The following is a 230,686-nucleotide window of genomic DNA, read 5'->3' on the forward strand; positions in this document are numbered from 1 at the left end:
CGTTGGTTCTTCTAAAATAGAAGTAATTAATTACTTGAATCTTATGGTCACCAGCATTTCAAGAGCAAATTTGACCCTACCTGCAGGACAAGCCTGTGGTTGAGATCTGCTACCGAAGTAGCTTTTTTAAGTTGCTCAATCAATGTAAGTGCCCACACAGATTGCTTGGCTTTGATAGATTGTTAAAGAACGTTTGCTTGTGGGCGTTAGCCGCTTCAAGCGAGGTGCGTATTCTACACGCCTCATTTTCGGTGTCAACGACTTTATTCAAGTTTCTGCGTTCAATTTGACTTGTTAGCAGAGAGTTAACACGTACTTTTAATGCTTTCCTGCTCATCTCGAGCCGGGAGCGCCATTTTAAGGATTTAAAACATCCCGTCAAGGCTTTTTTCAAACTTGCTTTGCTAGCAACTCGTTGCTGGCTAACCGTTTGAAGTGGGGCGCATTATAGAGCGCGGAGCTTTAAACACAAGCGATTTTCTGAAAAAAGCCTTAGAAAAAGGCCGTTTGAAGCAATTCTGTCCAGTTTGCTGTATATTTATACGTATTAAGTAAAGAAAGCGACTTCAGAGGTAACTATGTCTTCAAAATCTGTCCGTTCTTATAAAGGTAAATGCCCACAATATCCTTCGTCGGTCTATATTGATGAGTCTGCGGTGTTGGTTGGCGACATCACACTAGGGGAAGACAGTAGTGTATGGCCGCTGGTCGCCGCTCGTGGCGATGTCAATTTCATCCGCGTTGGGGCGCGCAGCAATATTCAGGACGCATGTGTTCTCCATGTCACCCGTACTAGCGCTTCGAACGCGGATGGCTATCCATTGATTATTGGGGATGATGTCACCCTTGGTCATAAGGTGATGCTCCACGGCTGCCAGCTTGGTAACCGGATCCTGGTAGGGATGGGCGCTATTGTTATGGACGGTGCAGTGGTGGAAGACGATGTCATGATTGCAGCAGGTGCACTGGTAGCGCCGAATAAAACGCTCGAGAGCGGTTATTTGTATGTCGGCAGCCCAGCGCAGAAGAAACGTCCGCTGAATGAAAGCGAGCGCGACTTCCTGCAAAAGTCGTCACGTAACTATGTGGAGCTGAAAAACGATTACCTGGCAGAAATGCAAAACACTAACCGGATTTAATGAAAGTCTCGTGAACGGATTGCCTGCGTCGGCAGGCGATCCGAGATATCACGGAGGCGGCCCGCCACGACATGCACCACACTCTCTTCAATTTCTACCGTTCCGGTTACCTGCAATAGCTTTGCATGTAACCAGTGCTGACGTTGTTGACGCCCTAATTTTTGCCATAACACCACATTGACGTTACCGGTTTCATCTTCAAGAGTAATAAAAGTAACCCCGGTGCTGGTCGATGGCCGTTGCCGACCTACGACCAGGCCTATTACGGTGACAACCTGACCACTACGAAGGTGAATCAATTCTTGGGCGCGCTTATGCGTCGGCAGTACTCCCTGCTGATTCAATAGCGCTAGTGGGTGAGTGCCTAAGGTAAGACCCGTCGCAGCATAGTCCTGCACCATGGTGTCGACAGCCGAAGGCTCCGTCAGCTGATATTCCGCCTGGCCAGCTTCCGCCTCTGTTAATAAGGGTAGCTGCTCACCCAGGTGGGTCATATCCCAGCGAGCCTGATAACGGTGACCCGCAATACCACGAAATGCATCAGCACTGGCCAACGCCTGCAGGTCAGAACTGGGGATAGCCAGTGATTCGATCTCGGTTAACTTAGCAAAACCAACACCCGGGCGTGCTACAGTTATCTGATCGCTGGCGTCCTTGCTTAGGCCTTTTACTACACAGAACCCCAGACGAAGAGCCCAGCTGTCATCCTCTTTAGTTAGCTGGTGCTCCCACAGACTGTTATTTATACATACAGGCAGCACAGTTACCTGATGCTGCCGGGCATCCTGAATAAGCTGTGCTGCAGAATAAAACCCCATCGGCAGACTATTAAGCAGGCCGACATAAAAAGCCGCAGGGTAGTAGTACTTTAACCACGCTGACGCATACGCCAGGTTAGCAAAGCTGGCAGAGTGAGACTCGGGGAATCCATATTCACCAAAGCCACAGATTTGCTCAAATAAACGCAACGCAAATGACTCGTCATACCCCCGCGCCAGCATCCCCGACACTATTTTACGCTTAAACTCGAGCATCTGCCCCGTACTTTTCCAGGTCCCCATAGCCCGCCGCAGCTGATCGGCTTCGCCGCCGGAAAATCCGGCAGCCACCATGGCCAGCTTAATAACCTGCTCCTGAAAAATAGGAACGCCTAAGGTGCGTTTAAGTACCGCTTCAACCGCTGGGTTGGGATAGTCTTCAGGCTCAAGGCCGTCGCGGCGACGTAAATAAGGATGAACCATGTCACCCTGAATCGGGCCTGGTCTGACAATGGCTATTTGCACCACTAAGTCATAGAAGGTCTTCGGCTTCAGTCGCGGGAGCATATTCATTTGTGCCCGCGACTCAACCTGGAAGATTCCCACCGCATCGGCGCGTTGGAGCATCGCATACACGCTCTGGTCTTCCTGCGGGATTGAGCCAATAGTAAGGGTTCGCCCATAGCAATGCTCGACCCACTGAAAACCCCGCCGCAACGCCGAGAGCATACCCAGCCCCAGCACATCCACTTTTAACAGCTTCAATGCTTCGATGTCATTCTTATCCCACTGAATAACGGTACGCTCAGGCATTGCCGCATTTTCCACCGGGACCAGGTCAGATAAACGTTCAGCAGCAATAACAAAGCCACCCACATGCTGCGACAGGTGACGCGGAAATCCACGGATCTGCTCCACCAACTGGAGTAAATGGCCGCCCATGGGGTGCTGTAAAACGCCCAGAGCATCCAGTTGCTTTTGCCAGTCATCTTCACTGTCACGCCGATCCAGACGAGTCAGTAACTGGCTCAACTGAGCAAGCGGAAACCCCAGCGCTTTACCCACGTCTTTAATTGCACTGCGCAAGCGATAGGTAATTACTGTCGCTGTCAGCGCTGCCCGATGACGCCCGTACTTGCGATAAATATACTGAATGACTTCTTCCCGCCGCTGATGCTCAAAGTCGACATCGATATCCGGCGGTTCATCCCGTTCCTTCGAGATAAAGCGCTCAAAGAGTAATTCTGACTGGTCGGGATCAACGGCAGTAATGCCCAGACAATAACAAAGTACTGAATTTGCTGCCGAACCACGACCCTGAAAGAGAATATGCTGGCTTTCGGCAAACTGAACTAAGTCATAAATAGTAAGAAAGAAATGTTCATAATTAAGCTGTTCAACCAAAGCCAGCTCTGCATCAAGCTGACTCTGAACCTTCTGCGGGACCCCTGCTGGGTAACGACGTTGAGCACCCGCCTGGGCTTGCTCAGCCAGATAGTTCGCTGGCGTATACCCGGCCGGAACCACTTCCCCCGGATACTGATACCGTAAACACCCAAGGTCGAAGCTGCATTGACGGGCGATAAGCGCACTTTGTTGCAGCCACTTCAGTGGAAATAACTGAGTCAGCTGATCACAGGGACGTAAATGGCGCTCAGCATTCACCCAATGCTCCGACTCCATCGCTGCCACCGTGGTGTTTGCCGCGATTGCATTGATGGTATGCAACAACGGCAGACGCTCCGGACTGTGCAATAACGCCGCATTGCTGGCCGCAATGGGGGCGTCAAGCTGCGCCGCCAGAGAACTCACCGCCCGTGCACAGACCTGGTCGCTGGCGAGGCGATCACGCACGGCTAAAATCGCAAATCGATTGGCATAAAGCCGCCGTATATCAGCGATCTGCACGGATACGGCCTGTGTATTTGCTGCCGGCAACCAAAGCAACTCGCAGTCTGGCAGAGGTTTGCTCAGCAGCCACTCGGGTTTAAATAGATAGCTGCCTTTCTCTGCCTGTTGTCGGCAGTGGCTAATTAGGGCGCTCAGTTGCTGATAGCCCGCCAGGTTTTTCACCAGACATACGTAACGGCCAGTAGGGTCATTAAAGAAACAACCCACTAGCAGTTGAATATTATGCGCTTTCGCGGCCTGCCATGCTTTCACCACCCCCGCAAAAGAACATTCGTCGGTAATCGAAATGGCCTGGTAGCCAAGTTCAGCTGCCCGCTGCACCATCTCTGCCGGGGACGATGCCGCCTGCAGAAAACTATAATGGGTCAGACAGTGCAATTCAGCATAAGCCGTCATTAGCTTGCCCACCCATGTAAGTACCAGCGTTGCTCCGCAGCAAGGAAGTAAAGCCACCCCCAACGCCCGTGATGGTCCCGCGCCAGCATATAGTCACGCTGTTCAGAGCGAGGTTGCCACCAGGGGGATTGCAATCGTTGCGGCTGCCCGTGCAATTGCCACTCGTTGATGTCTACCACCTCGGGTATGACAAGCCAGGGCGGCCGCCAGTCACCTGCAGCCTGAAGATTGCCTGTCGTCCCCGGTGCACTAGCGGCAGGTGCCGGTTCCTGCTGACTTTCCGGCATCCACCCCGGTTTACGCCGATAGCCATAGACGCGCGCCTCGCCTAACTTCATTTGCAAACGGTTTAATAGCGCAGGCAGCGCGGTTTGCTCGCCAGTAACTGGTTCGAAACCATAACTGGTCGCCTGCAATTGCTCAAAATGTTGCGCCTCAAGCTGCACATACATCACCGGAGCACGCAGCTTAGTCGCCTCCATTGCTACCTGCAGCAGAGCGAAAAAGTCATCGGCCTGGGTTTGTGGGTAAGCCAGCTGAATCGGGATCTGCTGATGCTGTCCCTGCCGACAGGTGAGCACAATGAGAAAACGGGTCAGTGCCAGCTGCCGCGTTTGCAGGTAGCGCTGCAGCATCTGTAACAGTCGTTTGCAGCTAAAGCGCAGAGCGGCCCAACTGCGTGCTTCTGCCGCCAGTTCAACCCGGTGATTAAAATTGTCCGCTGGCTGCAGCCATTGTAATGGCACTGTTTGCTGCCCACGTAATTCAGCGACCAGGCGCACCACAGGGGCACCGAACTTCTTACCTAATGCCGTGGTCGGGACCTTTAACAGTTTATCCAGCGTATCTACACCCATATGGAGTAAACGAACTTTGACTGTTTCTTCCAGTGGGGTATTGATCACCAGACAATGCTGGCTGACATCCGCCATCGGCTGCTGCAAATCGTCCAGGCCTAATTGAGCACACCGCGGATTGGATGCAAAGGTCAGTTGATAACTGGCCCCGATCAGGTGAGTCTGGATACAATGCTTAACCTGCCCGGGATCCTGATATAACCGCTGCAGCCCTTGTAGCCTTAGCCACAACCCACAGTGCTCTGGATCTTGCGCTATTTCAGCAAAGTCGGCATACAGCGCCAGCGCTATGTCAGCCAATAATTGACGCTCAGTGGCTTCATCGTACTGCTCTGTTTGCAGGTTATCGCACAATAACCAGGCGTCGGATAATGGCATTGCGACTTCGACTCCGCAGTCGATCGCGGCCTGGTTTGCCTGCACAACGCGTAAACCAGTCACCTCATAGACCACCACCGGCTGCTCATCACTATAACGACGCTGGATATACTCAAGGTAGAGCTGAAAGCAACGAATGTACGCCCAGGGCGGTATTGAAGCTGGAACTACCATGCCTGCAACCGTTCACCCAAGCCATATACCGGCCATCCTCCAGGTCGCTTTAGTACATCCCAACTCAGTTGCCCCTGTTCAAGCTGCAGACGCAGCCGGCTATGGTAAGCACGCGCTTCGTTATTCATATGACAGGTGAAAACCAGCAGCAGAAGTTCGCCATGTAAGCGCCGCTGCCACTGGCGAACTGCCTGTGCGGGCAGGTTAGGATGCCAAATGCAGACCACCCCAGTGGATAATTCACTGACAACCTGGCTCACAGCCCAGGTTAACTCATCATCCTCCAGCCCTTGCAGCAAAGTATGCCGGGCATGGCTCAGCCCCATACCCGACACATGAGGCTGTGCAGGCGGGTTGAACCAGAAGACCGGATGGTTTGCACGCTCCGCAGACTGCAAGGGAGCACGGAGCAGGGCTGTTTCCCCACAGAATAACCCCGGTAGCTGTACTTCATGCAATTGGCCATAGGGCAATCCCCCGGCAAGCACCTGATCAAGCTGCGGATATCCCGTGCTGGCACGCTGTTGATTAGTCTCAACAATGTGTTGCTGGCCACGGAAAAGCTGACCACGTTGCAACATAGTTTGTAGAGCCGGGTGCTGCAGAGAATTCATGACAACCTCTAAACACTGTATATAAACACAGTATACAAGGCTGTTTTTCTCCAACGCAAGATGAGGCTGCGAAATTTTCTCTGCTTCAGGTATGATAACGGCAAAAACCTATGAACTTGCTGAGATTTTATTGCCAATGCTTCGATTTCTTCCTGCACCACTTAAGATACTGATCAATTTTCTCTGGGGCTGTCTGGCCACTACAGTAATTGCAGTGGCGATTATCCTGTTGGGGATTCTACGGATAGTTCCCATTCGTCCCTGGCAGCGCCTGGTAGCGTCGCTCGCCAATGGCTTATTCAGACTCTGGGGTTATGCAGTTACGGCAATGTTCAACCTGACCCAAAAAACCATCTGGCAGATAGAGGGAGGCGTGGAGCTACGCCGGGATGGCTGGTACATGATCATGGCCAACCACTTAAGCTGGGTCGACATTCTGGTGTTAATGCGGCTGGCCCATAAAGATATGCCAATGCCGCGCTTTTTCCTCAAGCAGGAGCTTTTCTGGGTTCCTTTTATCGGCTTTGGCTGCTGGGTTCTCGACATGCCTTTTATGAAACGCTACTCGCGCCAGCTGCTGGAAAAGAAGCCGCATTTAAAAGGCAAAGATATCGAGACCACGCGCCGGTCATGTGAGAAATTTAAGACCCTGCCGACCACGGTGATTAACTTCTGTGAAGGAACCCGTTTCACTGAAAAAAAGCGCGCGCAAAAACACAGCCCGTATCAGCATTTACTTCCCCCTAAGGCTGGTGGCACTGCGTTTACACTACAGGCAATGGAAGGTAACTTTGATGCGATCCTCGACATTACTATTGTCTACCCTGAGCGTAACCCTGATAAACCCCTGGTAATCGACTTCCTTGCCGGGCGCCTGCGCCATATTCATCTGCACATTGATGCATTGCCAGCCACTGATGATCTGGTCGGCGACTACTTTAACGACGTGGCGTTTAAAGAACACTTTCAGAGCTGGCTGAATACGCGCTGGGAGTTAAAAGACCAGCGCATCGAAAACATTATGCAGAGTCACCGCTCTCAGGCGCAGCGTTAGTTCGCTGCGCAGCTTTCTTCTGAGAGGACTCTTCGTTATCCGCATTGTCGTTATCTGAGTCCTCGTTCTCTGACTCCTCTTTATCTAACTCTTCAAGGTCCTTCTTCTGTTCTTTCTCAACCTGCTGCGAGGCAGCCAGTGCCGCGCCAACCTCGCGCATATCGACGCCACTTGGGTGCTGATACACACGCAAGCCAAATTCCGGAATGATAGCAAACAGGTGGTCAAATATATCCGACTGAATCCCTTCGTAGACCGCCCAGGCGGTGTCATTGGTAAACCCATAGACCTGCAACGGAAGTCCATCGGCCGTTGGCGCCAACTGCCGAACCAGCATAAACAATTCCTGGTGGATCCCAGGGTGGTGCTTTAAATACTGGCTGATATAAGCGCGGAACGTACCTATATTGGTCATGCGTCGCGAATTAATGGTGTCCGCGCCGCTCCCTTCCAGTTCATGGTTCCACTCACTCAGTTCATCATGTTTTTTCTTAATGTAATCGTTCAATAATGAGAAGCGCTGCAAATGCTCCAGCTCATCGTTACTCAAAAAACGAATGCTTTGCTGGTCGATCATGATTTCACGCATCATGCGTCGCCCGCCAGCCTGCTGCATGCCGCGCCAGTTTTTAAATGCGGTATCAATAAAGCGCCGGGTAGGGATGGTGGTAATGGTTTTATCCCAGTTCTGCACTTTTACTACATGCAACGAGATATCAATGACATCACCATCCGCACTTAAGCCGGGCATTTCCACCCAGTCACCCACACGAATAATGTCGTTTGAGGTGATCTGCATGCTCGCCACCAGCGACAACAGGGTATCCTGAAAAACCAGCATCAGTACCGCCGCCATGGCACCCAAACCAGACAGCAGAATAACTGGCGAGCGGTCAATTAATGTCGCAACGATGAGCAGCACCGCAATGACATAGATGACTATCTTGACGACCTGGACATACCCTTTAATGGGTTTCATCGCCGCGTCGGGACGACGCTCATATAAGCGGTTGAGAATAGTGAGAAAGTTTGCCACCGCCAGGGCCACAGAGAGAATGATAAAAGCCGTGGCCACATTTCTGACCACAGTGACCACGAAATCCGGCAGATGAGGGATTAACACAACGCCAGAAGATAGTACCAACGCGGGCACTACATTGGATAAACGGGTAATCACCCGTGACTCTTCAAATAAATGGTCCTGACCGAGTCGGGTTTGGCGCAAACCACGGGTAAGACCCGCCAATAAAACGTGCTTAGTAACCCAGTTACTGATCAGCGCCAGCAGCACCAATACTGTGACCGCGACCAGCGCGTACAGATAAGGCTGTTCTTCCAACCATGCCACCCAAGCTTGCACCGTGCTGACGATTTCTTCCAAAACAACCTCTGTCCACTGGATAATAAGTTCCCATAAACTAGCAAAAACCCTGTGATCGCGCTAGTTAGACTAAAGTCGGCGCGTCTTTAGCCGTTAAATTAGTATAATCTTATCCTTATCTTTACGATTGCAGGAGAGCAGGATGTCCCTTTCTATTCAGCAGCGGGTACTCGCGTTGGCATTGATACCACCGGTATTGATTGCCGCTATGGTTACTTTTTACAATTTTTATCAGGCACGCCACATGGGCGAACAAACCGTGGCTGACTTCGCAGGACAAATGGAAGGGGACCGACGAGCAGAGGTACGTAACTACCTGCAGCTTGCTATCAGTTCAATCCAGCATCTGGTGGTGGCTGACGACGGTAGTAATACCGCACAATTGCAGGAGCAGGCTAAAACCGTTCTGCGCAGTCTGCGGTTCGATGATGCCGGCGATGTTGGCTACGTGTTCGTCTATGACCAACAGGGTGTCAGTGTTGCTCACGGTGTCAACCAGGCCCTTGAAGGACGCAATTTACGTGACTTCCAGGACCCAAATGGGGTTTACCTGATTCAGGAACTGATTGCCGCCGCCGAACGTGGCGGCGACTATGTTGAATACGGGTGGGAAAATAGTAACGGCAATATCGGGCCCAAGCTTGGCTATGCCGATCTGGTTGAGAAATGGAACTGGGTGGTGGGAACAGGTTTCTGGATTGAAGGTTTGCAGGCCCAGGTTGATGCAACAGCCCAACGGGTCGACAATGCGGTTACCGAGGCCTTCATTAGTACACTAGTTGCTTCAATTATTGCGGTGCTGATTATCGCAGCGGTTGCATTCTACGTTTCCAGAGGAATTACCCGCCCTTTAAAAACCACCGTCACCGCAATGAACGACATTTCTCAGGGGGACGGCGACCTGACTCGCCGCATCACCGTCGAACAGGAAGACGAACTCGGTCAGCTCGCGACCTCCTTTAATCGTTTTGCCGATGACGTCGGTAACATGGTAATGACCATCCGTGATTCGTCGGGCGCCATGAATGAAGCCTCGGTTAAACTTAATCGGGTGCTTAGCGAAACGCGCCAGGGCGTCACCCGGCAGCAGGAAGAAAGCGAACAGGTCGCTACGGCAATTAACGAACTGGCCGCCGCATCGCAGGAAGTCGCACGCAGTGCTCAACAGGCTTCCACTGCAGCGAGCCAGGCTGAGGAGCTTGTGCAGTCTGCTAATAGCCAACTGCATTCTGCAGTCGAAGTCATCCATGGATTGGCCGATCAGGTTGCGGCAGGTACGAACGCTGTAGATCAGTTAAATGAGCAATCAAAACAAATCGGCAGCGTACTGGACGTTATCCGCAATATCGCCGAACAAACCAACTTGCTGGCACTCAATGCTGCTATCGAATCAGCCCGCGCGGGTGAGGCCGGCCGTGGCTTTGCGGTAGTCGCCGACGAAGTGCGCACCCTGGCCAGCCGGACCCAGGCCAGCACCCACGAAATCCAGGCCATGATTGAACAAGTCCAGCAAGGTACTTCTCAGGTAACGGGTATTATGGAAGCTATCGAACAAGGAAGTTCCACCAGCGTGGCTCAGGCCAGTGAAGTCGAAAGCGCCCTGGCTGATGTATTGCAGGCTGTGAATACTATCAATACCCAGAACGCACAAATCGCAACCGCGGCGGAAGAGCAAACATCGGTTTCTGAAACGATCAATCAGAACATGACAACCATTGTGGATATTGCCAACCAGACGGCAGACGGTACCCGTCAGGCGACGAGTTATATGGAAGAACTTGCCGATACGGCGGGACAGTTAGAGAAAAATGTAAGCCGCTACCAGGTGTAGCGGCTTCAGGCTTAGCGGGGTATTAGCTGTCTTTATTGACCAGGTACTTGGCCAGTTCCAGATAGTCTGAGAAGAAATCATTACTATCACGGAAGCCTTGAGGGTTCATGCGGTAGCGCCCATTGACGATAAACGTCGGGGTCTGCTGCACATTGTACTTTTCTGCTTCACGGCGCATGCGGTTTGCCTGACTGCGAGCAGGAAAGCTGTTGTACGCATTATCAAACTCATCACGATCAATACCGGCGGCGGCAAAAACACCCGCTAAATCATCCAGCGAATTGCTAACGTTACGCTGCTGGAAATGCTTACGGAAGACCAGCGGTGCAACCTCTTCGGTCACACCTAAAATATTGGCTGCCGCCCATGCACGAATGGTGATATCGCCCATGTTACGGGGACCAATAAAGTTTACATGATACTTTTTGAAGCTATCACCGAACTCTTCTCTGACCATTTCGCTAAACGGCTGGAATTGGTAACAACTGCCGCAGTAGAACGAGAAAAAATCAATGATCTCAGTTTCTTCGGTGGCTTCATCGCTCACCACGTCATAATGCACACCTTCTTCAAAATCCATTGCACTGGCACTCGCCATCATGCCCAATGTCGCGGCGGCGACCATTGCTAACCAAAGTTTTTTCATTGTCTGTTTACCTATTTTGAAGCTATTTATAAAAGCATTATGCCTTCGTTAGTAACCGGGCTGCAAGCGCAGCGGTTCTTCGTCCAGCGCTGCAAATTGCTCTTTCAGGGCAAGCACCTGACGCTCCCAGTACGCGGCTTCTGCGAACCAGCCGAAACTACGGGGAAAAGCGGGGTCGTCCCAACGCTTTGCCAGCCATGCCATGTACTGAATGATTCGCCAGGCGCGCAAAGGTTCAATTAATTTAAGTTCGGCCGCATTAAAAGTAGCAAACTCTTCATAGCCGTCAATCAAGGTATCCAGTTGCGCGACCTGATGATGACGCTCCCCGGAAAGCATCATCCATAAATCCTGAATAGCGGGGCCCTGGCGGCAGTCATCAAAATCGACCAGGGTTAAGCTGTCATCCCGCCACAGCAAGTTACCAACATGACAGTCACCATGCAGGCGAATGGAGTCATAGCGCGTGAGATCCAAGTCATTCAGGCGAGCCACGACAAGGTCCAAAATGGTGAAAAAAGGCAGGCGAATTGAATCTGGGATCAACGCACAGCCTCGCAATTGTTCGGTTGCCTGCTCAAGATCAGGGGGGCTATACAGTAATGGTCGGTGCACAAAGGGGGTCCGTTTCCCCACCATATGCATCCGCCCGACCTGACGCCCGAGCTGAAACAAGTGCTCGTCCTGATCCGCTTCCAGTGCTCGCCCGCCCACACTTGGGAACAGCGAAAAACGGAAACCAGCATGCTCTGCCAGCGTAGTGTCACCCAGCGTCAGCGGTGCCACCACCGGGATCTCAGCCTCTTTGAGTTCGGCCAGAAACGAATGCTCCTCAAGGATCTGCTGATCATTCCAGCGTTGCGGACGATAAAACTTGGCAACGTAACGCTTGCCGTCGGCGGCAAACTGGTAGACCCGGTTTTCATAGCTGTTCAGTGCCAGCAATCCGGTATCCGGCCATACATCGACGGCTTCAAGGGCATCCATAATCAGGTCTGGGGTGAGACCAGTAAAACTAAAATCTGTCATCTTGTTGATAAAAAATTACTCTGGGTTGTTCGCTCAACCTCAGAGTCTGACACCGAGCTCACCGTAAAGCGAATCTCAATCAGGCTGGCATCAAGAAAATACGGGTCTATCGCAACGGTAACTGGCACCGTATACACTTCACCGCCTTCAATGCGCAGTTCTGTCGGCCCCATATAATCGATTTCATCTAGTCCACTTACCTCGATGCGGAAGGTGTCCGCCTGCTGCGATTTATTGATAATCCGCAGCTGATACACGTTCTCAATGAAGCCCTGCTGATTTTCCCGGAACAGGGTATTACGGTCACGCACCACATCCAGCTCAAGAGGAACCCGGAACAGAATGTCTAACACCAACAGCGCCGTTAACACCAGAAGTGCCGCACCATAGCCAACGCTTTTCAAGCGGAAAACTTTGGTTTTACCGCCTTCCAGGCGCCGTTCCGTGGTAAAGCTAATGAGCTTTTTCGGGTAACCCATTTTCTCCATCACATTGTCGCAGGCGTCGATGCAGGCACCACAGTTAATGCATTCGTACTGCAAGCCATTGCGAATATCGATACCGGTCGGACAAACCTGGACACACAGGTTACAGTCAATGCAGTCGCCAAGCCCGAGCGCTCGCGGGTCCTGTTTACGCCCTCGGGGTCCACGTGGCTCGCCGCGTTTTTCGTCGTAAGCGACAATAAAGGTATCTTTATCAAACATCGCCGACTGAAAGCGGGCGTAGGGGCATATGTGGGTGCACATAATTTCACGCATCCAGCCGGCGTTACCGTAGGTGGCGAGAGTAAAGAAGATAACCGACCCCGTCGCCCATGCTCCCGACTGGAGCAGAAAAAACTCACCAAACAACTGCCGGATATCGGTGAAGTAGCCGACAAAGGTCAGTGCGGTCAGTAGAGCGACCAACAGCCAGGCGACGTGCTTCAGCACTTTACGCATAGCCTTGTCTGCGTCCATGGGCCGCTGATCGAGCTTCATTCGCTGGTGCCGCGAGCCTTCAATCTTGCGTTCAAACCACATAAAGATGAAGGTCCAGGTGGTTTGTGGACAAGTAAAGCCACACCAGACCCGACCCCATAAAGTGGTAACAAGAAACAGGGCAAACGCAGAGACCATGAAGATCCAGGCCAGAATGGTCAGATCCTGAGGCCACAGGGTCAGCCCGAAAATACGGAAGCGCTGATCCAGAATATTGAGCAGAATTGCCTGCTCTCCCTGATAGGTTAACCAGGGTAACAGCAGGAAGAGTGCCATCAGCGCAAAGCCTAACAAGCGACGGGCTGTTTCAACCCGGCCTTTTACGTCACGTACATAAATACGATCCGTTGGAGCATGCTGAGTGGACCCCTTAGCGGGCTGGATTTTGACAGGTTTACCAACGCTGTCCGGCGCTTTATCCTTCACTTCAATATTTTGCTGCATCGCGGCATACCACTACTAGTACCGTAAGTGCCGTCAGTATACGCCTTTCGGCAGCAAAGATCAGGCCACAGAGCTTGCGGTGCATCAAACAGTCGCACGGTTAAACCTCGTCTTGCTGGCATTGCGCCAGTACCACATCAAATAGCAGGTTGCTGCCCATTTCGACATGATGCCAGTGCGACCATTCGTCGGGAGCGTGGCTTACACCGTTGACGGAAGGAATAAAAATCAAACCAGCTTCGCTAATCTGAGTGAAAAACTGAACATCATGACCGGCGCCGCTTGGCATCCGCAGATACTTATAGTCTCGTGCTGCGGCTTTTTTCTCCATCAATTCGATCATGCTGTCACTGCAGTAGTCCGGCGCCAGCCAGCTGACCTCTTCCCTTTCATAGCGAAGTCGATGGCGCCGGGCGATGGATAACAAGGTTTTATCGCAGGCTTCCGCCAACTCTTTCATGACGGTTTCGCTCATATCACGAGCAACAATGGTAAAAATAGCTTCACCAGGCACTGTATGTGGGTAGCCTGGTTTGAGCTCAACTTTGCCCACCGTTATGCGCGTTTTATCGGTCCCATTTTCGTCGATAATCCGGGGGATCTCGTGGGCAAAATCAGCCAGCCCCATAAAGGCGTCGCTGCGCATATCCATCGGTGCTGTCCCGGCATGATCGGCTTTACCTTTGAGGTGAACAATCCACTTAAAGACCCCAGATATTCCATCGACAATACCAATCGGAATATTTTGCTGTTCCAGGACCGGACCCTGTTCTATATGTAACTCCAGAAAGCTGCGCATACTGCCTTTTGGCCAGGCAACCTCTAAGGCGTCCATCGGATTAAAACCGTGGGCTTTCATCGCATCCGTGAGGTAGACACCATCCGCGTCATGAGCCGACAGCAGCCAGTCCATATTGAGCTTGCCAGTAATCGCCTGAGCACCGAACATGCCGCCAAAGCGACCTTCTTCTTCGGCAGTGGCGACCACCCGTATGGGGTAATCGAGCGCGATTGACTGCTCCTTCATACAGCGCAGGATTTCAAGACCCGCCATCACCCCCAGAGCACCGTCGAAAATACCGCCCGCAGGCACCGTATCGAGATGGGAACCAATCACTACCGCAGGTTTATCAAGGTCGCCGAGACCAAACCAGACATTGCCGCCGCCATCAATATCAGCGATAAACCCCTCATTCAGAGCCAGATCGCGCAACCAGTAGCGTGCTTTCATATCGGCGTCGGTAAAGCCAGACCGGTAGACCCCATGGTCCTTTTCGTTGAAACCTATTTTAGAAAGTTCGAGAAGGCTAGATTTAAGGCGAGACAGGTTAATCTGCTGCATAGTGACTCCCAGTCAGTAAGGTTCAGGCTGGGAGCCACCTGTAGGTTAGCCGAGTGCTAACCCGAGGATTGCCGTGGCAATGGAAAAATATACCATTACCCCAGTGGCATCGGCAATTGTGGTCACCAAAGGTGTACTTGCCGTTGCCGGGTCCCAACCGAGACGCTTTAGTAAGAAAGGTAGTAGTAGACCAACCAGGCTGCCAATCATTACGATACTTAGCATGCTTAACCCGATGACCAGCATGATCTCCGGGGCGCGGAAGTAGGCCACAACCATAACCGCAGCCGCCATCGAAAGACCCAGTGAAAAACAAACCAACAGCTCTTTGGCAAATAACTTAAGCACATCCCCTTTGCCGATATCACCGGTGGCGATCGCCCGTATTACCAGCGTCGCTGTCTGTGAGCCGGAGTTACCACCACTGGCAATCAGCAAGGGTAAGAAGAACAGGAGCGTGCCATAGGCCATAATAGTGTCTTCATAGTAGGCAATAGCGGCACCTGAAAAGATATTCACAAACACCAGCAGCACCAGCCAGTTGATTCGTTTGCTATATAAGGTTCTTGGGCTGGCGTCGCGCAGGCTGGCTTCCAGCTTACCGACGGTTGCTGATTTGTGCATGGTGTCAGTGTCTTCTTCTTCGACCACGTCCATCGCGTCATCGAAGGTCACCATCCCCACCAGCAGGTTATCATTGGTCACCGCCGGAATAGCAATCAAGTCATAACGGGAAATAATACGCGCCGCTTCTGACTTGGGCATGTCCGGGTTCACACTGACCACATCGACTGTCATCAGGTCGTCAATCTGTTCATGCGGGGTAGCGGTCAGCAACTGGCGTAATGACACCACACCAGCTAGCTTGTGCTGCGCATCAACCACATAGACCTGATAAATAGTTTCTTTTTCCGGCGCACTCTGACGTAGCTTCTTCAATGCCTGCTCTACCGTGCATCCGACCGGTATCGTGGCATAATCAGAGGTCATCACCGAGCCCACCACGCCTTCTTCATAACTGACCAGGCGCAACAGGTCTTCGCGTTCTGAACGTGCCAGCCGGCGCATCAGTGCATCCTGCAGCTTAAGATCCAGCAGGGCATAGACATCAGCCCGCTCGTCCGACGACATATCGCGGAACAGCTGCGCCAACAGGCTCAGCTCCATGTGCGAAGCAACTTCCTGCTGGTGGGTCGGACGTAAATACCCAAACACCTCAGCCTGCTGCTGAGGTTCCATCATTTCCATCAGCGCCAGCGTATTGTAAACCTCAAAATGCTCGTCGAGGTATTCCGCCACGTCCGCCGATGGCATCGCGTTGAGCGCTGCTTTTAACCCTTCTGCGTCGCCGTGCTCGACCAACTCGACGAGATTTTCATAGCCTTCTACATATTGCATGGCATTCTCCTTTACGAGTTATTGCACTGTTGGCACGCGCATATCCGCCTGATGATCCTGCTCAAAACGTTGTGACATATGGCTAATAAACCCATCATCCCCACGGGTAATAAACAATGCCGCAATATCGTGCTGGTTGGCAAACGCCAGTCCGCGTTCCGTTCCCATCACCAGTAGCGCCGTAGCGTACCCATCGGCATCTGTCGCATTGTCTGCCAGCACGGTCACCGCAGCGAGCTTGTGGCTGATAGGTAAACCCGTTGTCGGGTCAATGGTATGCGAATAGCGTACGCCATTTTCTTCAAAATAGTTGCGGTAATCACCTGACCCGACCAGGGCGATATTCTCAATCGGGAGGATATGCTGAACAACCTGGCGCCCCTCGGTAGGCGCCTCAATACCAACGCGCCAGCGCGTCTCTTCACTGCGCATGCCTTTAGCGTATATATCACCACCAATATTTACCAGATGGTTATCGATACCCTGCTCAGTTAAATACGAACTTACTGCATCGACGCCATAGCCTTTTGCAATCCCGGATAGTTCGATAAAAATATCACTGGTGCGCATGGCGCTTTGTTCGTTTTCGTCCAGGATTAGGAAATGGTAGCCAACTTCCTCTAAGCGCTGCTCGATTTCGTCCTCGTCAGGTGCCGAGGTCACTCGACCATCACGACCAAACCCCCACAGGTTGACCAGTCCTCCAACCGTATGGTCAAAGCGTCCCTGTGAACGTGAGGCAATTGCTTCACTGCGCTGCAGCACATAAAAAAGCTCATCGTCAACGGTTACAGGCTGATGCAAAGGTGCATTATTGAGTTGGTTTAATACCGAGTCATCGCGATAGGTCGACATCTGCCGATCCACTTCATTCAGCGTAGTCATGATGCCCTGTTCAAGCTGCGCCAAATCAACATCGTCGTGTGCGGTACCCAGCGTTACCTCAAAAAAGGTGCCAAAGATTTCGCCACGCAGGGTATGGGGCTCCACGGGCCTGCTACAGGCGACCAACATACTGATTAGAAGAAGAATCGAAAACAGGCGGGAAAACATGGTCATTGCGCTACCTCATTCAGTATGCTGGAAAAAATCTCCCAAATTCTACCAAAAGGCCGGAAAATGAGCCACAAAGAAGCGCTGCCAGTAGAAAAAAAGAACCCGCCGGGGAGGCGGGTTAAAAGTTTCAACGGTCGTTTGGGGAACTTCCGTTACCGGGAGCAAAGGATGAGTTACTCCCGGGTCTTGCAGGTTCAGGACAGCGCGTAAGCAGTTTTCGCTGCATTCAAAACCGCAGCCATCTTGGCCGCACTTTGCACGGCCTGGGCTGATACGCCATGATCCAGCAGTGTCTTCACATGCGAATCAATGCACATGCCGCAGCCATTGAGGGCGGATACTGCCAATGAATAAAGTTCGAAATCAACTTTCTCGACACCTGGGTTCGCCATTGCGTTCATGCGCAGTCCGGCAGGCATCTTGGCAAACTGTTTGTCAGAGGCCAGGTGTAAAAATCGATAGTAAATATTGTTCATCGCCATTAACGAGGCAGCGGTTTTAGCCGCTTCAACCACGTTGGCTTCAACATTGCCTTCGGCTTCAGCTTCGACTGCTTTGATCAGCTTGCTGTCATTCAGCGAATAGGCCAGAGAAAGCGCTGTTCCATAAAACTGGTCCTTGGTCATCCCACTTGCGTCAGGATTGGAAAACAGGTTACCCAGATTCAGCTTGGTATCTTTTGAGTGGCTACCAAGCCCTGATTTGTAGTCTGCAATAGTCATACTTCACTCCAAAATTAGTTGCGTACTGAACAAGGTGGCTTAACAGCCGGGAAATAGCAGCGGTGCCCGGTGCTGTGGCACCGCTGACGTACTGGGCGCCTCGGTTACAGAGTATCGCCACCCACCGCACGGTTACATGGGCACAGCTCATCGGTTTGCAAACCATCGAGGATACGTACGATTTCCTGAGGGTTACGGCCCACGTTGAGGCTGTTCACTGAAACGTGCTGAATGGTGTTGTGTGGGTCAACCACGAAAGTCGCACGCAACGCCACGTTCTCTTCTTTGTCACGAACACCAAGACCATCGACCAGGTCGCCTGAAGTATCAGCAAATGAATACTGGTTCAGGCCATTCAGATCCGGGTGCTCACGACGCCATGCCAGCTTCACAAACTCGTTATCTGTGCTGCCGCCAAGAACTACTGCGTCACGGTCTGCAAACTCTTCATTCAGTTTCGCAAACTCAACGATTTCAGTTGGGCATACGAAGGTGAAGTCTTTCGGGTAGAAAAAGATAACTTTCCACTTACCTTCAAAGCTGTCCTGAGTAATAGTCTCAAAAGCACTTTGCCCATTCTCTTCTGGCATGTTGAATCCAGGCTTCGCTGCAACAACTGAGAAATCTGGTAATTTATCGCCTACTGTTAACATAATTCGTCCTCCAATTAGGATTGCTGTTTGAAATTCACGTTGCACATGATAGGTTTAGCTCTGCATCGACGAAAGCGAATAAAAACTATCACAGTAATCGGTTAAACGAATAAAAGTGGTCAGCGGGAGAACTCCATGAACAAACTGCCAAGTCTGAAGAACCTTAGCTATCTACTGGCATTGCATCAGCATCAGAATTTCAACCGTGCTGCGCAGGCTTGCTACGTCAGCCAGTCCACATTAAGCAGTGGCATTCAAAATCTGGAAGAACAACTTGGCTGTCAGCTGATTGAGCGGGACCATAAGTCTTTCCTGTTCACCAGCATGGGCGAAGAAATTGTCGACCTGTCCCGCAATATTCTGACCCAAACCGAAGAATTGATGAATCACGCCCAAAGCCAGGGCAATATTATGGAAGGCCCTTTGCGGCTTGGCTGTATTCCGACCATTGGCCCTTTCCTGCTCGGCCCTTTGAGTCGCCGCCTGCATGACGACTTTCCGAAGCTGCAATTGCAGATCCGCGAAGACACCACCGCGCACCTGATGCAGCTGTTAAAGAATGGCGAACTGGATGCACTTATTCTGGCCTTACCGATTGAAACTCAGGGCAACCAGTCCTGGGTACTGGGTAAAGATCCGTTCAAGATGGTGCTACACCCGGATCTGGCCAAAGACGTCGGCGAGCCCGTGGACTACAATAAGCTGCCGGATCAAAGCATTTTCCTGCTTGAGCATGAACACTGTATGACCGGGCATGCGGTCACCGCCTGTCGCTTAGGTAATAGCCGTAAGATCAATCCTTTTACCGCATCCAGTCTGCATAGCCTGGTGCAAATGGCCGAAGCGCGGACCGGCGCCACCTTTGTGCCACAAATGGCAATCGACCAGGGAATCCTAAGTAACACTGAACTGGTTGCGCTGACCCCGACAGACGGTGAAGCCTATCGTGAAATAGGGCTGCTATTCAGACCCACCACGTCGCGCCGCCAAACATTCCGCAAAATTGCGGAAACGGTTGCAGACTTATTACCAATATCGACGTTAAGCTAAATAATGACATCGATAAGCAGCCACTGAACTTGTAGAAGCAAACATCCGTATAGCACTATCAACGCGGATCAGAATACGTCTCATAACAGACTGGAGAGCAACATGAAATTAGTTACCCGTTCACTCGCCTTGGTAAGCCTAAGCGTTATGACGCTGGCTGCAGCCCAGGCTGAAACCATTGAAACCCGCTGGGCTGATGTCGACGTCGAAACCGTCAGCGAAGGCCTTAACCACCCATGGGGACTGGCGTTTTTAAATGACGGCCGGATGCTGGTGACAGAGCGCGCAGGTACCATGCGTATTATTGAGGCGGACGGCACACACGGAGAACCCATTAGTGGCTTACCTGAAATCAAGGTTATGCGCCAGGGCGGACTATTCGACGTAAAATTGAGCCCCAATTACAGCAGCGATAGCCTGATTTATTTCGCCTATTCAGAACCTGAAAGCGAAGGCAGTGAAATCACCAGTACTGCGGTTGCCCGCGCTCGCCTCGAAGACAACGCGCTGCATGATCTTGAAGTTATCTTCAGTCAGTATCCAAAAGAAGAAGGTGGTCGTCACTACGGTGGTCGGCTGACATTTAGCGACGATGGCGAGTATCTGTTTATCGGGCTTGGTGACCGCGGACACCGTCAGGATGATGCCCAGACGCTGGATAAGCACACTGGTAAGCTGGTTCGAATCCATCCCGACGGTTCGGTGCCGGAGGACAACCCGTACGTCAACGAAGAAGGCGCTCTTGAGGAAATCTGGTCTTACGGCCACCGCAATATCCAGGGCATGGATATCCAACCTTCAACCGGTCATTTGTGGGCTGTCGAGCATGGCCCACAAGGCGGTGACGAACTGAACCGCCCACAATCCGGACACAACTATGGCTGGCCAGTTATAACCCATGGTGAACAGTACGGTGGTGGCGAAGTGGGTATCGGCTTTAAGAAAGACGATATGGAACTGCCGGTTTGGCACTGGACACCTTCTATCGCCGTATCGGGCATGACCTTTTATGACGGAAACCAGTTCCCGGCATGGCAGGGAAATGTCCTGGCAACCGGTTTGCGCGGACAACAGGTAGCGCGACTCGAAGTCGATGGTGACCATGTTATTCATCAGGAAACTCTGGAACTTGGCCAACGTATCCGAGAAATTCAGGTTGGCCCAGATGGGTACATTTATTTGTTAACGGACGACGCGGATGGAAAAGTACTGCGTTTATCTCCTGCTGAGTAAGCCTGCGGAGTGGTATCTATGAATCAATCAATTTCAAGGCTCGCGATCACCGCGAGCCTTTTTTCATTGGCTTTACCCGCGACGGGTGTCGCCAGCGACGCAAACGACTCTGTTAGCGCACAAGAGGAACCGATTGAGCGGGTCGTGGTAACAGCAACGCGCACCCGCCAGCCCTGGTTGAACTCAGCTGGTTCTATCGACCGCGTGGAAGTCGAGCAGCAACTCCCGGGCATGCGCATCGACATGGCAGAAATTCTGGCCGGGATTCCCGGCGTGCAAACCGATACCCGCTACAATTTTGCTCAGGACACCCGTATCGTATTGCGTGGGTTCGGCGCCCGGGCCGCCTTTGGTGTGCGCGGTGTTGTCATGCGACTGGACGGTATTCCATTGTCGATGCCCGACGGGCAGGCACAAACGTCGAGTATCTTTGTCGATGAACCGGCTCATGTGGAAGTCCTCCGCGGCCCCATTGCCAGCGTCTATGGCAACGCGGCGGGCGGAGTCATCAACCTGCAAAGCACACAACCCCGACAAAGCTATCTTGGTGCCTCTCTTGCGGTCGGCGAAAACGGCCGTCAACGAACCGCTTTGAATGGCGCTTATGTGCAGGGTCCGTTCTTTTTATCCGGGCATTATGCCGGCTTCCGCACCGACGGCGACCGTTCTCACGGCAACGTAGAGCGCGACCAGTACGCATTGCGCAGCGGCTATCAGTTTGCTAACGGGCTGGAGCTTATTGTGCGTGCCGATGACAACAATGCGCCCTTGTTGCAGGACCCGGGCTCGTTAACCGCTGAACAATGGCGGGAAGATCCGCAGCAAACCTTTGCTGGCGCTACTGTGTTCAACACCCGCAAGCAGATCCGTCATCGTCAGCAGTCTGTCACCCTACGTCAGACCCTGACCACAGTCGACTGGCAACTAGCAGCCTGGAATGGACAACGAGAGGTAGAACAATTTCTACCCTTTCCAGGCTCTGACCTGACCTCCTCGGGCGCTGTAATAGACCTGACCCGTGATTTTTACGGAGTTCATGGTCAGGTCAACTGGCGTCCGGCAGCCTTCAACGACCAATGGCAGTTGAGTCTGGGAACCGATATTGAACGACAGCAAGACACGCGCCTGGGTTTTGTAAATAATTTTGGCACAGCAGGTGATCTGCGCCGTGACGAAACCGGCGATGTTGAGAAGACTGATCTCTACGCGCTCAGTCAGTATGCACTTACTGACCAGTTAACCTGGTTACTCGGCGGTCGTGTCTCGGATATGAAGTTTGCGGTCGAGGACCGCTTTATAATTGACGGCATACGCCCGGACGACAGTGGCCAAATCGATTATTCCGAGCACGCCTGGACGACTGGTTTTAACTATCAGTTAACTGACACCTGGTCGGTATTTGCATCGGCTGGCGCTGGATTCGAAACCCCAACATTGACTGAACTAGCGTATCGAAACGATGACAGTGGCCTCAACCCCGAACTCGGTCCGGCACAGGTGCAGCAGTTTGAATTTGGCCATAAGTGGCTCACTGAACGGGGGATGGCTCAGCTCAGCTTGTTTGAAGTGCGTACCGATGATGAAATCGTGGTTGATCAATCAATCGATGGCCGCACCACGTACCGAAACGCTGCAGAAACTAAACGCCAGGGTGTCGAGCTAAGCGGTACCTATCAGTGGACACCGATGCTTGATCTGCGTGGAGCGGCAACAATTATTAAGGCCCGCTATAAAGGTGGTCAGTTAGACGACCAGCGTATCCCCGGGGTTGCAACCAGCAATCTGTATGCTCAAATCAATCTTTCACCCTGGCAGGATCAGCGTTTGCGTGCGTCGCTTACTGCACAGTATCGCTCGCGAATTGCCAGTAACGACGGCAATACTGAATTCGCTCCCTCGTTCGTGCTTTGGCATAGCGCGGTGGAAGCACGCCAGCAGATCGCTCAATGGCAATTCCGCCAGTGGTTGCGGGTCGACAACCTGCTTGACCGCAACTACGTGGGTTCGGTCATTGTGAATCAAGGTAGTGGGCGCTCGTTCGAGCCTGCGCCAGGCCGCCAGTTAAGTGCTGGGTTGGCAGTCGAACGGCGCTTTTAAGTTAGGTGACCGGTGGTTATTTACTTTAATAACCACCGGTCATATAGGCAAGCGTTAAGGTTCGCCATTCAGAATATGAAGCAGTGCTTTCGCTGCAGGCTCCGATGAGGCTGGGTTCTGCCCGGTAATCAACATGCCATCCTGAATAACATATGGCTTCCAGTCATCGGTTTTCTCGTAGCGGGCTCCTTTACCTTTGAGTTCATCCTCAAGCAAAAACGGCACCACAGAGGTCAACTCAACGGCTTCTTCTTCGCTGTTACTGAAGCCAGTCACAGCGCGCCCTGCGATTAAAGGCTTTCCGACCAGGCTGGCGTTTAGCAGTACCGCGGGAGCATGGCAAACTGCAGCAACAGCCTTACCCTGCTGCCAAAACTCCTCCAACAGACGAATGGATGTTTTATCTTCTGCCAGATCCCACATCGGTCCGTGTCCTCCAGGATAAAAAACCGCATCAAAGTCATCAGCACTGACCTCGCTCAGCTTCACCGTGTTAGACAGGGTCTCCTGTAGCGCGTCATCTTTGTAAAAACGCTCTGTTGCTTCGGTCTGGGCATCCTCAGTTTCACTGTTTGGATCGATCGGCGGCCGACCACCTTTTGGCGATGCCAGGGTGATACTGACTCCGGCATCGGCGAACACATAATAGGGTGCAGCAAACTCTTCCGCCCAGAATCCGGTTTTGTTACCGGTATCTCCGAGTTGCTCATGGGACGTCAAAATCATTAATACTTTCATGCCCGTTCCTTATTGATCAAAGTAGTTACCACAGCGCTACGTATGCGTTATGACAAACGATCAGTCTTCCAGCCAGCGATACAGTGTGCGACGGGTAACGCCGAGCACTTCAGCGGCTTTGCGCTTGTTACCGCCAGTCTCACGCAGCACATAGCGAACATAGTCGCGCTGTACATCACTCAATGAGCGTAGCTCACGCATGCCGGGCTCGCTATTGCCAGAGTCGTTCTGACTCAAGGTCAACTGGGACGCCTGCTGCATTCGTTCAGGCAGGTGTTCGGGGCGAATTTCACTGCCCTGACAGAAGGTTACTGCCCGTTCCATCGCGTTTTGCAGCTCTCGAACATTGCCAGGAAAAGGGTAGTCATAGATCTTTTCCATCGTCTCACGTGACAATGAAGGCGACAGTCCGTCGTCTTTGCTCAGCGCGGCGACAAAGTGCTGGGCTAACAACTCACGGTCATCACCTCGCTCGCGCAACGGAGGTACCTTGAGCGCGAAGGTTTCCAGACGATAAAACAGGTCCTGACGGAATTTACCTTCGCTAACCAGAGTTTCCAGGTCGCGGTGGGTTGCGGCGATAATGCGCACATCGACCAGAGTTTCCTGGTCACTGCCGACAGCGCGAATAGTCCCTTCCTGCAACACACGGAGCAGCTTCGCCTGCAGTTCCAGTGGCATTTCACCAATTTCGTCCAGTAACAAGGTGCCACCATGGGCTTCCTTCAACAAACCACTACGAGCCTTCTGAGCTCCGGTAAATGCGCCCGCCGCATGGCCAAAGAACTCGCTTTCCATCAATTCTTTCGGAATACCCGCACAGTTAACCGCCAGAAACGGCCCTTGCTGCCGCGCACTTTCTGCATGAATAGCTTGCGCCACCAGCTCTTTACCGGTGCCACTCTCGCCAAGTACAAGCACCGCCGAACCAGCATCAGCGACCTGATGAATTTGCTGGTATAGATCACGCATAGTGCGGCTGCGTCCAATCATGCCGTGAAAATTCTCAGTCTGCTGCTCCCGCATCGCCCGTACCGTATGCTTTAAACGACGGTTTTCCAGCAGACGTCGTACGCAGAGCAGGAAATGCTCCATATCCAGTGGTTTGGTGAGGAAGTCATCCGCACCTTGCTTCAAGGCTTCTACCGCTTGTGCCACCGTACCGAATGCAGTGATCAGTAAAATCGACGGAGTATCGCTTAAGGTGAGCAGTTTAGGCACCATGGTCATGCCATTGGCACCCGGCAAGCGTAAATCGCTCACCACCAGATCAGGCTGCCATTTTTCAATTAAGGGCAGGGCACTTTCCACGCTATCGCAGGCCTGTACCTGATACTTTTCAGCCTCAAGCTCTTCAACCAGCAACTCCTGTAGGCCTGGATCGTCTTCCACCACGACTATGCGCTCAGTCTTACTCGTCATCTTCATTCTCCACTGCCTTAATCACGGGCAAAGCCCGCGTTGGTAACCAGATTGTTACTTCACACCCACCTGCACTATGGTTTGCGATAGCAACCCGGCCGCCATGCTCGGTTACCACGTTATGAACAATTGCCAGCCCTAAACCAGTTCCTTCACCTTGCGTCTTGGTTGAGAAAAACGGCTCCAGCAACTGTGCCTGGTCCACCCCTTCAGGCAATCCAGCGCCATCATCGCGCACCCGGATCTGAACGCCGTCTCCGTCACTTACCGCTGTGACTGAAACCTCGCGGGTCGCCGACTGAGCCGCATTGCGAATAATATTAATCAAAGCCAGCTCAAGTCGTGCTTCGTCAGCTTCAATATGCAGATCATCCGGGACATCGAGTGTAATCTGCAATTCGTCGTTGGTTAACTCATGACGCAGGTTGGCCACACAGTCATTCGCCAGCGGTCCCAGCTGCACCGATTCATAGTCCGAGCTGCCGGCCCGGGTGTAGTTGAGTAATTGCCGAACGATACGGGTTAACCGCGCAACCTGTCCCCGAATAGCCTCCAGCTGCCGTACCTGAGAGGGGTCTTGATTGTCTTTTAACAATCGGCGGGCGCGGCCATCAATCACCGTCAATGGCGCCCCCAGCTCATGGGCTATACCGCCAGCAACGCGACCAATTGCGGCCATTTTTTCCTGGTACTGCAACTGCTGCGCAAGCGCCTCCTCATGAGCCTGTCGCTGCACCAGCTCCCTATCTTTGTTATCAATGCTATTCAGCATCCGGTTCAGCCCCCGCGCCAGCTCTGCCAGCTCCGACGGCCCGGCTTCATCAGCACGATGAGCCCGCTCACCGCGCTCAATCCGATTCATACTTTGGGTTAACGCATTGACGTGACGGCCGACGCCACCGTAGTGGCCAAATATCACCACCGCCAACGTCGCGAAGCAGAGCACCCCCCAAGTCGCCCAGGCGGTTTGCGATAACTGAGTGAGGGAGGCATCAAAATCACTGGCGCGCCGGTTTATCTGAATAAAACCGTTAGTGCGACCGAGATCGTCAAAGACAGGAATAAAATGCGAGAACAGGAACATCCCCGAAACCTGGCGATACCGTTCCTGCTGTTCGCCTGTGGTAACGACCTGCTGCGCAACCTGGCTGGTGGTCAGGTCACGCTCGGTAATACCCGCCGCAGCGACCTGATTGCCATTGACGTCAAATACAGAGGCCCCATAGATGCGGCCGATATCGAAAACCGACTGCAGGGTTCGGCGCACGGCTTCTTCATCGTTTACCGCCAGTGCTTCGCCGATGGGTAAGCGAATCGCCCGTCCTATTAACTCAACGTCATCTTTTAACCGATCAGATTCCAGCGTAGCCATGCGATCTAGGCCGACCGCAATCCCAGCGCCAGCAATAACCAGTAAAGGCAGCACCACATATAAAAGCAGTGCTCGCTGCAAGCCACTTAGGCGAAGAAATCGAAATACGGACTTTTTCATAGTTGTGTCACTTCTGTCACTGACATATCTGTCACATGTGACAAAAGTATACACTAATACCTCTTATATGGCTCCCTTCCAATCGGCTTAAACACCAGGCCAATAAAAATAGTCTTTTAAAAACATACAATTAAGAATTGTTTTTGAGTTATTCAACAATCTGGCATGACCTTCGCTTTATAACCTGTGACAACTTTAAACGAGGAGAACTTATTATGTTTAAACGTACTTTTGCATTATCAGCTATCGCCGCCGCTCTGTTTTCAATGCCAGCTCTGGCTCAGGAACAGCAACAGGACCAGCAGGCTTATGCTCAGCAGCAAATGGAAGAGATGGCGAATGAGCCAGTTTCTGATGAGCAACTGGAACAATTCGCTGATGCATTAGATGAGATCGAGCGCATCAACGATGAATTTGTCGCTGAACTTGAGCAAGCCGAAAACCAGGAAGAAGCGCAAGAACTGCAAATTGCAGCACAAAGCGAAATGGTTGAAGCAGTAGAAAACAGTGGTCTGTCTGTTGAAGAATACAACGCTATTGCGTATCGCATGCAGAACGACCCTGAAATTCAGCAACGCATCGAAGAACTTCGTTCTTAATTGCTGAAAGTAAACGAACCAAAGCGCGGCCACTCGGTCGCGCTTTTTTTTGGCCCATCCTTATCCTCAATTGTATGCGCGCTACCCCCATTGCCTGTCTGAAGTGGTATAGTTAGTACGCTAATAATTAACAAGCGTCTGAACGCTGCCGAATTTTACAACCGAGGATATAGTAATCATGTTGCGACATTTAAGCCTACTGGCGGCCGTTGGCACCTTTGCTGTGGCCTGTTCGCCTGCCAATGGTCCGGCTGAGCAGGACTCCCCCGCCGATACGGCCCTTCAACCAATGGTCGACGCCGACGGGTATGTCGACTACCGCTTTAATGAAAATTACCGCGAGCATCTGCGCACCTTATCAGCGGATGAATTCGAAGGCCGCGCCCCTGGCACCAAGGGTGAAGAATTAACCATCGAGTATGTCACCAGCTTATTCGAAGCCAATGGTATCGAGCCATTGAACGACGACTCCTATTTACAGCCTGTTCCCTTAGTGCGCATTGCCCCAACCCGGGTTACCAACCTGGCCATCGGCCATGATGGCAGCGACAGCGAATTTAAATATCGCGATGAGATGATGGTGTGGACTCCACGCGTAGTTGACAGTGTGGCCGTGGAGAACAGTGACCTGGTATTTGTCGGTTACGGCATTGTAGCCCCTGAATTTGACTGGAATGACTACGAAGGTCTTGATGTCGAAGGCAAAACCGTAGTGATGTTTGTCAATGACCCCGGCTACGCCACGCAGGACGACTCGTTGTTCACCGGCAATGCCATGACCTACTACGGCCGCTGGACCTACAAGTTCGAAGAAGCCGCCCGTCAGGGTGCTACCGGCGCCATTATTATTCACGAAACCGGCCCGGCCGGGTATGGCTGGGGTGTGATCGCAGGCGGTTCTCCGGTTCGTTTTGATCTGGCGCGCGACAACCGCAATATGGACCGTAGCGAAATCGAAGGCTGGATTACTGCTGAGAGCGCCGAAAAGCTCTTCGCTAACGTCGATATGACACTTGAAGAGGCACATCAACAGGCGCTATCCAGCGATTTCGAACCCATGTCACTGAATGCTCAGGCTTCAGTCACGGTGGAAAATGAGTTTAGCTACATCGACACTCATAACATTGCTGGTTACATTCCGGGGTCTGAACACCCGGGTGAGCATATTATCTACATGGCCCACTGGGATCATTTAGGCGTCGAGCCAATCAGCGGCGACATCTACAATGGTGCGCAGGACAATGCCAGTGGCACAGCCGGTGTACTGTCGATGGCAGAAGAGTTCGCCAAAGGGCAAGCGCCAGAGCGTTCAGTTGTATTTCTGTTGGTCGGTGCTGAAGAACGCGGATTACTCGGCTCTGCCTGGTATGCCTCCAACCCTTTGCTGCCGTTAGAGCAAGCCGTCGCAGGCATCAACATGGATGTGCTCAATGTGTATGGCCCCATGCGTGACTTTGTCGTGGTTGGCTGGGAGAATTCTGATATTCAGGACTACGCTGCACCGTTCGTTGATATGCAGAATCGTCACATGGCGCCGGAAACAAACCCGGAAGCAGGGATCTTCTATCGCTCAGATCACGTCAGCCTGGCTAATAAAGGGGTTCCTGTACTTTATGCAAAAGGTGGCAACGACCACTTCGAGCTCGGCGAGAGCTGGGGTCAGGAGCAGCGTGCTATCTTCAACCGTGAGGCCTATCACAAACCAGCCGACGAGTACGATCCGGAATGGGATTTACGCGGCACCCATCAGGACCTGTGGATTTATTTTCGGGTTGGCAACCAACTGGCCAACAGCCGTGACTGGCCACAATGGGCACAGGGTAATGAGTTTGAAGCCCTACGCCTGGAATCGGAACAACAGCGTCAGCAATAAGCCGGGTAGGTCAGGCGGTTTGCCGTTGCAAGCCGCTTTGCTGCCATAGTTGCTGCGATAAGTGTGCCACTGGCGTTTTCGCGCCGGTGGCAATCCATTTCGCTACATGCTGACTCACATCGGGCCACTGCAACCGGGCATGAGATGGGCTCTGGATCCAGCGGTGCACCCGTTCAGGCTCGAGATGCTGACAGACACCAGCCAAACCTTCATGCTGTAAACAATGCGCATTGGCAACCTGTTCAAACTGCCCCTGCAGCGGCTTTACCAGCAACTTCTTACCACTGGCCAGCGCCTCACTGCTGGTCCCAAAGCCAGCATTGGCGATGATTCCTTCTGCTTTACTGAATGCGTGTCTAAAACCTTCCCGAGAAGGAGCAAAATAGGTCGCGTTCGCGGTCACCCGAGGTGTTGCTTCAGGGTGAAAAACATCAAACTGATACTCTGGCAGCGCCTGCAACAACACATCAATGTCCGCCAACGGCTCGAACGGTAAATAGACCAGGTAACGTTTCGATTGAGCGCTGCCCAGTTCTCCGACTGGTGCAATTAACGGCGGTAAGGTGGATGAATTGAGCGGACTCCAGTGCGTTCCTAATGCTTCATCGCAAGGGGCAAACTGGCGGATCATCGCACGCTGTAATGGATTAACCGGCAATGCATGGTGCCCTTGCCAGAACGCATACTGACGGCCCAGCCCAATGCAACGAACCCCCTGCCGTCTGGCGGCCCAGGCGGACACCGGCTCAAAGTCCGTCACCACCAGATCATAGCCACTCAGGTCAAGCTCATGGACGTCCTGCCAAAAGCGCCACCATGGGTTCTGACTTAAGGTATCGCGAATAGAGACTCGCCCTCCGCGGGTGGCAAAACTGAGCCCGGCTCGCCAACTGAAGTCTCCTAATGCGTCGACCCCGAACAACTTGGCCCGTTTGCGCCCCGAAAGCAGAAAATCAACCTTCAACTCTGGGCAGGACTCAAATGCAGTTGCCATCGCCAGCGCGCGGGTTAAGTGGCCATTGCCGGTCCCCTGAACACCATATAGAATTCGCATTATATTAACTCCATAGTAATCAGTGCCAGGTAAGCGAAGCCGCTGCCTAAACCAGCGCCAGCCAGAATGTCAGTGGGGTAGTGCACACCCAGCGCAACGCGGGACAAGCCGATGGTCACTGCCCAGGTAATTAACCAGGGCGCCGCCTGAGGGAAAAAGTGACTGGCAATAATGGCAAACACGAACGCACCCGTGGTGTGACCGGAGGGGAAACTGAATTTATCGCTGGCCTGGATCACCGCGCAGATCTTTAACCGTTGATAAGGCCGCTGACGACGCAGAGTGTTTTTCAGTACAACATAGACTGGTAGTTCCACAGCGAAGGTCAGACAAAGTAGCCAGAACATGGTGCTTGCACCGGGTTGTTCAGTGAGCACTAAACCAGCGCACAACAATGCGTACATCCAGCCGTCACCACTCATTGAGACAACCCTGGCCAGGACTACCTTGGGCCTGCATTGCCAGGTTCCACTAAACCACCGATAGGACACTTCATCGTAGCGTTGAATATAATCTAACCATTTCATACGCGTCTCCGCTTATGGCGAATTTTTCAGCAGCATACGAAGCCAGGATGACGCTTTCGTAACAAACAGATGACGCTTTGATGACAAAGTTACCTGCCCCTCTTAACCCGTACTCGAAAAGGGGGTATAGTCTGCAACAAAATAAAATTTGAGCAGTTGTAAATGAAAGTTGTTGTTAATATACACAGGGCGGTGTTACTGCTGTTGCTAATTCAGGGCACAGCGATGGCTCAGACCCAGTTCGACTGGCCAGCGGACGGCGAGTCGGTGATCGGTGAAGTGCAAACGGTTCGGGTTGCCGATGGCGAAACGTTACTGGATATTGCGGAGCGCCACGGCCTGGGCTATGCCGATATCCGGGATGCTAACTTGCATCTGGATCCCTGGTTACCAGAAGTGGGCGCCAGCGTTACCCTGCCTACGCAATATGTATTACCGGACGTGACCTGGGAAGGAATTGTGATTAATCTGGCTGAATACCGCCTGTATTACTTTCTACCCGATGAAAATACGATTCATACCTTCCCGGTAGGGATTGGCCGGGGAAATACTCCCACCCCTCAGGGCGACATGAATATCACGGCCCGCATCCCAAACCCAACCTGGTACCCGCCTGAGTCTATTCGTCAACGCTGGGAAGAACAGGGCCGCGAGATCCGCCGCGTAGTTCCGGCAGGCCCAGACAACCCACTTGGCCCCTATGCGATTAACTTAAGCGCCCAGGGCTACCTGATACACGGAACCAATCAGCGTTTTGGCATCGGGGCGCAAACCAGTGCTGGCTGCATCCGCATGAATAACCACGACATCGAGGCGCTGGTCTATATGACAGCCATCGGTGTGCCGGTGCGTATTATTGATAAGCCATTAAAAATCGGAGTCACTCAGGGTAAGATGGTGATGGAAGTACATCGTGAGGTAAATCAAGGTACTGCGCCTGCAAGTTCGACAGATTTAGTCTATACCTTAACCCAAACGCGTGATACTAATTCAGAGCGAGCAGGGCAAATAGACTGGGACATGGTAGAGCTTGCCTTTACTCGCAAAACAGGTATCCCGTTAACAATTTCGTACCAATAAGCAACCTCTGCTTGTAAGCACTATCAGAGCAAAAATGGAGAATACAATGATCAATAAGCCGTTAAAAACTAAAGCCCTCTTGGTTCTAGCCAGTGCAGGTATGCTATTTCTGTCTGGCTGTGCGTCACAAGCGCAACAAGACGAAGTCACTGACTTGCGTGCCCAGGTTCGCAACGCTGAGCGTTCTGCTGAACAGTGTGAAGCGCGCAGCGCTGAGCTTGAGCAACGTGCTGAAGTAGCCGAGCAGCGTGCTCAGGAACTGCAGACTCGCAGCCGTGAGCTGGAGCGCCGTATGCAGCGGATGGAAGAGCGCATGGGTAGCGCAAAAAATTAATTTTGTTCCCCACGCTACAAGAACACGCTTTCTAAGGCCCCTCCGGGGCCTTTTTCATACCCCCGTATTTCGTATATTTAACGTGCAAATCTCATTCTCCGTGTTAATATAAAAATTGATTTTATAACAAATGGATTGAGATCCATACAAGGGGTTATGAGGGTTGTTATGTCAAAGTATAATAAATTTCTGATTGTATCTAACAGCGCCAAGCCAACCAATATCGCGTTACTCGCCAATTCTATTGATATTGAAACAGAGTCAAAAAGTCGCTCTGAGCTTTTTCATATGGACGTCGACGCTGACGCAATGGTGGCGTATTCGATGGCTGGGAAGCAGTTAACTCACAATCATACAGCCAGTGAAATAAACCTGATTGCGCAGCGGTTCCCTATTTTTGTATTCGACGTTGCTCGTGGCAGTTGTGATCCGCAGCAAGCATTGGATCTCGGCGTGCGAGGGATTATTTATAGCGATGATCAGCTGGACAAACTGTTAACCGCATTTAAAGTATTAAGCGAAGGTCAGCTGTATTACCCGCGCTGGCTCCTTTCAGAATTAGTCAACGAAATGCTGACCCGGCGCATTGAACAAACCAACAATAGCGACAGCGCCTTCCCGCACACTTCACTAACCAAACAAGAACTGAATATTGTAAAACTGGTGGCGCAGGGAGCACGCAACAAAGAAGTGGCTTATCAGCTGAACATCAGTGCCCATACGGTTAAAACGCACTTGTCATCCATCTTCAGAAAAACTCAGGCACGTAATCGGGTTGAGCTTTTACGCTGGTCTCAACAGTCCAATATTGTTAATTACCATCCGGACTTTTCCATTAAATCCGAAGCTTGACCCCATCGGTCGATGGTACGATGAAAAAACGCCGCATTTGCGGCGTTTTTTTAATTCAGCCCCTGACGGGCTTACTACATTCCTGCGAACTGCGTGCTAACTTGCAGAGCGCCAGAAGCCGCGTTCTTTACCCCGCTCAATAAGCTCAACCAAGGCCGTTTCCATGGCCCGCTGAACAGAAAGCTGAACAGGTTCATTCATAGAGAAGCCACCTTCTGCTTCCGCCAGTCGGTTCAGCGACACATAACGGAATAAGCCCGCACGCACCTCGGTTGAAAACACCTTTTTGGTTGACGAAACCGATAGCAAAACCTGGCCTGTATGCACATCGACCGCGCGCAAATAAACCGATATCTGATCTTCTCGGTACATCTCTGACATCCCTATGCCAAAGTATTCCGCACCGATCCCGCCTGACGTGGTATTGGTGTCGTAGCTGATAATACCGCCCTCCAGCAGTAGCCGCGCTTCTTTCAACGGCGGCAGGTCCTGACCATTACCCGCTGAATTATATATCTGACGTTCAGTTAACAGGTTCTGCAGGTTTTCCCGTTCCAGCGGGGCGAACCAACCTGAGTCCAGCAACAGTTGCATCATCATCGATGTCCCGCCCTGGGTAACAGCAGTTGAGAAACTTGAAACATTAGCCTGTGGCTTGTATTGGCCAGTCTGATCGCGAAACGCATAGACAGTGACTGGAATTGGGGTTCCAGGGCGAGGCTGCTCACGCAGATACTCCATAACCGAACTGCGTGCATCTATGGTCGCAGGTTCAATATTGAAATTTTCCGGTTTAGGCACGATAGAGCAGGCGGTCAAAGAGAGGCCCGCCAGAGCCATGATAAATACTCTACGCATCTTAACCTCCCCAGCCCGGCATGGTGATAACGGTCACTTCACCACTGCTGTTGTTGGTAATATAAACCAACACACTGCCGTCAGGCTGGCCAGTCACTTCCACCGTGTATTCTCCGGTATCATAGACCCCTTCAACTAAATCGCCGTCCGCTATGCGGCGGGTTAAGCTATTAATGATGTTTCGTTCCAGCTGCTCCTGAAAACGCTGCACAAACGAACGCTGATTACTTTCGGGCCGGTGTGCATTTTGACTTTGCGCTTTTTGCAGCAGAAACGAGCCGTTCATCGGGTTGCCACCGAAGCTGGGATTGACAGGTTCATAGACCAGTTGAGTGGCACTAGCCTGGGTAGTAACGCCGATAACAGCGAACAAAGCGGTTAATTTGAAAATTGCTTTCATGGCCGTTCCTTATTGTAATTGTTGTAGAATCGAGTCAGCGACAGCACGAGCTTTCAAATCTGCGACTCTGTCGAGACTGATCAAAATTGCCTGCTCCGCCACTTTCTTTACGTCGCTGTGACGGCGTCCAAAATAGGTTTGAAAAATGGTTTCCTGTTCAATTTCGACCCAGAGACGGGTACCAGCCTGGGGGTATACCTGCTCATGAATAACCACTGTCAGCCCCTCGGTATCGGGAATATCGCGCCAGTAGCTGGTGTAGTAAAAAAAGAAATCTTTACCGAAACGCGTGATGGTTCGGTCCAGCACCAGACCACTTAACTCAATATCAGAGGACTGCGAAGATGCGGTTCCAGGAATGAGAGCAGGGGCTAAGAGGAATAGGATAAACAACCACTTAGCCGGTGAACGACGGCCTGTAAACATGATCCACCTGTTAATACTGAGTCACTGTCATACTGGCTTCGAAGCCAGTTTGCAGAATTTGTATCTGGTTGTAGTGACCAAGCTGCTCCAGATGAATAGCGTTGTCGTACCCTTCCTGCACAATGTCAGCCGTGTTGTAGCTGCCATTCTGATAGGCCTGAACGTTATTGCCAGAGCCTATCTGGGTTGCATTTACCTGGTTGTCCTGACCGATTTGAGTCAGGTTGAGTTGCTGGTAGCTACCTGATTGAGACAAGATAGCCTGGTTGTTACTGCCGTCCTGCACCAGTTGCAGCTGGTTGCCGCTAAGGCCTGCGGAAGCCGCGGTACCGAAGCTAGCCATTTGCTGGCGCTCAAGCAAACTGGCCAGGCCAACTGGTAACTCAGACGATGCATGTACTGCTGGCAAGAACAAACTTATTACTGCAGCTAAACTTATTGTTGTTTTTAGGAAAGCCATGATTGTGTCCCTTAGGTTCCTAGTCGCTAGTGTTAGTACATTAGCCACTCTTAGCCCCTTATCAATCGTATTATTGGGCTAGCGTGGCTCTGATAAAAATCGGGAGATTAAATAAAAAACCTTTATTTGTTATTGGGTTAATTATTTATTCGTGAGACCAATAGACGTAATTAGGTAGCCCCTTTCTACTAATTCGGGAATAAAAAAAGCCACCGAAAGCGGTGGCTTTTCAGATCCTTTCTTAGTTTGTTTGACTAACGATAGCTGTATTACCAGTACCAATCTGAGATACCGCCATAGTGCTGCCATTGGACAGTTGCTGGCCCATTACCATGTTCAGCGAACCTTCCTGATAAATATCAACTAAGCCATTGTCACCACCAACTTCAAACGATGAACCAAGGCCGCCCATACCAACGATGATATTGCTGGTACCATTCTGAGCCAGCGCAATGCTGTTGCCAGAACCGGTCACCAACAGGTCGATCAGGTTGAGGTCACCAACCTGCGAAGCCGCTACATCATTGCCTGAAGCGCCCAGACCTAACACGTAGGCTTCGTTCAGATCACCGTCCTGTTGTACGTCAGCCAGGTTGTCATCGCCCTGGAACTCAACCAGTGAGGTGTTGAAATCACCAGTTTGGCTTGATGACAGATCATTGTTCGAACCATCCGCAGCCACTGCATTGAGGTTGTAGTCGCCGTCAGAACCAACGTAAACCATGTTGCTGTCACCAATTGCGAAACCATAGGCTTCATTAAAGTCACCCGCTTGCTCGATGCTGACATTGTGGCTGTCGCCGTCGGTTTCAAACATGGCGTAGTTGTCGTTGCCGCTTTGGTCTACATAGATCTGGTTGTCATTACCGACTAATCCAGACGGACCATCGATAAGGTTAGCGTCGCCCACTTGCTGAGCAAGTACCACATTGTCGTCGCCTTGCAACGGGTCAAGCAGGAACAGGTTGTCATTGCCAGACTGGAGGACGTCGATGTAGTTGTTGTCGCCTTCAACGTCATAGGCAATGAAAACGTTCGCTTCGCCCGACTGGTCAATAAATGCCGTGTTATTATCACCCACTAAACCAGCAATACCACCTACATTGAAATCACCAACCTGATAGACATCAACTAAGTTGCCGCTACCCATGCCACCCAGAACCGCAGTTTCATTGCCATTCCCATAGGTTTCGCTATTGAAGTCATTGCTGTCGCCAACCACTTCAAACAAGCTCCAGTTTGAGTCGCCCTGTTGGATGATTGAGGTGTAGTTATCATCCCCAGTCTGGACGATTTCCGAGGAGTTCAGAGAACCGACCTGCTCAGTCATCGCCGTGTTGTAATTACCGTCGACATAACTGAATGAAATGTTGAAAAAGTCATCCTGGAAAACACTCACCACGTTCTCGTCACCTGCGACATAAGAGTACGCTTCATGCCAGGTATCGAGTTGTTCGATCGTAGTATCGTTGCCATTACCTTCCTGGGTAGACTCAGCAATTTGCCATAAGCCTGTTTGCAGAATATCCAGGCTGTTCTCGTTGCCATCCTGAAGTGCGGCAGCGTCGTGCAAACCTGCCTGCTGGTCAATAGTGGCCAGATTGTCATCGCCAATCTGCTCTAAATATGCTTCCTGAGTGTCCGCTAAAGCGGCACCTGAAAAAGCCATGCTAATTGCAACGGCTAAGACTTTCTTTTTACTTGTTAAGATAGACATAGTTGTCTCCCTGTTATTGTATTAGTACTGCTCGATTAAAAGTACTGCTCGATTAAAATCAGAAATTATTGCTGAATGTTTTATTGATCTTTCAATTACCATGCAGTGCCGCGCAGCCATGCTGCGCGACATGAAAATAAAAAAAGAAGTCGAGTTCAATTCACTAAAATCAGAGAAAGTCATTATTTTCTTCTTTTATTATCCCTTGCAAATACGTAGCTAAGGGTAACTTTCAACAGCCATCAATCAATCATCATCTTGGGTCATTTTTATCTAGCCCAAAACTAATACCTTGAAGACTAAATTCATTTAAAAACATGAAGTTAAGATAATCATTAACGCCCTAAATCAACCAAAGGGACTACAACTAGGTTCTTAATTTAGGTTCGACCTCCCGTTATAAGGGCATCCAACTCGATTATTTATGCTAGATCTTCTTGGTGCGGAAAATTCGCATTTATAAGAACACAAACCTTCGTATAAATTGAGGAATAGAATAAAATGACTAATAAAACTAAATTAGTCGTTGGCATTTCCTTAGCCCTATTTACGGGCTCAGCTATGGCAGCGAGCACCCAAGCAGAGGAAGACTCTTTGCTGGTGATGTTTAAAGAATCGGTTTCCAAGGAACAGCGAGAAGAGGTAATTCGCGGTGTTGGTGGTATTCTGCGTGAAACTGACGTACTTGGCCGTGACCTTCGTATGCGACATGTCGCACAAGGTCGCATTAATGAAATTCGTGTAGCGAACTCTGCTCAGCGTGACCGTGCGATCAAACGCTTAGCGGCGCACCCGTTAATTGAGGTAGCGGAACCGAACTACACCATCTCGATCAATGATATTCAGGCGCAAGCCGTTCCCAATGATCCGAACTTTGGCAGTCTCTGGGGTCTGCACAATACCGGACAAGCAGGAGGCACCCCTGGCGCCGATATCAGCGCCGTGGATGCATGGGATATCACGACAGGCTCCAGTGACATCGTAATTGGGGTGATCGACTCAGGCGTTGACTACACCCACCCGGACCTTGCCGCAAATATGTGGCAGAACCCGGGGGAAATTTGTGACAACGGCATTGATGACACAGGTACAGGGGTCATTGACGACTGTTTCGGCTATTCGGCTATCAATGATGATGGCGACCCGATGGACGAAAATGGTCATGGTACCCACGTGGCGGGCACTATTGGCGCGGTGGGCGACAATAGTCTTGGCGTGGTTGGGGTAAACTGGGATGTTAAGGTTGCTGGCTGCCAGTTCCTTGATGCAGACGGATTTGGCTCCACTGCAGGCGCTATCGCCTGTATCGACTACTTCACCAACCTGAAAGTCAATCATGGTGTCAATCTGGTTGCGACCAACAATTCGTGGGGCGGGGGGCCGTATTCAGAAACCTTACGCACCGCGATATCAGACGGTATTGATGCCGGTATCTTGTTTGTAGCAGCATCAGGTAACGAAGCTAGCGATTCAGACGCGATACCTGCATACCCTGCCGCTTATGACCTGGATGGCATCATCTCGGTTGCCAATACTGACCGCAATGACCAACTGGCCGTTCTATCGAACTACGGACTAACCTCGGTTGACCTTGGCGCTCCAGGCTCTGCTATCTTGTCAACCTACCTAAACGACGGCTACGCAACAGCGTCAGGTACATCGATGGCATCTCCTCATGTTGCCGGCACTGCCGCTTTGATTTGGTCCATCGCACCGCACCTGGATTTGTTTGAAGTAAAACAGATCCTGCTCGATTCAGGTGACCCAACTCCTGCACTGGCTGGCCGTACCGTAACCGGGAATCGTCTGAATGCTTATCAGGCATTACTGGATGCTGATCCAACACCTGGCTTTGCCTTAATCATGCAACCCGCTGCACAGGAAGTTTCGGCTGGTGACAGCGCTGAGTACACCATTGAGGTTCTTAGTGTTGCTGACTGGTCAGGTGAAGTGAACTTAAGTGCAAGCATTGACCCAGCACTTGATTTTGATCTCTCTGCGGACACTGCATTTGCCGGTGAAGAAGTCACTTTAACTGTATATACCGATGAAGATACCCAATGGGGTGAGTACGCCATCAACCTAACTGCAAGTGACGTTGATAGTGGTGAGTTAACAGGATCTGCTGCCAGTTCGCTGATGGTATTGCCTGCTAACCTGGTAGACTTCCCTTACGAAAACAACAACCCGGTATCGATTCCTGATGCAGACCCTGAAGGTATCACCAGCATCATCAGCGTCGCTGAAGAAGGCCTGGTGTTTGGTACAGATGTGTCGGTCAATATTACTCATACCTGGATTGGCGACTTAATCATTACGCTAACATCACCTGAAGGGACTGAGCACGTGCTCCATGACCGCGATGGTGGCAGCGCCGATGACATCGATCAAACCTGGTCTGTGGACGCGTTCAACGGTGAATCAATGCAGGGTGACTGGACGTTGTTTGTCTCGGATAACGCTGCTGCTGACACCGGCACACTGAACTTCTGGTCACTGGTTATCAGTGCCGCCAGTGATGCAGAGCCACAGCCAGATGCACCATCTGCAGACTTCAGCTATAGCATTGACGGAATGACTGTTAATTTCACTGACGAAAGCGAAGCAGACCTGGATCTGGTTAGTCATGATTGGGACTTCGGCGATGGCGCAAGCTCGACTGAAGTAAACCCAATGCATACCTATGCCGAACAGGGCAGCTACGACGTAAGCCTGGTAGTAACGGATAGCGATGATCAGTCTGATTCAGTGACTAAGACCATTACTATCAACCTCGATCAGATTGAAGTTTCAATTGCTTCAGCGCGTAAATTACGCACTGGTCTGGCTGTCGTTCAGCTACGCTGGGACAACGCTGACGGTGAAGTAGTTGTGTATCGGGACGGCGAACTGGTAGGCACGTATACTGGTAACCGTTTACGTGACAGCTTCATGACGGACGCAGACGAAGTAACTTATGAAGTATGTCCAGCGGACGGTCCTGCTGACAAGTGCGGTGAGGTCACCCACCAGTTTTAAGGTGGTAACCACAGCAAACTTAGCAAGATCTCCATAATACTGGTAAGTTTAAAGGGCGTCTGCATTGCAGGCGCCCTTCTTTACTTAAGCCCAGAAGACCCGCGCGACATCGCGCAATGACGAAGCATCAACGAAGCATCAACGAGGCATCAACATGAACAGAAACTCTACACTCGGCCTTACCATGGCCCTGGTCCTTGGTTCGCTTTCCACCGCCACGGCTGAAGATGAACTCGATCTTGATATTCGCCCCGGACTTTGGGAGCACAGCTTTTCCATGCAGAGTGAAAGTGGGCAAATGGAAAGAGCAATTGAAGAAGCGCTACAGCAACTCGAGCAGCTTCCGCAAAGTCAGCGTCGAATGGTCGAGCAAATGATGTCATCTCAGGGAATTAACCTTGATTTGGCAGGTTCCAGTGTGCAGGTCTGTCTGACAGAAGACGATATCCGAAGAGGGAATCTTCCACAGCAAGACGGCTGCGACCAGACCATCACCCAACAAGGCGATACCTACCATTTTAGTTTTCAGTGCGCCGGTGACCCTCCATATGAAGGCCGCGGCCAAATCGTTGTATTGAATAACGAGCAATATGAAGGCAACGCGGAATTCACCACGCGCATGGCCGGAAATCCCGAAACCATCCAAATCCGCCAGCAAGGCCGTTGGCTGAGAGAGGAGTGTAACTAGATCAGGACATAGATAAATTCGGCAACAGTGTGTAAAATTCGCCCTCACGTGTGTGTTATGTATTGTCTAACAGGATGAAGTCATGGGCCGAGCCTATCAGAATAAAAAAGAATCGATTGCTAAAACAGCAACCGCAAAAAGCCGTGTCTACAGTAAATATGGCCGTGAAATCTATGTGGTGGCAAAACAAGGGGGCGCCGATCCGGACATGAACCTGACCCTGCGTTCGCTCATTGAACGGGCCAAGAAAGATCAGGTACCCGCCCACGTGATCAGCAAGGCACTGGACAAAGCACAAGGCAGTGGTGGTGAAGACTATGCTACCGCTCGCTATGAAGGGTTCGGCCCAGGTAACTGCATGGTCATCGTTGACTGCCTGACCGACAATGGCAACCGCACCTACACAGACGTGCGCAACTGCTTCACTAAAACCAAATCCAAAATTGGCGCCCCGGGTACGGTGTCGCACATGTTCGACCATGTAGCGATTTTCGCATTTGCAGGTGACGATGAAGACAGCGTCCTTGAGTTACTGATGGAAGCTGACGTTGATGTAACCGATGTCGAAGCGGAAGACGGCATGGTCACCGTATTTGCCCCGCACACTGAATACGCTAAAACGCGTCAGGCGCTGCTCGAAGCCTACCCTGATATTGACTTCGCTACCGATGATATCCAGTGGGTGCCACAGACCGCAGTGGAAATCAGTGAGGATGATGTAGCGATGATGGAGAAATTCCTCGACATGCTGGAAGACTGTGACGACGTACAGAAGGTGTATCACAACGCACAGTTTTAGCTCTGATATTTTTCGAGTTTGTTATACAGCGTTTTAACGCTAATCCCTAGTTGTTCAGCAGACGATGTTTTGTTGCCCTGATTGCGCAACAAAGTCTGCTGAATGGCAGCGGCTTCCAACTCCTTCAGCGGCATTCCACTGGGCATTGCCAGCACACACGGCTTGGTCCCGCCATCAAGCGCAATATGACTTGGCTCGATGACATTGTCAGCCAGGATATAGGCTCGTTCCAGTGTGTGTTTCAGTTCGCGCACGTTACCCGGCCAGTGGTAGCGACCGATCTGAGCCAATGCAGCTGGCGTAATCGACTTCGCAGTGCCTTCACAGGCATTGCGATAGGCTAAAAAGTGCTTAGCCAAACCTTCTATATCTTCGCCACGCTCGCGAAGTGCCGGCACCCGGATTGGAAACTGAGCCAGGCGAAAGTATAAGTCCTGACGCAAAAAGCCGTGTTCAACCGCATCCTGAACCTCTCTATTGGTCGCCGCTATAACTCGCACATTCGCCAACTGAGCGCCTGAGCCACCCACCTTACGGTATTCACCCGATTCCAGCACGCGGAGCAATTTAACCTGCTGTTCAAGTGGCATCTCGGTTATCTCATCGAGAAACAGCGTACCCCCGTCAGCTTGTTCGAAGACCCCTTTGTGGTCACGAAGGGCGCCGGTAAATGAGCCTTTTACATGACCAAACAATTCACTGTCGATCAGATCAGGACTAAGGGCGCCGCAGTTCAATGCAATGAACGGTTTATCCGCCCGCGCGCTGGCCGAGTGAATCGTGTTCGCGACCAGCTCTTTGCCTGCGCCGCTTTCACCACTAACCAGCACATGTGCCGCCGAATCAGCGACTTTGCGAATGGTCTGATAGAGCTCACGCATCGATTGGGAGGACCCTACCAACAAGCCGAATTGCTCCAGTTCACTATGTAAAATCTGTTCGCTAACCGCCTGGTCACGTTGCCCCCTGTGGTAGAAATCCTGTAGGGTAGCCTCTATATGCTGCAGGCAATAGGGCGCGCGAAAGTGGAACCCAGCATGGTGTAATAACTGATTATCTATATCAGGGTTGGGCGACCCCTGGCTGAGAATAATATAGTCCAGCCGTTGAAACGGGTGCAGTCGACGTAGCTGTTGCCGCTCTGTGTCGCAAAGCTGATTCATTTCTACTAACGCGACAGCAGGTTTAGCGGTCACCATTTGGGTCGGCCAGTCGGGATCTCCGCTGCTTGGTATCAGCGAGAATTTGCTTACCACTGGCAGGCTACGCAGACGCTGGTCCAGCGACGGATCTTTAATATGAAGAAACAAACGAGGTCTAGCCATCACCCGGCCACTCCTTGATAGCAACGTTGAGTGAATCTGCGTCAAGCAAGTATAGAAAAGGGCTTCCCGGCCAGCGTAAACATTTACATTTATTTGATTTTTGGTACGACTATTGTATGGGTCACCGAAACCGAACATCCCAGTGTTGGGTGTACATCTGTTCAGACCGCGCACAGAATTAATTCAGGAGTGTCTATGCCTCTCAATGATATTTATGCGTTAAGCAAGGCAGGGTGCAACTTCTATCGTTTCGCCACTCACCACGTCGACGACTACAACATCCGCCGTATATTTCAGCAACGGTTCGAAATTCATCAGCAGCTGCAAGATGTGGTTACTCAGTACGGCTCTCACTCTCACCCTGACTCCAACAAAGAAGACCGCATCCAGGCCTGTAGCGACTGGTTTGAAACTGCGCAACGCTCAATTCAAGCCTTTGATAACTTTATCTTTCTTGATTTGCTCGAAGCACAGGAACGGCTTACCCTTGATATCCTAAAACGAGATGTCAAAAAAGCGGGTGACGAGCAGTTAAGCCATTGCCTGGCGCAGCTTGCCGCCTACCTGCAAATATCCAGAGACCAGTTGGCAGCACTTAAAGAACAGTACCGGGTGCAACACCAACTCAGCCCCTCAGCGTCCTGAAATAATTACCAGCCACCCTGTAATTAGTTCACAGTACATCCCTAATAAGCTGCTTAAAACCCTTCCATAACGCTAACAATTTAATAATTATCAATAAGTTATGAAACATGGCACGGGCTTCGCTAGTATCTCCCTGAACTTCTATACAGGAGATACAAAATGAAACGTACCTTAACCGCCGCGTTAGTCACGCTCGCATTAGGCAGCGCCAGCATCAGTGCTCAGGCAAATACTGACTGGGAAGGTGAATCGCGGGACGCCTGGATCCATGGTTCAGCTCAGACCTCACTGATGCTGAATACCAATCTCAATGCTTTCCGTATCAGCTCGTCGGTGGAAGACGGAGTGGTGACCCTGGAAGGTGAAGTAGAGACCAGCACCGACAAAGCCTTAGCCGAAGAGTTGGTGGAAGGAATTGAAGGTGTTAGTGGGGTTGAAAACAACCTCACCGTGCGCAACGAGGACGATGGCGACGACGATGACGAAGGTGGCGTCCGTGCCACGCTCAACGATGGGCGTATTTTTACCGTCCTCAAGTCTCGCTTACTGATGTCAGGCGAGATTAGCGGCCGCGATATCGAAGTCGAAGTCGATGAGGCCGTGGTAACTTTAAATGGCCACGTAGAAAGCTCAGCCCAGCGGGATCTGGCCGTTGAGATGGCGCGCAACACCAATGGAGTCCGTGACGTTCGGGATAACCTGCGGGTCAGAGGCCGTTAAAGCCCGGATAAGCCTTAAACCCATTTTGCAAAGCGGCCCCTGCGGCCGCTTTTCATTTTAGCGGCCCGGCAGCAGTCAGTGCACAGATTTTCAGCAAAACTAAAAGTGCAGAAATCGACGGAAAAACCAATCGCGGCCATTTGAATATTCGCATTTAATAATTTACAGCGGCCCCGGATAATAGCCTTCTACTAACTACGAGGTGTTGTCATGCGAATCTATATTGTATTGCTGCTGTTATCGCTCTCGTTACCACTTAACTCACATGCGAAGCAAATGGGGGTCGACTACTTAGCTGGAGAGTATTCGACGTCGGGAATCCGCATTGCACTGCAACCGATGGAGCCGCAACAGCTACCGCTTTGGGATCTCAACTGGCACCTTGAAGCCAGTTTCAATCGCTGGCAACAAGACGCCGGCGATGAGCATCGGCAAGTCAATGTATTAGCGCTCTCCCCGGTTATTACCCGGCAATTTGCCGCGTTGGCCAACAGACCTGTGTTCTGGGAGTTTGGTATCGGGGTCAGTCTTCTCGATGAGCGCTTGTTTGCACATAAAAACATGGGCTCCCATTTTCAGTTCGAAGACCGGATCGGGGTCGTGCTGAAAGTGAGCGACGAACATACCCTGAGTCTGCGCTACATGCACTATTCGAATGCCGGCCTGGCAAGCAATAACCCAGGCATGGACTTTCTCAGCCTTTCCTACCGCCGCGGCTTTTAAAGCCCGCCAGGTCTGCTAAGGTTGAGGCCGGGTCAGACTCAAAACTAAGATGACGATTGCTCCTGAGGGGCGGTCGCCTAACGGAGGATGTAATGAGCAAAGTAATGTTAATTACCGGCGCGTCGAGCGGTATCGGCGAAGCAACAGCGCGAGCAGCGGTCAAGGATGGCGTCAAAGTCATTCTGACCGCACGCCGCGAGGAACGCCTACAGGCATTGGTCAACGAATTAGGCTCAGAGCATGCCTTCGCCGTCGCCGCCGATATCACTGACTACCAGCAATTAAGTAGAGTAGTCGAGCAAGGGGTGAACCACTTTGGCCAGCTTGATGCGGTGTTTGCCAATGCCGGCATGGGCGTTAACAGCCCTGGCGTGGAGGCTGGTGAGCCCGACCAGTGGCAGAAGATGATCGATATTAATATCAATGCCTTACTCTATACCGCTAAGCTGACCCTGCCGCATTTACGTAAAACCACCGGGCACTTTATTATGACTGGTTCAGCGGCTGGTCGTCGAACCATTCAAGGCTCGGTGTATGGTGCCACTAAATGGTTCGTACACGGCTTTGCATCGAACCTGGCCGAAGAAATGAAAGAATGGCAGGGCCGCTGCACCGTTATCGCGCCAGGCATGGTCAACACACCTTTCTTCGATGAGCCAAAACCGGACAAACTCGATGCAAACGATGTCGCCGATGCGGTGTTGCATGCGCTGAATGCCAACCCCCGCAATTGCGTGCGCGAAATCTTTCTGATGCCAGCCTACTAGGCTGCTACTCACAACCTGATCAGCAAACACCTGAGCCTTTTCTATACTGATGCTTAGGTTAATGCTGATGAGGTTTATATGGACAACACGCTAACGCGGGACGCGATTCTGGATGCTGCTCTTAAACTGGGTAACGAAACCGGCTGGGAGCAGCTCACGCTGTATCAGGTAGCGCGCCAGCTGAATACGTCACTTGCTGTTATCCACGCACAGTTCGCGCAGAAAGACGAACTCGTCGATGCCTGGCTAGACCGGGCTGACAGAGCCATGTTGCAGAGCTTCCCACAACCAAGGCCTGCCAATCCTACAAGCCCGCTCACCTTGCAACTGAACACCTTACGACTCGGCAGTGCCATGCAAAGCTGGTTGGATGCATTATCGCCGTACCACAGACTGACTGGTGAAATGCTGCTCTACAAGCTCGAACCCGGGCATATTCATCTACAGGCTGCCGGGCTACTGCGCATCAGCCGCACGGTGCAATGGTTTCGCGAAGCAGCAGAGCTCAAAGCCAGTCATCTCCAGCGAATCGGTCAGGAAGTTGCGCTTACTGGGTTGTTTATAAGGGTATTTATTCACTGGTTGAAAGACACATCACCACAGCAGAGCCGCACCAAAAAGACTCTGCAAAAAGCGCTTCGCCGGGGGCAACGTGTTCAGCTCTGGAAATAATCCGTGGACCCGTTAACCCACGCAGCGCTGGGTGCTCTTGGCGGCGCGGGAGTGGCAAGGGTGGTTGACCGGCGTAAAGTGAATGCTGCGACCGGACTCGGTGCCCTGGCCGGGCTTTTCCCCGACATCGATAGTGTTACCTTGCTGTTCAGCCCGCTTTATTACCACGCCTACTGGCATGGTACTTACACCCATTCGTTGCTGCTGGCGCCGGCATGGGCGCTGCTGTTTGCGCTTCTTATTCGATGCATACAAAGACACAGCAAAGGGCCAGCGCTGACGTTTGCTTTGCTGTATTGGCTGGGGCTAACAGGTATTTGTACCCACATTGCTGCAGATCTGCTGACAGCCTGGGATGTTGGCGTATTGATGCCGCTGAGTAACGAGCGGGTGTCATTCGGGCTGCTATTTATTGTAGATCCGGTGTTTAGCGCCAGCATCGTGCTGGCGCTGGGCGTGATTTACTGGCAGGCCAGACAGCCGAACCCGCGCCTTTTAGTCACCGTTATCACGCTTCTCGGCCCGGTTATCTGGCTCAGCTTTGCTGCTGTGCAGAAACACGCCGCGCTGAACTATGCCAAGCAATATGCCAGGCAAGCAGCACCGCTTAGCGGACACGCCATGCAAGCCTGGCCGCAGCCATTTTCACTCTATCACTGGAAGTTATTACAGAACGCGAACGAGGGGGTGTGGGCCATGGACCTCAGAGTCAGCGATTCAGACCCGCTAGACTGGCCCTTCAACTGGATGCAACAAAGCGCCAACGCCTACCTCGCTCGCAACGACGCGGAATGGACATTCCACCCCAGGCAGCCGACCCCTGAGGCCGAGACAGCCTGGCAGCATCCCGACTTTCAGGCAGTACGCGATTTTATGAGCTACCCGGCGTACCTCGACGACAACAATGGTTGCCTTTGGTTTACCGACCTGTTGTTCGTGGTGCCGCAGATGCAACCGCCATTTCAGTACGGTCTGTGTACTCACACTGACGGCTCCACCAGGATCCGCCGTCGTTAAAACGCATTAACTAGCGTTTTAACGCCAGCATAAACCCCAACACCATCTGCACTGCAATCATCAGCAGCACCACGGCATACACCAGCGTAGTAATCCCCAGCGCAATCCAGACGCCCCAATGCGCAAAGTTGATCTCAAACCAGGCGCCGCTTATCCAGCCGAAGGTTCCCTTCGCCAGCAGGTAACTTGGTAAGCCTACAACTACCAGCAGAATGGGATAGAAAATCAGTTTATTGCGAAGCTTCTGTGCCTCGGTTTCTTCACCACGTCGGTGCATCGTTTTTCCTTATTCTACCCTGACTGAACTACTCCACCGTCACCGATTTCGCCAGGTTGCGTGGCTGATCAACGTCAGTCCCTTTGATGATTGCCACATAGTAGCTCAGTAGCTGCAATGGCAGGGTATAGATAATCGGTGCAATCAGCTCATCAATGTGGGCCAGGTTGATTACCCGCATGCTGTCGTCGCCTTTAAAGTTTGCATCGCGATCAGCAAAGACATACATGATGCCGCCGCGGGCGCGCACTTCTTCAACGTTGGACTTGAGCTTTTCCAGCAGCTCGTTGTTCGGTGCCACCACGATAACCGGCATGTCGGCATCAATCAGCGCCAGCGGGCCATGTTTCAGTTCGCCTGATGCATAGGCCTCGGCGTGAATGTAGCTGATTTCTTTTAGCTTAAGTGCACCTTCCATAGCTATCGGGTACTGGTCACCGCGGCCAAGGAAGAGGCTGTGCTCTTTGTCGGCAAACTCAGGAGCAAGCTTCTCGATATCCTGGGTAATGGCCAGACACTCTTCCAGTTTGGTCGGTAACGCTGACAGTGCCTGCGCGATGCGCGCTTCGGTTTCAGCTGACATGCCATGGTAACGACCTATGGCGGCTGTCATCATCAGTAAGCCAGCTAGCTGAGTGGTAAACGCTTTGGTTGAGGCAACACCAATTTCGGCGCCAGCCCGGGTCAGGAAAGCCAGATCCGACTCACGCACCATTGATGATGCAGCGACATTGCACACCGTTAAGCTGGCGGTGTATCCGATTTCTTTCGCCAGACGCAGCGCGGCCAGGGTATCAGCGGTTTCGCCCGACTGAGAAATAGTCACCAACAAGCTGTTCGGAAAGACATGGGACTTGCGGTAACGGAATTCCGAGGCGATTTCGACGTTGCAGGACACCCCTGCATATTGCTCAAGCCAATAGCGGGCGACCATGCCGGCATGGTAACTGGTACCACAGGCAATAATCTGCACGTGCTGGATGGTTTTGAAAATCTCATCGGCATTGTCGCCAAACGCATCCAGCGCAATTTTACCGTCCAGCACGCGACCTTCTAAGGTATTGCGCACCGCAAACGGCTGCTCGTGGATTTCTTTGAGCATAAAGTGGCGGTATTCACCTTTACCGCCGGCGTCGTACTGCAGATCCGAGGTAATGGTTTCGCGCTCAACAGCGTTGCCTTGCTGATCGAAAATAGCAACGTCATCCCGCGAGACGGCGGCCACGTCGCCTTCTTCGAGGTAAATAAACTTGCGGGTTACAGGTAACAGCGCCAGCTGGTCGGACGCAACAAAGTTCTCACCAATACCTAGCCCTATGACCAAAGGACTACCAGAGCGAGCGACCACTAACTGACCTGGTTCACGTTCATCCATGATCACGGTGCCGTAGGCACCTTCTAACTGACTTACCGCGGTTTGCACTGCTTTTAGTAAGTTAGCTGCTGACTTCAGCTCGTGGTGAACAAGGTGAGCAATAACTTCGGTATCGGTTTGCGATTCGAATTCATAGCCGAGCGCCTGCAACTTAGTGCGCAGGCTCTCATGGTTTTCGATAATGCCGTTATGGACCACCGCCAGTGAACCCGAGGATACATGCGGATGGGCATTGGCTTCTGTAACCCCACCATGGGTTGCCCAGCGGGTGTGGGCAATACCCACATGACCGTTGATACCGTCCCGTTCAACCGCATCGGCCAGCTCTTTCACTTTGCCGACCCGGCGCACTTTGGTTAACCCCTGGTCATTCAGCAGCGCCATACCAGCTGAATCATAACCACGATACTCAAGACGGCGTAAGCCTTCTAAAAGAATTTCTGCAACACGACGCTCAGCCGTTGCCCCGACAATCCCGCACATAATGAATCCTTCTGCTTAATCTGATTTTTTCTGCGGCCGTTTCCAGCCAGTCAGGTTGCGCTGGCGTGCCCGCCCGACAGCAAGCTGATCTGCTTCGACATCCTGAGTCACCACAGAGCCAGCCCCGGTCGTAGCACGGTCACCAATCTGGACCGGTGCTACCAACGAACTATTTGAGCCAATAAAAGCCTGTTCACCAATGACGGTGGTGAATTTATTCACCCCATCGTAGTTGCAGGTAATAGTGCCGGCGCCGATATTGGCACCAGCGCCAATTTGGGCGTCGCCAAGATAACTTAAATGGCCAGCCTTGGCACCTTCGCCAAGGTAGGACTTTTTCATTTCGACAAAGTTGCCAACGGCGGCGTCTTTGGCCAGTTCGGCGCCTGGACGCAGACGGGCAAAGGGGCCTGCCTGGGCATTTTCACCCAGTACCGCGCCTTCAATCACACTGTTGGCTTTAACCCGTGCATGTTTGCCAATGCGACAGTCACGTAACACGCAGTTTGCTTCGACCACGGCACCTTCAGCCAGATAAACATCACCTTCAAAGACGACATTGACGTCAATCACTACATCATTTTCGATCTCGACGTTGCCGCGTACGTCGATACGCGCCGGGTCCATCAGGGTAGCGCCCGCCAGCATCAACTGTTCTGCCTGACGTTTTTGATACGCGCGTTCAAGGGCCGCTAGCTGCACCCGGTTATTAGCGCCTTCCACGTCACTCGCGCTTTGCGGCTGGCTACTGGCAATCTGCACACCTTCATTGGCCGCCATCGCAACAACATCAGTCAGGTAGTATTCACCCTGTACATTGTCGTTCGACAACGCACTGAGCCAGCGTTTCAGGTCTTTCCCCTGAGCCGCCATAATCCCCGTGTTTACTTCGGTTACCAGGCGCTGGGCAGGGGTTGCGTCTTTGTGTTCAATAATGCCGGTAATGGTGCCCTGATCGTCGCGCAGAATACGCCCGTAGCCGGTAGGGTCTGGCAAGGTCACGGTGAGTAATGCCAGCGCACTGTCGCCTTTCGCTTCGAGCAAGGCTTGCAGACTTTGCTGCTGAATCAATGGCACATCGCCGTATAGAATAAGTACAGTGTCGTCATCTGCGAGGTGAGGTACCACTTGCTGAACCGCATGGCCGGTACCGAGCTGCTCGGCCTGTTCAACCCAATTAACCGGGTAACCAGCCAACGTTGTCTGCAACTGTTCAGCGCCATGACCATAGACTAACTGAACCGCTTGTGCGCCTAAACCCTGCGCAGTTTCAATGACATGCGCCACCATCGGCTTGTGGGCGACGGGATGCAGCACTTTAGGTAGCGCGGAGCGCATACGGGTGCCTTTGCCAGCAGCCAGAATGACTGCATTGAGCTTACTCTGTTCCATTGCTTCAAACCATATCGATAAAACATACTAGGCGGCTAGTCTACCACTTACTGCGCCGCCCTTAAATTGAAAAGCAGCACAGCAAGGCCACTCAGAGCTTAAGGTTATAGTGACTTAAGAGGTTGTTTAGCTGCGCATCGTTTCCGTGCTCAGCAGATTTATTGATGCCCCAGAGAAAGCTACTTTCCACCGACGGCCAGGTAACGAGCCCCTTGTTTTCGCCGACCCTTTTTAATTTGGATTCATTGAGCAGAGCCATCACAAACCACCAGATATCATCGGCGGTTGGCGCCAGCTCAGCAGCCAGTTCAGCGTTAACTGCATCGGGGTGTAGCGAACCAGGAGGAAACAGCACACCGCCGCCACTGGTAAAAAACAGGTCTTTAGAAGGGCCTTTGCGCTCTGTTTTGGCTTCCCACTTACGATACGGTTGGACGGTCCCGTCTGCATAGCGTCGTACAAAGTGAGCGCGCAGCGCTAAAATCTGGTTGTTGTCACCTGTATAGCCGTCGACGAGCTGTTTCAACCAGTCGGGTCGATAGTAAATATCGTCATCGGCGGTTACATGAAATACATCGGGAAACCTTTGCAGCGCTGGTATCAGCTTTTTATAGGAGCGGGTGTCTTCGCTTACCCAATGAATAGTTAAGCCAAAGGGCTGCAGATCTAAAACGTGCTGCGGTAAGTGTTGTTTATCTCCCTCAAACAACCACAAATTAACCGCGTCTGGTTTTACACTTTGAGTAAGTAGCGACTTTAACGTCAGGTGCAATGTGTCAAAGCGATCAGGAAAAGATGTCAGGTTGATCATCAGCTTCAACGGCAGTGGATGAGCCACAGGCTTTTTAGTGTCCCTAGCTTCCCAGGCTTCAGTGATCAGACGCACAGACTGACGCTTAACCCGACTGGCTTCCAGCGAGTTGTATTTACGCCTTACTCGATAGGCAACGGTTGCCGGTAGTTCTTTTATCCAGTTCATTCTCTACACATTCTTATAGTTACCCGGGAGTTTTGTCCGCCTCTAAAATCACATATACTCATATTTGAAGCGGTTTTTATTTACTAAATGTTTCTTTTTCATTTCAAAGACACATTCTAAAAGAAAAAGGACGCCATGACGACTCAACATGAGCAAGCCTACCAGCTACTGCTAAAAATTATTCAGCAAGGTTTTCGCGGCCAACGAATCCCTGTCGCTACTCTTATCGAGCTGGCGAGCCGCTCTGCCGAGTTTACCGATGTCTGGCTAGCCCATGCGCTGGCAAGCTCCGCCTCAGATAAGGAACTCGCTCTGGTGCTCCACTTTGCTGCCGAGCACGACCTTGCAGGACTCAATTTGCTTGAGCAGTTTTGGCAGCCTGAAACCGCCACACAGGATGATACTAAGAACTTCAGCACCACGTTGGCAGAGTTTGCAATACCCGTCAATCCGCGAGCAGCCCCGTTGTGGAAGGCGCTGACTGAGCCGACTCGATTACTTTCTTCTGATCAGTCGTTAAATGCAGATCTCCGGCAAACCCAACTGGCGTTACCCGATGTGTCGCTACGCTACTTGATTGACCATACCCATCGTCAACTTGAGGATGCCTTGTTATACGGCCACAAGAACGAACAGCAGATCCTGACTGATGTGCGCAATAACAAGCAATTTATCTCAGCGGTACCGGCTACCGATCTGGTGGTGGCGTCTTTAACCCGACTGATGGCAGCCGCCCAGCAGCAACCTGTTAGCCACAGCGAACCCTTGATTTTTTATCGTTACCAGCAAGGCGAAGAATTCAAATGGCACCACGACTACATTGTCAGTGACGCGCCTACGGTGCAGGACGAACTGGCAGTATTTGGACAACGGGTGAAAACCAGCGTGCTGTATTTAAATAATGAATTCAGTGGCGGCGCGACCCGGTTCAAACACTGGGAACAGGAGGTGAAGCCACCAACGGGCGGCATGGTCACCTTTAACAATACCAATGAAGCAGGCTTGCCAATACCTGCATCGCTGCACTGCGGCAGCCCGGTTGAAAAGGGCGAGAAGTGGGTCGCAACCCTGTGGAGCCGGCAAAAACCGCATTGGCTGCGCTTAGGCTTGCTCGCTTAACCCGATTACTGCTACAAAAAACGTGCAATAAAAAACGCGCAATAAAAAACCCGGCAGCATGGCCGGGTTTTTCGTTACTAGGGTTACTAGCTTAGGCTGTTAACCACCTTTGCGACGACGCAGTTGTTGCAACACGCGTAGCTGTGCCATAGCACGGGCAAGCTCAGCAGCCGCTTCGGCGTAACTCGTGTCGCCTTTGGCATCTGCCATGGCTTCACGGGCACGTTTTTCAGCCGCGTTGATTGCTTGCTCGTCCAGATCACCACCACGTACGGCGGTGTCTGAAAGTACCGTGATATGGTCAGGCTGAACTTCCATAAAGCCACCGGCGATATAGAACAATTCATCATGACCGTCTTCTAAAACCACTCGTACCATGCCGGGCTTTAAGGCGGTTAGTAAAGGCAAGTGACCAGGTAAAATACCCAGCTCACCTTCACTACCTGTCACCGTCATCGATCGCACTTTCTTCGAGAATAGTTTCTCTTCCGCGCTTACGATATCCAGGTGTACTGTATTTACCGCCATCACAAACCTCCGGTTCGATTACATTTTAGCTGCTTTTTCAGCCGCTTCTTCAATGGAACCAACCATGTAGAACGCTTGCTCTGGCAGGTCATCGTAGTCACCATTCAAAATGCCTTTAAAGCCGGCAATGGTGTCTTTCAGCGACACGTACTTACCAGGTGAACCAGTAAATACTTCTGCAACGAAGAACGGCTGAGACAGGAAGCGCTGGATCTTACGAGCGCGCGCCACTGTACGCTTATCTTCTTCTGACAATTCGTCCATACCAAGAATTGCGATGATGTCTTTCAGCTCTTTGTAACGCTGCAATACCGACTGTACGCCACGTGCAGTGTTGTAGTGCTCTTCACCAATCACTTGTGGATCCAGCTGACGCGAGGTCGAGTCAAGCGGATCAACCGCCGGGTAGATACCCAGTGACGCGATGTCCCGGTTCAGTACCACGGTCGCATCCAAGTGCGCGAAGGTGGTTGCTGGTGACGGGTCAGTCAAGTCATCCGCAGGTACGTAAACGGCCTGGATTGACGTGATTGAACCAGTTTTGGTTGAAGTGATACGCTCCTGCAGTACACCCATCTCTTCAGCCAGGGTAGGCTGGTAGCCTACAGCTGACGGCATACGACCCAACAGTGCTGATACTTCCGTACCGGCCAGGGTGTAACGATAGATGTTATCAACGAAGAACAGAACGTCGCGACCTTCATCACGGAATTTTTCCGCAATAGTCAGGCCGGTCAATGCAACGCGCAAACGGTTACCCGGTGGCTCGTTCATCTGACCATATACCAGCGCAACTTTATCCAGTACGTTCGATTCTTTCATCTCGTAATAGAAGTCATTACCTTCACGGGTACGCTCACCAACACCGGCGAATACTGAGTAGCCGCTGTGTTCGATAGCGATGTTACGGATAAGCTCCATCATGTTGACGGTTTTACCAACACCCGCACCACCGAACAGACCAACTTTACCACCCTTAGCAAATGGGCAGATTAAGTCGATGACTTTAATACCTGTTTCTAACAGCTCTACCGAACTCGACTGCTCTTCATATGAAGGCGCCGCACGGTGGATAGACATACGCTCTTTTTCACCCACCGGGCCCGCGTGATCGATTGGCTCACCCAATACGTCCATGATACGACCCAGAGTTTCCAGGCCTACCGGGACCATAATTGGCTCACCGCTGTTTTCTACGCTCACACCGCGACGCAGTCCGTCAGTACCACCCATTGCGATTGCACGGACGATACCACCGCCTAACTGCTGCTGAACTTCGAGGGTCAAACCTGTCAGCTCACCTTCGGTGATACGGAGCGCGTCATAGATCTTTGGCACTGCGTCTTGTGGAAATTCGATATCCACGACGGCGCCAATGATTTGGACGACCTTACCTTGACTCATGACGTTTCCTCTAACTCTTTAAATCTTTAAGACCTTTGCCTTATACCGCACCGGCGCCGGATACAATTTCCGAAATCTCTTGCGTGATTGCTGCCTGACGGGCCTTGTTGTAGACCAGTTGCAGGTCATCAATAAGTTCACCCGCATTGTCAGTTGCAGCTTTCATCGCGACCATTCGTGCCGCCTGCTCACTTGCAGTGTTGTCGACGACACCCTGATACACCTGGCTTTCAACGAAGCGCTTCATCAGTGTATTCAAAATGGTTTTAGCGTCCGGCTCGTAGATGTAGTCCCACGAGTACTCTCGCTTGGCTTCATCACTTTTCGGCAAAGGCAACAGCTGATTGATCACGGGCTCCTGCGTCATGGTGTTAACGAACTTGTTGTACACCAAAAACAGGCGGTCAATCGTGCCTTCATCGAATGCTTTTAGCATTACCGCAACGGTTCCAATTACATCATTCACAGATGGTGCATCGCCCAGGTTTGAAGCCTGTGAGGCTAAGCTACCTGCAATGCGTTTAAAGAAACCAGTTGCTTTACTGCCCACGGCTGCGAAGCTGACTTCAACGCCTTTCTCATCCCATTGCTGGACATCGCGTAATACGGCTTTGAACTCATTTGCGTTCAAGCCACCACACAGTCCACGGTCGGTTGAGATGACGATGTAACCAACACGCTTAACCTCACGCTCTTCCAAATAAGGATGCGTAAAATCAAGGTCGCCCTGAGCGATGTGTCCAATCACATTGCGAATGGCATCGGCGTAAGGACGAGACTGCTCCATACGCTCCTGCGCCCGTTTCATTTTGGACGCAGCAACCATTTCCATTGCGTTGGTGATCTTCTGAGTATTTTTAATACTCCCGATCTTGGTTTTTATCTCTTTACCGCCGGCCATGACTTTTCTCCTGCGATTAAACGACTTTAGCCGCTACGCGTAAACGCAGCGGCTGCTCAATTACCACGTTTGCGTAGCTTTGAACTTCTCGATAGCAGCAGCAAGCTGTTTATCGATATCGTCGTTGTAATTGCCAGTTGAATTAATAGTAGCCATGAGCTCAGCGTGCTCGCTTTTCATGTAGTCGATCAGAGCGGCTTCGAACGGCAAAATTTTGCTAATTTCGATACCTTTCAGATGACCTTTCTCAGCAGCATAAATTGATACTGCCATGTCAGCGACACTCATTGGCTTATACTGGTTCTGCTTCATCAGCTCAGTCACGCGCTGGCCGTGTTCTAACTGAGCACGGGTCGCAGAATCAAGGTCAGAGGCGAACTGAGCAAATGCTGCCAGCTCACGATACTGTGCTAAGGCAAGACGGATACCGCCACCCAGCTTCTTGATGATTTTGGTCTGAGCTGCACCACCGATACGGGAAACCGACACACCAGCGTTCACCGCAGGACGAATACCCGCGTTGAATAAATCAGATTCTAAGAAGATCTGACCGTCGGTGATTGAAATCACGTTGGTTGGTACGAATGCTGATACGTCACCGGCCTGGGTTTCAATGATAGGCAGGGCGGTCAGTGAACCGGTTTTACCTTTCACAGCACCATCCGTTAAGCGCTCAACTTCTGCTTCGTTAATACGAGCAGCGCGCTCCAGCAGACGGCTGTGTAGGTAGAATACGTCCCCTGGGAATGCTTCACGTCCTGGTGGACGGCGTAGCAACAGTGAGATCTGACGATACGCAACGGCCTGCTTTGACAGGTCATCGTAAATAATCAGTGCATCTTCACCGCGGTCACGGAAGAATTCACCCATGGTACAACCAGCGTATGGCGCGAGGTACTGCAGTGCAGCAGACTCAGAGGCAGATGCAGCAACGATAATCGTGTGCTCTAACGCATCGTGCTCTTCCAGCTTACGTACGACGTTGGCGATGGTCGAAGACTTCTGACCGATAGCAACGTAGACACATTTAACGCCGGTGCCTTTCTGGTTGATGATGGCATCGATACCAATCGCGGTTTTACCGGTTTGACGGTCACCGATGATCAGCTCACGCTGGCCACGGCCGATTGGAATCATCGCATCGATAGATTTGTAACCAGTCTGGATTGGCTGATCAACGGCCTGACGTTCGATAACGCCCGGCGCAATTTTCTCAACAGGTTCGAAACCCGCTGCATCAATTGCGCCTTTACCGTCGATTGGTGCGCCCAGGGTGTTTACAACACGACCCAGTAACGCTTCGCCTACTGGAACTTCCAGTACGCGGCCAGTTGACTTAACTTTGGTTCCTTCCTGCAAATCTGCATAAGGACCCATAACGACCGCACCTACAGAGTCGCGCTCCAGGTTCAGTGCGATAGCGTAACGATTTCCAGGAAGCTCGACCATCTCACCTTGCATACAATCTGCAAGGCCGTTGATACGAATGATACCGTCGGTATTCGCGATGATGGTACCTTCGTTACGAGCTTCACTGACGACTTCAAACTGATCAATTCGTTTTTTAATCAGTTCTGCAATTTCATTTGAATTCAGTTGCATGCTCTCGTCCCCGATTATGATTGCAGTGAGTGCGCCAGCTTCGAAAGCTGGCTCTTCAGGGTCCCGTCAATGACGGTGTCGCCGGCCTGTATATAAAGGCCACCCATAAGGTCAGGATTTACACTGCAATTGAGCTTAACTTTGCGTGCGAGACGTTTTTCTAACGCAGTACTTAACTTGGCTTGTTGCTCACTACTGAGCTCACTGGCCGAAGTGACATCGACACTGACTTCATTATCATGGTCAGCGCGCAATTCAGAGAACTTCTCTAAAATTGCTGGCAATGCATTTAAGCGTTGGTTAGCAGCCAGAACCTTAATAAAGTTCTGGCCTTTCTCGTTGAGCTGTTCGCCGCACACACTCAAAAATAGCTGAGTGGCTTTATCCCGGCTAACGGCACCCTTCAGGAACGTCTGCATGGTTGCATCGTCCGCTACCTGCGCGGCAAACGCCAACATGTCCTGCCATTCCTGTAACGCGCCCTGCTCAACAGCAAAATCAAAAGCTGCTTTCGCATAGGGGCGAGCCACCGTAGTCAAATCTGACATTTGCTCAACCCCCGTGATTACAGTTCAGCGACCAGTTTATCAACTATGTCACTTTGTTTAGCCGCATCTACTTCGCGCTGAATAATTTTCTCAGCGCCGGCAACTGCCAGTATAGCGACCTGCTTACGTAGTTCTTCGCGAGCACGGTTACGTTCCGCTTCGATCTCGGCATGACCAGAGGCAATGATTTTCTCACGCTCTTCCTGGCCACGCTGAGTTTCGTCATCAACCAGTTTAGTTGCACGCTTACGTGCCTGTTCGATGATTTCAGCGGCATCAGCTTTAGCTTTATTAAGCTCCGCTGCAACCTGCTCGTGTGCTTTTTCAAGGTCTTTCTCGGCAAGCTCGGAAGCCGCAAGACCGTCAGCGATTCTCTTCTGACGCTCTTCAATGGCATTGTTCAGTGGTGGCCACACAAATTTCATGGTGAACCACACGAACACGACCATCGCGATCGATTGACCTATCAGAGTTGCGTTGATATCCACAACGAGCCTCCTATTGGTTGGTTACAGGGACTCTTACGCAAACGGGTTAGCGAATAATAGTAACAGCGCGATACCAACACCGATCATAGCGATTGCGTCAATAAGACCCGCAAGGATGAACATTTTGGTTTGCAACTGAGCAGCCATTTCTGGTTGGCGTGCAGTCGCTTCTAAGAACTTACCACCCATCAGTGCGAATGCTAACGCAGTTGATAGTGCAGCGGTTGCCAGGATGATAGCTACAGCGAACAAAGTTGCAGTTTCAATACCCATTGGTTTCTCCAGTTTTCTCTAAAGTTAAGGTTAAAAGTAAAAGTAAAAAAATCGTGCTTAGTGGTCTTCAGCCGCCATGCTCAGATACACGATGGTTAACATCATGAAAATGAACGCTTGCAGCAAAATAACCATGATATGGAAGACCGCCCAGGCAAAGTGCAGCGGTAACTGCCCCAGACCGACCAACGCAATCAGAATAAAGATGACTTCACCGGCGTACAGGTTTCCGAACAAACGCAGACCCAGTGAGACCGGCTTCGAAATCAACTGCACCAGCTCGAGGACCAGGTTAAATGGAATCAGCGACCAGTGATTGAACGGGGTCAGGCTCAATTCTTTTGCGAACCCGCCAACGCCTTTGTAACGAATTGAGTAACCGAGGATCAGCACAAACACGCCCAGCGCCAGACCCATTGCAATGTTAATGTCGGTAGTCGGTGCTACTTTCAGATAGCTCCATGGGTGCGACATAATTTGCTCAAGGTATGAATAGTTTTGTGCGTACTCTGGTAACGCACTGCCATTCAACAGCAAGCCAAAGAAACCGGCAATCGTAGGGAACCAGTCGACCGGTACCAGCTTCATTAAGTTCATGAGGAAGATCCACATGAAAATAGTCAGCGCTACCGGGGCAATCAGGCGATCTTTAGTATGAAAGGTTTCACGCACTGAGCCACTAACGAACTCTACAATCATCTCAACGAAGCACTGGAACTTACCCGGTACACCCGTTGTTGCTTTACGTCCCACCAGAGCAAAGCTGATGACAAATAATGAACCAAGAATAATCGACCAGCCTAACGCACCGAGGTTAATGGCCCAGAAGCCTTCACCTACAGTCATATCGGTTAAGTGGTGGTTGATGTATCCCTGGACTGTAATGTTTCCATTTGCAGCCATGTTAACAACCTAAGTTAGTTAGTTTTTAAAAGTAAAATCGGGGCCAGCAAATGCAGCAGGTGGAGGAGGGCAAATACTACGAACAAAGGTAACAGAGGTTCGCTTAAAAGATTCAACGCCACTACTAACAACACCACGCTGAGCATCAACTTCAATGCTTCACCGGCCATAAAACTGTTTACGACACTATGTGCCGATCGCGCGCCGCTAAACTGAAAAGCAAGCACCGCAAAAATACTGTTGGGGACCAGGCCAATGACTGCACCGGTCGCTGCACTTAACGCGGCTGCTGCGCCGGAAAATGCCCAAAATAGACAAACTAAAATCGCTGATACCGCCAACTGCAAGGTCAATAAACGTCGCGCGACGCGGCGGCCCGATGTATTCATTATTCGATGGGCTGACCGTGACATGACCGATATCCTGCTTTTAAGCGTGCTGCCTGAAATAAATACAGCACAAAAACTCGGCCGATTATAAAGTTTCAGCAGAAAATTGCAACTTTATTGCTAACCAATACGCCCCGCCAGCCGTTGAAATTAAAGGCAACCAACAAGGGAATAACAATAAAAAGACTAAGGGTAACCTTACTTTATGTGGGCCAAAATCCCATCCAACTCATCCAGGGTTGAGTAGTTGATTACCAGCTTGCCTTTTCCTTTGCGATTATGGCTAATCGCAACGCTGGCTCCAAGCCGTTCACTCAAACTCTCTTCCAGCTGCTGGACATTGGGATCCGTAGGTTCTGGTTCTTTCTTTTCGGTCGGGTTCAAGGCTTTGTTAATCAGCTTTTCTGCTTCACGCACAGTTAACGCCTTGGCCACAATTAATTTGGCCAGTTCGCTTTGCAGGTCGCCTTCCACCGCAAGCAAGACTTTGGCATGGCCAAGTTCAATGTCGCCACGTTCGAGTAACGTTTTGACGTCCGTGTTGAGGTTATTCAGGCGCAGTAAATTGGTCACCGTGGTACGCGACTTACCAACCGCATCGGCAACTCCCTGATGAGTCATATTAAACTCATCCTGCAAACGAGCCAGCGCTGTGGCTTCTTCCATCGCATTGAGATCTTCACGTTGAATATTCTCAATCAGGGCAATGGCAACAGTGGCTTCGTCACTGACGTCTTTAATCAGGCATGGGATGGTATCCAGGCCGGCTATTTGCGCGGCGCGCCAGCGCCGTTCACCGGCGATAATTTCAAAGCTTTTATCACCTAACTGGCGAACCACAACGGGTTGAATAATGCCCTGGGCACGAACTGAATTGGCCAACTCTTCAAGGGCTTCCGGGGCCATGTCTTTGCGTGGCTGAAAACGACCAGGCTGGAGGAACTCCACCGGTAACTTTTGCAATTCGCCTTTGTCTGCCGCTATATCTTCGATAGCCGGACGCTGACTTTCATGCCGCGCTGCTGCATTTGCACTGTTAGTTAACAGAGCGTCCAGACCACGCCCTAAGCCTCGTTTTTTCGCTGACATGAATGTTGACCTTCGCTAAATTAGGATGTTTGCGCCGCTTGATTTTCTTGCTCAGCACGGCGAATTACTTCACCTGCTAATGCCAGATAGGCTTTTGAGCCAGTTGATGACTTATCATAGTACATAACCGGTGCACCAAAACTTGGTGCTTCAGCCAGGCGCACATTGCGCGGAATGACTGTCCGGTACACTTTACTGCCAAAATGATTTTTTAATTGTTCAGAGACATCATTGGCCAGGCGGTTGCGCGGGTCGTACATGGTACGCAGAATACCTTCAATGACAAGGTTTGGGTTAACCACCGACGCCAGTTGTTCAATGGTGTCCATCAGTGCGGTTAAGCCTTCAAGGGCGTAGTACTCACACTGCATGGGAACCAGAATAGCGTCTGCCGCGGCCATTGCATTGACCGTTAGTAAATTCAGCGATGGCGGACAATCGATAAAGATAAAGTCGTACTGATCACGCACAGGCTCGAGGGCCCGGCGTAATTTGGTTTCGCGGGCAAACACTTCCATCAGCTTAATTTCAGCTGCGGTTACGTCCGCATTGGCGCCAATGATATCAAACTTGACGTCTTCACTATGCACGGCAACGTCCTGCACCGGCTTGTCATCCACCAGAATATGGTAGGCGGTGTACTCAAGATCATATTTGTCGATACCACTTCCCATGGTGGCGTTGCCTTGCGGATCGAGATCAATCAGCAACACTTTACGCCGGGTTGCAGCCATCGACGCTGCCAGATTCACTGCTGTCGTTGTCTTACCAACGCCGCCTTTTTGATTCGCTATTGCGATAACTCTGCCCAAAGCTGCCTCTTACTTGTTATAGATAGACGGATGGTTACACAGGATGTCCACAATCATAACCAAGCAATGGCTCAACCTGGTTTACTGGTGTTGCCGTATCACCACCAGATGACGCTCTGCTTCAAGCTCGGGGACATTCAGCCGTACCTTGGATTCGACGGTAAATTCTGCAGGAACAGCGGTAAGCTCATCTTCATCCAATTGGCCCTTCAGCGCAATAAAGCTTCCCTCCGCAGAAGGTAGATGATGACACCAGCTAAGCATATCTGCAAGTGACGCAAATGCCCGACTTATAACCGAACTAAACCCTTGATCAGGTTCATAATTTTCAACCCGACTGTGGACTGCAGTGACATTTTTCAGGCCCAGCTGATGAACCACCTGGCGAATAAAATTAATCCGTTTTCCTAAGCTATCTACTAAAACAAATTCTTTGTCCGGATTGAGAATCGCCAGGGGTAAACCCGGCAGACCCGGACCAGTGCCTACATCCACGATACGTTCGCCCTGCAGGTAAGGGGAGACCACGACGCTGTCCATAATATGGCGGACCAACATGGCCTCTGGATCGCGTACCGAGGTTAAATTATAAGCCTGATTCCATTTATTTAGCAGTAAAACCAGCTCGACTAACTGACTTTGTTGCGCTTCGCTGACTGCCAATGAGGTCGTCGCCAGCAATTGCTGAAGCTTGTGCGCGAGCTGGGCTGCGTCGGACATTTTCTGTTTCATCCTCGGTATGTGACCTTAGGCGCTTTTTCGCAGCAAGCCTTGTTTCTTTAAATGCACCAGCAGCATCGAAATAGCCGCCGGGGTGATTCCGGAAATACGCGCTGCCTGGCCAACCGTCTGTGGTTTGTGCTCAGCAAGTTTCGCCACCACCTCGTTGGATAAACCAGAAATCGACGAATAATCAAATTCAGTCGGTAATTTGGTGTGTTCATGGCGTAACGCTTTAGCAATTTCATCCTGCTGACGGGTAATGTAGCCTGCATATTTAGTCTGAATTTCAATCTGTTCAGAAGCCTGAGTATCATCCAGCGCAGGCCCTAAACTTTCAATTGAAGTCAGCTGTTGGTAGGTCACTTCAGGTCGACGTAATAGCTCTTCGAGGTTGACCTCTTTGCTAATCGGGCTTTTTAGCATCGGGTTGAGTGCTGGTACTGCAGGATGATCTTTGTGCACCCATGTGCCACGAAAACGTTGCAATTCAGTCTCGATGGTTTCCATTTTGCTGTTAAACCGTGCCCAGCGTGCATCGTCAACCAGACCCAGTTCACGAGCTTTGGCGGTCAAACGACGATCCGCATTGTCTTCACGCAGCAGCAAACGGTATTCAGCACGGGAGGTGAACATACGGTAGGGTTCTTTGGTCCCCAAGGTCGCTAGATCATCAATCAGAACACCGATATAGCCTTCATCGCGGCGTGGGGTCCAGGCCTCTTTCTGCTGGACCTGCAAGGCTGCATTCATACCTGCAATAAGCCCCTGAGCAGCGGCTTCTTCATAGCCTGTGGTGCCGTTAATTTGTCCGGCAAAGAACAGACCATCAATGTATTTTGTTTCCAGGGAGGGTTTCAAATCACGGGGATCGAAAAAGTCGTACTCGATGGCATAGCCAGGTCGTGTGATATGCGCATTTTCAAAGCCTTTGATTGAATGGACCAAAGCGACCTGCACATCAAATGGCAAACTGGTGGATATACCGTTGGGGTAGACCTCTGTGCAGCTTAAACCTTCTGGCTCGACAAAAATCTGATGGCTGTTTTTATCAGCAAAACGCATTACTTTGTCTTCAATCGATGGGCAGTAACGTGGCCCCACCCCTTCTATCACGCCTGAATACATCGGTGAGCGGTCTAGCCCCTGGCGGATCAGGTCATGGGTATTGGCGTTGGTATGGGTGATATAACAACTAATTTGTTTCGGGTGGTCAGCAGCTGCGCCCATAAACGAAAAAATAGGCGTGGGATTGTCGCCGGGCTGTTCTTGCAGCATTGAAAAATCGATGCTATTGGCGTCAATTCGTGGCGGTGTTCCGGTTTTTAGACGATCAACCCGTAACGGCAATTCGCGCAGACGATCTGCCAGGGCAATTGAAGGTGGATCGCCAGCACGTCCACCGCGGTAATTGCTTAAACCAATATGAATTTGTCCACCAAGGAAAGTCCCAACCGTTAGAACAACCGTTTTGGCTTTAAAGGTCAGGCCCATTTGGGTAATGACCCCGGTAACCCGCTGGCCCTGGCCGGTACTTTCAACAATCAGATCATCGCAGGCTTGCTGGAAAATCTTCAAATTAGGCTGATGTTCAAGTGCCTGGCGAATATAGGCTTTGTATAACGCACGGTCTGCCTGGGCTCGGGTAGCGCGGACTGCTGGTCCTTTTGATCCATTTAGGGTTCGAAACTGAATACCAGCATGATCTGCAGCTTTTGCCATGATCCCGCCCATGGCATCGATTTCTTTTACCAAATGACCTTTACCAATACCGCCTATGGCTGGATTGCATGACATCTGACCAAGTGTATCGATGTTATGAGTCAGTAACAGGGTTTGCTGGCCCATACGGGCAGCAGCGAGAGCAGCCTCAGTACCGGCGTGGCCTCCTCCAATTACAATCACATCAAACTGTTCAGTCATAGGTCAGTCACCATGGTTATTCCGAGCATAGATTGCGGATCCGATCATTAGGATCGCAAGGGCGGGTATTTTACATGAATGGGGGTGATGAAGAAATGACTTATATCGCTTAGTTGCAGGTTTTTACAGAGGCTTTGCGTAAATTTGATTAGTGGCGATGAAAGCGAATTGAGCCTTGAGAGAAGGATCTAATATAAAGATCTTTTATTTTAGATCTCTTTATTACTTTTACTATTAGCTAGCGCCTTTTCTGTGGGTAAGCGTCTATTCGTGTTGAGGATCAGGATCTTACGCGATCATGATCCTTGTGCATAAACAGCGATCTTATGCTGGGGTAACCAGTGGTATAAAAGAGCCCTTATCCACAATGGGTTTTATCCCCATAGTTGTCCCTGCTTGTGATCACAGCTTTGATCATGATCTATTCACACCTTTTCAATTATGGGGGTAACTAAGCTTAAAAGCTGTTAGTAAACCATGTTGGTTAAGGTAGAGAGGCCTGCCTGTAAGCGATCCTTGTTGTGGATAAGCACTGTGTTGATCAACTTCCAAGTTTGCTTGCCCAGCTTTGCAGCCAGTTCACCGCACTTTGCTCAGGATCGCTGCTCGTCATCATATCAATATCGAAACGAGGACTTATTAAATGCACACCCAGACCGACTACTACGTGTTCGATGTCTTTACCGGCCTGGCAAAAGGTATCGTAGCTTGAATCACCGACTGACAGTATCGCGCCCTGTACGCCCTTAAGTGAAGGCTGTTGCTGTTGCAATTGGTCGTTTAGATCGAGCATGCTGTCGGCAACTTCGCCGGCGCCATGGGTGGCGACACAGATTAACCAGAATCCGTCATTGGTGGGTAAGTCATTTAGTTGCGGGTTGTCGTGGAAGCGAACGCTGTGGCCGCGTTGTTTTAGTTCCTCGTGAAGCATGTCAGCGAGAAATTCGGTATTTCCTGAGGTAGTACCGACTAAAATATCAATAACCATGCAGATATCCCTTAGATTGATTGTTTTACGCACAGAATTACAGTAGTATTCGCGCTCCAAATTTTATTCATCCTGTTGTAAACAGGCTGTTAATTCAATAGAAAAGTAGGATTTTCATAGTGCCTATCACGCCGCCCTAGAAAACCGCCCATTTCTGAAGGTTTCCATAACCTTCTGTGATCTTTCCTGTTCCGGAGAGCTCATTCTACCTGCATTTCTCGCAGTATTTTACGTTGTGTGATTTTTCACCATTTTTTAACATTTAATGATTATAGTGGCCCCTGCCGTAGCGGGAGCTATGTGATTTTTATCGATCTAAGAAGGAAAACCCATGTTAGCCAATCTTCAGAGGACCTGGTTCTCGAATATTCGTGGTGATGTATTAGCTGGACTTGTTGTCGCTCTGGCGTTGATCCCGGAAGCGATTGCGTTCTCCATTATTGCTGGTGTCCACCCTAAAGTTGGATTATATGCCTCCTTCTGTATCTGTGTGATTATGGCATTTGTCGGTGGGCGGCCTGGGCAGATTTCTGCAGCAACAGCGGCTATGGCGTTGCTTATGGTAACGCTGGTCGATAACCACGGGCTAGAGTACTTGCTGGCCGCAACGGTTTTGACAGGCCTACTGCAAATTGTATTCGGGGTGCTCAAATTAGGCGTGTTAATGCGCTTTGTCTCGCGTTCGGTTGTTACGGGTTTCGTCAATGCACTGGCGATTCTGATTTTTATGGCACAACTGCCAGAGCTTACTAATGTGACCTGGCATGTCTACGCGATGACGGCTGGCGGACTTGCGATTATTTATGGTCTGCCTTATCTCACCAAAGCGATTCCATCGCCGCTGGTATGCATTGTAGTGCTGACTGCGCTGGCAATGTACCTGGGCATGGATATTCGAACCGTGGGCGATATGGGAGAATTGCCTGATACACTTCCCGTGTTCCTGATCCCTCAAATTCCGCTTACCTTAGAAACCTTAATGATTATTTTGCCTTACGCACTACCTTTGGCAGTAGTTGGGTTACTTGAGTCGATGATGACGCAGACCATTGTTGATGACCTAACTGACACTAAAAGTGACCGTAATAAAGAGTGTCGTGGTCAGGGTATCGCTAATGTAGGTGCTGGTTTTATGGGCGGTATGGCTGGTTGCGGGATGATTGGTCAGTCTATTATTAACGTGAAGTCAGGTGGTCGTGGACGTTTATCGTCACTGGTTGCCGGTGTTGCGCTTATTATTTTGGTGGTGTTTCTTGCTGACTGGGTTGCGCTTATTCCTATGGCGGCCTTGGTTGCAGTGATGATCATGGTATCGATTGGTACCTTTAGCTGGGCATCGATAATTGACCTTAAGAAACACCCAATGAGCACCAATATTGTCATGGTCGCCACGGTGGTTGTAGTGGTTTGGAGCCATAACCTGGCCTATGGTGTATTTGTAGGGGTGCTACTTGCTGCAGTGTTCTTTGCTGCCAAAGTTGGCAACTACATGCACGTCGCCTCTAAATTGTCTGAGGACGGCAGAAGTCGCCGTTATGATGTTGCAGGTCAAGTTTTCTTCAGTTCGGCTGAAAAGTTCATCGATTCTTTTGACTTTAAAGAAGCCCTTGATAAGGTTGAGATTAACTTAGATCGAGCGCATTTCTGGGATATTACTTCAGTCTCAGCGCTTGACCGGGTCATTATTAAATTCCGCCGCGAAGGGACCGATGTTGAAGTTATCGGAATGAATAAAGCCACCGAAACGGTCGTAGATAAGTTTGGTGTGGCGAATGATCCCGAAGCCACTGCTAAACTAATGGATGGTCACTAAACTTCGATTATAAAAAGGATAACATTATGAGCACTCACACTATTGCTTGTGTTGACGGCAGCTCGCTGAGCCAAACGGTTTGTGATTACGCAGCCTGGTCTGCCCAGCGTTTGGACAATGCATTGGTTTTACTCAATGTATTAGATGATGTACGTACTCCGACTGATATCGATTTTAGTGGCAACATTGGCGTCGATACCCGACAGAACCTGCTGGTCGAGCTGGCGGAAATTGAAGAAAAGCGCGCTAAACTGGCACGTCGTCAGGGGCTGATGGTACTGGACGCCGCTGAGCGGCACATCAAGGAGTCGTTTACGGCCCTGACTGAAGTGGCGACCCGTCAACGCCATGGCGATCTGGTTGATACCTTGCTTGAGGTGGAAAACGAAACCCGTTTATTGGTTGTCGGCAAGCAGGGTCGCCACGGTGAAGGGGTCGGCCAGCATATCGGCCATCAGGTTGAGCGCGTTATTCGCGCGGTCAGCCGCCCGGTTTGGGTGGTGACTGGTAAGTTTAAAGCGCCTGAGCGTATTTTACTGGCTTATGATGGCAGTGCCACCTCACGCAAGGCGACCGAAATGGTGGCTGACAGCCCACTGTTTAAAGGTATTCCCGTGCATGTGATGATGGTGGGCGTTGAGAACCATGACAATTTGGAAGATTTGAACTGGGCGAAAGAGCGTCTGCAACAGACTGGCTTTACCGTCACTGCGGTCCTTGAGCAGGGCGATGTTGAAAAGACACTGCTTGAGTATGCTGAAGATGAAAAAATGGATGCCATGGTGATGGGGGCTTATGGCCACTCACGAATTCGTGAGTTTTTCGTTGGCAGTCATACCAACCGTTTGTTAACCAGTACTAAGATCCCACTTTTGCTACTGCGTTAGGGCCTGGTTTTACTGAGTGTTAAAGAAACCGCTTGCGACCTGTAAGCGGTTTTTTTTTTGATGTTTTTATGGATTTGGAGCGATAACGGATATATGCAGGCACTGGTAGTCGAAGGTGGCGCGATGCGCGGAATATTTGCGGCGGGGGTTTTAGATTATTTTTTAGAGCAGGATTATAATCCTTTTGATTTTGCTGTCGGCGTATCAGCGGGCGCTACCAATTTGATTGGGTACCTGGCTGGTGACTTAGGTAGAAATCATAAAGTTATTACCACGTATGCGACCAGGCCTGAGTTTATTCGCCCGCGGGCGTTGCTGAGTAAAAGGGACCATATTTGCAATGTTGCCTGGCTTTGGTTTACCTCGTTTGAGGAGGTGCCTTTGTCATTTGATCGCTATCTTGAACGCGGCATTCCGCTGCATGTGGTCAGTACCCAGATTGAAAACGGCGAACCTCATTACACGGTGATCAATGAACAGAATTTGCATCAGGCCTTCCCTGCCAGCTGTGCAATTCCGGTTGTCTTTCGTGAGTTTCCGCAGCTGGATGGCAAAGCAATGACCGATGGTGGTGTCAGCGACTCGATTCCGGTTCGTTATGCTTATGAGAAGGGAGCCCGCGATATCACTGTGGTGCTGTCACGGCCGCTGGGTTATCGAATGCGCCAGTCACGTACCCCCTGGCTGGCAAACTGGTTACTACAACAACATCCGGCGCTGTGTGCAGCAGTGCATTCCCGTCATCAACGCTATAACGATGCGCTGGACTTCATAGCGAACCCACCAGCTGATTGTAAGGTCAGAGTGATAGCCCCTGATACTACGTTTAAGGTGGGTCGTTTTACCCGCGACACACGTAAACTTGATAAAGGCTTTAAGCATGGAACCAGGAAAGCGCAAGCCTACCTTGCTGAGATCTAGCTATAGTTTATAGTAGGTAGTTAGAGTGGGGGCAGATGGTATGCAGTACTACATTCGAATACAACAAAACGGTTGGCGGTCGACCCTATGCTGATGCCTCATAAGCCAAAAGGTAAACGAGCTTTAGTCGTGGAAGGCGGCGCTATGCGTGGCATTTTTGCGGCCGGGGTCCTGGATGCGTTTATTCAGGCTGACTTCTATCCATTTGATTTTGTGATTGGTGTCTCGGCGGGTTCCACCGCCGCATTAAGCTACTTGTCAGGGGATTTCCAACGAACCTACAAGGTCTTCCAAAGCCATGCTACCCGTCCCGAGTTTATTAATTTCCGGCGCGCGTTAACTGGTGGGCACCTGACCGATGTGCGCTGGCTTATTGAAGAATCGGCGAAGGATGAGGTGCTTGATGAGGCGATGTTTTTGCGGCGGGGAATTCCACTCTATGTGGTGTCGACCCGGATTCGGGACGGCAAGCCCTGCTACAGCCAGATAGATCTTGATAACCTGGGTCATGTGTTGCCAGCGACCTGTGCTATTCCCCTTGCCTATCGCGATTACCCCAAAGTGAAAGGGATGGCGATGACCGATGGCGGGTTAAGTGACTCGATCCCCGTGGAGACCGCGTACGCCTGGGGAGCTCGCGATATTACCGTGATCCTGTCGCAAAGCCATGGGTATCGTAAACGACCAGCAAATAAAACCTTTATGAACCTGGTTTTGCGCAAACAACCTGCGCTAGCCAGGGCGACCAAAGACCGTTATCAGCATTACAATCGCTCGCTTGATTTTATTGACGAGCCGCCTGCGGATTGCAATATGCGTATGCTCGCCCCTGGACCTGAATTTAAAGTCGGTCGCCTCTCGCGCAATGGCTTACGCTTACGCAAAGGCTATTTGCATGGTAAACATGTTGGAGAAAAGTTTATTGCGCAGGTAAAGAAAGGAGGGGCTGAGTAATGAATTTGGAGTGCTTATCGGTTAAGGAACAAGGATGATCGAGGGCTTAGTAGCAGCGTTTGATTGGATTCAGCCCTATCTCCCGTGGTTAACCTCGATCAGCGTCATACTTGCTGTAGTGTCTTTGGTGGTCCTGCCGGTGCTGATTATTTATATGCCGAAGGACTACTTTCTTGGTGCTCATCGGCGCCGGCGTCGTGGCTTGTCGTCGTATTGGTTCACTACCGCGCGCAATGCACTGGCACTGGTGCTGATGGTGGCGGGGTTATTGATGCTGGTGTTGCCTGGCCAGGGGTTACTGACGTTGCTGGCGGCGTTGATTATGTCGGATGTGCCGGGCAAATACAGAATGGAACGATGGGTTGTGTTGCAGCCGGGGGTTCTTAGAACCATTAACTGGGTTCGGCGTAGATACAAGAAAGCGCCAATTCTGGCGCCTCCTACGGGTCACAATCGCAAACGACCACCGCGCATTACGCGATAACCTGTGGCCGCTATGCCTAAGAATGAATAGCAAAGTAACTGGCATTGAGCCAGAGATGAACCGCAACCCCTGCGATGTAGCCTAATAAGATGACCGGGGACCATTTCAGGTGACCAAAAAAGGTGTAATGACCCCGTGCTTGTCCCATTAATGCAACTCCCGCTGCGGAGCCGACTGATAACAGGCTGCCACCAATACCCGCGGTAAGCGTGATCAGGAGCCAATGGCCGTGGCTCATGTCGGGCATCATGGTAAGCACCGCAAACATTACCGGAATGTTGTCGATAACGGCACTGAGTAGACCGAGCACTATATTGGCGCCGGTTGCATTCCAGTCCAGATAGAGGAAGTTGGAGAGTACGGCGAGGTAACCCATGTAGCCGAGGCCACCGACACACATCACGACCCCATAAAAGAATAACAAGGTGTCCCACTCGGCCCGCTGAACCCGGCTGAAGACATCAAAAGGCACCACTCCACCAAGCCGTTTCAATGCCTGTTGATCGCCACGTTGCTCGGCCTTTGCCCGTTTACGGGCCAGAGAACCTGGTAACGTCATACGCAGGAAGTAACCAAAGAACTGCAGGTAACCCAGACCCATCATCATGCCCATGACCGGCGGTAAGTTAAGCAAGGTTTTAAAGCAGACCGCTGTCATTACAGTGAAGACAAACAGACAGGCAATACGGATTGCGCCACGTTTCAGCTCGACGTTCTCGATTACACCGCCTGGTTTGGTTTTGGGTACAAAATAGTACATCACACAGGCTGGTACCAGGTAACTGACGGCTGCCGGAATGAAGAGCACAAAGAATTCCTGGAAGTTGATAACGCCGGCCTGCCACACCATTAGCGTGGTAATGTCACCAAATGGACTGAACGCACCGCCCGCATTGGCGGCTAAGACTATATTGACGCAGCTTAAGCCAATGAACTTGCTGTCATGCTCTGCCACTTTCATGACCACCGCGCACATCAGCAAGGCGGTGGTGAGGTTATCGGCGATGGGGGAAAGAAAAAACGACAACAGGCCGGTAATCCAGAACAGTGCAGGGTAACTAAAGCCTTTACGCACCAGCCAGGCACGTAAAGCATCAAATGCGCGACGTTCTTCCAGCGCATTAATGTAGGTCATTGCGACCAGCAAAAAGAGCATTAGCTCGGCAAATTCAAGTAAGGTGTGCTTGAAGGCATCTGCCGTTTCATAAGGCAGACCCGCCTGGACATAGTGCCAGCCAATCAGAGCCCAGATAATACCGGCGGCGACGAGTACAGGTTTCGACTTACGCAGATGCAATTTTTCTTCGCCCATGACCAGTAAATAGGCTAGGGTGAAAACAATTAGGGCGATATAGCCAACACCTGAGGTGGTCAGGTCGAGAGTGCCGCTAGCGGCGAGTACGGGGGCGGGTGCAAGACCAAGCCCAAGGCCGAGGAGGCCAAGTTTGCTTCGTTTCATGCTTTACTCTTCTAATTCAGTGATTAGTTGTGTTTGTTGCTGGCAAAAGATGATTGCTCGGTGAGACAGGTCGGAGGACAACCTGAGACGGGCGGATTCTAGCAGTTGGCTTTAGTTTTTGCGCGTTACTCAACAAATTTTTAGCGTTTTGAAGATGTATTTATAGTATCTGTTAACTTAGAAAAACTTATCATTTAGAAACGCCGCAGTAAGCTATAGTTAGCAGCAGTTATAACAATAAGATATGTTGAGGCGGTTTATGCAAAGCAGTCAGAACCCTGAATCTGAAAGCAATTCCAGCTTACTAAAAACGATCAAAAAACAGGATTTAAGCACGCCTATTTATGGGCTCTTCACTTTTGCTGTTTTATATACGTTGTTTCTGGCCAGTGAAATTTTGCTGCCGATCGTTTTTGCGTTGCTGTTAAGCCTGTTGATGGCACCGGCGGTCGCGACTGCCGGCAAACGCTGGCATATCCCGCGCACCATAAGCGCGTTGGCTTTGATCCTAACCTTTATTGCTGCACTCGCCGGTATTGGTTACGGGGTTTTCGCACCGCTCACACAATGGGCGGAAGATGCGCCCCGGGCGGTTGAGAGGTTATTGCAGGGGCGCAGTGAGGTGCAGCAGGATCTGGAAAAGCTGCAGCGAGCGGCCGAAGATATTCAGGCCGAAGTTGAAGATGAAGTTGAAGAGTCAGACGAACCTCAGGTTATTATTCATGAAAGTGAACTTTGGCAGAACCGGCTTGCGACGCAAGTACAAAGTGGCGTAACGGGGCTCGCGTTAGCGCTGGCGCTAACCTATTTTATTCTGGTCAGCGGTGATGTGTTGGTGCGCAATCTGGCGCAGCAAATGCGTCGCCAGCGACGGCATATCTTTCTTTGCATCGTGCGTTCCGGTCAGGAGCAGATAGCTCGTTACCTGGGGGTGATCACTTCAGTCAATGTCGGCATCGGTGTGGCGATTGGTTTGTTATCCTGGGCCGCTGGTTTGCCCACCCCTGTGCTGTGGGGGCTGGTAGCGGGTTTAGTTCGCTTTATTCCTTACATTGGCGGTATTCTTGGTACGGGTCTGCTATTGGTGGTTTCGGTGGCTACGTTCGAGGAGCTGTGGCAAATTCTCCTGGTTCCAGGGGCCTTCGTGCTTTTGATTACCGTTATCGGGTTCTTTCTTGAGCCTTATATCCACGGTCAGCGTTTAGCGGTTAACCCGATCATCGTTTTTGTCTCTATCTTTTTCTGGGGTTGGCTGTGGGGACCTGTCGGTGTGTTACTCGCAGTACCGGTAATGACCGTTATTATGGTGGTGATATCGCATATTCCGAAGTTAAAGCCGTTGGCGGACGTGTTGCGTAAGTGACGCCCCTCTCTTTTAGTGGGTGCCTGATGTATACTCTTCGCTGTTTTTTTGTCCAGTTAATCTATCAAGCAACGGAGCGCCCTGTATGCGGTTGTTAGCGCACCTTACCCACCACTCTATTGAAAGCCTGGGTAACCAGCAAGATCTGAAAGTGCTAAAACGTGAAGCAGCACGCGGTATTGTTCTGCGTGAGGAAAAAATACTATTGATGTATACATCGCGCTATGACGACTTCAGCTTCCCTGGGGGCGGGTTGGATGCGGGTGAAGATCCTCAGCTAGGGTTGCGCCGTGAACTGCATGAAGAAGCCGGCGCCCATGATATTGATATCATCGCGCCTTTTGGCAAGGTCACGGAACATCAGCCTACCTGGAAGGCGGACTGGGACATGATGTTTCAGACTTCCTACTGGTACCACTGCAAACTCAACCAGCCATTGGTAGCAAACCAGTTGGAACACTACGAAGTTAGCAATGGTATGTCGGTCGAGTGGGTGGCGCTGGATGAAGCGATTCGTCATAACCATCAGGTAATGCAGCGTCGGCCTGACAGTATGGGCATATCTATAGGCCGTGAGACGCTGGTTATGGAACGGGTTGCCAGTGAACTCTTAACTGGTAACGGAGAAAAGCGAGGCCAACCACCAAGAGAACGGGAAGCGTCATTATGATTAAATTGATAACAGTTGTAGTTGCAGGGTGCCTGATGACAGCTTGCGCCCAAATGGGTCAGTTGATTAATTACACCATCAGTGAGGATGAACTGGAGCAGCTGGCGCTGAATGAACTGCAGTCGACTCGCTATCAGGTCGACTTTGCGGGGTTAAGTGCGGCGCTGAATGTGGATGCGCTGGAACTTGATATTGGCCAGGACGGTGATGGCAAAGTCCGGGTTCGCACCCAGTCAACGCTGAATGCGACTGTGTTTGGTCAGCAATACCCGGTTGCTGTTGATTTGAGTATGGCCGGCGCGCCTAGTTACAGCGCTGAACATCACGCAATTTTTATTCGCGATTTGGTACTCGAAGATTCCTCCGTCGAGACAGGGCTTGGCTCGCTTCGTTTAAATGGCTTACACACTGAGATATACCGCTTGCTGCATGATTACCTGGATGAACATCCGGTGTATCGTTTCGATCAGGACGACAGCCGTTATCAGCTATTACAACGGCTGGGGATGGATCTGGTGGTGGAGCCCGGACAACTGCGGATAAAAAGTGCCGGTCGTGAGCAAGCGCAAAGCGACTGAGACGTCGCTTTACGCTGGTTGATTGGCAGTAGTAATTAGTTAGTTACTGGCTTCTTAAGCGTTGGATGAAGGCTTCAGATTCCGCAATCGAGGTTTCCATATTACGGATCAGGGTATCGACATCACTTCTGATCTGAGTAAGTTCGCTTTCCAGCGCGCCAATTGACTGCGCGTTAAGGTTGTGACGCAGATACAACATCTGGTCCTCAAAAGCGCGCAACACTGGGCCCATACGTTCTTCTGTTTGTTGCATACGGCTAATCAGGCTTTCATACTGCTGGCGGGTTTCACCCAGTTGACGTTCACTGGAGGCACGAAGCTGCTGATTGGTATAGCGGTCGAGTTCATCTTCCCATTCATCAAACAGGTCCTCTGCGACATCTTCGACTTCGGCGATGCGTTCACTTACTTCCTTCGCGGCGTCTTCGCTGTCTTCATAGGCTTCACGGACTTCTTCGTATTTTTCCCGGAGGTCACTTTCTGGGGTATCGATAACGCTCTGATAGCGTTCTAAGGCGCTTCGGAAGGTTTCCTGGGCATCCGACTGAGCGTCGCGCGAGTCTTCGACCCGTGATACCAGGATGTCGCGTTTTTCGTAGCCGAATTTCTCCATGGTATCGTAATAGACACTGCTACAGGCGCCGACACTGAGCAAGGCTGCAGCAAGGGCGGCTAACTTAATAACGGTTAAAGAAAATGGGAAAGTTTTCAAATGCATGCGTTTGTCTCACTCTATTATTGCGATAGTTAGTAGTGTAGTTGCTTTTCTAGAAGGTGCGTAAGCGGGCTTGACGGGATCGTCCTGCAGGGCATTTCAGTGCTTAAGTTTGTGATTCGATACTTACAAAATCCGTTACTAAGCACTTACTTTAATAATTCATGGTGTAAGCACTTACTCACTTCGATATTACTGGACTGCGGATTTAGCAGAACAGCTCGGCTTTGTAGACAACTGGTCTAATCAAGTTATAAAATGTGGCTATGAAACTATCAGCAAACAGCAATGTTCGGCAGCATATCCTCGATACGGCCAAGCCAATTATCAGCAGTAAAGGCTTTGTTGCTGTCGGGCTGAATGAAATCCTACTGACCGCCGGTGTTCCCAAAGGGTCGTTTTATCACTATTTCAAGTCGAAAGAAGCCTTTGGTGAAGCCTTGCTGGAAACCTATTTTGCTGATTATTTAGTCCAGCTTGAAACTGTTTTGACCCTGCCGGGTGCCTCTGCAGAACAGCGACTCATGCGATATTGGCAATATTGGATCGATATTGAGGCCGATTGCGACCCTAAAGGCAAATGTCTGGCGGTTAAGCTCGCCGCTGAGGTCAGTGACTTATCAGAAGGCATGCGTAAGGTTCTCGAACAGGGAACCGGAGCTATTATCGCGCGCCTTGCGCAGACCTTGGAGCAAGGCGTTGCGGATGACTCATTGCGGCCCTGGACTGATAGTAGCGAGGCTGCAGCCAGTCTTTATCAGTTATGGATGGGAGCCAGTCTGCGAGCCAAAATAACCCGCGACCGGCAGCCGCTTGAATCAGCCCTGTTGGCTACTAAACGGATGCTGGGCTTAGATTAGAGCTATGACCGTTTTATTAGCTTGATCTTTTACTTCTCTAGACGACTGGTCTAATTTTAAATAAGATGGTGCTCCTGTAGCAGCACTTGCTGCTTCACTTCGATTTAGAAATCCATTTCAGTTTAGAAATAGAAGAGAGCAATGACCTATGAAAATTTTAGTTGTTTTAACGTCTCATGACCGTTTAGGTGACACCGGAGAGAAGACTGGCTTCTGGCTGGAAGAGTTAGCGGCACCTTACTATGTATTTAAAGATGCTGGCGCGGACGTTACTTTGGCATCCCCCGCTGGTGGTCAGCCGCCGCTGGATCCCAAGAGCGACGACGAGTCAGCACAGACAGCTGCTACAGAGCGCTTTCGCCAGGACGACGAGGCGAATAAGCAGTTGGCAGCGACCCTGGCACTGAGTCAGGTTGATGCGGCTGATTTCGATGCTGTGTTCTATCCTGGAGGGCATGGGCCGTTGTGGGATCTTGCGACTGATACAACCTCAATTAATTTACTCGAAGCCTTTGCCCGTGCTGACAAGCCGCTTGCTTTAGTCTGTCACGCACCTGGCGCACTGGTAAAGGTGCGCGACGCTGACGGTCAGCCGTTAGTGGCGGGTCGCCGGGTAACAGGGTTCTCGAACAGTGAAGAAGACGCTGTGGGCCTGACCGAGGTGGTGCCCTTCCTGCTCGAAGATGAGTTCAAACGGTTAGGAGGTCTGTATGAAAAAGGCCCGGACTGGGAGCCTCTGGCGGTGACGGATGGGTATCTGGTGACTGGTCAGAACCCGGCTAGTTCTAAAGCGACGGCTACAGCATTACTCAAACTGCTGTAGTCGGGTACTTTGGTTCGACAAGAACGCTTATTTGCAATCTATTTAGTTAAGGAATTTGATATGCGCAGCGCTATTTATACTGAATTCGGCGAACCTGCTGATGTTCTCAAGCTCGGCGATAGCCCAGTTCCACAGCCAGGCCCGGGCGAAGTCCGGATTAAGACATTGTTGGGTTCGATACACCATCATGATCTGTGGACTATACGCGGCCAATATGGCTATAAACCCGAGCTGCCCGCCATTGGTGGCAGCGAGGCTGTCGGCGTCATCGATGCCCTTGGCGAAGGTGTGGACGGTCTGTCGGTCGGGCAACGGGTTGCTGTCGCCAGCGCACACGGCACCTGGGCTGAGTATTTCACCGCACCGGCGCGAATGACAATTCCGATGCCTGATGAGATCAAAGATGAAACCGCGGCGCAGTTGATTGCAATGCCATTGAGTGCGTTGATGCTGCTAGAGTTCTTGCAGGTCGAAGCTGGCCAATGGGTGGTGCAAAACACGGCAAACGGTGCAGTTGGGAAGACCCTGGCGATGCTGGCAGCTGCCCGTGGTGTGCATACCATCAATCTGGTACGCCGTGATGCAGGTGTCGATGAATTGGCTGAGCTGGGTATTACCAATGCGGTTTCTACCGCGCAGGCAGATTGGCAGGAGCAGGTGCGGGCTTTGGTCGGTGACAACTCTATTAGCGCTGCCGTTGACTCTATTGGAGGCAAAGCGAGCGGAGACTTGATGACGCTACTTGGTGAAGGCGGCACCCTGGTTTCCTTTGGCTCAATGACTGGTGAGCCGATGAGCATTGGCTCCGGTGACGTGATCTTCAAACAAGCCACAGTGAAAGGGTTTTGGGGCAGTAAGGTTAGTCAGGAGATGAGTTCAGAGAATAAACAACGGCTGGTTGGAGAGCTTCTAAAGCGGACCCTGAGTGGGGAGCTGAAACTGTCTGTTGATAGCATTTATAACCTGGACGACGCAGCAGAGGCTGCCCGCGCTACCCTTGAGCCGGGCCGCAAAGGCAAAGTCCTGCTCAAACCCTGAGTCGGCATCTGGCTACCATTGTGATGATCCAATGGTAGCTTTTTATTTCCCGATGCAGAACGACCCAAAAATTTTACCTAGCAGGTCGTCGCTGGTGAATTCACCGGTGATTTCATTTAAATGCTGTTGGGTAAGGCGTAGTTCTTCGGCGAGAATTTCGCCCGCCATGTTCAGTTCCAGCTGTTCCTTGCCTGATAGCAGATGATTTCGGGCCATTTCCAGTGCGGTCAGATGACGGCGGCGGGCCATAAAGCCCCCTTCCATGTTGTCATTGAAGCCCATGCATTCTTTCAGATGAGAGCGCAGAAGTTCGATACCAAGGCCCGTTTTAGCGGACAGGTTCAACACCGGCACGCTTTGCTGATTGTGACCTTGGTGGTGTTGAATAGTAGCTGGCTCATCGCTTAAATCCGCTTTGTTACGGATCACACTGTAGGGGATATGCTCAGGCAGCCGCTGAAAGAATTCCGGCCAGATATCCATTGGGTCATTCGCGGATGTTTCACTGCTGTCGACCATAAATAGCACACGGTCGGCTTGCTCGATTTCCTGCCATGCCCGTTCAATACCTATTTTCTCAACTTTATCCGGGCTTTCCCGCAGGCCTGCGGTATCTATGATATGCAGTGGCATACCATCAATTTGAATGTGTTCGCGAAGGACATCGCGGGTGGTTCCTGCGATGTCGGTCACGATCGCTGACTCACGGCCGGCTAATGCGTTGAGCAAACTGGATTTACCGGCGTTCGGCCGACCAGCGATAACAACCCGCATGCCTTCGCGTAATAAAGACCCCTGGCGGGCTTCGCGTTCGACAGCCTGAAGATTATCAATAATGCGGTTGAGATCGTTCGCCACTTTGCCATCACTAAGAAAATCAATTTCCTCGTCGGGAAAATCAATTGAGGCTTCGACATACATACGTAATTGAATAACCGCATCCACCAGTACGTCAATCCGGTGCGAGAACTCCCCCTGCAGGCTTTGTAAGGCCATCCGTGCGGCCTGCTCTGAGGTGGTGTCGATTAAATCCGCAATCGCTTCAGCCTGAGCAAGGTCGAGCTTGTCGTTGATAAAGGCCCGTTCACTGAATTCCCCTGGTCGCGCCATGCGCAGGCTGGGTAACGTCAGGATCTCCCTAATCAGCATATCGATGACGACGGGGCCACCGTGACCTTGCAGTTCCAGTACATCTTCACCAGTGAATGAATTCGGCCCTTTAAAGAACAGGGCGATGCCCTGATCCAGCACCTGGCCTTTGCCATCGCTGAATGGCGTGTACTCCGCATAGCGGGGTTTAGGGCAGTGTCCCAGCAGGTGGTGAGCAACCAGCTCAGCCTGTGGCCCTGAGACACGGACAATGCCCACGCCCCCTTTGCCGGGAGGAGTTGCTTGCGCGACGATGCTGTCGTTGGAAAATTGCTCAGCCTGCGGTCTGCTCATGAGGGCACCAGATTAAAAATTAAGAGCTGTATTATCGGGAAAAAGCAGCAATGCGTCCATCGAAGCTTAGTCGTCGTTTTTGACATTGGTTCGCTCGAGCAGAACCCGGTACCGACCATTGTTGCTGTCCATTCGAATCAGGTAGTGCAAGCCATGGTCGTTGTTGTTAACCAGCTCTAATGCCTGACGCAGGTGGTCGGGGTTTTGCAGGCCGGCTTCGGTGTCGCTTTCGTTTGTCTGACGGCGGTCACTGATGTCTACCCGGCACAGGGTCGTGCGACATTCGATATCGTTAAGTTGGTAGTGTTTTAAAGCCGGGTCATCAGCAAAGAGCTCGACGATACGTTCACGGGTATGATACGCCCAGTCAGGGTCTACGGACTGAATATCGAAACGCTGTTGGTGAGAGTCAAAATCATCCAGCATTGAGGTATCTACGGTCGCTGGTTGTTGTGGCTGGTCTCTGTCTGGGACTTGTCCTGTGGATTCAGTAGCATCAGACACTCCGCTGTCAGCTGCATCTTCCAGCCGGGTGAGCTGTTGCTGTAGGGAGGATAGTTGATCCAGCAGAGTTGTTTCAAGGGTCTCTAATTGCTCCATCAACGCCTGGTGTTGCGCCTGGTAGTCGTCTTCCCGGGTAGCGTTGAGGTTTGTCTGCTGGTCAGTATCTGAAGTTGTTTCATTGCCCTCATAACGTTCTACGTAGAGCAGGGTCAGGAGTACAGCAATAACAATCAGATAGAGTAAATGAAACACTGAACGGGTGCGGCGCATACTGAATTACCTCTGGTAAATGGACGGTTGTTTCGCACTTCTAGCCTAGCAAAAAAATAGCCCGGCAGGTGCCGGGCTATTTAAGGTTAGCTGTCCAGGGGACGCTTACGCTTTATTTTTCTGGCCTTTGAAGCCTTTCTTCTCAATCTGTCGATAAATCCAGAGCATCTGCGAAATTGAGACCAAGTTACTGGTAAGCCAGTACAGAACCAGACCAGATGGGAAGAATAAGAAGAACACAGTGAACAGTACAGGCATCAGCTGCATGATCTTCTTCTGCATCGGGTCGGTAACCGGGCTTGGCTGTAACCGCTGCATCAGGAACATTGAGCCACCCATCAGCAATGGCAGAATGAAGAACGGGTCACGGCTGGACAAGTCAGTAATCCAGAGCACAAAGTCAGCATGACGGAATTCGGCAGACTCTAACAAGACCCAGTACAGGGTTAAGAAAATAGGCAGTTGCAGCAGCATCGGTAAACAGCCACCGAGCGGATTCACTTTTTCTTCCTGATAGAGCTTCATCATGGCCTGACCAAGCTTCTGCCGGTCTTCACCATGCTTCTCTTTAAGCGCCTTCATTTTCGGAGCGACCATGCGCATTTTTGCCATGGAGGTGTATTGCGCTTTGGTCAGTGGGTACAGAATCATCTTAACAATGAGCGTCACCAGGATAATTACCACACCCCAGTTGGCGAAAATGCCGTAGATAAACTGCATCAGGCTGAACAGAGGAATTGCCAGCCACCACATGAAACCGTAATCAACGGTTAAATTGAGGTTCTCTGCCAGCTCACCAAGGCGGTCCTGATCTTTAGGTCCAAGGAACAGGCTCGCCTCAACCTGGCCGCGTGACCCCGGCTCTACCTGAATGGTCTGGCTGGTAAATCCGATAACTGCTTCGTTGTTTGGTGCAGCCATGGTGTAGATAACGTTCTGGCCAACCTGGTTTGGTACCCAGGCGCTGACGAAATAGTGTTCTAGCATCGCAACCCAACCACCCGTGGTGGTCTGATTCAGGTTACGGTCTTCGATTTTATCAAAGCTGTACTTATCATAACGCGTGTCCTGGGTTGAAAATGCAGCACCGCGGTACGTTGGCATAAACATACTGCCCGAGTCGCTGACCATGCTTTGGCGTAACTGGCCATATAGAGCGACGCGTTTGGCACTGTCACCGTTATTAGCGATGTCATAGCGAACATCCACGGCGTAATCACCGCGGCGGAACACGTATGTTTTAGTGAACTCAGTTCCGTCGTCACTCACGTAGGTCAAAGGCACTTCTAAAACATCGCCTGAGTCCAGCGAAAAATCGTTGCGCTCAACGCTGAAAGTCGGGCGCGGCTCGTTTGGCGAATCTGTGCCGTCACGGCCGACCAGGCCACTTTGCGCGATGTATATATGGTTGGTGCGGCGATGCATGATATTAAAACGCTCGGCCTCACCTTGACGCTCAGCAAACTCAAGCAAGTACGCGTTAACTAAATCACCGCCAAGGAGGTCAATTTCGACATCCAATACGTCAGTGCGCACGCGAATGGTATCACCAGATTCTGCATCCGTACTCAGAGGCATGTCCGCAGAGGTTGAGTCTGGCTGATCGTCGGCAGTGCCTGGCACCAGGTTGCTCGACTCGTCGTTACCAACAGTAGGTAAAACATTGGTAGGTTCAGGTTTACTAGCGGCATCAACTCCCGGAGTGGACGCTGCGTCTCTGGTTTGCCATTGCTGGAACATAAAGAAACTAAGGACCAGCAAAGCAATAATGAGTAGGGAACGTTGCGAATTCATAGTGTTACTTTGTCTCTTTTTGCCTTTGTTGCGTTTCCGCTTCAAGTTGAGAGCCTGGCACTGGGTCAATGCCACCGGGGTTTCCCGGATGACATTTAACAATGCGCTTAGCAGCGAGTGCGCTGCCTTTGAGCACGCCATGGATGCGAATTGCTTCGATGGCGTAATGTGAACACGTAGGGTAAAAACGGCAGCGCGGCCCCAGAATCGGGCTAATAACAAGCTGATAGACGCGAATTAACGCGATTGGTATTGCTTGCAGCGCTTGCTTAATTTTCGCCATAGGTAATTCATCAAGTCATGCAATGCCTGATTATCCAAATTGGTGATACCAGGTTTTGCGATGACGATAATATCAAACCCTGACAGATTGTGCTGCTGTAACCGATAGCTTTCACGCATAATTCTTTTTATGCGGTTACGTTCTACCGCCAGACGCGCTCGTTTTTTACTGACTGTAATGCCCAGCCGAGGGTGCGAAAGGGAGTTTGGTTTGGCAAGAACGGTTACTTCTTTAGTAACAGCTTTAACTGGAGGGTTATCAAATACGAATTGAAAATCCGCGGGAGTTAACAGACGTAACTCCCGCGGATATGTATTCTGAGTCACTCAGGTAGCCTGAGTAAAAAAGTACTGAGCATTAAGCGCTCAGTACTTTACGACCTTTGGCGCGGCGACGTGCTAAAACCTGACGACCATTCTTGGTAGCCATACGAGCACGGAAACCGTGAGTGCGCTTGCGCTTTAAAACGCTTGGTTGAAATGTTCTTTTCATAACAATACTTCCGTACGTGAACGTGTCTTAAAATTTGAGCGCGAATTCTACAAAAATAAAGGATCTGTGTCAACGTAAAGTGATCACTAATTGCTGTGGATAACTTGCCTTTTTACTAGTAAATGACTGGCGTGTGGCCGCCTAATTCCGTATTATGGTGGCTTGATCGCGAGCCAGGGTTTGGCCGCTCGTCACATCCATTCAATGATAAAAACAGGATAGCAGGAGTGAAGCGTGAGTAAGTCGCTTTGGCAGCAGTGTTCCACTCGTTTACAAAGCGAGTTAAGCATGCAGCATTTTAATACCTGGATTCGACCTTTGCAGGTCGAACTAGAGAATAACACCCTGTTTTTATATGCACCCAATACCTATGTGATGGATTGGGTGAAAGATAAATACCTCGAGCAAATTATTAGTTTCCTGCGCGAAGAAGCGGGTCAGGAACCACCGAATGTTGAACTTAAAGTCGGTGGAGCGCGAACAAACAGCAATACCAATAACAGCAGCCTTAATGGCAGCCGTAAAACCACCAGTCAGGCTGCTTCGAACCAACGGCCACGACCCCAGCGCCGGACATCTGATGATGATCGCCCGGTTTCGCTGCAAAGCAGTAACTTACATCGTTCCTATACCTTTGAAAACTTTGTCGAAGGTAAATCCAATCAGTTGGCGCGTGCGGCAGCCCTTCAGGTCGCCGAGAATCCGGGCGGTGCTTATAATCCGCTGTTTATCTACGGTGGTACGGGCCTGGGTAAAACCCATTTATTGCATTCGGTCGGTAATGGCATTCTGGCGCGTAAACCGGATGCCAAGGTCTATTACCTTCGTGCTGAGCGCTTTGTGCAGGACATGGTGTATGCCATGAAGCACAATAAGATCGACGCGTTTAAAGAAAGCTATCGTTCGGTGGATGCTTTGCTCATCGATGATGTTCAGTTTTTTGCTCGCAAGGAACATTTCCAGGACGAGTTTTTCCATACGTTCAATTGGTTACTTGAGGGAAATCAGCAGGTTATACTTACAAGTGACGTTTACCCTAAGGAAATTGAAGGGGTTGATGATCGACTTAAATCGCGCTTTGGCTGGGGTTTGACAGTCGCCATCGAGCCGCCTGAACTGCCCACGCGGGTCGCAATTCTGGAGCGCAAGGCGGAAGAGCGAGGCATCAAATTACCGCATGAAGTAGCCTTTTTTATTGCTAAACGCTTGCGTTCCCATGTTCGGGAACTGGAAGGAGCGTTGAACCGGGTTGCGGTGAATGTCAATTTAACCGGTCGAGAGCTAACCATTGATTTTGTTAAAGAGGCATTGCGTGACTTAATCGCTGCGCAGGAAAAACTGGTAACGATTGATAATATTCAACGCACGGTGGCTGAGTATTACAATATTAAAGTGGCAGATCTGACATCAAAGCGGCGCAGTCGTTCGATTGCCCGCCCTCGTCAGTTGGCGATGGCATTAGCCAAGGAACTGACCAACCATAGTTTGCCTGAAATAGGCGACGCATTTGGCGGGCGGGATCACACCACGGTATTGCATGCCTGTCGCAAAATAAAAGAATTGATAGAGTTGGATCATGAGATCCAGGAAGACTTTCGCAATCTTAATCGGACATTGTCGGTTTAACGAACATGTCTGCATATGCTGTGGTACGGACATAGCGCGCCACAATCCGGCTCGCAACAGTATGGGAGATAAGGCACATGAACTTTAGCACCACTCGGGATGCATTACTGAAACCACTGCAGGTTGTTAGCGGTGCCGTAGAACGTCGTCATACCTTACCGATTTTATCCAATGTGTTAATTCGGGTGAGTAGCGATGAGCTGCGTATGACGGGTACTGACTTAGAAGTAGAGTTGGTCTCTAAGGTCAGCCTGGAAGGCGCTGTAGAAGGCGAGGCAACGGTTCCTGCTAAAAAGCTGCTGGATATTGTTCGCAGCTTACCAGAGGGGCATGACGTTAAGCTTGAGTCGAATGGTGATAAAATCATTCTCCGTTCCGGCCGCAGTAAATTCACCTTGAGTTCATTGCCGGCAAGTGAGTTTCCGGATATCGATGAGTGGGAGGCTGAAGTTACCTTTGAGCTTGCTCGTGGTGAATTGAAACACCTGATGGAACGAACTCATTTTTCGATGGCGAATCAGGATGTTCGATACTATCTGAATGGTATGCTGTTTGAGGTCAATGACAATCAGTTACGCACGGTTGCCACAGACGGACACCGTTTGGCGATGGCCGGGATGCAACTCGAGCAGTCCGGCTTACCACAACGGCAAGTAATCGTTCCGCGCAAAGGTGTGACTGAGCTGATGCGCCTGCTGGAGCAGGACGACCAACTTATTCAGGTGGCTATTGGCCAGAACCATATCCGGGTTCGCAGCGAAGGGATGGTGTTTACCAGTAAATTGCTTGACGGCCGCTTCCCTGATTATCGACGTGTGCTTCCGCAAGGTGGTGATAAGACGGTAATTGCTGATAAGGATCTGTTGCGTAGCGCCTGTGCTCGGGCATCGATTCTGTCCAATGAGAAGTTTCGTGGCGTACGGCTCAACCTGAGTTCGGGCGAGTTGGCATTAACAGCCAATAACCCGGAGCAGGAACAAGCGGAAGAAGCAATTGAAGTGGATTATCAGGGCGACGCGTTGGAAGTGGGTTTCAATGTAACCTACGTCCTCGACGTGTTGAGCTCTATTCAGGGTGAGCAAGTGAAGTTCACTTTAAGCGACGCCAATAGTAGTGCGTTGGTTGAAGACAACGCGGACGATTCGGCGTTGTACGTTGTTATGCCCATGCGCCTGTAGTCGATGCGACTAGAACGTTTGCACATAGAGAAATTTAGGAATTTCTCCAACGCACAGCTGGAGCTGTCGTCGAAGGTGAACATGCTCTGTGGTGCAAACGGTAGTGGCAAAACCAGTATTCTGGAAGCCATTTATTGTCTCGGTTTTGGCCGTTCCTTTCGAACTCACCAAATCAGGCAAGTAGTTCAGGACGGTGAACAGGCATTTACCTTGTTTGCAAAATTACTAGAGAATGGTAGCGACGATCCCGTTGAGCATCGCATAGGCTACCGTCGCTTTAGAAGTGGTGAATCGCAGGTCAAAGTCGACGGAGATACTGAGAAGCGATTTGCGGCACTTGCGCGCCTGGTCCCGGTTCAACTGATAACGCCTGAAAGCGTCGAGCTTATAACGGGTGGGCCGAAGGAAAGGCGTCAGTTTATGGATTGGGGATTGTTCCACGTGGAACAATCGTTTTTTCCACAGTGGGCAGGTTACGTAAGGCTGTTAAAGCAACGCAATAGTTTACTGCGCCAGGGCAACCACCAAGCGCAAGCCGGTGCCTACTGGGATGAGCAATTAGCTGCCGCCGGGGAAGAGGTAGCGATAGCCAGAGAAGACTATGTAAGCGGGCTGAATGGCTTGTTAAACGATTACTGTCAGTTATTTCTGCCTCAGTATGATTTTAAGTTTAAGCTGAATCATGGGTGGCATCGCCACGATGAAACACTTGCAGATGCGTTGAAGCAAAAATTTGAAGCGGATAGCAGACAGGGGTTCACCAGCGTGGGTCCCCATAAAGCTGAGTGGCAAATTAAGGTTGATGGAGTGGACGCTAGAGAGCGACTCTCCAGAGGTCAGTTAAAGTTATTAGTCTCTGCACTGCGTTTGGTGCAGGGACAGGATTACAAGCTCCGAAGGGAGCAGCCGTGTATCATCTTAGTGGATGACTTACCGGCAGAGCTGGACGAAAAGAACCAGCAAACGTTGTGTAGCGCATTAAAAGATAGTGGCAGTCAGGTATTTATTACCGCGATTGATGAAGCCAAAATAAGGTCACACTTTAGCGATACCGAAACTCAATTGTTCCACGTGGAACATGGAACAATTTAAAGACACGAGTAGGAATATTTTTATGTCAGAGAACAACTACGATCAGTCGAGTATTAAGGTCCTTAAGGGTCTGGACGCCGTGCGTAAACGCCCAGGTATGTACATCGGTGACACCGATGACGGAACGGGTTTGCATCACATGGTCTTTGAGGTCGTGGATAACTCAATTGATGAGGCGTTGGCTGGTCACTGCAATGAGATTTATGTGACTATGCATGCGGATGGCTCAGTGTCGGTTCGCGATGATGGTCGAGGCATCCCGGTTGAGATGCATGAGGAAGGCGTGTCGGCTGCAGAAGTCATTATGACGGTGTTGCATGCAGGCGGTAAGTTTGATGATAACTCGTATAAAGTGTCCGGTGGTTTGCACGGTGTTGGTGTATCAGTTGTTAACGCGCTGAGTAAAACACTTCAGTTGACGGTATGGCGCGGTGGTAAAAAATGGCAGCAAACCTATACGCATGGTGTACCGGATGCACCTATTGAACCAGTGTCTGATACAGATAAATCGGGCACTGAGATTCGTTTCTGGCCGAGTGAAGAAACCTTTACCGATATTACCTACCATTACGACATTCTAGCCAAGCGTGTGCGGGAGTTGTCTTTCCTGAACTCTGGCGTTTCTATTCATTTGGTAGACGAAGGGAGTGACCGCAAGGACCACTTCAAATACGACGGCGGTATCGCTGCCTTTGTTGAGTATCTGAACCAGAAAAAAACTCCGATCCACCCTAAGGTATTCCAGTTTTCGATGGAACGGGACGATGGTATTTGCGTAGAAGTAGGTCTGCAATGGAATGATTCGTTCCAAGAGCATATTTACTGCTTTACCAACACCATCCCACAACGGGATGGTGGTACCCATATGGCAGGCTTCCGTGCTGCATTGACGCGGACGCTGAATAGCTACATGGAAGCGGAAGGCTATGCGAAGAAAGCGAAGACCACGACCTCTGGCGATGACGCTCGAGAGGGCCTGACCGCTGTGATTTCAGTAAAAGTACCAGACCCTAAATTTTCTTCGCAAACCAAAGACAAACTGGTTTCGTCGGAAGTAAAAGGTGCGGTAGAGCAAGCGATGAACGAGTATCTCAACGAGTTCCTTTTAGAGAACCCAACAGATGCTAAAGTTATCGTACAGAAAATAATTGATGCGTCTCGGGCCCGTGAAGCTGCGCGTAAAGCGCGTGAAATGACGCGACGTAAAGGTGCATTAGACCTCGCTGGTCTGCCTGGGAAGCTGGCTGATTGCCAGGAGAAAGACCCTGCGCTATCTGAACTCTACATTGTGGAGGGTGACTCGGCAGGTGGTTCTGCCAAGCAAGGGCGTAATCGTAAGAATCAAGCTATTCTGCCGTTGAAGGGTAAAATCCTCAACGTTGAGAAAGCACGCTTTGATAAAATGCTTTCCTCGCAGGAAGTAGCGACTCTTATTACCGCCATGGGTTGTGGTATTGGCCGTGATGAGTACAACCCGGATAAAACTCGTTATCACCGTATCATCATTATGACCGATGCCGATGTCGATGGGTCGCATATCCGGACTTTGCTTCTAACTTTCTTTTACCGTCAGATGCCGGAGATCATTGAGCGAGGGTATATCTATATCGCTCAGCCGCCTCTTTATAAGGTGAAGAAAGGCAAGCAGGAAACCTACATCAAGGACGACCCAGGTCTGATCCAGTATTTGGCCAGCCTTGCTCTTGAGAAGGCATCTTTGCACGTGAATGCCGATGCGCCAGGTATAACAGGTGTGCAGTTGGAGAAGATGGTGCAGGACTATCAGTTCGCGATTGATACTATCAAGCGCTTGAGCCGACGCACGCCTAAGCACATGCTGAATCGACTGGTATACGCTCGAAAACTAACTCCAGAGCTGGTAAAAGATAAGGCTCAAATGGAGCAATGGGCAGAGGACTTCGCTGCGGATTTAACCAAGCATGAAAAAGACTCAGCTAGCTATCAGGTTCATCTTGTTGAGGAAGACGAGCGCGGAGCTTACCTGCCTGTGATCAAGCTACGTCGACACGGCATCGATACTGACTTCCCATTAACCTACGAATTTGTCGTAGGTCGGGACTACGAAAAGATGACGGCAATCGGCGGTGAGATCAATGGCCTGGTTGAAGAAGGCGGCTTTGTGATGCGCGGCGAGCGTAAACAGGTGGTGAAAGATTTCGTTGAAGCCATTGAATGGCTTATCAACGAGTCCAAGCGCGGCTTGTACGTACAGCGCTACAAAGGATTGGGTGAGATGAACCCAGAGCAACTGTGGGAAACTACAATGGATCCGAATAACCGTCGCATGACTCAGGTCAGAATTGAAGACGCGATTGGGGCGGACCAACTGTTCTCAACATTGATGGGTGACCAGGTCGAACCGCGCCGTGCATTCATCGAAAGTAATGCGTTGAAAGTGTCTAACCTCGATGTTTAGACTAATGGCCGCAGGTGGGCTGCTTAACGCGGCCCTGGCAACTAACATTTAATTTTATGTAAAAGCCTCTGTTTTGCAGAGGCTTTTTTGTAAGAATATGGCTAACACAGCAGGAATTTTCACAAAGGAACGTCACCATGCATTTAGTCAGATACTCTCTTACCATTCTCATTGGGCTGTTGATTTTAACTGGTTGCGCCAACCTAATTGGTCGTAGCGCTTTGCATCCACCGATGCTGGACTTTGAACTGCTACCGGCCGTAGAGTATGAACGAATTGGTTATCAACGCGCGACCTACTGCCCGGCGGGACTGCCTTGCCTGGCGTATTCGGTTGCCCGTGCCTACGATAATCAGGGGCGTGAGACTTGGGCTGATGCCGCAGATAGCTGGGCGCAACAGGCGCCGCTTGAGACCGAGGCGATGGAGGTGCGGTTACGGTTTTGGCCTTATGCGGAGAAAACAGCAGCGGACCGCAGTCGACGCACGTCCATGCGTTATGAGATAGAGCTGGATACGACCCGGGGTAACGACAAGGTTGAATTATTGCTTGATGGTGCCGTGCCGAAAGCCACTCGTGGGACGTATATTCTGATTCATGGATTCAGAACTAATAAGGAATCACTCTTTTTTATTGCCGAAAGTATGCGCTTTGCGGGGTTTGATGTCGTATTAGTCGATTTGTATGGTCATGGTAACTCAGAAGGTGCATTTACCTTTAGTGGGAAACCTGAAGCTCAGGCTGTCAGTCAGCTCCTAGATGCAAACAATTTCACCGGACCTCTCCACCTGGCCGGTATGTCAATGGGTGGTACAGCGGTTAGTCATCTTGCGCCGTTGCGTGACGATATCGAAAGCCTATTGTTACTAGCCCCAATGCTTGAGTTTGTCGATTCTTTCGTGGATGCGGGAAGAGCCTATACTCGCAGTGCTCACTTAGTGCCGGAAAGTAGCCTTAAAAAGGGAGCTCGCTACGCACTGGATGAAGCAGGTACGACGCAGGCCGATACGGCTGCCGTACAGCGCGTTGGCGAGCTTGGTATCCCGATACTTATAATGGGCTCAGTCGAAGACCGGATAACCTCTCTGGATCGACTACAGGACCTAGCAGCAAGTAATCAGGATATTACCCTGCATGCGGTGCAACCGCGCACGCATCACGGCATGATCCTTTGGGACACTGACGATTTTGGCGCCTGGATACGTTGGATGGAGTCCAAGGTGATAGAGGGGTAGGCGGCAAACAGCCATAGTGTTGATTACAGTGAATAAAAAGCCCGCTTAGTTAAGCGGGCTTTTTGGTTCAGGATTGGAGTAACGAAATATCGGCTATATTGAGGAACTGCGCTCGCAATTGACTGAGAAGGGCAAGTCGATTCGCTCTGACAGCACTGTCGTCTGCATTTACCATGACCTGCTCAAAGAATGCATCCACAGGCTCTCGCAAGCTTGCTAAACGGCTCAGCGCCGCGTCGTAGTTTCCTTGCTCTGCATCGGCACTGACGTCGTTTCGAACTGAATCCAGTGCGCTGTGTAATGCTTTTTCCTCGGCTTCAGAAAGCAAGTCCGGGTCGACGCTTGAACCAACCTGATCTGCCTTCGCCAGAATATTGCTAACTCGTTTATTGGCTGCGGCTAGTGCGTCTGCTTCAGGGTTCGATTTAAAAGCGTGCACGGCATGCACACGACGATCAAAATCAAACGCAACCGTCGGCCGTCGTGCCATCACTGCCTGAATCACATCAACCGGAACCGACTGGTCTTCGTAGTAGGCCCGGAAGCGTCCTAGCAGGAAATCGACGATTGAATCAGTTAACGCGCTGCTCGCTTTGATCTTGTCGCCATATCCTTTAATAGCTTCATCCACCAGTAGTGGCAGATCTAAAGGTAGTTCCTTTTCAATAAGAACACGCAGCAGGCCAATGGCTGCACGGCGCAGGGCAAAGGGGTCACGGTCGCCTTTCGGAGTTTGTCCGATGCCGAAAATACCAGCCAGGGTATCGAGCTTATCTGCCAGTGCAACGGCGCAGGCGACTTTACTATCAGGTAAGGTGTCACCGGCGAAACGAGGGTGGTAATGGCCTTCAATGGCATTGGCAACAAGGTCACTTTCGCCGTCCAGGCGGGCATAGTGCATGCCCATAACGCCCTGAACCTCGGGGAATTCCATCACCATGTCTGACATCAAATCGGCTTTAGCCAATAATCCCGCGCGGGCCGCAGCTTCAGCGTCATCATTTAATAGTGTCGCAATAGCACCGGACAAGCGAGAAATACGCTCTGCTTTCTCTCCTAACGTGCCCAGTTGTTTCTGGAACAGCACTTTGTGCAATCCCTCGACGCGCTGAGCAAGTGGCGTTTTCTGGTCGGTCGCAAAGAAGAACTCGGCGTCGGCAAGACGGGGGCGAATCACTTTTTCATTGCCCTCAATGACCTGCTTCGGATCTTTACTTTCGATGTTACTAACAAAAATGAAGCGAGGAAGGAGCTGTCCCTGGTTATCCTCCAGAGGGAAATAGCGCTGGTCATCCTTCATCGTATAGATCAGGGCTTCTTTAGGTACTTGCAGGAAACGCTCTTCGAAATGAGCCACATGGGCAACCGGCCACTCAACAAGCGATGCAACCTCATCCAATAGCGCTTCGTCCATAACTGGAGTTGCATTTTCCTGCTCCGCCAGCTCTTCAATTTGTTCGCGAATAACCGCTTTGCGCTGTTCGAAATCAACCAGTACATGAGCGTCTGCCATTTGTTCAATGTAGCTGGATGCATTGGCAATGGTAACCAGTTCCGGGTGGTGGAAGCGATGACCGGTCACCGTATTTGAGCTGTCAATACCAAGTACTGAGCAGGTTACCACCTCGTTGCCGAGAAGCACCGTGAGGTGATGGACCGGGCGGATAAAGCTATGCTCGCTGCTACCCCAGCGCATAGGGCGTGGGATCGGCAGTTGTTTAATGGCTCGCTCGATGAAATCCTGCAGTAGCGCAGTCACTGGCTGGCCTTTCTCAGTGGCTTTATGCACCAGCCATTCACCCTTATCGGTTTTTAAGCGTGAGGCCTGTTCTATGCTAATACCGTTGCCCCGGGCCCAGCCGAGTGCTGCTTTGGTCGGGTTGCCGTCCGCATCGAATGCCACGTCAACCGAGGGACCTTTCTTTTCAACCTCTTTGTCAACTTGCTGAGTTTGTAGTCCCTCAACAATCACAGAAAGCCGGCGAGGAGAATTAAGGGACTTAACGTAAGTGAATGCTAACTCACTAGCGGTAAGCTGGGTTTTAATACTGTCGGCAAAACTTTGCGCGAGCTGAACCAAGGCTTTAGGTGGCAGCTCTTCGGTGCCAAGTTCAATCAATAGATCTTGTGTGGTCATGGATAGCACTCCCTTACTTGGCCGCTACATTTGCTAATGGAAATCCAAGCGCTTCTCGCGCTGCGAAGTAGGCCTCTGCACAGGCTTTGGCCATGGTGCGTACCCGAAGAATATAGCGTTGGCGCTCAGTCACTGAAATTGCGTGTCGTGCGTCGAGTAGGTTAAAAGCGTGTGATGCGCGCATCACTTGCTCATAGGCTGGTAACGGCAGGTTGTGCTCAATGAGCAGCTCACACTCTTTCTCACAGGCTTCAAAGCGAGCGAACAGTACATCGACATCGGCGTATTCGAAGTTATAGGTAGACTGCTCAATCTCATTTTGCAGGAAAACATCGCCGTAGAGGATTCTGCCGCGAGGGCCGTCGGTCCAAACCAGGTCATAAATACTGTCGACGCCCTGGATATACATTGCCAGGCGTTCAAGACCATAGGTGATTTCACCAGCGACTGGCTTACACTCGATTCCGCCGACCTGCTGAAAATAGGTGAACTGGGTGACTTCCATGCCGTTCAGCCAGACCTCCCAGCCAAGACCCCAGGCACCCAGGGTCGGTGATTCCCAGTTGTCTTCAACGAAACGAATATCGTGGACTAAGGGGTCAAAACCCAGCATCCGCAGCGAATCAAGATAGAGTTCCTGAATGTCCGACGGTGAGGGTTTTAAGATAACCTGGAACTGATAATAATGTTGCAGACGATTCGGGTTTTCCCCATAACGGCCATCGGTCGGGCGGCGGCATGGTTGCACATAGGCAAAATTGGCTGGCTCCGGGCCGATTGAGCGTAAAAATGTCTGTGGATGGAAGGTACCGGCACCAACCTCCATATCCAGCGGCTGTACAATGGCGCAGCCTTTCTGAGCCCAGAAATCCTGCAGAGCCAGGATCAGGCCCTGAAATGTCTTAACGTTAAATTTTTCCATGAGAGTTCCACTTACAGTCGGCCGAATTTACGCTGTCCAGCGCTAAAAGTTTGTGTGATTATACCCTGAGCTAAAGCCCGATTTATAGGGAGGATAGAGGTTGAATAACGCACTAAATGCAATTAAACGCTGTCCTTGGTGTGGTGATGCGCCAGATTATCAAAAATATCATGATGAAGTTTGGGGACGGCCGGTGTACGACAGTCACGAATTGTTTGCCAAACTTTGCCTTGACGGCCAGCAGGCCGGCCTGAGCTGGATTACCATATTACGCAAACAGTCGGCCTACGAAGAGGCGTTTTTGCAGTTCAACCCGGAACGCCTGCATGCCATTCAGGGCGCTGAACGTGAATCCTTTGTTGAGCGGCAGATGCAAAACGCCGGAATTGTACGAAACCGTCTTAAAATTAATTCGATATTCCGAAATGCAGATGGGTACATGGCACTGCAAGCCAGTGGAGAGGATTTTTCCGAATTTCTTTGGAGCTTTGTAGATGGGCGGGTGGTTGATGTAAAGCCAGGTGAAATGGTTGATATACCCACGCAAACTCCGGCTTCTGAGGCAATGTCCAAAGCGCTGAAAAAGACCGGCTTCAATTTTGTCGGGCCGACCATTTGCTACGCCTTTATGCAGGCGGTTGGCATGGTAAATGACCACCTGCGGGACTGTCATGTACGTAAGCTTTAGGAGTGTTATCCGTTGCCTAAGGGGTAGCCGCGAAATGAGCCCAGCCGTAATACGAGCAGTAGCCCAATGACACCACTAACGGTCAGAGTGATACCCACCAACATTAGCCAGCCGTTTTCAGCACGGGAGACCTGGGTGGGCGAGCCTACCAGGCGGTACAAGCGTCGGTTGCCATTGTCGAGTTGCCGCTCGACAATGCTCCCCAGCGGCTGAAAGCTCTGAATGCTGTGGTAGTTAACTCTGTTGGCTTGGTCTACTTGTGCCTGACGCAGCTGCTGCTTCGCTTCCCCTTCTGGGCTGCCTTCACTACTTGAGAACGGCCTATATGCACCAGCTGGAAACTCTCTGCGCCAGCCACCTTCAAAGTAGTCTGTGGGCTCCCCTGGCTGTATCTCCCCACGTGACTGGTAGCTATATTGCTTTTCCGGAAAAAACGCTTCGCTATACCCGGCGTAAAAGAGTGCGCAACCAATCCCAATCGTTAGTGTAAATATAGCCATCAGGAAGACACTACGTCGCTGAGATTGTTGCTGAAATCTGCCCATGTAGGTGCGGATAGATTCAATATGCATCACTTTAGGATCAGCCGAGCGGATATCGAGCTGTGCACAAAGGTCGGCAATATCCAGATCAAGCCCGCTTAGAATCCGCTTGAGAATATCGTCAGACGGGTATGAGTTATCGTTCTCCAGCTTAGACAGATAAGACTGCTCTATTTGCGCCTTACTCGCTAGCTCTGGTTGAGAAAGCCCTTGTTGCTGACGGTGGTAGCGAATAATTTCACCTAACGTCATGTTGCCTGAAGTCATGCTGAGCCCCTTTGATGGATTGGTTGAAACCCTATTCTTGGCTATTCCTTGGGGGATAAGTAGATGAATATACATGAATAGCGGGGAAATTCGTGGAATTGGTTGGTAGGATACGGCGAGTGAATTCATAATTGAGGCAGACTCGGCTTTTGGCGCGTCTGTACTGGACCAAGAGGCCTGAATAATGATTGAGATGAAAGCGGTAGATTACACCAATAGTAAACAAGCTGGCGAACTGATAAGCCTGCTCGAAGCGTACGCACGGGATCCTATGGGTGGTGGTGAAGCCCTGCCGGAGGCGACTAAAGCAACGCTCATCGCAGAAATGGCAAAACGCGATGGAGTGTATAGCTTTATCGCCTATAAAGACGGCCAGGCGGTTGGGCTGGCGAACTGCGTTGAAGGGTTCTCAACTTTCGCGGCAAAACCCTTGTGCAACATCCACGATATTGCAGTCCTCGATGGGCACCGCGGTGAAGGTATCGCCCAGCAGCTGATGGATAAAGTTTGTGAAGCCGCCAAGGCGCGTGGCTGCTGCAAAGTCACTCTGGAGGTGTTAACGGGCAACGAACGTGCACGACAGGCATATTTACGTTTTGGCTTTAAGCCGTATCAGCTGGACCCGACGTTAGGTCAGGCTGAGTTCTGGGAATACAAGCTTTAGCTCACTCAAGCCTTAACCAGACCCTTTTGAATCAGGTATTGGTAGGGTACTTCCGCCGTTTGCTGGGTCAATAGTTCGTGGTCCATAAAACGGCAAAAACTCGGAATGTCACGGGTCGTCGCCGGGTCGTCGGCGATAACCAGTAGGGTGTCACCTTCCTCCATTTTGCGGACTTTAGCCCGAATTAACATGACAGGTTCCGGGCAGCGCAGTCCGGTTGTATCGAGTTGATGGTCAGCATTTTGAAACGGGGCCATGATCGATGCTCCAGTGAAACCAATATCGTTAACGCAGTCTGTTGTAGAAAATAAGTCTAACACGACAGGCATAAAAAAAGCCGCAGCAAAAATCGCTGCGGCTTTCTATTTTTAAGCGGATATTTTTATACGCGTTCGTACACGGTCGCGATACCCTGACCCAAACCAATACACATAGTGGCCAGACCTAAGGTTGCGTCTTTACGCTCCATTAGGTTGATCAGTGTGGTTGAGATACGTGCACCTGAGCAGCCGAGTGGGTGACCCAGAGCGATGGCACCACCATTGAGGTTCACTTTGTCTTCCATCAGATCCAGCATATCGAGACCTTTCATCACCGATAATGCCTGCGCTGCGAAGGCTTCGTTCAGCTCAAACAGGTCGATGTCCGCCAGGCTCAGGCCAGCACGCTGTAATGCTTTTTGCGTCGCCGGCACCGGACCATAGCCCATAATGCTCGGATCGCAGCCTGCTACCGCCATAGAACGGATTTTAACCCGAGGGGTTAAGCCAAGCTCTTTGGCTTTGTCGGCTGACATGATCAGAGTCGCAGCGGCGCCATCAGAGATAGCTGACGACGTACCAGCGGTGACCGTACCATTGGCCGGGTCGAAGACTGGGCGCAAGCCTGCCAAGCCTTCTACGGTCGTTTCAGGGCGTACCACTTCGTCGTGTTTAACACGATGCAGCGCGCCGTCTGCGTTGTGGCCGTTAATGGCATGGATTTCGTTGTCAAAACCGCCATCAATGTTGGCCTTATGCGCCAGCTTGTGCGAGCGTGCACCAAACTCGTCCTGCATTTCACGGCTGATACCGAACTTGCGACCAAGCAGCTCTGCGGTCATGCCCATAGAACCTGATGCTTTAGCAACCGACTTATTCATGCCCGGGTGGAAGTCCACGCCGTGCATCATAGGTACGTGGCCCATGTGCTCAACACCACCAGCGATATAGATATCGCCATGGCCGGTTTGAATCGCACGGGTTGCATCGTGAATCGCCTGCATTGACGAACCACACAAGCGGTTTACGGTAACACCCGGAATACTGTGCGGCAGACCAGCAATCAGCGATGAGTTACGTGCAATATTAAAACCTTGCTCAAGGGTTTGCTGAACACAGCCCCAGTAGATGTCTTCGATTTCGTTGACATCAAAACCCGGGTTACGCTCAATCAAGCCTTTCATTAATTCTGCTGAGAGGTCTTCAGCACGCACGTTACGGAATACGCCGCCTTTCGAACGGCCCATTGGCGTGCGGATACAATCTACAATGACTACGTCTTTCATAATCTTCTCCGTTCGAGTTAGCTGTTTAAGTAGGATTCGCCGGCTTCTGCTTTCTTACGCAGACCGTCGGTCACCTGATACATCTCACCCAGGTGAGCGTACTTGTCAGCCAACTCTACAAATTTCTTCAGACCCATGGTTTCCAGGTAACGGAATGCACCACCACGGAATGGAGGGAAGCCGATACCATAGAGCAATGCCATGTCGGCTTCTTCGGCGCTGGCTACGATGCCATCTTCGTAACAACGAATGACTTCGTTGATCATTGGAATCATGCAGCGAGCGATAATTTCATCGGCCTCAGCGTCACCGGTCTTCTGACCAATGACATCGTAAACCTCAGGGTTTACCTCTTTAACCGGGCGTCCACGCTTGTCAGTGCTGTACTCGTAAAAGCCTTTGCCGTTCTTCTGACCGTAACGGTTAGCCGCTGCCAGTTTGGCAATAGCACCGTTTTCGTCACGTGGCATGCGGCTAGGGAAGCCTTCAGCCATAACGTGCGTAGCGTGATCTGAGGTATCAATACCAACCACGTCACTCAAGTAGGCAGGGCCCATTGGCCAGCCAAACTGCTTCTCCATGACCTTGTCGATTTTCGGGAAGTCGACGCCGTCGTCGAGCAATAAGCTGAAGCCTGCGAAGTAGGGGAACAGTACCCGGTTGACGAAAAAGCCAGGGCAGTCGTTTACCACGATTGGCGTTTTGCCCATTTGCAGGGCGTAGGCGATGACAGCTGAAATTGTATCTTCTGAGGTGTCTTTGCCACGAATGATTTCAACCAATGGCATCTTATGGACCGGGTTAAAGAAGTGCATGCCACAGAAGCGAGCAGGGTTCTTTAAGTTCGAGGCCAGACGGTCAATTGAAATCGTCGAGGTGTTTGAAGTGATAATGGCATCATCAGCGACCACACCTTCGATCTCCGCCAGCACGGCGCCTTTAACTTTCGGGTTCTCAACCACTGCTTCAACGATGATATCGACGTTCTCAAGCTCGTTGTTGTGCAGCGTAGGTACAATATTATTCAGAGTCTGAGCGACTTTCTTCGGTGAAACTTTACCGCGCTCAACCCCTTTACCGAGGATCTTAGCTGCTTCGTTAAGGCCTAAATCCAGTTGTTCCTGTTTGATATCTTTCATCACTGCAGGAATGCCCTTAACGGCGGACTGATAGGCGATACCACCACCCATGATGCCAGCGCCTAATACGCCGGCGCGCTTGATTTGCTTGCTGGCGGATTTCGCTGCTTTCTTGCTTTTCCCTTTGACTAGTTGGTCAGCCAGGAAAATACCGACTTGGGCTCGCGCTGCGTCCGTTTGCGTTAACTTTACAAACAGCTCGTTTTCGATATTCAGAGCACTTTCCCGCGCTTCGCCGGCACCACGCTCAACAACTTCGACAGCAGCGTGCGGGGCTGGGTAATGCTTACCTGCTTTAGCAAACACTAGTGCTTTGGCGGTGCTAAATGTCATTAAGCGTTCGGTGTCGTTAGCTTGCAACGGTTCAAGTTTTGGCTGACGTTTCGCTTTCCAGTCGAGATCGCCGGAAATCGCGTCTTTTAGCATACTAATAGCTGCGTCTTTCAACTTATCCTGCACGGTAATGGCGTCGATTAAGCCAATGCTCAGGGCTTTTTCTGGCTTGTGATTGGCACCAGTGGTAATCGCTTCCAGTGCATTATCTGGACCAATTACCCGAGGTAAGCGAACCGTTCCACCAAAGCCTGGGATTAAACCGAGCTTCACTTCAGGCAGGCCAATAACTGCGGTTTCGTCGACAATGCGGTAGTCACAGGCAAGGATAGCTTCACAGCCACCGCCCAACGCAAAGCCACTGACAGCGGCTACGCTTGGAACTTGCAGGTCTTCGAGCTTGTCGAAGACGCGTGATGCTTTATGAACCCAGGTTTTTGTTTTCTCGATATCAGAAAAAAGGGTCAGGAACTCGGTGATATCAGCGCCTACAATAAACGTAGATTTGCTGCTGGTAACCAGAACGCCTTTAAGTCCGCTTTCTTTATGGAGGGCGTCTAACGCGTCACTGAATTGGTTCAGAGTCTTCTCGTCAAACTTATTGACGGAGCCTGGGGCGTCGAATTGAAGTTCGGCAATACCGTCTTCAACAAAATCGACGTGCAGGTTTTCACCTTGGTAAATCATCGTGGGTCTCCCGTTTGTTTACGGCGGATGCCGTTAACCTTTTACAACGAATAACGAATATGGTGCTCAAAGTATGGAACAAAAATGTGGCACTAATCATCCCACATTGCAACCTGGATTTAAACAGGTGTTTAAAAGCTTTCGCTGGCTTGCACTAAGTGGCTGCCTGGCTTTTATTAGTTCGCTTCCAGTCTGGTCAGGCGAGGTCGAGCAACATCGGCCTACTCAGGCTGATGCCCGGCCCCTACCTGAGAATCTAAGCGAGCTTCGTAGCGAGTTTGTAGAGGCGGAAAGGTCTGCCGGGCGGGCTGATGCGCAGGAATTCTTTGAGTTAACAGAACGCTTTTACCATTACCCTCTATGGCCGTACATTGAAGCTGCCTACCTGGAAGCAAACCTGAGCCTCGGACGAGAATCCCGAATTCGGAACTTCATGCAACTCTACTATGGCACAGCGGCGGAACGGAGTTTGCGAGACAGCTGGCTGCGTTATCTCGCCCGACGCAATGATAAACAGCGTTTCGTCCGGGACTTTGTCGATCGCGGTAGCCAGGAACAGATGTGTCGCTATCTGGTATATCGCCTGCAGTTGACGAATGAACCAACGGAAGCCCTTTGGCAAATGGTTGAGCAACGTTGGGTGCAACCACAGAGCCAGCCGCGGACCTGTGACCCGGCGTTTAATGCCTGGCAGCAAGCCGGGCAACGAACGGATGCTGTGGTGTGGGAGCGATTCGATCTTGCGATAGACGCAGAGAACTGGAGCATGGCGCGTTATCTGCGCAGCCTGCTGACGAATGAACAAAGCATCGAGCTGGCTGACAACATTCTATTGTTGCGCCAGCGGCCCCAGCGGATTATCGAGTATCACCAATTGCCCGGCGACTCGGAACGTGCAAAAGCCCATGTTATCGCAACGACCCTTAAGCTTGCGTGGCGCGATATCGGCGTCGTGCGGAAAGTATGGGAGGGGATGCAGGCTCATTTTTCATTTAGCGATGAGCAACGGCAAAAAGTGAATAGCCTGGTTGGTGTTGTTCTTGCGGTGCGTGAAGAGAAAGACGCACGCGAATGGTTCGAGCAGTTACCCCTAGAGGGCTTGAGTGAGTCTGCTCGGCATTGGTATTTAGCCACGTTATTACGGCAGCAGGATTTTGCAGCCATCCTTAGTCTGGCTGAGTCACTGCCTGACAGCTCTACCCAATACCGCTACTGGCAGGCACGAGCGTTAAACGAGCTTGGTCGTCCACTGGAAGCGGAGCCGATTTGGCACGAACTAGCTGAGCAACGCCATTACTATGGTTTTATGGCCGCAGCTCAACTGGATGTTGCTCCGAATTTGCATCGGGAGTCGGTTATTATTGATGAGGCCACAAGATCCAGGTTACTTAGCCGCCCAGAGGTACAGCGTGCCTATGAGTTTCTTCAGTTAGAACGCTATCTGGATGCTCGTCGTGAGTGGAATCTGGTGCGGGCTCGATTGCCGGATGAGGAGCGTGAGGTTGCTGCTGTGCTGGCAAGCCAGTGGCAATGGCTGGACCAGAGTATCCGCGAATTCTCAAACCTGGGCCTTTATTCAGATCTGGAGCGCCGTTTTCCATTAGGGTATCAGCAACTACTGACCCAGCATTCGGGGCACTGGGGACTCGATTTAGCCTGGGTTTACGCCATTATACGGCGGGAAAGTGCCTTTCAGCCTGATGCGCGGTCACCCGTAGGTGCCCGCGGACTGATGCAGATCATGCCGACAACTGCGGACTATATCGAGCGTAATACGCCAGGGCCAACGAACCGTCATCCTCCGCGTCTTGACCGGCCTGAGGACAATATTCGTCTGGGAACACGCTATATGGCTGACTTGCTCAGCAGAAACCGTGGTAATTGGCTACTCGCGACCGCAAGCTACAACGCCGGCTATCGGCGGGTACAGCAATGGGTCCCTGAGGCTCAGGTGGCGGCGGATATCTGGATTGAAACTATTCCTTACCAGGAAACCCGCGATTATGTGAAAGCCGTACTGACCTATCAGCAGATCTATGCGAATTTGCTGGGGCAGGATGACAAGCTGATGCAACACATGCATAGTATGCTTATTCATCCTGATGGAGGCATCTGCACCAATGTCGAGAGTCCAGCCCAGCTTACCTCACTTTGCTGAGCACTTTTCCCAGTTACGTGAAAAATATGACCGCCTATTGATAGCTAAGGACATTGATGTCCTGGCTATCCATGCGGGTCAGTTGAAGCGTCATTTTATGGATGACAGTGAATACGCATTCCGGGTTAGTCCTCACTTTAAAGCGATATGCCCACTCCTGCAGTCGACCAACAGTTGGGTTCTGATGCGCCCGGAGCAGAAACCGACTCTGGTGCTCTTCGCCAGTGACGATTTTTGGCATGAAGCCCCATATATCGATCAACAGGATTGGCTGAGTATGTTCCACGTGGAACTAATCAGTACGCCTGACGCTGTCGATAAATACCTTCCATACGACAAATCACGCACGGTCTATCTTGGCGAGCATATCGAAGTGGCTCAGGCATTAGGTATTTTAGAGGTGAACCCTGAAGCGGTGCTTAGTTACCTTCATTATGCCAGGCTATTTAAAAGCGATTACGAAATAGCCTGCATTGAACAGGCGAATCGAATAGCAGCGCTCGGCCACGAAGCGGCGGAAGCCGCATTTTTTAGCCAGGCATCCGAGTTTGATTGCTGGCTCGCCTATATGGCGGCAACCCGGCAGGGACCAGAGGAGATGCCGTACAATGCCATTATTGGTTTCAATGAGCATGCGGCGACGCTTCATTACCGGGGCAAACAGACGTTTGCCCCGCCAACGGTGCATTCGATGCTGATTGACGCTGGCGCACAGGTACGTGGATATGCCGCAGATATAAGTCGAACCTACGCCTTCGAGGACGACGAGTTCGCGGCAATGGTAAAAAGTGTAGATTCGTTACTGTTGGACCTGACTGCACAGATCCGCCCAAACCGCACCTATGTCTGGTTGCATGAACAAACGTTACTGGGTATCGCCGACATTTTGAAACGCTTTGATATTGTCAGAATGGATGTCGATGGCATGATATCGCGGAAAATTGTCGATAAGTTCATGCCCCATGGGTTCGGCCATATGCTAGGGCTTCAGGTTCACGACACCGGCGGCAGCTTGCCTGATGCCAGCGGCAAGATGATTGTGCCACCAGCGCGCTATGCAAACTTAAAGACAACCCGTAAAATTGAACCGCGTCAGGTTGTTACCCTCGAGCCCGGTTTGTATTTTATTGATTCACTGATGCAGCAGTTAGCGAACGGGCCTGATGCGAAAGCAATTAATTGGGCTAAGCTTGACGAACTTCGCAACTTTGGTGGTATCCGCATAGAGGATAATCTGCTCATTACCGAGCAGGGCGCCCGTAATCTCACTCGTGAACAAGGTCTTGCTTGATGCAGGTTCGCACAATACTTCGAATTCTAGGGCTGTTGGTTGCACTATTTAGCAGTACCTTGCTACCACCTATTGGTATAGCCCTCTATTACAATGACGGGGGTGCGGGGGCATTTTTCTTCGCGTTTCTGTTAAGCCTGTTGATTGGCTTCCTGCTTTGGTATCCGAACCAGAATTTTCGTCGTGACTTAAAAACCCGCGAGGGCTTCGTCATTGTGGTGATGTTTTGGGTGGTACTGGCGTCGGTGGGGGCGATTCCTTTCTGGATGCCTGATGAATTCACGCTTAGCTTCACTGACTCGATGTTTGAGTCATTTTCGGCGTTAACCACCACGGGTGCTACCATTCTGACCGGTATTGACGAGCTCCCACATTCGTACCGTTTCTATCGCCAACAGCTGCAATGGTTTGGAGGCATGGGAATAATCGTGTTGGCGGTGGCAATATTACCGCTGCTTGGTATCGGTGGGATGCAGCTGTTTCGTGCGGAAACCCCGGGGCCAATGAAAGACAATAAAATGACTCCGCGTATCGCCGATACCGCCAAACATCTTTGGTACATTTACCTAGGCTTGACCCTGGCCTGTGCCTTTTTCTACTGGCTGGCAGGAATGAGCGTCTTTAATGCCGTTGGCCATGCGTTTTCAACGGTGGCCATTGGTGGCTTTTCGACCCACGATGCTAGCCTCGGCTACTACGACAGCGGCTGGATTAACCTGGTTTGCATTGTCTTTTTATTAATAGCCGGGGTGAATTTTGCACTTCACTTTGGCGCGGTGCGGGGGAAGACCATTCGTGGTTATCTATACGACCCTGAATTGCGCGCCTTCTTACTGATCCAGTTTGTGCTTATGTTGATTTGTGCCTTTACTCTGGCGGTACTGCAGTGGCATGACGATATTCTTAGTTCGATTTCCCATGGTGCCTTTCAAGCCGTTTCCATTGCCACTACCGCCGGTTTTACCACCGATAACTACAGTATGTGGCCAGTCTTTCTGCCAGTACTGCTAATCTTTGCCAGTTTTATTGGAGGCTCAGCAGGGTCTACTGGCGGGGGGCTTAAAGTCATTCGGGTGCTGTTGTTATTCCGCCAGGGTGTGCGGGAGCTGAACCGGCTGGTTCATCCGCGCGGCGTATTCAGTGTTAAATATGGCAATCGACCATTGCCGGACCGCGTAGTGCAGGCTGTTTGGGGCTTTTTTGCTGCCTATGCGCTGGTCTTCGTGTTCATTATGCTGGCTTTCATCACCACAGGTCTTGACGACTACTCAGCTTTTGGCGCAACCGCAGCGACCCTCAACAACCTGGGGCCGGGTCTTGGTGCCGTCGCCTCCAACTTCCAGGATGTGAGCACTGTGGGTAAATGGGTTGCGATATTGGCAATGCTGTTCGGTCGTCTTGAAGTGTTTACGTTACTGGTGCTATTTACGCCGACGTTTTGGCGCGGCTGACCCCTCACCAGGCATAGATCGGAGAGGGGTAGCGTGGTCAGAAGAAGAGTGCACTAGGCTCGAACAATCGTTCAACATCGCTGACGTACTTTTTGTCGACCAGAAACAGAACCACATGGTCGTCGGTGTGAATAACGGTTTCGCCGTGGGCAATAATGGTTTTATTTCCGCGGACAATGGCACCGATGGTCGCGCCCGGCGGCAATTTGATTTCGTTCACTGAACGGCCAATAACCTTAGAGGTTTTTTCGTCACCATGGGCAATGGCCTCAATGGCTTCGGCCGCGCCTTTGCGCAGAGAGTACACGTTGACAATGTCGCCTCGGCGTATATGGCGCAGCAATGCGGAAATGGTCGCGTTCTGTGGCGAAATCGCGATGTCGATATCACCTCCCTGAACCAGGTCGACATAGGCGCTACGCTGGATAAGCACCATGGTTTTCTTCGCTCCCATGCGCTTTGCCAGCATTGCTGACATAATATTAGCTTCATCGTCGTTGGTTACAGCGACAAACACATCAATGTCTTCGATATGTTCTTCACTCAGCAATTGCTGATCCGACGCGTCGCCATGAAGGACCAGGGTGTGTTCGAGGGTCGCCGAGAGGTACTCCGCACGCTCAAGCTTGGTTTCGACCAGTTTAACCCGGTGCGTATGCTCAAGGGCTTTGGCGAGGCCTGCGCCGACTAAACCCCCGCCGACAATCATAATGCGTCGATAGGTATCCTCAAGGCGCTGCAGCTCTTCCATCACAATACGGATGTTGTCGGTATCAGCGACAAAAAAGACCTCGTCGTCCGCTTCGATTACGGTACTGCCTAACGGCCGAATGGCACGGCCCTGACGAAAGATAGCCGCTACCCGAGCATCTACATTCGGTATATGTTGTTTCAGCGCGGAAATCGCGCGACCAACCAGCTTGCCCCCATAATAAGCTTTTACCGCGACCAGACTGACTTTGCCCGACGCGAATTCCATCACCTGCAATGCACCGGGGTAGTCGATTAGGCGTTTAATATAATTGGTTACCAGCTGCTCCGGCGCGATTAGATGGTCTACCGGCATGTCCTGGTTATGGAACAGTTTGTCTTTGTAGCGGATGTACTGCTCGGAGCGGATGCGAGCTATTTTGGTCGGTGTATTGAACATGCTATAGGCGATCTGGCAGGACAGCATATTCACTTCATCGGTACTGGTGACCGCAATCAGCATATCGGCGTCGTCGGCACCTGCCGCCTGTAATGTATCTGGGTGCGCGCCATTGCCAATGACCACCCGTAGGTCAAATTTTTCCTGCAGCTCACTCAGCCGGTGGCGATCAGGATCGATGATGGTAATTTCGTTCTGTTCACCGACCAGGTTCTCGGCCAGTGTGGTACCAACTTGTCCTGCTCCAACAATGATGATTTTCATAGTGCCGGGTATATCCTATGCCATTAATGCTGCTGCTTTTTCAAGCGTGCATAATAAAAGCCGTCATGTCCATCGATTTTCGGCAGCAACTGCCAGCCTTTGCTGGCAAGCGGGTCGACCGCCAGCCAGGCAGGGGGGGGAGGCAATTCGTCCCACTCGGCATCGCTGTTTGCGTCAATAAAATGGGTAATTTGCTGGTGATTCTCTTCAGGCAGCACCGAGCAGGTCGCGTAGAGTAACTGTCCGCCTGGCTTCAGCATCGACCAAAGGTTAGTCAGTATTGTTTGCTGCAGGTCACTCAGATCCGCTATATCACTTTCTCTGCGTAACCACTTAATGTCGGGGTGGCGGCGAATAACACCCGTCGCCGAACAGGGTGCATCAAGCAGAATACGGTCAAACAGCTCGCCATCCCACCAGTCGTTGGCGGTGGCATCGGCTTCGACGATGGTTGCGTTAAGGGCCAGTCGTTGAAGATTGTCTTTGACCCGTTCAAGGCGACTCGCTTCGATATCCAGAGCGGTCAGTTCACACGCCGCACCTTCAAGTATATGCGCACTTTTTCCGCCCGGAGCCGCGCAAGCATCCAGTATCCGTTCAGCCGGCTGGGCGCCCAATAAAGGGGCTGCAAACTGAGCGGCGGCGTCCTGGACTGACACCCACCCCTCGGAAAAGCCTGGCAGGGTTGCGACATCGAGTGGTTGCTGAAGACGCAATCCGTGATCAAGTCCGGGGTAGCTATGACTTTCAATGCCTGCCTCGGTCAACAATGCCTGGTACGAGGTTGCGTTGTGATGGCGAGCATTTACCCGCAGCCACATTGGCGGCTGTTGCTGATTGGCGGCGATTATTTGCGACCAACTTTGCGGGTAACGCTGCTGCAAACGTTTTTTAATCCAGCCTGGATGGTTACCGCTTAATTCGCTCGCTGTATTTATCTCAGCTTCACACTCATCCTGTTTGCGCTGGTAGCTGCGCAGTACTGCGTTAATCAGGCCTTTAAGACCTTGCTGGCGCACCAGCACTGCGCCATCAACGGTGGCAGAGATAGCGGCGTGGCTCGCGGTGCGCATGCTGCGCAATTGGTAGAGGCCAGCCAGTAAAAGGTAGTGAACAATGCGCACCTTTGGTTTGAGCGGTTTATCGACGAGCTGGGCAACTAACCACTCGAGTGTCGGTAAGTCACGCAGCACACCGAAGGCGATGGCCTGAGCCAGGCCTTTGTCGGCCGCAGTGAGCTTAAACTTCTGCGCCGCTTCAGGCAAAGCCACATTTAACGAACGCTGATGCTGAAGCACCTGCTGTAACGCTGAGGCTGCAGCGGCACGTGCTGGCGCGCCGGATGCTCCCGCACGGGATTGGCTCATTGCGTTGCCCCGGCCTGATCAAGTTGCTTGCCCGGGCGAAACAGATCGGCGCGCGCGTTGAGTACATCGGCAGCGGCCATTGCCTTCTTACCGGGTGGCTGGAGCTGAGTGATATTCAACTGGCCGTCGCTGGTGGCAATACAGATCCCGCGTTTATCCGCTGACACAATAGTGCCGGCAGGCTGATCGGCCTTCGCTTCAACAACCTTAGCGTGCCAGACTTTAAAGCGCTGGCCTTCAATGCTGAATTCGGTGCCAGGCCAGGGGTTAAAGGCGCGCACACAACGCTCAATAAATACCGCGCTATTGTCCTGCCAGTTAATCCGCGCTTCATCTTTATGCAGTTTTTTGGCGTAGGTCGCCGCGCTGTCATCCTGAGGTTCAGCGTCCAGCCCTCCCTGTTCAAGCTTGGTGACCGCTTCCAATAAAGCCTGAGGACCGAACTCGGCTAACTTGCTATACAGAGTGGCGGATGTTTCCTGAGGGTCAATGGCGACGCTATGCTTAAGTAGCATTGGGCCTGTGTCGAGTCCGGCATCCATTTGCATAATCGTGATCCCGGTTACTTCATCACCCGCCCAGATGGCACGTTGGATTGGGGCCGCTCCACGCCAGCGCGGGAGTAACGAACCATGCACATTAATGCAGCCCAGGCGTGGAACATCCAGAACGGCCTGGGGTAAAAGCAATCCGTATGCCACCACCACCATTAAATCGGCTTCATAGTCGGCGAGCAGGCGCTGCGCATCTTCATCTTTAAGACTTGCAGGTTGTTCAAGTTTGAGCTGATGGGTCAGTGCTAAGGTTTTAACGGCGCTCGGCTGGAGCTTTTTACCGCGCCCTGCGGGTCGGTCTGGTTGAGTATAAACGGCGACAATGTCGTGCTCAGAATGAATAAGCGCGTCTAGATGACGCGCTGCAAAGTCCGGAGTTCCGGCAAAAATAATTCGCACGATGCTAATCCTCTATGCGTGGCGCGCTGCCAGTTTGGCTTCTTTCTCTAACTTTTTGCGAATGCGACTGCGCTTCAGTGGCGATAAATAGTCAACAAACAGCTTGCCTTCAAGATGGTCTATTTCGTGCTGAATGCAAATCGCGAGCAGACCTTCAGCTTCCATTTCGAATTCATCACCATTCCGATCCAGCGCTTTAACCGTGACCGTACTGGCACGTTCCACTTTTGCGTAAACATTTGGAAAGCTCAGACAGCCTTCCTCATTTTCATGCATCCCGTCGCGTTGAATAATGTCAGGATTAATGAAAACCAGTGGTTGGTCGTTGTTTTCTGAACAGTCGGCAATAAAAAAACGTTTGTGTACATCGACCTGAGTGGCCGCCAGGCCAACCCCGTTCGACTCATACATGGTTTCGAACATGGCGTCGATGGTAGCTCGCAGCCCGTCATCTACCTCGCCAACAGGCTTCGCGACGGTGCGTAAACGCTCATCCGGGTATTGTAAAATGTCTAACTTCGCCATGGGTAATAGTGCCTCACTTGCAATTGCTTTCGGACGTGTGGTTACAGGGTTTCAGAGAACACCACACGCAATGGCTTAATTTTAACCTGTACGGCGCGTAAATCCTAGTGCCGCCCTTGTGATGTCGCTAATTTGTCTGACTATATATGTTTCCACAAATGGTGAAACAAGGATGTTCGATGCTAAATGCAAATACTGAGGCAAAACTTTTAGTGGCCGCGCTAAGCGACTGGATTTCGTTCACTCTGGCGCCGAGATCTTTATTAAAGCTGCTTGAAAAGCACCGCATCGTTGTCGGTGGCAACGAGAAAGAGCCGTTGGACGGGTTGACCTCGTTCTGGCGTCAACAGTTTCCGGGCTGCTCCGCGCAGGTGCTAAAGGCCGTTGTAGGCTGGCTTGAAGAAGGGGAGCAGCGCGCGGTGGTTAGCCAGGCGTGCAGCGAATACCCTGAGCACCTGAGGCAGATTGATCGCGCTCCGCCGTTGCTGTTTGTTGAGGGTGATGTAGCGCGACTTGGTAACCCCCTGATTGCCGTTGTGGGCAGTCGCCGGGCGTCCCCTTATGGTCTCGAGCAAACCGAACAGCTAAGCGCGGAGCTGGTTGCTGCAGGGTGGGGGATCTGTAGCGGAATGGCGATGGGGGTCGACGCGGCAGCGCACCGAACTGCACTTAGTGCAGGAGGGGTAACCATAGCTGTGTTAGGGACCGGGCCAGATATCTGTTATCCCCCACGGCAGCGCGATTTGTACCACCAATTGCGCAACGATGGCCTGGTGGTAAGTGAATTTTTCCCTGGCACGGCGGCGCGAAGCGATCATTTTCTACGCCGTAACCGTATTATAAGTGGTCTTAGCCAGGCGGTGCTGGTGTGCGAAGCCAGCGCTCGCAGCGGTTCCCTGGCGACGGCACGCTTCGCACTAGAGCAAAATCGCAGCGTGATGGCAGTCCCCGGGCCCATTACCCAAAGTAGTTACGCCGGGAATCACAGCTTAATCCAGCAGGGTGCTAAACTAATTACCTGTGGTCAGGACATTTTAGATGAATTGCCGCCACTAGTTTGCAATACGCCGCTTGAAGTTTTAGCCTTGCGGCCCGATATAGTAGGAAAGCGTGCAACTGGCAAGCCGTGCTTGGCAAACGAGCAAATGTTAGCTAACGTAGGATTTGAGACCACGTCCGTTGACAGCCTGGTCGAACGTACCCGCCTGCCAGTGGCCGAGGTTATGAACCAGCTCATCAGTCTTGAGTTGGATGGATGGGTAACAGCAGTTCCTGGCGGGTATGTCAGGGTGAGGAGGGAATAAGCGATGTTTGATATCCTCATGTACTTGTTTGAGAACTACATTCATTCAGAAATGGAAGTGGTTGTCGACCACGAAGAACTGACCGATGAGTTAACTCGGGCCGGGTTTCACCACCAGGAAATCAATAAAGCACTGGCGTGGCTAGAGCGTCTTGCGGACTTACAGGACAGCGGTAAAACACCCTATCTGCAAACGTCGCCCCAGGCCGCGTATCGGGTATTTACCGCCGATGAGCAGGCGCGCTTAGATACCTCGAGCCAGGGCTTCCTGATGTACCTCGGGCAAATCGGCGTACTCGATTTCAGCACCCGTGAGATGGTGATGGATCGGGTAATGGAGCTGGATGCCAAGCAGTTTAGTCTGGAAGACCTTAAATGGGTCGTGCTGATGGTACTTTTCAATGTGCCGGGTCGGGAAGATGCCTACTCGCAAATGGAAGGGTTACTGTTTGAAGAGCCAGAAGGCTTCCTCCACTAGGCTATGAGTCGACGCGACGATACCTTATTTGAGTTGGCTGAGTCGAATAACTCGGAGCCCTGTCCTCGTTGTCAGGGCTCTTTAGTTATTAAGCATATTGGCCAAAACAGCTTTTGGGGGTGTAAATCGTACCCCCAGTGCACATATACCCGATCTCTGCATGAAGAAGAGGCATTCTCTCCCGAGCCTCTGCCTGATAGCTTTTGCCCCCTGTGTGAAAAACCCCTGTTACTGAAAAAAGGCCGTTATGGGTTCTTTATCGGTTGTAGTGGATTTCCGTTGTGTGACTACATGGCAGATCCGGAGCCAGATCCTGAAAGCCCATTGTGTGACTGCCCGCAATGCGGCAAGGGTCAGTTGGTTGAACGAACGAATAAATTTGGTAAACACTTTTACCCATGTAACCGATACCCAAGCTGCAAGTTCGCGCTCAATCAAAAACCAGTTGCACAGCCCTGTCCGGACTGTGGTTATCCGGTTCTGGTGGAAAAAGCATCTGCCGCAGGTAAACGCCTGAGTTGTCCGCAAAAGACCTGCGATTACAAGTCAAAGCCTTTATAATAACCAACTATTCACCTGTGTTTTGTTAAACGCGCGATTGTCCCGCGCTATACCTGCAAAAATAACAGGCTCAACGTTAGCGCGATTAAGGAGAACCCCCGGTGAACGAGCAGTTAGAGCAATTCGTTGAAGCCCGTGAGGCATTGTTGAATCATGGCGTAATCGCGTATCCGACAGAGGCTGTGTTCGGCCTGGGCTGTGCCCCCTATGATGAAGTCGCCGTACGTAAGTTGCTGGCATTGAAACAGCGCGATGCGGCAAAAGGGCTGATCTTGATTGCGGCCAATTACAGTCAGTTGCTCGATTATGTGGATGACCGCAAAATTGGCCAGGATGTTCGCTTTAAAGTGCTTTCCCATTGGCCTGGCCACACCACTTTGGTGCTGCCGGCTCGTGATGATGTCCCTAAATTTTTGCGTGGGGAGCATGACACCATAGCGGTCAGAGTTACCGCCTTCGAACCTGCCCGGCAACTTTGCAAAACCCTGGGTACAGCGCTGGTGTCAACCAGTGCCAACGTAAGCGGCAAAGCGCCATGCACCACAGCAGACGAAGTCCGCCAGCAGTTCAGTGATCAGGTGGCGTGGGTGATGGATGCACCTGTGGGTGGCGCCACGACCCCGAGCACTATTATTAACCCATTGACCAATAAGGTACTGCGCTAATGTCTGACCGCTTTGAATCGCAAGCTCAGTCACCGGCCACTGCCCAACAGCCCAGTCATGAGCATGGCTATCTGGCACAGGTGAAGACGTATCTGCTTGAGTTACAGGATCATATCTGCCATACGTTGGCCGCCGCAGATGGCAAGGCACAGTTTGAAGAAGACAGCTGGACGCGGCAAGAAGGTGGTGGCGGCCGCTCGCGAATTATCAAAAACGGCGCGGTGTTCGAGCAGGGCGGTGTCAACTTCTCCCATGTCTATGGGGCGACTATGCCAGCGTCGGCAACAGCGCATCGTCCAGAACTTGCCGGACGAAGTTTTCATGCCTGTGGTGTGTCGCTGGTGCTGCACCCGAACAATCCGCATATTCCAACCAGCCATGCCAATGTCCGGTTTTTCATCGCTGAAAAAGACGGTGAAGCCCCGGTCTGGTGGTTTGGTGGTGGCTTTGATTTAACGCCTTTTTATCCCCGCGAAGACGACGTTATCCACTGGCATCAAACTGCAAAAGCCGCGTGTGACCCGTTTGGCTCTGATTATTATGACAAGTTTAAACACTGGTGCGACGACTACTTTTACCTTCCGCACCGCAACGAGACACGGGGCGTTGGTGGGCTGTTCTTTGATGACTTGAACACCAACCCAGGCGGCGAACTTGATTTTGAACATGCCTTTGGCCTGATGCGCTCGGTGGGTGACCATTTTGTCAAAGCCTATGTTCCTATCGTGGAAGCCCGTAAAAACGAGCCCTACACCGAGCAGCAGCGGGACTTCCAACTGTATCGCCGTGGCCGTTATGTCGAATTCAACCTTGTGTATGACCGCGGAACGCTGTTTGGTTTGCAAACGGGTGGCCGAACAGAGTCGATTCTGATGTCGATGCCGCCGCTGGCGCGTTGGGAGTATATGTATCAACCGCAAGAAAACAGCGACGAAGCACGTCTGTATGAACGATATCTGCAACCACAGGACTGGCTAAAGTGAGCGATGCGAACGGTACCCGTCTGAATAAATGGATCAGCGAAACGGGCATTTGCTCACGGCGTGAAGCGGACAGGTTAATCGCCGAAGGGGCGGTCAAAGTGAATGGCGCGGTGGCCGAGATGGGCGTCCGCGTGGGGCCGGATGACCGAGTCGAGGTGCGGGGTAAACCACTGGGCAAAAAGCCTGACCGCGTTTATCTTGCTTACCACAAGCCCGTTGGTGTGACCTGCACCACAGAGCGAAAAGTTCGCAGCAATATTGTAGATGCGGTGGGGTATTCGCAGCGCATTTTTCCGGTGGGTCGGCTCGACCGGCCATCAGAAGGTTTGATTTTACTCACTAATGATGGTGATATTGTAAACAAAATATTGCGCGCAGGTAACGAACATGAGAAAGAATACATAGTTACCTTAGCGGAACGATTCGATGATGCCTTCTTGCAACAGATGCGCAGTGGCGTACCGATCCTGGATACCGTAACCAAACCTTGTGTTGCGGAACGCATCTCCGGTCGAACCCTGCGTATCGTTTTAACCCAGGGGTTAAACCGGCAAATTCGGCGTATGGCTGAATACCTTGGTCACGAAGTGGTCACTTTGAAACGGGTGCGTATTATGCACATTGCGTTAGGCGACCTGGCCGTAGGTGAGTACCGGCAACTAGCCGGGAAGGAGTTAGCAGTACTGGAGCGGGTGCTATCTCACTCTATAAAAACAGAAGAAGCTTCTCGGCCACCTGTGGTGCAACAACGTCCGTCAAAGGCGCGGTCACCACGCGGAGCCAAGGCAAAAACCGCAGAGAAACGGGGTAAACCAGGATTTCGTGCCCGCAAACGTTAATCTGCATTGGTAAATGGGACTCTACCGATGATTAACTTTTTAATGTTCGTTGCTGTTATTGCTGTCGTGGCAATAGTGGCCAGAAGTATAGTGGTTAAACGCCAGGTGAATAATAGTGAACCTGTTACGCACTCAGCAGAGACTACGACAACAGAGACAACCAGAACAGAAGAAACTAGCAGTACTGCGATTGAAGCCTCCGATGCTGGTGAGACGGAAGCGCAACAAGCGACCGTCAAAGCGGCCGAAAAAGCACATATGGAGAAGGCTGGTGAGGCTACCAAGAGTGACCTTGAACGTGCAGCCGGAGCCGGTGTTGCTACCAACAGCGCGCCGTCAGTACCGAGCGAAGTAGAACCGCAGGCGGCGGGGCTGGCCGAAACAACCGATCCGTTAGCGCGACATCGTTTGTACCAGCAAATTGTCGATACCTGCTATCGCGAACGCAATACAGAGCAAGGCCGGATTGCACTGATGCATTATGCACAGGCACACCTGGATGAGTTCGAGCATATCCGGGAGCGATTGGCGCAGGTTAATGGTGGTAAGTTACCGCAGGTGAGTACGTTCAAGCATTATGCCAGTGTGCTGGGTGAACGCGGGCAGTATGCCGAAGCCATTTCGGTCTGTGAGCAAGCACTGGATTATGGTCTGAAAGATGGCACTAAAACAGGCTACCAGGGTCGTATTGAACGCTTGAAAGCAAAGCAGGAAAAAGACTGATAGCGGCTTAGCTGTTGATCATGTGATGAGCAAGTTGAGTGAACTGAGCACGTAACTGCTGCTTAAGCAGGGTGTCATCAACTTGCTCGTCAATGACCTGATACATGCAGTAAAGCCACTGGTCACGCATGCTCTCGTCGATCTTAAAAGGCAAATGGCGAGCGCGTAAACGTGGATGGCCATACTTTTCGACAAAGCGTTGCGGCCCGCCCAACCAGCCGCTGAGAAAGTCAAAGAAACGCCCTCGAACGCTATCGAGCGGTTGCGGATGCAACGCCAGTAAAGCGTGCACAGCCGGATCGCTTTCCATGATATCGTAGAATCGATTGGCCATGGCCTCGACGCCGGGGTCTCCGCCAAGCTGGCTATATTGCGAGCCTGCGTACGGGTCCTCTGTCTTAGATTTAGTAAAAAAGCGAGAAAACATGATACCTCTGGCGGTTTTTGGCGATCCTATCGCGCACAGCTTGTCTCCCAGATTGCATCAGTTGTTTGCGCAACAGGCAGGGCTGACAGTCGATTACCGCGCCATTTTAGCACCCAGTGCAACCTTCGCCCACCAGCTCCGTGAATTTTTCGCCGCCGGTGGTGTCGGCGCCAATATTACCTTACCGCATAAACAAACGGCGCTGTCGCTGGCTGACCAGGCGACCCCGCGAGCATTGCGGGCGGGTGCTGCGAATACACTCTTGTACAAAAACAATAGCTTGCTGGCAGACAACACCGATGGTGAGGGTCTGTTAACGGACCTCGAGCGTTTGCTCGGTTCGATTGCAGGTAATCGAATTTTGATCCTCGGCGCTGGCGGCGCGGTACAGGGGATTCTGCAACCCATACTGGAGGCTAGTCCGGCGAGCGTTGTTATCAACAACCGGACGGTTGAGAGAGCACAACGGCTTGTTGAATGGTTTGCTGATGAACGCTTGCGTTGCTATGCCGAGACCGATGAACGGGCCTCGTTTGATATTATTATAAATGCCTCCGCGGGAGGTCACGGCGGTCAGGTCGCGAATCTACGCGCCGAGTGGTTTGCTGAGGCCCGGCTGGCTTACGATTTGAGTTACGCGGATGCCGCGGCGCCTTTTCTGCAAACAGCCCGTTCGCTGTTAAATAAATCTGCTCAGGCTAGTGATGGACTGGGTATGCTGGTTGCTCAGGGCGCCGCCAGTTTTAAGCTGTGGACCGGTGTTAAGGCCGACATTGAACAGGCGTTGCAAGCACTGCGCGTGTAAAACGAGCGAGCTTTTTTTGCGATACTGCTAAGCTAAGGCAAAAAGGATACTAACGGCGCGCTATGAACCTCGACCAAATTCTGATTTTGCTGGTATTGCTGGCTGCCATGATAATGTTTATTTGGGGCAACTGGCGCCATGACATGGTTGCGCTGGGGGCGTTGCTCGCCTGCGTCTTTCTCGGCCTGGTGCCGGCAGACATTGCATTTACTGGGTTTGGCCACCCTGCAGTTATCACCGTGGCCTGTGTGTTGGTGTTAAGCAGTGCACTCCAGGCATCCGGTGCTGTTGACGTGCTGGCACAAAAAGTCCTTCCTAAGCAGTCCGGGCCGACCTTTAGTATTGCAATGCTGACGGGGCTCGCCACGCTGATGTCAGCCTTTATGAATAACGTCGGAGCGATGGCGCTTCTGATGCCCATTGCTATTCAGTTAGCCAGCCGCTTGCAGCTCCCGCCTGGCCGCGTACTGATGCCGGTTTCGTTCGGCTCAATTCTTGGCGGCATGACCACCTTGATTGGTACCCCTCCCAACCTGATAGTTTCCGGATTTCGTATCGAAAACGGGCAATCAGGTTTTGCTATGTTTGATTACACGCCGGTCGGGGCTTTAATTGCTCTCGCCGGTGTGGTGTTTGTTGCCTTACTTGGCTGGCGTTTAGTGCCGGCGCGGGAGCGGGCCGATGCCTCAGGCTTCGACACTGCGGCGTACATTACCGAAGTCAGGGTTCGTGAAGGCAGTAAAGCCGAAGGGCTGCGCATTAATGAGCTGGAAAAATCGTTAGACGAACACGATGCGCAGGTGGTCGGGATTTTACGTGGCAATGAACAAGTGACGGCTCCGCATCCTCAGCGTCGTTTGAAAGCAGAAGATGTTCTGGTCATTGAAGCGGATCCGGAAAGCCTTGGTGCTGCGTTGTCTAGCCTGGGGTTAAAACTTGAAGAAAGTCAGCGACCCAAACGCGATGAGGACAACGGAGATGAAGAGGACGCAGTGAATCCGTCGCCGAAAGTAAAACCGAAGGCCTTTATGGGGCGTCGGGTGACTGCTTACTCGCGGGGTACTGAAGCGCTGGATGATGAAGACCAGACAGCGGATGAAAAAGAAGACGCGCGGCAAAAAGCGGCGGGGGATGTGGTGTTACTGGAACTGGCGGTGTTACCGGATGGTGACATTATCGGGCGCGCCGCCAGCGAGCTGGCATTGCGGACCCGTTATTCGGTAAATTTACTGGCGGTTTCACGCCAGGGTACTCATAATATTCGGCGCATACGGCACACGCGGCTTCGGGCTGGTGATGTACTACTGATGCAAGGCGACTCCGAGGCGCTGGCAGAGTTTGCATCGGTGTTTGGTTGTGTGCCGTTGGCGGAGCGCTCGATTCGCGTTCCAAACAAACGTAAAGCGATGCTGGCCAGCCTGGTGATGGCCGGGTCTATTGCAGGTGCTGCATTTGGCTTGCTTCCAGCTGCAATTACCTTTGCCGCGGGTACGCTGGCTGTGATGGCATTGAAAGTGGTAGCGCCGCGTAAGATATACTCGGCAATTGACTGGCCAGTGATCGTGTTATTAGCGGCTTTGATCCCGGTTGCTGGCGCCATGACCAGTACCGGCACCGCAGACTTGCTGGCGAACTTTTTGCTTGCTGTGGTGGCGCAGGAAAATGCCATTATCGCACTGACTGCGATTTTAATTATTACCATGGTGTTGTCGGATTTTATGAATAATGCGGCTACTGCGGCGGTCATGTGTCCTATAGCACTGAGTAGTGCGACCGCCCTTAGTGTGAATAGCGACACGTTTTTGATGGCAGTGGCAATCGGCGCATCCTGTGCCTTTCTGACCCCGATAGGTCACCAGAATAACACCCTGATTCTTGGGCCGGGTGGGTTTAAATTTGGTGACTACTGGCGCCTCGGTGTGCCCTTAGAAGTGATAGTCTTGTGCGTCGGCATTCCAGCGCTGCTGCTGTTCTGGCCATTGTAAATGCAACCGCGATAGATGAGGTAACAGATGAGCAATGTACTTGGCGACAAACAACGCGCCCGTACGGCTAAAGAGAAGGACCGTCGCCGGGACAGTATTGTCCAGTCAGCGTTGGAACTTTTTCTGGCAAAGCCAGGCGCGTTGCCGACCATGAACGCGATAGCGACACGGGCCGGGGTTTCGAAAGGGACCACCTATATCTACTTCGATACCAAAGAATCAATCTATCTGGCGTTGCTGGAAGATGAGCTGTATGACTGGCTGCAACATATTGAAAAACAATTAAGCTACGTTGGCGGGGATGAAGTTGATAAACTAGTCGACGCGTTGATGGCGTTCACAGAGCGACAACCTAATTTGTGGCCACTGGCGAGTTTAAGTCATTCGGTGATCGAGCTGAACATCGATAGCAAAGAGTTGTTGTCTTACAAGACCAAGCTGGCGCAACGCTTTAAACGCTGCGGCAAAGCAATCCGCGAGCACTTTAAGCTATCGGATAAGTTCAGTGAAGAAGTTGAACCCATGCTAATGCAAAGCTACGCGTTTATCCTTGGCCAATGGCAGGTCTGTAACCCGCCATCGAGTATTGCGAAGTTATTACGAGGGCCTGGTTTCAAGGTCTTACAACCTGACTTTGAAAGGGTAACCAGGCATGCTTTAGAGCAACTCTGGCGCAACTTTATTGATGAACAGCGCAAGCACGAGCAAGGACCAGGTGTGCTTAACCGCCTGTTCCGCAGAAATTAACAGTTAACCTAATTTACTAAAAAAGAGAAGGGATATTCATGAGTCGTATAGCAAAATGGGTGGTAGCGCTACTTGTAATTGGGGTTGCTGTGTACCTGACACTGGTCGGTATCACTGGCTCGAAAGCGCGAGAGGTTGCCAGCGAGCAGTTCCAGACGTATGCCAATCAGTCACCTGAAGTGGATTTAGAGATTGAATGGACTGAAACTGGCTTCTGGAGTTCAGAAGGCTTGGTTACCGTGCAAATGGACGCAGAGCCGCTGGGTAACCTGGTGATTACTCACACCATGCGTCTTCGTCATGGGGCTTTGGGTGCGGCGGTAGCCGGTGAGCTTGAAGCATCGTTAGGCGGTGAGTCGATTAATGCCCGCATGCTAAATGGCGAACCTATTATTGTCGATGGCCGTGTCGGGCTGGGCGGAGCGCGCCTGAGCTACCAGGTGCCGGCGATTGAAATGGCTGATGAGGCCTCTGATATTGTGTTGATGGCAGCACCTTTTGCGCTGGATGTTGTGTTGAAAGAAGACGAGCAGCATAGCCAGGCGCGGGTTGAATGGTTGCGTGTGACGCCGACGCAGCAGTCTCATGCGAAAGAGGGTGTGTATTTTGAGGGGCTGCATTTTTCTGCTCAAACGCGGCTTCACCCGGACGACGGTGAGCTTCTGCTGAGTACGGGCGAATCCGGTATTGAGTATGTTGCATTCAATAATGCTGATGATCAGGCCCAGATGAGCCTGAGCCAGCTTGTGAATGAGATCCGGGTAGAGCGGGTTGGTGACAATCTTCAGTTCGAGTCTGATCTGTCGGTCGAAGAAATCGATTACATGGGCTTTATGGCCGATCTCGAGTTAGATGTCCTGGTCGAAAATATTCCATTCGCAGCGTTTCAGCAGTTCCAGCAAAATGCTGATCAGGAAGGCGCAGATTTCGCTTTACTGGAAGCAACTCAGCAAAATGACGGCAAGCTAATCATTAAGCAACTGCAAACTACGATCAAGGATTTTGGTCGGGTTGAAGCCAACGGTGAGTTTTGGTTGCGTGAAGGCTTTCCGCGTACAGAGGATGCTGAGTTTGGTGACTATCTCAATGGTCGATTGAACGTTCTTGATTTACCGCAAATGCTGATGATGCCTTTAAGCGGAGTCATTAGCGGTGAGTTACCCTGGTTAATTGAATTAGAGGATGGTGAGCTTAGTATCAACGGCGAAGCCCTGGATTTACCGGCTCATTAATTCTTGCTATAAGCGCCGGCCTTTTTATCGCAAAAAATTGCTGGCGCTTATTCCCCCCTGTGGTAGTCTTATCGACCCGCTTAGTTAGACCCTGTAGCGGGACAGAATGAAAATGACCAGGACAGAACATGCAGTGTGTTCTATGCAGTATCCACAGTCTAAAGTAAGCAGAAGTTACTAAAAAAACGACCTGCTTATACCAAAGGCTACAGCCGTAAAGCCTTATAAATCAGTAAATTATGATAACTTCCCACTGGATCCTTGTTTTTTGACGGAGACGGTGCCTTTGTTTTGCCCACAGAGTTATCCACAGCTTATTCAGATTACTTCAAGCTCGCACCAACATGGTGAAAAGAGCCGCCTTGTGGCATCCTATACGCTATATAACTTCTTTAATCAGACGGCTTTGCTATGACCCAGATCCCTGAAAACCCTTTTATTCTGGTCGATGGTTCCTCGTACCTGTTTCGCGCTTACCATGCGCCTCCCCATCTGACCAATAGTGCTGGTGAACCGACTGGTGCGATCTACGGTGTGGTCAACATGCTGCGCAGCCTGTTGAAGCGCTACAAACCAAGCCATATGGCAGTGGTCTTTGATGCTAAAGGTAAAACATTTCGCAATGACCTTTATGCAGAGTACAAAGCGAACCGGCCTCCGATGCCCGATGACTTGCGTAGTCAGATTGCGCCATTGCACGAAATTGTCCAGGCGATGGGGTTACCTTTGCTATGCATCGATGGTGTCGAAGCCGATGACGTCATTGGCACGCTGGCCCGCCAAGCAGAGAAAGAAGGCCGCTTGACCCTGATCAGCACTGGCGATAAAGACATGGCGCAGTTGGTTGGTGAACATACCATTCTAATCAATACCATGTCCGATACTATTACCGACATCGAGGGTGTGAAAAGCAAATTTGGTGTGTCGCCAGAGCAGATTATTGATTACCTGGCACTGATGGGCGACAGTTCGGACAACATTCCCGGTCTGCCGGGAGTCGGCGATAAAACAGCGCAGGCGATGTTGCAGGGCATGCAGAGTATTGATGCGATGCTGGAAGCGCCGGAGAAACTGACTGAACTCAGCTTTCGCGGCGCCAAAAGCATGCCGAAAAAGCTTATGGAATACAAAGAGCAGTTGTTGCTGTCACGCGAGTTAGCCACCATTGATGAAAATGTTAGCCTGAGCATGAAGCCGGACGAATTAACCATTCAGCCTGCAGATACTGAGGCCTTGGTGCAGCTCTATGGACAGTGCGAGTTTCGTCGCTGGCTGGGCGAAGTACTTGAGCAGGGCGCAGCGACTGACCAGGCACTGGGGCTCGCGCCTGACGAACGCAAAGCGGGTAGCGACATCGACACCAAGACCGCCACCATCGATACCAGTGCGTACGAAACCATACTAAGCAAAGAGGCTTTCACTCGCTGGCTGGAGAAGCTGAAGGCGGCCGAAGTGTTTGCCCTGGACACTGAAACAACCAGTCTTAACTACATGGATGCGCGCTTGGTTGGCTTGTCGTTTGCTGTGCAGGAAGGCGAAGCGGCCTACCTGCCATTAGCCCACGACTATCTGGACGCGCCTGCACAGCTGGATATGGACTGGGTGCTGGCTGAGCTGAAACCATTACTGGAAGACCCGACGCCGCGCAAGGTAGGTCAGAACCTGAAATACGATATGCATATTCTGGCTAACTATGGCATTGGTTTACGCGGCATCCTTAATGACACCATGTTGGCCTCCTATGTGCTGAATAGCGTTAGTTCACGGCACGATATGGATACGCTAAGTCTGCAATACCTGAATCATAAAACCATTTCTTTTACAGACGTGGCAGGCAAAGGCGCCAAGCAACTAACCTTTAATCAGATAGGGTTAGATGAGGCGGCGCCTTACGCTGCCGAAGATGCGGATGTCACGCTGCGTTTGCATCATGCTTTATGGCAACGTCTGCAGGACGAGCCTGGCCTGCGTTCGGTGTTAGTCGACATGGAATTGCCCGTGCTCAGTATTCTGGCGGGCATGGAACGTCGCGGTGTGGTGGTGGACCCTGGCTTACTAGCCATCCAGAGTAAAGAGCTTGAACTGGCTCTGCGCCAGATTGAGGAAGAGGCGTTTGCCATTGCGGGGGAGGAGTTTAATCTAAACTCGACCAAGCAGCTGCAGACCATACTTTTCGAAAAGCTCGAACTGCCGGTACGCAAAAAGACGCCCAAAGGGGCACCAAGTACCGCTGAGGAAGTATTGCAGGAACTGGCACTGGACTACCCGCTGCCGGATTTAATTCTGAAACACCGTGGTATGGCCAAGCTCAAATCGACGTATACTGACAAGCTACCAAAAGTCATGAATCGTACCACGCAGCGAATTCATACCTCCTACCACCAGGCTGTCGCGGCCACCGGGCGTTTGTCGTCCAGTGATCCGAACCTGCAGAATATACCGATACGAAATGAGGCGGGACGCCGTGTTCGTAAAGCATTTATCGCGCCTGCCGGGTACAAAGTGGTGGCGATCGATTACAGTCAGATTGAACTTCGTATCATGGCGCACTTATCGCAGGATAAAAGCCTGCTCGACGCCTTTGCCAAAGGGCTCGATATCCATAGCGCCACCGCAGCGGAAGTTTTTGGAGTGCCTCTTGAGTCGGTTAGCAGCGAGCAACGACGCAGTGCCAAAGCGGTCAATTTCGGCTTAATCTATGGCATGTCAGCCTTTGGGCTGGCGCGGCAACTCGGCATCGGGCGGAATGACGCGCAACATTACATGGACACCTATTTTGAACGCTTCCCTGGTGTTCAGGATTATATGGAGCGTACCCGCCTGCAGGCGGCGGATAAAGGCTATGTCGAGACCCTGTACGGTCGTCGACTGTATTTGCCCGAAATTAAAGCGCGTAATATTCCTCGCAAGAAGGCTGCCGAGCGGGCTGCAATTAACGCACCCATGCAAGGTACTGCGGCCGATATAATCAAACGAGCGATGATTAAAGTCGCCGACTGGTTAGCGAAACAGCCGCAACAGGACGAGGTTTTCATGACCATGCAGGTTCACGATGAACTGGTTTTTGAAATAAAAGAAGAGGCCCTGGATCGGATTGTGCCCGCTCTTTGTTCAGTGATGGAAGAGGCCGCTGAGCTGGATGTACCGCTGGTTGCTGAAGCTGGAATTGGTGATAATTGGGACGAAGCGCATTAGCGCGCTTCGTCGGCTTCTAGATCGTCCAGACTTTCACTGACCGTGGCGGCATTCGCCCCGGCGACCGGGGTACTTGGCTGGCGGTTCGCCGACCAGACGCCGAATAGGATCAACACCATCCCCGCAACCTGGTAGATAGAAATCAGTTCGCCATCAAGCACACCTAAGGTGATGGCCACAATGGGGATCAAGTAGGTTACTGAGCTGGCGAAAATGGCGCTGGCTATTTGTACCAGGTGGTTAAATAGGACCAAGGCCAGTGCTGTGCCGATGACGCCCAGGGTGACTACAGCCAGCAGTGACCACCAGGCTTGCGGCCCGCTCGCGAGCTTGTTGACGACGTCGGCCGGGCCGGCTAAATACAGCACAGCCACTGGCAGTACCATCAATAATGAAACCCCGGTAATGGTGACCGGACTCAAATTAGGCAAGTAGTTTTTGATGAAATTCAGGTTAAGGCCGTAACATAATGTGGCCAATACAATGAATAACGCGTAGGCATTTAGAGCCACCTGGCCATTGCCCTGGACTAAAACCAGCAGCAAGGTGCCAGCGAAGCCAATACCCAGGCCTATGATGGTGCGGCGACTGACCCATTGAGAGAATAGCAGGGCGCCAATAATCAGGGTGAAGAGCGGGGTTAAGGCATTTAAGGTGCCAGTTACACCGCTATCCAGCTGGGTTTGCGCAAATGCAAACAGGAAAGCAGGGAGCAGGCTACCCGTCATGCCCACCGATAACAGCACCAGCCACTGCTTACCTTTTACCGTACGCAGCCGCCACAGAGCGAACGGGGCTAGCGCAGCGGCTGCCGCAGCCAGGCGTAACGCCGCGACTTCGGTTGGCGTGTAGCTCAACAAGCCTTTCTTAATCAGCATGAAAGAGCTACCCCAGACAAGAGCCAGGAGTAGTAATTTCAACCAGGTAGAAAGCGGATAATTAGTCATCGTGTGCGGTGTCATTCTCTCTTGTGCCAACAGGTTGGGTAAGCCAGCTATTTAGGGTTGATTCAAGCTCAGGCAAACCATGTTTGTTTAACGAGCTAAAGGTAATAACCCGGACATCCCCACCAAAGCCAGGAACTGCTTCTTCAGCATCCATCAGCGCCTTTTTTCGTGCCCCGGATTTAAGTTTGTCTGCTTTGGTTAGCACCGCCAGGACTGGAATGTCGCTTTCGACCGCCCAGTGAATGAGTTCCTGGTCGAGATCTTTAAATGGGTGGCGGATATCCATCAGCACCACCAAGCCACGCAGACAGTCACGCATCTGAAGGTATTCACCAAGGGACTTTTGCCATTTAAGTTTGACTTCAAGCGGTACTTTGGCAAAACCATACCCAGGTAAGTCAATCAAACGCTGGTGATCGGACAAGGTAAACACATTAATAAGCTGAGTACGGCCTGGCGTTTTACTGGTGCGGGCTAGCTGGCGTTGCCGTGTTAATGCATTGAGCGCACTACTCTTACCGGCGTTGGAACGACCTGCAAACGCCACTTCAATGCCTTGGTCAGCAGGGAGCTTACGGATATCGGGGGCACTGGTCAGAAATTGGGCCTGACCAAAATTTATTACTGAATCTGTCACGCTACACCTCTGCACAGAAATTGGGCGGCTATTATGCCGGATTTCGTGCCGTTCAGCTAATCCATTGTACACTCGGTGGGATTAGGCATTTATTCATGCCGAGAATCGTGTAAAATGTATGCCAGTTTAGTACGTTAACAGCGACTTTAAGTCTGGGCGGATGCCCATAATGGATGCAGAGATCAAGTCATGAAGAAATTCGCGATTTTATGTGGTGTAGTACTTTTTGCCAGCAATGCAGCCTTGGCAGAAGAAGGTGATATCGAGCGCGGTCAGGAATTGACGCAAACATGTGCAGCTTGTCATGGCGCAGACGGGAACAGCCCAAGCGGAGATTTTCCGACTATTGCCGGGCAGCATAATAAATACACAATTAAACAGTTGCACGATTTCCAGACTGGCAATGAAAGCCAGGGCGAGCGTGGTCGCTATAACGTACTGATGGCCGACCAGGTTGCAGGTTTAAGTGAGCAGGACATTCGTGATCTGGCAGCATACTTCGCTGCACAGGAACATGAGATTATCGGTACCGACCTGAGTGAAGAAGAGCAGGCTCAGGCGCAGGCTCTGTATATGGGTGGGGACGAAGAGCGTGGCATTACAGCTTGTGCAGCCTGCCATGGGCCGCGCGGTAACGGCATGGGGCTGGCAGCATTCCCAATGATTAGCGGCCAGCATGCAGCCTACACGCGCACTGCACTTGAGCAGTTCCGTAGTGAAGAGCGAAGCAATGATCCCAACGCAATGATGCGTGACATTGCCAGCCGTTTATCAGACGAAGACATTGAACTGCTGTCTCGTTACATCAGCGGTCTTTATTAATAGCTAAATGACGATTAGCTAAGTGCTAAGCTCCAAGAGTTAGCGCCTGCTACCTAACGAAAGCCCCTCATGGCGAGGGGCTTTTTTGTATCTGGCTTTTAACCTGGACAGTGGCTTACTGCGCGGCTTCCTGCAGGTAGCGCTGGATATTGGCTTCCAGTGTTTGTAACGGCACACTGCCATTTTTGAGGATCTGGTAGTGGAACTCACGAACATCAAAGTCATTACCCAGCTGCTCTTCAGCCAAAGCTCGCAGTTCTTTGATCTTCAGAGCACCTAGTTTGTATGACAACGCCTGGCCTGGCCAGCTGATGTAGCGGTCAATCTCGGTGTTGACGTTATGCATCGACAAGGCGGTGTTGCTGGCCATGTACTCAACCGCACGGTCACGGCTCCAGCCCATGGTGTGCATGCCAGTGTCGACAACCAGACGAGCAGCGCGCCACATTTCGTAGGTTAAGCGTCCAAAGTTGCTATAGGGGTCTGTGTAGAAGCCCATTTCGAGCCCCAGATACTCAGCGTACAGTCCCCAGCCTTCGCCGAATGCGGAGATGTAGATTTCACGGCGGTACTCAGGTAACTGGTCCATTTCCTGAGCCAGTGCAATTTGCAGGTGATGGCCTGGAACGGCCTCATGCAAGGTCAGGGCTTCCAGTTCATACAGCGGCCGACGGTCCAGCGCGTAGGTATTAACCCAGTAGAAGCCCGGCTGGTCATCGCGATTGGCTCGGACATAGCGGCCGGTGGTGTAATTGGGGGCTATTTCCGCTGGAACCGGCTCGACCCCATACGGCGTGCGCGGCAAATGTCTGAACAAGGCGGGTAACGCAGCATCGGCCCGTTTGGCAATGTAGGCGGCTTCGCGCAGTAATTCCCCGTCACTGCTGGCATAGAACTGGTCGTCGCTGCGCAGGAACTGAATAAATTCAGCAAAACTGCCGTCGAAACCGACTTCTTCGATAACCTCACGCATTTCAGCGCGAATACGGGCCACTTCATCAAGCCCGATCTGGTGAATTTCTGCCGGCGTTAAGTCGGTGGTGGTGTAGTGCTGCGCCCGGTTGGCATAAAAGCGCTCACCATGTGGCAATGCTGTCGCTGCTATAGAGCGCCGCGCATTGGGCAGATACTCATTTTGCATGAAATCATAGAAGTCCTGATACGCGGTATTCACCTCGGTGGCAATGAGGGTCTGCGCTTCCATTTCGAATTCACCGTACTGCTGCTCACTTAGGTGTGACGAGCGCTGTGCGAAAGGCCGATAAAAAACGCTTTCTCTGGGGTCTCCGGTGACGTAGGACTGAATACCATCAGTGAACCCTGAAAGCACAATCGCAGGTTGGGTAATACCCTGCTCGATGCCTTGACGCATATAGTCCATCTGCTGCTCGAAGTAGGCCGGAATGGCACGCAGTTGTTGCAAATGATTTGCGTAGTCCTGTTCGCTGACGAGCTGTGCTTGCCCAGCTAAACTGGCAATGGCACTGTGGAAACCAAATTCGTTGGTTAGCGGCATCAGGTGCGCATTGAATTCATATTGATCAATGTCATTGGCCAGACTGTACATGATCATGTCGCGGTTAATACGGTTTTGAATACTGAGTGTGCGCGCATCAATGGCTTCAAGTTGCTGAAAAAACTCAAGGCGCTGAGCATGCCGCTCAGCGAGTGCCTGAGGCGAAATGTCCAGTAACCCGTCCTGAGGGTGGCGCTGCTCTTTCTGATAGTCCCAGGCCTGCTGAGCGAGACTGGTAAATGCTCGGTCAGGGTGACTTTGAGTCTGAGATTGAGCCTGATTAGATTGAGTTGAAGGCGACGGCGTGGTACCGGCGCAGGCGCTAAGCATCAATACCGAAGCGGCGACGAGAGAGAGGCGCATGGTGACTCCTTTAAACGGGTTAATCGCAACGTCATACTATCAAAACATTGATTGTACGCTTAATTAGCGTCAGGTTGCGACCCTGAGAGTAGTTTTATACCTTCGGTCTTTACACAAATTTAACGAACGGTAATAAGAAACGCGTTTTTTATAGCAATAAAGTTGTTGATACTCTGCTCAAAAACCGTAACCTAGGACTCCATAAAGCGTGCTGGCCAGATGAAAGGTTAATCATTTGTTGGCTTATCTTTTTCAAGCACCAGCACCAATAACAAAAATAATAAAAGCTATAAAAATAAGAATTATAAGAATTATAAAAAGTGCAGTAAAAAGCGCGCAGATTAAACAAGGAAGAATAATAACGCCAGGAGGCGACATATAAGTTAACCATGGGATGTGGTCGACGTGCCAACAAAGGGATGCACAGCAGTTACTGTAGCGCATCGACAATAATAATGGCTAAAAGCTTACAAGACGTAATAACAATAATAACTACGAAAGTAGCGACAACAGTTCTCGAAACACCTTAGGGTGCATTGGGTTCAAGTAAGGCGATGAAAGCAATTTCATCGCCTTTTTTATTTTCTCTGCGCAAATTCACTGCTCTGAATGCCCTTATGCGTTACCATATAGCAAGATAGTTATAGTGAGGTACGGATAATGACCCGCCGCAAAAAAACACGAAAACAAGGTCCGCTGGGCGTGAAGTCTCAGCCCAAAAATTTACGTGAACATGGTGCCACCGACAACAGCAAAAAGCCGCAGCGCAGCAAAGGTAAGCCCGCCGGCAACCGGCACGCCGAAGGCGCCGCAAAATCACCTGCTGCCACTGCAGCGTCGCGCCAGAACGATCCGAGAGTAGGAAGTAAACGTAAGATCCCATTGAATGCAGCGTCACCAGCGCCAGTCACCGCGAAAAAAGCAGCCGCTGAACCGCTGTCGCCTGAGCAGGAGTTTGCCGCGCTGGAAGAGAACGAACGGTTACAGACACTGTTAGCCAAGCTGGATGATGGCAAAGCGTTAACTGCTGAGGACCAACAATGGGTGGATCGCCAGTTAACCCGCTACCGGGCTCTTGCGGAAAAACTGGGGATCGACCTCGAGGACGACGATGATGACAGTGACGACGATTTAGAGCCGTGGCAACGTTTTGAAAACCCGAAAGACTGGGTATAACAGGAGAAAGCAATGGTTTGGTTAGCATTGATTGTAGGTAGTATTATTATTGCGGCATTGGCGTACTACGCAGGTTCGCTGTTAGCACAATTGCGGCGTCAACGGCAGATCCGGGATACGGCCATCGGCAAGCGCAATAGTAATCTTTTTGAGAGCATCGAAACGATTGCATTAGCCATGCAGCAGGAACAATGCCCGCTATCCGAAGGGTCATTGCGGCTCACGGTGTTACTTGACCATCTCGCCTTGCCGGGCGATAAAACCTATGAGCAGGACTACCCTGCAATCCATGATATGTATCACCGGATCAAACACATGCCGACCCACGAAGCGCGCAAGCAGCATCCGAAAAAGGATATTCGTGAAATGGACCGAGAGCGCGAAGGGTATGAAGTGGAGTTGGCAGAGCCGATTCAGAAAGATATCAGCGCGCTGCTGGTATGGGTTCGCCGACAGCGCGCTGGTTAGTGTTTAATGGTTAACGGTAAATGGGTTTTAGTTCTGCTTGAAGACCTGCCCGTCACGCATCACAAAGTGAATCTCACTTAGAATGCTGATATCGGCCAGAGGGTCGCCTTCGACAGCGACCAGATCGGCCAGTTTTCCGGCTTCAACAGTACCCAGATCATCGTCTTGCTTAAGCAGCGTTGCCGCATGATAGGTCGCGCTGCGAATGGCTTCCATGGCAGGCATGCCAGCTTCAACCATATAGCCGAATTCACGGTAATTTTCGCCGTGGTCAAACACCCCAGCGTCAGTACCGAACGCAATGTTAACGCCGGCGTTATAGGCATCGGCGAATGTTTGCTGAATTAACGGGCCTATCGCGCGTGCTTTAGGGCGCACCATCTCTGGAAAAAAGCCATCTATCTCAGCTCGTTCTGCAACTGACTTACCTGCGGTAATAGTGGGCACGTAGTAAGTGCCGTGCTCGCGCATGGCTGCCATTACCTCTTCATCCATGTAGGTGCCGTGTTCGATTGAATCTACCCCGGCGCGAACGGCGCGCAGCATCCCCTCGCGTCCGTGAGCGTGAACAGCAACCGTCATGCCGTAATCCTGGGCGGTGGTGACAATAGATTCCAGTTCATCCATCATGAACTGAGGGTTGTCACCACTTGAGGCCATGCTGAGAACGCCACCGGTGGCGGTCAGTTTGATCAGATCAGCACCGTCCTGGTAACGTTTACGCACTGCCTGGCGTGCTTCGATAGGGCCGTTGACCACGCCATCAGCGGGCGTAGGGGCATCGCCAATTAAGCTGTCACGTGTATTATTCGTTGGGTCCGCATGACCGCCGGTGGTGGCGAGCGACTTGCCAGCTGCGAAAATGCGTGGGCCTTCGATAAGCCCCTGGCTGATGCCGTTGCGCAGGGCAACGGAAACGTGATCACTGTCACCAAGTTCGCGCACCGTGGTAAAGCCGGCGTGAAGGGTCAGTCGGGCATAATGTGCCGCGCGCACCGCTGTGGTCGCCGGGTTGTCGGTGAACCGGTTCATATACGACCCCTGGCTCAGCTGACTGGACAGGTGGGTGTGGCTGTCAATGAAGCCGGGCATGACGGTGGACTGGCGTAAATCAATCAGAGTGTCATCGTCGGATGGTTGTTGAAAACCAGACTCTACACGAGCAAAACGACCATCCTCGACAACAATGGTCACCTCACTGCGAGGGTCGTTATCAGTTCCATCGATCAGGGTTCCTGCATGAATATAGGTCGCAGCCTGCAGCTGGCTGGAAAAAGCAAGACTGGCAGTAACGCCGAGCGTGGCTAAGATTGCTTTCATTGGGCACTCCTCACTATTGTTTTTTTAATTTGCACCCCAACATAACAGAGTTCATAGATGTACGCTTCACCGAATCGACGTGCTCACGTTATACTGCGGCAAAGCCCCACACCTGAATTAGGACCAGCGACATGTTTAAAGGCTTACGAGAAGACATTGCCAGCGTTTATGCACGAGACCCTGCAGCGCGCCATTTCTTCGAAGTGCTGACCAATTACCCCGGGCTTCATGCAATCTGGTGGCACCGGCTCAGTCATCGTTTGTGGCTGCTTAAGCTGCGTTGGCTCGCGCGTTTTCTATCGACACTGGCGCGCTGGTTTACCGGGGTAGAAATACACCCAGGGGCAAGAATCGGTCGCCGTTTCTTTATTGACCACGGAATGGGCGTGGTTATTGGGGAAACCGCTGAAATTGGCGATGATTGTACCCTTTACCATGGTGTTACCTTAGGTGGCACCAGCTGGACCGCGGGAAAACGCCATCCAACCCTGGGTAATGGCGTGGTTATTGGTGCAGGTGCCAAAGTGCTGGGGCCACTCTATGTCGGCGACAATGCACGTATCGGCTCGAATGCGGTGGTGGTGAAAGATGTTCCGGCAGGTGCAACCATGGTCGGTATTCCCGGACGGGTTGTGGCACCAAAGGATATTCCCACCGATGGCAAACGTGCCGCGATGGCAAAAAAATATGGGTTTGATGCCTACGCTGTGTCAGAAGATAACCCCGATCCGGTGGCGATGGCGATCGGCAATATGCTCGACCATGTCAACTTGCTGGACGAGCGGGTCAGTGAGCTGTGTAGCTCGGTAAATAAACTCGGTGGCGACGTGTGTGGGGACTTACCACGCATTGAAATGGATGATGAAGATTTCAGGGAAGCAGAGAAGCGCGCCGCGGAAAGTCGGAAAGACGCATTAGACCGCTTTGACCCCAGTATTTAACCGGCAAGTGCCCGGTCGTAGTTAACTTAAGGAAGGACCATGGCTGAATCCAGCATGCAAGTATTTGACGACAACGCCAGCAGCATTGGACGCACACCGTTGGTGCGCCTGAACCGCATAACCAGCTCCAAGGTGCTGGTGAAAATGGAAAGTCGTAACCCGTCTAATAGCGTCAAGTGCCGCATCGGTGCGAGTATGATTTGGGCGGCGGAAGAAGCGGGCCTGTTAACCGCGGGCAAAAAAATCATCGAAGCGACCTCTGGTAACACAGGGATTGCGCTGGCATTTGTAGCCGCTGCGCGCGGCTACCCGTTGGTGTTAACGATGCCTGCGTCAATGAGCCTTGAACGGCGTAAACTGTTGAAAGCACTGGGTGCCACCCTGATTCTGACCCCACCCGAATTGGGCATGAAAGGGGCGGTCGCCGAAGCGGAGCGACTGGAACAGGAAGAGCCAGAGACCTACGTCCAACTGAAGCAATTTGAGAACCCGGCGAACCCTGCAATCCACTTTCAGACCACCGCGCCCGAAATTGAAGAAGCACTAGGCGGTGCACCGGACATTTTTGTGGCTGGTGTTGGGACCGGTGGCACCATTAGCGGCGTCGCTCGTTACTTTAAAGACAAAGGCTGCGCCATGCAGGCGATTGCGGTCGAGCCGGAAGATTCGCCGATTATTGGACAGGCGCTGAAGGGTGAAGAACTCACGCCTGCACCCCACAAAATACAGGGCATTGGGGCTGGCTTTATACCGGCGAACTTAGATCTGGCGTTAATTGATGGTGTTGAGCGAGTCAGTAACGACGAGGCGATGGCAATGGCGCACCGGTTGATGCGCGAAGAAGGTATTCTTGCGGGCATTTCATCCGGCGCTGCGGTGGTTGCCGCTGTACGTCTGGCTGAGCAGGCAGACAATGATGGAAAAAGCATTGTGGTCATATTACCAAGCTCGGCAGAGCGTTATTTAAGCACGCCACTGTTCAAAGATGTATTTACCAGCCAGGAGCTCGAACCCTAGATGAGACGCTTCAGCCTATGGCTGACCGTTCTACTGACGCTAGTGAGTGTTAGTGCGGTGGCTGATACTGATGAAACAACGAATGCGGCGTTAGCTGCTGCGCTGCAGGAACGGGCAGAGCGGCTTAGTATTGGCCAGGCCGAGGTGATTATCTTTGATGGTCAGGGGGCTCGCTGGCGCCACTCTGTTGGGCAAAGTGACGAGAACCGCCTGTATTTGGTTGGCCAGGTGACTGAAACACTGACCGCGTTGGCGGTGATGCGCTTAGTCGAGCAGGGGCAATGGAGCCTATTTGACCGGATCGACCAGCGTTTGCCTGAACTGACGGTCGAAAACCCGTATCAGGAACAGGCACCGGTTTTGATTATTCACTTGTTGGAGCATTCCAGCGGGTTCGATCAGCGCCGCTTTAAAAGTCATCTGCAAAGCGGTACTGACCAACCGTCATTGATGCAGCGGCTGGCGCGGGAGCAAGCTGGGTTAAAAGTACGCTGGTCGCCAGGTTCCGCCAGTAGCCCCAGCACCCTTAATTATGCAGTGTTGGCTGCTATGCTGGAACGCCACTACAATCTGTCGTGGTGGGAGGTCATCGAGACTGAGGTGTTGCAACCGCTTGGGATTGAAAGTGCTCAGCCAGGTTCCGGCTCAGGCGACGTTCGCCCAGGGTCACATGGTTTACCAGCAGAGGAAGTGCCTTTTGTAGCTCGCTATTTCACTGAAGCGGACGGGCTCTGGCTGCGCAGTGACGATCTGGTCACACTCGGACGCTTTTTCTTAAGCCGCGGCGCAAGCAGTGCGTCTGCGGTGTTGCGCGCTGACAGTATCATCGCCATGGAAAGCCCACGCAGTACGGCTGCTGCAGACGCCGGGCTTGAATACGGCTACGCAGCTGGCCTCGACACACGAGCCAGATTTGGTCTCTGGCGCGGACGTCAAAGCAGTCTTGCCGGGTACAGCACGCAGTTTCGTTATAACCCGGAGCTTGATCTGGGCTATGTGATTGCGACCGATCATCAGAGCTTTCTGCCTGCCTTAGACGAACTAGTGTGGCAGCATTTGCTGGTTGAGCAACAGGGCGTGGTTAATGTACCGGGCGGGGTCAGTGTGGAGCAGCGCTGGCAGGGCTGGTACCGGTTAGAGAACCCGGAACATGCCATTCTGGCGCCTTTGCACTCTATTTTTGACCTTGCCTATGTCAGTCGGGATGGCGCCAACCTTACGTTGAAGCCCTGGATCTCGGCTACGGTGCCGCTGCGCTCTGTTGATGGTAGTCGCCTGGCGCACCGTGGAGATGGCAGTGAAGTTGGGGTGCTTTTCAGTGACGAATATGGCACTCAGCGGATCCAAATCCATACTGAGGTGCGGCAGCGAACCCCGGTGGTCAATGCGTTAGCGCCGCCGTTGTTGGTCATACTGGGTTTGCTGGTCCTGTTAAGCCACCCATTTGCCCGTCGCAATAGCCTACGCTATCCGACCTCCCGGCACTTCACTACGGCGGCGGCGTGGTGTCTGCTGTTGGCTGCATTTGTTGCTGGCAGTCTGAGCCTGGAGCAGGCAAGCACCGACAACTGGCGTAGTGTGTTGCTGTTTATATTCACGTTCTTATTTCCATTGTTCGCCCTGGCGGGTCTGCTAAGTAGCCTGTTTTACTGGCACCGTGAACCGGACCTCCGGGCGAAATGGAGAAATCTTCTTGGTGCAGTTATCGCGGTCGCGTTTGCTGTCTGGTTTATAACCTCAGGATGGTTCGCACTTCGAACCTGGGCCTGGTAGCAGGTAGGCAAAGATGCAAAGGCAGGACTTACAAAGCTGGCAGCAGAGTTTTCTGACCCTGCGCTCAAACAAGATGTTTGAAACCGTGGTGATTGCGATTATCGTTATCTCCGCATTGATGGTCGGAGCGAAGACCTATGAGGAGACCAGTCGCTATACGCCAATTCTGAATATTCTTGATTGGGCGGTGACGCTGTTCTTCCTGGTCGAAATCATTATTCGCATGCTCAGCGAACCGCGCTTTCGCAACTTCTTCCGTTCGGGCTGGAATATTTTTGATTTCGTGATCGTGGTTGCCAGTTTGATCCCGGTTGAGAACAGCGAAACCGTGCTCATTGCCCGCCTGCTTCGTGTTTTCCGGGTGATGCGGCTGGTGTCGATGGTACCGGAACTGCGGATGCTGATGAACGCCTTGCTAAAAGCCCTGCCAAGAATGGGGTATGTGGCACTGTTTATGTTTATTATTTTCTACATTTACGGGGCCGTCGGTAGTTTTCTGTTTCATGATATCAACCCGTTCTACTGGGAAAATATTGCAATCTCGGTGCTTACCTTATTTCGTATTGCCACCTTTGAAAGCTGGACCGCGATCATGTACGAAACCATGGAGGTTCACCCATGGTCCTGGATTTACTATGTCTCCTTTATTTTTCTCAGTGCTTTTATTTTCCTCAATATGATGATCGGTATCGTGCTGGAAACGATGCAAAAGGAAAGTGCTGCGCATGATATCGAGCAGGGTGAAGGCGAAGCGGCGGACATCAAAGCGTTACGTCAGGGCGTCGATGATATGCAAACCCAGTTGCAACGTATGGAGCGGATGCTGACCAAGCAGCAGACGCCTTATGACAGCAAATAGCGCCGTTTGCGCTATACTGAAGCCAGTTCAGTGGACCGCTATTTAAGGTAAATAATAATGTTGAAACAGACCCTTAGAACAGTATTTAAATATTTCGGCGGGGCGTGCCTGTTGGTAGTGGCGGCACACGCCGAGGCTCAGAATATCGTGTTTACTAACGTCCATGTTGTACCTATGGATGAGGAACAGGTGTTAAGGGATCATGCGGTTGTTATTAGCGACGACAGAATTACCTCTGTGCTGCCAATGGACGAATTTCAGCCGCCGCACGATGCAACTCTTATCGATGGAGAGGGGCGTTACCTGCTGCCGGGTCTAAGTGAAATGCATGGTCATGTGCCGCCTCGGCAGAGCGAGCAATTTCCTCAGCGTTATCTTGACGATACGCTATTCCTGTACCTCGCTGGTGGGGTCACCACAGTGCGCGGCATGCTTGGACATGATGATCAGTTGCAACTAAAAGACGAGGTTGCAAGCGGCGTCCGTCTTGGCCCGACCTTATACCTGGCGGGGCCAAGTTTCAACGGAAACTCGGTGCAGTCGCCTGAACATGCGCGGCAAATGGTGCAGCAGCATAGCGAGGCAGGGTGGGATCTACTGAAAGTGCATCCCGGCCTGGAACTGGAAGAGTTTACCGCGCTTGCTGAAGAAGCAGAACGGCTGGGTATGGCGTTTGCTGGCCATATTCCGCAGTCAGTACCGTTGGACCGTGCCATGGAGTTGGGCATCCGCACTATCGATCATTTGGATGGTTATCTTGAATTTATTGATGCACTTGACCGGGTAGCGAGCGACGAAGAACTACGCTCGCTAGCCGAACTTACTAAGCAGAGCGGTGTAGGGGTGGTGCCGACGCAGGCATTATGGGCGACCCTGATTGGCGCCGCCGATACTGAACAATTGAGCCAGTATGATGAGATTCGTTACATGCCTCAGTCAGTTGTAAATGGGTGGCAACGTTATCTGGATAATGCCGCTGAATCGCGGTATTACAGCGGAGATAATGCCGCAGTTCATCAGCAAAACCGACAACGGTTATTGCAAATCCTGCATCAGGAAGGGGTCGAAATCCTGATGGGGACAGATGCGCCACAGGTTTACAGCGTCCCGGGGCTCGGTCTTAAGCATGAGTTGGCGATGATGGAAGCGGCAGGGCTGACACCCTATGAGGTGCTACGTACCGGCACAGTCGCGGTCGGACAGTATTTTCAGGACAAGGACACCTTTGGTCAAATCCGGCCTGGCCACCGGGCCGATTTGCTCCTGCTAGCCGATAATCCACTAGTGGACCTGTCTACACTCAGTCACCCTGAAGGCGTCCTTGTGCGAGGCCGTTGGTTAAATCGGGACGAGCTTGATCAGGGGTTAGCAGAGATTGAGGCCGCTTATCAAGGCGACTGAATCCGTTCTGTATTCGCTGGTTACGAGCCTGACCCTGGCATTGACCGCCTGCTCTCAGTCAGATGTCAGTCTTGAAGACCACAGCGAGCGGAACGCTCACATCCACCGCACTCATGCGGTGGTAACCGCAAACAAACATGCCAGTGAGATTGGTCGCGAGATTCTGCGTGCCGGTGGCAACGCAATGGATGCTGCGGTCGCCAGCCAGATCGCACTGACCTTTGTTGAACCCCATGAAACCGGCCTCGGCGGTGGTGGTTTTATGCTCTATTTTGATGCCGAAAGCGGCGAGCAGTTTATGTATGACGGCCGTGAGACCGCTCCGGCTGCTGCCGAAGAAGACTGGTTTCAATGGTGGGGCTGGCCGCTGCATCATTATCTGGCGGTTACCCGGGGCCGCTCGGTCGGTGTGCCGGGTATGCTGGCGATGCTATACAAGGCGCATCAGGATCATGGCCAGCTAGAGTGGAACGAGCTTTTTACCGCCACTATTGAGCTGGCTGATGCCGGTATTCCGATGCCGCCGCGACTGCAGCGGCAGATGGCGGCGGACAGAACCCTGGGTTGGTTTGGTGACGTTAAAGACATGTTTGAAACCTCGCCGGGCAGCGACGAACCCCGATTGCGTAACCCGGAACTTGCCGCCACCTTAAGTCGCCTTGCCGCAGAGGGGCCAGATGCATTTTACCTTGGTAGTATTGGCGACGCGTACCGCGCCCGCGCCGCTCAGCGCTGGCCGATGCGAGGAGAGCTGACTGCGAAGGACTTTGCCTCCTACGAAGCGGTTTTACGCGACCCGTTATGTGGTGAGTATCGGGGCTGGCGCATCTGCAGTGCTGCGCCACCATCGTCCGGTAGTATTACCATGCTGCAGATTCTGGGTATGCTGGAGCCTCACGATGTGGGTTCGATGCAACCGGACAGCCCTGAGTTTATTCATTTATATGCGGAAGCAAGTCGGCTGGCATTTGCTGACCGTCAGTACTATATCGGTGATCCGGCATTTGCGACGGTGGACGGCGGTGCATTGGTTAACCCTGACTATCTGGCGCAGCGTTCGCGCCTGATCCGCTCCGGTCGCGCAGCTCGGCAAGCCAACCCCGGTGAACCTTATGGCCGGTTGGAGATTGATGATGCTGAACCGGTGCGCGAAGACGATGAATATGGCACCTCACACTTAAGTGTGGTCGACAGCAAAGGCAATGCAGTGGCGTTAACCGGGTCTATCGAGGCGCCTTTTGGCAGTCGCATGGTAGCCGCTGGCTTGATGCTGAATAATCAGCTGACTGACTTTGCCTTTGAACCGACCTTAAGTGACCGCCTGTCACCAAACAGGGTTGAACCGGGTAAACGCCCCCGCAGCTCAATGGCTCCGACTTTTATTTTTAACGCGGAAGGTGAACTGACGTACATCCTAGGTTCACGTGGTGGCAGCCGGATTATCGGGTATGTCACCAAAACCGTGATAGGTATTATTGACTGGCAATTAAGCCTGCAGCGTTCGATTGACCTGCCCAATCTGCTGCACCGCGGCGAACGGCTTGAAGTAGAACAAGGCACGAATCTGCAAGACAGGATCGAGGCACTTGAAGCGCTCGGCCATAAGGTCGACCTGGAAATACTCGACAGCGGCGTGCATGGTATCGAACGGGTAGACAACGGTTGGCGCGGAGCGGCGGATAAGCGGATGGAAGGGGCTGTTTACGGCGATTAGCCATAAACAGCCGCAGAGCGCTATTCGGGCTGCTCTTTAACCTTCTTTTTCGCCGCGTTACTAACCGTCGAACCGCTGATGATGGCGTTGCGGATTTCGTCCATCTGGTCGAGTTGCCCGGTTGGCTGGGGAACCATAATAACGGTACCTTCTTTGCCGATTGACTCCAGGGCGTCGACGTAGTTGGTAAAGGTCAGCAAATAGACGACGTGTTCTGCACCAATGCCATTCTTTTCGTCGACGACCATGTCAATCGACTCGCGCAGTCCTTCGGCGATGGCCTTGCGTTGACCGGCAATACCTTCACCCGCAAGGATCTTCGACTCCCGGTCCGCTTCCGCTTTCTTGACGATTTTGATCCGCTCAGCTTCGGCTTCGTGCTCTGCCGCGCGGCGCTCGCGTTGCGCCGCATTGATACGGTTCATGGAGCGTTTAACGTCTTCATTCGGGTCGATATCAGTGACCAGAGTATTGCGAATGCGGAAACCGAATTCTTCCATCGCCTGTTGCAACTGGTCCATCACAACATTCGAGATCTCGTCTTTGTTATCAAAGACATTGTCCAGTGTCTGGCGCGGAATTTGAGCGCGGACAACGTCGTAAACATACGAGGTGATCTGCTCTTCCGGGTCGTCTAGCTGATAAAAAGCATTGTAAGCCGCTTCGGCGGACTCAACAAAATACTGCACACTGACCCGGGCAATCACAAAGACATTGTCAGACGTTTTGGTTTCAATGCTGACGTTCAGTTGTTGCACACGTAACGACTGCTTGTGCGAGATTTTCTCCACGAATGGAATAATGAAGTTAAGGCCGGGTTCAAGGGTGCGGGTGTATTTACCAAAGCGCTCCACCAGGGCCACGTGCCGATGCGGAATTAACCGAACCGACATCGCAAGAATAACAAGTATCGCAAGTGCAATAATTGCGTACTCAAAAGGTAAATTTTGCATAAAGCCTCCAGCTGTTTGCGGACCAAATAATATTGTACATAGCTTGTTACGATTTAGATTAGCATTCTATGTCGGTTACGATAGGTTTAATGCAATCCAACGGGCGATTGATTAACGATTGATAAGGAGTCAGCGTTGAGCAGGTTTAAACGAATTAAAGCAGATAAAAAGCAGTTGATAGCGCTAGCGCTGGTTATCGTGCTGATTGTCTGGTTGATATCAGGAACTTTGCGCAGTGCCCGTGACGAGGCTCCGCAACCTAATGAAGAACAAGCCAGTGAGGAAGTAACCCGGGTCCAGGCACAGTGGTTCACGGCAACGAGCTACCAGCCTCAGTTACCGGTTCAGGGACAGCTCGAACCCTGGCAACAGGTTTCGCTGCGGGCTCGCGTCGCTGGCGAAGTACTCAGTTTGCAGCAGGCAGAAGGCAGTGAAGTTGAAGCGGGTGAGGTGCTATTGCGAATCGAAGCCGAGGACAAAACGGCCCGGCTTGAGCAATTGCTCGCTGATCAGGAGGTTGCCGCTGCTGAATTGGCTGCTGCTCAACGGTTGCAGCAGGATAACCTGATTGCACAGACCGAACGCTTGCGTTTAAGTGCAGAGCTGGCGCGAGTCGAGGCGGAATTGAAGATGGCGCAGCTGCAGTTAGAATACACTGAGCCGAAAGCGCCCTTTAACGGAATCTTTGACCGCCGTTTAATTGACCCTGGTGAATACGTGGATATTGGCCAGGAGCTGTTAATTTTTGCTGATGTTAGTCAGCTAAGAGTCAGCGCCAGCATCCCTCAACAACGCATTAATGAAGTCCACCGCGGTCAGCAGGTTCAGGTCGAGCTGCTTGATGGCACCCGGCTCGAAGGCGAAGTAATTCATACCAGCCGTATTGCGGACCCGCAAACTAGAAGTTTTCATATCGAAGTAAAAGTAGCCAACGACGCAAAAGCCGCAGCAGCCGGAGCGAGTGCTAACTTGCGTATTGCCTTGGATGCGACCGACGCGCATCAAATTCCTCCATCGCTGTTGCGTCTGGATGGCGACGGGCGGACTACAGTGCGCTTGCTCGACGACCAGCACCAAGTTGCTGAGCGTACTGTGGAAATATTGAGCATGGGACGAGAGTCGTTGTGGGTCAAGGGGTTACCGACCAGAGCGCTACTTATTACCCAGGGTGCCGGGTTCGTTGAGCCAGGGGATAAGGTCGACGCACAGATAGTCGATAACGAGTAGTGGAGACGGAGCATTGGAATTACTAATACGAGCCGCCCAACAACGTAGTAGAGCAACCATTCTGCTGTTCGTTATTCTGTTGGCTGGCGGTTTATTTGCGTATCAGACTATCCCCAAGGAAGCGAATCCGGACGTTCCTATCCCGATCATATACGTCTCCATGGTGTATGAGGGGGTCAGCCCGGAAGATGCGGAACGTTTGATGGTGCGGCCAATGGAGCAAGAGCTTCGATCGATAGAAGGCTTGCGGGAAATGACCGCCATCGCCGGGGAAGGGCATGCCTCGGTAACACTCGAGTTTGATGCCGGGTTTGATTCCCGCGCGGCGTTGCAGGACGTTCGCGAGAAGGTCGACCGTGCCCGCGCATACATTCCCCAGGAAGCTGAAGAGCCCAGTGTACATGAAGTGAATGTGGCATTGTTTCCGGTGCTGTCGGTCGGCTTATCCGGGCCGATCTCCGAAGAGGAGCTGATCCGCACTGCGCGGCTGCTGAAAGAAGAAATAGAAGGGCTTACCGAAGTTCTCGAAGTGACCATAGGTGGTGACCGCGAGGATCTGCTGGAAATTATCGTCGACCCGCAGGTGCTCGCCAGTTACAACATTGTTTACAGCGAATTACTCAGTCTTGTTTCGAACAACAACCAGTTGGTCGCCGCAGGGCGCCTGGATATGCAAAGCGGTAGCTTTTCAATCAAAGTGCCCAGTGTGATTGGAAGCGTAGAAGATGTGCTTTCAGTGCCGGTCAAGGTCGATGGCGATAATGTGGTTACGTTTGGCGACGTGGCACGGCTGCGGCGTACCTTCTTTGACCCGGAAGGCTTTGCTCGTATTAACGGCCAGCCTGCGGTGGTGCTGGAGATCTCAAAACGAACTGGTTCCAATGTCATCGATACGGTGCGCAATGTACAACAGCTGCTCGAGGATGCTGGCGAGGTGATGCCGGAAGACTTGCAGGTTGATTATATTCTTGATCAGTCGAGTGAAGTCGAGCAGATGCTATCAGAGCTGCTCAACAATGTGATGACCGCGGTTATTCTGGTGCTGATCATTATCATCGCGACCATGGGCGTGCGTTCAGCGTTGATGGTAGGCCTTACCATCCCCGGTGCATTTCTGGCCACCATTCTGGTGCTTTTAACCATCGGCTATACGATGAACATTATTGTGCTGTTTGCGCTTATTCTGGTCGCCGGGATGTTAGTGGATGGCGCCGTGGTGGTCTGTGAACTGGCCGACCGGAACCGGCAGCAGGGGGATGACCCTTACGACGCCTGGGCGAAGGCGGCAAGCCGCATGGCCTGGCCAATCATTGCGTCGACCGCGACCACGCTGGCGGTATTCGTTCCCTTGCTATTCTGGCCTGGGGTGGTCGGGGAGTTCATGAAGTATCTCCCGGCGACGGTAATTATTGCGTTAAGTGCCTCCTTGGTAATGGCACTCATATTTTTACCTACGCTGGGCGCCATTTCAGGGGTTTCCCAGGCCCGGCAAGAGGCTGTTGAAGGGCGCTTTACCCATTGGTACAAGTCGTCTTTAACCCGCGCCGTGACAAGGCCGTGGTGGGCGCTGGGCGGAGTGCTGCTGGTTATTGCTGCGATATATGTGTTGTACGGGAAATTTAATCATGGCGTCGAGTTCTTTCCTGCGGTTGAACCGGAATCGGCTCAGGTGGTGGTGCGCGCACGCGGTGACTACTCGGTCTATGAAAAAGACGCTATGGTGCGTCAGGTCGAACAGCGCCTTGCGGATCTGACTGAAGTACGGGCGCTTTATGCACGCTCGATAGCGGCACCAGACTGGAATGCCGGTGTCGACACCATAGGGATTTTGCAGTTTCAGTTCATCGACTGGCACCAACGCCGGCCTGCGCGGGAAATACTCGCTGAAATGCAACGACGCACTGCGGATATCCCTGGACTGGTGCTCGAGTTTCGGGAACAGGAACAGGGCCCGGGTGAAGGGAAACCCTTTCAGCTGACGGTGAGTGCGATTGAACCTGAGATGATCAATGACCAGGTCACTCGTATTCGCGCGGCGATGGATGACATTGGGGGCTTTACGGATGTGGCCGATGATCGCAGCCTGCCGGGCATCGAATGGCGAATTCAGGTGGATCGCGAAGAAGCCGCCCGGCTTGGTACTGACGTGCTGACAGTGGGCAACGCGGTGCAGTTAGTGACCAATGGTATTTTATTGGCGCGTTACCGTCCCAGTGATGCAATTGATGAAGTAGACATCCGTCTGCGCTTCCCCGAGAGCTGGCGTCATATCGATCAGCTACGACAGCTCACGGTACAGTCGTCACGCGGGCAGATCCCGATCGCCAATATGGTCGAGCTTGAAGCGGCGCCTAAAGTAGGAACACTGCGACGGATGGACGGGCGGCGCGCGGTGACCATAGAAGCGGATCTGGAAGCGGGGTATCAACTGGATGAGCGCCTGCAGAGTCTGCAGCAGGAAGTTCTCAATGAGTTGCCGGATGGCGTATTTATCTCTATCGGCGGTGAAGGCGAAGACCAGCAGGAGGCGGCGCAGTTTTTGATGATGGCGTTCCTGGTGGCTATCTTTCTGATGACCTTGATCCTGGTGTTGCAGTTTAACAGTCTGTATCAGACCTTCATTGTGCTGTCGGCCATTTTACTGTCAACAGCCGGTATTCTTGGTGGGTTACTACTGAACGGACAATCGTTCGGCATCGTGATGGTTGGCATGGGCATTATTGCGCTGGCCGGGATTGTGGTGAATAACAATATTGTATTGATTGACACCTACAACGAATTCCGTGGACAGGGCAAAAGTGCGGTAGAGGCCGCGATTGAAACTGGCACGCTGCGTCTGCGGCCAGTGCTGTTGACCGCGATCACCACGATTTTGGGGCTGATGCCGATGGTGCTCGGGGTCAACGTCAACCTGCTGGAACCAAGTCTTGGCATCGACGCGCCGTCTACGCAGTGGTGGACTCAGCTCTCCAGTGCCATTGCTGGTGGTTTGGCATTCGCCACGGTCCTTACCTTACTGTTAACCCCTGTGCTACTGGTTTTGGGCGCGCGTTTTAAAGAGCGGATTCGACACTAAAACTAGCGGATATAGGTTTTACTAATGTGACGAAATTCGTCAGTAGCGCTTTGCTGAAGCCACTCAAAGGCCACCATCTCGCTACTGACGACAACGCAGCCAGCATCCCGCATGCGCTGTAAGGCCAGTTCTTTATTGGTGGAATTGCGCGAACCGACTGCGTCTGCCACCACGAAGATCTGAAAACCGGCAGCCTGCATGTCGAGGGCCGTTTGTAATACGCAAACATGGGTTTCGGTGCCGGTTAGAATAACCTGTGGCCGTTTTAACGCTTTCAGGCAGGTAGCAATATCGTCTTCGGCGAAGGCACTGAAATGGGTTTTTTCCATTACTTCAGCCGCTTTCACCAGCTCCGTCAGTTCGCTCACCGTGTGGCCGAGCCCTTGCGGATACTGTTCAGTGACGATCGCGGGCACGTCCAACTCAGCAGCCACCTGCAGCAACCAGCTGTTGCGCTCTATAATTGCCTGACTGTCGGCAATGGCGGGCGCCAGGCGTTGCTGGATATCAATCAGCAATAGAAAACTGCTGTGACGATTGATTAATGCGGCATGTTTCATGGCGCCTCCGGCGTTGTCTTACGGCTGAAATGAACGTCGCGATAGTAATTAGTCGGGTAGAGTCCTACCTGCGTCAGTACAGGACGCAGGGTGAAACGTATATTCAGACCTTCGACCTTGCCTTCAGCGTCCATACTAAAATAGACGAACTTCTCGCGTTGTGCGCGGTTGTGGTAACTGGCCCGCCAGGTATTGTGATGCCAGTGTTCAAGATCGAGCAGACTTTGCCCATCATTCCACAGGTGCAGCGACAGGCCGCCGTTGTCATTGACATAGACTTCAATCTCGCCGTAGAGGTCATCAACATAGCGGCCAGCCATTTGGGTCAGGGTGAAACTTGGCTGTGTGCCTGTCTGGCGATTCGCCTCTATGCGCTCGCGCTCTTCCATGGCCTGGTCGAAGCGGGCCTGGTAGGCGTCGAAGTACTCTCGTTGCCAGTCTTTGACAGGCAACTCAGCGACCCGATCAATGATTTCATTGACCACAGCGGGACGGTAGTTTTCAAAGGTATTGGTCATCACAACGATGCCGAGATCAAGCTCTGGAACCAGGGTTAAGCTGGTATTGAAGCCGTCGGTAGCACCACCATGAGAGGAGGTAGCGAGTCCGCGATAGCTGTTCAGCGTCCAGCCAAATCCGTAGGCTCGCACGGGTTCATTGCGGTCGCTTCGGGAAAGCGCGATCTGCGGTTGATGCATCTGTTGCATCGTTTCTTCACTTATCAGCCGCTCCCCGGCATAGACCCCAGGTTCACCGAGCTGTAAACGGATCCACTGAGCCATGTCATGAGCGCTGGTATTGACTGACGCGGAAGGGCCAACATTGTCGAAATTCCGTCGTTGAATGGGAACAATGTCGCCTTCAATATACTGATGTGGCCAGGCGATATTGTTATCGTCGGCTGTGAACTGGGTGATTGAGGTGTTGCTGCGCGCCATGTTCAGTGGCGCAAACAGACGCTGGGCAATAAAATCATCCCAGGACATGCCCGACACGGCTGCAACAATTTCCCCTGCGGCTGAATACATCACGTTGCTGTACACATAACGGGAGCGGAACGCTGCTTCAGGCTCAAGGTGGCGCATTTGCCGGATCACGGTTTCGCGGCTGGCGGTTGGCATGTAGCGCAGCTGGTTACCGGTCATCCGACCAACGCCGACCTGATGGCTTAACAAATCGCGGATGCGAACCTCATGAGTCACCCAGGGGTCACTTAACTGGAAGTAGGGTAAATGGTCAATCACGCGGTCATCCCAGTTGAGTTTGCCTTCATCGACCAATATCGCCAACGCTGCTGCGGTCATCGCCTTGGTGGTTGAAGCGACGCCGAACAGGCTGTGCGGGTTGACCGCCTGTTGTTGCTCAAGGCCGAGCACGCCAAAGCCTTTGGCGTAAATGACTTCGTCATTTTGGACGACGGCGACCGCCATGCCGGGAACCTGCCACTGAACGCGACCGCGTTCGATGTAGTCATCAAGACTGACCCTGCCATCCGGGTTAAGCTGGGAAGCGGCCTGGGTTGCAGCCGGCAGGCAAAGCACCGCGGCGGTACTGGCAGCAACGACAAGCTGGCGCATGGCAGAGTGAAAACTAGCGATGGAGCGGCGGGATGAACTTAACATGGGAGGCCTTTTAGTAACGATTAATAAAAAACGTGGTCACGGAAGTACTTGCAACCGGCAAGCTGGCTGAAATAGTATCGAGCTTTTAACCACGAGGTACGCCGTGAAACTTGCGACCCTGGGGCCACCAGGCACTTATTCTGATGTGGTTGCGACTATGTATCAGCAGCAACCCGGCGTCGTCTTCGGTGCCAGGCTGGTCTACTACAGTCATCTGCAACGCTGCCTGCAGGCTTTGCCCGATGAAGCCGACTATGCAGTGGTACCTATAGAGAACATATCAGAAGGCTTCGTACCTGTCGTGCTGGATTATCTGGTCACTGCCGATCTGCATATTGTCAGCGAGCACTACCAGTCGATTGAATTCAGTGCCTGCGGGGCGGTGGGGGAACTTTCTGAGTGTAAGCGCTTGTATGTGCAGTTTGTTGCCAGCGGCCAATGTCGGGACTTTATCGATGCACTGGGTGATGTGGAGATCCTGACGACGCAAAGCAACAGCGAGTCACTGCTACTGGCGGCGGAATTCGGTCAGGGGGCGATGGCCATTGTGCCGAACCATTTATTGGCCGATGCAGCGGCGGATACTATGCCTTGGCGGCAGACTAACGTACACGACTACAGTCACAATGCCACCCGGTTTTTGCTGCTGGCACCCGGGCCTGCTCAGGTTGAAGACGTTATTGTAGAGGACGGCGTAGCCCGTAAAACATCGCTGATGGTGATGAATGACAATGACCGTCCGGGTTTGCTTGAGCAAGTGTTGCACTGCTTTTCGACCCGGCGTCTGAACCTGTCATCAATTGTATCGCGACCCACTGGCCAGGGGTTTGGCCAATACCATTTCTTTATGGACGTCGAAGCGAGTCTGAACAATATCGCCATGCAGGGCGCGCTGCGGGCGTTGCAACAAATCACCCGGGTCAAAGTGCTCGGCTGTTATGGCTAGAGCTGAACGTCGTATTACAGGCGAATTCGATGGCCAAGTTCCAACACGACGTCGCGCTCCCAGCGTGACTCCAGTTGCGCTTTCAGCTGCAACGCCTGCTCCGGCGACAAGGGTGCCGCTGCCAGCGTTTCAGCTCGAAGGACGATAGTATCCTGGCTCAGACTAACATCGACATTGACCAGACGTACCTCAACATCAGATAACAGAAACACCCGTTGCGCCGTGTCACGCTCGAACTGCCAGTGCTGATACATGCCGGCAAACGACAGCGACAGAGGAATGGTAATCAGCACAATCGACACCGCGGTTATTGCCAGACCCCGCTTGGCGCGCTGAACCGGGGCGAAGCCAAGAACGAGAAAGGTAATGACCGCGGCGCCTATCACGCCGACTAAGTTGGTAACAAACAACAGGCCTGCCCCGTAGACCATGTCCCAGCGCCACCAGCCGAGCCCGATGCCGACCACACAAAGGGGTGGCACCAGCGCCACGGCGATCGCCACCCCCGGCAGACTGCGCATCACCGAGCTGCGGGCATAGGCATAGGCGCCTGCGACACCACAGGCAATCGCGATGCCTAAATCGAGAATGGCAGGTTGCAGCCGGCCCTGGATCTCCGGGGTTATCTGCTCAATCGGGAACAGGCGGGCGATGATCGCGGCAGTTGCCAGTGATAAGCCAATCCCTATACCAATGGTCCGCGCCGACTGGGCAAATAAATTGCCTTCACCGCGCAGAATCGCCATCGCCGCGGAGACCAGCGGCGCCATTAATGGCGCCAGGATCATCGCCCCGATGATCACCGCCGCGCTGTTCACGAACAGACCCATCGCCGCAACCATGGTGCTAAGCATCATTAATGCCACGTAATCGGGGCTTGGGGTCGCATTGTCGCGCAGCTGAACAAAGGCTTCTTTAAAGTCATCTTCCAGGGCATGGGTGAAAAACGGCAACCGACGACTAATATTGGCAACCCGGGTTTCATTCTGTGGCAGGTTCTCGATGCGCATGGTGTCTTTGTTATCATCCCGGGCCAAATGCATGTCGTGGTAGGCGTCACTCATGTTAATGCGCGCGGCACGCGGAAACATGGTCAGCTCAATGGTGCTCGCTTTACGGGGTCGTCCATCGAGGTAGAACTTTAGTGTTTGCGCGGACTCAATGGTCAGTGTATCGGCTTTGATATAACTGAGCGCGGCTGGCAGGCGTTGTAACGAGCGACGCTTACGGCTCAGGGTGGCAAAAATAAAGGCCAGGTACTGGACGATGGATTTAGGCGCAATAACAATGGCCGAGAAACGCGCATCCTGTGCCGAGAGACTGGTATTTAGGAGACGCGCCGCACCACCTTGCAGATCGTTTTCAAACGCAATAAGCCCGGTGATAACGGTGCGGATTTTTTGTTTGCGTGTGGTCGAAAGAACCACCGGCACCGCTCTGATAGAAAACAACGTCTGGATACTGGACCAGAGTAATGCCAGCCAATAGAGTGAAAAACGCCAGGCGGACTGGTTTCGGCGCAGATAAAGGCTGCTGCGTTGATTAAGGAATGGTGTTTCACCCAGGTTCATGGTCCCGAGCACAATTTCATCATTGCAGCGCAGAATGTCGAGTGCTTCCGGGTCATTCTCAAAGGCCAGACGGATAGCGTCGCTGGTTTGTTTGGGTAGCTTAAACCACTGGCTCAGCATGAGCCCCTTTTCTAACGGGACTAAGCCTAACGAAAAGTTTAGTGTTTTAGCTAAGTCGATGAATTCACGAACATTCATGTCGGTGACCAGGGCCACCACATGGTCCGCCTGGTCACTGTAATAACCGGGACGCTGGAGAAAGTCGTCGAGCTCAGCATCGATTAACTCGATTTGATGGGTCAGGGCAAAACTATGGATGCTTTCCAGCAACGGAAACTGATCTTTGGGGTACACGACCAGTGCTTTCTCGACATACCTGGTGTTATTTTTTTCCGTGGTCATCTGATCTCTCCGTTAGCGGGTAAATCTTTGCCTAAAATAGTCGGCGCAGCTGGAGTCCGTGGCTTAGAATAGGGTAGCCTTAACCACTTTGTGTTTGCTTAGCTCGCTTGCGGACTGTGTTGAATGTTACGAGGAGCCACCAATGAAGTCATCTTTATTTATTGCCAGTGTTGTTACCGGGGCGATTCTTGTCAGCGCCTGTGCCACCACCCAAGGCCCCGCACCCGGCACCAGTATGCAGGTTCGGCTGATGCAGACCACGGATCTGCATGCCTATATGAAAGGCTATGATTACTTTGCCCAGCAACCGACCAGCGACTACGGACTCGCTCACACGGCGGTCCTTATTGAGCAGGCGCGCAGTGAAAGCGCCAACTCGGTGCTGATTGATAACGGCGATGTGATTCAGGGCTCAGCGCTGGGCGATTATGTCGCTGGCGAAGGGGTTTCCTACTTAACGCAGCAGACTCACCCGGTGATTGCTGCGCTCAACACCCTGCAGTATGACGTCGCCAACCTGGGTAACCATGAATTCAACTTTGGCCTCGAATTTCTGCAAGCGACGCTTTCCCAGGCAGATTTCCCGTTTATTAGTGCGAATACCTTTATAGCCCCGAGCGCAGAGAGCAGCGGCAAACAGGACGTTCCTTTTGGCTCAGCCGAGCCGTTGGTCGAGCCTTATGTCATTTTGCAGCGTGACTTTGTTGCCAGTGATGGTCGCACACATCAACTGAATATCGGTGTGATTGGTTTTGTGCCTCCGCAGATCATGAACTGGGACGCCCATCATCTGGACGGTAAAATCCAGGTTCAGGATATGGTCAAAGCGGCCGAACACTATATCCCGTTGATGCGAGAGCAGGGGGCCGACATTGTGGTTGCGGTTCCGCACTCGGGGTTGCAGAACTTTGACCATTATCCGCAATTTGCTGAGCAGGCCAGTCTGCAGCTGGCCAAAGTAGCGGGCATTGACGTCATTTTATTTGGCCATCAGCACCGCGTATTTCCAGGCGCAAGTGATTATGATGATTTACCCGGCGTCGATAACGATGGCGGCTATATTCATGGGGTGCCAGCGGTACAGCCGGGTTACTGGGGAAGCCACCTCGGGCTGATAGATTTGCAGCTGCGTTACGACCAGGGCTGGCAGGTTGCGGGCAGTCAGGTGAGCCTGCGTGAAATCGACGAACGTACTCATGCTCAGGTGGATGCCAGCGTGGCAAACGCCCACAGCGAGACACTGCAACGCTTAAATCAGCCTGTGGCGTCGTTGCAAACCCCGTTACGGAATCATTTTGCAATGGTGACCCCGGAGCTGACGGTGCAGTTGATCAATGAAGCGCAACAGACGCATGGCGAAACACTGCAACAACAGGGCATTCTACCCACAGACTTACCGGTTTTAAGTGCTGCCGCACCCTTTAGAAACGGCAGTCAGGGGTCTTCTGATTACACCAGTATTGCAGCCGGCGAGCTTACGTTGGGCAACCTGAGTGACCTGTATGTTTACCCCAATACCTTGCAGGTGGTGCGGGTGAATGGCGCTCAGTTGCGCGACTGGCTGGAGATGAGCGCGCGTGCCTATGAACAGATCAGTATGCAACCGGAGAGCAACGAATGGCTGCTGAGAGAGGATGTCGCGAGTTACAATTTTGACATTATCCGCGGTGTTACGTACGAAATTCAGCCGCACCACCCAGCACGTTTCAACGCCGACGGTGAGCTAATCCATCCACGTCATCACCGGGTTTACAATTTGCGGTATCAGGGACTGCTGGTTTCACGGGACGACGAATTTTTAGTCGTCACCAATAACTACCGGGCCTCAGGGGGCGGTAACTTTCCTCATCTGGATGGTAGTTTAACGGTGTACCAGAGTGCCGAGCAGACTCGTCAGCTGGTAGCAGATTATTTGCGCCGGCAGGCAGCAACGAATGAGGGGGTCCTGGCCCCAGAACTGGATATACACTGGCACCTGGCGTTGCCCCGTGGTGCTCGTGCCCTGATGCAGTCGGCGGGAAGTGCAGCGGCGCGCGAAGAGGCCGCCCAGTTGCGTGATATCGAGCATTTACCAGACTACCATGACCATGAATTCGGCGAAGGGTTTGCAGTCTATCGGGTGCTCCCGTAGGAGCCTGACAGCACCCGGAGAAAGGCAGTGCGCGCGTACTTGCCGCCGCGCTATGCTCGGCGTATGCTAAAACAAAAAAGGAGCACCGCTATGAAAACTGTGACTGAGCAGCTCGCGAAGTACGCTTGTTATCACCGCAATAGAAAGAACATCGCAACCCATCTTATCGGTATACCGCTTATCGTCGTGGCGTTACTGACGCTACTTTCGCGGCCGTTACTATTTTCAGTAGCGGGGCTCGCAGTGACCCCGGCGCTGCTGGTTAGTATCGCCGCGGTTGTCTATTACGTTCGCCTGGACCGGGGGTTAGGGCTGCTGATGGCGGTGCTTCTGGTGCTGGCCTTATGGGCTGCGGCCGAATTTGCCGGGTTGACGACCGCTGCCTGGTTAAGTTGGGGCATTGGATTATTTATTGTGGGCTGGGTGTGGCAGTTCGTCGGCCACTATTTTGAAGGCCGCAAGCCAGCCTTTGTTGATGACATTGTTGGACTGGTTATAGGTCCGTTGTTCGTGGTTGCCGAAGTGGTTTTCATGCTCGGTTTACGCCGCTCACTGCGACATGATGTCGAAGACCGGGTGGCCGTATTGATGACCGAGGTTGAACAGAATCCTGATCAAGCGGCATCTGCCAGCGACTGAAACTGAAACTAAGTGCTGGCAGTGTCTCTGTTAGGGTACTGTTTAATCGTTCTCAGCGACGCGTTGGCGAACCACGCTTTCCAGGCTTGTCAGGCCATAGTCCTTACCACGTTCAATTGCTTCTTCCAGTTCCATATTGTCATGCCATACCGCGTGTAATGCGATCATGGCACCGACTCGGTTGGAGCTGGCGCAGTGTAAGAGTGCTGGTTCGTCACCGATGCGTTGCAAGATGGTATCGAGCACTTCCACATGCTCAGAATTTAAGTCCTCGCCGCTGGCGATAGGGATATGGTAATAGGCCATGCCACTGGCAGACACCCAGGCGGCTTCGTTAATGTCGCTGGATTCTTCCGGTGGGCGCAAGTCGACCACATGACGTACTCCTAAGTCAGCGAAGGCTTGCACTTGTGCCTCAGTCGGTTGTCCGGCGGTGTAGTGCATGTCATTCGGACGGTGAATATGAGAAACCTCCTGCACTGACGCCGGAATGCCTGAGGCCCAGGCTGGCATGCTTACAAATGCCGAAAACAAGAGTATTTTCAATATTTTAATCATCTTTACGTTTCTCCTTGGTGAGTCGCTACGTCAGTTATGACGTGGTTTCACTTAATGTTAGCAGGCAGTAATGAAATCTGCAGACGTGCGCAGTGAAAATTTACTGCTATGTTTTAGTTGGTATTAAATTGAACTGAACGAAAGGAGACATACATGTTAGGTTGGGCTCTGTTATTTTTCATTATCGCGATCGTTGCGGCTGTATTGGGGTTCGGTGGAATCGCAGGTGCGGCTTCTTCAATTGCTCAGGTGATTTTCTTTATTTTCATTGTTCTGTTGGTAGTCTCTTTGATTGCCAATGCAGTGCGAGGTCGCGGGCCTAAAGCCTGACCTGGTGTCTGAATCAGCTGATAGACTTGTCAAAACCCGCCTTGTGCGGGTTTTGTTTTTTCGGCGACTCTTCAGTACTATACGGGTATTCGTTAGGCCTGACATTTTGTCGTTGCTGCATTGAGGGTCCCCCTTGCCATTCTTAGTTATTTTACCCTTGCTTGGCTGGCTTGCAGTCAGTGTGATCCCGCCTTTATTCACGGTTGCTGAACCGGTTATCAATGCACTGGCCTCAAGCTGGGTCATCTGGCTCAGCCTCAGTGCGGTCGCCGCGTTGGCTGGGTTAATGCGGCAATGGTCGTGGTGGTATTGGCTGGGGTTAGTCGCCAGTGTCTTTTTTGTCTCTCAACGGGTACTGGCCGAGGCGCTCACCGAGGACGGCGTAGCGGTGTTGCAGGTATTTCTGCCGTTGTTAATGGTCGCCCTGGTATTGCTGCTGAGCCTGCTGCCGAAACCTCCATTATGGCGACCCCTTGGCCTTACTCTGCTGGCGGTTGTGGTCGGCTTGCCGCTGCTGTTGCTGTTATTATCACTTGCTGATGCCCAGCACTGGTGGGGCTTTAATCTGTTTGCCGCCCGCCCGTTGGTGGCTGGCTTGTCACTAAGCTGGCCATTGTTGTTGTTTTCATTGCTGGTGGTTGGGGTGTGGTTTATACCTCGGGCCAAGCGTAGCGGTCAGCCGCGAGAATGGACCGAACTGGCGGTCACGCTGCTTTTGTTGTTGATGTTACTGACCACGCAACAGCCGCAGTTAATGAATCTGGCGGCGTTTGCCCTGGCGCTGACTCTGTTACTCGGTCTGACCACGCAAATGCTCAATCTCGCCTACGTTGATGAGCTGACCCAGCTCCCAGCAAGGCGGGCATTAATGAATGAAATGCGTAAGCTCGGTCGGCGCAGTGCGGTGACTATGCTCGACGTGGACCACTTTAAAAAGTTTAACGACACCTATGGTCACGATGTCGGCGATCAGGTTTTGCGCTTGATTGCAGCTCAGTTACGCAAAGAACCTGGCTGCAAAGCATTCCGATATGGCGGCGAAGAGTTCACACTTATTTTTAGCCATGCGGATAAAGAGGAAATTACCCAACGGCTGGAGTCTGTTCGCCAGCGTGTAGCCAACTACCCGTTACGCCTGCGTTCGCAGCGGCGACCGGTGAGCGGTAAGAAAGGCCAGCAAAAACGTGGCGGCGGTGCTGGTAAGGTGAAAACAGTTAAAGTGACTATTAGCCTTGGCTGCGCGATTCGCCGGCCCGGCGAGAGTACCGATGCCATGCTGAAGCGTGCTGACAGCATTCTCTACAAGGCGAAGAACGCCGGTCGTAACTGTGCCCTTGTTTCTCTGTAAACTCGTTTAGCGCGCGCTATAAAGCTAAGGAATCGTCGACAGCAGCATGGCGCCGGCGGAAAAGGTTAGCAGGGCATAAACAATCTGTTTGAACTGCCGTTCGTTAACCCGTTTGTGGATGCGGTGACCAAGCCAGAAGGCGATTGCCAGCACTGGCAGGTAAGCCAGAATAACGGGTAGTACAGGTTGAATCAGGCCCTGTTGCCACATAATAGCCGAATAGGTCAGGTTCAGACCGAGCCAGACACAGACCAGAGTGGCGCGGAAATTGGCTTTGGCGATGGCAAAGGTATTCATAGAATACACCAGTAAGGGCCCGCCAGAGGCAAAAAGGCCGTGGGTGATGCCGGCACAGAATGTCCACCAGGGCTGCCACCACACTGGTTTCGGACGGGTGATTATGCCGCGCTGTAATTTGTACCATTCGCGTAGTGCAAACCATAACACCAGGACCGCGAAGGCAGCCTTGAGTGCATCCGAACTGAGCACCTGCAAGAGGGCAATGCCAAGCAACATACCAGCCAGCATAAACGGCAACATGCGTTTAAAAAGCAGCCGAAAGTCGATATCGCGGAAAAAACGGATAAATAGCGCGCTACTCATAAAGACACTTAATGGCACCAGAATGGGCAATAATTGCGGGATGGGGAACAATAGGCTGCCTAAGGCCACCGCAATAACAATGCTGCCGAAACCAGTTATCGATTCACTGGTAAAGGCAATGCCGACAAAGATACCGAGTACTACAAACTCCCAGCTCATACCTTCCCTTCGTTGTTACAGTTCACGTAAGTGACTAGCGATCTCAAAGACATGCTCGTCGTCGGCCTGCATGTCACGCAGTGCACTTTCCAGTTTCAGCAAATATTCGTCATTCGGCCCGCTCGGGCCGGTCGAGGATTTAATATGGCGGGCAATATCATAGGCCGATGCAGGACCGAGAAACGCCGCATTTTCCTCGGTCGCGATGTATACCAACCCTTGCGCCGTGTCTCCGTTATCGAAGGTCATTTCGGTGGTGAAGCGCAGGTAGCCGTTTTTCTCACGGTGGTCGAGGTGGTCAAATACCGCCGGGGTATTCAGGTAGGCCATTCCTTTGCAAATGGCACCGGGTTTTTCAATTAATGTGGCGACGCGGCCTGGAGCGTCCGGTGTCCCTCGATGGTCGTGGGACCCTTGCCAGAATCGGCGGGTCCAGTTTTCTATGTGAGCAGGGCGGCGTTCGAGGTAGTCAAAGTCAACTTTATAAATCAGCGAGCCGTAGCCAAACAGCCATATCTGTTGCTGGTCGCCAAACAGGTTACGGGACTGATTGAGAGTCTGGGTGTCGTGTGCCATGGAGTGCCTCTAGTTGAGCTGCGGGAACGGGCCTACCCAGATAATACCCTTGCAGACGGTCACAGTTAAGCTCTGTCAGTAAATCGAGCTGGGTTTTCGTTTCAGTACCTTCGGCTACCACTCGCAGATCGAGAGCATGGGCCATGGCTACAATGGTTCTGACAATCAATAAATCGTTTTGATTGCGCTCGATATCGCGCACAAAAAGCCGGTCAATTTTGAGTTCATCAACCGGCAAACGGCTTAGAATGCCGAGTGAGGAATAGCCGGTACCGAAATCATCAATCGCAATACGAAAGCCTTTATCCTTTAATTGCTGCAACAATTGAAGGCTGTGGTCGATGTTTTGCATCACAGCGGTTTCGGTAATCTCAAGCTGTATTTTACCTGCCGCAATAAGTTCAGCGGTCTGCGCATTGTGCGAAAAACGGCTGATGAAGGAGGCCAGTGCGTTGCGGTCATTAATATCGTGCGCTGAGACGTTAACCGACACATGATCGAGTTTGCTAAAAAGCTTCAGAGGGAGCAGGTCATCGAGCACCCGCTGACAGGCAAAGTCGGTTAACGCCCGGATAATACCCTGTTGCTCAGCCAGTGGAATGAAGACATCTGGTGGCACCTGACCGTGCAAGGGGTGCGACCAGCGGAGCAAGGCTTCTACACTAACCAGGCGCTGCCCACCGGCAGCGAACTGAGGCTGATAGACCATACTTAACTCACCGCGTTGTTCCGCCTGGCGTAGGTCAGCTGTTAGCTGAGCGCGTTTATTAATGCTTTCCCCATAGGACTCGCGGTACACGCAGCGCTGGCCGCGGCCCTGTTCTTTAGCCTCGGTCAGAGCCAGGTTGGCGGCGCTCATTAACTCTTTGCTGTGAGAGGCGTCCTGTGGAAAATAGGCAATGCCGATACTGCAGGTGGCGGCGGTTGGACTATGCTGACGCAGGCTTGTACCTGGCAGGCTGTCTTTGATCTCCGTTTGTAAGGTTTCCAGTTGAGTGAGCAAGCTATCGTGCGGCGACACACCGCGCAAAGCGATGCAGAATTCATCCGCAGCAATTCGGCTAATCGCAGCATGGAGCGGGAAATGGGTCCGCAGTTTCTCGGCAAACCCTTGTAACATCTGGTCGCCCTGACGTTGACCGAGTTGACTGTTGAGCTGGCGAAAATCGTCAATATTCACAACTACCAAGGCCAATGGCTGGTGGGCACTGCGAGCGGCCTCAAGATGCTCGGAGAGAACGTCACGAAACATATATAAGTTGAGAAGCCCGGTAAGGGCGTCCCGTTCATGCAGTTGCTGTTGACGGCGCAGCCAAACCCACGCCAAGAGGCCAAATAAAAGACCGGTGACGACTACATAGGCCCAGCCTTTATAGGTTTGCACACGCATTAATGCCGCCGGGTCGACAACCAGAAATTCGGCCGCTCTGTCAGAGAACAGGATCCACACCAAACCGATCAAAATATAAATCGCCGTCATTCGCATTGCGGCTTTGGCTGGAGCCATAGTGCCCCCTTTGCTGGAGTGGGAGGTTTGTATAATTTAGCAGCAGTTAATGTCTACTGTAGCAATGGAAGCGAGTTGTGGGAAGCTCGTTACGTTGTGGCTCGTTCGGTTGTGAAAGCCGTACTTTGAGCTAGCCTTGCTAGGTACCGTGTTTTCAGGCAGAGGTGGGAACAGCATGTTTATTGAAACGATCAAAACCGATGGACTGGCCCATTTATCGTATCTGGTTGGTGACCAGGAAGAAGCGGTAGTTATTGACCCCCGTCGCGACACCCGGGTGTATGAGCAACTTGCAGGTGAGCACGGATGCCGTATTCGAGCCATTTTCGAAACCCATCGTAACGAAGACTTTATTAGTGGTGCCCCGGTTCTGGCCAAACGAACCGGCGCCACCGTTTACCATGGCCCTAATCCGGAAGGCGAGGTGGCTTATGCAAGGATACTTGATGACGACTTTTCGATTCAGCTCGGGCGTTTGCGGCTCGACGTATTGACCACCCCTGGTCACACCGACGACAGCATCTCGATTGTGCTTTATGACACCGAGGCCGACAACAGTATCCCAACCGCAGTGTTTACCGGGGATGCGCTCTTTATTGGTGATGTCGGGCGGACTGATTTTTATCCCGACCGGGCCGAGGAGGTCGCCGGTCTGCTGCATGACAGCCTCGAGACGCTGGTGGCACTGGGAGACCATGTACTGGTCTACCCGGCGCATGGTGCCGGGTCAGTCTGCGGCGGTGGTTTGTCCGACCGCGAGTTCTCGTCTATCGGCCATGAAAGGCTAACGAATCCGGCATTGCGGCTACTCGGTGACCGGGATGCATTTATCGCCCATAAAACCTCTGAGCAGCACTATATGCCACCCTATTTCAAGCTGATGGAGCAACGCAACCTGGATGGACAGGCGCCTGTCCTGCAGCAGGAACTACCGGCACTGAGCATGCAGCAACTGAGCGAACTGAATGACTGCAGTTGGGTTGATGTGCGGGGGACGGAGTGCTTCAGTGGCCAGCACTTGGGCGGCACACTGTCCCTGCCGATAGGCATGATAGCTGCCTATGCCGGATGGTTATTGGACCCAGAGAAGTCGCTGGTACTGCTGGCTGAGAATGAAGCACAGGCGAACACTGCGTATGCGCATTTTTACCGTCTCGGCTTTGACAATGTGCGTGGCTACTGGAAACTGAATACCAATCAGTGGACCATTGAACGTGGGCAGGTTAATCAGCTTCAACATATCACCGCAGCGGCATTGGCGTCGGCCTTACAGGACGGGTCTGAGACCCAGATCCTGGACGTTCGTAAGCTCGATGAGTGGCAAGATACCGGAGTGATTTCCGGCGCCTATACCGCGTACCTGGGTCAGCTTTCCAGTAAGCTGGGCGGCCTGCGTTCAGACCGTCCGGTGGTTACCGTATGCGGTTCCGGCACGAGGGCAGTCGTCGCCGCCTCATTGTTAAAGCGGCAGGGCTTTGACCAGGTTAAAGTGTTGTGGGGCGGCATGCAGGCCTGGCAACAGAGCTATAGCACCGAGCCCTATACTGATTAAATTCAGGGGTTACTCCACTCGTTGCAGCATAGGCGGCAGGCAATTCAGTAATTGCTTGCCGTACCCCTTGGTCTGTAGGCGGCTGTCATAAATTCGCACTTCGCCATAACAATCCTGACTGCGCATGAGCCGGCCAACACATTGCACCAAGCGACGGCTGGCATCGGGCAGCGCGATCATAGCGAAAGGGTGCAAGCCCTGCGCTTCAATGAATTCACTTTCCGAGGCTGCAATCGGGCAATTGACGTCGGCAAAGGGCAGCTTGGCGATACCTACAAAGGTCAGGTAAGCGCCGGGTAGGTCGAGACCTTCTGAAAAACTTTGGCAGCCAATCAAAATCGAGCGCTTACCTTCATCAACACGCTTTTTATGGCGACGGACCAAGCTGTCGCGGGTGGCGGTGTACTGCACCAGGCTGTCAGCAGCCAGTGCCGCTGGCAACTTGTCGACAAAGCTCTGCATTTGTCGCTTGGACGCAAAGAGCACCAGTGCTGCTTTATGCTCGCCAATGTCGTTGCCAAAACGTTTGAGCATGGCACTGGTGTGCGCTGCTTCATTGTTAAAGTTCGGCTCGGGTAAGTCACGGTAGGTCACCAGCTGCGCTTTTTTGTAGTCAAAGGGTGATTCAATCACCAGAAACTGCACGCCATCTTTTTGGTACAGGCTCAATTGCTCGCTAAAGCGGCGGAAGCTGCCTAGTGACTGCAATGTCGCCGAGGTGAATATAGTGGCAAAGGCCGGGGTGACAATTTCACGCTCAAACTGGCGGCCAACCTGAATCGGCGTAGCACTTAGGGTAATATCGACCCGCAGGTCAGAATGGCGGGTTAACCAGCGCGCAATGCCCTGCTTAGGGTTAATTTCAGTTTTCAGTAACACACAGGCATTGAGTGCGCTTTCCACGGTCTGAGTCAGGTTGCGCAGGCTACCGAGGTAGTTTTGCAAGCGGCTGTCATCGCTAATTGCTTTTTCCTGCGCGTCTTTGATTTTCTCATTAACCTTCTGACAGGCTCCATTAAGCCCTTCTAGCGCTGGTTGCAGCTGCTCGCTTAACAGCAGTTGCAGTTGCTCCGGCAGAGCACCTTGCTCAAAGCGATGAACTGGTTTTTTAAAGGCGCTGGCGCGAGCCTCGCCTAAATAGCCATGCGCACAGTCAATGATCTGGCTGGCCGCGCTGCTCATCAGTTTAAAGTCATCCCGCATGCGCACGGCCAGGTTATCGACGTTGACCACATCCAGAGAGGCCCCGTTGACCAGACTTTGAATATGGTTCACCAGGCGGCCGCTGTTGCGATCCAGCTTCGATAAGAGTTCGAAGTTAAGCTCGGCGGCGAGAGAGCTGCGAAAGGTATCGCGAATATGGTGCGCTTCGTCAAAAACAAAAATACTGTCTTTCGCTGCTGGCAATAAACGCATTTCCGGCTGCACATGGAGCATGTCGGCGTAGAGCATGGCGTGGTTGGTCACAATGACCTGCGCGTCACGGACATCTTTACGGGCATCGAAGAAGGCGCAGTTGTCGTAGTGCGCGCAGTTGCGCCGTGAACAGGTGTCGCGGTTGGCATTCACCTGCGACCACCAGGGCTGCTCAAGGCTTAGTTTGCCGCGGTAGTCGTCTTTCAGGCCATTCCATTGATTGGCATCGAACAGGGTAATCAACTGCTCTACCTGAGTTCGATGCTTGCGCTGGTGCTGCACATCCGCTTCGTCGGTTAGCAGATCCGGGGCGTCCTGGTCGTTAACGAAGGTTTCGGCGTCACGGCGACAAAAATAGCGACCACGACCCGCCACAAACGCTTGTTCAAAATGCAGACCTGCTTTGCGCAGGCGCGGCAAATCATGATTCATGATCTGTTGCTGCAAGGCGACATTGGCGGTTGCCACCACCACATGCTTTTTCAGCTTAATCGCACTTACAATCGCCGGTAATAAGTAACCGAGGGTTTTGCCAGCACCGGTCTGGCCTTCAATCACCAGCGAGCGATGCGGTTGGTCGCCTTCCTGATAGACCCCAAATAACGTCTTAGCCACTTCAGCGAACATCGTCATCTGGCCTTTGCGGCTGGTAAAGCCAGGCGTGTCACGGAGCGCATTGAGCGTCTTTTGCATGCTTTGTTTTACATTGTCAGGAACCATCAGCAAAAGACCTCGGGTTAAGAAAAGACTGCGTTAGCAACGGGGCGCTAGTATACCCAAGCAAGGGGGTGCGTTGTAGCCTTTGTCAGGCTACACTAGCGCGGATGTGGAAACGACTGCTTTTTATTGTTTTATTACTGGCCTGCCTGCACCCGCAAGTGCACGCGGCGCATGCTCTGCTATTAGGCTTGCTGGTCGCCTTTGTCGGTGCCGCGCCGGTTAGGCTGAACACAGCAAAAGTCAGTAAAACCTTATTAGCCTGCTCCGTGGTGGGGTTAGGCTTTGGCGTTCAGATGAGCACCGCGGTGACCCTGGGCCGGGACTACGCGAGCTTACTGATTGGCTCGATTCTACTGACCTTGCTAGTGGCGTGGTGGGTCACACGCTGGTTAGGTGTGGCGCGAAAAACCGGCTTCTTAATCGGCGCCGGGACCGCAATATGTGGGGGCAGCGCCATTGCCGCGGTAGCTCCGGCCATTCGCGCCCGTAGCGAACAGATCGCGATAGCGCTTGGTTGTGTCTTTATCCTCAACGGCCTGGCCCTGATTATTTTTCCTGTCATCGGTCACTGGCTGGCGCTTGATCCGCAAACCTTTGGGGTCTGGGCGGCCGTTGCCATTCATGATACCTCGTCGGTGGTGGGCGCCGCGCAATCCTTTCACCCTGACTCACTGGCACCCGCGACCACCCTTAAGCTGGCCAGAGCCGTTTTTATTGTGCCGCTGGTGTTACTCAGCGTCTGGTTGTTTGCCCGCCAGGCACCTAAAGCCCGCCAGACCTTAAGCGCATTGCCGTCCTTTTTGCCCTGGTTTCTTGTCGCTGTGGTGCTCGCGCAGACGCTGCCGCAGTTAGCGTGGCTATTTGAAGACCTGGTATGGCTGGCGCAAAACCTGCTGGTTGTAAGTATTTACTTGCTCGGTGCGTCTATGCAGTTAAGCCAAATCCGCCAGGCAGGCATACGGCCAATTCTTCTGGCGACAGTACTTTGGTGTTTAGTCGCCAGTGGTTCTTTGTTGTGGTTGCTCGCGCTCTGAGCGCAGTAACACACTACGATGCTGCCCGTCAGGGTGCGACTCGCTGACTATCGCAGTTTGTTTTGGGGAAGGGGTGAACGCCAGTCGCTCACAGGCGAGGGCTACTGCCACTGGCCATGCTGCTACGCCTAAGTCCCCCGCCTGGCGTGCTGGGAAAAGCTGCTCGAGACGTTTATAGTTTCTGTTTCCCCAGTGATATTGAAAGCCCATAAAGGCCTGTAGCGTGTCATCCGGAGTCTGACAACGGCTATAGACCCAGCTGTCAGGTTCCTCAGTAAGAATCGACTGCACAAAGGGCGCGACGGACAGAGCCAGACCTTGATATTCTTTGCTACGTTGGTGCACAGGTTCACTGGTCCAGGCGCCCGGATAAAACTGCACTGCGCCATCCTGACCAGGTTGCAAACCCAGGGTAAACCAGCCCATCCCTTCACCAACCGCACGGCCATCAGGATATTGCTGTGTTCGCAAACGGCCTGATCGTAGCCACTCCGCCATCAACGGATGGCTAACCAACGAATCAACTCCAATGCAGGTTAACAGGTCGATATCGCCTCGTTGCAACTGGTCCAGTGCCCGCTCGAACTGAGTGAAAAGTTGCCCCGGGTACGCAGTGGTGACGCCCGGAACATCAATGCTTTCGCTAACCCCCTGATTAACCTCGTCGCCTTGGGGTTCTGCTGGATCAGGCAGCATCAGTATCACACTGTGGTTAGTGTTGGCTTTCTGTTGTACGACGTCGTTGACTGCTTCCCATAGAAACTCTGGGTTATCGCAGCAGGTTAATTGCACTGGCAGGTGACTTTCAGCATCGCCGGGCCGAAGCAGCGGTGTTGTCGGGTCGACTTTCATTAAAGGTAGCCGTGCCATTGTGGCGAGCAGCAGCGCCTCGGTTTTCATGCCTGTGGCAAGTAACACACCATAGTCGGTGACGTAGATATTAGTTTGCATCGTAAGACTCGTTAAACTGTGGGCCGACATGCGGTGATACAACCAGCCAGCCATCGTTTGCATCCATCATCACTGACTGCGTAGGTAACGCGGCACGGTAGAGTAAACTAAGCTGCTTTTTATCTGTATCAATCAGCAAGGTATCGCAGGCAAGTGTGTAAGTTTCAGCAGTTGCCTGCTGACGATAAAGACGGACTTGAGTGAAAGCACTGGGAAGTGTCAGCTCAACTGAGCGCTGTGAGCCAGCGAAAAACCCCTCCAGATACAGCTGCTCACCACCAGTAATAAAAGTCGGTAACTGCTGATCATCTGGCGCACAATGATGAACGCGAGGATCGACAGCGTCTCCCCAGGGGCAAACCGACTGATTAAGCGCCTGCTCTGAGAGCGGCTCACCAAGCCGACGGTAGCGAGGCGCCCATTGAACAGGCAATGGTGCATAACCAGCAGGTCGGTTTCCGCCGCTGAAATTCGCTTTGAACTCAGACTCATACTCTATGCAGGGGGCATCGGTGTTGTTCAGTAGGCGGCCGCCGGGGTTATAGCCCCGACCTGCGGGGTTATCGGCAAGGCGAGTACCTGTTTTGGGGTCCATGCCACCGTAGGTCAGTTCATAGGTAAGCGCTGTTGGCTGCAGCGGCTCAATCGGCCCTCGTGTGAGACCAGTCAAGCCGCGTTTCCAGCGGTGCTGGCCTACTACCAACAACGTTTTTCGCAACTGCCAGTCAGGGCCTTGCAGCGACACGGTTGTGGTCGTACTGGTATCATCCGGATGAGCCGGGTGCGCTGTGCCAAACAAATAAAACTCAGCGGTTTGCTTAAAAGGCCCCACCTCACTCGCTTGCAGCAGACTGCTCGCCGTTGGCTCGTCTCGGTAGGCGTCGGTTAACACCAGCGGAGGCTGTTGGTCAGCCAGCGTGAGGTGCCCGTCGAGATCAAAGTTGCAGGTTGCCTTAACAATGACCGTCTGTTGAGATCGGCGGTCGAGAGACCAACCGGGCAACAATAAGGCTGGGAGCCTGGATTCGTTGACTAAAACAGGCATCAGGCGACAACCTTGCTCATCGGAGCGTGCTTTAATCTGTCCACTAAAGTCCCAATCATTCGCTGTTGGGTTTTTGCGGTCATCAACGCCAGTTCAATCACGACATGCCCAGATTCACCTGACTCAGCCAGACGATAGAAAACAATCAGTTTATTTGAGTCCCGAGCAATATCGGTGATTTCGCTCAGTAGCAGATTGTGCTGTGGGGTCAGGCCCATACCGATTTTTAACTCGTATTCGTTGATGGTAGCGGCAGGGGTAAAGAAACTGATGAACCAAGCGACTGCAATCGTCCCAAGGATAGCGTAGCTAATGCTCTGCTCAAGCGAGACGTCCCAGTACTGTTGATTGGTTAATGATAAAGCGACACCTGCGGCTATCGCCAGAGTAGTAAGGAAGATGTATTTTTGCGTGTAGAAAGCACTGCTTCCAGTGTCTGGCTTTGGTTGGTTCTGAGTTGCCTGAGTAAGTTCATCGAGCGTTGCAAGCTGGGGGTTACGTTTTTCACCGCGAAGGATGATCAGAAGCTTTGCACCAGCCAGTGCAGATACTAAGCCAATGGGGAGAAATACGATACTACCAGCAATAATAAGAATTGCTCCCTTCTCCCGGTCGTGCAAAAAAATTAAAACCAGCCCAACACCACAGATAAGCAAAGAAGCGACGCTTAAGTAGAATGCATAGCCTAACTTGGTAGCCACCTCGCTATACCAAGGTCCGAAAGAAAGCGTCTCCTGCCAGACTATGTAAGCTGTAATAGTCATGACAAAGTTAATTAATACGCCAATTGTAGCTTGTTTCATGCTTGATGTTCTCCGCTCGTCTCACAATGACTGATTACTCAGGACTAAGCACTGTTGCTGAACTTGCCTGGTTGGAAGGACTTTTTAGTCGGGTTTGTAGGGTTCGATAAAGCTGATGCTGCGTTTCTTCATCCATGGCCGTCAAATAAATAGGGGCTTCCCATAATTTGCGGTCATCTCTGCGCTGAACGTGAAGGACAATCTTTTTCTTATCTCGATTAATGGCTCTCACGTCGCTAAGGAGCAGGTTGCTTTTTTGGGTAAGCCCCATGCCGAGCTTTATGTAGTCTTTGCCCACAGTCACGGTGGGTGTATAAGCGCTAATAAAATGAAGGACTAAACCGCCTATTAAAATACTATAAGTCGCTGAAATAGCGGCAGCGAAGTAAAGGTCAACTGCGAACAGGGCTACGATAGTAATCAATAATATGATTGTTAAACTCATAAAATGTTTGCGACTGTAAAAAGCTAGAGATTCTCTACTGGTCGTTGAAAGATCGGGGGCTGAAGGAGCAGAGGCTAAAGAATTACTCCGCAGTTTAAGGTCTTGCGCCTGTGCTGACTTCATAAACTTGGCACCACCCAGCAAAGCGATGAAACCAATAGGAATGAAAATGGCACTGCCTGCCATAATCAGAAAGGCACCAATTTTAGTTTTACTTTGAATAAGTAAAAATAGCCCTACGAAGGATACTAACCAGCAAAGTGCAGAGACATGAAAGAGGATGTAGTAAGCCCCCGCATCGATAGTAGGTTGCTGAGCTTCAAAATAAAATAGTACAACTATGATGAGATTAATGAATAGGCCGATGGTGACTTGTTTCATAATGCTTCCTGCTTAATGTGAACGTTACTGTTCTTTTGTTTACTTGAGTTAATGTCAGATCTCTTCTCTTCAAACTGCTGGTACCACCAATCGCGTCTTATGCCTGGCCAACCACCTTCTTTGAGACGAGTGCGTTCAAGAGATGCTTTATCCGGCATGCCATCCCCGCGCAATACCGAGGCGATGACTGCAGGCGGCTGGCCGACTAATTCACCGGTGCCTTCATCTTCTATTGAATACCAACGTGACACTGGTAACGGTGCGTTGGGATCATCTTTATAGTCAGGATCTGCCTTGGTACCTCTCAGGTGGGGCGGCAAGGTGTAGCTTTTATTCCACAGCCCAAACCAGCCAAAGCGAGCACGCACCGCTGGGCGAATTTGTTGCCAGTTGCCGTCGCTGTTACGCTCCCAATTGGACTCTGTGGGTAAGCGCTCGGGGTCAATCAGCGACCAGAGTTTTTTATATTTACTGACGGCTTTTTCAAAGTCATTATCGCCATATATTTCTAGCTCTATATCCAAATCATGTGAGCAGATAGCGTCCAGAGCAATGGATTGTTCCCGCGGCTTGGTCATGAAATCGACAATAAAGCGATAGACGGCTTCAGCACCATCTACGGTATAGCCATTATATGCTTTGAGTTCATGAGGTGCTTTGCTATCAAAATGGAACTTAAAATGACGGAACCAGCGCCGGGTACCATGCTTGTTGAAGCTGACAGGTGGCGGCAGTACGTGTAATTCCGTGTCGGTGGTCTCACCGAGGATACCGCTTGGCATGTCAATCACGGCGATGTCTGCATCGTCCCAGCGAATACTGTCCTGCTTGTGGCTGAGCCAGCGGGGTAGATGCACGAGTTTATTGCGCCGGTCAAAGACGATGTAATGGCTGAAGGGACTGTGGGCGTACCCAAAAAAGCTAATGTAAGCACATATAGTGGATGCACCGACCCCGTACCAGCTAAGCCACCACACAGGAGGTTCGCCCTCCAGGGTGAGAGTCGCCAGTAGGGCAGTAATGCCAAATCCCAGGCTCAGCAAGGCGATTATCGCCATGGGCAGTATCCAGGGCCGCCAGCCATAAATGAGGTAATCCCCGCGCAGGTCGCAAAAAACACCAATGGTTTTATCGGTGATGCCCTGATAGAGACGGTTGTAGGTTTTCTCGCCGATGAGCACAGCGGAGCCGTGCTCTTTGTTGTAGCGCCTGGAAGAAAGTATTTCGTTGGCATAGAAGCGAAACTTACGCTGTCCTTTGCCGTTATCGATGCCACGGTAGATAGGCATTAGTCGGTGTCCTGGCCCAAGCTTTTGCCAGCTACAGCCTGCTCGGGCTCGGAAGCGCTGCTCTCTGCGGTTTCAAACTGCTGATACCACCAATCAAAGCGTGTGCCCGGCCAGCCGCCTTTTTCAACGCGAGTGCGTTCAAGAGAGGCTTTGTCCGGCATGCCATCGCCGCGCAGCACCGAAGCAATGACCTCAGGGGGCTGGCCGACTAATTCACCGGTGCCTTCATTCTCAATGGAGTGCCAACGCGATACAGGTAAAGGCGCGTTAGGGTCATCTTTATAATCTGGGTCTGCCTTGGTGCCTTTCAGGTGGGGTGGCAAGGTATAGCTTTTATTCCACAACCCAAACCAACCAAAGCGAGCACGCACGGCTGGGCGAGTTTGTTGCCAGTTGTTTTCTCTGTCACGCTCCCAGTTGGGCTTTGTGGGTAAGCGTTCGGGATCAATCAGTGACCAGAGTTTTTTATATTTACTGACGGTTCTTTCGAAATCATTATTACCCAATTGCTCCATCTCTACGTCCAGGTCAATAGAGCATAAGGCATCCAAAGAAATATTCTGCTCCCGAGGCTTGGTCATGAAATCGATAATAAAGCGATAAACAGCTTCAGCCCCATCCACGGTATATCCATCATATTGCTTTAGTTGGTGTGGTGCTTTGCTGTCATCGTGAAACTTAAAATGGCGAAACCAGCGACGGGTACCGTTTTTATTAAAGCTTAAGGGGGGCGGCACAGCGCTAAGCTGTGTTTCAGTGGTTTCGCCAAGGATACCGCTGGGTACATCAAGAATCGCAATGTCAGCGTCATCCCAGCGAATGGTGTCCTGTTTGTGGCTGAACCAGCGGGGCAGGTGCACGAGTTTGTTACGCCGGTCGAATACTACGTAGTGACTGAAAGGGCTGGATGAGTACCAGAACAGACTAATATAAGTTGCTAAAAGTGATGAGAGTACACCAAAGGGCCAGGTTAAAGTCCAAAGAGATGGAGAGTGGCCTGCGAATAAAATGATAAGTCCCAGTACTAACTGACCAAGCGCAATAACACCCAACAACGCCATAGGGATAAGCCATGGTCGCCAGCCATAAATCAGGTAATCGCCGCGCAGGTCGCAAAAGACCCCGATGGTTTTATCGGTGACGCGCTGATAGAGGCGACTGTAGGTTTTCTCACCGGTGAGTACTGAGGAGCCATGCTGCGCACTGTAACGTTCAGATGCTAATATTTTATCGGCTTTAACAATATATCTTGGCTGATCAGTTCCACCGCGGTAGACAGGCATTAGTCGGTTTCCTTGCCCAAACTTTTGCCAGCTACAGCCTGCTCCGGTTTGAATGCGCTGCTCTCAACGGGTTCAAACTGCTTGTACCACCAACTTTGCTCAGATCCTGACCAACCGCCTTCCTTGAGGCGAGTGCACTCAAGGGAGGCTTTGTTGGGCATGCCATCGCCGCGCAATACTGAGGCGATGACCTCAGGCGGCTGGCCAATTAGCTCGCCAGTGCCTTCATTTTCTATTGAATACCAACGTGACACCGGCAATGGTGCATTAGGGTCGTCTTTATAGTCCGGGTCTGCCTTGGTACCGCGTAGGTGGGGTGGCAAGGTGTAGCTTCTATTCCACAGGCCAAACCAGCCAAAGCGATCGCGCACCGCTGGGCGAATTTGTTGCCAATTGCCGTCACTGTCACGCTCCCAGTTGGGCTCAGTAGGTAAGCGTTCGGGGTCAATCAGCGACCAGAGTTTTTTGTGTTTACTGACTGCTTTTTCAAAGTCATTATAGCCATATATTTCTAGCTCTATATCCAGGTCATGGGAGCAGATAGCATCCAAAGAAATAGATTGTTCCCGCGGCTTGGTCATGAAGTCGACAATAAAGCGATAAACGGCTTCGGCGCCATCCACGGTATAGCCATCATACTTTTTAAGTTCGTGGGGCGCCTTGCTGTCAAAATGGAACTTAAAATGACGAAACCAGCGCCGGGTACCATGCTTGTTGAAGCTGACAGGTGGCGGCAGGACGTGTAGTTCGGTGTCGGTGGTCTCACCGATGATGCCACTCGGCATATCAATCACGGCGATGTCTGCTTCGTCCCAGCGAATAGAGTCCTGCTTGTGGCTGAGCCAACGGGGCAGGTGGACGAGTTTGTTGCGCCGGTCAAAGACAATGTAGTGGCTGAAAGGGCTATGGGGGTACCAACGAAAACCAATATACGCACAGACAGCGGAAGCACCCACACCATACCAGCTTAACCACCACACAGGAGGTTCGCCCTCCAGGGTGAGGGTTGCAAACAGAGCTGTGATACCAAAGCCCAGGCTCAGCATAGCGAGAATTGCGATGGGTACCATCCAGGGCCGCCAGCCGTAAATGAGGTAGTCGCCGCGCAGGTCACAAAAGGCCCCAATGGTTTTGTCGGTGACATGCTGATAAAGGCGGCTGAAGGTTTTCTCGCCAGTGAGCACAGCGGAGCCGTGCTCTTTACTGTAGCGCCTGGAAGAAAGTATTTCGTTGGCATAGAAGCGAAACTTACGCTGTCCTTTGCCGTTATCGATGCCGCGGTAGACAGGCATTATGCAACTCCTATCGTGCTAGTGGAGAATAGAGGGCAAACTTGTGCTGTTTTGCGTGGCTGATACTCACAACCACTGGGCCCTTGAACGAGGACTTGCGGCTCGCTTCTGCTGTCAAGAGATTGCACTGCCAGGGCTTGTAATTGGGCCCATTTAGTTTGACTCATAGAGCCCACATTCTCTGAGTTCACAAGCGTAGCGGCGCGATAGTTCCACGTATAGCTCGCCGGGTCTTCCGGAATATGGAGCTGACCTTTGCCATCAGGGTCAAGTTGCAGTTCAGCACTTACGCGACCAAAAGTCCCAACCACATGCCGCTCTGGCACTTTAGTCAAAATGCGCAATCCCCTCGGTGGTAGACTTTGGTTTTGCCCAGCCGGGCTCTGGTTATGAAGCTCGACAACATGACACTGTTCAAGCGGAATCTCTTGGCCGCGTATATGAAGATGGCCATGAAGGGTTGAGTCTACAGGTGAAAATGCGCCCAATGAGACATTCAATTCAACAATGGCGTGAGTCTCAGCGCCTCTGATTACTGCCCAGCGAGAGTGCTCGTGCTCTAGCCGATGTACCTTAATTTCAGCATTGAAGTTGAAGAGTATTTTGGTGATTTCAGTTGATTCACTTTGTAAATCCAGCGCTTCAAATTGCCTCCAGTCGATGGGTGTTTTCTGAGTCAGGCTGTTGGTGGTTGCCTGGTAAAACTCGATATCTTTTTGGGGAGTGCTCGATGTTTCAGGCTGCCTAAATGGCAGGTTGCTCACCGCATAAGGGCGAGAGCCGAACCAACCATGGAGTACGGCTTGCTCTAGCGGCGAGTATTCAGAGAATATTCGCAGTGTGGTTCCTCCTGCGAAAATAGCAATACCAATCAAAAAGAGCCAAAGCGCAGGGCCAGCCGCAATAACGCCAATTACAATCAGGCTGGATGCTAACAATAAGGCAGCGCCTACGGCTTCAAGTCCGCCACCTATCATGACGCCTGTATTTCCACTTTGAAAACCTCGCCTTGCGTGCCAGATGCCAAGGGCTGTCTCGGCGACCCCTGCGACAATTATCAGGGTACGCATAATGACTTTGAAAACAACGTAACTGGCAATTTGTTTTATGCTGAGCCTACTCATAGCGCGTATTCTTCCGCGTGCAGTTAATCTGTTTTTATTTGCCGAACTCAGTTTCATAGCCTGAGTTTTTGGCATTAGTCTCTGGATCTTTTCCAGAACAAAAGCCGTGAATGAAGCAGTGGCAGCGACAGTGCTTAGTGTATCATCCATGTGCTCCCAGTTCGTATCTCTTGATTTTTGAAACGCAAAACGAGCATTCAAAGCTAACAGTGGCGCTAAAATACTCAGGCTGACGCTTTGCCAGGTACGCGATTCATCAAATGCTCGTAGCCATTCCCCGATACTGCGGCCTTCGGGCACTATTTGGAATGCTTGCTGTTTTCCTAAGTGGGCCACAGCTAGGGGGTAATTGTCGGATAAGTAGCGGTAGTATGCTCCCCTTGCAGGGACAGTGGCGTGATTCTGCCATTGATTTAGCTCAATCGGTGCCGTATACAGCGCGAGCGCCGCTGCTCGGTCTTTACCTATAAAGTCACCAAAGCGGACAATGACGGCGTCAAGAGCCTTCTGTACCTGATTGCCAAAGTAATGTGCGCGTGTCTCTGCATATTTGCTGACCAGTGAATCAAAGGTAGCTGGCAGCCGTGTGATCAATCCAATACGGTCAGCGATGTCCAGCCCTTGCAGGCGCTCGTCGTCTTCGCCGGGTAGCGGCAGGTCCGGTTCAGAGGTGCGGCGCATGAGCCATTGGTTGAGTGCTTCGTTCTCGCCACGAGCGGCCGCGTACACGGGGTGGTCATCTTTTTGCTCGTGATCCAGAATGCAGCTCAGCCAGGTCAGTGACTCAGGCATGAACATGTGCTCCGTCAGCTGCGTGAACATGGCGAGGCCGACTTCGTTCACCAGGATGTCGTCCGCATTCGTGTAGTCGCTCAGGGAGATGGTGAATTCAGCTTGCTGCAAGAGCGCGAGCAGGTTTTGTTCGGCGGTTTCAAGGTGTTCGGGCAGCGTTTCTTCCAGCGTGCTCCAGGCTGCCAGTAACTGCTGGTCATAACGCTCTGGGGCAAGGTGTTGTATCAATTCATTTGGGTCACCGCCGTCGGTCAGCTCTTTTATCATTTGCGCCAGGGCTAACGGACCGGTCTGCTGGCTCTGCTGCCCGGCATTCTGCAGTGCTATCAGCTCATCCTGTTTGTGCTTGAGGTCGCGGGCGTCCTGCAGCACATCGCTAAGAATCAGGTGCGGCAGGGTGATGGTCTCTGGCATCATCAATGGGCCGTCGCCGAACTCGGGCTGAGACGGGCCACTGAGTACATGAATGCGACAATCTTCGATGTCTTCATCGCTTAACGGTATCAGGCTGGTACGTTCCTCCAGCGCGCTGAGGGTGTCTTCGCTTTGCAAATCGCAGCTGTCTTCGGGGCTACGAAAATCCTCCGGATGCATGCCACCGAGCGCCTCAATTTGCTGCCAGCTCCATTGCACTTCTGAAAACGCGAGGCGGTACTCCGGGGTTTCGCCATTCACCCGGTAGGCGAGGGTTAAGTCTTCTGAACTTGGGCACTGAGCCGGACGCTGGTTCTCGCCAGCGTGTTTTTTCAGGTTCACGTCCAGCAAGTTGCGCTGGCGGCCTTGTGGTAAACGTATCTCCCGCCACAGGTAGCCGTCCTGAAAAATATACAGCCAACAATTCGAGCGCAGAGGCTGGGTCTGGCCGTCAGGCAGGCGACGCAACAAGCGCAGGGGCATAAACAGGTTGGGGGTATCGGCAAGTTCAGGTTCGGGGTCAACATCCGGTCGTGTCTGCCAGCTTGGCTGGGGCGCCACGGTCAATGGAATGTAGCACAACCCACCGCCTTGCTCGGGCAGGCGCATAAACGGGTTGGGCTGCTGCCCTTGGGCAAGCGCGAAACTAGCGACACCGACCTGGTTAAGCGAATTAATCTGTAACATGGCAATCCTTGTGTATTCAGTACGTCGTTCCGTGAATTTGTGGCCGTAAAAGGCTATTCGGTGTCGTTTTCTGCGGCAACAGCGTGGCTGTTTTGCATCATGGCGATGCCTTGAGTGGCATGGGTGGATGCATGATCAAACAGGGCCGCAGTAATGGTTTCTGTGTCATTGGTAGCCTGCGCCTGGATATCAGAGGGCATGGCTGCGCCGCCCTGCATCAGCGGAGCCGGGGCAGTGTTACCGTCGTTGGAAATCATCATGTCGCCCATGCGTACCGCCGCCTCGCCTTCAATAAAGACATCGGCTGAACTGCTGATAAACTCAGCGGCACCTTCTGTTATGCCAGACTTTACACCGCCGTCTGAGCCCGCTTCGTCACCGGCACTGGCCGCAAAGATCGAGGCGGCGGTACACACCGGATGGCCGTCAATGAACACGCTACCTGCGGTGGCGCTGGCGTCTTCGCTTTGGGCGATATTGGCGTATGGAATGGGCACCACCGCCGGGCCCACTTTGGTCAGGCAGACATCGACCGTGTTCAGTATCCCCCCTGAACCTGCGTGAACCGCGGTGCGCCCGTTAATCAGAACATTACTCATCAGAAAACTCCTCTGCGCTAGGGGTAGGTTGAACGTCCGGCAGGCAGAAGCCTGTCAGGCGTTCGGTGGATGGCTGGCCTTGCAACTGCTGGTGTGTAGCTAGTAAGGGAACGCAGCGACCGGTGAAGTGGTGGACTAAGCGGCCCAATCCAGTCTGGGTTAGCGGCTGACCGAGAAAATAATGTTGTTCGGCATGCCAGTTTTGCTGCTGTACCCAGCGGCTCGCTGCGCCAGTGTCAGGTTGTGTCCCTGGGGTCGGCGCGACATGTTGAGCAGGCGCGTCTGCCGCCTGTATCGCCGGGTAATGCGGTAAGTTGCGCGCGGTCAGCCATAACCAGGCCTGATAAGCGTCAGCCATGCTGGTAGCGTGCTCCATCTGCTCAATCAGTTGTGGCAGAACCACTGGTTTGCCGGTGAAAGCCAGAGCTAACGGCGAGGATGACGCATGTTTTTCAGGGTGCAGCCAGCAGGCAGCGTGCCAGGCAGGGAGTGAATGCTGCAAAGTGGCAGTTGGTTCCTCGGTCAGCTCCTCAGCTGCTGCCGGACAACCCTGGCGCGCCAGGGCAAGCAGAGCTGCCAGCCGGGTCTGTGGGGCTTTACTTTGGCTGTATTGCTTAAGCAACCCTTGTTGGTCTTTCTGCCGCTGTTCGCCGAGCCGTTGCACACAAATGGCCGCGACAGTGTCATCGCTATCCTGCAATCCCTGCTGCAGCCAAATTTCAGGCAGCTGCGCGGCATGGGTAACTAGCAGCTTGCGTGACAGATCACTGCTGGCAGGTAGTTTTGCATCGGGCTCCGGGGTAATGGCTGCGAGCTGGAATGCCTGCTCGATATAGGGGTGCGCGCTGGCATCCAGGCTGTCGGCGAGGTCATCAAGTACTTCGATCGTGGCGTTGAGGTTTTGTTGCAGACCGTAAAAGACAGTGAGAAAAAGCTGCAAGGGCTGACTCGCGTCGATCGTAGCAGGGGGGATTGCAACCGTTGAGCGCAGAGCACTGAGGCTGGCCAACAGCCGATAGTCGAGGCCCGTCAGTATGCTGCGGGCGATAAAGGGCCGTTTCAGGTGGCTAATACGCCGGGCGAGTAGGTCCTCGGCATTGTCCATATGCAGCTTGATTAAGTCCATGGTGTACGACAGGTTCAATTGATATGAACGTTTCCACCTTTCAATCGCAGGTTTTCCGAGGCGGTTTGTTTGAGCTCGCGGGCGTTGATGCTGAGGCTGCCATTCCGGTTCAGGTGTAGTGAGGTTTCACCGGCGCGCAATTCAATACCGTTTTTGCTCATTGTCACGCCAAGGTCTTCGACCCCAGGCAGACTGAACTCAATTTTGTCCTGTTTTGCCGGTTGCGCGCTTTGCTCATCCTGCACCGGCATGAGCCGGTGGAGTACCGCTACCTGGGCGTCGTCAAGGATACAGAAGACTACGCGATCGCCCGGCTTGAGTTGCGGCAGCAACTGACATTGAGCATCAATCTGATGTGTTGTTTGCCACTGGTCAATGATAGCAAGGTTGCCGCTATCGGTGTTGACCGAGGCGAGTTGAATGATTTCGCCACTGAGGAGAGCTGCCTGAGCAGACTGCAATGGTTGCACACGGGGTTTATGCTTGGCGTTCATGCGGTCAGAGTTCCTTTCTGAGTCTAAATTCGGAGTCTAAATTTTGAGTTTTAAAGCCTGAATCTAAGGTATTGATCATCCTGATAACGAGCGGAGGCTATCACAATCTTACTAGGTAAAAAAAGTGATAATTTCATTTTTCAATGTAAAGATAATAATGACGGTGAATATTATAAGCATATGATTTTAAAGGACTGAGCGATGAGGGTAAAAATAAAAAAATGGGGTTGCCAAGCTGACGCTTCTGTGAATAAATAAAAAAGAAGCGGCGTTAGTCAGGTTGTCTGAGTGTCAGCAAACACTCAAGAGAATTAACAGGGAAGTAGTTGTAAATGGGCAGTAATAAAGGAATATGCGGCTTCGGGTTTTTCCCGATTTTGCTTTTCGCTTTTTTCCTTAGCGGATGTGCAACCCCCTCCATCGTGCTCGATATCAGAGCCGACGAAACCCTTAATCCAGACCTGCACGGGCAAAGTTATTCCGTCATGGTTCGCATGTATCAGCTCAAAACGGCTGAAGAATTTCAGCAGGCTGACTACCAGTTACTCCTTGAACAAGGCTCCTCGGTTTTGGGTACTAGTTTACTCAAGCAAGAAGAGTTTATTGTCGAACCGGGAGAGCACCAGCGCCTCGAGTTTTTGCGTGAAGACGGTGCTCAGTATCATGGGGTTGTCGCCTTTTTTCGTAGAGTAGATGGCGAGCATTGGCGGGCGTCGGGTAAGCTAAAGAATGGCCTGCTCAGACCGATGACAACGCATTCAGAACTAAAATTAAAGAATACTCAGATTGATTTAGCCAGGACGCATTAGCAGTAAAGCGAGTGACGCAAACCCTAAAGGACTAGTGGGATGAAAGTAGTAGAAAAAATTGTCTGGGCGGAAGGCGTGGTGCTGACCCAGCAACACTTCCAGCGCTGGGACTCTCTGCAAACAGCAACCCATGCAGCCTGGCACAGCATGCTAACCGCCTACCCCTGGGGTGTCGATAGCATCGCCTGGAACACAACCGCTCTGGCGAATCAGCGACTAGAACTTACCGAACTTAAAGCGGCATTTCCGGATGGCCGTTTAGTCCATTTTCAGCCTAGCGAAGCCACACCGGTGCAAATGGTGATTGCTGATGAAGCTGCCGATGAGCAGCTTGTCGTTTATGTGGCAATGGCAGATCGTGATCTGGTCGCTGGCATCACTGGCTATCAACCGCCGCAGGGCACTGTGGCCTGGCAGGCGCAATACCGCGAAGTCAGTGACGCTTACGACGATAAGCGTAAGGAAGAGCTGCTATTTGCGCAGCCGAACTTAATGCTGATTACCGAACAAGAACTACGCAATGATCTGGTGGCGTTGCCAGTGTGCTGCCTTCGTCGTCAGGACGATGGGCGTTACGCGCTTGATGAAAGCTGGCAACCGAGCCTTATTCGTTTGCAGAAGCACACCCGCTCCTACGAAGCGCTCAAGAGTCTGCAGCAGCAACTGCTGCATCGGGTTACTCAATATCAGGAAAAACGCGGGCTGTTAGGCGACCTGAGCAGTTTCTCCTCGGTGGAGTTAGCCGGATTTATGCTGCAAAAAGACCTTGCTGGTTACCTCAGCGAGCTATCCAGTTTACTTGGTCCTGCAGGCGGGCATCCGCATGACGCGTTTCTGCTGCTTAACCGGATGATAGCCCAGTTACGTTTGTATGCAGGCGCTGAGGGTGAGACCCACGAATACCAGCATACAGACCAGATCAACACATTGGCTGGGCAACTCGAGGAAATCGACTACTTACTGGCGAATCTGACGTATGAGCAGGACGTGCAGTTACGCCTCGCGCTCAATGAACATGGGGTGCTGGTGACCGAGGACCACAACCTTGGCGACTTCTCGAGTTCGGACTTTTACCTCGCTTTACGCCAACCGGGTGTGACTCAGGAGTTGCTGGATACCTTCCCTGATTTCTGCAAAGTGGCGGTGCCGTCTGCGATGGAGGAACTGATAGGTTCAGCGTTGCCGGGTCTGACACTACGGTACTGCAAACGCATTCCGGCCAAAATTCGACAAAAAAGTGGCTTTGAATATTTCGCCATCGAGAAAGAAGGCGAGCTTTGGCAGCAGGTGGAGCAGGAACGCGAGCTCGCGGTTTTTTGCACCGGTGAGTTCAGTGACGCCAGCGTTGAATTGCTGGCGGTGGATGCCGGGTAACAGGTCACACGTCACGCTATAAGGGAACGGAGACAGGGATGAACAAGCATAGCATGCAGGTGATCATGGATCTGAGTTCGCCAGTTCATTATTTAGTCAGTGATCTGGGCCAGTATCCGCGCCAATACAATGAAGTGATGGCTGAAATCAATGAACACATCGGCCATAGCCGCAGTGTCCTCGCTGAAATAGGCCTTAGTGACGAGCAGGTCGATGCGATTGTCTATGCTACCGCTGCCCTGGCTGACGAAATAGTCATGCGCTCAGCCTGGAAAGACAAGGCTCAGTGGGCACGGCAACCATTGTGTGTGCGGCTGTTCGGTGATGCCCGTGCCGGTCGTCATTTCTTTGACCGCGTGCATACATTGCGCGCCGCACCAGTTACCAATGCGTTGCCACTCTGGCATTTTTGGCGTTGCATTCAGCTTGGCTTTGAAGGGCAATACCGTAACACCGATGGCCGCGCGTTGCGCGATGTGGTGTTGAGCCTGGAGTCGGGGCTTAGTGAAGCGGGCTTTATCCCGTCGGCCTCGACAGCGCCATCCGACACGGTGTTACAAGAGTCGGGCTGGGCGCGTCCTGCCTGGCCGTTGCACCGCTACCTGTTGGTCTCGGCAATTGTTTTACCTGTACTCATATTTTCAGTTTCCGACCTTATTTTATTTGGAACCCTCGAGCAGTTGCATAATTTTATTCAGTCCCATGCGGATAATTTGCAAACTAAGTCTGGCTTCATAACCCCCTGAGTTGACTAATGAAAAGGATTTCATCGTTTTTAAAGTCGTTTGACTTTATCTTTTTGCTTGCTCTCGTAGTACTGGCACTGGTCATCTATTTTTATGGACCACAAGTACCGGTGCTGCAAGACTACCGTATACAGGCCTTATGGACGCTGGCGGCGATTTATGTTGCCTATTACCTGCTCTGCCTGATTGTCTGGAGCATCAAGAAATGGCGTATTCGCCGTGCTCGTCGTCGTGGCGAGCCGGAAGAGGCGGAGATCCTGCAGTATATTGGTCAGGTCGAGAAATTCCTTCACCAGGCTGCTTTTGATCTGGGCCTGCGTCGTTCGTTGAAGAAGTTACCGTTACATTGGGTTACCGGGAGTGAGCACGCGGGAAAAAGCGAGTTTATTCGTGGCTGCAACGAGGACCCCCTTAAAATACGCACCTTGCAGTTGCCATTAGGACAGCATAGTACCAGTTGGCATTTGTCGAAGCGGGGCGTTTTCTTCGAATGGCCGCTGCAAGAAACGGATGGCGCAAGCCAAAAACTACTCGTTCGACTCTTTAAATGGGCTGCCAAACGACCGTCGCGTTTAGGTCGTCTGTCTGATCTTATTTTTGTCTTGCCAACTGAGGGGCTGGCATTGCAAAGCACTGCGCAACTGCAGGCCCAATGTCTGAGCTTTACTACCTTACTGAAAGCCTGTGCGGAAGGCACCGGGCGTTTGTATCCGGCTTTGCTGATGGTATCCCAGGTCGATCAGTTGCATGGTTGTCAGGCATTTTTTGACCGTGCTGATCAGCAGGGTGAAGACGCCACCTGGGGTACGCTTATAGCGGGTCGCCAGTGGCATACTGCCACGCCAGAAAGCCTGCAGCAGGCTATTGCCGAGCGAATCCGGCAAATGTATCAGCAGGTTACCTATGAACCAGTGCCAGCTCATCTAAGTAGTATTGAGAAGCTGGGCCGACACGGTTTTCCTTATCAGATGCAGCAACTCAGCCTGCGCCTAGGCGAGTTTCTGCAGATTCTGGCCAGTGAATCACGTGCTTTAGCGCACCCTGGTTTTAGTGGAGTGTTTGCAGTGGCATCGGCGAAAGGGGCGCATGAACGTGTCCTTCATGGTGTCAGGCAGAGTGGTTTCTTCAAGCGCCAGAGTGACATTACCTGGCGGCAGGAAGGTGGCCCCAGCCTTCTTTTGTCTGGAGTGCATCGTGTACTGGCCGCAGGCTTTTCTGCGCCGCCCGTTCCTTCAGTTAAACGTTCACAGCGCAACCTCAGAAAGAGTGTTGTGGTGGCGATGGTGCTGATGTCTTCCACGGTGACTGCGCTTGGCATTACCTACTCAGACTGGCGGTCGCATGAACACATGGTGGCGGAGTTCAGGCTGTCAGTGGAGCAGCTTGCGAGTGAATATGACAAGGCTAACAGCGTCCCGATGACGCTAATGGGCTTATTCAGTGTGGCGACTCAAAACTTTGAGCAAATGCAGCAGCAACGCAGTTATGCCGGAGCGATAGGTGTCGACCTGCCGCTTATCACTGCCGGGACCACGGAGCGCCTTGAGCGTTTCCTGACCGCTGCAATGAAAGATCAGTTCGATACCATGCTCGCACGCAGCCTAGAACAGGCGCTTGAAAAGCAAACCCGGCAATGGGCTGGATTGAACGAGCAGCAGAGAAGCGCACAACGGGATAAGTACTACGGTTTGCTAGAAGCCTACCTGATGAAAACCCGTTTCGCTGCCAACATGGACCCGGAAAAGGCCGCAGCGGCAGTTGCACCAGTATGGTTTGAAGCGGTAATGCAGCGCAGCGTAACTCAGATTGATGCGCCGGTTATTGAGGTGATTCGTCACACACTGGCTTATTTTTACGCGCATGGCTTTGATAGTGAGCAGGCAGCACGCTGGACCAGTAACCATTACAGCGACAGACTTGTGGCCACCGCGCGCAGTAACCTGGCAGTTGAAGCCACCGCAGATGCGATTTATCAGTTGCTTGCCAGTCGTAATCAACAGCGTTTTGAGCCAGTCAAGTTAAGCGATGTGATTCCGCCGGGTTACCCCTACATCCTGCGCAACGACTATCAGTTTAGTTCGATGTACTCACGCAGTGTCTGGGAAAACCATATTGAAGATGAAATCAAACGTACTGTACAGCGCGTCAGTATGGACGATTGGGTGCTCGACGAGCACTACGGCGAGCGGCAGACTACCCCGGCGGCAGGCCCTCTTGAGGCTCGGGTGCGCGAACTCTATTTCGACGACTATCGGCAGCATTGGGAAGCCTACATTCAGGCGTTCTATATGCCACAGTTCGACACGCTCGATGAGGTGCATCATAACCTTCAACTATTGGGTGGCGAACGCACGCCGTTGCGACCCTTGTCGTTGAATATTCAGTATCAGATTGGCGCGTACCAGCAGTCCACTGGTCAGCGTCAGCGAGTAGAGTCACTGCTGGGCCGTGCTCAGTCTCGCTTTGCTCCATTGCAGACTTTCGTCGAATTCTATCAAATTGATGGTGCTCCCCAGTTTGAGCAATATCTGGAAGATATAAACCGTCTGGCTGCGGAAGTTGAATCCATGCTGGCAGCCGCCCGGGTTAGTCAGGAAGCGTTGCAGTATGCCTCAGCCATGCTGGCAGATCAGGGCAGCAGCCAGCAGCTCTACGCGCTTAATTTAAGTATCAACCGCATCCGTCTGGGCCATGGACCGCAAGCCGGTGAACTGTTGCAGCACGTACTGTTGTTGCCCGTAAAAACCACCTGGCAGGCGGTTCTGAACACCGCAAAAGATGCGCTGCAGGACGAATGGGAAAGAAACATTTATGCCCAGTATAGCGCCCACCTTGACGGACGTTTTCCGTTTGCTCAGAGCTCTGAAGATGCACCGTTAAGTGCCTTTCACGAATTTTTCGATACCGGAGAAGGCACCTTATGGCGCTTTTACCGGGACATGACTGCGCCTTTCGTAACGTTGCATAGCAACTCTATTGAACACCATACCTGGTTGGGTATGGGCCTTGAGTTCCGAGCGGATTATTTACTGGCGTTGCGCCAGGGACGCCAGATAGCGCGTGCGGTAACCAGCCAGTTGGACGGCGATCTGGGCTTTCGCTATGCCCTGATGCCTGAACCCGTGCCGGGTATAACCGAGAGCCGTTTCGTGCAGGACGATTTCTTGCTGACTTACCGCAACGAACCGCAGCAGTGGCGTGATCATACATGGACAGCTGGGCGGCAAAATTCGCTGTCCAGAGTTCAGTTACGCCCCTCCGGACAGGCGTTAACGCTGACTCATCAAGCGCACGGCAGCTGGTCGTTGTTGCGCCTTCTGCATCAGGCTGAGGCAAGCCAGGTGCGCAGCAATGAATATGAACTGGTGTGGTTGCTTGAGGATGAAAATGGCAGTGCAGGAAGCGCACGTTATCGATTCCGTTCCGATCAGGCCGGCTTACTTTTGAATAAGCAGCTGTTTACCGGCTACCGCTTACCCAGACAGATTTTATGACACAGGTTGTTGTTCGATGAGTGATTTCAAAAACAAACAGGCTACCTGGCTTGATGCCATCGGCAACCCGATTGCCGGTGCTGATGCCCCGGGTGTTGGGCAAGACCCACGTTATGGCGAGCATTTCAGTCAAATTAAGGCGCAAATTGAAAGCAAAAGCGATGCAGACTATGAGTTGATTCTGACGACGGCTGTCGATGTACTGAGCCAGGAAGGCAAAGATGTGCGCGTGGCCGGCTACTTGTGGTTTGCTGCTACTCGATTGCATGGGGCCGATGGATTTTTGTTTGGCTTACAGGTCATGAGTGCGCTGCTGACGACCTTTGCTGACGCATTATACCCGGCAAAGCCAAGCGCCCGACAGGCGGCGCTGAACTGGATTGCGCAGGACAGAGTGATTCATTTTCTGGAAAGTTATGGCAACGGCTTAACCAATGAAGGCGCTGAGCAGTTAAGCGATGCCTACAAGACGTTTTGTGAAGCCAGTGGTGCAGTACTGGAAGACGACTTTCACTGGACCAAATTTTCCAGCTGGTTGCAAAGTCAGCAAAAGTCCAAAGCCTTGCCGTCAGACGCAGGGGGGGCCTCTGCGCCCGCCACTGCAAACCAGGTCCCTGCTGAGATCCAGTCAGATACGCAGTTAACCCAGGTGTTTCGCCACGTCGCCACTTATTACAGAAAAAATAAGATGTATGGCACCTATGCAAGCCTCAACCGCGCAGTGCGCTGGTCGGATTTAAAAATGCCGCCTGCCGATGATGGGATTACCCGCGTCGCCGCACCGCCGAACTCTGATCAGGCGAAAATCGAAAACCTGATGGAACAAGGGCAGTGGATGGATGCCTGGCTGGCTTGCGAAGACGCCTTTATGAACCCTGGCGGTTTGTTCTATCTCGAATACCAGCGTATTGCCCATCAATGCGCCCAAATGGTCGGTCTTGGCGAGGTAACTTATGCTATCGAGGCGCAATTAAGTGGCCTGTTGCGACGTTTGCCGAAATTGACCAGCCTGCGCTTTGCCGATGAGTCGCCGTTTGCATCAAGCCGCATGCTGGGATGGATCGAGCAAACCTTAACGGCGTCCAGCAGTGACAGCGATGGCAGTGTGGATTATCTCAGTCAGGCCCGTGATGTGGCCCGCACTGCTGGTATCACCGCGGCCTTGAAATGGCTCGCTGAACAGCCGTCTGCCGGCACCATGGAGCGTATTCGACTGAGTCTGATGCAGGGGCAACTCTGTGTAGAAAACGATCAGTCTGCGCTGGCATTGCCGTTACTGAAAAGGCTCAGTGACGAACTACTTGAATACCGTTTACCAGCCCTAGACCCCGCGCTTGCTTTGCAGGTGTGGCGGCAATTGCAGTTTGCCCTTGAGCATCAGTTAAGGCGTACCCGAGGAGCCGACGACAAAGCTGCCATTAAACAGCAGTTACAGCAGGTCAATCATCAGATTTGTTCAACCGATATTACGATGGCCAGTCAGTGGCTTTAAAAAAAGGAGAAGGAAATGTCCAGTAGTTTTCAGAACGAGATCCCAAGAGCCCGCGTCAATATATCTCTGGCCTTGGAGACCGGTGGTGCCACTCAAAAAAAGGAATTGCCATTCAAAATTCTGGTCATGGGTGACTTTAGTCATGGCCAAAGCGAAGGCAGTGTTAAAGACCGTGAGCGGATCAATATCACCTCTAATAACCTGGAACAGGTTATGGAAAACATGTCACCGACGATGAATTTCTCGGTTCCAAACCGGATTAAAAATGACGAATCCGAAATTAAAGTAGAGCTTACCGCGAGCAGCTTTAGTTCATTTCATCCGGAGCAGGTTGCCTATCAGATCCCAGAGGTCAGTGAACTTCTATCAATGCGTAACTTGCTGAAAGACCTCAAGTCTAACCTGCTCGACAATGCATCTCTGCGCAAAGAGGTTGAACGTGTTCTTAATTCAGAAGGCGACCTGAGTGTGCTGAAGGACCAACTAAAAGGCTTAATCGCCGATTACCAGGCTCAGGCTGAAGAGCCAGCAGCGGAATAAAATAAGGAGATTCACTATGTCTACCCAAACCCAGTCTTCGGCCGAGAACGCCGCGGTTGTAGAAGATGCCGGAATTTATGAGCGCCTGTGCGCGCTGGCGGATCTGCAACCACTAACTGACCCGGTTAACATCCGCAACTTTCATGATCCAGGCGAAATGGCGCGTACCGATGCTAATCAGCGCATTACTGCGGGCCTGCAAGTCTTCTTTGATATCGCTCTGGAAGCTGGTGAGCAGATTGAACGGATCGACAAGACGCTGTTGGATTTCTACATCGCTAAAATTGACGAGACGATCAGTGCCCAGTTGGACGAAGTGCTTCACCACGAAGTCTTCCAAAAAGTTGAGTCAACCTGGCGTGGTTTGAAGTTTCTTACCGACCGTACCGATTTTAAAGCCAACACCAAAGTTGAAATACTGGATATCGACAAAGAGAGCTTGCGAGAGGACTTTGAAGAAGCACCGGATACCACGCAATCGGGGCTGTTTGATCAGGTATATACACAGGAATACGACACACCAGGTGGCGAACCGGTAAGCGTCATGATTGGTAACTATGAATTCGACCGCACAGCGCCCGATGTAGAGCTGTTGTCAGAACTGTCGAAAGTGGCAAGTGCCTCACACTGTCCCTTTATCAGTGCGGTGGGTCCGGTCTTCTTCGGTAAAGAAGATATCGAAGATATTCCTAAAATTCAGGATCTGTCGAGCTACATGGACCGCGCTGAGTACCTGCGCTGGAAAGGCTTCCGTGAAACCGAAGACTCGCGTTATGTCGGGCTGGTGTTCCCACGCTTTTTATTGCGCCTGCCGTATGGCGACGAGAACCCGATCCGTTCATTCAATTACCAGGAAGCGGTAACCGGCGAGCAACATGGTAAGTACCTGTGGGGTAATTCGGCATTTGCCTTTGCTTCAAACATGGTGCGTAGCTTTAAGAAACACGGCTGGACTGTGAACATTCGCGGTCCGGAAGCCGGCGGTAAGCTGGAAGGCATGCCGATCCATTTCTACCAGTCAGGTAAAGGGGTTGAGTCTAAGATCCCAACTGAAGTACTGATTTCAGAAACCAAGGAACTGGAATTCGCAGACCATGGGTTTATTCCGCTGAGCTATTACAAGAACAGTGACTATGCCTGCTTTTTCTCTGCCAGTTCGGCACAAAAGCCAACAGAATACGACACGCCAGAGGCTACTGCGAACTCGCGAATCAACGCACGCTTGCCTTATATCTTCCTGGTATCGCGCATAGCTCAATACCTAAAAGTATTGCAGCGGGAAAGCATTGGTTCACTGAAGTCGCGTCAGGATCTGGAGAATGAACTGAATCACTGGATGCAGGGCATGGTGACCAAAATGAATAATCCAGAGCCAGAATTAGCAGCGTCTCATCCACTGCGCGATGGTGCTGTGGTTGTCAATGAACAGGCTGATAACCCTGGTTTTTATATGGTGAACATGTACGTTCAACCACACTTTCAGGTTGAGGGTGTTGATGTCAAGTTATCCTTGGTATCGCAAATGCCTTCAGTCTAGACCCTGTTCTTCGTGGGTGAGCTTTGAAAGCTCGAAGAATTGCCAAGTTGTTGGTAACTACCCGACATAATAGGAAATTTACATTAATAGGAGATTGACCATGGCAATACCTGCCTACATGTGGCTAACCGACGATCAAGGAAATGATGTGCACGGTTCTGTCACCGTATCCGGACGTGAGGGTACGATTGAGGTGCTGGCGTTTGAGCACGAACTACGCATTCCTACGGATGACGATACTGGTGAGCTGACGGGTACCCGTAAGCACGAACCTTTTATCATTACCAAGTCATTTGATGCGGCTAGCCCTTACCTTTACAAAGCTTGTAGCACGGGTCAAACCCTGCAGAAGCTGGTACTGAGCTGGTACAAAATTGACGAAACCGGTACTGAGGTGGAGTACTTCCGCCATACGCTGGAAGGTGTGAAGGTTACATCTGTGGGTCCAAAAATGGAAAACGTTAAGGATTCTGACAAGGAGCGTTACCCGCACCTGGAGCAGGTTGCTATTCGTTACCAGAAGATTGCTTGGACGTACCTGGACGGCAACATTGAGTTTGCCGACTCTTGGGTAGAAGGTCGCTAAGCGACAGGGGCATGGCGTTGCCATGCCCCATTTTTACGACTCTGGAAACACCATGTATACGCTTTATGACATTCTTCATGGCAACTACAAAGATGCCTCGGCACTGCCTGCTTATCCGACAGAAGATGATTTGCTGCACAGCATTCACGACCATCTGCAGCGGCTGTTAAGTGCGCGCTGCGGCGTATTGCAGCATCAGCCGGATTATGGCCTGCCGGAACTCGATCGCGTTTATCAGGGGTTGCCCCATTCCGAAACCACCCTGGTTCATCAGTTACAGCGCATGATTGAAAAGTACGAACCACGCTTGACTCAGGTTCAGGTGTTTACAGTATCAGGTGCCAGCCAGGATGCGGTGCTTCGGCTCGGAATCCGTGGCGAAATAGGTAGTGGAGTCAGAGTTGAGTTTTTTAGCCATTTTCAGGGCAGCGGCAAAGTACGGGTGTCACAGCCGATAAGGGAACAGGCATGAAAGAATTCTTCGAAAGCGAAATGCAGGATTTTGCCGCGGCGGCTAGTGAGTTCGCCAGCGCTTATCCGGAACAGGCTGCATTGCTCAACCTGGAGAGTTTGGGTGACCGCGACCCCTATGTTGAACGGCTTTTCGAGGGCATGGCGTTTCTCACAGCGGGTGTCCGTAAGCAATTGCAACAAGGCATGCCAGAGCTGGCCAGTCAGCTACTGCAACAAATGGCGCCGGCGTTGGGCAGGACATACCCCTCCAGCTGTGTGGTCGAGTTTAGTTTGCCGCAGGACGCTACCAATCCTATTACTGTCCGTCAGGGACAGCGCGTAACGGCGCGTAACGTAGGCCCAGATCAGGTTGCCTGCCACTTCACCACGGTCCGCGAGCAAATGATCCGACCGTTGCAGGTACATAGCTTCAAACGCAATGACACCACAGGTGGCCGTTGCCAGTTAACCATCGATTTTCTAAAGGCCGAGTCGCAACCCTGGCAAGGTATGAACTTGCAGCGACTGCCGGTTTATCTGAATAGTGACCGCTCACAGGCTTATCGGTTATGGCAATTGCTGACCAGTGCGAGCACCCATTGTACGTTGCAACAGCCAGGCAGTGAGCGCCGTTTCGCGGTGCGTTTCGCGCCTCAATCGCTGGCAACCATGGCCGGCATGTTACCGGAAACCGGGCGCGACGTAGCCGCCTATTCACTGCCGCTGGATTATTTTTGCGCACGGGAGTTCTTTTTCTACATTGAGCTGGAAGGCTTGGAAAACGTTGAATGGCAAGAGGGTGCGACCAGCTTCACCCTGACCGTGGACAGCGACCTGACCCTACCGCCAAATCATAGCGTTGATGCCAGTCAGTTGGTTCTTAATACGGTACCTGTGGTGAATTTGTTCGATGCGGACGCTGAGCCGTTGCGTTTTGATCATACCCGCGCAGACTATCCGTTGCGTCCGGATACCACCTACCTTGGCCATATGGATATTTTCAGTGTTGACCGGGTGACCGGGCGTAACCTGCATACCGGCGCAGAGCGACGCTATGCTCACTTACATGCGCGGCATTACCGTAACGGCAATGACAGTGTTTTCTATAGCATTGAGGACCAAACCCCTGCCGGTAAACCCGTGACCCGCCTGGTGCTGCATCAGGGGGGCCAGCCGGTGTCTGAAATTGTCAGTGTTGGCGTGACCGCCAGCAACGGCTATTACGCCCGCCAGCATATTGGTTTGGGGGCTGTGCAGGAAGTTCGCGCCGAGTCGCTTGCGGGACTCAAAGTGCGCAATATCACCCGCCCTAGCAAGCCCTGCCGGGCGGCAACCAATGACGGTCCAGAGTGGCGCTGGATAGCGACTCTCGCCAGTAGTATTGGCAACCTTGAGCATCAGCACCAGCTGCAGCAGTTACTGGGTCTCTATGACTGGAGTGGGGAAGCGGCGAACCGGCGACGAATTGAGTCGCTGGTGTCATTCAGTAAAACCCTGCAACACGGTATTCAACGGGGCGCCCTGTGTCGACAGTGGGCGGTCGAGCTAACGGTGCAGGAGGAAGCGTTCGACTCCAAAGCCGACGCCGAATTATTCGGCTATATGATCCACCAGTTGCTGGCGGCGCTGGCGCCGGTCGGCGAAGATGTCTCGACCCGCCTGGTGTTGTTGCCTGATTATGAGGAAACAAGATGGCTGCCAAGGCGTTGAACCCCGCCGCTCTGACACTGGAACATGTGGTAACAGAAGGGCATCGTTATCACCCTTTCCAGTTAGTTGAGCTGCTGCGTCGTTTGGCTGGCGACGAGACGCCGGTGCGCATTCGGCCGAGTGATTCGCTGGCATTTCCTGCTGCCGATGTAGGTCGGGTTAAGCAGCGTGACGACGACAGCATTGATGTTCAGGTTCGTTTTGATGGCTTTTATGGTGTCGATTCGCCATTACCGCATTACTTTCTTGAAGATGCGACGGTGGAAACGGATTACGCGGAACGCATACGTGCCTTTCTGGATTTGTTCAATCTGCCATTTTATCAATTGCGCCAGGCTGTCTGGCAGGCAAGCCGTTTTTACGACTCCAGCGCTAGCAAACTGGGTCCGCTGTCGCAGGTTTTAAGTCAGTTGCTGCCATCAGACAAGGCTGAAACCGATGCCTGTTTGCAATACCCGGGGCTTTATCTACAGGGCCAGCCGGGCCAGAAAGCACTCGCCGCTATGCTGCGCCAATTGTTGCAATGCCAGGCTCTTGAATTGACCACAGATGCCTGCAGCTGGCAGCCGTTAACCCAGCCATCACGGCTTGGTGACAGGCCCGCAATCAACGACACCCTTTGCCTTGGGCGGCGGGTCGCGGTGCGAGGTCAGTTGGTAACCATTCGGATGGGTCGCTTGAGCAAGTCTGAGGCTGCCCGGGTGCAACCCGGCGGGGCATTGTCACGTTCTTTGGCTCAGGCACTGAGTGCCGCCTTGCCCGATGACCTGACATGGGCGCTGGAGTTTTCAACTCAGGCGGATGCGAAAGCGCAACAGTTAGGGCGCAAAAAGCTGGCGCTTGGTCGCGCAGGTGCGCTGGCTAAAGGCCCGACTAACTGGGTCGGGCAACGCTACGTCTGCAGTCAGTATCGCTATTTAATCATTTAACTAATTATTTCATTCAACCAGAGGGCACTTTGCCATGGACAACCAAACACTTCGGGTACTGGTCGAAAAGCTAAACCCAACCTGTGCCAGCGCGCTTGAAGCTGCAGCTGGTTTCGCTGTCAGTCGCGGACACTTTGAAATCGGTGTCGAGCACATGTTGCTGAAACTGATGGAGAACGCATCCAACAACCATCTGAATGCGGTGCTGAGCTACTTTAAGGTCGATCAGGACATGCTGTGGCAAGGGCTGATTGAAAATATCAATGGTTTACGCAGTGGCCAGCCGGGTAAACCGGGTATTTCTCAGGCGCTCTATCAATTGCTCGAGAAGGCCTGCCTGGCGGCCTCTATTCATTACAACGACGAGCAGATTAACTCGGCCAGTTTATTGGATGCTGCCATCAGCCTGTCCGCGAAGTTGCCTGGGTATCAGGCGTACCAACCTCTTGATGCGGTCAACCTGCCGTTGCTGCACCAGCAGTTCGCGGCCATTGTGCATGGCTCTGAGGAGTTGGCGACCCGATCGGCTTCCGCTTCAACTTCAACAGGCAAAGCAGCGACAGCGGGTGCTGAGGGTGAAACCGCGCTGGATCGTTTTACTACCGACCTGACAGCACGGGCCAGAAGCGGCAAATTAGATGCGATCAGTGGCCGTAACGCTGAAATTCGCATGGCCATCGATATTCTGTGTCGCCGCCGTAAAAACAACCCGCTGCTGGTCGGTGAGCCAGGTGTGGGTAAAACCGCCATTGTTGAAGGGCTGGCGCAGAAAATTGTCGCTGGCGAAGTGCCTGACTTACTGAAAAACGTTCGGGTGTGCGTGCTTGATCTGGGCCTGTTGCAAGCGGGTGCCGGGGTTAAGGGCGAATTTGAACGCCGCCTGAAACAGGTGATCGAAGAAGTCGAAGCCGCCGCTGAACCTGTCATGCTGTTTATTGACGAGGCACACACGTTAGTAGGCGCCGGTGGGGAAGCCGGTATGAGCGATGCCGCAAACCTGCTTAAACCAGCGCTGGCGCGCGGAGAGCTACGCACCGTTGCAGCGACAACCTGGCGTGAGTATAAACAGTACTTTGAGCGCGACCCTGCACTTGCCCGTCGTTTCCAGATGGTGAAAGTCGAAGAGCCGGACACTGAAGCCGCCATTCATATGCTGAGCGGCATTAAAACCAGTTACGAAGGTCACCACGGGGTGCAAATTACCGACGAAGCGCTGGAAACCGCGGTGTTGCTGTCGCAAAAATACATCACCGGACGTTACCTGCCAGACAAAGCCATTGATCTGATAGACACCGCCGCTGCTCGTGTCCGCATGGGGCAGGCGATGCCACCGCAGTCGCTGGAGTCACTGAATGCGCGCATTGCATACCTGCAAACCCGCCTGCAAACGCTGCACAGTGAACATGGCCGTGGTCTGGCGATTAATCAGGAGGTCTTCGCCAACCTGCGCACAGAGCTGGAAAAAACATTGCAGGACGCCAGCGACGCCGAGCAGGCCTGGCAGGAGCAGTCGCAACTGGTACAGATCATCCATGCGGATACCAGACAACTGGATCAACAAGCGAGCAGCGATAACCCGGAAAACCTGGATGAGTTACTGGCTATCAGCCAGCTACGCCGCGAAGCCTTAGCCGATTTACAAACGACCCGGCCGTTGGTGCAGCCAGAGGTAAACGCGCTGTCCATCGCCGATGTGGTGGCTGACTGGACCGGTATTCCGGTGGGCAGCATGGTCAAAGACGAGCTGCATAACTTACTGACGTTGGAAGCCAGTTTGATGGAAAGCATTGTCGGTCAGGATGCAGCCATTGGCGCTATCGGGCGGACCTTGCGCGCGAGCAAAGCGGGTCTGAAAACCTCAGATGGCCCGTTAGGTGTGTTTCTGCTGGCAGGCCCAAGTGGGGTGGGTAAAACCGAAACCGCACGCGGCCTGGCGCGACAGCTGTTCGGCAGTGAAAAAGCGCTGGTAACGATCAACATGAGTGAGTATCAGGAAGCCCATACCGTCTCGCAACTGAAAGGCTCGCCGCCTGGCTATGTTGGCTATGGTCAGGGTGGCCTGTTAAGCGAAGCGGTGCGTCAGCGTCCGTATTGTGTGGTCTTGCTGGATGAAGTGGAAAAAGCTCATGTGGACGTGATGAACCTGTTTTACCAGGTGTTTGACCGCGGCTTTATGCGGGACGGCGAAGGGCGCGAAATCGATTTTAAAAATACCGTGATTCTGATGACCTCGAATCTCGGCGCCAATGTGATTCAACAGCGCTTTGAACAGACCGATGAAACCGCGAACTACGACCTGAATGACGTGAACGACATTGCTGAGTTGCAAGCGGCAGAAGAGGCGAAACAGGCGCAGGCTGATGAGCCTGAAGACGAATGGCAGCCGCCGAGCTTTACTGAACTGGCGGAGCTGGTGCGCCCTGAAGTGCTGGCCCATTTTGCCCCGGCACTGGTCGCGCGGATGCAGTTGGTGCCGTTTAACAGCCTTAGTGAAGAGAGCCTGCAACAAGTGGTCGGCCTCAAACTGGAGCAACTGGCTACGCGTCTGCAGGAACAGCATGGTATTCAAATGCGTTGTGATGAAGCGGTGATGGATTACCTGACCCGTCAGTGCCGTTTCACCGACTCAGGCGCGCGTTATGTCAATGCACTGCTGGAACAGCAGTTGATGCCGGGTATCGCCGCACAGCTCCTGACCTTTATGGCCGAGGACGACATGCCAGACGTGATGACCCTTGAGCTGGATGAAGCCGGCGAGCTGTGCTGTACCTTTGCTGATATCGCAGACGAGGTAACTGAGGCGAATCCGGCAGAGGAGAGTGAACATGCTCAAGTCAGCCATTAAGGATCTGCCAGTCGCCGAAATCAGCCAGCTGTTAAGCGAAGCCGGCGGGCAGGGCAATAGCAGTCAGTTTTTTGTTCAGTTGGGCGAGCACTCCGCCAGCTCAACCTTGGTACTGGGGGTTGAGACTGACCCCGAAGCGCCGTTTACGTTGCATGAAGACTTTGCTCTGCAGCTGACTGTGTTGCTGCGCGAGCCTATCGACACCGCAGCTTTGTTGGGTAGTCCGGCGGTTTTCATGCGCCTTAACGGTGGCAAGCTGGTGCCTATGCATGGGCTTGTCGGCGGTATTCAGGCCAGCCGTAAGGCCAGTGACCCTGCCGCGCTGGACGTGACCCTGGTGTCACCCCTGCATCTGCTGAAAAAACGACGCCATAACAGAGTCTTCGTGGATCGTAACGCGCTTGATATCGCGACCGAGCTGCTGCGTGATGCATTGGGTGATCTGTGTGATATTCAGATTGCAGCGGATCAACCTGAGCCGGCGGCGATGCTGACCCAGTACGAAGAAACCGACTATGCATTTATTCGCCGCATTCTGGCCCGTGAGGGGATCTTTATTCATTTGTCACAGGCTGAACAGCGGACACAGTTGTACCTGACCAGCCAGCTCAGTGACGTACCAGAAGCAAAAACCATTCTGCGCCTGCCGTATATGACCAATAGCGGTGCGGCCAAAGACAAAGACCATATTAACCATGTGGAGCGTCGTTACCAGTTAGCGCCATCAGCGATTCATCTCAAAGACTACAATCCTGACACTGGTTTTGACCTTAATATTGCAGGCCACAGCGAGACCGGTGGCAACGCCGGTGACACCGAGCACTGGGGGCTTAACTACCCGACGCCAGAAGCTGGCCAACAACTGGAAAAACGTCTGGCGGGTTACCACTACTGGCAAAGTCAGGTCATCGAATTAGTAACCTCAGCAAAAGGTATGCTGCCAGGCCAGATTATCGCGTTAACTGGCCATCCAGCGCATAGCGGCAACTACCGGGTGGTGCAAGTCGCTTTCAGTGGTGACCAGAGCAGCCTCAATAACAGTGGTGGTGGCAGCCGTGAGTTTCAGTGTCGGGTTTGGGTGTTACCGCTGGACATAGATTATATTCCGTATTGCCCGCCGCGCGACAGCTTACCGCTGGCGCTGTCGGCTCGGATCACCGAAGAAGTTGACGAGCAGGGCTGCTACCGACTGCGTTACCCTTTTGATGAGCGCGCTGACGGCGATGGTTACTCCAGTTCGCCGACCCGCAATGCTCAGCCGTTCGGGGGCAGTGACCACGGAATGCATTTTCCACTGGCAAAAAGCAGTGAAGTGGTGGTGTCGGGGCTGAATGGTGACCTCGACCGTCCGGTAATTCTAGGTGCGCTGTTTAACCATGAGGCGCCAGATCTGGTGACCCGTGATAACGCCCATACTAACCTGATCCAGACTCGCGGTGGACATACCCTGCGGATGGACGACACCGCCCAGCAAGCACATATTTTGCTGGCCACCGCCGAGGATAAAAACCGTTTGTTGCTGGACGCCAGCGAAGACAATGAAAAAGCGGAACTGGTTAGTGACGAAGGCGATGTTGAAATTCAGGCGGGCCGTAACATGTTGCTGCAATCGGGCAGCGACATGGTGGTCACCGTTGGTGAAGACCAACAGGTCGAAATCGGTGGTGATGAGACGTTACTGACAGAAACTGGCGATATTCAGGTTTCAGCGGGCGAGAACTTTATTCTCGATGCAGCTGAAGATATTCAGTGGCGTGCGGAAACCGGCAACCTGAGCATATCAGCTGGCGCTGACATGCACATGGAAGCCGAAGGCCAGCGGTTTGACGAGGTCAGGAACGGTGATTACCAGGTCCAGGTTGAGCAGGGTGAATACCTGCTGCAGGCCGGGGGCGATATCTCCATGGTGTCGGAAAGCGGCAACCTGACCCTGAAAAATGGCGCGGCCCAAATTCAGATCACGGCGGATGGAAGCTTACTTCTCGAAGCGGCGCAAATAGAACTGGTGTCGGACAACATTTTGGCGTCAGGTGGCGCGCTGAGCAACAACTAAGGTCAATCAGGGAGTGATAACCATGAACACAGCGAAGCTGTCGGTCAGTCTGCAGTGGCAGGGGCGTCGCCAGGCGGTGCAGTCGTTGCAGGCGCGGGAGAGCCTGAATGCGCCGATGTGGGCCGAGGTTGAGGTTGACCCCTTGCCGGGTGTGCTGCCGGAGTCGTTAACCGGGATGGCGATGCAACTGCGCGTGCCGGGTAACGATGGTGGTGTGCGTCAATTGCAGGGGCAGGTGGTGTCGGCGCGGGTTGGTGAGCGCTGGGTGCTGACCCTGCGCAGTCGGTTGTGGCAGGGGCATTTGCAACAAAAAAGCCGTTTGTTCCCTGAGCTCAGCCGCCGTCAGGTGGTGCAGCAACTGCTGGATGACATCGGCTATGCCCGCGATGAAGTCGACTGGCGGCTGGATGCACCGATGCATGAAGGCTTGCCACCGGCGCCGTTGCTGCAGGCGGCGGAGAGCCATCTGGATTGCTTTAATCGCTTGCTCAGTGAGGCAGGCTGGAACTACTGGTTTGCGGACACCGGCACGGGCCGTGAATGCCTGGTGATTAGTGACCGCACCTATTATATGCCGCTGGATGTACCGGCGATGACGCTGCCTCCGCTGACGGGCAGTCACGGGGTGGGGGAGATAAACCAGCTGGTGAAGATTGGCTTTAACGCAAAGCTGCAAGCGCAGGGCGTACGCCACAGCTGCCAACTGCAGGGGCCCCATTATCAGGGCACCGGTCGCGGTCACTGGCAGACCTTCGCGCCGCCGTTGCCACCGGAAGCAGCCGCCCGCCGGGTCAAACAACAAAACCAGCGTCTGCAACACAATGTGGAGCATCACCTGGTGACCCTGCAGCCGCGCCTGCAACCCGGACAGACCTTGCGCCTGCAACCCGGGGCATTGCCACTTGGCCATCCGCCGCTGGACCAGCAGGTTATCATTCTCAGTGTGGAGCACCACGCCAGTCAACCGCATCAGGACCACCCGGGGCAACTGAGTTACCACAATGTGGTCACGGCCTGTAACAGCCAGCAGATACCCTACCCAACGCCGCTGACGGTGCCGAAGAAACACCCGCTGGTATTCCCGGCCACCATCTGGGGAGCAAGCGGACCACAGCCCGATAGCCGGGGTGAGTACGCGTTCAGCAGTTTTAATCAACCCGACGTCAGAAGCCGCTACCCGGGTTTATTGCTACGCCCCTCTGCTGGCGAGGCCGCCGGCTGGCACTTTCCGTTACTGGGTGGCACTCAGGTACTGATAACCTTCGTCAATGGTGACCCCAATCAGCCATTGATACTGGGAGTACTGCCACACCTCAGCGCCCCAGGCCCGGTGACCAACAAAAACGCAGGCCAGCACCGCCTTATCACCCCAGCACAGAACGAGCTGACCCTGGAGGATGGTGCAAACGCCGAGGATGCTGCCAACTCCCCCTGCATCCGCCTGCAAAGCCTGAGTGAAGAGTTGCACCTGGAGCTGAATGCCAATGAGGCCGAGCCCTTTTTACGCCTGGCCGCCCACTATGGCGCCATCAGCCTTGATGCCGCCAAACAACTGTACCTAAAAGCCAGTGGCCAGAGCCGCCAGCACATCAAAGAAAGCCGCAGCACCCAGGTCATGAACCAGCACACTAGCAGCGCACAGGGCGCCCGCCACTGGCAGTCCGCCCGCCACCTGCAAACCCAGGCCAAAGCCGAGCACCAGCAACGGGCAGGCCAACACATCCAACTGCAAAGCGGGCAGACCCTGCACCTCAAAGCCGAGCACCAGCTGCACATTCGCAGTGCCAATGGCCATCAGATACGCGTGCCCCAAGGCAGTGTTATCACCCAGGCCATGGGCAACCTGACCATCGAGGGCAACGGCCAGGGCGACCTGATACTGGGCAACGACAGTGCCGGCATCACCCTCACCAGTGAGGGCCACATAAAGTTGTATGGCAACACCATCAACCTCAAAGGCAGCGACGTCAAACTCAAAGGTCCGGTCAGCTACACCAGCGGTGGCAGCAATCAGCCGGAGACGCCAGCGCGCCCTGAAGCGGTTGAGCCTGTGATGATTATGAAGCTGGTGCCAGAAGAAAGTGTTCAATACCTGACCCCTGTGTTCCTCAGGGCATCGGACTGACATTAACAAGAATTAAGGATTTCAGGAGCAACCAATGGACGTCAGTTATCCCATAAAAACCTCAGCAACAGCGCGAAGCGAGGGCGCTTTGCTTGAGCTGTTGAGCAAGGTGCGTACAGAGGCAACAGGTCATTACCTGTTGAGTGAAGGCGGGCGTTGGCATGGAGGTATTCACATCACCGAACGAAGCCACCCCAACCATCCGTTTGAGCCGATACGGGCACTGGCCGATGGTGAGCTGGTGGCGTATCGCATGACCGAAGACTACCTGCAAAGCTCCTTTCAGGGGCAAACGCTGCACTACAGCAACAGCTTTTGCCTGCTTCGTCATCGTTGCCCAGTTCCGGACACACAAGACAGCTTTACTTTTTACAGTCTCTACATGCACCTGCGGCCGTTGAACTACCAGCCGGGCCCGCTATACCGGGTTAAGTCGACGCGCAACACGCGCCGCGCCGCCAACCCGGCAGAGCATTCCGGTGATACGCAAACACTGGCTGCGGGCTCTTTGATTGAGTGCCTGTCGGACCCCGCAGAACAACATTCGCTGGGTGGCAATGACTACCTGTTCGTCAAAGCCCGAACCTATAACCCGGAGAATGGTGACGTGGGAGAACCCTTCTGGGTCGCCCTGCACGAAAAGAATAGCCCTGCGTTTTATACCGATGGTTTTGAAGTACAGAGCACCTTCCCCCGCTGGTACCCACAACCGAGGATAACACCGCCTCAAGATAATGGCCTCGAGCGTTTCCAATTAACCAGTGGTCGCAATATCCGTTGGGCATCACCGCCCTATCTAAGTGCGGTGGCGGATGCGACATTGCCAACAGGCTCGCAACTGCTGCGGCTTGATGATGCTGAGGTTAGAGCTCGCTTGGGACAGGACGGCGCTGAATACACCTTCCACCGCTATCGCATCCTGAGCGGCGAGAATAAAGGTCAAGAAGGCTGGATGGCCTTTGATGCAGCGAGTTTTAGTCATATGCAGACCCAGGCCATCGCCCTGCCAGCAGAACAGCAGCCGGATATTCGCACCGACCAGCTGGTCGTACTGGAGACCCCGATAGCTATCCGTGCTGGTGATGCTCTGGGCTATTTGGGATTGCATGAGCGTTTGTGTCGGGAAGGTGATGGCAGTGTTGAACACAGCCATCAAATCCACCTGGAAGCTTTTGCGGTCGAGCCACCACCACAAGCTTTGTTTAATTCAGAGCACTGGCGCTGGATGAGCCAAGGCGATATCACCGACCACGAGGCTAATCCGAAAGCGGATAACGGCTTCTTTAAGAACCTATTGACCAGTCTGGATGATAATGAGGACGAGCATCTTAGCCACGGGGAAGTGCAACAAGCCTATCGCAATGACGAGATAGCGACATCACTGGAACACCTGCTCAGCCTTCACACCAATGAATGGCACGATGATGCCAATCGGGCGCATTACAAATGGTGGGAGATTTACCTGGGTCAGGTGCATGCCTGGGCCAGAGGCCAGGATGAAAGGCAGGCGTTTTATGAGAAGCTACAAGACAACCTCGAACACGAGCGTGAGCGCCTCACCCACCTGAAATGGCTGGACGCAGCTCAAGGTCGATTGGGCCTGACTAAGGATGTCTGGCATATGCATCCGATCAGGTTGGTGAGTCAGTTGCGACATGAACAACGCTACATCGATGTAGAGGACTTTATTCTCAACTATGATGCTGTTCATCAGGATAAGGATAGAATGGGCTGGTACGATCTTGTCGAACTTAAATATATAAATCTCGATCCATTTGGAGAAACCTCAAAGAATAATCTTCGCGACTTTTTAAATGCTATTAACACGGTCTATTATGACTATTTTGACGAGTTTAACGTTTATTATCTAGCTTATATTTTGGCCACGGCTCGGCTTGAATCCTATGATTTCACAAAAGGTCAAGCACGAGGTTTTTTTGATCCCGGAGCTGAGCGGCTTGGAGAGCAAGAAGCAAACATAAACTATGGTGGTAGACTAGGTAATAATCAGCCTGGTGATGGCTATCGATTCAGAGGGCGAGGTTATTGTCAGTTAACGGGGAGAGACAATTATGAAAGGTTGGGTAGTGCATTAAATGTTGATCTAGTGACTGATCCTACATTCGCATCTGATCCTGAGCTAGCAACCAGAATTATCCTGCTGGGCATGAAGGATGGTCGTTTCACGGGGAGAAGTTTGTCACGCTATCTTGATCCCAAAATTTCAAATTTTCCAGACTACGTTGGAGCAAGAGGGATAATTAACCCTGGCGATAAACCAGAGATTATTGCGCGTGATGCACGTGAATTTCAAAAATTATTGGAAGAGGGCTTGTAAATGAGGTGGAGCTATTTTCATTCTTGTGCAGTGTTAATTTTTAGCATTACTCTTGGTTCAAGCACATATGCTTCTGAGAACGACTTACCAAATTATGGAGTAATCTCTGCAGAATTTGGTGTCGAATCAGGTCGTCATAAGTCGTGTGACATTTTTACTGACGAAAGGAACGAAAACATTGTCGAGGAGGGAGATGTGTGCCCTATTCAGCTTAAATCCCCTTGCCGAGATGAATTTTATTGCCATGAATTAGTCCACTTTAATACTAGGTTAGAAGAACGTCTTATTAGATTATATAGCGATAAATACGCCGTTTCTGGTGATGCCCAACGTCTTGGGATTAATCGTGATCCCGGAGTGAACCCTCTCGGTAGGCTTCATGGTTTCTATATAGTTGATGATAATTACTATCGAGCCATAACCGGTGCAAACATGAGACAATTATCTAGTGGACAATATTCCATTGGGTTTGGAGCTATCCAAGGTTCTAGGTTTTCACAAATAAACTTTCGTTATCAAAACGGTTTTATATATATTGATGACTTTTACGAAAGATTTCCTTTGAGTAATAGTGACGAAGAGAGACAGTTTAAATGTGTTCCTGAAGATGGTGAATTGCAGGTGTCTTTGGATACATTGAGATTCCAGGACAAATTAGGAAATAGTTTTTATGACTATGTTTTCAAACAATTATGTGGTTTTGAGGACAGTGATTATGAAAAGGTCGAAGAGGATTATAAACTTCTGGAGCCGCTACACTACCTACAAAAACTGAGCCCTGAGATAGAGGGTTATGCTAGGATGGGGTTACCCGTTTATAATGGAGGTAGTTTACTATATTTCACCTCATACTTGGCAGCAGACCAAGTTGAAAAACTCGATAGCCCCTTTCAATATTTATCCAGTAATCGCTCTCTAATTGTATGCTACGAAAATTGTGAGCCTTATACAGAATTCACAGACAGACGAAGCTATCCAAGGGAGCTTGATGCCTATTTCAGAGATGAAAATCGTCAGGCTGTTCTGAGTTCAGCGGATGTTCGGGCTATGTTATTAGTTGTTCCGGTAAGTATTACTAATGTTCAGCATTACAACAATATTGCCTACTACCTTGAGCAAAGTGGTCAGTATAACGAATCTATTCTGTTATTAAATGCAGTTGTAGCAGTCTTTCCCAATCGCACAGTCGCTTACATCAACCTAGGTGATGCTCATTGGGGGAATGAAAATTACGACCAGGCCCGAGAAGCCTACCAAACCTACATTCGCCTGATGCGTGAAAACAATCGTGAGCAACGCATTCCACAGCGGGTGCTAGAGCGGATTGGTGATTGAAAGGATAGTTTTGGATTAGTTAACGGTCTGCGGTACTCCGCTATAGGCCACCAGCCTATGAGAACTGGTGGCGCAAATGCACCGTTTGCGCTACTGGCTTGAAGATAAAGCGGCTGGCCCGCTGATGGATAGACTGTCCAGCGCTTTGTATCAATTGAAGCGTGATGAGAAGTCATGGATATGGCATGCTGCTTATGCTTGAAAAGCAGGGTATGGGTCACTCTGTCAAAAGAAGTATGGATCTCCTTAGCGATGTTATCAGGGAGTTAACCGATGAGCAGCGAGGCGATGCAACCGACTTCCAGTATTGGCTGAATAGACCTCTTGCTTAATGGGGGCTCAACTGACATCAATATATTGGCATCGGCACCGTCGCCTTCAAATTAGAGTAGGTCCAAGTCGGCATGGAAGTTCGGGCTGTAACCGATGCTGGTCTTGATACCAGCACCCATCACCTGGTCATCGTAAATGGTTAATACCTGCCCCTGGCCTTTATGGTGGAACCTACAATTAGTGGCTCCTTATTTTTACTAACTACCGATTGCTGCTAGGCTTTTATCACATAAGTCGCGTATTTCTTCGATCATAAGGTGGCACTGATTATGGTGGGATCTGTTGGTATGCTGAATTTTTTACGAGTACTGCGAGGGTTTGCTGGCCTGTGTTTTGTATTGGCGGTGGGTGCGATTATTCTTCAGATACTGGTCAATCTTGTTCATTTTGACTTTGTGATGCCATCGTCAATGGCAATCTTTATGCTTGGGGTGATGCATGCGGTATTTTGGTTGTGGGCGTTTATCGGTTTGCGCAGAATTATTAATAGTATTCATAAAAAGGAACAAGGGGGGCCGCACCCGTCCTTAAGCAAGCCCTGGCACTTATAAGTGCTTCCCCGCACTGTCGTTAAGCCCCCTGAAACGGACTTTCCATTTGTAACCAGAAAGGAACACCGGCTGCAAGTTCCTCGTCATTCAGCAGGCATTGATCTAACTGCTCGATGATGTCGTCTTTCTCGATTCCCTGGCCAATGAAAACCAGCTCCTGACGCATGTCACCAAAGGGTTCCTGCCACTTCTCATTGATATAATCCAGGCTTTCCTGATCGCTTGGCCAGTCATTGCTAGGCACCGCTTTCCAGAAGTAACCGGCCTCACCATACCGTGCAATACCGCCTGCCTGGTTCCATTGCATCGCTTGGTGGGGTCTGCTGGCGAGCCAAAAATAGCCTTTTGAGCGAATTAATTTCCCGGATGGCCATGACTGATGCAGAAACTGGTGAAACTTGGCTGGGTGAAACGGGCGTCGGGCGGTGTAGGTGAAGCTGCCAATACCGTACTCTTCGGTTTCAGGAACGTGTTCGCCGCGCATTTCTTTAAGCCAGCCCGGTGCCAGAGACGCTTTTTCGAAATCAAAAAGGCGGGTATGAAGTACCAGACTAGGCGATATGTCGCCGTTTTCTATCGGATAAACCCTGGCATCCGGGTTAAGACTTTTGACTATCCCAATGACTTTTTGCAGTTGCTCCGGAATCACCAGATCACTTTTACTAACCACAATCACATTGGCAAACTCAATTTGGTCGACGAGCAGGTCGGAGACACTGCGCTGGTCGTCTTCGCCTAAATGCTCCCCCCGCTCTTGCAATGAGTCCGCCTCGTTGTAGTCGTTGAGGAAATTGACTGCATCGACCACTGTAACCATGGTATCAAGCGTTGCAATGGACGACAGGCTTTGGCCGTCTTCGTCTTCGAAGGTGAAGGTTTCGGCGACAGGCAACGGTTCGGAGATGCCGGTACTTTCGACAATTAAATAGTCGTACTTGCCACTTTGAGCTAATTCAGTGACTTCCGTGAGTAAGTCTTCACGCAGGGTGCAACAGATACAGCCATTACTGAGCTCGATGAGTTTTTCATCGGCGCGACGTAACTCGATGTCATTCTTTAGCGTGTCGGCATCAATGTTGAGTTCGCTCATGTCATTGACGATAAGCGCAATACGAAGGTTATCGCGGTTACTTAACAGGTGTTTCAATAGTGTGGTTTTGCCTGCACCGAGAAAACCGGAGAGTACTGTGACGGGGAGTTTTGATGGTTGCATAAAATCAGCCTCAGGAAGATGGTATTGTTATGTTATAACATATTAAAAACCATCTTCAAAAGGCTGTTTTAAAACCAAGCTTTATTTACGTAATTAACAGCGCTTAGCGTTGTGCACTTTTCAGCATTTCGGATAGCCCAGCAACAGCACCGCCGATATTGGCCAGTTCAGCCGGCACGATCATGGTGTTGTTGGTTTTCGCCAGATTACCGAATTCCTTCACGTACTGTTCAGCAACTCGTAGGTTAACCGCTTCAGACCCGCCAGGGTGGTTGATCGATTCAGCGATTTGACGAATACCTTCGGCGGTCGCCACGGCAACCAGTTCGATTTCACGGGCACGACCTTCGGCTTCGTTAATCTGGCGCATTTTGTCGGCTTCAGACAGGTTAATAACTTCCTGTTTGTGACCTTCCGAGACGTTGATCATTGACTGACGTTCGCCTTCTGACTTAGCAATTGCGGCGCGACGTTCACGTTCAGCACGCATTTGCTGTTCAAGGGCGTCTTTAATACTGGCTGGTAGCTCGATGTCAGAGATTTCATAACGGAGCACTTTTACGCCCCATGGAGATGCTGCTTCATCGAGTGCTTTGACCACTTCTTCGTTTATCTTGGCGCGTTCCTCAAAGGTTTTATCCAGATCGGTCTGGCCAATCACTGAGCGCATGGTGGTTTGCGCTAGTTGTGAGGCTGCATAACGGTAGTCGTTAATGCCGTAACTGGCTTTATGCGAGTCGACGACCTGGATATAGAGAACGCCATCGATACCTACCTGGATGTTGTCTTTGGTGACACAGGTTTGCCGTTGTACATCAATAACTTCTTCTTTAAGCGTCTGAATGTAAGCGACTTTATCGATAAAGGGGATCAGAATGTGAAAGCCTGAGTCGAGTGTGCGAGAGTATTTACCCAGCCGCTCGATGACGAAATTGCTTCGTTGGGGGACGATGCGCGCGGTTTTCGCAATGGTGATAATTACCGCAATGGCAAAACCAATTGTCAGAATCAAACTTACACTTATTTGTGCTTCTTGCATTGTTTCGTTTCCTTGAGAGATGATCCCATTCGTGAATGGTTTGAAATTGTTCAGTAGGTTCGGTTAACTGGGTTTAGTTGCAGAGACGTGCAGCTGAATGCCGTCGTTATCCACAACCCAGGCAACGTCGCCCGATTTAAGTGGTTCATCAGAACGCGCGTCCCATTGCACACCGTTTAGCACAACGCGACCAGCGCCCTGAATAAAGTCGGCATGAACAAGAACGCGGTTGCCAATGTCCTGGCTTAATTTACTTGGTTGTTCGTTATCGTCGACCGTATAGCCTACAAACCAGCGCTTGCAACGGCCTCGGGCGGTAAACAATAACGCCAGGCTGATAATGCCAAATAACAGGAACTGCAGGCTGGCAGTTTCAATCCAGCCAAACTGCAGCAATAGCCCCACCACGATAGCCGCGAGACCGAAAAACACAGCCACGACACTGGTCGCCAGCAATTCAGATAATATTAGTAATACACCGATAGTAATCCATATCACGGCAACGCTCATGTTAAGTCCTTGTATTTATTAGCTCAGCCAGGTTGTATTCTCCGTTGAGTGGAGGGGATGTTCAAGTGAATTGTTTAGTACCCGCGCGCGTTTTTTGTCGTGGTTCGAACCAGGCTCAGCGTTTGTTCGTCTTATTACCATATTGATGAGGTAGGGATGCAAATACATTATTTGCTCGCATAAGTGACTAAGAAGGCATCCGTGAAATGGATAGTGAACAGATTGAAGTGCTGGTTCTTAGGGCACAGGAAGGCAAGCGTGGTGCTATGACAGCGCTTTACGGGCACTTTTTCACGCCCATGAAACGTTATGCAATGCTGCGGGTTCGGGATATGGCTCTGGCTGAAGACCTGGTGCAAAACGTGTGGTTAAAAGTGGGTAAGAGACTGCGCCTGATGAACGATGCCAGGGTATTTCGCAGCTGGCTGTACCGCGCCCTACGCTGGGAGATCATTGACTGGGCACGGCGACAAAGCAAAGTTGAGGTTGCATCGGTTGACAGCTTAACGGCTGAAAACGGCTATGAAGAAGCCGCCATTGCATACAATTATCGGCCCGATATAGAAGATGTGGCGCCACTGCTAGCTGCATTGAAGAAGGAAGAACGGGAGGTCATGGAGTTGTTTTATCTGAGCGAGTTGTCAGTCAACGAAACCGCTCTGGTGTTGTCGATTCCCGTGGGAACCGTGAAATCCAGACTACACGGCGCTCGTGAGAAATTACGCCATATCTATGCAAACGAGGAGTAACACAATGACTAGCAACAAAGATGTTGATCAACAAATTGAAAAAGACCTGGCTGAACAAGCTCGCGAGCTGGATAAATTAATGGATACCGGGGAAGGCTTGACCGGGTATTTAAAGCAGGGGTTTAAATACGATATTGGCTGGCTGGTCAAGGTTGCCTATGGGCTTGGGGTGATATTCTCAGTGTTGCTGGTACTCTGCGGTTATCGCTTTTTTACCGCTAGCGCCGATACTGAACTATTCTGGGGCGTGTTGTTTATCCTCACTTTTAATGCTCAGGTGGCGATTAAATTGTGGATCTACATGCAGACCAACCGTAATCACACAGCACGGGAAATACGGCTATTGGAACTGCGTTTGAAATCCAGAGCATGATGGTCTGTGTCGCCCTTGAGTAGCTGGAGATCTTTTGAAGGTGGCAGCCCAAACAGACGACTGTACTCGCGGGTGAACTGCGATGGGCTCTCATAGCCGACCTGGTAACCAGCGCCGCTCACATCGAATTCGTTTGTCAGCAGTAAGCGGCGCGCCTCCTGCAGCCTCAGCTGTTTCTGGTATTGCAGCGGGGTCATAGCAGTGACGTCTTTGAAGTGCTGGAAGAAACTGGTCGCACTCATGCAGGTCAGCTCGAGCAATGTGCTTTTACTAAAGGGTTCGCGGTAATGGTATTTAAGGTACTGAATCGCTTTGTTAACCTGCGCCAGGCGGTTGTCTCCGCTAATCAACTGGTGCAGAACCCAGCCTTGTTCGCCCTGCAGTAGCCAATAGAGAATTTCCTGCTCAGTCAGAGGCCCGAGAACTGGAATCGACTCGGCAGCTTCCGTGAGTAGAAGCAGCCTTTCAAAGGCTTGTAGCAGTTCAGCGGTGACCAGGCTAACTGCAATGGCTGTTTCACTGCCGGCTGGTCGGGCAGGTCGCGGGCTGTTCATTTTTAACATCAGTTCGCTGAGCAGGTTGAGGTCCAGGTCTAGTTTCAAACAAAGGTAGGGCGCCTCGTCCGATGCTTCAGTGATCTGCCCGGTCACTGGTACATCGACCGACACGGCCAGATAGCGGGCTATGTTGTACTCGAAAATACGCTCTCCGAGAATAACTTTCTTGGCGCCCTGAACAACCAGGCAGACTGCTGGTTGGTAGACCACCGGAATAGCAGCTGTGGGGGCTGAGAAGCGGGTCACAGACAGTCGTGGTACTGCGGTTTGAAATACACCGTCAGCAGGAAAACGCTGCTGTATTTTAACGGCCAGTGCCTGAGCCTGCTGAGCAATGTTCGTCATGTCTGTCACCCTCTTTAAGTTGTCTGGGTATTACTCAATGTCAGTGGTTGTGGACAGGTGAGCCCAGTCTATCAGCTCTTTCAGTCGGCCCTGATACGCTTTGCCAACCAGCTCGATGGCATCTGAACCCGCGGCGAAATGCAGTGGTGGGTTCGCCTCGTTGGTTAGTTTTGCTATCACCTGACCGAATTTGACCGGGTCGCCAGCCTGTTGATGATTATGGCTCTGATACGAGCCAATTACCTGTTCAGAGTAGGCTTGATAGTCTTCCAGTTTAGTATCTCCGTAGCTGACCGAGCTGGGGTCAAGAAAGTCCGTGCGAAAGAAGCCCGGTTCGACAATCGTCACGCCGATACCGAATTGCTTCACTTCCAGTGCCAGGCTTTCAGAGAAACCCTCGACCGCAAATTTGGTCGCGCAGTAAACCGACGCACCATCAAAGCCAGCGACGCCACCAATGGATGAAAGGTTAATAATATGCCCTGCTTTTTGCTGGCGCATATACGGCAATACTGCCCGGGTTACCGCCATCAGACCAAAGACGTTGGTGTTGAATTGCATCTCAATTTTTGGGGCTGCAATTTCTTCGAAAATTCCTAGCTGCCCATAGCCCGCATTATTGACTAACACATCAATTCGGCCAAAATGGTCTGCAGCCTGCTTTACACAGGCCTCAACCTGGTCGTGGCGGCAAACGTCTAATTCGAGTAATAAGACGTTATCGCCATACGCGCTATACGCTGCTCGCAATGTTTCGATATTACGCCCGGTGACAACAATATTGTCACCGGCCGCCGCTGCCGAAGTTGCGACCTGAAAGCCGAGGCCGCGTGCGGCTCCGGTGATAAACCAGGTCTTTATCTGTTGATTCGCCATACTATATGCCCTCGTCACTATACTAGAGTAGGTTGTGATAACGGGTATATAGTGGCAGCGAGCAGTGCAAGTGGTTAGCATAATGCTACTTTCTACTTGCCCAATAATACAATTTTTAGCGCGACGCCGATCGGCCTTCCACGGCTGATGCGAGCAGCCAACTTCTTCTTTGGACACCAATACATCATGCAAAAACAGAAAGGCTCATTCACTCCATTTATTACCGGCAAAAGTACTGGTAAGCGCGTGTTAGCGCTGTTGGTAGTGGTGCTAGTGACTATCGGTATATATCAGGTCTACAAGCCACTGCCTGCGGGTTTAGACCTTGAAGCGCCACCACGAAGCGCTGGCAACGTCGAGTTTCTGGCCGACCGAACCTATGTCGATGCCAGCGGTGAGCGCCAGGTGGAGCAGCAGATCTTCGATGCGGTGTTTGACATGATCGCTGAAGCACGGCAGTTCGTGCTTGTGGATATGTTTCTGTTTAACGACTTTCAGGGCGAGGTCAGTGAAACCCATCGGGCCTTATCCACCGAACTGACAGCGGCACTGATTGCGCAGAAACAGCGTTACCCCGAGCTGGAAGTACATGTCATTTCTGATCCGTTAAATACAGTCTATGGCGGACAGCCGTCGGCCCATTTTACCGCGCTGGAAGAAGCCGATATTCCGGTTGTGCTTACTGATCTGACCCGCCTGCGTGATAGCAACCCGCTGTACTCGGCGCTATGGCGGCCGCTTATCCAGCCGTTTGGTAATAGCGAAGGTGATACGTTGCCGAACCCGTTTGGCGAGGGCAAGGTGACTTTGCGTAGCTATCTGGCGTTGCTGAACTTTAAAGCGAATCACCGCAAATTGGTGATTGCCGATAGCGGCAATCAACTCAGCGCACTGGTAACTTCGGCCAACCCTCACGATGGTAGCAGCGCGCATAGTAATGTGGCGCTGCGTTTTAACGGCGCGGCGGCGTGGGATTTATTTGATAGCGAAGCGACCGTGCTGGAGTTTTCTGGCGGGACTGCGCCGGATACAGGTTTGCAGCCAGCAACCGCCAACGGAAATGAGCTAAGCGTGCAAGTAGTTACCGAGCGTGCAGTCGAGCGTGCGTTGTTGCGAATAATTGACCAGGCAGAAGCGGGCGAAGCACTGGATATGGCTATCTTCTATCTGTCAGATCGTGATGTGGTACGCGCATTAACAAGGGCGGCGCAGCGTGGTGTCCAGTTGCGCGTGTTGCTTGACCCCAACAAAGATGCATTTGGTCGCGAGAAGAATGGCGTACCGAACCGGCCTGTGGCGCATGAATTAACGGAGGCCGGGGTGCCGGTTCGCTGGTGCAACACCCAGGGAGAGCAGTGTCACGCTAAGTGGATGCTATACCGTGACCACCAGGGACAAGCGAGCATGCTGCTTGGCTCGACCAATTTCACCCGACGCAATTTGCATAACCTCAATCTGGAGACCAGTGTGGTAGTGCGCGGTGCCATCGGGTCCGAGCCTTTACAGCAAGGGCAACAATGGTTTGATGACCAGTGGCATAACCGCGACGGGCGCCAGTTCAGTGTCGACTACGCGACCTACGCCGATGATGGTGTGTGGCCCCGGTTACTGTACCGGGTTATGGAAGCCACCGGGTTGAGTACCTTTTAGTACCGACTCTTAAGTTACCCACAGTCAGCTCGCGACCAGCAGCAACGCCGCATAGATGCCGACGCCTAAGGCGAAGGGTAGAAAGCGGCTCTGCCGCTCTTCCGGGAGCTCCTCTTTGAGCACGTTAAGAATGATACTGCCAGCCAGGAAAGCAAATAATACGCTGGTTGCGGCTTCGCTGACTTCGACCAGGTGACCGACAGCCCAACCAAATAGTACGGCGCCTGAGAGTAACCAACGGCCACGTTTGAGATAGGCCTCACGATGATGTTTGAGCAGCCCGTGGTCGTTGACCAGAAAGTGAAATCCCATCGCCAGCACAAATAAAACCAATTCGAAGGTCGCGGATTCGCGATAGACCAGTAAATACCCAACCAGTGCGTTATACAGTGAGAACGAGACAATGTGCAGCCAGAAGACGCCGATGCCCGGAGCATGGTGTTGACCGGACTCGGGGTGGGTTTCTGGTTCGGGAAGTGGTTGCCGGTAACGCTTAACCCAGCGCTCCAGACCATAAAATACGGTCAGCCCGACGAGTGCCACCAGGTAAGCATGATGCTCAATGTAGGCAACCAGGCCGTGGCCACTGATAGTTTCCTGAGCTTCCACCAGTTCCGGAAATATTAAAATAAAAACATAGGCGACCGACACGCCGCCAGCGAATGACAGCGCTGCGCTGCGGGGGATCTCTTTTAGCCTCAGCAGCTTGGCTGCATAGGCGTGGATAAAGGCAAGCGTAATAACCAGAGTAAGTTGCAACAACATAGGCATCTCGCTTTCTTGCGCTAAAACTTTGTTCAGGTTAGTACGCGATAGCACCTTGCGGCAAATTCCTTTATGCCTAAACGAAACGTCTAAACGAAACGCCTAAACGTAATAATAAAGTCATATTGCATAAGTACAGTTGCCGCCATCTGTAGTGGAGCGGTAAACAAAGATGTTGTCGAGACTGAAAATTCGTACCCGGGTCATCCTGTTGGGTGGCATCCCAGTAGCTTTTCTTTTGTTAATATTGGTGGTTTCGGTGTGGGTGGCGAATACCAAGGATCGTTACTTTCACCAACTGTATGACGAGCATCTGGCGGTACTGGCAGATGTTATGGCCACTCAGCAGCTTCTGCAGCAGGATGCATTACAACCGATACGTCAGTATCGAACGGGCTGGTCCTCAGCCGAAGCTACCGACGAAAGCGTACGCGCTTTACTAAATCAGGCCGCGACTCACTGGCAGGCCTTCGAAGCGTTGCGGCCGCCGCTTGCGTCTGCTGATGACAGCGACGTGGTAGATTATACCGAGTTGGATGAAAGCTTTCTTCAGGCCATTGCAAAGTATGAAGAATGGCTAACCCCAGCAGGCACTGACGCTCTCACCGTGCGGATTCTGAACGAGTCCACAATTACCTCGGAAATTAACCAGTATATAAATCACTTTAGCAGTTTGGTTGATGGTTTTGTGCAGCAGCAAATTGAATCCGCTGTCGTGGTACGTGACCAGGCAGAGCGGTTAACCTGGTTGCTGGGTTGGATTTATTTGCTAGGCGGCGGTGTTCTGTTGGCTGGGGTTGTGGTGTTTATTTGGGTCATCCAGCGCAGTATTCGACTCCCCTTAGAGGGTTTGCGTAACTTACTCAATCAGGTGGCCGCGAACTCTGACCTGCGACTGCGTGCTGACGACAGTGGCGAGGACGAAGTCGCGGAAGCGGCGAAAGCCTTGAATATCATGTTGTTGCATATGCAGCGACTGATTCAGGACCTGGCAACGAACTCCTCTACACTCAATGAGCAGGCGAAACTGGTTCAATCAAGCAGTGACCATATCTCCGTGGGTACTCAAACCCAGGCCACCCGGTCGGAAACGCTGGCGGCGGCGATCGCGCAAATGAGCGCAGCAGCGAGCCAGGTAGCCAACCATGCCGAACGTGGTGCGGAACGGGTAGGTGACACAGAAGCGCTGAGCAACGCCGGGCAGACCATTGTGCAGGAAAATGCAGGCATGATTGAGCAGCTCGCACGCCAGGTGGCGGTTGGCGCTGAGGTGGTGGTCGGTTTGCAACGAGATTCTGAAAAGATTTCAGATGTGCTGGATGTTATTCGTAAGATTTCTGAGCAAACTAATTTGCTGGCGTTAAATGCCGCGATTGAAGCAGCCCGGGCTGGAGAGGCAGGGCGCGGCTTTTCGGTGGTTGCTGATGAGGTCCGCTCGTTATCCGCCAGTACACGTGACGCCACTGAGTCGATCCGGGTTATGATTGAACAGTTGCAGCAGCAAGCAGGCCAGGCTGTCGAGACAATGACCTCGGTTAAGTCTCAGGCGGAGCGGACAGTCGGTTTAAGTAAGAACAGTGAGCAGCATTTTGCCGATATTCGCAAGGCAATCGCGGGTATTGCAGACGTCACTCAACAGATTTTCGCGGCAACCGATGAGCAACAAAAAGTCGCCAGCGACACGGCAGGAAATATTACCCAGTTAAATGAAGAAATTACCCAGCTTTCAGGCGCTGCCCTGAATGCTGCAGATGCCAGTGCCAATATGAGCCAGCAAACGGAGTATCTTGCTGCGGGCTGGCAGCAGTTTAAAGCCTAGTTATTGACTTGCGTCTGTCTATGAACCTCAATGAGGGGTATGCAATGTTCATAGACCAGTACGAGGAGTTCGATAATGCCCGGGAAGAGCCCGCAGAGAGTTTCAGACAGTAGTGTGTGCGTTGATCAGGTTATTCAGCGGGTAGGTAAAAAAATAACGCTGGGTCTGCCGCTTGGTTTAGGGAAGCCGATCCATTTCGCCAATGCCCTGTACCAACGGGCAAAAGCGGACCCCTCGCTGGAGCTTCACATTGTGACCGCGCTGTCACTGGTGGCCCCGACGCCGTCGGCAGGTCTTGAGAAACGCTTTATGGACCCCTTTATCGAGCGTTTGTATGGTGATATTCCTGAGTTGGAATACGCCCGTGATGTGCTTGCTCACAATCTGCCGGACAACGTGAAGGTCTCGGAGTTTTTCTTCCAGGCTGGTAACTTCCTAAACCACAAAGAACAGCAGCAGCGCTATATCTGTACCAATTACACCCACGCCATGCGTGATCTGATAGCGTTAGGCGTGAATGTTGTCGGTCAGCTAGTAGCACCAGATACGGATGCCGATTACCCACGGCAATTTAGCCTTAGCTGCAACCCCGACTTGTCACTGGACTTATTCACTAACCTGCGAGCCGCGGAAACCGAGGCTAACCCCATAGCGCTGGTTGCGGAGTGCAATACTAACCTGCCGTTTTTCGGGCGTGACGCGGCGCTACCGGTGAACACGTTTGACCTGGTTTTAGAAACCAATGAGCCGGATTACCCGCTCTTTTCAGTCCCGCAAACCCCGATTAGCGCCTCAGATCACCTGATTGGCTTCTATGCGAGTTGCCTGTTAAAGGATGGCGGTACCTTGCAGGTGGGGATAGGTTCATTGGGCTCAGCGTTAATCTACAGTACCTGTTTACGGCATCAGAACAACACGGCCTGGCGGCAACTATACAACAAACTTGAGGTAGCAGAACGATTTCCAGTGGCTGATAAATGTGGCGGCCGCGAGCCTTTTAGCAAAGGCCTGTACGGGTGCAGCGAAATGATGGTCGATGGCTTTATCTACCTTATGGAAGCTGGCGTTTTAACCCGACAAGTCTATCCGGATGCGGAACTGCAAGAGCAGATCAACGAGGGCCGTTCAGAGCCAGGGGCAGGTAACGACGGGCGCCTGCAGCAGGGAGTTGTCATGCACGGAGGCTTCTATCTGGGACCGCGTAATTTTTATAAAAAACTAGCACAGCTAACGGCTGAGCAACGCCAGCTTATCTGCATGAGCAGCGTAAATTACATTAACGACCTGAATGATCATCGCTTTGGTAACCAACGGCTCAAAGTCGCCCAGCGGGTGTCTGGTCGTTTTATTAATTCAGCGATGCAATGCACACTGGATGGTGCAGCGGTGTCGGACGGACTGGAAGATGGCCGGGTGCTGAGCGGCGTCGGCGGACAATATAACTTCGTCGCGATGGCCCATGAACTGGAAGACGCGCGCTCCATATTAACCATACGCAGCACACGCACGTCAGGCGCTAAGACAAGCTCCAATATTGTCTTTTCTTACGGACACTGCACCATCCCGCGTCACCTGAGGGACATTGTTATCACTGAATATGGCATTGCCGACCTGCGGGGTAAATCCGATGAAGAGGTTTATCTGGCACTGATCCGTATTGCCGACTCCAGATTTCAGCCCGGTCTGTTAGAGCAGGCGCAGGACGCAGGCAAAGTGAACACGAACTTTGAATTACCTGCTGCGTGGCAAAACAATACCCCCGCTGCTATCGGGCAAAGTTTGAATGACCTCCAGCAGCAGGACCTGTTTCCGCCATTTCCTTTCGGTTGCGAGTTTACTGATGACGAACTAAAAATAGGCAAGGCGTTGAAACAGTTAAAAGCCGATACATCCACGCGCACAGGTAAACTGCTGACCCTGCTAAGGGCATTGCTGTCAGGCACAGGCGGTAAAGACTATGCGTCGCTGTTACAACGCATGGAATTGGATAGAACAGATAGTGTTGGTGCCTGGCTAGAGCGCCGTCTATTGATTCGGGGGCTTAAAAAAGCGGGGCTCTGAGCTCTGTGCCTGGCGACCATTGAAGCTGGCTTTCACATGGCGAACTTGCTACGTTCAGACATCGACTGAAACCTGATGTTCTGTTAACAGCTCAAGGAATTCACCATGCTATATAGCTTATCCCGGGTAGCTGCTTTTGCGCTTTTACTCGTCGCTTGCTCAGTGTTTGCCGATGAAATTGATGACTTTACCGACGACATGGAAAAGCAGGCTGGCTATTACACGTTTTACATTGATGCCGCTGACGATGCACTTTACTTGGCAGTTCCCAAGCAAAGTGACGCCTTTATTTTTCAAAGTAGCCTACCGCGAGGCGTCGGCTCGAATGACCTTGGTCTGGACCGCGGGCAATTAGGTAAAACCCGCCTGGCGGAGTTTTCGGTGCACGGAGATCGGGTTTTACTCAGCGAGAAAAACACAGATTACCAGGCACTGACCGATAACGACGCGGAGCGCAGAAGTGTCGAAGAGGCTTTCGCTGAATCGGTACTGTGGGGCTTTGACGTCGTTGCGCAATCAGACGACCATGTATTAATTGATTACACGCCCTTTCTGTATACCGATATCCATGGCATTGGACCTCGCTTAAAAGAACTGGATGAAGGTGATTTCAGTGTCGATGCCACGCGTTCAGTTCTGTGGCCTGAGCGCACCAAATCTTTTCCGCAGAATACAGAGTTCGAGGCCAAGGTGACGTTTACTGGTGACGGAGCAGGGCAGTATGTGCGCTCGGTCACACCTGAGCCGACGGCGATTACCGTGCATTTACACCACTCTTTTATTGCATTGCCGGATGATGGCTATCAACCGCGCAGTTTTCACCCTAATAGCGGCTATTATGCGCGAGGCTTTCAGGACTACGCTGCGCCGCTGGGCGAGTCGATGGACCATCGTTTTATTACCCGCCACCGTTTAGAAAAGAAAGACCCCACGGCGCAGGTCAGCGAAGCGGTTGAACCTATTGTTTATTACCTTGACCCAGGTGTTCCCGAGCCTGTTCGCACTGCGCTTTTAGAGGGCGCGCGCTGGTGGAATGAAGGCTTTGAAGCGATTGGGTTTAAAGATGCGTTTGTAGTGCAGGACCTTCCTGACGACGCCGATCCGATGGATGTGCGTTACAACGTGATTCAGTGGGTACACCGGGCAACCCGCGGTTGGTCCTATGGTTCGTCAGTCACAGACCCGCGCACCGGGGAGATATTAAAGGGGCATGTAACCCTGGGGTCATTGCGCGTACGCCAGGATATGCTCATTGCTCAGGGGCTGCTGGCGCCCTTTGCTGAAGGACGCGACAGCGAGCAGATGATGGCAGATATAGAGGCGATGGCGTTAAATCGTATCCGTCAGCTGTCTGCGCATGAAATCGGGCATACACTAGGGATCGCGCATAACTTTGCAGCGAACTCGCAGGATCGTGCTTCAGTTATGGATTACCCGCACCCATTGGTTACCCTAACCGGGGATGGCGAAATTACCCTGCGCGATGCCTACGACACAGGTCTTGGTGTGTGGGACAAGTTTACTGTCGCCTACGGTTATTCCCAGTTCGCATCCGCCGATGAGGAACGACAGGCACTGCAGTCCTTGCTCGATGACAGCAAAGCGCAGGGCCTGAACTTTATTTCTGACCGGGATGCACGGCCCATCCACGGAGGGCACCCGACCGCCCACCTTTGGAACAACGGCGCCGATGCGACCGACGAACTGGAGCGGTTGATAGACATACGGCGCACTGTGATGGCGCACTTTGGGACGGGTAATCTGGCCCCCAACCGGCCACTGGATGAACTAGAGCAAGTGTTTGTACCCATGTACCTGCTCCATCGCTATCAGGTTGAAGGCGCGGTTAAACTGGTTGGCGGCATGCACTATCGGTACTTACTCAATGGAGCAGGGGAGCCGGACTATCGGCCTGTCGAAGCGAATGCACAGAACCGGGCGCTGAACGCGTTGTTGGGTACGCTAGAAGCGGAGTTCTTAACTATCCCTGAGCACATTGAAGCGTTATTGGTGCCAAAAACCTACGGCTCAGATGACTCGCGCGAGGACTTCCCGTCACGCTGGGGGCTGTTTATTGACCCGGTTACCATTGCGGAAACCAGTGCCCATCATACCCTGCAGTTATTATTTAATGCTCAACGCATGAATCGTGTGCATTGGCAGTCACGCAACAATGAGTATGCAGAGCTGGCGCCGGTATCTATTGCCAATCGTTTGCTTGATCAGGTACTTAGCGACGTGGAAGGCGACCCGATTCGCCAGCGCATTGCCTATCTGTCGTTGTATCACCTGGTGAATGCTCTGCATGATGAGCGGACCGTACCTGAAGTGCGCGGGCAATTTCACCACGCTCTTCACCGCGCCCAGGAAGCACTGGCGTCGCAATCCGGTTATTACGCCACCTATTTAGCTGGTTTGATCGCCGATGGGTTGGACCAAGGCGCCTGGCCGGAGGCTTTTAGCCCCGCATCCATGCCGCCTGGTTCGCCGATTTAAGGTAAAGAAAGGGCTTATTCAGGGTCTTCGTCACAGCAGCGCTTGCGCCCTGCTGTGATGGTTTTTACCCACCAATGATTCCGCCATCCTCTCGCGTAATCACCACCGTTGATGAGCGCGGGCGGGCACCATTGCCGGTCGGCCAGCTACTACTAAAGTTGCCGGATGGTGAGCTTTCTCCGGGATGTTGAATATTCACAAACATGGTGCGGCTGTCGGGTGTGGTCACCACTCCGGTGACCTCACAGTCGACCGGCCCTACCAGGAAACGCTTAAGCTCACCTGTACTGGGGTCTGCGGCAAGCATCATATTATTCCCGAAATTGCCGTGCTGCATCAGTGCGCCACTCATATCTGTCTGGATCCAGAGCCGCCCCCCATAGTCAAACCAAAGGCCATCGGGGCAAGCAAACTGATTGTCAGCTGTTAATGTAGTTTCTTCGCCGCGTTGGTTTGCAGTGTGAGTACCTGCTTCGCCACCGAGTAAGAAAATATCCCAATGAAATGAGGTGGCGCTTTGCTGCTGATCTTCACTCCAGCGGACGATATGGCCGTGAGCGTTCTCAGCTCTCGGATTGACAGCGTCGGTTTGTAATTCACTACGGCGGGTGTTGTTGGTAAGCGTGAAATAGACCTCTTTGCTCGTTGGGTGAACGGCTCCCCATTCCGGGCGGTCCATTTTGGTCGCTCCCATCACATCGGCCGCGAGGCGCGTATTTAAAAGCACATCCGCCTGAGAGTTAAAGGTAACGCCCGCCTTAAGTGCGTTCGCTTTAAAGTCCGGGTGCTCACTATCTAACGGCAACCAGGTGCCTGTACCATCGTCATTAAAACGGGCAACATACAGTGTCCCGTCATCGAGTAGCTCGCCGGAGGCTGTTGACTGGTAATAGGGTTTTGCCGAGACAAATTTGTAGATGTATTCAAAGCGCGCGTCATCGCCGGAGTAAGCCACCAGAGGTTCACCTTCAACCGCTGGGGCAAAGACGATGCCTTCATGAGCGAAGCGGCCTAACATACTGCGTTTCACCGGTTTACTAGCTGGGTCAAAAGGGTCTATTTCGACAATCCAGCCGAAATGGTTGGGCTCATTTCGGTAGTCTTCTGCGGCAGTCCCGGCAACTGACGAGGCATTGAAGCGATCTGTTTCATCGCTGCGGGGAGTCGCGGTCTCCCAGTAATAACGGCTATGGTCGCGGCGAACGCCATATCGTTGATGCTCGCGAGGTGGCGTTTCATCGTTGTTGATAAAGCTACCAGCCCAGTTTTCTTCGCAGGTCAAATAGGTTCCCCACGGCGTATAGCCATGCGAGCAATTATTAATCGTCCCTCGTGTGCTGGTGCCTTCGGGGCTGTAGCGCGTAACCAGCATGTCGTGTCCGGCCACCGGGCCGCTGATTTGCATCGGGGTGCTTGCGGTAATTCGCCGGTTGTACGGGCTGCCCGTGACCAGTTGCCACTGTCCGTCCGGGTTACGCAGAATATGCGCAACCGATACGCCATGGGCCATCATTTCTTTGAATACTTCCTGCTGCGGACGCGGTGCCTGCGGTGCATAGCGGGTATGTAGCGTCTCCGGGTCAACATATTCATGGTTCATGACCAGCAGGCCTTCGGTTGAAGAATTACCACCGTCTTTCACGTCAATTGGAAAGAAATGCATACCATCATGATGTGAACCAATTTGTCTGGCCTGATCTAACGCAGTATTACTGGCATCGTCCTTAAACTCGCTGGCACCATTTACCAGTGGGGTACCCCAGGGAAGAAACGCTTCGGCACGATATCCGGGAGGGACATCGACGGTATCGCTTCGGTTACCCGCAATGGCTTGAAAGCCGAGTCCGGCAGATGGGGCTGGCGCTGTTGGCATAGCGCAGCCAGCCAGCAAAGGAGAAACCATAAACGAACTTACGGCGACGCCAAGACCACCTTTAAGAAAAGAACGACGACTTAGCTGGCGATTAACCACGTCATAAAAGTCATCACCGTTCGATTGATTGCAAATGGGATCAACACCTGAAATATCAATCTGTAAATTCTTATCCTGAGTAGTCATGGCATGTGCGTCCCGTGGCGAAAGGCTTAGCTGGGTAAGCTATGTGATCGTCGTGTAGCAGCCACTTTACTCATTTTAGATGACGGTTTAATTACATTTAGGTGTCGATGCTTTGCTCATGTACGGCTCACATCGACTGACTTTATACTTTGTATCGTCGCAACTGCTCGTCCACCTGCTGAATCAAGTTACTTAATCTGTTGCTAGCGTTTGCAGTTTCTTCGGCTTGCTCGGCAACTGTTGCGCTTTGTCCTTTTAGTCGCTCTAAACGGACGCTAACATCGGTCGATACCGCATTTTGCTCTTCTGCAGCACTAGCAACCTGTGCATTTTGCCCGGTAATAGTGTCAACCGCCTGGCTCACAGTCTCACTCATCTCAGTGACCTCCTCGACCGCCGAGAGGCTCTGCTGCGATTGCTCGGACTGAGCAAGAATGACCGTTCCGACCGCTTTGACGCCGCGGTGCAAACTGTCCAGCAGATGAGCGATATCCTCGGTTGAGCGTTGCGTTCTGGAGGCAAGCGCGCGGACTTCGTCGGCGACAACAGCAAAGCCCCGGCCAGCTTCACCCGCTCGCGCCGCCTCGATAGCCGCATTCAGTGCAAGTAAGTTGGTTTGTTCTGCAACCGAATTGATGACTTCCATAATACGCGCAATATCGTCGGACGCTTGGGTTAGCGACGTTAATTCCTGCTCTGCCCGCTCTGACTCGTTAGCAAAGTTAACCTGCTGATTACGCAAACGGCTGATCATGACGCGCATCGCTTCAATTTGCTGGCTAATTTCTACTGCTGACGCTTCAGCTAAACTCGTGTTGTCAGCAACGTTACGCGCCGTGGTTGCCAGTTCATGGACTGCGGTTGCAATGGTTTCAACCTCGCTCGCCTGGTCTCCTGCCAGCTCATCGGAATGACCAGCTATCTGGGCTACCTTGGCGGATTCTGCATGGGATTGTTCGCTTAGGGTGGCTACAGACGCGATGGTCACTCGCAAGCGCTCAAGCAAGGCATCGAACTGGCGGCCCATATCGCCTAACTCATCGGGTGATTTTGAGTTGATGCGCTGGACTAAATCGCCTTCTTCTTCGACGATACTGCGGATCATGAGGTTCATCTGGTTAATCCGCCGCAGCACTATGTGATGCACGAGCCATAAGATAATCGCCAATAAAAGTAGCCCAAATGCGATAATGACAATGACCAGCCGCACGGCCTGCCAAATCATTAGCGTGCTTATTTCCTGATTATCTGCGCCTACAATGATGTCATATCGCCAATTAGCGAAAGGTGTTTCTGAAAGCTGCCATTCATTCGCTGAACTGTTAACAATGCGCGTGACTTCATTTGAATTGAGGTGCGACGAGTGCAACCGAATGGTGCCTCGGTCGTCGCGTAATGCAACAAATCCGTTATTCAAAATACGCGCGTCTGCAATATATTGCTCAAGTTCGTTAAAGTTAGCCAGGTAGCCTACATATAGAATACCAATGATTTGATTCCTGCTATTAAAGACAGGCTGATACGCTGTGATATAGGACTGGCCAAGAATGTTTACCTGTCCGGAGTAGGTGTCGCCACGCATAACCGTTTGGTAAGCCTGAGTTGAGCTATCCAGATGGGTTCCTGTCGCCCGCTGACCCTGAGAGGTTTGTACGTTGGTCGCAATGCGAATGAACTGGTCACCCTGGCGGGAAAAAATAGTCGCCGTGCCACCTTGTAACTGGCTATGCAAATCAACCAGCTGAACGCTATTGGCCAGCGCTGTTCCCGCTAAAATCAGATCGGGAACCTGGTGTTCACCGACCTGCACCGGATTACCCACATCAAGCCCACCCTGACTATCCACTAAATGATTTAAGGTTGCCAAACTAGCGGCTACCTGATTGCTCATCAGACGGTCAGTGATGGTCAGCATGTCTTCAACAGCTTGCGTGACCGATGCTTTTTCAAGTTCCAGAGCGGAATTTATTCTGTTACTGGTTTGAGTCGTAGCGATGATCACGCCAAGCGCGGTAAGGGAGAGAATGGTGAGACTAAGCCATAGGCTCATGCGTTTTAAAATAGTCATAGTATTTAGAGCCCAGATGGATAATTGCGCAATGCTATATTAAGTTTATCTTTTCCACAAAGCTAAACTTTGAATTAATTTAAATATGAAAAAATTAATTCAATTATTCAACTATTTATTAACCATGGTAAAAAATTAGAGATTACTGAGCTTTCGGTGTAGTAAGTTAAGAAGGTTAAATTATGGAAAAGCTTCCATAGTGGCTTGTGACTGATTTGCGTGGTCGATATTATAGTTCTTTAATTTATTACACGGATGTAAAAGGTATTTTGGTTTGAGAAATCTAATTGTCTTCTTTTTTATCTGCTTGATTGTTTCGGCTTGTAGCCAGGAAACCTCTGACGACAATGAACTTCAAAAACGGAACGGGGTAGAGCATGGCACGCGCTACAGTTGGTATTTGAATGGGCAATTAAAACAAGAAACAGAGTTTAGTCATGGTCAGATAGTTCGGCATAGAGCCTGGGATAGGAATGGTAAACAGACGTCACAAATCAACGTAGTTGGCCAATCGTTGGATGGCAGAGTTTTCTGGACTGACTTTGTCAGTGACGCTGTTCATTCATACATGGAATACAACTTTCATGACGGAGTAATACAGGACCAACGTTTTAAGGTTGTTAGCGAGAATGATAAGGGAGAGGTTAGCTTAACCGACTTGAACGTAGAATATAGTGATGGGCTTCCGACTAAAATGATTTTCCTAACCAGAGAAGATAATCAGTCAGCGCGCTCAGAGACTACCTATGACTACTTGCCAACTCATGTGGCGATTAGGAGAGAGGGACCAGACTACAGTGAACAGAGCACCTCGACGAGAGAGGCGCTGCTACGGCAGGACAGACTGATCATTAAAGATAACCTTATTTACCAACACACCAGCGTAGTCGATTTATTAACACTTTCAATGCGTTTCTATTACGATTACGTCAATTCGATTTGGTGGCATGGCTTGGATGGGAATGCATGGGAAATTTCAATGCAAGAGGACGGCACCGCCCAGTTTAATTCCTGCATAGTCGGCGGGCGAACTATGGATAGCCGCGGTGCGCGAGGTACCTGTGATACAGAATATGGTGCGGCCGATGAACTGGTAGAGCTTGATCAGGTTCAGCATATACTGGCTGACTGCGCAGCCCTTTCAAGACCCTTGTGTCGATACCCCTAACCTTCAATACATTGTAGTTTTGCCTTAGTAGATTTACCTCCCCTTAACGTAAGCTTGGCTTTAAACGCGTTATTTTATAGAGATATAGTGTTTGCAGACAGGCTTAAAAACCAAGTGAAATAAATTAGGTATTGCGATGATAAAAAAAGGAATTTTGTTTCTGAGTGCTTTGCTTGTTATGGCCTGGATAGCACTGATGTGGAGCGGTAATGCGTATGCGGAAAGGGAGGTATTGACGATGGAGCAACGGGAAGACGCGATGGCTGAGTTAGAGCAAAAGCGGGAGCAGCGGCGCGAGAAAATAGCAACCATTGACGACAAGGACCTGGTTGAAGCGCTCGAAGCAGAGGAGTATGTGATTTACCGCAACACTCGCGGATCGATTCAGTTCGACGAGGAACCAACTGATTATTCGTATGTTGATCCCATTCGCGCTTCTTTTATTGGACCATTAGGGCAACGGTTTGCTGCAAACCGGTTTGAGCGGATGGAGGATTATGAGACGCCGGCTGCGCTGTTTGAAGCCTACCGTAGCAGCTTTGTGGTCACCACAGATTCGCCACAGGGCCAATCATTCCGCCTGCACGAGCCGTTTGCTTTTCCGTTTGAGAATCAGCTTCAGTTTACTCAGTTAGTGATGGACGATGGCGAGGTGAAGGACCTGCCTGATTTATTAAACTGGGAGGCGCGTACGGCTGAAATCCGATACGAGCCAGATGAATACTATTTCCTTGAAACGCGTTCTGAGAATGATGCAAAGCCGGTCAAAATTATCGGTGAGGTTGCTGCGGAGTTGCCTCTGGATGTGATTCAGTTTGAGTTTCAAGCCTCAGATTTGGGACAAACGAAAAGCCAGCGCGGCTATTCAGTTACCCTGGTTCAATTGAATGAATTTAACTACGAAATAGAGGTTGAGATACCTGATGACCAGGTCATGCGATTCCGCGATCAGGATATTGTTGGCGAGGCAATGGCGCTGAATGAGAGAGAGCTTGCGCGTCAGATGAGCACCTGGATTCAGGCTGATTACGATGATCAAATGAGTGACTGGATTGATGACATTATCGAACGTGCCCTGCGTGGCGAAGTCGATGCAGACACCGTGAACAATGAAGGCTATGAGAAGTTTGTTGAGCTGTCGGTGGCGCAGGGGACAACCTTGCGCAAAGCGTTTGCTTTTATGGGACCGATTGATGTCGCACGAGTTACCTTACTACCGCGGGCTCAAACGGAAGAGAAAGTAAGCCATGCCCTTGAATTTCCGATTCACTTCGTCGGCCGCTCGCAGCTTGCTGGTGAATTGGATCTGGATACGCTTCCGCAGATTAACGTGCAAGGTACAGTCTATGACCAATGGTCGTCACTGCGGACTGACCTGACAGCAGAGGATATGCAACAGCTGATAGATGTCCGCTATCAGAAAGTTCGCCCGTATAGTCCGGGCGGCTACAACCACACTGAGCAGTTACACTTGCGCTATCCTAAAGTGCAAAGCGATATGTTTATCAGCCGTTCCGAACGTTACGCCTTCGATCAGAAATCGCAAGAGCAGCGTAACTTGCTTAAAGGGATGGTTCATTTTTTTAACCGCGCAGGCGAAGAGATTGAACAGACCCGCGACAAAGATGAGCTATTCAGCTTCACCAGGTCAGGCCTCAACTACACACCGCAATATATGCCGCAGTGGCCAACTCATTTGCAGGCCACGATTCCGGTCATCACTGCACCGAATATTGTCAAAGAAAACTACAACGCGGACAACTTACCTGCTGGTATGCACTTAGATGACAACCGCTTGACGGTTGATTATGAGGTATTTACTCCAAGGGAAGAACTCAATGGTTCGCTGCTGGAAACTGAGCTGCGTAATCGCTTTTTTGCCAGAGATGCAGAGCAAAGATACATCAAGGGAGTGAGTCCTGTGGTTGTGCGCGAGCGTGAAGCAGGTGAGCCGGTGCACGTGTTTTACTTTTTAGGGCAGCCCGCCAGTATTGAAATCTGGTATCGCGGTGACATTCAAGACATTGACTATGAAATGGATGTCGAGCTACGTGAGGAATCCGAAGAAAACCGGGTTAGGTCAATGCAGAATCTCCTCTAGCTTTAAACACCAAAACACCAATAACCGGCAGGTGGAGCAAGAGCAACAAGCAGGCCGCTCCAGCTTCCTCAGCTAGTAACACTTCATAGAAGTGTAATATTTCCTTCGTTTAATTCGAGTACAGTAGCTTCTCAAATCGCATTGGAGAAGCTATGAGGTTCTTTCCGAAGGAATTAAGTTGGTTAGCATTCAACGAACGCGTACTGCAGGAAGCCGCGGATAAAACTGTTCCTGTGGTTGAGCGAATGCGATTTTTAGGTATTTTCTCCAATAACATGGATGAGTTTTTCCGCGTACGGGTAGCCGATGTTCGGCGTCGTCTTTTTTTCGCGCAAACTATTGAAGAGCAGGCCGATAACGAACAGTTATTAGCAGCTATTCATCAGAAAGTATTAAGTCAACAGCAGCAGTTTGATGAGTCTTATCGGGATGTGCTCAAAGCATTGCTGCGCAAAAACATTCGCGTGATAGACGAGCAGCAGGCCACTGAAGAAGAGCGTGCCTGGCTGACAACTTTCTTTGATGAGAAAATAAAGCGTTGTTTAGTACCTTTGTTAATAAAGCCTTCAACCAATCTGGTCAAAGCGGTTAACGAAGATGCGACGTATTTGTGTGTTGAAGTGATTGACCAGGGCAAGATCACGTATGTCGCCCTTGAAGTGCCCACTGAGCAGCTCCCCCGGTTTATCAAACTACCTTTTAAAAATAGTAAACGTAACAAACGCGTTATCCTGCTTGATAACGTCATTTGCCTTTGCCTGCACGAGTTGTTTGAAGGCATAGTACCCTTTGACTCGTTGCGTGCTTATTCTTTCAAGCTTACGCGTGATTCTGACTACCGACTTCCTCACGATATCGATCAGAGCTTGCTGGAGCAAATGGAAGAGGGCATTCGTCAACGCTTTGATGCAGAACCCGTGCGGTTGGTTTATGACCGTAGCATGCCGCGGAAAATGCTCTATTTCCTCCACGACAAACTGCAGCTGACAAGCCATGATTCTTTGGTTGCTGGTGGCCGTTACCGGAATACCCGGGATTTTGTAACCTTTGAAAACTGGGGGCATCGTTCTCTGGTCTATTCCAGGCTGGTGCCTATAGAACACCCTTACCTTATTAAATACCGCAATATATTTGATGCTGTGGCGAAGCGCGATGTCTTACTTTACTACCCGTATCATAAATTTTCTCATGCTACTGAGCTTGTGCGGCAAGCCTCCTATGACCCCCAGGTGGAAAGCATCCAAATGTGTATCTACCGGGTGGCGCCGCAATCCCGAATTGTACAGTCGTTGATAGAGGCGGTTAATAACGGCAAGAAAGTCACTGTCATGGTTGAACTGCAGGCTCGCTTCAATGAAGAAGCTAATATTGAGTGGGCAAAGCAAATGACGCAGGAAGGTATTCGTGTCATTTTTGGTATCAAAGGATTAAAAGTACATTCAAAACTTATCCTGATTAAACGTAAAGAAGGCAAAGTAATTCGTGACTACGCGCTCGTTAGTACGGGAAACTTTAATGAACGAACCGCGCAGATTTATACAGATTTTAGCTTGTTAACCGCACATCAGGCCGTTTGTGCCGATGTTGAGAAAGTTTTCCAGTATTTCGAAGCACCTTACCGGCGCTTTGATTTCAAGCATGTCTGGGTATCCCCAATTAGTACGCGTTCTAATTTTGAAAGGCTGCTCGCCAGTGAAGTGAAACACGCAAAGTACGGGCGCCGCGCCGAAGTGGTTATCAAAGTAAATAATCTGGTTGATGAATCGATCATCGATAAGCTTTATCACGCCTCTCAGTCGGGCGTGAAAATACGTATTATTGTACGAGGGATGTGCGCATTAATGCCTGGCATTAAAGGCTTAAGTGAGCGCATTGAGGTGATAAGCATTGTCGATCGGTTTCTTGAGCACCCCAGGGTTTTTTGGTTCCATAGTCAGGGCCGCGAACGGGTTTTTATTTCCTCAGCGGACCTGATGACTCGTAACTTAGATGAGCGTGTAGAGCTTACCTGCCCAATTATTGACCCAGAGTTACAGCAACATATCAAAGCCATTATTGAGCTACAGTGGCAGGACAATACCAAAGCAAGAATCATCGATGCGGATCAGACGAATCAATACCGAAAGCGCGGTAACAAGAAGAAAGTTCGTTCACAACTGGCGATATATGACTACCTTAAAACAGTAAGCACCCACGCCAATAAGCTGAATAGCGAGGAGCCGCCAGCATGAAAGAAGAGCATTTTGCCGCGCTGGATTTAGGCTCTAATAGCTTTCACCTGGTGACTGCCAGGGTTATTGATCGGCATTTACAGCCATTGCTGGGGTTCAAGCAGAAGGTTCACCTTGCGAATGGGCTCAACCCCAAGCAAAAATTAAACAAAGACGCCATGCAGCGTGGGCTCGATGCGTTGGTGCTGTGTGCCCAGCGCCTGGAGGGTTTCTTACCTGAACATGTGCATGTGGTAGCGACGCATACGTTGCGCGAGGCGAAGAACGTCGATGTATTTATTGCACGGGCAGCTGAACTATTTCCTTTTACAATTAATATAATTTCCGGCCATGAAGAAGCGCGCCTGATATACAAGGGCGTTGCGCAGACAAGCCCGTATCAGGGTAAGCGTCTGGTTTTTGATATTGGTGGCGGTAGCACAGAAGTGATAACCGGCCACGAGTTTGAACCAGACTCTTTGAGTTCCCGGCCCATGGGATCGGTAAGCTATACCAAGCGGTTTTTTACTGGTGGCAAATTAAATGAAAAGCGTTTTAAAAAAGCACTGGTCGCCGCCCGCAGTGAGTTGGAACCCATTGCTGCTGGGGTCAGAAAATTTGGCGCTGAACGTGTCATAGGAACGTCCGGCATGATTAAAGCAATTAGCAAGTGGATGCAATTGCGTGATCAGTCGGCACCGGGGCAAATTACGTTATCGCAGGCCTACCAGTGCAAAGATGAACTTCTTCAGTTCTCTCAACTCGAGAATTTTGATGCGCCAGGCGTCGAACCGGAAAGAAAATCTATTTTACCGGCCGGACTGGCTATTTTAATCGCATTAATGGAAGAACTCGAGGTTGATGCTCTGGAAGTGCATGATGCGGCGTTGCGTGAAGGCGTCCTTTATGAACTAACAGACCGTGTTATTGGACACCAGGATGTTCGGCAGCGCACGGTTGATGCCATGGCTGCCCGCTATCGCATCGACAATGAACATGCTGGCACAGTGGCAAAAACAGCGGTTTTTATGTTGGACCAGGTTGCTAAACGATGGGAGCTGGATGCGCCGGAATGGCTGCAGCGATTAGCATGGGCTGCCAGATTGCACGAAGTTGGTCTGCACATTAACTCAAGTGGTATTCAAAGCCACTCCGGTTATATTGTTGAGCATGCAGATATGCCCGGCTTCAGCGAAGAAGAACAGTTGCTTTTGGCGGTCCTGGTACGTCATTTTAGGAAGAATATTAAGCTTAGCCGATTTCCAGTTTTACACTCATTCGAAGGCCATGACATTCATCGCTTGCTTGCTCTACTGCGCCTTGCCGTCCTATTTAATACCGACCGTCAACCGGCTCAGCTTTTACAGCGGATGCGAGTCAAAAATGATGTTTTGTTGTTGTATTTAACGCCCGAAGGCTGGGCGAACCCGATGCTGATTAGTGATCTTGCAGCAGAGGTAAAACAGCAACAGAAGCTGGGTATTCAACTGCTGCTCGTTGGAGCTGACGCCGCTTTAAAAGCGTAACTTCTGACTCGCAGCTTGCTCCACCGGGGGGAGTCTTTCAGGCTTGCCGCTAGCAGTAACTGAGAAGCTGTTCGGCGCGCTGGCGCAAGGCTTGTTTTAGGCTTTGCGGGCTTAAAATGGTAAAGGGAAAGGGCAGGCGAGAGAGCCACCATGCGAACCAGTAGGCGCTGTCGACCGTGGTTTCAATGAACACCGAGTCGCCTTCCTGATGCAGCAGCATGGCATTTGACCCGAGTTCTTTGCTGGCTGTGTCGATATCGGTGTGCAATTGAACACGAACCTTCAGGTTGCCGGGCATCGCGCACAGACTTTGTTTGAAATGGTCGGCGGCGTTGTAGTTGTTTGGCCTTTCGAAAGTCGCTTTGAGTACTGTTACCGTTGCCAGTCGGTCCAGTCGAAACGTGCGCAGCGCCTGCCGTAAGTGGCAAAAGCCGCCAATATACCAATGGCCGAGGCGATACAGCATGCCATAGGGATCCAGCTCACGTTCCAGTCGGGTTTTGTCTTTACCAATATAAATGACCATGACCCGGCGCTGACTTTCTATGGCTTCCATTAATGGCATGAGCAGCGACTGCTCCTGCGGTACGCCGGTGTCTGGCAAAAGCAGATTGGTGTGTTGGGTAATGGAGCGAGCGCGCGCCTGAATGTGCGCGGGCATAACGCGCTCAAGCTTCGCCTGAACACTGTTCAAGGCAGGAGAAGCATCAGTAAACTGGAGTGTTTTTGCGGCCAGCAGCCCTAACGAGAGAGCGAGGGTTTCCTCGTGGGTGAACATCATCGGTGGCAGTTTATAGCCAGCCACCAGCATGTAACCGCCATGGGGCCCTTGCTCTGTGGTTACCGGAATACCTAACTCTTCAAGCGCGGTGATGTAACGCCTGACCGTGCGTTTATCCACCCCCAGCATTTGCGCCAGCTCGCTACCATTCAAGCGCCTGTGCGACTGTAGTAACTCCAGTAAAGCTAAGACTCGTGTTGTCGGGCCGGTCATGTCTGTCCTTTGCATTCGTGCTAAAAATAAATGTGCAAAATATATTTTATATAGGGCCAATAGTGACCTATATAGCCAATATAGTTCTCAACAGACGTAAAACCCACAACAAAAGGAACAGGATGATGCAAAACAACACCAAAGAACTGATTTTTTATACCAACCCTGAATCCCGGGCTCGTATTGTCCGGCGTATGCTGGAGGAGGTTGGTGTGCCTTACACCACCAAGGTGCTCAATTACAAAGGTGAGATGAAGACGCCTGAGTACTTAAAAATCAACCCGTTAGGTAAAGTACCGGCTATTCAGCATGGTGACCTTGTGGTCACTGAAACGGCCGCTATTTGTGCCTATCTGGCGGATCAGTTTGCAGAAAAGAACCTGGCGCCGCCGATAGATAGCCCTCAACGTGGTACTTATTACCGTTGGTTATTTTTTGCAGCAGGGCCGCTAGAAATGGCAACCACTGCGAAGGCCTGTGGTTGGAACCTTGATGAAAACCGGCAAATGATCGGTTCTGGGACGCACGACGATATTGTGGCGGCGCTTGAGCTGGCGATTAGCAAAGGGCCTTTTATTTGCGGCGAGCAGTTTACTGCGGCCGATGTGTATGTAGGTAGCCATATTAGCTGGGGTATGCACTTTAAAACCCTGGAAGAGCGGCCGTCATTTAAAAGTTATGTCGAGCGAATCGAAGCTCGCCCAGCGGCGCAGCGAGCGACTGCGTTGGATGATGAATTGAGTAACTGATCATAGGTCACAGCGATTGGCGGAAGCGGGTCACATCGGCTCTCGGTGGCGCGCCAAATAGCCGGCTGTATTCCCGGCTGAACTGGGAAGGGCTTTCATAGCCGACTTTGTAGCTGGCGGTGGACGCTTCTGCCCCTTCGTAGAGCATAATACGGCGGGCTTCATTTAAGCGCAGTTGCTTTTGAAACTGCAACGGGGACATCGAGGTCACGGCCTTGAAAGCCTGAAACAGCCCGGACTCACTTAAATGTGCGGCCTCGGCCAGCTCTTTAATCCGCAGTGGCTGCTTATATTGCGCGCGCAATATTTCGGTCACCTTACTAATGCGATAGGCCTGACTGTCAACCCGGGCGAACTCCCGCAGGCGGCTGCCTAAAGGGCTAAGCAGCACGCGGTATAAGAGCTCACGCTTGATTAACGGTAACACGACCGGGATATCCTCCGGTGATTCGAGCAGCTCGATCAGTCGATGGAAAACCGTAATAAGTGTTAAATCAGCATCGCCAACAGCGATACCGCGGGTGGGGGTTTCCGCAGTTGTGCTCTTGCGAGGCATATCAATCACAAGATCTGTCAGTTCATCTAAGTCCAGGCTGACGCTTAACGCCAGATAGGGTTTATCCCTACTCGCAGTAATAATTTTGCAGGTTACCGGTAATGCGACGGGCGCTAACAGATACCTAAGCTCACCGTACTCCAGAAGCTCGTCGCCCAGCCACACCTCTTTTTCTCCCTGCAGGATTAAGCATAAGTTGGGCTCATAAATAGCGGGCGCCGCTGTGGTCAGGTCATCACTACGGTACAGTTTTACGCCGGGTATGCGGGTGCTGGTTAAGCCCGGTGAATCAATAGCTTTCAACACCGGAACTAGCATTTTCTGGCGCAAAGACTCGCGGTCATCAGTCATCTTTGGTTCTCCATCGTAGTGATAACCAAAGTATAATCAGCGGACTTTGCTTTGCCTATTCTCTCATCGCAGGATTAGAGGAATAGGTAATAAGTGTGGAGTATCAGGCAATCTGATTATTTCTGGGGAAGCTCTGCAATGTCATTGCGGCGACCTGACGTAAGTCGTCGGTGCTGGCACCATTATTGGCTTGAATCGCCATTCCTTGCAGCACAGTTCCCAGATATCGGGCCAGCACGTCGGGGTCGACATGCGCGGGTAAGTCACCTTCTGCCTTGGCCTGCTTAAAACGCTCTCTCAGTTTCTGCTCGCCTTCTACCCGGCGGCTCAGAAGGGCTTCTTTTACCGTTGAGGCTGCTTCACTGCAAGACAAGGCGCCATGCACGATGACACACCCTTGCGGATGGTTGGTGTCAGTCATATTCATCGCTGCGCCATACAACATATGCTCGGCCACCTGATATGCAGTGGGTTTTTCCAAAGCGGGCAGGAAAAAAGCGCAAGGACGACTTTCGTATAGCTCTATCGCCTTTAAAAACAATTGTTCTTTATTGCCAAAGGCCGAATACAAGCTGGGTTTATTGATGCCCATCGCGTCGGTTAAATCGGTTAGTGACGTGCCGTCATAGCCTTTACGCCAGAACACTTCCAGCGCTTTTTCCAGTGCGGCGTCGATATCAAAGGCGCGTGGGCGACCAATACAAGGAGTGCAACTTGCGAATGACTTTACGGATGGCATTGTTCAGCTCCTGATTCCCAAAACTGTTTGTATAGTAAACAATCCGCCCCACCTTTGTCTAGCAAGTGTCTAGCAAGGATTATTTACCGTGTAGTATAAATGTAACTTTAGTACGTTGGAATCGACAGTCTGGATTGGCATTCAGTTTTCGTGTCGGAAAGTGCTTGCTGTAGTTTCAGGCAAAGACTCTCAAGTATTCGGCATTAAACATAGCCGACTCCCTACGTACACTGATGAGGTAGCCTGACGGTCCCCCTGCCGACCCGGTGTTTACTTTGAACTGTAGCAGTGCGGATCTGTTTTAGACCAGATTCGTCTTACATATAACAAAATTTATTTACCGATCGTTACAAAAATCAGTTGACGGAATTTCTCTGTCTTATATATTTACCGCTCGGTACACAAGTAGCAATTTTTAATTTATCGTTTGCTGTTTTCAGGAACAAATTGGAGAAATCGTCATGAGCACTAAGAACTCAATAAGAACTTTTATGTTAGGCAGCGTGGCTGTCATTTTGGCTGCTTGTGGCAATCCGGAAGCAGCTAGTCAGAGTCAGGCGCCAGCGGCCCCTCAGGTGAGCGTGGCAGAAGTGGTCTATGAGCGGATCACCGAGTGGGATGAGTTTACTGGCCGTCTACAGGCACCACAAACGGTAGAGCTGATACCCCGGGTATCGGGTTATATCGAGCAAGTTCACTTTAGCGAAGGGGCACTGGTGGAAAAAGGCGACTTGCTGCTGCAAATCGACGCGCGGCCCTTTGCTAGCGAAGTGGCTCGGCTGCGAGCCGAATTGCAAGTTGCACAGAGCGCCGCCAGCCACGCTGCTAACGAATATCAGCGGGCAGAAACATTAAGTACCGCGCGGGCTATTTCGGCGGAATTACTGGATAGCCGCTTAGCACGTCAGCAACAAACCGCCGCCACGGTAGCCTCCGTCGAGGCCGCGCTGCAACGCGCCGAGTTGGAGCTTAGTTACACCGATATCACTGCGCCGATTAGTGGACGGGTGTCTTACGCAATGGTAACCGCCGGAAACTATGTGAACGCCGGCCAGAGTCAGCTAACCAGCATTGTGTCGACCGATAAAATGTACGCCTACTTTGATGTCGACGAGCAAAGTTACCTCAAATATGCCCGCCTGGCAGATGCAGGTGAAAGGGCTGACACCCGCGATGCGAGTGCAAATCCGGTGTACATGGCGCTCGCCAACGACACCAGTTACCACCACTCCGGCAGCATTGATTTCGTTGACAACCGGGTCAATCAGCAGACCGGTACTATCCGTATCCGGGCCAGCTTCGCCAATAACGACAGCAACCTGTTACCGGGTCTGTTTGCTCGCATCAGACTGGCAGGCAGCGAAAGCTACGATGGCATTTTGATTGACGAAAAAGCAATAGGCACCGATTTGAACAACAAGTTTGTGCTGGTGGTAAATGACGATAACCAGCTGGAATACCGTTCAGTAACTCTGGGCGAGAAACTGAACGGACTGCGCATAGTGCGCGAAGGCTTAACCCCGACCGACAAAATTGTGGTTAACGGGCTGCAGCGTGTGATGCCAAATATGGAGATCGAGCCGAGACTGGTGGACATGGCAAGCGCGGAGCAAATAAGTGGTTTACGGGAAGAGCAGGAATTACTGGATCAGACCAGTACAGCACTGACTGCACAGGCAGACCGTGCGGCGAATCAGGATTAAGGAAAGCGTTATGTTCTCGCAGTTTTTTATCAGAAGACCCATTTTTGCCGCGGTTATCTCACTGTTGTTTTTCATTACCGGTGCGATAGCCGTATGGCAACTACCTATTACTGAGTACCCTGAAGTGGTACCGCCTACGGTGGTGGTGACCGCTAACTACCCGGGTGCCAACCCGAGAGTGATCGCAGAAACCGTCGCCTCGCCATTGGAGCAGGAAATCAACGGCGTGGAAGGCATGCTGTATATGTCATCACAGGCTACCTCTGATGGCCGGATGACCTTAACCATTACCTTTGCCATTGGCACCGATGTCGACTTAGCGCAAACCCAGGTTCAGGCCCGGGTTGATCGAGCTATGCCGCGTCTGCCGCAGGAAGTGCAGCGTTTGGGTGTAGTGACGGAAAAATCATCTCCTGATTTAACCATGGTGGTGCATTTAACGTCGCCGGATGACCGGTATGACATGCTTTACTTGTCTAATTACGCCGCACTAAATATTCGCGACGAACTGGCGCGGATTGAAGGCGTGGGAGCCGTACGCTTATTCGGTGCTGGCGATTACAGCATGCGCATCTGGCTCGACCCGAACAAAGTAGCGGCACTGGACCTGTCGCCGGCGCAAATTACGGCTGCTATCCGGGAGCAAAACCAGCAGGCTGCAGCCGGTAGTCTCGGCGCACAGCCCAGCGCAGATGCTGAATTTCAGCTGCTGATTAATGTGAAGGGGCGTTTAACCACCGAGGAAGAGTTTGAAGATATTATTATCAAAGTGGGTGCCAATGGCGAAGTCAGTCGGTTAAAAGACGTGGCCCGGGTTGAACTGGGTGCCTCCACCTATGCATTGCGCTCGCTGCTGAATAACAAAGACGCCGTTGCACTGCCTATTTTTCAGGCGTCCGGCTCCAACGCTATTCAAATTTCGGATGATGTACGCGCCAGAATGAGTGAGCTGTCCGAAAATTTCCCGGAAGGTTTAGCCTATGACATCGTCTATGACCCGACAGTATTTGTGCGCGGTTCAATAGAAGCAGTGGTAAAAACCTTACTTGAAGCAGTGCTGTTAGTGGTGCTGGTGGTGGTCTTGTTCTTACAAACCTGGCGGGCTTCTATTATCCCGCTGGTCGCGGTGCCGGTGTCTTTGGTGGGTACCTTTGCCTTTATGCACCTGCTCGGCTTTTCGATCAATGCATTGTCCTTATACGGTTTGGTATTGGCCATCGGTATCGTGGTGGATGACGCCATTGTAGTCGTGGAAAACGTTGAGCGTAATATCAGCGAAGGCCTGTCACCACTGGCGGCTAGCCAAAAAGCCATGAAAGAAGTGACCGGGCCTATTGTGGCCACCACACTGGTATTGGCGGCGGTGTTTATACCGACAGCCTTTATGTCAGGGTTAACCGGGCAGTTTTATAAACAGTTTGCGTTAACTATTACTATTTCGACCTTTATCTCGGCGATTAACTCCTTAACCCTGAGCCCTGCACTGTCAGCATTACTTTTAAAAGGCCCGGGCGAGAAAAAAGATGTGTTAACCCGCGGTATGGACAAAGTACTTGGCGGCTGGCTGTTTAATCCTTTCAACCGGTTCTTTGCCCGCTTATCTAGCGGGTACGGCTGGCTGGTGAAAAAGGTTATTCGCTATGGCGTCATTGTCGGCGT

197 protein-coding genes (1 of these 197 cut by a window edge) are annotated in these 230,686 nt (G+C 51.8%); 102 read left to right on the plus strand and 95 right to left on the minus strand.

Annotated elements, in window-relative coordinates:
* The first annotated feature begins 578 nt into the window (after positions 1-578).
* The gene (locus CWE14_RS03735) at positions 579-1,139 is read left to right on the plus strand and encodes a gamma carbonic anhydrase family protein (protein WP_126798169.1); all 561 of its coding nucleotides are present in this window, start codon (positions 579-581) and stop codon (positions 1,137-1,139) included.
* On the opposite strand, the gene CWE14_RS03740 is transcribed toward CWE14_RS03735, so the two are convergent.
* The 3 genes from CWE14_RS03740 to CWE14_RS03750 are packed head-to-tail and all read right to left on the minus strand — an operon-like array spanning position 1,136 to position 6,227.
* A complete protein-coding gene (locus tag CWE14_RS03740; protein ID WP_126798170.1) occupies positions 1,136-4,204 on the minus strand; it encodes an error-prone DNA polymerase in 3,069 nt (1,022 codons plus the stop codon). The genes CWE14_RS03735 and CWE14_RS03740 overlap by 4 nt on opposite strands.
* A complete protein-coding gene (locus CWE14_RS03745) occupies positions 4,204-5,613 on the minus strand; it encodes a Y-family DNA polymerase (RefSeq protein WP_126798171.1) in 1,410 nt (469 codons plus the stop codon). Before CWE14_RS03745 ends, CWE14_RS03740 begins: the two co-directional genes overlap by 1 nt.
* Positions 5,607-6,227: a hypothetical protein gene (locus tag CWE14_RS03750; protein WP_126798172.1), complete on the minus strand. Its 621-nt coding sequence runs from the start codon at positions 6,225-6,227 to the stop codon at positions 5,607-5,609. Before CWE14_RS03750 ends, CWE14_RS03745 begins: the two co-directional genes overlap by 7 nt.
* 91 nt (positions 6,228-6,318) lie before the next feature.
* Here CWE14_RS03750 and CWE14_RS03755 point away from each other — a divergent pair, with 91 nt between their 5' ends.
* The gene (locus CWE14_RS03755; protein ID WP_241972313.1) at positions 6,319-7,281 is read left to right on the plus strand and encodes an acyltransferase; all 963 of its coding nucleotides are present in this window, start codon (positions 6,319-6,321) and stop codon (positions 7,279-7,281) included.
* Here CWE14_RS03755 and CWE14_RS03760 read toward each other — a convergent pair.
* Positions 7,247-8,629 carry a mechanosensitive ion channel family protein gene (locus CWE14_RS03760; protein WP_241972314.1) on the minus strand — a complete coding sequence of 461 codons (1,383 nt, stop codon included), beginning with the start codon at positions 8,627-8,629 and terminating at the stop codon, positions 7,247-7,249. The two genes, CWE14_RS03755 and CWE14_RS03760, sit on opposite strands and share 35 nt — an antisense overlap.
* 175 nt (positions 8,630-8,804) lie before the next feature.
* Here CWE14_RS03760 and CWE14_RS03765 point away from each other — a divergent pair, with 175 nt between their 5' ends.
* On the plus strand, positions 8,805-10,493 hold the full coding sequence (locus CWE14_RS03765) for a methyl-accepting chemotaxis protein (RefSeq protein WP_126798174.1): 1,689 nt from the start codon (positions 8,805-8,807) through the stop codon (positions 10,491-10,493).
* Positions 10,494-10,515: 22 nt separating this feature from the next.
* Here CWE14_RS03765 and CWE14_RS03770 read toward each other — a convergent pair whose 3' ends face one another.
* From CWE14_RS03770 to CWE14_RS03805, 8 genes are all read right to left on the minus strand, one after another.
* Positions 10,516-11,139 carry a thiol:disulfide interchange protein DsbA/DsbL gene (locus CWE14_RS03770; RefSeq protein ID WP_126798175.1) on the minus strand — a complete coding sequence of 208 codons (624 nt, stop codon included), beginning with the start codon at positions 11,137-11,139 and terminating at the stop codon, positions 10,516-10,518.
* Positions 11,140-11,187: 48 nt separating this feature from the next.
* Positions 11,188-12,168 (minus strand): serine/threonine protein kinase, encoded by a 981-nt coding sequence (locus CWE14_RS03775; protein ID WP_126798176.1) that lies wholly within the window; start codon positions 12,166-12,168, stop codon positions 11,188-11,190.
* The gene (gene ccoG / locus CWE14_RS03780; protein WP_126798177.1) at positions 12,165-13,595 is read right to left on the minus strand and encodes a cytochrome c oxidase accessory protein CcoG; all 1,431 of its coding nucleotides are present in this window, start codon (positions 13,593-13,595) and stop codon (positions 12,165-12,167) included. Before ccoG ends, CWE14_RS03775 begins: the two co-directional genes overlap by 4 nt.
* Before the next feature lie 100 nt (positions 13,596-13,695).
* Positions 13,696-14,937, minus strand: coding sequence for a Zn-dependent hydrolase (locus tag CWE14_RS03785; RefSeq protein ID WP_126798178.1), 1,242 nt, complete (start codon positions 14,935-14,937; stop codon positions 13,696-13,698).
* Positions 14,938-14,982: 45 nt separating this feature from the next.
* Entirely contained in the window at positions 14,983-16,335 is a 1,353-nt protein-coding gene (mgtE, locus tag CWE14_RS03790) for a magnesium transporter (RefSeq protein ID WP_126798179.1), read from the minus strand.
* An 18-nt stretch (positions 16,336-16,353) separates the two neighbouring features.
* A complete protein-coding gene (locus CWE14_RS03795; RefSeq protein ID WP_126798180.1) occupies positions 16,354-17,394 on the minus strand; it encodes an FAD:protein FMN transferase in 1,041 nt (346 codons plus the stop codon).
* Between the two features lie 191 nt (positions 17,395-17,585).
* The gene (locus CWE14_RS03800; protein WP_126798181.1) at positions 17,586-18,113 is read right to left on the minus strand and encodes a carboxymuconolactone decarboxylase family protein; all 528 of its coding nucleotides are present in this window, start codon (positions 18,111-18,113) and stop codon (positions 17,586-17,588) included.
* Positions 18,114-18,217: 104 nt separating this feature from the next.
* Positions 18,218-18,766 carry a peroxiredoxin gene (locus tag CWE14_RS03805; RefSeq protein WP_126788933.1) on the minus strand — a complete coding sequence of 183 codons (549 nt, stop codon included), beginning with the start codon at positions 18,764-18,766 and terminating at the stop codon, positions 18,218-18,220.
* A 135-nt stretch (positions 18,767-18,901) separates the two neighbouring features.
* Between CWE14_RS03805 and CWE14_RS03810 the strand changes: the two genes are divergently transcribed.
* The 3 genes from CWE14_RS03810 (at position 18,902) to CWE14_RS03820 (ending at position 23,146) form a co-directional block, all read left to right on the plus strand.
* Entirely contained in the window at positions 18,902-19,816 is a 915-nt protein-coding gene (locus CWE14_RS03810; RefSeq protein ID WP_126788932.1) for a hydrogen peroxide-inducible genes activator, read from the plus strand.
* A 102-nt stretch (positions 19,817-19,918) separates the two neighbouring features.
* On the plus strand, positions 19,919-21,049 hold the full coding sequence (locus CWE14_RS03815; protein ID WP_126798182.1) for a PQQ-dependent sugar dehydrogenase: 1,131 nt from the start codon (positions 19,919-19,921) through the stop codon (positions 21,047-21,049).
* An 18-nt stretch (positions 21,050-21,067) separates the two neighbouring features.
* On the plus strand, positions 21,068-23,146 hold the full coding sequence (locus CWE14_RS03820; RefSeq protein ID WP_126798183.1) for a TonB-dependent receptor family protein: 2,079 nt from the start codon (positions 21,068-21,070) through the stop codon (positions 23,144-23,146).
* Between the two features lie 54 nt (positions 23,147-23,200).
* On the opposite strand, the gene CWE14_RS03825 is transcribed toward CWE14_RS03820, so the two are convergent.
* Genes CWE14_RS03825 through CWE14_RS03835 form a run of 3 tightly spaced genes read right to left on the minus strand, consistent with a single transcriptional unit; the run spans position 23,201 to position 26,798 of the window.
* A complete protein-coding gene (locus CWE14_RS03825) occupies positions 23,201-23,884 on the minus strand; it encodes a type 1 glutamine amidotransferase domain-containing protein (protein WP_126798184.1) in 684 nt (227 codons plus the stop codon).
* Between the two features lie 60 nt (positions 23,885-23,944).
* Positions 23,945-25,306, minus strand: coding sequence for a sigma-54-dependent transcriptional regulator (locus tag CWE14_RS03830; RefSeq protein WP_126798185.1), 1,362 nt, complete (start codon positions 25,304-25,306; stop codon positions 23,945-23,947).
* Positions 25,296-26,798, minus strand: a complete 1,503-nt coding sequence (locus CWE14_RS03835; RefSeq protein WP_241972315.1) for a sensor histidine kinase — start codon at positions 26,796-26,798, stop codon at positions 25,296-25,298. Before CWE14_RS03835 ends, CWE14_RS03830 begins: the two co-directional genes overlap by 11 nt.
* 215 nt (positions 26,799-27,013) lie before the next feature.
* Between CWE14_RS03835 and CWE14_RS03840 the strand changes: the two genes are divergently transcribed.
* Both CWE14_RS03840 and CWE14_RS03845 read left to right on the plus strand, forming a co-directional pair.
* Positions 27,014-27,397, plus strand: a complete 384-nt coding sequence (locus CWE14_RS03840; RefSeq protein ID WP_126798186.1) for a DUF4168 domain-containing protein — start codon at positions 27,014-27,016, stop codon at positions 27,395-27,397.
* Positions 27,398-27,575: 178 nt separating this feature from the next.
* Complete coding sequence (locus CWE14_RS03845; RefSeq protein WP_126798187.1) at positions 27,576-29,270, plus strand: M28 family metallopeptidase; 1,695 nt, start codon at positions 27,576-27,578, stop codon at positions 29,268-29,270.
* Positions 29,271-29,280: 10 nt separating this feature from the next.
* Here CWE14_RS03845 and CWE14_RS03850 read toward each other — a convergent pair whose 3' ends face one another.
* Entirely contained in the window at positions 29,281-30,324 is a 1,044-nt protein-coding gene (locus tag CWE14_RS03850) for a glycosyltransferase family protein (RefSeq protein ID WP_126798188.1), read from the minus strand.
* Positions 30,324-30,851, minus strand: a complete 528-nt coding sequence (locus CWE14_RS03855; protein WP_126798189.1) for a phosphatase PAP2 family protein — start codon at positions 30,849-30,851, stop codon at positions 30,324-30,326. Before CWE14_RS03855 ends, CWE14_RS03850 begins: the two co-directional genes overlap by 1 nt.
* Before the next feature lie 162 nt (positions 30,852-31,013).
* Here CWE14_RS03855 and CWE14_RS03860 point away from each other — a divergent pair, with 162 nt between their 5' ends.
* The 3 genes from CWE14_RS03860 (at position 31,014) to CWE14_RS03870 (ending at position 33,117) form a co-directional block, all read left to right on the plus strand.
* Positions 31,014-31,931 carry a L,D-transpeptidase family protein gene (locus tag CWE14_RS03860; protein ID WP_126798190.1) on the plus strand — a complete coding sequence of 306 codons (918 nt, stop codon included), beginning with the start codon at positions 31,014-31,016 and terminating at the stop codon, positions 31,929-31,931.
* 46 nt (positions 31,932-31,977) lie between these two features.
* Positions 31,978-32,265 carry a hypothetical protein gene (locus CWE14_RS03865; protein WP_157981774.1) on the plus strand — a complete coding sequence of 96 codons (288 nt, stop codon included), beginning with the start codon at positions 31,978-31,980 and terminating at the stop codon, positions 32,263-32,265.
* Positions 32,266-32,433: 168 nt separating this feature from the next.
* On the plus strand, positions 32,434-33,117 hold the full coding sequence (locus CWE14_RS03870) for a response regulator transcription factor (RefSeq protein WP_126798192.1): 684 nt from the start codon (positions 32,434-32,436) through the stop codon (positions 33,115-33,117).
* Between the two features lie 96 nt (positions 33,118-33,213).
* On the opposite strand, the gene CWE14_RS03875 is transcribed toward CWE14_RS03870, so the two are convergent.
* The 5 genes from CWE14_RS03875 to CWE14_RS03895 form a co-directional block, all read right to left on the minus strand.
* Positions 33,214-33,975 carry a CsgG/HfaB family protein gene (locus CWE14_RS03875; protein ID WP_126788920.1) on the minus strand — a complete coding sequence of 254 codons (762 nt, stop codon included), beginning with the start codon at positions 33,973-33,975 and terminating at the stop codon, positions 33,214-33,216.
* 1 nt (position 33,976) lies between these two features.
* A complete protein-coding gene (locus CWE14_RS03880) occupies positions 33,977-34,375 on the minus strand; it encodes a curli assembly protein CsgF (protein WP_126788919.1) in 399 nt (132 codons plus the stop codon).
* Positions 34,376-34,384: 9 nt separating this feature from the next.
* Complete coding sequence (locus CWE14_RS03885; protein WP_126798193.1) at positions 34,385-34,801, minus strand: curli production assembly/transport protein CsgE; 417 nt, start codon at positions 34,799-34,801, stop codon at positions 34,385-34,387.
* 10 nt (positions 34,802-34,811) lie between these two features.
* Positions 34,812-35,210, minus strand: a complete 399-nt coding sequence (locus CWE14_RS03890; RefSeq protein ID WP_126798194.1) for a curlin — start codon at positions 35,208-35,210, stop codon at positions 34,812-34,814.
* Between the two features lie 292 nt (positions 35,211-35,502).
* Positions 35,503-36,978, minus strand: coding sequence for a hypothetical protein (locus CWE14_RS03895; protein ID WP_126798195.1), 1,476 nt, complete (start codon positions 36,976-36,978; stop codon positions 35,503-35,505).
* A 561-nt stretch (positions 36,979-37,539) separates the two neighbouring features.
* Between CWE14_RS03895 and CWE14_RS03900 the strand changes: the two genes are divergently transcribed.
* From CWE14_RS03900 to CWE14_RS03910, 3 genes are all read left to right on the plus strand, one after another.
* On the plus strand, positions 37,540-39,996 hold the full coding sequence (locus CWE14_RS03900) for a S8 family serine peptidase (RefSeq protein WP_241972316.1): 2,457 nt from the start codon (positions 37,540-37,542) through the stop codon (positions 39,994-39,996).
* Positions 39,997-40,150: 154 nt separating this feature from the next.
* The gene (locus CWE14_RS03905) at positions 40,151-40,684 is read left to right on the plus strand and encodes a DUF3617 domain-containing protein (RefSeq protein ID WP_126798197.1); all 534 of its coding nucleotides are present in this window, start codon (positions 40,151-40,153) and stop codon (positions 40,682-40,684) included.
* Between the two features lie 82 nt (positions 40,685-40,766).
* A complete protein-coding gene (locus tag CWE14_RS03910) occupies positions 40,767-41,483 on the plus strand; it encodes a YebC/PmpR family DNA-binding transcriptional regulator (RefSeq protein WP_126798198.1) in 717 nt (238 codons plus the stop codon).
* Here the strand turns inward: CWE14_RS03910 and CWE14_RS03915 are convergent.
* On the minus strand, positions 41,480-42,808 hold the full coding sequence (locus CWE14_RS03915) for a sigma-54 interaction domain-containing protein (RefSeq protein ID WP_126798199.1): 1,329 nt from the start codon (positions 42,806-42,808) through the stop codon (positions 41,480-41,482). The genes CWE14_RS03910 and CWE14_RS03915 overlap by 4 nt on opposite strands.
* A 195-nt stretch (positions 42,809-43,003) precedes the next feature.
* Here CWE14_RS03915 and CWE14_RS03920 point away from each other — a divergent pair, with 195 nt between their 5' ends.
* The 6 genes from CWE14_RS03920 to CWE14_RS03945 all read left to right on the plus strand — a co-directional run bounded on the left by CWE14_RS03920 (position 43,004) and on the right by CWE14_RS03945 (position 47,352).
* Positions 43,004-43,453 (plus strand): hypothetical protein, encoded by a 450-nt coding sequence (locus CWE14_RS03920; protein WP_126798200.1) that lies wholly within the window; start codon positions 43,004-43,006, stop codon positions 43,451-43,453.
* 159 nt (positions 43,454-43,612) lie between these two features.
* Entirely contained in the window at positions 43,613-44,173 is a 561-nt protein-coding gene (locus CWE14_RS03925) for a BON domain-containing protein (RefSeq protein WP_126798201.1), read from the plus strand.
* Positions 44,174-44,383: 210 nt separating this feature from the next.
* On the plus strand, positions 44,384-44,896 hold the full coding sequence (locus CWE14_RS03930; RefSeq protein WP_126798202.1) for an acyloxyacyl hydrolase: 513 nt from the start codon (positions 44,384-44,386) through the stop codon (positions 44,894-44,896).
* A gap of 92 nt (positions 44,897-44,988) precedes the next feature.
* On the plus strand, positions 44,989-45,663 hold the full coding sequence (locus tag CWE14_RS03935) for an SDR family oxidoreductase (protein ID WP_126798203.1): 675 nt from the start codon (positions 44,989-44,991) through the stop codon (positions 45,661-45,663).
* A gap of 78 nt (positions 45,664-45,741) precedes the next feature.
* Complete coding sequence (locus CWE14_RS03940; protein WP_126798204.1) at positions 45,742-46,335, plus strand: TetR/AcrR family transcriptional regulator; 594 nt, start codon at positions 45,742-45,744, stop codon at positions 46,333-46,335.
* A 3-nt stretch (positions 46,336-46,338) separates the two neighbouring features.
* Entirely contained in the window at positions 46,339-47,352 is a 1,014-nt protein-coding gene (locus CWE14_RS03945) for a metal-dependent hydrolase (RefSeq protein WP_126798205.1), read from the plus strand.
* A gap of 10 nt (positions 47,353-47,362) precedes the next feature.
* Here CWE14_RS03945 and CWE14_RS03950 read toward each other — a convergent pair whose 3' ends face one another.
* The 4 genes from CWE14_RS03950 to CWE14_RS03965 all read right to left on the minus strand — a co-directional run bounded on the left by CWE14_RS03950 (position 47,363) and on the right by CWE14_RS03965 (position 51,858).
* Positions 47,363-47,629 carry a hypothetical protein gene (locus CWE14_RS03950; protein ID WP_126798206.1) on the minus strand — a complete coding sequence of 89 codons (267 nt, stop codon included), beginning with the start codon at positions 47,627-47,629 and terminating at the stop codon, positions 47,363-47,365.
* Positions 47,630-47,657: 28 nt separating this feature from the next.
* On the minus strand, positions 47,658-49,487 hold the full coding sequence (gene glmS / locus CWE14_RS03955; protein WP_126798207.1) for a glutamine--fructose-6-phosphate transaminase (isomerizing): 1,830 nt from the start codon (positions 49,485-49,487) through the stop codon (positions 47,658-47,660).
* 15 nt (positions 49,488-49,502) lie between these two features.
* On the minus strand, positions 49,503-50,879 hold the full coding sequence (gene glmU / locus CWE14_RS03960; protein ID WP_126798208.1) for a bifunctional UDP-N-acetylglucosamine diphosphorylase/glucosamine-1-phosphate N-acetyltransferase GlmU: 1,377 nt from the start codon (positions 50,877-50,879) through the stop codon (positions 49,503-49,505).
* Positions 50,880-50,970: 91 nt separating this feature from the next.
* A complete protein-coding gene (locus CWE14_RS03965; RefSeq protein WP_126798209.1) occupies positions 50,971-51,858 on the minus strand; it encodes a glycosyltransferase family 2 protein in 888 nt (295 codons plus the stop codon).
* Between the two features lie 135 nt (positions 51,859-51,993).
* Here CWE14_RS03965 and CWE14_RS03970 point away from each other — a divergent pair, with 135 nt between their 5' ends.
* Complete coding sequence (locus CWE14_RS03970; RefSeq protein WP_126798210.1) at positions 51,994-52,977, plus strand: prolyl hydroxylase family protein; 984 nt, start codon at positions 51,994-51,996, stop codon at positions 52,975-52,977.
* A 99-nt stretch (positions 52,978-53,076) separates the two neighbouring features.
* On the opposite strand, the gene CWE14_RS03975 is transcribed toward CWE14_RS03970, so the two are convergent.
* The 14 genes from CWE14_RS03975 to CWE14_RS04040 form a co-directional block, all read right to left on the minus strand.
* Positions 53,077-53,505 (minus strand): F0F1 ATP synthase subunit epsilon, encoded by a 429-nt coding sequence (locus CWE14_RS03975; RefSeq protein ID WP_126788902.1) that lies wholly within the window; start codon positions 53,503-53,505, stop codon positions 53,077-53,079.
* 18 nt (positions 53,506-53,523) lie between these two features.
* Positions 53,524-54,909, minus strand: coding sequence for a F0F1 ATP synthase subunit beta (gene atpD, locus CWE14_RS03980; protein WP_126788901.1), 1,386 nt, complete (start codon positions 54,907-54,909; stop codon positions 53,524-53,526).
* 40 nt (positions 54,910-54,949) lie between these two features.
* Positions 54,950-55,810 carry a F0F1 ATP synthase subunit gamma gene (gene atpG, locus CWE14_RS03985; RefSeq protein ID WP_126788900.1) on the minus strand — a complete coding sequence of 287 codons (861 nt, stop codon included), beginning with the start codon at positions 55,808-55,810 and terminating at the stop codon, positions 54,950-54,952.
* Positions 55,811-55,870: 60 nt separating this feature from the next.
* Positions 55,871-57,412 carry a F0F1 ATP synthase subunit alpha gene (atpA, locus tag CWE14_RS03990; RefSeq protein WP_126798211.1) on the minus strand — a complete coding sequence of 514 codons (1,542 nt, stop codon included), beginning with the start codon at positions 57,410-57,412 and terminating at the stop codon, positions 55,871-55,873.
* 14 nt (positions 57,413-57,426) lie between these two features.
* Positions 57,427-57,960: a F0F1 ATP synthase subunit delta gene (gene atpH, locus CWE14_RS03995; protein ID WP_126798212.1), complete on the minus strand. Its 534-nt coding sequence runs from the start codon at positions 57,958-57,960 to the stop codon at positions 57,427-57,429.
* Between the two features lie 17 nt (positions 57,961-57,977).
* Entirely contained in the window at positions 57,978-58,448 is a 471-nt protein-coding gene (gene atpF / locus CWE14_RS04000) for a F0F1 ATP synthase subunit B (RefSeq protein WP_126798213.1), read from the minus strand.
* Positions 58,449-58,481: 33 nt separating this feature from the next.
* A complete protein-coding gene (gene atpE / locus CWE14_RS04005; protein WP_111569431.1) occupies positions 58,482-58,721 on the minus strand; it encodes a F0F1 ATP synthase subunit C in 240 nt (79 codons plus the stop codon).
* Between the two features lie 57 nt (positions 58,722-58,778).
* Positions 58,779-59,624: a F0F1 ATP synthase subunit A gene (gene atpB / locus CWE14_RS04010; RefSeq protein WP_126798214.1), complete on the minus strand. Its 846-nt coding sequence runs from the start codon at positions 59,622-59,624 to the stop codon at positions 58,779-58,781.
* A gap of 14 nt (positions 59,625-59,638) precedes the next feature.
* Positions 59,639-60,037 carry an ATP synthase subunit I gene (locus CWE14_RS04015; protein WP_126798215.1) on the minus strand — a complete coding sequence of 133 codons (399 nt, stop codon included), beginning with the start codon at positions 60,035-60,037 and terminating at the stop codon, positions 59,639-59,641.
* A 174-nt stretch (positions 60,038-60,211) separates the two neighbouring features.
* Positions 60,212-61,102, minus strand: a complete 891-nt coding sequence (locus tag CWE14_RS04020) for a ParB/RepB/Spo0J family partition protein (RefSeq protein WP_126788894.1) — start codon at positions 61,100-61,102, stop codon at positions 60,212-60,214.
* 20 nt (positions 61,103-61,122) lie between these two features.
* Positions 61,123-61,914, minus strand: a complete 792-nt coding sequence (locus CWE14_RS04025) for a ParA family protein (RefSeq protein WP_126798216.1) — start codon at positions 61,912-61,914, stop codon at positions 61,123-61,125.
* An 81-nt stretch (positions 61,915-61,995) separates the two neighbouring features.
* Positions 61,996-62,634, minus strand: coding sequence for a 16S rRNA (guanine(527)-N(7))-methyltransferase RsmG (gene rsmG / locus CWE14_RS04030; RefSeq protein WP_126798217.1), 639 nt, complete (start codon positions 62,632-62,634; stop codon positions 61,996-61,998).
* 27 nt (positions 62,635-62,661) lie between these two features.
* Positions 62,662-64,557: a tRNA uridine-5-carboxymethylaminomethyl(34) synthesis enzyme MnmG gene (mnmG, locus tag CWE14_RS04035; RefSeq protein ID WP_126798218.1), complete on the minus strand. Its 1,896-nt coding sequence runs from the start codon at positions 64,555-64,557 to the stop codon at positions 62,662-62,664.
* Positions 64,558-65,098: 541 nt separating this feature from the next.
* Positions 65,099-65,545 carry a flavodoxin domain-containing protein gene (locus tag CWE14_RS04040; protein ID WP_126798219.1) on the minus strand — a complete coding sequence of 149 codons (447 nt, stop codon included), beginning with the start codon at positions 65,543-65,545 and terminating at the stop codon, positions 65,099-65,101.
* Positions 65,546-65,876: 331 nt separating this feature from the next.
* Here CWE14_RS04040 and CWE14_RS04045 point away from each other — a divergent pair, with 331 nt between their 5' ends.
* The 5 genes from CWE14_RS04045 to CWE14_RS04065 all read left to right on the plus strand — a co-directional run bounded on the left by CWE14_RS04045 (position 65,877) and on the right by CWE14_RS04065 (position 70,604).
* On the plus strand, positions 65,877-67,358 hold the full coding sequence (locus tag CWE14_RS04045) for a SulP family inorganic anion transporter (protein WP_126798220.1): 1,482 nt from the start codon (positions 65,877-65,879) through the stop codon (positions 67,356-67,358).
* Between the two features lie 26 nt (positions 67,359-67,384).
* Positions 67,385-68,245 (plus strand): universal stress protein, encoded by an 861-nt coding sequence (locus CWE14_RS04050; protein ID WP_126798221.1) that lies wholly within the window; start codon positions 67,385-67,387, stop codon positions 68,243-68,245.
* Positions 68,246-68,305: 60 nt separating this feature from the next.
* On the plus strand, positions 68,306-69,166 hold the full coding sequence (locus CWE14_RS04055) for a patatin-like phospholipase family protein (protein ID WP_241972317.1): 861 nt from the start codon (positions 68,306-68,308) through the stop codon (positions 69,164-69,166).
* 87 nt (positions 69,167-69,253) lie between these two features.
* Positions 69,254-70,120, plus strand: coding sequence for a patatin-like phospholipase family protein (locus CWE14_RS04060; protein ID WP_241972318.1), 867 nt, complete (start codon positions 69,254-69,256; stop codon positions 70,118-70,120).
* Between the two features lie 34 nt (positions 70,121-70,154).
* Entirely contained in the window at positions 70,155-70,604 is a 450-nt protein-coding gene (locus CWE14_RS04065) for a hypothetical protein (protein ID WP_126798222.1), read from the plus strand.
* 16 nt (positions 70,605-70,620) lie between these two features.
* Here the strand turns inward: CWE14_RS04065 and nhaD are convergent, their stop codons facing one another.
* Positions 70,621-72,063 carry a sodium:proton antiporter NhaD gene (nhaD, locus tag CWE14_RS04070; RefSeq protein WP_126798223.1) on the minus strand — a complete coding sequence of 481 codons (1,443 nt, stop codon included), beginning with the start codon at positions 72,061-72,063 and terminating at the stop codon, positions 70,621-70,623.
* A gap of 259 nt (positions 72,064-72,322) precedes the next feature.
* Between nhaD and CWE14_RS04075 the strand changes: the two genes are divergently transcribed.
* The 3 genes from CWE14_RS04075 to CWE14_RS04085 all read left to right on the plus strand — a co-directional run bounded on the left by CWE14_RS04075 (position 72,323) and on the right by CWE14_RS04085 (position 74,674).
* Positions 72,323-73,426 (plus strand): AI-2E family transporter, encoded by a 1,104-nt coding sequence (locus tag CWE14_RS04075; protein ID WP_126798224.1) that lies wholly within the window; start codon positions 72,323-72,325, stop codon positions 73,424-73,426.
* Between the two features lie 85 nt (positions 73,427-73,511).
* Entirely contained in the window at positions 73,512-74,096 is a 585-nt protein-coding gene (locus CWE14_RS04080; RefSeq protein WP_126798225.1) for an NUDIX hydrolase, read from the plus strand.
* Between the two features lie 35 nt (positions 74,097-74,131).
* The gene (locus CWE14_RS04085) at positions 74,132-74,674 is read left to right on the plus strand and encodes a YceB family lipoprotein (RefSeq protein WP_157981775.1); all 543 of its coding nucleotides are present in this window, start codon (positions 74,132-74,134) and stop codon (positions 74,672-74,674) included.
* Positions 74,675-74,717: 43 nt separating this feature from the next.
* On the opposite strand, the gene CWE14_RS04090 is transcribed toward CWE14_RS04085, so the two are convergent.
* Entirely contained in the window at positions 74,718-75,392 is a 675-nt protein-coding gene (locus CWE14_RS04090) for a DUF2959 domain-containing protein (RefSeq protein WP_126798227.1), read from the minus strand.
* Between the two features lie 263 nt (positions 75,393-75,655).
* On the opposite strand from CWE14_RS04090, the gene CWE14_RS04095 reads away from it, so the two are divergent.
* The 3 genes from CWE14_RS04095 (at position 75,656) to CWE14_RS04105 (ending at position 78,110) form a co-directional block, all read left to right on the plus strand.
* Positions 75,656-76,249, plus strand: coding sequence for a TetR/AcrR family transcriptional regulator (locus CWE14_RS04095; protein ID WP_126798228.1), 594 nt, complete (start codon positions 75,656-75,658; stop codon positions 76,247-76,249).
* A gap of 148 nt (positions 76,250-76,397) precedes the next feature.
* Positions 76,398-77,072: a type 1 glutamine amidotransferase domain-containing protein gene (locus CWE14_RS04100; protein ID WP_126798229.1), complete on the plus strand. Its 675-nt coding sequence runs from the start codon at positions 76,398-76,400 to the stop codon at positions 77,070-77,072.
* A gap of 60 nt (positions 77,073-77,132) precedes the next feature.
* A complete protein-coding gene (locus CWE14_RS04105) occupies positions 77,133-78,110 on the plus strand; it encodes a zinc-binding dehydrogenase (protein ID WP_126798230.1) in 978 nt (325 codons plus the stop codon).
* A gap of 42 nt (positions 78,111-78,152) precedes the next feature.
* Here CWE14_RS04105 and mnmE read toward each other — a convergent pair whose 3' ends face one another.
* The 6 genes from mnmE to rpmH all read right to left on the minus strand — a co-directional run bounded on the left by mnmE (position 78,153) and on the right by rpmH (position 82,896).
* Entirely contained in the window at positions 78,153-79,553 is a 1,401-nt protein-coding gene (gene mnmE, locus CWE14_RS04110) for a tRNA uridine-5-carboxymethylaminomethyl(34) synthesis GTPase MnmE (RefSeq protein ID WP_126798231.1), read from the minus strand.
* Positions 79,554-79,619: 66 nt separating this feature from the next.
* A complete protein-coding gene (locus CWE14_RS04115; protein ID WP_126798232.1) occupies positions 79,620-80,327 on the minus strand; it encodes a hypothetical protein in 708 nt (235 codons plus the stop codon).
* A gap of 105 nt (positions 80,328-80,432) precedes the next feature.
* Positions 80,433-82,121 (minus strand): membrane protein insertase YidC, encoded by a 1,689-nt coding sequence (gene yidC / locus CWE14_RS04120; protein WP_126798233.1) that lies wholly within the window; start codon positions 82,119-82,121, stop codon positions 80,433-80,435.
* Positions 82,122-82,125: 4 nt separating this feature from the next.
* Positions 82,126-82,404: a membrane protein insertion efficiency factor YidD gene (gene yidD, locus CWE14_RS04125; protein ID WP_126798234.1), complete on the minus strand. Its 279-nt coding sequence runs from the start codon at positions 82,402-82,404 to the stop codon at positions 82,126-82,128.
* Complete coding sequence (gene rnpA, locus CWE14_RS04130) at positions 82,359-82,730, minus strand: ribonuclease P protein component (RefSeq protein WP_126788873.1); 372 nt, start codon at positions 82,728-82,730, stop codon at positions 82,359-82,361. Before rnpA ends, yidD begins: the two co-directional genes overlap by 46 nt.
* 31 nt (positions 82,731-82,761) lie before the next feature.
* Positions 82,762-82,896 (minus strand): 50S ribosomal protein L34, encoded by a 135-nt coding sequence (rpmH, locus tag CWE14_RS04135; RefSeq protein WP_055439485.1) that lies wholly within the window; start codon positions 82,894-82,896, stop codon positions 82,762-82,764.
* A 288-nt stretch (positions 82,897-83,184) separates the two neighbouring features.
* Here rpmH and dnaA point away from each other — a divergent pair, with 288 nt between their 5' ends.
* The 5 genes from dnaA to CWE14_RS04160 all read left to right on the plus strand — a co-directional run bounded on the left by dnaA (position 83,185) and on the right by CWE14_RS04160 (position 90,464).
* The gene (gene dnaA / locus CWE14_RS04140; RefSeq protein ID WP_420837097.1) at positions 83,185-84,522 is read left to right on the plus strand and encodes a chromosomal replication initiator protein DnaA; all 1,338 of its coding nucleotides are present in this window, start codon (positions 83,185-83,187) and stop codon (positions 84,520-84,522) included.
* Positions 84,523-84,599: 77 nt separating this feature from the next.
* Positions 84,600-85,700 (plus strand): DNA polymerase III subunit beta, encoded by a 1,101-nt coding sequence (gene dnaN / locus CWE14_RS04145; RefSeq protein WP_126798236.1) that lies wholly within the window; start codon positions 84,600-84,602, stop codon positions 85,698-85,700.
* 3 nt (positions 85,701-85,703) lie between these two features.
* Positions 85,704-86,792: a DNA replication/repair protein RecF gene (gene recF / locus CWE14_RS04150; RefSeq protein ID WP_126798237.1), complete on the plus strand. Its 1,089-nt coding sequence runs from the start codon at positions 85,704-85,706 to the stop codon at positions 86,790-86,792.
* A 22-nt stretch (positions 86,793-86,814) separates the two neighbouring features.
* A complete protein-coding gene (gene gyrB, locus CWE14_RS04155) occupies positions 86,815-89,229 on the plus strand; it encodes a DNA topoisomerase (ATP-hydrolyzing) subunit B (RefSeq protein WP_126798238.1) in 2,415 nt (804 codons plus the stop codon).
* A 137-nt stretch (positions 89,230-89,366) separates the two neighbouring features.
* Positions 89,367-90,464 (plus strand): alpha/beta hydrolase, encoded by a 1,098-nt coding sequence (locus tag CWE14_RS04160; RefSeq protein ID WP_126798239.1) that lies wholly within the window; start codon positions 89,367-89,369, stop codon positions 90,462-90,464.
* A gap of 67 nt (positions 90,465-90,531) precedes the next feature.
* Here CWE14_RS04160 and glyS read toward each other — a convergent pair whose 3' ends face one another.
* Both glyS and glyQ read right to left on the minus strand, forming a co-directional pair.
* Entirely contained in the window at positions 90,532-92,601 is a 2,070-nt protein-coding gene (glyS, locus tag CWE14_RS04165) for a glycine--tRNA ligase subunit beta (RefSeq protein ID WP_126798240.1), read from the minus strand.
* A gap of 13 nt (positions 92,602-92,614) precedes the next feature.
* On the minus strand, positions 92,615-93,523 hold the full coding sequence (glyQ, locus tag CWE14_RS04170; RefSeq protein WP_126798241.1) for a glycine--tRNA ligase subunit alpha: 909 nt from the start codon (positions 93,521-93,523) through the stop codon (positions 92,615-92,617).
* A gap of 100 nt (positions 93,524-93,623) precedes the next feature.
* Between glyQ and CWE14_RS04175 the strand changes: the two genes are divergently transcribed.
* Positions 93,624-94,211 (plus strand): DNA-3-methyladenine glycosylase I, encoded by a 588-nt coding sequence (locus tag CWE14_RS04175; RefSeq protein ID WP_126798242.1) that lies wholly within the window; start codon positions 93,624-93,626, stop codon positions 94,209-94,211.
* Between the two features lie 5 nt (positions 94,212-94,216).
* Here the strand turns inward: CWE14_RS04175 and CWE14_RS04180 are convergent, their stop codons facing one another.
* Positions 94,217-95,020: a helix-turn-helix domain-containing protein gene (locus CWE14_RS04180; RefSeq protein ID WP_157981776.1), complete on the minus strand. Its 804-nt coding sequence runs from the start codon at positions 95,018-95,020 to the stop codon at positions 94,217-94,219.
* A gap of 184 nt (positions 95,021-95,204) precedes the next feature.
* On the opposite strand from CWE14_RS04180, the gene CWE14_RS04185 reads away from it, so the two are divergent.
* On the plus strand, positions 95,205-95,684 hold the full coding sequence (locus tag CWE14_RS04185; RefSeq protein ID WP_126798244.1) for a GNAT family N-acetyltransferase: 480 nt from the start codon (positions 95,205-95,207) through the stop codon (positions 95,682-95,684).
* A 5-nt stretch (positions 95,685-95,689) separates the two neighbouring features.
* Here the strand turns inward: CWE14_RS04185 and tusA are convergent, their stop codons facing one another.
* From tusA to fadB, 3 genes are all read right to left on the minus strand, one after another.
* Positions 95,690-95,941, minus strand: a complete 252-nt coding sequence (gene tusA / locus CWE14_RS04190) for a sulfurtransferase TusA (RefSeq protein WP_198676532.1) — start codon at positions 95,939-95,941, stop codon at positions 95,690-95,692.
* 125 nt (positions 95,942-96,066) lie between these two features.
* Positions 96,067-97,230 (minus strand): acetyl-CoA C-acyltransferase FadA, encoded by a 1,164-nt coding sequence (gene fadA, locus CWE14_RS04195; protein WP_126798245.1) that lies wholly within the window; start codon positions 97,228-97,230, stop codon positions 96,067-96,069.
* A gap of 17 nt (positions 97,231-97,247) precedes the next feature.
* On the minus strand, positions 97,248-99,389 hold the full coding sequence (gene fadB / locus CWE14_RS04200; RefSeq protein ID WP_126798246.1) for a fatty acid oxidation complex subunit alpha FadB: 2,142 nt from the start codon (positions 99,387-99,389) through the stop codon (positions 97,248-97,250).
* A gap of 73 nt (positions 99,390-99,462) precedes the next feature.
* Between fadB and CWE14_RS04205 the strand changes: the two genes are divergently transcribed.
* From CWE14_RS04205 to CWE14_RS04215, 3 genes are read left to right on the plus strand one after another with little or no spacing between them, the layout of a single operon-like run.
* A complete protein-coding gene (locus CWE14_RS04205; protein ID WP_126798247.1) occupies positions 99,463-101,547 on the plus strand; it encodes a transglycosylase SLT domain-containing protein in 2,085 nt (694 codons plus the stop codon).
* Entirely contained in the window at positions 101,510-102,838 is a 1,329-nt protein-coding gene (gene pepQ, locus CWE14_RS04210; RefSeq protein ID WP_126798248.1) for a Xaa-Pro dipeptidase, read from the plus strand. The genes CWE14_RS04205 and pepQ overlap by 38 nt, the downstream gene beginning before the upstream one ends.
* Complete coding sequence (locus tag CWE14_RS04215) at positions 102,838-104,289, plus strand: TrkH family potassium uptake protein (protein ID WP_126798249.1); 1,452 nt, start codon at positions 102,838-102,840, stop codon at positions 104,287-104,289. The genes pepQ and CWE14_RS04215 overlap by 1 nt, the downstream gene beginning before the upstream one ends.
* A 37-nt stretch (positions 104,290-104,326) precedes the next feature.
* Here CWE14_RS04215 and trkA read toward each other — a convergent pair whose 3' ends face one another.
* From trkA to def, 4 genes are read right to left on the minus strand one after another with little or no spacing between them, the layout of a single operon-like run.
* The gene (gene trkA / locus CWE14_RS04220; protein WP_126798250.1) at positions 104,327-105,703 is read right to left on the minus strand and encodes a Trk system potassium transporter TrkA; all 1,377 of its coding nucleotides are present in this window, start codon (positions 105,701-105,703) and stop codon (positions 104,327-104,329) included.
* Between the two features lie 23 nt (positions 105,704-105,726).
* Positions 105,727-107,070, minus strand: coding sequence for a 16S rRNA (cytosine(967)-C(5))-methyltransferase RsmB (rsmB, locus tag CWE14_RS04225; protein WP_126798251.1), 1,344 nt, complete (start codon positions 107,068-107,070; stop codon positions 105,727-105,729).
* Positions 107,067-108,032 (minus strand): methionyl-tRNA formyltransferase, encoded by a 966-nt coding sequence (gene fmt / locus CWE14_RS04230; protein ID WP_126798252.1) that lies wholly within the window; start codon positions 108,030-108,032, stop codon positions 107,067-107,069. The genes rsmB and fmt overlap by 4 nt, the downstream gene beginning before the upstream one ends.
* A 3-nt stretch (positions 108,033-108,035) precedes the next feature.
* Positions 108,036-108,548: a peptide deformylase gene (def, locus tag CWE14_RS04235; RefSeq protein ID WP_126788854.1), complete on the minus strand. Its 513-nt coding sequence runs from the start codon at positions 108,546-108,548 to the stop codon at positions 108,036-108,038.
* Between the two features lie 179 nt (positions 108,549-108,727).
* Between def and dprA the strand changes: the two genes are divergently transcribed.
* The 7 genes from dprA (at position 108,728) to CWE14_RS04270 (ending at position 114,100) form a co-directional block, all read left to right on the plus strand.
* On the plus strand, positions 108,728-109,852 hold the full coding sequence (gene dprA / locus CWE14_RS04240) for a DNA-processing protein DprA (protein WP_198676533.1): 1,125 nt from the start codon (positions 108,728-108,730) through the stop codon (positions 109,850-109,852).
* A gap of 3 nt (positions 109,853-109,855) precedes the next feature.
* Positions 109,856-110,329: a DUF494 family protein gene (locus tag CWE14_RS04245; protein ID WP_126798254.1), complete on the plus strand. Its 474-nt coding sequence runs from the start codon at positions 109,856-109,858 to the stop codon at positions 110,327-110,329.
* Between the two features lie 3 nt (positions 110,330-110,332).
* Positions 110,333-110,890, plus strand: a complete 558-nt coding sequence (locus CWE14_RS04250; protein ID WP_126798255.1) for a DNA topoisomerase family protein — start codon at positions 110,333-110,335, stop codon at positions 110,888-110,890.
* Positions 110,891-110,991: 101 nt separating this feature from the next.
* The gene (gene tsaC / locus CWE14_RS04255; protein WP_241972319.1) at positions 110,992-111,555 is read left to right on the plus strand and encodes an L-threonylcarbamoyladenylate synthase type 1 TsaC; all 564 of its coding nucleotides are present in this window, start codon (positions 110,992-110,994) and stop codon (positions 111,553-111,555) included.
* Positions 111,555-112,538, plus strand: a complete 984-nt coding sequence (hemF, locus tag CWE14_RS04260; protein ID WP_126798256.1) for an oxygen-dependent coproporphyrinogen oxidase — start codon at positions 111,555-111,557, stop codon at positions 112,536-112,538. Before tsaC ends, hemF begins: the two co-directional genes overlap by 1 nt.
* On the plus strand, positions 112,535-113,377 hold the full coding sequence (locus CWE14_RS04265) for a pseudouridine synthase (RefSeq protein WP_126798257.1): 843 nt from the start codon (positions 112,535-112,537) through the stop codon (positions 113,375-113,377). The genes hemF and CWE14_RS04265 overlap by 4 nt, the downstream gene beginning before the upstream one ends.
* Before the next feature lie 27 nt (positions 113,378-113,404).
* Positions 113,405-114,100, plus strand: coding sequence for a hypothetical protein (locus tag CWE14_RS04270; protein ID WP_126798258.1), 696 nt, complete (start codon positions 113,405-113,407; stop codon positions 114,098-114,100).
* Positions 114,101-114,107: 7 nt separating this feature from the next.
* Here CWE14_RS04270 and CWE14_RS04275 read toward each other — a convergent pair whose 3' ends face one another.
* Entirely contained in the window at positions 114,108-114,527 is a 420-nt protein-coding gene (locus tag CWE14_RS04275) for a group II truncated hemoglobin (RefSeq protein WP_126798259.1), read from the minus strand.
* On the opposite strand from CWE14_RS04275, the gene aroE reads away from it, so the two are divergent.
* From aroE to polA, 5 genes are all read left to right on the plus strand, one after another.
* Complete coding sequence (gene aroE / locus CWE14_RS04280) at positions 114,526-115,332, plus strand: shikimate dehydrogenase (protein WP_126798260.1); 807 nt, start codon at positions 114,526-114,528, stop codon at positions 115,330-115,332. The genes CWE14_RS04275 and aroE overlap by 2 nt on opposite strands.
* A gap of 62 nt (positions 115,333-115,394) precedes the next feature.
* Entirely contained in the window at positions 115,395-117,317 is a 1,923-nt protein-coding gene (locus CWE14_RS04285) for an SLC13 family permease (protein WP_126798261.1), read from the plus strand.
* Between the two features lie 27 nt (positions 117,318-117,344).
* Positions 117,345-118,064, plus strand: a complete 720-nt coding sequence (locus tag CWE14_RS04290; RefSeq protein WP_126798262.1) for a TetR/AcrR family transcriptional regulator — start codon at positions 117,345-117,347, stop codon at positions 118,062-118,064.
* 38 nt (positions 118,065-118,102) lie between these two features.
* Entirely contained in the window at positions 118,103-119,296 is a 1,194-nt protein-coding gene (locus CWE14_RS04295; protein WP_126798263.1) for a YdgA family protein, read from the plus strand.
* 411 nt (positions 119,297-119,707) lie between these two features.
* Complete coding sequence (polA, locus tag CWE14_RS04300) at positions 119,708-122,491, plus strand: DNA polymerase I (protein ID WP_126798264.1); 2,784 nt, start codon at positions 119,708-119,710, stop codon at positions 122,489-122,491.
* On the opposite strand, the gene CWE14_RS04305 is transcribed toward polA, so the two are convergent.
* The gene (locus CWE14_RS04305) at positions 122,488-123,453 is read right to left on the minus strand and encodes a DMT family transporter (RefSeq protein ID WP_126798265.1); all 966 of its coding nucleotides are present in this window, start codon (positions 123,451-123,453) and stop codon (positions 122,488-122,490) included. The genes polA and CWE14_RS04305 overlap by 4 nt on opposite strands.
* Positions 123,431-124,075, minus strand: coding sequence for a ribosome biogenesis GTP-binding protein YihA/YsxC (gene yihA / locus CWE14_RS04310; RefSeq protein ID WP_126798266.1), 645 nt, complete (start codon positions 124,073-124,075; stop codon positions 123,431-123,433). Before yihA ends, CWE14_RS04305 begins: the two co-directional genes overlap by 23 nt.
* 189 nt (positions 124,076-124,264) lie before the next feature.
* Here yihA and CWE14_RS04315 point away from each other — a divergent pair, with 189 nt between their 5' ends.
* Positions 124,265-124,897 carry a c-type cytochrome gene (locus CWE14_RS04315; protein ID WP_126798267.1) on the plus strand — a complete coding sequence of 211 codons (633 nt, stop codon included), beginning with the start codon at positions 124,265-124,267 and terminating at the stop codon, positions 124,895-124,897.
* A 115-nt stretch (positions 124,898-125,012) separates the two neighbouring features.
* Here CWE14_RS04315 and CWE14_RS04320 read toward each other — a convergent pair whose 3' ends face one another.
* On the minus strand, positions 125,013-126,776 hold the full coding sequence (locus CWE14_RS04320) for a DUF885 domain-containing protein (protein ID WP_126798268.1): 1,764 nt from the start codon (positions 126,774-126,776) through the stop codon (positions 125,013-125,015).
* A 660-nt stretch (positions 126,777-127,436) separates the two neighbouring features.
* Between CWE14_RS04320 and yihI the strand changes: the two genes are divergently transcribed.
* On the plus strand, positions 127,437-127,952 hold the full coding sequence (gene yihI / locus CWE14_RS04325; protein WP_126798269.1) for a Der GTPase-activating protein YihI: 516 nt from the start codon (positions 127,437-127,439) through the stop codon (positions 127,950-127,952).
* 12 nt (positions 127,953-127,964) lie between these two features.
* Positions 127,965-128,420: a DUF2489 domain-containing protein gene (locus CWE14_RS04330; RefSeq protein ID WP_126798270.1), complete on the plus strand. Its 456-nt coding sequence runs from the start codon at positions 127,965-127,967 to the stop codon at positions 128,418-128,420.
* 27 nt (positions 128,421-128,447) lie between these two features.
* Here the strand turns inward: CWE14_RS04330 and CWE14_RS04335 are convergent, their stop codons facing one another.
* The gene (locus tag CWE14_RS04335) at positions 128,448-129,740 is read right to left on the minus strand and encodes a metal-dependent hydrolase family protein (RefSeq protein ID WP_126798271.1); all 1,293 of its coding nucleotides are present in this window, start codon (positions 129,738-129,740) and stop codon (positions 128,448-128,450) included.
* Between the two features lie 131 nt (positions 129,741-129,871).
* On the opposite strand from CWE14_RS04335, the gene cysE reads away from it, so the two are divergent.
* Genes cysE through ggt form a run of 6 tightly spaced genes read left to right on the plus strand, consistent with a single transcriptional unit; the run spans position 129,872 to position 137,445 of the window.
* The gene (cysE, locus tag CWE14_RS04340; RefSeq protein ID WP_126788834.1) at positions 129,872-130,681 is read left to right on the plus strand and encodes a serine O-acetyltransferase; all 810 of its coding nucleotides are present in this window, start codon (positions 129,872-129,874) and stop codon (positions 130,679-130,681) included.
* 54 nt (positions 130,682-130,735) lie between these two features.
* Positions 130,736-131,698: a cysteine synthase A gene (gene cysK, locus CWE14_RS04345; protein ID WP_126798634.1), complete on the plus strand. Its 963-nt coding sequence runs from the start codon at positions 130,736-130,738 to the stop codon at positions 131,696-131,698.
* Entirely contained in the window at positions 131,699-133,471 is a 1,773-nt protein-coding gene (locus CWE14_RS04350) for a serine hydrolase domain-containing protein (protein WP_126798272.1), read from the plus strand.
* 13 nt (positions 133,472-133,484) lie between these two features.
* Positions 133,485-134,330: an ion transporter gene (locus CWE14_RS04355; protein ID WP_126798273.1), complete on the plus strand. Its 846-nt coding sequence runs from the start codon at positions 133,485-133,487 to the stop codon at positions 134,328-134,330.
* Between the two features lie 57 nt (positions 134,331-134,387).
* Positions 134,388-135,731 carry an amidohydrolase family protein gene (locus CWE14_RS04360; protein ID WP_126798274.1) on the plus strand — a complete coding sequence of 448 codons (1,344 nt, stop codon included), beginning with the start codon at positions 134,388-134,390 and terminating at the stop codon, positions 135,729-135,731.
* Complete coding sequence (gene ggt / locus CWE14_RS04365) at positions 135,706-137,445, plus strand: gamma-glutamyltransferase (protein WP_126798275.1); 1,740 nt, start codon at positions 135,706-135,708, stop codon at positions 137,443-137,445. Before CWE14_RS04360 ends, ggt begins: the two co-directional genes overlap by 26 nt.
* 20 nt (positions 137,446-137,465) lie before the next feature.
* Here the strand turns inward: ggt and CWE14_RS04370 are convergent, their stop codons facing one another.
* Positions 137,466-138,398, minus strand: a complete 933-nt coding sequence (locus CWE14_RS04370; RefSeq protein ID WP_126798276.1) for an SPFH domain-containing protein — start codon at positions 138,396-138,398, stop codon at positions 137,466-137,468.
* Between the two features lie 135 nt (positions 138,399-138,533).
* Between CWE14_RS04370 and CWE14_RS04375 the strand changes: the two genes are divergently transcribed.
* Together CWE14_RS04375 and CWE14_RS04380 are read left to right on the plus strand one after the other, a co-directional pair.
* A complete protein-coding gene (locus CWE14_RS04375; RefSeq protein ID WP_157981777.1) occupies positions 138,534-139,625 on the plus strand; it encodes an efflux RND transporter periplasmic adaptor subunit in 1,092 nt (363 codons plus the stop codon).
* 13 nt (positions 139,626-139,638) lie between these two features.
* On the plus strand, positions 139,639-142,701 hold the full coding sequence (locus CWE14_RS04380) for an efflux RND transporter permease subunit (protein ID WP_126798278.1): 3,063 nt from the start codon (positions 139,639-139,641) through the stop codon (positions 142,699-142,701).
* A 2-nt stretch (positions 142,702-142,703) separates the two neighbouring features.
* Here CWE14_RS04380 and CWE14_RS04385 read toward each other — a convergent pair whose 3' ends face one another.
* Together CWE14_RS04385 and CWE14_RS04390 are read right to left on the minus strand one after the other, a co-directional pair.
* Positions 142,704-143,261 carry a hydrolase gene (locus CWE14_RS04385; protein WP_126798279.1) on the minus strand — a complete coding sequence of 186 codons (558 nt, stop codon included), beginning with the start codon at positions 143,259-143,261 and terminating at the stop codon, positions 142,704-142,706.
* The gene (locus tag CWE14_RS04390) at positions 143,258-144,883 is read right to left on the minus strand and encodes a serine hydrolase (protein WP_126798280.1); all 1,626 of its coding nucleotides are present in this window, start codon (positions 144,881-144,883) and stop codon (positions 143,258-143,260) included. Before CWE14_RS04390 ends, CWE14_RS04385 begins: the two co-directional genes overlap by 4 nt.
* Before the next feature lie 103 nt (positions 144,884-144,986).
* Here CWE14_RS04390 and CWE14_RS04395 point away from each other — a divergent pair, with 103 nt between their 5' ends.
* Positions 144,987-145,829 (plus strand): prephenate dehydratase, encoded by an 843-nt coding sequence (locus tag CWE14_RS04395; RefSeq protein WP_126798281.1) that lies wholly within the window; start codon positions 144,987-144,989, stop codon positions 145,827-145,829.
* 14 nt (positions 145,830-145,843) lie between these two features.
* Here CWE14_RS04395 and CWE14_RS04400 read toward each other — a convergent pair whose 3' ends face one another.
* The gene (locus tag CWE14_RS04400; RefSeq protein ID WP_126798282.1) at positions 145,844-147,802 is read right to left on the minus strand and encodes a DUF389 domain-containing protein; all 1,959 of its coding nucleotides are present in this window, start codon (positions 147,800-147,802) and stop codon (positions 145,844-145,846) included.
* Between the two features lie 142 nt (positions 147,803-147,944).
* On the opposite strand from CWE14_RS04400, the gene CWE14_RS04405 reads away from it, so the two are divergent.
* Together CWE14_RS04405 and CWE14_RS04410 are read left to right on the plus strand one after the other, a co-directional pair.
* Entirely contained in the window at positions 147,945-149,933 is a 1,989-nt protein-coding gene (locus tag CWE14_RS04405; RefSeq protein WP_126798283.1) for a bifunctional 2',3'-cyclic-nucleotide 2'-phosphodiesterase/3'-nucleotidase, read from the plus strand.
* A 90-nt stretch (positions 149,934-150,023) separates the two neighbouring features.
* Positions 150,024-150,572, plus strand: a complete 549-nt coding sequence (locus CWE14_RS04410; RefSeq protein ID WP_126798284.1) for an Mpo1 family 2-hydroxy fatty acid dioxygenase — start codon at positions 150,024-150,026, stop codon at positions 150,570-150,572.
* A gap of 42 nt (positions 150,573-150,614) precedes the next feature.
* On the opposite strand, the gene CWE14_RS04415 is transcribed toward CWE14_RS04410, so the two are convergent.
* A complete protein-coding gene (locus CWE14_RS04415) occupies positions 150,615-151,130 on the minus strand; it encodes a protein tyrosine phosphatase family protein (RefSeq protein ID WP_126798285.1) in 516 nt (171 codons plus the stop codon).
* A gap of 153 nt (positions 151,131-151,283) precedes the next feature.
* Between CWE14_RS04415 and CWE14_RS04420 the strand changes: the two genes are divergently transcribed.
* On the plus strand, positions 151,284-151,460 hold the full coding sequence (locus CWE14_RS04420) for a DUF1328 domain-containing protein (protein ID WP_126798286.1): 177 nt from the start codon (positions 151,284-151,286) through the stop codon (positions 151,458-151,460).
* 133 nt (positions 151,461-151,593) lie between these two features.
* Positions 151,594-152,808, plus strand: a complete 1,215-nt coding sequence (locus CWE14_RS04425; protein WP_241972321.1) for a GGDEF domain-containing protein — start codon at positions 151,594-151,596, stop codon at positions 152,806-152,808.
* Positions 152,809-152,832: 24 nt separating this feature from the next.
* On the opposite strand, the gene CWE14_RS04430 is transcribed toward CWE14_RS04425, so the two are convergent.
* Genes CWE14_RS04430 through CWE14_RS04440 form a run of 3 tightly spaced genes read right to left on the minus strand, consistent with a single transcriptional unit; the run spans position 152,833 to position 155,653 of the window.
* Entirely contained in the window at positions 152,833-153,570 is a 738-nt protein-coding gene (locus CWE14_RS04430) for a sulfite exporter TauE/SafE family protein (protein ID WP_126798287.1), read from the minus strand.
* Positions 153,571-153,585: 15 nt separating this feature from the next.
* Positions 153,586-154,146: a gamma-glutamylcyclotransferase gene (locus tag CWE14_RS04435; RefSeq protein ID WP_126798288.1), complete on the minus strand. Its 561-nt coding sequence runs from the start codon at positions 154,144-154,146 to the stop codon at positions 153,586-153,588.
* A complete protein-coding gene (locus CWE14_RS04440) occupies positions 154,109-155,653 on the minus strand; it encodes a putative bifunctional diguanylate cyclase/phosphodiesterase (protein ID WP_126798289.1) in 1,545 nt (514 codons plus the stop codon). The genes CWE14_RS04435 and CWE14_RS04440 overlap by 38 nt, the downstream gene beginning before the upstream one ends.
* Before the next feature lie 175 nt (positions 155,654-155,828).
* Here CWE14_RS04440 and CWE14_RS04445 point away from each other — a divergent pair, with 175 nt between their 5' ends.
* Positions 155,829-157,205: an MBL fold metallo-hydrolase gene (locus CWE14_RS04445; protein ID WP_126798290.1), complete on the plus strand. Its 1,377-nt coding sequence runs from the start codon at positions 155,829-155,831 to the stop codon at positions 157,203-157,205.
* A 9-nt stretch (positions 157,206-157,214) separates the two neighbouring features.
* Here CWE14_RS04445 and dinG read toward each other — a convergent pair whose 3' ends face one another.
* Positions 157,215-159,341 (minus strand): ATP-dependent DNA helicase DinG, encoded by a 2,127-nt coding sequence (gene dinG, locus CWE14_RS04450; RefSeq protein WP_126798291.1) that lies wholly within the window; start codon positions 159,339-159,341, stop codon positions 157,215-157,217.
* A gap of 104 nt (positions 159,342-159,445) precedes the next feature.
* Between dinG and CWE14_RS04455 the strand changes: the two genes are divergently transcribed.
* Positions 159,446-160,375 (plus strand): YeiH family protein, encoded by a 930-nt coding sequence (locus tag CWE14_RS04455; protein WP_126798292.1) that lies wholly within the window; start codon positions 159,446-159,448, stop codon positions 160,373-160,375.
* On the opposite strand, the gene CWE14_RS04460 is transcribed toward CWE14_RS04455, so the two are convergent.
* Genes CWE14_RS04460 through CWE14_RS04510 form a run of 11 tightly spaced genes read right to left on the minus strand, consistent with a single transcriptional unit; the run spans position 160,334 to position 173,100 of the window.
* A complete protein-coding gene (locus CWE14_RS04460; protein ID WP_126798293.1) occupies positions 160,334-161,326 on the minus strand; it encodes a hypothetical protein in 993 nt (330 codons plus the stop codon). The two genes, CWE14_RS04455 and CWE14_RS04460, sit on opposite strands and share 42 nt — an antisense overlap.
* Positions 161,316-162,371, minus strand: coding sequence for a DUF2169 family type VI secretion system accessory protein (locus CWE14_RS04465; RefSeq protein ID WP_126798294.1), 1,056 nt, complete (start codon positions 162,369-162,371; stop codon positions 161,316-161,318). The genes CWE14_RS04460 and CWE14_RS04465 overlap by 11 nt, the downstream gene beginning before the upstream one ends.
* Positions 162,371-163,174 carry a hypothetical protein gene (locus CWE14_RS04470; RefSeq protein WP_126798295.1) on the minus strand — a complete coding sequence of 268 codons (804 nt, stop codon included), beginning with the start codon at positions 163,172-163,174 and terminating at the stop codon, positions 162,371-162,373. Before CWE14_RS04470 ends, CWE14_RS04465 begins: the two co-directional genes overlap by 1 nt.
* A 34-nt stretch (positions 163,175-163,208) precedes the next feature.
* Entirely contained in the window at positions 163,209-164,000 is a 792-nt protein-coding gene (locus CWE14_RS04475) for a hypothetical protein (RefSeq protein ID WP_126798296.1), read from the minus strand.
* Entirely contained in the window at positions 163,997-165,289 is a 1,293-nt protein-coding gene (locus CWE14_RS04480; RefSeq protein WP_126798297.1) for a hypothetical protein, read from the minus strand. Before CWE14_RS04480 ends, CWE14_RS04475 begins: the two co-directional genes overlap by 4 nt.
* Positions 165,289-166,572, minus strand: a complete 1,284-nt coding sequence (locus CWE14_RS04485; RefSeq protein WP_126798298.1) for a hypothetical protein — start codon at positions 166,570-166,572, stop codon at positions 165,289-165,291. The genes CWE14_RS04480 and CWE14_RS04485 overlap by 1 nt, the downstream gene beginning before the upstream one ends.
* Positions 166,572-167,864, minus strand: a complete 1,293-nt coding sequence (locus CWE14_RS04490) for a hypothetical protein (protein ID WP_126798299.1) — start codon at positions 167,862-167,864, stop codon at positions 166,572-166,574. Before CWE14_RS04490 ends, CWE14_RS04485 begins: the two co-directional genes overlap by 1 nt.
* Positions 167,864-170,881: a hypothetical protein gene (locus CWE14_RS04495; protein WP_126798300.1), complete on the minus strand. Its 3,018-nt coding sequence runs from the start codon at positions 170,879-170,881 to the stop codon at positions 167,864-167,866. Before CWE14_RS04495 ends, CWE14_RS04490 begins: the two co-directional genes overlap by 1 nt.
* 53 nt (positions 170,882-170,934) lie before the next feature.
* On the minus strand, positions 170,935-171,480 hold the full coding sequence (locus CWE14_RS04500) for a DUF4150 domain-containing protein (RefSeq protein WP_126798301.1): 546 nt from the start codon (positions 171,478-171,480) through the stop codon (positions 170,935-170,937).
* On the minus strand, positions 171,473-172,606 hold the full coding sequence (locus CWE14_RS04505) for a hypothetical protein (protein WP_126798302.1): 1,134 nt from the start codon (positions 172,604-172,606) through the stop codon (positions 171,473-171,475). The genes CWE14_RS04500 and CWE14_RS04505 overlap by 8 nt, the downstream gene beginning before the upstream one ends.
* 14 nt (positions 172,607-172,620) lie before the next feature.
* On the minus strand, positions 172,621-173,100 hold the full coding sequence (locus CWE14_RS04510) for a hypothetical protein (protein ID WP_126798303.1): 480 nt from the start codon (positions 173,098-173,100) through the stop codon (positions 172,621-172,623).
* Positions 173,101-173,432: 332 nt separating this feature from the next.
* On the opposite strand from CWE14_RS04510, the gene tssJ reads away from it, so the two are divergent.
* From tssJ to CWE14_RS04595, 17 genes are all read left to right on the plus strand, one after another.
* Entirely contained in the window at positions 173,433-173,909 is a 477-nt protein-coding gene (tssJ, locus tag CWE14_RS04515) for a type VI secretion system lipoprotein TssJ (RefSeq protein WP_126798304.1), read from the plus strand.
* Between the two features lie 39 nt (positions 173,910-173,948).
* A complete protein-coding gene (tssK, locus tag CWE14_RS04520) occupies positions 173,949-175,283 on the plus strand; it encodes a type VI secretion system baseplate subunit TssK (RefSeq protein WP_126798305.1) in 1,335 nt (444 codons plus the stop codon).
* A gap of 38 nt (positions 175,284-175,321) precedes the next feature.
* Positions 175,322-176,029, plus strand: coding sequence for a DotU family type IV/VI secretion system protein (locus CWE14_RS04525; protein WP_126798306.1), 708 nt, complete (start codon positions 175,322-175,324; stop codon positions 176,027-176,029).
* 8 nt (positions 176,030-176,037) lie between these two features.
* Positions 176,038-179,523 (plus strand): ImcF-related family protein, encoded by a 3,486-nt coding sequence (locus CWE14_RS04530; protein WP_126798307.1) that lies wholly within the window; start codon positions 176,038-176,040, stop codon positions 179,521-179,523.
* A gap of 16 nt (positions 179,524-179,539) precedes the next feature.
* Positions 179,540-181,015: a TssA family type VI secretion system protein gene (locus tag CWE14_RS04535; RefSeq protein ID WP_126798308.1), complete on the plus strand. Its 1,476-nt coding sequence runs from the start codon at positions 179,540-179,542 to the stop codon at positions 181,013-181,015.
* 15 nt (positions 181,016-181,030) lie between these two features.
* A complete protein-coding gene (gene tssB, locus CWE14_RS04540) occupies positions 181,031-181,555 on the plus strand; it encodes a type VI secretion system contractile sheath small subunit (RefSeq protein WP_126798309.1) in 525 nt (174 codons plus the stop codon).
* A 16-nt stretch (positions 181,556-181,571) separates the two neighbouring features.
* Positions 181,572-183,092: a type VI secretion system contractile sheath large subunit gene (gene tssC, locus CWE14_RS04545; protein ID WP_126798310.1), complete on the plus strand. Its 1,521-nt coding sequence runs from the start codon at positions 181,572-181,574 to the stop codon at positions 183,090-183,092.
* Positions 183,093-183,192: 100 nt separating this feature from the next.
* On the plus strand, positions 183,193-183,678 hold the full coding sequence (locus CWE14_RS04550) for an Hcp family type VI secretion system effector (protein ID WP_126798311.1): 486 nt from the start codon (positions 183,193-183,195) through the stop codon (positions 183,676-183,678).
* A 22-nt stretch (positions 183,679-183,700) separates the two neighbouring features.
* Positions 183,701-184,150 carry a type VI secretion system baseplate subunit TssE gene (gene tssE, locus CWE14_RS04555; protein WP_126798312.1) on the plus strand — a complete coding sequence of 150 codons (450 nt, stop codon included), beginning with the start codon at positions 183,701-183,703 and terminating at the stop codon, positions 184,148-184,150.
* On the plus strand, positions 184,147-185,841 hold the full coding sequence (tssF, locus tag CWE14_RS04560; protein ID WP_126798313.1) for a type VI secretion system baseplate subunit TssF: 1,695 nt from the start codon (positions 184,147-184,149) through the stop codon (positions 185,839-185,841). The genes tssE and tssF overlap by 4 nt, the downstream gene beginning before the upstream one ends.
* The gene (locus tag CWE14_RS04565; RefSeq protein ID WP_126798314.1) at positions 185,823-186,770 is read left to right on the plus strand and encodes a type VI secretion system baseplate subunit TssG; all 948 of its coding nucleotides are present in this window, start codon (positions 185,823-185,825) and stop codon (positions 186,768-186,770) included. Before tssF ends, CWE14_RS04565 begins: the two co-directional genes overlap by 19 nt.
* A 34-nt stretch (positions 186,771-186,804) precedes the next feature.
* On the plus strand, positions 186,805-189,615 hold the full coding sequence (tssH, locus tag CWE14_RS04570; protein ID WP_126798315.1) for a type VI secretion system ATPase TssH: 2,811 nt from the start codon (positions 186,805-186,807) through the stop codon (positions 189,613-189,615).
* A complete protein-coding gene (locus CWE14_RS04575; RefSeq protein ID WP_126798316.1) occupies positions 189,596-191,668 on the plus strand; it encodes a type VI secretion system Vgr family protein in 2,073 nt (690 codons plus the stop codon). The genes tssH and CWE14_RS04575 overlap by 20 nt, the downstream gene beginning before the upstream one ends.
* A gap of 22 nt (positions 191,669-191,690) precedes the next feature.
* Positions 191,691-193,793 carry a contractile injection system protein, VgrG/Pvc8 family gene (locus CWE14_RS04580; protein WP_126798317.1) on the plus strand — a complete coding sequence of 701 codons (2,103 nt, stop codon included), beginning with the start codon at positions 191,691-191,693 and terminating at the stop codon, positions 193,791-193,793.
* Positions 193,794-193,827: 34 nt separating this feature from the next.
* On the plus strand, positions 193,828-196,131 hold the full coding sequence (locus tag CWE14_RS04585) for a hypothetical protein (protein WP_126798318.1): 2,304 nt from the start codon (positions 193,828-193,830) through the stop codon (positions 196,129-196,131).
* Entirely contained in the window at positions 196,132-197,466 is a 1,335-nt protein-coding gene (locus tag CWE14_RS04590) for a tetratricopeptide repeat protein (RefSeq protein ID WP_126798319.1), read from the plus strand.
* Positions 197,467-198,068: 602 nt separating this feature from the next.
* Positions 198,069-198,350, plus strand: a complete 282-nt coding sequence (locus tag CWE14_RS04595) for a hypothetical protein (RefSeq protein ID WP_241972322.1) — start codon at positions 198,069-198,071, stop codon at positions 198,348-198,350.
* 19 nt (positions 198,351-198,369) lie between these two features.
* Here CWE14_RS04595 and zigA read toward each other — a convergent pair whose 3' ends face one another.
* The 3 genes from zigA to CWE14_RS04610 form a co-directional block, all read right to left on the minus strand.
* Positions 198,370-199,563: a zinc metallochaperone GTPase ZigA gene (gene zigA / locus CWE14_RS04600; protein WP_126798320.1), complete on the minus strand. Its 1,194-nt coding sequence runs from the start codon at positions 199,561-199,563 to the stop codon at positions 198,370-198,372.
* A gap of 103 nt (positions 199,564-199,666) precedes the next feature.
* Positions 199,667-200,602 carry an SPFH domain-containing protein gene (locus CWE14_RS04605; protein WP_126798321.1) on the minus strand — a complete coding sequence of 312 codons (936 nt, stop codon included), beginning with the start codon at positions 200,600-200,602 and terminating at the stop codon, positions 199,667-199,669.
* Positions 200,603-200,665: 63 nt separating this feature from the next.
* Entirely contained in the window at positions 200,666-201,112 is a 447-nt protein-coding gene (locus CWE14_RS04610) for an NfeD family protein (RefSeq protein WP_126798322.1), read from the minus strand.
* A gap of 206 nt (positions 201,113-201,318) precedes the next feature.
* Here CWE14_RS04610 and CWE14_RS04615 point away from each other — a divergent pair, with 206 nt between their 5' ends.
* Together CWE14_RS04615 and CWE14_RS04620 are read left to right on the plus strand one after the other, a co-directional pair.
* Positions 201,319-201,861, plus strand: coding sequence for an RNA polymerase sigma factor (locus tag CWE14_RS04615; protein ID WP_126798323.1), 543 nt, complete (start codon positions 201,319-201,321; stop codon positions 201,859-201,861).
* A gap of 4 nt (positions 201,862-201,865) precedes the next feature.
* Positions 201,866-202,234, plus strand: a complete 369-nt coding sequence (locus CWE14_RS04620; RefSeq protein WP_126798324.1) for a DUF6768 family protein — start codon at positions 201,866-201,868, stop codon at positions 202,232-202,234.
* Here the strand turns inward: CWE14_RS04620 and CWE14_RS04625 are convergent.
* Positions 202,180-203,136, minus strand: coding sequence for an AraC family transcriptional regulator (locus tag CWE14_RS04625; RefSeq protein WP_126798325.1), 957 nt, complete (start codon positions 203,134-203,136; stop codon positions 202,180-202,182). The genes CWE14_RS04620 and CWE14_RS04625 overlap by 55 nt on opposite strands.
* A gap of 30 nt (positions 203,137-203,166) precedes the next feature.
* Entirely contained in the window at positions 203,167-204,012 is an 846-nt protein-coding gene (locus tag CWE14_RS04630; RefSeq protein WP_126798326.1) for an SDR family NAD(P)-dependent oxidoreductase, read from the minus strand.
* A 186-nt stretch (positions 204,013-204,198) separates the two neighbouring features.
* Here CWE14_RS04630 and CWE14_RS04635 point away from each other — a divergent pair, with 186 nt between their 5' ends.
* Positions 204,199-205,662, plus strand: a complete 1,464-nt coding sequence (locus CWE14_RS04635) for a phospholipase D family protein (protein WP_126798327.1) — start codon at positions 204,199-204,201, stop codon at positions 205,660-205,662.
* Positions 205,663-205,686: 24 nt separating this feature from the next.
* Here the strand turns inward: CWE14_RS04635 and CWE14_RS04640 are convergent, their stop codons facing one another.
* Positions 205,687-206,427 carry a hypothetical protein gene (locus CWE14_RS04640; protein WP_126798328.1) on the minus strand — a complete coding sequence of 247 codons (741 nt, stop codon included), beginning with the start codon at positions 206,425-206,427 and terminating at the stop codon, positions 205,687-205,689.
* A gap of 172 nt (positions 206,428-206,599) precedes the next feature.
* Here CWE14_RS04640 and CWE14_RS04645 point away from each other — a divergent pair, with 172 nt between their 5' ends.
* The 3 genes from CWE14_RS04645 to CWE14_RS04655 all read left to right on the plus strand — a co-directional run bounded on the left by CWE14_RS04645 (position 206,600) and on the right by CWE14_RS04655 (position 212,803).
* On the plus strand, positions 206,600-208,246 hold the full coding sequence (locus CWE14_RS04645) for a methyl-accepting chemotaxis protein (RefSeq protein WP_126798329.1): 1,647 nt from the start codon (positions 206,600-206,602) through the stop codon (positions 208,244-208,246).
* Between the two features lie 75 nt (positions 208,247-208,321).
* Positions 208,322-210,307 carry an acetyl-CoA hydrolase/transferase C-terminal domain-containing protein gene (locus tag CWE14_RS04650; RefSeq protein ID WP_126798330.1) on the plus strand — a complete coding sequence of 662 codons (1,986 nt, stop codon included), beginning with the start codon at positions 208,322-208,324 and terminating at the stop codon, positions 210,305-210,307.
* Between the two features lie 105 nt (positions 210,308-210,412).
* Positions 210,413-212,803: a zinc-dependent metalloprotease gene (locus CWE14_RS04655; RefSeq protein WP_126798331.1), complete on the plus strand. Its 2,391-nt coding sequence runs from the start codon at positions 210,413-210,415 to the stop codon at positions 212,801-212,803.
* Between the two features lie 64 nt (positions 212,804-212,867).
* On the opposite strand, the gene CWE14_RS04660 is transcribed toward CWE14_RS04655, so the two are convergent.
* Both CWE14_RS04660 and CWE14_RS04665 read right to left on the minus strand, forming a co-directional pair.
* Positions 212,868-214,862 carry a PhoX family protein gene (locus CWE14_RS04660; protein ID WP_126798332.1) on the minus strand — a complete coding sequence of 665 codons (1,995 nt, stop codon included), beginning with the start codon at positions 214,860-214,862 and terminating at the stop codon, positions 212,868-212,870.
* A 142-nt stretch (positions 214,863-215,004) separates the two neighbouring features.
* Positions 215,005-216,930, minus strand: a complete 1,926-nt coding sequence (locus CWE14_RS04665; RefSeq protein WP_126798333.1) for a methyl-accepting chemotaxis protein — start codon at positions 216,928-216,930, stop codon at positions 215,005-215,007.
* 274 nt (positions 216,931-217,204) lie between these two features.
* Here CWE14_RS04665 and CWE14_RS04670 point away from each other — a divergent pair, with 274 nt between their 5' ends.
* From CWE14_RS04670 to CWE14_RS04685, 4 genes are all read left to right on the plus strand, one after another.
* Positions 217,205-218,098, plus strand: coding sequence for a toxin-antitoxin system YwqK family antitoxin (locus CWE14_RS04670; protein WP_126798334.1), 894 nt, complete (start codon positions 217,205-217,207; stop codon positions 218,096-218,098).
* A 136-nt stretch (positions 218,099-218,234) separates the two neighbouring features.
* A complete protein-coding gene (locus CWE14_RS04675) occupies positions 218,235-220,199 on the plus strand; it encodes a hypothetical protein (protein WP_126798335.1) in 1,965 nt (654 codons plus the stop codon).
* Between the two features lie 152 nt (positions 220,200-220,351).
* The gene (gene ppk1 / locus CWE14_RS04680; protein WP_126798336.1) at positions 220,352-222,430 is read left to right on the plus strand and encodes a polyphosphate kinase 1; all 2,079 of its coding nucleotides are present in this window, start codon (positions 220,352-220,354) and stop codon (positions 222,428-222,430) included.
* Positions 222,427-223,935: a Ppx/GppA phosphatase family protein gene (locus tag CWE14_RS04685; protein ID WP_126798337.1), complete on the plus strand. Its 1,509-nt coding sequence runs from the start codon at positions 222,427-222,429 to the stop codon at positions 223,933-223,935. The genes ppk1 and CWE14_RS04685 overlap by 4 nt, the downstream gene beginning before the upstream one ends.
* A 49-nt stretch (positions 223,936-223,984) precedes the next feature.
* Here CWE14_RS04685 and CWE14_RS04690 read toward each other — a convergent pair whose 3' ends face one another.
* Positions 223,985-224,929 carry a helix-turn-helix transcriptional regulator gene (locus CWE14_RS04690; protein WP_126798338.1) on the minus strand — a complete coding sequence of 315 codons (945 nt, stop codon included), beginning with the start codon at positions 224,927-224,929 and terminating at the stop codon, positions 223,985-223,987.
* Between the two features lie 125 nt (positions 224,930-225,054).
* Here CWE14_RS04690 and CWE14_RS04695 point away from each other — a divergent pair, with 125 nt between their 5' ends.
* Positions 225,055-225,678 carry a glutathione S-transferase family protein gene (locus tag CWE14_RS04695; RefSeq protein WP_241972323.1) on the plus strand — a complete coding sequence of 208 codons (624 nt, stop codon included), beginning with the start codon at positions 225,055-225,057 and terminating at the stop codon, positions 225,676-225,678.
* A gap of 7 nt (positions 225,679-225,685) precedes the next feature.
* Here the strand turns inward: CWE14_RS04695 and CWE14_RS04700 are convergent, their stop codons facing one another.
* Entirely contained in the window at positions 225,686-226,585 is a 900-nt protein-coding gene (locus CWE14_RS04700; RefSeq protein WP_126798340.1) for an AraC family transcriptional regulator, read from the minus strand.
* A 103-nt stretch (positions 226,586-226,688) separates the two neighbouring features.
* Positions 226,689-227,324 carry a TetR/AcrR family transcriptional regulator gene (locus CWE14_RS04705; RefSeq protein WP_126798341.1) on the minus strand — a complete coding sequence of 212 codons (636 nt, stop codon included), beginning with the start codon at positions 227,322-227,324 and terminating at the stop codon, positions 226,689-226,691.
* A gap of 461 nt (positions 227,325-227,785) precedes the next feature.
* Here CWE14_RS04705 and CWE14_RS04710 point away from each other — a divergent pair, with 461 nt between their 5' ends.
* A complete protein-coding gene (locus CWE14_RS04710) occupies positions 227,786-229,027 on the plus strand; it encodes an efflux RND transporter periplasmic adaptor subunit (RefSeq protein ID WP_126798342.1) in 1,242 nt (413 codons plus the stop codon).
* 10 nt (positions 229,028-229,037) lie between these two features.
* On the plus strand, positions 229,038-230,686 hold the 5' portion of the coding sequence (locus CWE14_RS04715; RefSeq protein WP_126798343.1) for an efflux RND transporter permease subunit. The gene runs 1,525 nt beyond the window's last position; the window shows 1,649 of its 3,174 coding nt (coding positions 1-1,649); it begins with the start codon at positions 229,038-229,040; its stop codon lies beyond the right edge, outside the window.

The sequence above is a fragment of the Aliidiomarina soli genome, assembly GCF_003986975.1.
Lineage (GTDB): Bacteria > Pseudomonadota > Gammaproteobacteria > Enterobacterales > Alteromonadaceae > Aliidiomarina > Aliidiomarina soli.

What these genes read in the sequence shown, in the direction of transcription:
- CWE14_RS04645 (WP_126798329.1), top strand. Translation starts at nt 206,600, where the DNA reads ATGTTGTCGAGACTGAAAATTCGTACCCGGGTCATCCTGTTGGGTGGC.
- CWE14_RS03905 (WP_126798197.1), top strand. Translation starts at nt 40,151, where the DNA reads ATGAACAGAAACTCTACACTCGGCCTTACCATGGCCCTGGTCCTTGGT.
- CWE14_RS04335 (WP_126798271.1), bottom strand. Translation starts at nt 129,740, where the DNA reads ATGAAAGCAATCTTAGCCACGCTCGGCGTTACTGCCAGTCTTGCTTTT.
- atpE (WP_111569431.1), bottom strand. Translation starts at nt 58,721, where the DNA reads ATGGGTATTGAAACTGCAACTTTGTTCGCTGTAGCTATCATCCTGGCA.
- CWE14_RS04535 (WP_126798308.1), top strand. Translation starts at nt 179,540, where the DNA reads ATGAGTGATTTCAAAAACAAACAGGCTACCTGGCTTGATGCCATCGGC.
- CWE14_RS04710 (WP_126798342.1), top strand. Translation starts at nt 227,786, where the DNA reads ATGAGCACTAAGAACTCAATAAGAACTTTTATGTTAGGCAGCGTGGCT.
- CWE14_RS03840 (WP_126798186.1), top strand. Translation starts at nt 27,014, where the DNA reads ATGTTTAAACGTACTTTTGCATTATCAGCTATCGCCGCCGCTCTGTTT.
- ccoG (WP_126798177.1), bottom strand. Translation starts at nt 13,595, where the DNA reads ATGCAGCAAAATATTGAAGTGAAGGATAAAGCGCCGGACAGCGTTGGT.
- CWE14_RS04295 (WP_126798263.1), top strand. Translation starts at nt 118,103, where the DNA reads ATGAGTCGTATAGCAAAATGGGTGGTAGCGCTACTTGTAATTGGGGTT.
- CWE14_RS03735 (WP_126798169.1), top strand. Translation starts at nt 579, where the DNA reads ATGTCTTCAAAATCTGTCCGTTCTTATAAAGGTAAATGCCCACAATAT.
- CWE14_RS04055 (WP_241972317.1), top strand. Translation starts at nt 68,306, where the DNA reads ATGTTTTTATGGATTTGGAGCGATAACGGATATATGCAGGCACTGGTA.
- CWE14_RS04575 (WP_126798316.1), top strand. Translation starts at nt 189,596, where the DNA reads ATGCTCAAGTCAGCCATTAAGGATCTGCCAGTCGCCGAAATCAGCCAG.
- cysE (WP_126788834.1), top strand. Translation starts at nt 129,872, where the DNA reads ATGTTTAAAGGCTTACGAGAAGACATTGCCAGCGTTTATGCACGAGAC.
- CWE14_RS04390 (WP_126798280.1), bottom strand. Translation starts at nt 144,883, where the DNA reads ATGTTAAGTTCATCCCGCCGCTCCATCGCTAGTTTTCACTCTGCCATG.
- CWE14_RS03865 (WP_157981774.1), top strand. Translation starts at nt 31,978, where the DNA reads ATGATCAATAAGCCGTTAAAAACTAAAGCCCTCTTGGTTCTAGCCAGT.
- dnaA (WP_420837097.1), top strand. Translation starts at nt 83,185, where the DNA reads ATGCAGCATTTTAATACCTGGATTCGACCTTTGCAGGTCGAACTAGAG.
- CWE14_RS04410 (WP_126798284.1), top strand. Translation starts at nt 150,024, where the DNA reads ATGAAAACTGTGACTGAGCAGCTCGCGAAGTACGCTTGTTATCACCGC.
- CWE14_RS04690 (WP_126798338.1), bottom strand. Translation starts at nt 224,929, where the DNA reads ATGACCGGCCCGACAACACGAGTCTTAGCTTTACTGGAGTTACTACAG.
- nhaD (WP_126798223.1), bottom strand. Translation starts at nt 72,063, where the DNA reads ATGAAACGAAGCAAACTTGGCCTCCTCGGCCTTGGGCTTGGTCTTGCA.
- rsmG (WP_126798217.1), bottom strand. Translation starts at nt 62,634, where the DNA reads ATGTCCGACGCAGCCCAGCTCGCGCACAAGCTTCAGCAATTGCTGGCG.
- CWE14_RS03775 (WP_126798176.1), bottom strand. Translation starts at nt 12,168, where the DNA reads ATGACAGATTTTAGTTTTACTGGTCTCACCCCAGACCTGATTATGGAT.
- CWE14_RS04320 (WP_126798268.1), bottom strand. Translation starts at nt 126,776, where the DNA reads ATGCGCCTCTCTCTCGTCGCCGCTTCGGTATTGATGCTTAGCGCCTGC.
- CWE14_RS04620 (WP_126798324.1), top strand. Translation starts at nt 201,866, where the DNA reads ATGACTAGCAACAAAGATGTTGATCAACAAATTGAAAAAGACCTGGCT.
- CWE14_RS03765 (WP_126798174.1), top strand. Translation starts at nt 8,805, where the DNA reads ATGTCCCTTTCTATTCAGCAGCGGGTACTCGCGTTGGCATTGATACCA.
- CWE14_RS04350 (WP_126798272.1), top strand. Translation starts at nt 131,699, where the DNA reads ATGAGACGCTTCAGCCTATGGCTGACCGTTCTACTGACGCTAGTGAGT.
- CWE14_RS04065 (WP_126798222.1), top strand. Translation starts at nt 70,155, where the DNA reads ATGATCGAGGGCTTAGTAGCAGCGTTTGATTGGATTCAGCCCTATCTC.
- CWE14_RS04480 (WP_126798297.1), bottom strand. Translation starts at nt 165,289, where the DNA reads ATGCCTATCTACCGTGGCATCGATAACGGCAAAGGACAGCGTAAGTTT.
- CWE14_RS04595 (WP_241972322.1), top strand. Translation starts at nt 198,069, where the DNA reads ATGGTGGGATCTGTTGGTATGCTGAATTTTTTACGAGTACTGCGAGGG.
- CWE14_RS04525 (WP_126798306.1), top strand. Translation starts at nt 175,322, where the DNA reads ATGAACAAGCATAGCATGCAGGTGATCATGGATCTGAGTTCGCCAGTT.
- CWE14_RS04700 (WP_126798340.1), bottom strand. Translation starts at nt 226,585, where the DNA reads ATGACTGATGACCGCGAGTCTTTGCGCCAGAAAATGCTAGTTCCGGTG.
- CWE14_RS03785 (WP_126798178.1), bottom strand. Translation starts at nt 14,937, where the DNA reads ATGCAGCAGATTAACCTGTCTCGCCTTAAATCTAGCCTTCTCGAACTT.
- CWE14_RS03845 (WP_126798187.1), top strand. Translation starts at nt 27,576, where the DNA reads ATGTTGCGACATTTAAGCCTACTGGCGGCCGTTGGCACCTTTGCTGTG.
- CWE14_RS03860 (WP_126798190.1), top strand. Translation starts at nt 31,014, where the DNA reads ATGAAAGTTGTTGTTAATATACACAGGGCGGTGTTACTGCTGTTGCTA.
- CWE14_RS03915 (WP_126798199.1), bottom strand. Translation starts at nt 42,808, where the DNA reads ATGGCTAGACCTCGTTTGTTTCTTCATATTAAAGATCCGTCGCTGGAC.
- tssH (WP_126798315.1), top strand. Translation starts at nt 186,805, where the DNA reads ATGGACAACCAAACACTTCGGGTACTGGTCGAAAAGCTAAACCCAACC.
- CWE14_RS04630 (WP_126798326.1), bottom strand. Translation starts at nt 204,012, where the DNA reads ATGGCGAATCAACAGATAAAGACCTGGTTTATCACCGGAGCCGCACGC.
- CWE14_RS04095 (WP_126798228.1), top strand. Translation starts at nt 75,656, where the DNA reads ATGAAACTATCAGCAAACAGCAATGTTCGGCAGCATATCCTCGATACG.
- CWE14_RS04400 (WP_126798282.1), bottom strand. Translation starts at nt 147,802, where the DNA reads ATGACCACGGAAAAAAATAACACCAGGTATGTCGAGAAAGCACTGGTC.
- CWE14_RS04440 (WP_126798289.1), bottom strand. Translation starts at nt 155,653, where the DNA reads ATGGCTCCAGCCAAAGCCGCAATGCGAATGACGGCGATTTATATTTTG.
- CWE14_RS04605 (WP_126798321.1), bottom strand. Translation starts at nt 200,602, where the DNA reads ATGCAAGAAGCACAAATAAGTGTAAGTTTGATTCTGACAATTGGTTTT.
- CWE14_RS03770 (WP_126798175.1), bottom strand. Translation starts at nt 11,139, where the DNA reads ATGAAAAAACTTTGGTTAGCAATGGTCGCCGCCGCGACATTGGGCATG.
- CWE14_RS04060 (WP_241972318.1), top strand. Translation starts at nt 69,254, where the DNA reads ATGCTGATGCCTCATAAGCCAAAAGGTAAACGAGCTTTAGTCGTGGAA.
- CWE14_RS04250 (WP_126798255.1), top strand. Translation starts at nt 110,333, where the DNA reads ATGAGTCGACGCGACGATACCTTATTTGAGTTGGCTGAGTCGAATAAC.
- CWE14_RS04020 (WP_126788894.1), bottom strand. Translation starts at nt 61,102, where the DNA reads ATGTCAGCGAAAAAACGAGGCTTAGGGCGTGGTCTGGACGCTCTGTTA.
- CWE14_RS03740 (WP_126798170.1), bottom strand. Translation starts at nt 4,204, where the DNA reads ATGACGGCTTATGCTGAATTGCACTGTCTGACCCATTATAGTTTTCTG.
- CWE14_RS04370 (WP_126798276.1), bottom strand. Translation starts at nt 138,398, where the DNA reads ATGCAAAATTTACCTTTTGAGTACGCAATTATTGCACTTGCGATACTT.
- rsmB (WP_126798251.1), bottom strand. Translation starts at nt 107,070, where the DNA reads ATGAGCCAATCCCGTGCGGGAGCATCCGGCGCGCCAGCACGTGCCGCT.
- CWE14_RS04505 (WP_126798302.1), bottom strand. Translation starts at nt 172,606, where the DNA reads ATGGACTTAATCAAGCTGCATATGGACAATGCCGAGGACCTACTCGCC.
- atpD (WP_126788901.1), bottom strand. Translation starts at nt 54,909, where the DNA reads ATGAGTCAAGGTAAGGTCGTCCAAATCATTGGCGCCGTCGTGGATATC.
- CWE14_RS04285 (WP_126798261.1), top strand. Translation starts at nt 115,395, where the DNA reads ATGAACCTCGACCAAATTCTGATTTTGCTGGTATTGCTGGCTGCCATG.
- CWE14_RS04040 (WP_126798219.1), bottom strand. Translation starts at nt 65,545, where the DNA reads ATGGTTATTGATATTTTAGTCGGTACTACCTCAGGAAATACCGAATTT.
- CWE14_RS03975 (WP_126788902.1), bottom strand. Translation starts at nt 53,505, where the DNA reads ATGGCGGTAAATACAGTACACCTGGATATCGTAAGCGCGGAAGAGAAA.
- CWE14_RS04330 (WP_126798270.1), top strand. Translation starts at nt 127,965, where the DNA reads ATGGTTTGGTTAGCATTGATTGTAGGTAGTATTATTATTGCGGCATTG.
- CWE14_RS04275 (WP_126798259.1), bottom strand. Translation starts at nt 114,527, where the DNA reads ATGTTTTCTCGCTTTTTTACTAAATCTAAGACAGAGGACCCGTACGCA.
- CWE14_RS04360 (WP_126798274.1), top strand. Translation starts at nt 134,388, where the DNA reads ATGTTGAAACAGACCCTTAGAACAGTATTTAAATATTTCGGCGGGGCG.
- CWE14_RS04485 (WP_126798298.1), bottom strand. Translation starts at nt 166,572, where the DNA reads ATGCCTGTCTACCGCGGTGGAACTGATCAGCCAAGATATATTGTTAAA.
- CWE14_RS04470 (WP_126798295.1), bottom strand. Translation starts at nt 163,174, where the DNA reads ATGAAACAAGCTACAATTGGCGTATTAATTAACTTTGTCATGACTATT.
- CWE14_RS03920 (WP_126798200.1), top strand. Translation starts at nt 43,004, where the DNA reads ATGCCTCTCAATGATATTTATGCGTTAAGCAAGGCAGGGTGCAACTTC.
- CWE14_RS03855 (WP_126798189.1), bottom strand. Translation starts at nt 30,851, where the DNA reads ATGAAATGGTTAGATTATATTCAACGCTACGATGAAGTGTCCTATCGG.
- CWE14_RS04435 (WP_126798288.1), bottom strand. Translation starts at nt 154,146, where the DNA reads ATGGCACACGACACCCAGACTCTCAATCAGTCCCGTAACCTGTTTGGC.
- CWE14_RS03820 (WP_126798183.1), top strand. Translation starts at nt 21,068, where the DNA reads ATGAATCAATCAATTTCAAGGCTCGCGATCACCGCGAGCCTTTTTTCA.
- CWE14_RS04460 (WP_126798293.1), bottom strand. Translation starts at nt 161,326, where the DNA reads ATGCAAACTAATATCTACGTCACCGACTATGGTGTGTTACTTGCCACA.
- CWE14_RS04565 (WP_126798314.1), top strand. Translation starts at nt 185,823, where the DNA reads ATGGCTGCCAAGGCGTTGAACCCCGCCGCTCTGACACTGGAACATGTG.
- CWE14_RS04655 (WP_126798331.1), top strand. Translation starts at nt 210,413, where the DNA reads ATGCTATATAGCTTATCCCGGGTAGCTGCTTTTGCGCTTTTACTCGTC.
- CWE14_RS03885 (WP_126798193.1), bottom strand. Translation starts at nt 34,801, where the DNA reads ATGTTTACAGGCCGTCGTTCACCGGCTAAGTGGTTGTTTATCCTATTC.
- def (WP_126788854.1), bottom strand. Translation starts at nt 108,548, where the DNA reads ATGGCGAAGTTAGACATTTTACAATACCCGGATGAGCGTTTACGCACC.
- CWE14_RS04660 (WP_126798332.1), bottom strand. Translation starts at nt 214,862, where the DNA reads ATGACTACTCAGGATAAGAATTTACAGATTGATATTTCAGGTGTTGAT.
- CWE14_RS04590 (WP_126798319.1), top strand. Translation starts at nt 196,132, where the DNA reads ATGAGGTGGAGCTATTTTCATTCTTGTGCAGTGTTAATTTTTAGCATT.
- CWE14_RS04420 (WP_126798286.1), top strand. Translation starts at nt 151,284, where the DNA reads ATGTTAGGTTGGGCTCTGTTATTTTTCATTATCGCGATCGTTGCGGCT.
- CWE14_RS04305 (WP_126798265.1), bottom strand. Translation starts at nt 123,453, where the DNA reads ATGACACCGCACACGATGACTAATTATCCGCTTTCTACCTGGTTGAAA.
- CWE14_RS03935 (WP_126798203.1), top strand. Translation starts at nt 44,989, where the DNA reads ATGAGCAAAGTAATGTTAATTACCGGCGCGTCGAGCGGTATCGGCGAA.
- CWE14_RS04180 (WP_157981776.1), bottom strand. Translation starts at nt 95,020, where the DNA reads ATGACTTCAGGCAACATGACGTTAGGTGAAATTATTCGCTACCACCGT.
- yidD (WP_126798234.1), bottom strand. Translation starts at nt 82,404, where the DNA reads ATGGCGAAAATTAAGCAAGCGCTGCAAGCAATACCAATCGCGTTAATT.
- CWE14_RS04625 (WP_126798325.1), bottom strand. Translation starts at nt 203,136, where the DNA reads ATGACGAACATTGCTCAGCAGGCTCAGGCACTGGCCGTTAAAATACAG.
- yihI (WP_126798269.1), top strand. Translation starts at nt 127,437, where the DNA reads ATGACCCGCCGCAAAAAAACACGAAAACAAGGTCCGCTGGGCGTGAAG.
- CWE14_RS04490 (WP_126798299.1), bottom strand. Translation starts at nt 167,864, where the DNA reads ATGCCTGTCTACCGCGGCATCGATAACGGCAAAGGACAGCGTAAGTTT.
- CWE14_RS04045 (WP_126798220.1), top strand. Translation starts at nt 65,877, where the DNA reads ATGTTAGCCAATCTTCAGAGGACCTGGTTCTCGAATATTCGTGGTGAT.
- CWE14_RS04085 (WP_157981775.1), top strand. Translation starts at nt 74,132, where the DNA reads ATGACAGCTTGCGCCCAAATGGGTCAGTTGATTAATTACACCATCAGT.
- CWE14_RS04455 (WP_126798292.1), top strand. Translation starts at nt 159,446, where the DNA reads ATGTGGAAACGACTGCTTTTTATTGTTTTATTACTGGCCTGCCTGCAC.
- mgtE (WP_126798179.1), bottom strand. Translation starts at nt 16,335, where the DNA reads ATGCAATATGTAGAAGGCTATGAAAATCTCGTCGAGTTGGTCGAGCAC.
- tssB (WP_126798309.1), top strand. Translation starts at nt 181,031, where the DNA reads ATGTCCAGTAGTTTTCAGAACGAGATCCCAAGAGCCCGCGTCAATATA.
- CWE14_RS04685 (WP_126798337.1), top strand. Translation starts at nt 222,427, where the DNA reads ATGAAAGAAGAGCATTTTGCCGCGCTGGATTTAGGCTCTAATAGCTTT.
- tssF (WP_126798313.1), top strand. Translation starts at nt 184,147, where the DNA reads ATGAAAGAATTCTTCGAAAGCGAAATGCAGGATTTTGCCGCGGCGGCT.
- dinG (WP_126798291.1), bottom strand. Translation starts at nt 159,341, where the DNA reads ATGGTTCCTGACAATGTAAAACAAAGCATGCAAAAGACGCTCAATGCG.
- CWE14_RS03825 (WP_126798184.1), bottom strand. Translation starts at nt 23,884, where the DNA reads ATGAAAGTATTAATGATTTTGACGTCCCATGAGCAACTCGGAGATACC.
- CWE14_RS03835 (WP_241972315.1), bottom strand. Translation starts at nt 26,798, where the DNA reads ATGAAAAAGTCCGTATTTCGATTTCTTCGCCTAAGTGGCTTGCAGCGA.
- CWE14_RS03815 (WP_126798182.1), top strand. Translation starts at nt 19,919, where the DNA reads ATGAAATTAGTTACCCGTTCACTCGCCTTGGTAAGCCTAAGCGTTATG.
- CWE14_RS03910 (WP_126798198.1), top strand. Translation starts at nt 40,767, where the DNA reads ATGGGCCGAGCCTATCAGAATAAAAAAGAATCGATTGCTAAAACAGCA.
- CWE14_RS03925 (WP_126798201.1), top strand. Translation starts at nt 43,613, where the DNA reads ATGAAACGTACCTTAACCGCCGCGTTAGTCACGCTCGCATTAGGCAGC.
- CWE14_RS04215 (WP_126798249.1), top strand. Translation starts at nt 102,838, where the DNA reads ATGCAGGTTCGCACAATACTTCGAATTCTAGGGCTGTTGGTTGCACTA.
- mnmE (WP_126798231.1), bottom strand. Translation starts at nt 79,553, where the DNA reads ATGAGCAGACCGCAGGCTGAGCAATTTTCCAACGACAGCATCGTCGCG.
- CWE14_RS04500 (WP_126798301.1), bottom strand. Translation starts at nt 171,480, where the DNA reads ATGAGTAATGTTCTGATTAACGGGCGCACCGCGGTTCACGCAGGTTCA.
- CWE14_RS04105 (WP_126798230.1), top strand. Translation starts at nt 77,133, where the DNA reads ATGCGCAGCGCTATTTATACTGAATTCGGCGAACCTGCTGATGTTCTC.
- mnmG (WP_126798218.1), bottom strand. Translation starts at nt 64,557, where the DNA reads ATGACTGAACAGTTTGATGTGATTGTAATTGGAGGAGGCCACGCCGGT.
- CWE14_RS04015 (WP_126798215.1), bottom strand. Translation starts at nt 60,037, where the DNA reads ATGTCACGGTCAGCCCATCGAATAATGAATACATCGGGCCGCCGCGTC.
- CWE14_RS03940 (WP_126798204.1), top strand. Translation starts at nt 45,742, where the DNA reads ATGGACAACACGCTAACGCGGGACGCGATTCTGGATGCTGCTCTTAAA.
- CWE14_RS04075 (WP_126798224.1), top strand. Translation starts at nt 72,323, where the DNA reads ATGCAAAGCAGTCAGAACCCTGAATCTGAAAGCAATTCCAGCTTACTA.
- CWE14_RS03750 (WP_126798172.1), bottom strand. Translation starts at nt 6,227, where the DNA reads ATGAATTCTCTGCAGCACCCGGCTCTACAAACTATGTTGCAACGTGGT.
- CWE14_RS04270 (WP_126798258.1), top strand. Translation starts at nt 113,405, where the DNA reads ATGATTAACTTTTTAATGTTCGTTGCTGTTATTGCTGTCGTGGCAATA.
- glmU (WP_126798208.1), bottom strand. Translation starts at nt 50,879, where the DNA reads ATGGAACAGAGTAAGCTCAATGCAGTCATTCTGGCTGCTGGCAAAGGC.
- fadA (WP_126798245.1), bottom strand. Translation starts at nt 97,230, where the DNA reads ATGAAAGACGTAGTCATTGTAGATTGTATCCGCACGCCAATGGGCCGT.
- CWE14_RS03830 (WP_126798185.1), bottom strand. Translation starts at nt 25,306, where the DNA reads ATGACGAGTAAGACTGAGCGCATAGTCGTGGTGGAAGACGATCCAGGC.
- CWE14_RS04205 (WP_126798247.1), top strand. Translation starts at nt 99,463, where the DNA reads ATGGAACAAAAATGTGGCACTAATCATCCCACATTGCAACCTGGATTT.
- CWE14_RS04355 (WP_126798273.1), top strand. Translation starts at nt 133,485, where the DNA reads ATGCAAAGGCAGGACTTACAAAGCTGGCAGCAGAGTTTTCTGACCCTG.
- CWE14_RS04245 (WP_126798254.1), top strand. Translation starts at nt 109,856, where the DNA reads ATGTTTGATATCCTCATGTACTTGTTTGAGAACTACATTCATTCAGAA.
- CWE14_RS03900 (WP_241972316.1), top strand. Translation starts at nt 37,540, where the DNA reads ATGGCAGCGAGCACCCAAGCAGAGGAAGACTCTTTGCTGGTGATGTTT.
- CWE14_RS04530 (WP_126798307.1), top strand. Translation starts at nt 176,038, where the DNA reads ATGAAAAGGATTTCATCGTTTTTAAAGTCGTTTGACTTTATCTTTTTG.
- CWE14_RS03745 (WP_126798171.1), bottom strand. Translation starts at nt 5,613, where the DNA reads ATGGTAGTTCCAGCTTCAATACCGCCCTGGGCGTACATTCGTTGCTTT.
- CWE14_RS04185 (WP_126798244.1), top strand. Translation starts at nt 95,205, where the DNA reads ATGATTGAGATGAAAGCGGTAGATTACACCAATAGTAAACAAGCTGGC.
- atpG (WP_126788900.1), bottom strand. Translation starts at nt 55,810, where the DNA reads ATGGCCGGCGGTAAAGAGATAAAAACCAAGATCGGGAGTATTAAAAAT.
- trkA (WP_126798250.1), bottom strand. Translation starts at nt 105,703, where the DNA reads ATGAAAATCATCATTGTTGGAGCAGGACAAGTTGGTACCACACTGGCC.
- hemF (WP_126798256.1), top strand. Translation starts at nt 111,555, where the DNA reads ATGTCTGACCGCTTTGAATCGCAAGCTCAGTCACCGGCCACTGCCCAA.
- CWE14_RS04665 (WP_126798333.1), bottom strand. Translation starts at nt 216,930, where the DNA reads ATGACTATTTTAAAACGCATGAGCCTATGGCTTAGTCTCACCATTCTC.
- CWE14_RS04610 (WP_126798322.1), bottom strand. Translation starts at nt 201,112, where the DNA reads ATGAGCGTTGCCGTGATATGGATTACTATCGGTGTATTACTAATATTA.
- yidC (WP_126798233.1), bottom strand. Translation starts at nt 82,121, where the DNA reads ATGAATTCGCAACGTTCCCTACTCATTATTGCTTTGCTGGTCCTTAGT.
- gyrB (WP_126798238.1), top strand. Translation starts at nt 86,815, where the DNA reads ATGTCAGAGAACAACTACGATCAGTCGAGTATTAAGGTCCTTAAGGGT.
- CWE14_RS03755 (WP_241972313.1), top strand. Translation starts at nt 6,319, where the DNA reads ATGATAACGGCAAAAACCTATGAACTTGCTGAGATTTTATTGCCAATG.
- CWE14_RS03880 (WP_126788919.1), bottom strand. Translation starts at nt 34,375, where the DNA reads ATGAAAGCAATTTTCAAATTAACCGCTTTGTTCGCTGTTATCGGCGTT.
- CWE14_RS04115 (WP_126798232.1), bottom strand. Translation starts at nt 80,327, where the DNA reads ATGCGCCGCACCCGTTCAGTGTTTCATTTACTCTATCTGATTGTTATT.
- CWE14_RS04510 (WP_126798303.1), bottom strand. Translation starts at nt 173,100, where the DNA reads ATGAACGCCAAGCATAAACCCCGTGTGCAACCATTGCAGTCTGCTCAG.
- dnaN (WP_126798236.1), top strand. Translation starts at nt 84,600, where the DNA reads ATGAACTTTAGCACCACTCGGGATGCATTACTGAAACCACTGCAGGTT.
- CWE14_RS04705 (WP_126798341.1), bottom strand. Translation starts at nt 227,324, where the DNA reads ATGCCATCCGTAAAGTCATTCGCAAGTTGCACTCCTTGTATTGGTCGC.
- CWE14_RS04160 (WP_126798239.1), top strand. Translation starts at nt 89,367, where the DNA reads ATGCATTTAGTCAGATACTCTCTTACCATTCTCATTGGGCTGTTGATT.
- CWE14_RS04100 (WP_126798229.1), top strand. Translation starts at nt 76,398, where the DNA reads ATGAAAATTTTAGTTGTTTTAACGTCTCATGACCGTTTAGGTGACACC.
- CWE14_RS03800 (WP_126798181.1), bottom strand. Translation starts at nt 18,113, where the DNA reads ATGACTATTGCAGACTACAAATCAGGGCTTGGTAGCCACTCAAAAGAT.
- rpmH (WP_055439485.1), bottom strand. Translation starts at nt 82,896, where the DNA reads ATGAAAAGAACATTTCAACCAAGCGTTTTAAAGCGCAAGCGCACTCAC.
- CWE14_RS04445 (WP_126798290.1), top strand. Translation starts at nt 155,829, where the DNA reads ATGTTTATTGAAACGATCAAAACCGATGGACTGGCCCATTTATCGTAT.
- CWE14_RS04615 (WP_126798323.1), top strand. Translation starts at nt 201,319, where the DNA reads ATGGATAGTGAACAGATTGAAGTGCTGGTTCTTAGGGCACAGGAAGGC.
- CWE14_RS04650 (WP_126798330.1), top strand. Translation starts at nt 208,322, where the DNA reads ATGCCCGGGAAGAGCCCGCAGAGAGTTTCAGACAGTAGTGTGTGCGTT.
- aroE (WP_126798260.1), top strand. Translation starts at nt 114,526, where the DNA reads ATGATACCTCTGGCGGTTTTTGGCGATCCTATCGCGCACAGCTTGTCT.
- atpH (WP_126798212.1), bottom strand. Translation starts at nt 57,960, where the DNA reads ATGTCAGATTTGACTACGGTGGCTCGCCCCTATGCGAAAGCAGCTTTT.
- glyQ (WP_126798241.1), bottom strand. Translation starts at nt 93,523, where the DNA reads ATGGAAAAATTTAACGTTAAGACATTTCAGGGCCTGATCCTGGCTCTG.
- CWE14_RS03810 (WP_126788932.1), top strand. Translation starts at nt 18,902, where the DNA reads ATGAACAAACTGCCAAGTCTGAAGAACCTTAGCTATCTACTGGCATTG.
- CWE14_RS04315 (WP_126798267.1), top strand. Translation starts at nt 124,265, where the DNA reads ATGAAGAAATTCGCGATTTTATGTGGTGTAGTACTTTTTGCCAGCAAT.
- CWE14_RS03965 (WP_126798209.1), bottom strand. Translation starts at nt 51,858, where the DNA reads ATGAACTGGATAAAAGAACTACCGGCAACCGTTGCCTATCGAGTAAGG.
- CWE14_RS03970 (WP_126798210.1), top strand. Translation starts at nt 51,994, where the DNA reads ATGACGACTCAACATGAGCAAGCCTACCAGCTACTGCTAAAAATTATT.
- CWE14_RS04695 (WP_241972323.1), top strand. Translation starts at nt 225,055, where the DNA reads ATGCAAAACAACACCAAAGAACTGATTTTTTATACCAACCCTGAATCC.
- CWE14_RS03795 (WP_126798180.1), bottom strand. Translation starts at nt 17,394, where the DNA reads ATGACCATGTTTTCCCGCCTGTTTTCGATTCTTCTTCTAATCAGTATG.
- CWE14_RS04405 (WP_126798283.1), top strand. Translation starts at nt 147,945, where the DNA reads ATGAAGTCATCTTTATTTATTGCCAGTGTTGTTACCGGGGCGATTCTT.
- cysK (WP_126798634.1), top strand. Translation starts at nt 130,736, where the DNA reads ATGCAAGTATTTGACGACAACGCCAGCAGCATTGGACGCACACCGTTG.
- CWE14_RS04080 (WP_126798225.1), top strand. Translation starts at nt 73,512, where the DNA reads ATGCGGTTGTTAGCGCACCTTACCCACCACTCTATTGAAAGCCTGGGT.
- CWE14_RS04475 (WP_126798296.1), bottom strand. Translation starts at nt 164,000, where the DNA reads ATGAAACAAGTCACCATCGGCCTATTCATTAATCTCATCATAGTTGTA.
- CWE14_RS03875 (WP_126788920.1), bottom strand. Translation starts at nt 33,975, where the DNA reads ATGCGTAGAGTATTTATCATGGCTCTGGCGGGCCTCTCTTTGACCGCC.
- dprA (WP_198676533.1), top strand. Translation starts at nt 108,728, where the DNA reads ATGCTAAATGCAAATACTGAGGCAAAACTTTTAGTGGCCGCGCTAAGC.
- pepQ (WP_126798248.1), top strand. Translation starts at nt 101,510, where the DNA reads ATGTCGAGAGTCCAGCCCAGCTTACCTCACTTTGCTGAGCACTTTTCC.
- atpA (WP_126798211.1), bottom strand. Translation starts at nt 57,412, where the DNA reads ATGCAACTGAATTCAAATGAAATTGCAGAACTGATTAAAAAACGAATT.
- tssC (WP_126798310.1), top strand. Translation starts at nt 181,572, where the DNA reads ATGTCTACCCAAACCCAGTCTTCGGCCGAGAACGCCGCGGTTGTAGAA.
- CWE14_RS04050 (WP_126798221.1), top strand. Translation starts at nt 67,385, where the DNA reads ATGAGCACTCACACTATTGCTTGTGTTGACGGCAGCTCGCTGAGCCAA.
- CWE14_RS04550 (WP_126798311.1), top strand. Translation starts at nt 183,193, where the DNA reads ATGGCAATACCTGCCTACATGTGGCTAACCGACGATCAAGGAAATGAT.
- CWE14_RS04675 (WP_126798335.1), top strand. Translation starts at nt 218,235, where the DNA reads ATGATAAAAAAAGGAATTTTGTTTCTGAGTGCTTTGCTTGTTATGGCC.
- glmS (WP_126798207.1), bottom strand. Translation starts at nt 49,487, where the DNA reads ATGTGCGGGATTGTCGGGGCAACGGCTGAGCGTCGTGTTGCAGAAATT.
- atpB (WP_126798214.1), bottom strand. Translation starts at nt 59,624, where the DNA reads ATGGCTGCAAATGGAAACATTACAGTCCAGGGATACATCAACCACCAC.
- CWE14_RS04495 (WP_126798300.1), bottom strand. Translation starts at nt 170,881, where the DNA reads ATGTTACAGATTAATTCGCTTAACCAGGTCGGTGTCGCTAGTTTCGCG.
- tssE (WP_126798312.1), top strand. Translation starts at nt 183,701, where the DNA reads ATGCCCCATTTTTACGACTCTGGAAACACCATGTATACGCTTTATGAC.
- CWE14_RS04580 (WP_126798317.1), top strand. Translation starts at nt 191,691, where the DNA reads ATGAACACAGCGAAGCTGTCGGTCAGTCTGCAGTGGCAGGGGCGTCGC.
- CWE14_RS04585 (WP_126798318.1), top strand. Translation starts at nt 193,828, where the DNA reads ATGGACGTCAGTTATCCCATAAAAACCTCAGCAACAGCGCGAAGCGAG.
- tssJ (WP_126798304.1), top strand. Translation starts at nt 173,433, where the DNA reads ATGGGCAGTAATAAAGGAATATGCGGCTTCGGGTTTTTCCCGATTTTG.
- tusA (WP_198676532.1), bottom strand. Translation starts at nt 95,941, where the DNA reads ATGGCCCCGTTTCAAAATGCTGACCATCAACTCGATACAACCGGACTG.
- CWE14_RS04635 (WP_126798327.1), top strand. Translation starts at nt 204,199, where the DNA reads ATGCAAAAACAGAAAGGCTCATTCACTCCATTTATTACCGGCAAAAGT.
- CWE14_RS03870 (WP_126798192.1), top strand. Translation starts at nt 32,434, where the DNA reads ATGTCAAAGTATAATAAATTTCTGATTGTATCTAACAGCGCCAAGCCA.
- CWE14_RS04385 (WP_126798279.1), bottom strand. Translation starts at nt 143,261, where the DNA reads ATGAAACATGCCGCATTAATCAATCGTCACAGCAGTTTTCTATTGCTG.
- glyS (WP_126798240.1), bottom strand. Translation starts at nt 92,601, where the DNA reads ATGACCACACAAGATCTATTGATTGAACTTGGCACCGAAGAGCTGCCA.
- CWE14_RS03850 (WP_126798188.1), bottom strand. Translation starts at nt 30,324, where the DNA reads ATGCGAATTCTATATGGTGTTCAGGGGACCGGCAATGGCCACTTAACC.
- polA (WP_126798264.1), top strand. Translation starts at nt 119,708, where the DNA reads ATGACCCAGATCCCTGAAAACCCTTTTATTCTGGTCGATGGTTCCTCG.
- CWE14_RS04430 (WP_126798287.1), bottom strand. Translation starts at nt 153,570, where the DNA reads ATGAGCTGGGAGTTTGTAGTACTCGGTATCTTTGTCGGCATTGCCTTT.
- CWE14_RS04290 (WP_126798262.1), top strand. Translation starts at nt 117,345, where the DNA reads ATGAGCAATGTACTTGGCGACAAACAACGCGCCCGTACGGCTAAAGAG.
- ppk1 (WP_126798336.1), top strand. Translation starts at nt 220,352, where the DNA reads ATGAGGTTCTTTCCGAAGGAATTAAGTTGGTTAGCATTCAACGAACGC.
- CWE14_RS03805 (WP_126788933.1), bottom strand. Translation starts at nt 18,766, where the DNA reads ATGTTAACAGTAGGCGATAAATTACCAGATTTCTCAGTTGTTGCAGCG.
- CWE14_RS03895 (WP_126798195.1), bottom strand. Translation starts at nt 36,978, where the DNA reads ATGTCTATCTTAACAAGTAAAAAGAAAGTCTTAGCCGTTGCAATTAGC.
- CWE14_RS03950 (WP_126798206.1), bottom strand. Translation starts at nt 47,629, where the DNA reads ATGCACCGACGTGGTGAAGAAACCGAGGCACAGAAGCTTCGCAATAAA.
- CWE14_RS04465 (WP_126798294.1), bottom strand. Translation starts at nt 162,371, where the DNA reads ATGCCTGTTTTAGTCAACGAATCCAGGCTCCCAGCCTTATTGTTGCCC.
- fadB (WP_126798246.1), bottom strand. Translation starts at nt 99,389, where the DNA reads ATGATTTACCAAGGTGAAAACCTGCACGTCGATTTTGTTGAAGACGGT.
- CWE14_RS04640 (WP_126798328.1), bottom strand. Translation starts at nt 206,427, where the DNA reads ATGTTGTTGCAACTTACTCTGGTTATTACGCTTGCCTTTATCCACGCC.
- recF (WP_126798237.1), top strand. Translation starts at nt 85,704, where the DNA reads ATGCGACTAGAACGTTTGCACATAGAGAAATTTAGGAATTTCTCCAAC.
- CWE14_RS03930 (WP_126798202.1), top strand. Translation starts at nt 44,384, where the DNA reads ATGCGAATCTATATTGTATTGCTGCTGTTATCGCTCTCGTTACCACTT.
- CWE14_RS04415 (WP_126798285.1), bottom strand. Translation starts at nt 151,130, where the DNA reads ATGATTAAAATATTGAAAATACTCTTGTTTTCGGCATTTGTAAGCATG.
- tssK (WP_126798305.1), top strand. Translation starts at nt 173,949, where the DNA reads ATGAAAGTAGTAGAAAAAATTGTCTGGGCGGAAGGCGTGGTGCTGACC.
- CWE14_RS04090 (WP_126798227.1), bottom strand. Translation starts at nt 75,392, where the DNA reads ATGCATTTGAAAACTTTCCCATTTTCTTTAACCGTTATTAAGTTAGCC.
- zigA (WP_126798320.1), bottom strand. Translation starts at nt 199,563, where the DNA reads ATGCAACCATCAAAACTCCCCGTCACAGTACTCTCCGGTTTTCTCGGT.